Source organism: Pseudomonas sp. URMO17WK12:I12 (assembly GCF_000514395.1).
GTDB classification, from domain to species: Bacteria; Pseudomonadota; Gammaproteobacteria; order Pseudomonadales; family Pseudomonadaceae; genus Aquipseudomonas; species Aquipseudomonas mucoides.
This window is the reverse complement of record NZ_AZVV01000008.1, coordinates 1-230686: the sequence shown is the minus strand read 5'-3', so window position 1 is coordinate 230686 and position 230686 is coordinate 1. Positions and strand designations below refer to the sequence as shown.

General features: G+C 60.0%; 205 protein-coding genes and 3 pseudogenes (1 of these 208 cut by a window edge). 102 read left to right on the top strand and 106 right to left on the bottom strand.

The features are described from left to right. Window positions 1–474 carry the 5' portion of a thiol peroxidase gene (gene tpx, locus D882_RS0111890; protein ID WP_027923449.1) on the bottom strand. It extends 27 nt beyond the left edge of the window, so 474 of the gene's 501 nt are visible here — the first part of the coding sequence; the start codon lies at window positions 472–474; its stop codon lies beyond the left edge, outside the window. 234 nt (window positions 475–708) lie between these two features. Here tpx and D882_RS0111885 point away from each other — a divergent pair, with 234 nt between their 5' ends. The 7 genes and pseudogenes from D882_RS0111885 to D882_RS0111855 all read left to right on the top strand — a co-directional run bounded on the left by D882_RS0111885 (window position 709) and on the right by D882_RS0111855 (window position 7230). Further along, the gene (locus D882_RS0111885; protein WP_027923448.1) at window positions 709–1134 is read left to right on the top strand and encodes a YciI family protein; all 426 of its coding nucleotides are present in this window, start codon (window positions 709–711) and stop codon (window positions 1132–1134) included. Between the two features lie 326 nt (window positions 1135–1460). After that, window positions 1461–2013, top strand: a pseudogene (locus D882_RS01000000131040) (hypothetical protein). Between the two features lie 9 nt (window positions 2014–2022). Continuing rightward, window positions 2023–3474: a DUF1254 domain-containing protein gene (locus D882_RS0111875; RefSeq protein WP_027923447.1), complete on the top strand. Its 1452-nt coding sequence runs from the start codon at window positions 2023–2025 to the stop codon at window positions 3472–3474. A 27-nt stretch (window positions 3475–3501) separates the two neighbouring features. After that, entirely contained in the window at window positions 3502–4908 is a 1407-nt protein-coding gene (locus D882_RS0111870; RefSeq protein ID WP_027923446.1) for a DUF1254 domain-containing protein, read from the top strand. Window positions 4909–4920: 12 nt separating this feature from the next. After that, the gene (locus D882_RS0111865) at window positions 4921–5868 is read left to right on the top strand and encodes a transporter (RefSeq protein ID WP_027923445.1); all 948 of its coding nucleotides are present in this window, start codon (window positions 4921–4923) and stop codon (window positions 5866–5868) included. Window positions 5869–5946: 78 nt separating this feature from the next. Then, window positions 5947–6093 (top strand): hypothetical protein, encoded by a 147-nt coding sequence (locus D882_RS1000000132675; RefSeq protein WP_155953725.1) that lies wholly within the window; start codon window positions 5947–5949, stop codon window positions 6091–6093. A 114-nt stretch (window positions 6094–6207) separates the two neighbouring features. Next, window positions 6208–7230, top strand: coding sequence for an HAD family phosphatase (locus tag D882_RS0111855; protein ID WP_027923444.1), 1023 nt, complete (start codon window positions 6208–6210; stop codon window positions 7228–7230). A gap of 121 nt (window positions 7231–7351) precedes the next feature. On the opposite strand, the gene D882_RS0111850 is transcribed toward D882_RS0111855, so the two are convergent. Further along, a complete protein-coding gene (locus D882_RS0111850; RefSeq protein WP_027923443.1) occupies window positions 7352–8023 on the bottom strand; it encodes a DUF3313 domain-containing protein in 672 nt (223 codons plus the stop codon). 215 nt (window positions 8024–8238) lie between these two features. On the opposite strand from D882_RS0111850, the gene D882_RS0111845 reads away from it, so the two are divergent. Beyond that, window positions 8239–10593 carry a tetratricopeptide repeat protein gene (locus tag D882_RS0111845; protein WP_027923442.1) on the top strand — a complete coding sequence of 785 codons (2355 nt, stop codon included), beginning with the start codon at window positions 8239–8241 and terminating at the stop codon, window positions 10591–10593. 90 nt (window positions 10594–10683) lie between these two features. On the opposite strand, the gene D882_RS0111840 is transcribed toward D882_RS0111845, so the two are convergent. After that, complete coding sequence (locus tag D882_RS0111840) at window positions 10684–11652, bottom strand: hypothetical protein (RefSeq protein WP_027923441.1); 969 nt, start codon at window positions 11650–11652, stop codon at window positions 10684–10686. Between the two features lie 292 nt (window positions 11653–11944). Here D882_RS0111840 and ccoN point away from each other — a divergent pair, with 292 nt between their 5' ends. Next, window positions 11945–13372, top strand: a complete 1428-nt coding sequence (gene ccoN, locus D882_RS0111835) for a cytochrome-c oxidase, cbb3-type subunit I (RefSeq protein ID WP_027923440.1) — start codon at window positions 11945–11947, stop codon at window positions 13370–13372. Between the two features lie 15 nt (window positions 13373–13387). After that, window positions 13388–13609: a hypothetical protein gene (locus D882_RS0111830; RefSeq protein WP_027923439.1), complete on the top strand. Its 222-nt coding sequence runs from the start codon at window positions 13388–13390 to the stop codon at window positions 13607–13609. Between the two features lie 54 nt (window positions 13610–13663). Here the strand turns inward: D882_RS0111830 and D882_RS0111825 are convergent, their stop codons facing one another. Beyond that, a complete protein-coding gene (locus tag D882_RS0111825) occupies window positions 13664–14173 on the bottom strand; it encodes a hypothetical protein (protein WP_027923438.1) in 510 nt (169 codons plus the stop codon). A gap of 70 nt (window positions 14174–14243) precedes the next feature. Beyond that, window positions 14244–15014, bottom strand: a complete 771-nt coding sequence (locus D882_RS0111820; RefSeq protein ID WP_027923437.1) for a helix-turn-helix domain-containing protein — start codon at window positions 15012–15014, stop codon at window positions 14244–14246. 76 nt (window positions 15015–15090) lie between these two features. On the opposite strand from D882_RS0111820, the gene D882_RS0111815 reads away from it, so the two are divergent. Continuing rightward, window positions 15091–15783 carry an aspartate/glutamate racemase family protein gene (locus D882_RS0111815; RefSeq protein WP_027923436.1) on the top strand — a complete coding sequence of 231 codons (693 nt, stop codon included), beginning with the start codon at window positions 15091–15093 and terminating at the stop codon, window positions 15781–15783. 1 nt (window position 15784) lies between these two features. On the opposite strand, the gene D882_RS0111810 is transcribed toward D882_RS0111815, so the two are convergent. The 3 genes from D882_RS0111810 to D882_RS0111800 all read right to left on the bottom strand — a co-directional run bounded on the left by D882_RS0111810 (window position 15785) and on the right by D882_RS0111800 (window position 17927). Continuing rightward, window positions 15785–16306: a GNAT family N-acetyltransferase gene (locus D882_RS0111810; protein WP_027923435.1), complete on the bottom strand. Its 522-nt coding sequence runs from the start codon at window positions 16304–16306 to the stop codon at window positions 15785–15787. Between the two features lie 172 nt (window positions 16307–16478). After that, window positions 16479–17399, bottom strand: coding sequence for a LysR family transcriptional regulator (locus tag D882_RS0111805; RefSeq protein ID WP_027923434.1), 921 nt, complete (start codon window positions 17397–17399; stop codon window positions 16479–16481). Between the two features lie 87 nt (window positions 17400–17486). Next, window positions 17487–17927 (bottom strand): carboxymuconolactone decarboxylase family protein, encoded by a 441-nt coding sequence (locus D882_RS0111800; RefSeq protein WP_027923433.1) that lies wholly within the window; start codon window positions 17925–17927, stop codon window positions 17487–17489. 206 nt (window positions 17928–18133) lie between these two features. Between D882_RS0111800 and D882_RS0111795 the strand changes: the two genes are divergently transcribed. The 4 genes from D882_RS0111795 to D882_RS0111780 all read left to right on the top strand — a co-directional run bounded on the left by D882_RS0111795 (window position 18134) and on the right by D882_RS0111780 (window position 21521). After that, the gene (locus tag D882_RS0111795) at window positions 18134–19567 is read left to right on the top strand and encodes a PLP-dependent aminotransferase family protein (RefSeq protein WP_027923432.1); all 1434 of its coding nucleotides are present in this window, start codon (window positions 18134–18136) and stop codon (window positions 19565–19567) included. Window positions 19568–19690: 123 nt separating this feature from the next. After that, window positions 19691–19984, top strand: coding sequence for an antibiotic biosynthesis monooxygenase family protein (locus tag D882_RS0111790; protein WP_027923431.1), 294 nt, complete (start codon window positions 19691–19693; stop codon window positions 19982–19984). 184 nt (window positions 19985–20168) lie between these two features. After that, the gene (locus tag D882_RS0111785) at window positions 20169–20582 is read left to right on the top strand and encodes a cupin domain-containing protein (protein WP_027923430.1); all 414 of its coding nucleotides are present in this window, start codon (window positions 20169–20171) and stop codon (window positions 20580–20582) included. 228 nt (window positions 20583–20810) lie between these two features. Further along, a complete protein-coding gene (locus tag D882_RS0111780; RefSeq protein WP_027923429.1) occupies window positions 20811–21521 on the top strand; it encodes a hypothetical protein in 711 nt (236 codons plus the stop codon). Between the two features lie 76 nt (window positions 21522–21597). Here the strand turns inward: D882_RS0111780 and D882_RS0111775 are convergent, their stop codons facing one another. Beyond that, the gene (locus tag D882_RS0111775; RefSeq protein ID WP_027923428.1) at window positions 21598–26499 is read right to left on the bottom strand and encodes an NAD-glutamate dehydrogenase; all 4902 of its coding nucleotides are present in this window, start codon (window positions 26497–26499) and stop codon (window positions 21598–21600) included. Window positions 26500–27001: 502 nt separating this feature from the next. On the opposite strand from D882_RS0111775, the gene D882_RS0111770 reads away from it, so the two are divergent. The 10 genes from D882_RS0111770 to D882_RS0111725 all read left to right on the top strand — a co-directional run bounded on the left by D882_RS0111770 (window position 27002) and on the right by D882_RS0111725 (window position 40222). Continuing rightward, on the top strand, window positions 27002–27358 hold the full coding sequence (locus D882_RS0111770; protein ID WP_027923427.1) for a hypothetical protein: 357 nt from the start codon (window positions 27002–27004) through the stop codon (window positions 27356–27358). A 287-nt stretch (window positions 27359–27645) separates the two neighbouring features. Further along, a complete protein-coding gene (locus tag D882_RS0111765; RefSeq protein ID WP_027923426.1) occupies window positions 27646–28605 on the top strand; it encodes a MoxR family ATPase in 960 nt (319 codons plus the stop codon). A 5-nt stretch (window positions 28606–28610) separates the two neighbouring features. Next, entirely contained in the window at window positions 28611–29555 is a 945-nt protein-coding gene (locus D882_RS0111760) for a DUF58 domain-containing protein (protein ID WP_027923425.1), read from the top strand. Further along, on the top strand, window positions 29552–30046 hold the full coding sequence (locus tag D882_RS0111755; RefSeq protein WP_027923424.1) for a DUF4381 domain-containing protein: 495 nt from the start codon (window positions 29552–29554) through the stop codon (window positions 30044–30046). The genes D882_RS0111760 and D882_RS0111755 overlap by 4 nt, the downstream gene beginning before the upstream one ends. Beyond that, the gene (locus tag D882_RS0111750) at window positions 30039–31118 is read left to right on the top strand and encodes a VWA domain-containing protein (protein WP_027923423.1); all 1080 of its coding nucleotides are present in this window, start codon (window positions 30039–30041) and stop codon (window positions 31116–31118) included. Before D882_RS0111755 ends, D882_RS0111750 begins: the two co-directional genes overlap by 8 nt. Then, the gene (locus D882_RS0111745) at window positions 31115–32854 is read left to right on the top strand and encodes a tetratricopeptide repeat protein (RefSeq protein ID WP_027923422.1); all 1740 of its coding nucleotides are present in this window, start codon (window positions 31115–31117) and stop codon (window positions 32852–32854) included. Before D882_RS0111750 ends, D882_RS0111745 begins: the two co-directional genes overlap by 4 nt. Next, complete coding sequence (locus tag D882_RS0111740; RefSeq protein ID WP_027923421.1) at window positions 32851–34491, top strand: BatD family protein; 1641 nt, start codon at window positions 32851–32853, stop codon at window positions 34489–34491. Before D882_RS0111745 ends, D882_RS0111740 begins: the two co-directional genes overlap by 4 nt. Before the next feature lie 255 nt (window positions 34492–34746). Continuing rightward, window positions 34747–35991, top strand: a complete 1245-nt coding sequence (locus D882_RS0111735) for an exonuclease SbcCD subunit D C-terminal domain-containing protein (protein WP_027923420.1) — start codon at window positions 34747–34749, stop codon at window positions 35989–35991. Next, the gene (locus D882_RS0111730) at window positions 35988–39629 is read left to right on the top strand and encodes an AAA family ATPase (RefSeq protein ID WP_027923419.1); all 3642 of its coding nucleotides are present in this window, start codon (window positions 35988–35990) and stop codon (window positions 39627–39629) included. Before D882_RS0111735 ends, D882_RS0111730 begins: the two co-directional genes overlap by 4 nt. Further along, window positions 39626–40222, top strand: coding sequence for a glutathione S-transferase (locus D882_RS0111725; RefSeq protein WP_027923418.1), 597 nt, complete (start codon window positions 39626–39628; stop codon window positions 40220–40222). The genes D882_RS0111730 and D882_RS0111725 overlap by 4 nt, the downstream gene beginning before the upstream one ends. A 74-nt stretch (window positions 40223–40296) precedes the next feature. On the opposite strand, the gene D882_RS0111720 is transcribed toward D882_RS0111725, so the two are convergent. The 9 genes from D882_RS0111720 to D882_RS0111680 all read right to left on the bottom strand — a co-directional run bounded on the left by D882_RS0111720 (window position 40297) and on the right by D882_RS0111680 (window position 47266). Then, window positions 40297–40554, bottom strand: a complete 258-nt coding sequence (locus D882_RS0111720) for a hypothetical protein (RefSeq protein ID WP_027923417.1) — start codon at window positions 40552–40554, stop codon at window positions 40297–40299. Then, window positions 40551–40763: a hypothetical protein gene (locus tag D882_RS0111715; RefSeq protein ID WP_027923416.1), complete on the bottom strand. Its 213-nt coding sequence runs from the start codon at window positions 40761–40763 to the stop codon at window positions 40551–40553. The genes D882_RS0111720 and D882_RS0111715 overlap by 4 nt, the downstream gene beginning before the upstream one ends. A gap of 115 nt (window positions 40764–40878) precedes the next feature. Beyond that, window positions 40879–41004 (bottom strand): hypothetical protein, encoded by a 126-nt coding sequence (locus tag D882_RS1000000133155; RefSeq protein WP_256218381.1) that lies wholly within the window; start codon window positions 41002–41004, stop codon window positions 40879–40881. 210 nt (window positions 41005–41214) lie between these two features. Next, complete coding sequence (locus tag D882_RS0111705; protein WP_027923415.1) at window positions 41215–41394, bottom strand: hypothetical protein; 180 nt, start codon at window positions 41392–41394, stop codon at window positions 41215–41217. Window positions 41395–41550: 156 nt separating this feature from the next. Further along, the gene (locus tag D882_RS0111700) at window positions 41551–42726 is read right to left on the bottom strand and encodes a lactonase family protein (protein ID WP_027923414.1); all 1176 of its coding nucleotides are present in this window, start codon (window positions 42724–42726) and stop codon (window positions 41551–41553) included. Then, window positions 42713–43009 carry a DUF5629 family protein gene (locus tag D882_RS0111695; protein ID WP_027923413.1) on the bottom strand — a complete coding sequence of 99 codons (297 nt, stop codon included), beginning with the start codon at window positions 43007–43009 and terminating at the stop codon, window positions 42713–42715. The genes D882_RS0111700 and D882_RS0111695 overlap by 14 nt, the downstream gene beginning before the upstream one ends. Before the next feature lie 200 nt (window positions 43010–43209). Continuing rightward, a complete protein-coding gene (locus tag D882_RS0111690; protein WP_027923412.1) occupies window positions 43210–44790 on the bottom strand; it encodes an aldehyde dehydrogenase (NADP(+)) in 1581 nt (526 codons plus the stop codon). 10 nt (window positions 44791–44800) lie between these two features. Further along, the gene (gene araD1, locus D882_RS0111685) at window positions 44801–45793 is read right to left on the bottom strand and encodes an AraD1 family protein (RefSeq protein ID WP_027923411.1); all 993 of its coding nucleotides are present in this window, start codon (window positions 45791–45793) and stop codon (window positions 44801–44803) included. A 150-nt stretch (window positions 45794–45943) separates the two neighbouring features. Continuing rightward, window positions 45944–47266, bottom strand: a complete 1323-nt coding sequence (locus tag D882_RS0111680) for an MFS transporter (RefSeq protein WP_027923410.1) — start codon at window positions 47264–47266, stop codon at window positions 45944–45946. Window positions 47267–47459: 193 nt separating this feature from the next. On the opposite strand from D882_RS0111680, the gene D882_RS0111675 reads away from it, so the two are divergent. Together D882_RS0111675 and D882_RS0111670 are read left to right on the top strand one after the other, a co-directional pair. Beyond that, on the top strand, window positions 47460–49196 hold the full coding sequence (locus tag D882_RS0111675) for an IlvD/Edd family dehydratase (RefSeq protein ID WP_027923409.1): 1737 nt from the start codon (window positions 47460–47462) through the stop codon (window positions 49194–49196). 121 nt (window positions 49197–49317) lie between these two features. Then, entirely contained in the window at window positions 49318–50037 is a 720-nt protein-coding gene (locus tag D882_RS0111670; RefSeq protein WP_027923408.1) for a FadR/GntR family transcriptional regulator, read from the top strand. A gap of 179 nt (window positions 50038–50216) precedes the next feature. Here the strand turns inward: D882_RS0111670 and D882_RS0111665 are convergent, their stop codons facing one another. From D882_RS0111665 to D882_RS0111625, 8 genes are all read right to left on the bottom strand, one after another. Continuing rightward, window positions 50217–52592 carry an RND family transporter gene (locus tag D882_RS0111665; protein ID WP_027923407.1) on the bottom strand — a complete coding sequence of 792 codons (2376 nt, stop codon included), beginning with the start codon at window positions 52590–52592 and terminating at the stop codon, window positions 50217–50219. Between the two features lie 25 nt (window positions 52593–52617). Next, window positions 52618–53670 (bottom strand): YCF48-related protein, encoded by a 1053-nt coding sequence (locus tag D882_RS0111660; protein ID WP_027923406.1) that lies wholly within the window; start codon window positions 53668–53670, stop codon window positions 52618–52620. Between the two features lie 1115 nt (window positions 53671–54785). After that, complete coding sequence (gene pepN, locus D882_RS0111650; RefSeq protein WP_027923405.1) at window positions 54786–57443, bottom strand: aminopeptidase N; 2658 nt, start codon at window positions 57441–57443, stop codon at window positions 54786–54788. A 10-nt stretch (window positions 57444–57453) separates the two neighbouring features. Next, complete coding sequence (locus tag D882_RS0111645; RefSeq protein ID WP_027923404.1) at window positions 57454–58284, bottom strand: DUF2797 domain-containing protein; 831 nt, start codon at window positions 58282–58284, stop codon at window positions 57454–57456. Beyond that, window positions 58281–58541, bottom strand: a complete 261-nt coding sequence (locus D882_RS0111640) for a YeaC family protein (protein WP_027923403.1) — start codon at window positions 58539–58541, stop codon at window positions 58281–58283. Before D882_RS0111640 ends, D882_RS0111645 begins: the two co-directional genes overlap by 4 nt. A gap of 34 nt (window positions 58542–58575) precedes the next feature. Continuing rightward, window positions 58576–59445, bottom strand: a complete 870-nt coding sequence (locus D882_RS0111635; protein WP_027923402.1) for a rhomboid family intramembrane serine protease — start codon at window positions 59443–59445, stop codon at window positions 58576–58578. Beyond that, window positions 59442–60416, bottom strand: a complete 975-nt coding sequence (locus D882_RS0111630) for a metallophosphoesterase (RefSeq protein ID WP_371258947.1) — start codon at window positions 60414–60416, stop codon at window positions 59442–59444. The genes D882_RS0111635 and D882_RS0111630 overlap by 4 nt, the downstream gene beginning before the upstream one ends. Beyond that, window positions 60413–61303 (bottom strand): NAD(+) kinase, encoded by an 891-nt coding sequence (locus D882_RS0111625; RefSeq protein ID WP_027923400.1) that lies wholly within the window; start codon window positions 61301–61303, stop codon window positions 60413–60415. The genes D882_RS0111630 and D882_RS0111625 overlap by 4 nt, the downstream gene beginning before the upstream one ends. Before the next feature lie 108 nt (window positions 61304–61411). Between D882_RS0111625 and D882_RS0111620 the strand changes: the two genes are divergently transcribed. Next, window positions 61412–62362: a DUF1853 family protein gene (locus D882_RS0111620; RefSeq protein WP_027923399.1), complete on the top strand. Its 951-nt coding sequence runs from the start codon at window positions 61412–61414 to the stop codon at window positions 62360–62362. Window positions 62363–62400: 38 nt separating this feature from the next. Here D882_RS0111620 and D882_RS0111615 read toward each other — a convergent pair whose 3' ends face one another. Both D882_RS0111615 and D882_RS0111610 read right to left on the bottom strand, forming a co-directional pair. Then, window positions 62401–63684, bottom strand: coding sequence for an arsenic transporter (locus D882_RS0111615; RefSeq protein ID WP_027923398.1), 1284 nt, complete (start codon window positions 63682–63684; stop codon window positions 62401–62403). Window positions 63685–63845: 161 nt separating this feature from the next. After that, window positions 63846–64949, bottom strand: a complete 1104-nt coding sequence (locus tag D882_RS0111610; RefSeq protein WP_027923397.1) for a DUF2855 family protein — start codon at window positions 64947–64949, stop codon at window positions 63846–63848. A gap of 55 nt (window positions 64950–65004) precedes the next feature. Between D882_RS0111610 and D882_RS0111605 the strand changes: the two genes are divergently transcribed. Continuing rightward, a complete protein-coding gene (locus D882_RS0111605) occupies window positions 65005–65664 on the top strand; it encodes a TetR/AcrR family transcriptional regulator (RefSeq protein WP_027923396.1) in 660 nt (219 codons plus the stop codon). 109 nt (window positions 65665–65773) lie between these two features. On the opposite strand, the gene D882_RS0111600 is transcribed toward D882_RS0111605, so the two are convergent. After that, window positions 65774–66334 (bottom strand): NADPH-dependent FMN reductase, encoded by a 561-nt coding sequence (locus D882_RS0111600; RefSeq protein WP_027923395.1) that lies wholly within the window; start codon window positions 66332–66334, stop codon window positions 65774–65776. A gap of 176 nt (window positions 66335–66510) precedes the next feature. Between D882_RS0111600 and D882_RS0111595 the strand changes: the two genes are divergently transcribed. Further along, window positions 66511–66771 carry a hypothetical protein gene (locus D882_RS0111595; RefSeq protein ID WP_027923394.1) on the top strand — a complete coding sequence of 87 codons (261 nt, stop codon included), beginning with the start codon at window positions 66511–66513 and terminating at the stop codon, window positions 66769–66771. Window positions 66772–66859: 88 nt separating this feature from the next. Next, window positions 66860–67753: a LysR family transcriptional regulator gene (locus D882_RS0111590; protein WP_027923393.1), complete on the top strand. Its 894-nt coding sequence runs from the start codon at window positions 66860–66862 to the stop codon at window positions 67751–67753. On the opposite strand, the gene D882_RS0111585 is transcribed toward D882_RS0111590, so the two are convergent. From D882_RS0111585 to D882_RS0111565, 5 genes are all read right to left on the bottom strand, one after another. Beyond that, entirely contained in the window at window positions 67719–68333 is a 615-nt protein-coding gene (locus D882_RS0111585; RefSeq protein WP_027923392.1) for a GNAT family N-acetyltransferase, read from the bottom strand. The genes D882_RS0111590 and D882_RS0111585 overlap by 35 nt on opposite strands. Before the next feature lie 14 nt (window positions 68334–68347). Further along, a complete protein-coding gene (locus D882_RS0111580) occupies window positions 68348–70603 on the bottom strand; it encodes an Orn/Lys/Arg decarboxylase N-terminal domain-containing protein (RefSeq protein ID WP_027923391.1) in 2256 nt (751 codons plus the stop codon). A 156-nt stretch (window positions 70604–70759) separates the two neighbouring features. Next, entirely contained in the window at window positions 70760–71518 is a 759-nt protein-coding gene (gene dnaQ, locus D882_RS0111575; RefSeq protein ID WP_027923390.1) for a DNA polymerase III subunit epsilon, read from the bottom strand. 158 nt (window positions 71519–71676) lie between these two features. Further along, window positions 71677–72129: a ribonuclease HI gene (gene rnhA, locus D882_RS0111570; RefSeq protein ID WP_008028618.1), complete on the bottom strand. Its 453-nt coding sequence runs from the start codon at window positions 72127–72129 to the stop codon at window positions 71677–71679. 90 nt (window positions 72130–72219) lie between these two features. Beyond that, window positions 72220–72978: a methyltransferase domain-containing protein gene (locus tag D882_RS0111565; RefSeq protein ID WP_027923389.1), complete on the bottom strand. Its 759-nt coding sequence runs from the start codon at window positions 72976–72978 to the stop codon at window positions 72220–72222. A 65-nt stretch (window positions 72979–73043) separates the two neighbouring features. On the opposite strand from D882_RS0111565, the gene gloB reads away from it, so the two are divergent. The 8 genes from gloB (at window position 73044) to fabI (ending at window position 83748) form a co-directional block, all read left to right on the top strand. Beyond that, window positions 73044–73811, top strand: a complete 768-nt coding sequence (gloB, locus tag D882_RS0111560; RefSeq protein WP_027923388.1) for a hydroxyacylglutathione hydrolase — start codon at window positions 73044–73046, stop codon at window positions 73809–73811. Between the two features lie 99 nt (window positions 73812–73910). After that, window positions 73911–75356: a transglycosylase SLT domain-containing protein gene (locus tag D882_RS0111555; RefSeq protein ID WP_027923387.1), complete on the top strand. Its 1446-nt coding sequence runs from the start codon at window positions 73911–73913 to the stop codon at window positions 75354–75356. A gap of 194 nt (window positions 75357–75550) precedes the next feature. Next, window positions 75551–77383 (top strand): extracellular solute-binding protein, encoded by a 1833-nt coding sequence (locus tag D882_RS0111550; RefSeq protein WP_027923386.1) that lies wholly within the window; start codon window positions 75551–75553, stop codon window positions 77381–77383. Continuing rightward, complete coding sequence (locus tag D882_RS0111545; RefSeq protein WP_027923385.1) at window positions 77380–79221, top strand: extracellular solute-binding protein; 1842 nt, start codon at window positions 77380–77382, stop codon at window positions 79219–79221. The genes D882_RS0111550 and D882_RS0111545 overlap by 4 nt, the downstream gene beginning before the upstream one ends. Window positions 79222–79225: 4 nt before the next feature. Next, window positions 79226–80299 (top strand): microcin C ABC transporter permease YejB, encoded by a 1074-nt coding sequence (locus D882_RS0111540; RefSeq protein ID WP_027923384.1) that lies wholly within the window; start codon window positions 79226–79228, stop codon window positions 80297–80299. Between the two features lies 1 nt (window position 80300). After that, entirely contained in the window at window positions 80301–81320 is a 1020-nt protein-coding gene (locus D882_RS0111535) for an ABC transporter permease (RefSeq protein WP_027923383.1), read from the top strand. A gap of 1 nt (window position 81321) precedes the next feature. Next, window positions 81322–82929 carry an ABC transporter ATP-binding protein gene (locus D882_RS0111530; RefSeq protein WP_027923382.1) on the top strand — a complete coding sequence of 536 codons (1608 nt, stop codon included), beginning with the start codon at window positions 81322–81324 and terminating at the stop codon, window positions 82927–82929. A gap of 24 nt (window positions 82930–82953) precedes the next feature. After that, on the top strand, window positions 82954–83748 hold the full coding sequence (gene fabI / locus D882_RS0111525; RefSeq protein WP_027923381.1) for an enoyl-ACP reductase FabI: 795 nt from the start codon (window positions 82954–82956) through the stop codon (window positions 83746–83748). A gap of 162 nt (window positions 83749–83910) precedes the next feature. On the opposite strand, the gene D882_RS0111520 is transcribed toward fabI, so the two are convergent. Beyond that, window positions 83911–84777 carry a LysR family transcriptional regulator gene (locus D882_RS0111520; RefSeq protein ID WP_027923380.1) on the bottom strand — a complete coding sequence of 289 codons (867 nt, stop codon included), beginning with the start codon at window positions 84775–84777 and terminating at the stop codon, window positions 83911–83913. 114 nt (window positions 84778–84891) lie between these two features. Between D882_RS0111520 and D882_RS0111515 the strand changes: the two genes are divergently transcribed. Together D882_RS0111515 and D882_RS0111510 are read left to right on the top strand one after the other, a co-directional pair. Then, entirely contained in the window at window positions 84892–85317 is a 426-nt protein-coding gene (locus D882_RS0111515) for a VOC family protein (RefSeq protein ID WP_027923379.1), read from the top strand. Further along, entirely contained in the window at window positions 85314–86591 is a 1278-nt protein-coding gene (locus tag D882_RS0111510; protein ID WP_027923378.1) for an amidase, read from the top strand. Before D882_RS0111515 ends, D882_RS0111510 begins: the two co-directional genes overlap by 4 nt. Here the strand turns inward: D882_RS0111510 and D882_RS0111505 are convergent. From D882_RS0111505 to D882_RS0111485, 5 genes are all read right to left on the bottom strand, one after another. Continuing rightward, entirely contained in the window at window positions 86582–87187 is a 606-nt protein-coding gene (locus tag D882_RS0111505) for a GGDEF domain-containing protein (protein WP_027923377.1), read from the bottom strand. The two genes, D882_RS0111510 and D882_RS0111505, sit on opposite strands and share 10 nt — an antisense overlap. 74 nt (window positions 87188–87261) lie before the next feature. Next, window positions 87262–87840, bottom strand: a complete 579-nt coding sequence (locus D882_RS0111500) for a hypothetical protein (RefSeq protein WP_027923376.1) — start codon at window positions 87838–87840, stop codon at window positions 87262–87264. A 1-nt stretch (window position 87841) separates the two neighbouring features. Then, window positions 87842–90010 (bottom strand): xanthine dehydrogenase family protein molybdopterin-binding subunit, encoded by a 2169-nt coding sequence (locus D882_RS0111495; RefSeq protein ID WP_027923375.1) that lies wholly within the window; start codon window positions 90008–90010, stop codon window positions 87842–87844. A 24-nt stretch (window positions 90011–90034) separates the two neighbouring features. Then, entirely contained in the window at window positions 90035–90490 is a 456-nt protein-coding gene (locus tag D882_RS0111490) for a (2Fe-2S)-binding protein (RefSeq protein WP_027923374.1), read from the bottom strand. A gap of 351 nt (window positions 90491–90841) precedes the next feature. Further along, window positions 90842–91090 (bottom strand): hypothetical protein, encoded by a 249-nt coding sequence (locus tag D882_RS0111485; RefSeq protein ID WP_027923373.1) that lies wholly within the window; start codon window positions 91088–91090, stop codon window positions 90842–90844. A 254-nt stretch (window positions 91091–91344) separates the two neighbouring features. Here D882_RS0111485 and D882_RS1000000132000 point away from each other — a divergent pair. From D882_RS1000000132000 to D882_RS0111470, 3 genes and pseudogenes are all read left to right on the top strand, one after another. Beyond that, window positions 91345–91511: pseudogene (locus D882_RS1000000132000) on the top strand (VOC family protein); the annotation flags it as partial. Window positions 91512–91619: 108 nt separating this feature from the next. After that, window positions 91620–92453 (top strand): AraC family transcriptional regulator, encoded by an 834-nt coding sequence (locus D882_RS0111475; protein ID WP_027923372.1) that lies wholly within the window; start codon window positions 91620–91622, stop codon window positions 92451–92453. 176 nt (window positions 92454–92629) lie between these two features. Next, on the top strand, window positions 92630–96277 hold the full coding sequence (locus D882_RS0111470; protein ID WP_027923371.1) for a hypothetical protein: 3648 nt from the start codon (window positions 92630–92632) through the stop codon (window positions 96275–96277). 17 nt (window positions 96278–96294) lie between these two features. Here D882_RS0111470 and D882_RS0111465 read toward each other — a convergent pair whose 3' ends face one another. The 5 genes from D882_RS0111465 to D882_RS0111445 all read right to left on the bottom strand — a co-directional run bounded on the left by D882_RS0111465 (window position 96295) and on the right by D882_RS0111445 (window position 101463). Then, on the bottom strand, window positions 96295–96882 hold the full coding sequence (locus D882_RS0111465; RefSeq protein WP_027923370.1) for a LysE family translocator: 588 nt from the start codon (window positions 96880–96882) through the stop codon (window positions 96295–96297). Between the two features lie 101 nt (window positions 96883–96983). Next, complete coding sequence (locus D882_RS0111460; protein WP_027923369.1) at window positions 96984–98492, bottom strand: tripartite tricarboxylate transporter permease; 1509 nt, start codon at window positions 98490–98492, stop codon at window positions 96984–96986. 24 nt (window positions 98493–98516) lie between these two features. Further along, window positions 98517–99011, bottom strand: a complete 495-nt coding sequence (locus D882_RS0111455; protein ID WP_027923368.1) for a tripartite tricarboxylate transporter TctB family protein — start codon at window positions 99009–99011, stop codon at window positions 98517–98519. Between the two features lies 1 nt (window position 99012). Beyond that, window positions 99013–99981: a tripartite tricarboxylate transporter substrate binding protein gene (locus D882_RS0111450; RefSeq protein ID WP_027923367.1), complete on the bottom strand. Its 969-nt coding sequence runs from the start codon at window positions 99979–99981 to the stop codon at window positions 99013–99015. A 150-nt stretch (window positions 99982–100131) separates the two neighbouring features. Next, window positions 100132–101463 carry a PLP-dependent aminotransferase family protein gene (locus D882_RS0111445; protein WP_027923366.1) on the bottom strand — a complete coding sequence of 444 codons (1332 nt, stop codon included), beginning with the start codon at window positions 101461–101463 and terminating at the stop codon, window positions 100132–100134. 87 nt (window positions 101464–101550) lie between these two features. Between D882_RS0111445 and D882_RS0111440 the strand changes: the two genes are divergently transcribed. From D882_RS0111440 to D882_RS0111430, 3 genes are all read left to right on the top strand, one after another. After that, window positions 101551–102447, top strand: a complete 897-nt coding sequence (locus D882_RS0111440; protein WP_027923365.1) for a DMT family transporter — start codon at window positions 101551–101553, stop codon at window positions 102445–102447. A gap of 90 nt (window positions 102448–102537) precedes the next feature. Then, window positions 102538–103158 (top strand): LysE family translocator, encoded by a 621-nt coding sequence (locus D882_RS0111435; protein ID WP_027923364.1) that lies wholly within the window; start codon window positions 102538–102540, stop codon window positions 103156–103158. Between the two features lie 172 nt (window positions 103159–103330). Continuing rightward, on the top strand, window positions 103331–103771 hold the full coding sequence (locus D882_RS0111430; RefSeq protein ID WP_027923363.1) for a TspO/MBR family protein: 441 nt from the start codon (window positions 103331–103333) through the stop codon (window positions 103769–103771). A gap of 207 nt (window positions 103772–103978) precedes the next feature. Here the strand turns inward: D882_RS0111430 and D882_RS0111425 are convergent, their stop codons facing one another. Together D882_RS0111425 and D882_RS0111420 are read right to left on the bottom strand one after the other, a co-directional pair. Continuing rightward, the gene (locus tag D882_RS0111425) at window positions 103979–104371 is read right to left on the bottom strand and encodes a DUF6124 family protein (RefSeq protein WP_027923362.1); all 393 of its coding nucleotides are present in this window, start codon (window positions 104369–104371) and stop codon (window positions 103979–103981) included. Between the two features lie 494 nt (window positions 104372–104865). Continuing rightward, the gene (locus tag D882_RS0111420) at window positions 104866–105285 is read right to left on the bottom strand and encodes a VOC family protein (RefSeq protein WP_027923361.1); all 420 of its coding nucleotides are present in this window, start codon (window positions 105283–105285) and stop codon (window positions 104866–104868) included. Window positions 105286–105403: 118 nt separating this feature from the next. Between D882_RS0111420 and D882_RS0111415 the strand changes: the two genes are divergently transcribed. From D882_RS0111415 to D882_RS0111405, 3 genes are read left to right on the top strand one after another with little or no spacing between them, the layout of a single operon-like run. Next, on the top strand, window positions 105404–106486 hold the full coding sequence (locus tag D882_RS0111415; protein ID WP_027923360.1) for a bifunctional transcriptional activator/DNA repair enzyme AdaA: 1083 nt from the start codon (window positions 105404–105406) through the stop codon (window positions 106484–106486). Window positions 106487–106517: 31 nt separating this feature from the next. Next, window positions 106518–107321: an isocitrate lyase/phosphoenolpyruvate mutase family protein gene (locus D882_RS0111410; RefSeq protein WP_027923359.1), complete on the top strand. Its 804-nt coding sequence runs from the start codon at window positions 106518–106520 to the stop codon at window positions 107319–107321. A 5-nt stretch (window positions 107322–107326) separates the two neighbouring features. After that, a complete protein-coding gene (locus D882_RS0111405; protein ID WP_027923358.1) occupies window positions 107327–107944 on the top strand; it encodes a DNA-3-methyladenine glycosylase in 618 nt (205 codons plus the stop codon). Between the two features lie 115 nt (window positions 107945–108059). On the opposite strand, the gene D882_RS0111400 is transcribed toward D882_RS0111405, so the two are convergent. The 3 genes from D882_RS0111400 to D882_RS0111390 all read right to left on the bottom strand — a co-directional run bounded on the left by D882_RS0111400 (window position 108060) and on the right by D882_RS0111390 (window position 111269). Further along, entirely contained in the window at window positions 108060–109157 is a 1098-nt protein-coding gene (locus D882_RS0111400) for an extracellular solute-binding protein (RefSeq protein ID WP_027923357.1), read from the bottom strand. Window positions 109158–109159: 2 nt separating this feature from the next. Beyond that, complete coding sequence (gene aguA / locus D882_RS0111395) at window positions 109160–110284, bottom strand: agmatine deiminase (RefSeq protein WP_027923356.1); 1125 nt, start codon at window positions 110282–110284, stop codon at window positions 109160–109162. Window positions 110285–110384: 100 nt separating this feature from the next. Continuing rightward, on the bottom strand, window positions 110385–111269 hold the full coding sequence (locus tag D882_RS0111390) for a LysR substrate-binding domain-containing protein (protein WP_027923355.1): 885 nt from the start codon (window positions 111267–111269) through the stop codon (window positions 110385–110387). 230 nt (window positions 111270–111499) lie between these two features. Here D882_RS0111390 and D882_RS0111385 point away from each other — a divergent pair, with 230 nt between their 5' ends. Both D882_RS0111385 and D882_RS0111380 read left to right on the top strand, forming a co-directional pair. After that, a complete protein-coding gene (locus D882_RS0111385; RefSeq protein ID WP_228758643.1) occupies window positions 111500–111925 on the top strand; it encodes a PaaI family thioesterase in 426 nt (141 codons plus the stop codon). Between the two features lie 37 nt (window positions 111926–111962). Continuing rightward, complete coding sequence (locus D882_RS0111380) at window positions 111963–112451, top strand: GFA family protein (protein WP_027923353.1); 489 nt, start codon at window positions 111963–111965, stop codon at window positions 112449–112451. A gap of 18 nt (window positions 112452–112469) precedes the next feature. Here the strand turns inward: D882_RS0111380 and D882_RS0111375 are convergent, their stop codons facing one another. After that, window positions 112470–113078, bottom strand: a complete 609-nt coding sequence (locus tag D882_RS0111375; RefSeq protein ID WP_027923352.1) for a tRNA-(ms[2]io[6]A)-hydroxylase — start codon at window positions 113076–113078, stop codon at window positions 112470–112472. A gap of 162 nt (window positions 113079–113240) precedes the next feature. On the opposite strand from D882_RS0111375, the gene D882_RS0111370 reads away from it, so the two are divergent. Continuing rightward, window positions 113241–114101, top strand: a complete 861-nt coding sequence (locus D882_RS0111370; protein ID WP_027923351.1) for a universal stress protein — start codon at window positions 113241–113243, stop codon at window positions 114099–114101. 119 nt (window positions 114102–114220) lie between these two features. Here the strand turns inward: D882_RS0111370 and D882_RS0111365 are convergent, their stop codons facing one another. Continuing rightward, window positions 114221–114691 (bottom strand): DUF1289 domain-containing protein, encoded by a 471-nt coding sequence (locus D882_RS0111365; RefSeq protein WP_027923350.1) that lies wholly within the window; start codon window positions 114689–114691, stop codon window positions 114221–114223. 407 nt (window positions 114692–115098) lie between these two features. Between D882_RS0111365 and acnB the strand changes: the two genes are divergently transcribed. Then, entirely contained in the window at window positions 115099–117699 is a 2601-nt protein-coding gene (acnB, locus tag D882_RS0111360) for a bifunctional aconitate hydratase 2/2-methylisocitrate dehydratase (RefSeq protein ID WP_027923349.1), read from the top strand. Window positions 117700–117792: 93 nt separating this feature from the next. Here acnB and D882_RS0111355 read toward each other — a convergent pair whose 3' ends face one another. The 7 genes and pseudogenes from D882_RS0111355 to D882_RS0111325 all read right to left on the bottom strand — a co-directional run bounded on the left by D882_RS0111355 (window position 117793) and on the right by D882_RS0111325 (window position 128173). Then, on the bottom strand, window positions 117793–119445 hold the full coding sequence (locus tag D882_RS0111355; RefSeq protein WP_027923348.1) for a SulP family inorganic anion transporter: 1653 nt from the start codon (window positions 119443–119445) through the stop codon (window positions 117793–117795). Window positions 119446–119539: 94 nt separating this feature from the next. Next, window positions 119540–120820: an HAAAP family serine/threonine permease gene (locus D882_RS0111350; RefSeq protein WP_027923347.1), complete on the bottom strand. Its 1281-nt coding sequence runs from the start codon at window positions 120818–120820 to the stop codon at window positions 119540–119542. A gap of 209 nt (window positions 120821–121029) precedes the next feature. Beyond that, entirely contained in the window at window positions 121030–121551 is a 522-nt protein-coding gene (locus tag D882_RS0111345; RefSeq protein WP_177327608.1) for an EAL domain-containing protein, read from the bottom strand. Then, a complete protein-coding gene (locus D882_RS0111340) occupies window positions 121523–122707 on the bottom strand; it encodes a diguanylate cyclase domain-containing protein (protein ID WP_177327607.1) in 1185 nt (394 codons plus the stop codon). Before D882_RS0111340 ends, D882_RS0111345 begins: the two co-directional genes overlap by 29 nt. 251 nt (window positions 122708–122958) lie before the next feature. Continuing rightward, window positions 122959–123783: pseudogene (locus D882_RS1000000133520) on the bottom strand (methyl-accepting chemotaxis protein); the annotation flags it as partial. A 1181-nt stretch (window positions 123784–124964) separates the two neighbouring features. Next, complete coding sequence (locus D882_RS0111330; RefSeq protein ID WP_027923344.1) at window positions 124965–126311, bottom strand: DUF1329 domain-containing protein; 1347 nt, start codon at window positions 126309–126311, stop codon at window positions 124965–124967. Then, window positions 126311–128173: a DUF1302 domain-containing protein gene (locus D882_RS0111325; protein WP_050590181.1), complete on the bottom strand. Its 1863-nt coding sequence runs from the start codon at window positions 128171–128173 to the stop codon at window positions 126311–126313. The genes D882_RS0111330 and D882_RS0111325 overlap by 1 nt, the downstream gene beginning before the upstream one ends. Window positions 128174–128705: 532 nt before the next feature. Between D882_RS0111325 and D882_RS0111320 the strand changes: the two genes are divergently transcribed. After that, the gene (locus D882_RS0111320; protein WP_050590180.1) at window positions 128706–129740 is read left to right on the top strand and encodes an AraC family transcriptional regulator; all 1035 of its coding nucleotides are present in this window, start codon (window positions 128706–128708) and stop codon (window positions 129738–129740) included. 111 nt (window positions 129741–129851) lie between these two features. Next, on the top strand, window positions 129852–131483 hold the full coding sequence (locus tag D882_RS01000000131030) for a carboxylesterase/lipase family protein (protein ID WP_081743944.1): 1632 nt from the start codon (window positions 129852–129854) through the stop codon (window positions 131481–131483). 141 nt (window positions 131484–131624) lie between these two features. Here the strand turns inward: D882_RS01000000131030 and D882_RS01000000131025 are convergent, their stop codons facing one another. Then, window positions 131625–132668, bottom strand: a complete 1044-nt coding sequence (locus D882_RS01000000131025; RefSeq protein ID WP_081743943.1) for an AraC family transcriptional regulator — start codon at window positions 132666–132668, stop codon at window positions 131625–131627. A gap of 302 nt (window positions 132669–132970) precedes the next feature. Between D882_RS01000000131025 and D882_RS0111305 the strand changes: the two genes are divergently transcribed. The 4 genes from D882_RS0111305 (at window position 132971) to D882_RS01000000131020 (ending at window position 137084) form a co-directional block, all read left to right on the top strand. After that, window positions 132971–134365 carry a DUF1254 domain-containing protein gene (locus D882_RS0111305; RefSeq protein ID WP_177327606.1) on the top strand — a complete coding sequence of 465 codons (1395 nt, stop codon included), beginning with the start codon at window positions 132971–132973 and terminating at the stop codon, window positions 134363–134365. A gap of 581 nt (window positions 134366–134946) precedes the next feature. Beyond that, a complete protein-coding gene (locus D882_RS0111300) occupies window positions 134947–135135 on the top strand; it encodes a carbon storage regulator (RefSeq protein ID WP_027923340.1) in 189 nt (62 codons plus the stop codon). Between the two features lie 109 nt (window positions 135136–135244). Beyond that, window positions 135245–135616, top strand: a complete 372-nt coding sequence (locus D882_RS0111295; protein ID WP_027923339.1) for a TraR/DksA C4-type zinc finger protein — start codon at window positions 135245–135247, stop codon at window positions 135614–135616. Between the two features lie 244 nt (window positions 135617–135860). Further along, complete coding sequence (locus tag D882_RS01000000131020; RefSeq protein ID WP_081743942.1) at window positions 135861–137084, top strand: lipase family protein; 1224 nt, start codon at window positions 135861–135863, stop codon at window positions 137082–137084. A gap of 478 nt (window positions 137085–137562) precedes the next feature. Here D882_RS01000000131020 and D882_RS0111280 read toward each other — a convergent pair whose 3' ends face one another. The 8 genes from D882_RS0111280 to D882_RS1000000131640 all read right to left on the bottom strand — a co-directional run bounded on the left by D882_RS0111280 (window position 137563) and on the right by D882_RS1000000131640 (window position 145591). After that, window positions 137563–137895: a hypothetical protein gene (locus D882_RS0111280; RefSeq protein WP_155953723.1), complete on the bottom strand. Its 333-nt coding sequence runs from the start codon at window positions 137893–137895 to the stop codon at window positions 137563–137565. Between the two features lie 620 nt (window positions 137896–138515). Next, entirely contained in the window at window positions 138516–139196 is a 681-nt protein-coding gene (locus tag D882_RS0111275; RefSeq protein ID WP_027923336.1) for a molecular chaperone, read from the bottom strand. A gap of 11 nt (window positions 139197–139207) precedes the next feature. After that, window positions 139208–141706: a fimbria/pilus outer membrane usher protein gene (locus D882_RS0111270; RefSeq protein WP_032833498.1), complete on the bottom strand. Its 2499-nt coding sequence runs from the start codon at window positions 141704–141706 to the stop codon at window positions 139208–139210. Beyond that, the gene (locus D882_RS0111265) at window positions 141706–142368 is read right to left on the bottom strand and encodes a molecular chaperone (protein WP_050590178.1); all 663 of its coding nucleotides are present in this window, start codon (window positions 142366–142368) and stop codon (window positions 141706–141708) included. The genes D882_RS0111270 and D882_RS0111265 overlap by 1 nt, the downstream gene beginning before the upstream one ends. A 259-nt stretch (window positions 142369–142627) precedes the next feature. After that, complete coding sequence (locus D882_RS0111260) at window positions 142628–143641, bottom strand: fimbrial protein (RefSeq protein ID WP_027923333.1); 1014 nt, start codon at window positions 143639–143641, stop codon at window positions 142628–142630. A 78-nt stretch (window positions 143642–143719) separates the two neighbouring features. Then, window positions 143720–144250, bottom strand: coding sequence for a fimbrial protein (locus D882_RS0111255; RefSeq protein WP_177327605.1), 531 nt, complete (start codon window positions 144248–144250; stop codon window positions 143720–143722). 176 nt (window positions 144251–144426) lie between these two features. Further along, window positions 144427–144954: a fimbrial protein gene (locus tag D882_RS0111250; RefSeq protein ID WP_027923331.1), complete on the bottom strand. Its 528-nt coding sequence runs from the start codon at window positions 144952–144954 to the stop codon at window positions 144427–144429. A gap of 79 nt (window positions 144955–145033) precedes the next feature. Next, complete coding sequence (locus tag D882_RS1000000131640) at window positions 145034–145591, bottom strand: fimbrial protein (protein WP_177327604.1); 558 nt, start codon at window positions 145589–145591, stop codon at window positions 145034–145036. Window positions 145592–145991: 400 nt separating this feature from the next. On the opposite strand from D882_RS1000000131640, the gene D882_RS1000000132670 reads away from it, so the two are divergent. Next, entirely contained in the window at window positions 145992–146300 is a 309-nt protein-coding gene (locus D882_RS1000000132670; RefSeq protein ID WP_155953722.1) for a hypothetical protein, read from the top strand. Here D882_RS1000000132670 and D882_RS0111235 read toward each other — a convergent pair. The 3 genes from D882_RS0111235 to D882_RS01000000131005 all read right to left on the bottom strand — a co-directional run bounded on the left by D882_RS0111235 (window position 146297) and on the right by D882_RS01000000131005 (window position 148907). Continuing rightward, the gene (locus D882_RS0111235) at window positions 146297–146797 is read right to left on the bottom strand and encodes an outer membrane beta-barrel protein (RefSeq protein ID WP_027923329.1); all 501 of its coding nucleotides are present in this window, start codon (window positions 146795–146797) and stop codon (window positions 146297–146299) included. The genes D882_RS1000000132670 and D882_RS0111235 overlap by 4 nt on opposite strands. A gap of 322 nt (window positions 146798–147119) precedes the next feature. Continuing rightward, window positions 147120–147497: a hypothetical protein gene (locus D882_RS01000000131010; RefSeq protein WP_032833497.1), complete on the bottom strand. Its 378-nt coding sequence runs from the start codon at window positions 147495–147497 to the stop codon at window positions 147120–147122. A gap of 198 nt (window positions 147498–147695) precedes the next feature. Beyond that, entirely contained in the window at window positions 147696–148907 is a 1212-nt protein-coding gene (locus D882_RS01000000131005) for an EAL domain-containing protein (protein WP_050590174.1), read from the bottom strand. Between the two features lie 213 nt (window positions 148908–149120). Here D882_RS01000000131005 and D882_RS0111215 point away from each other — a divergent pair, with 213 nt between their 5' ends. The 10 genes from D882_RS0111215 (at window position 149121) to D882_RS0111170 (ending at window position 160612) form a co-directional block, all read left to right on the top strand. Beyond that, the gene (locus D882_RS0111215; protein WP_027923328.1) at window positions 149121–149735 is read left to right on the top strand and encodes a response regulator transcription factor; all 615 of its coding nucleotides are present in this window, start codon (window positions 149121–149123) and stop codon (window positions 149733–149735) included. Window positions 149736–149811: 76 nt separating this feature from the next. Then, on the top strand, window positions 149812–153360 hold the full coding sequence (locus D882_RS0111210; RefSeq protein ID WP_032833496.1) for an ATP-binding protein: 3549 nt from the start codon (window positions 149812–149814) through the stop codon (window positions 153358–153360). Between the two features lie 156 nt (window positions 153361–153516). Beyond that, on the top strand, window positions 153517–154545 hold the full coding sequence (locus D882_RS01000000131000; protein WP_032833495.1) for a DUF1254 domain-containing protein: 1029 nt from the start codon (window positions 153517–153519) through the stop codon (window positions 154543–154545). 17 nt (window positions 154546–154562) lie between these two features. After that, window positions 154563–155489 (top strand): transporter, encoded by a 927-nt coding sequence (locus tag D882_RS0111200; protein ID WP_027923326.1) that lies wholly within the window; start codon window positions 154563–154565, stop codon window positions 155487–155489. Between the two features lie 46 nt (window positions 155490–155535). Further along, window positions 155536–156207, top strand: a complete 672-nt coding sequence (locus D882_RS0111195; protein ID WP_027923325.1) for a DUF3313 domain-containing protein — start codon at window positions 155536–155538, stop codon at window positions 156205–156207. A 298-nt stretch (window positions 156208–156505) separates the two neighbouring features. Beyond that, entirely contained in the window at window positions 156506–156889 is a 384-nt protein-coding gene (locus D882_RS0111190; RefSeq protein WP_027923324.1) for a tautomerase family protein, read from the top strand. Between the two features lie 30 nt (window positions 156890–156919). Then, window positions 156920–157519 carry a TetR/AcrR family transcriptional regulator gene (locus tag D882_RS0111185; RefSeq protein ID WP_027923323.1) on the top strand — a complete coding sequence of 200 codons (600 nt, stop codon included), beginning with the start codon at window positions 156920–156922 and terminating at the stop codon, window positions 157517–157519. 103 nt (window positions 157520–157622) lie between these two features. Continuing rightward, window positions 157623–158588 (top strand): 2-hydroxyacid dehydrogenase, encoded by a 966-nt coding sequence (locus tag D882_RS0111180; protein ID WP_027923322.1) that lies wholly within the window; start codon window positions 157623–157625, stop codon window positions 158586–158588. A gap of 144 nt (window positions 158589–158732) precedes the next feature. After that, a complete protein-coding gene (locus D882_RS0111175; protein ID WP_027923321.1) occupies window positions 158733–159800 on the top strand; it encodes a phosphotransferase family protein in 1068 nt (355 codons plus the stop codon). A gap of 44 nt (window positions 159801–159844) precedes the next feature. Beyond that, window positions 159845–160612 carry an SDR family oxidoreductase gene (locus D882_RS0111170; RefSeq protein ID WP_027923320.1) on the top strand — a complete coding sequence of 256 codons (768 nt, stop codon included), beginning with the start codon at window positions 159845–159847 and terminating at the stop codon, window positions 160610–160612. A gap of 474 nt (window positions 160613–161086) precedes the next feature. Here the strand turns inward: D882_RS0111170 and D882_RS0111165 are convergent, their stop codons facing one another. From D882_RS0111165 to D882_RS0111140, 6 genes are all read right to left on the bottom strand, one after another. Further along, window positions 161087–161338: a DUF1652 domain-containing protein gene (locus D882_RS0111165; protein ID WP_027923319.1), complete on the bottom strand. Its 252-nt coding sequence runs from the start codon at window positions 161336–161338 to the stop codon at window positions 161087–161089. A 198-nt stretch (window positions 161339–161536) separates the two neighbouring features. Further along, entirely contained in the window at window positions 161537–163033 is a 1497-nt protein-coding gene (locus tag D882_RS0111160; RefSeq protein ID WP_027923318.1) for a helix-turn-helix transcriptional regulator, read from the bottom strand. A gap of 137 nt (window positions 163034–163170) precedes the next feature. Continuing rightward, window positions 163171–164064, bottom strand: a complete 894-nt coding sequence (gene sigJ / locus D882_RS0111155) for an RNA polymerase sigma factor SigJ (protein WP_027923317.1) — start codon at window positions 164062–164064, stop codon at window positions 163171–163173. A 3-nt stretch (window positions 164065–164067) separates the two neighbouring features. Continuing rightward, window positions 164068–164502 (bottom strand): carboxymuconolactone decarboxylase family protein, encoded by a 435-nt coding sequence (locus tag D882_RS0111150; protein ID WP_027923316.1) that lies wholly within the window; start codon window positions 164500–164502, stop codon window positions 164068–164070. Window positions 164503–164596: 94 nt separating this feature from the next. Continuing rightward, a complete protein-coding gene (locus D882_RS0111145) occupies window positions 164597–165880 on the bottom strand; it encodes a Zn-dependent hydrolase (protein WP_027923315.1) in 1284 nt (427 codons plus the stop codon). Between the two features lie 151 nt (window positions 165881–166031). Next, window positions 166032–167516 carry an NCS1 family nucleobase:cation symporter-1 gene (locus D882_RS0111140; RefSeq protein ID WP_027923314.1) on the bottom strand — a complete coding sequence of 495 codons (1485 nt, stop codon included), beginning with the start codon at window positions 167514–167516 and terminating at the stop codon, window positions 166032–166034. 541 nt (window positions 167517–168057) lie between these two features. Between D882_RS0111140 and hydA the strand changes: the two genes are divergently transcribed. From hydA to preA, 3 genes are all read left to right on the top strand, one after another. Beyond that, window positions 168058–169497: a dihydropyrimidinase gene (gene hydA / locus D882_RS0111135; RefSeq protein ID WP_027923313.1), complete on the top strand. Its 1440-nt coding sequence runs from the start codon at window positions 168058–168060 to the stop codon at window positions 169495–169497. 155 nt (window positions 169498–169652) lie between these two features. Continuing rightward, window positions 169653–171020 (top strand): NAD(P)-dependent oxidoreductase, encoded by a 1368-nt coding sequence (locus tag D882_RS0111130; protein WP_027923312.1) that lies wholly within the window; start codon window positions 169653–169655, stop codon window positions 171018–171020. Next, a complete protein-coding gene (gene preA / locus D882_RS0111125) occupies window positions 171021–172295 on the top strand; it encodes an NAD-dependent dihydropyrimidine dehydrogenase subunit PreA (protein ID WP_027923311.1) in 1275 nt (424 codons plus the stop codon). Window positions 172296–172409: 114 nt separating this feature from the next. Here the strand turns inward: preA and D882_RS0111120 are convergent, their stop codons facing one another. Continuing rightward, window positions 172410–173030, bottom strand: a complete 621-nt coding sequence (locus D882_RS0111120; RefSeq protein ID WP_027923310.1) for a TetR/AcrR family transcriptional regulator — start codon at window positions 173028–173030, stop codon at window positions 172410–172412. Between the two features lie 138 nt (window positions 173031–173168). Between D882_RS0111120 and copC the strand changes: the two genes are divergently transcribed. From copC to D882_RS0111090, 6 genes are all read left to right on the top strand, one after another. Further along, on the top strand, window positions 173169–173531 hold the full coding sequence (gene copC, locus D882_RS0111115; protein ID WP_027923309.1) for a copper homeostasis periplasmic binding protein CopC: 363 nt from the start codon (window positions 173169–173171) through the stop codon (window positions 173529–173531). Between the two features lie 3 nt (window positions 173532–173534). Further along, window positions 173535–174395, top strand: a complete 861-nt coding sequence (gene copD, locus D882_RS0111110) for a copper homeostasis membrane protein CopD (protein WP_027923308.1) — start codon at window positions 173535–173537, stop codon at window positions 174393–174395. A 157-nt stretch (window positions 174396–174552) separates the two neighbouring features. Then, a complete protein-coding gene (locus D882_RS0111105; protein WP_027923307.1) occupies window positions 174553–175851 on the top strand; it encodes an OprD family porin in 1299 nt (432 codons plus the stop codon). 246 nt (window positions 175852–176097) lie between these two features. Then, window positions 176098–176919, top strand: a complete 822-nt coding sequence (locus D882_RS0111100) for an NAD(P)-dependent oxidoreductase (RefSeq protein WP_027923306.1) — start codon at window positions 176098–176100, stop codon at window positions 176917–176919. A gap of 35 nt (window positions 176920–176954) precedes the next feature. Beyond that, window positions 176955–177845: an SMP-30/gluconolactonase/LRE family protein gene (locus tag D882_RS0111095; protein WP_027923305.1), complete on the top strand. Its 891-nt coding sequence runs from the start codon at window positions 176955–176957 to the stop codon at window positions 177843–177845. A 177-nt stretch (window positions 177846–178022) separates the two neighbouring features. Then, window positions 178023–178895, top strand: coding sequence for an aldose 1-epimerase (locus D882_RS0111090; protein ID WP_027923304.1), 873 nt, complete (start codon window positions 178023–178025; stop codon window positions 178893–178895). Between the two features lie 5 nt (window positions 178896–178900). Here the strand turns inward: D882_RS0111090 and D882_RS0111085 are convergent, their stop codons facing one another. The 13 genes from D882_RS0111085 to pedF form a co-directional block, all read right to left on the bottom strand. Continuing rightward, complete coding sequence (locus tag D882_RS0111085; protein WP_027923303.1) at window positions 178901–180628, bottom strand: NahK/ErcS family hybrid sensor histidine kinase/response regulator; 1728 nt, start codon at window positions 180626–180628, stop codon at window positions 178901–178903. Beyond that, a complete protein-coding gene (ercA, locus tag D882_RS0111080) occupies window positions 180612–181775 on the bottom strand; it encodes an alcohol dehydrogenase-like regulatory protein ErcA (RefSeq protein ID WP_027923302.1) in 1164 nt (387 codons plus the stop codon). Before ercA ends, D882_RS0111085 begins: the two co-directional genes overlap by 17 nt. Window positions 181776–181967: 192 nt before the next feature. Beyond that, on the bottom strand, window positions 181968–183110 hold the full coding sequence (gene pqqE / locus D882_RS0111075) for a pyrroloquinoline quinone biosynthesis protein PqqE (RefSeq protein WP_027923301.1): 1143 nt from the start codon (window positions 183108–183110) through the stop codon (window positions 181968–181970). Further along, on the bottom strand, window positions 183088–183360 hold the full coding sequence (gene pqqD / locus D882_RS0111070; protein WP_027923300.1) for a pyrroloquinoline quinone biosynthesis peptide chaperone PqqD: 273 nt from the start codon (window positions 183358–183360) through the stop codon (window positions 183088–183090). Before pqqD ends, pqqE begins: the two co-directional genes overlap by 23 nt. Continuing rightward, a complete protein-coding gene (pqqC, locus tag D882_RS0111065; RefSeq protein ID WP_027923299.1) occupies window positions 183357–184109 on the bottom strand; it encodes a pyrroloquinoline-quinone synthase PqqC in 753 nt (250 codons plus the stop codon). The genes pqqD and pqqC overlap by 4 nt, the downstream gene beginning before the upstream one ends. 117 nt (window positions 184110–184226) lie before the next feature. Beyond that, the gene (gene pqqB, locus D882_RS0111060; RefSeq protein WP_027923298.1) at window positions 184227–185141 is read right to left on the bottom strand and encodes a pyrroloquinoline quinone biosynthesis protein PqqB; all 915 of its coding nucleotides are present in this window, start codon (window positions 185139–185141) and stop codon (window positions 184227–184229) included. Window positions 185142–185196: 55 nt separating this feature from the next. After that, the gene (gene pqqA / locus D882_RS1000000131990; RefSeq protein WP_003253598.1) at window positions 185197–185268 is read right to left on the bottom strand and encodes a pyrroloquinoline quinone precursor peptide PqqA; all 72 of its coding nucleotides are present in this window, start codon (window positions 185266–185268) and stop codon (window positions 185197–185199) included. 256 nt (window positions 185269–185524) lie between these two features. Beyond that, window positions 185525–187045: an aldehyde dehydrogenase family protein gene (locus D882_RS0111055; RefSeq protein ID WP_027923297.1), complete on the bottom strand. Its 1521-nt coding sequence runs from the start codon at window positions 187043–187045 to the stop codon at window positions 185525–185527. 247 nt (window positions 187046–187292) lie between these two features. Beyond that, window positions 187293–189068: a PQQ-dependent methanol/ethanol family dehydrogenase gene (locus tag D882_RS0111050; RefSeq protein WP_027923296.1), complete on the bottom strand. Its 1776-nt coding sequence runs from the start codon at window positions 189066–189068 to the stop codon at window positions 187293–187295. Between the two features lie 143 nt (window positions 189069–189211). Then, complete coding sequence (locus tag D882_RS0111045; protein WP_027923295.1) at window positions 189212–190150, bottom strand: quinoprotein relay system zinc metallohydrolase 1; 939 nt, start codon at window positions 190148–190150, stop codon at window positions 189212–189214. A 16-nt stretch (window positions 190151–190166) separates the two neighbouring features. Next, window positions 190167–190928: a quinoprotein dehydrogenase-associated SoxYZ-like carrier gene (locus D882_RS0111040; RefSeq protein WP_027923294.1), complete on the bottom strand. Its 762-nt coding sequence runs from the start codon at window positions 190926–190928 to the stop codon at window positions 190167–190169. A gap of 9 nt (window positions 190929–190937) precedes the next feature. Further along, entirely contained in the window at window positions 190938–191813 is an 876-nt protein-coding gene (locus D882_RS0111035) for an ABC transporter substrate-binding protein (protein ID WP_027923293.1), read from the bottom strand. 4 nt (window positions 191814–191817) lie between these two features. Then, entirely contained in the window at window positions 191818–192279 is a 462-nt protein-coding gene (gene pedF, locus D882_RS0111030) for a cytochrome c-550 PedF (RefSeq protein ID WP_027923292.1), read from the bottom strand. 405 nt (window positions 192280–192684) lie between these two features. Here pedF and D882_RS0111025 point away from each other — a divergent pair, with 405 nt between their 5' ends. From D882_RS0111025 to D882_RS0111000, 6 genes are all read left to right on the top strand, one after another. Then, window positions 192685–193869: an ABC transporter substrate-binding protein gene (locus tag D882_RS0111025; RefSeq protein WP_027923291.1), complete on the top strand. Its 1185-nt coding sequence runs from the start codon at window positions 192685–192687 to the stop codon at window positions 193867–193869. A gap of 41 nt (window positions 193870–193910) precedes the next feature. Then, complete coding sequence (locus tag D882_RS0111020; RefSeq protein ID WP_027923290.1) at window positions 193911–194885, top strand: YVTN family beta-propeller repeat protein; 975 nt, start codon at window positions 193911–193913, stop codon at window positions 194883–194885. Further along, window positions 194882–195613: an ATP-binding cassette domain-containing protein gene (locus D882_RS0111015; RefSeq protein WP_027923289.1), complete on the top strand. Its 732-nt coding sequence runs from the start codon at window positions 194882–194884 to the stop codon at window positions 195611–195613. Before D882_RS0111020 ends, D882_RS0111015 begins: the two co-directional genes overlap by 4 nt. Continuing rightward, on the top strand, window positions 195610–196401 hold the full coding sequence (locus D882_RS0111010; RefSeq protein ID WP_027923288.1) for an ABC transporter permease: 792 nt from the start codon (window positions 195610–195612) through the stop codon (window positions 196399–196401). Before D882_RS0111015 ends, D882_RS0111010 begins: the two co-directional genes overlap by 4 nt. Window positions 196402–196626: 225 nt before the next feature. Continuing rightward, window positions 196627–197184, top strand: a complete 558-nt coding sequence (locus D882_RS0111005; RefSeq protein WP_027923287.1) for a PQQ-dependent catabolism-associated CXXCW motif protein — start codon at window positions 196627–196629, stop codon at window positions 197182–197184. Between the two features lie 56 nt (window positions 197185–197240). Next, window positions 197241–197906 (top strand): response regulator transcription factor, encoded by a 666-nt coding sequence (locus tag D882_RS0111000; protein WP_027923286.1) that lies wholly within the window; start codon window positions 197241–197243, stop codon window positions 197904–197906. Window positions 197907–198034: 128 nt separating this feature from the next. On the opposite strand, the gene nahK is transcribed toward D882_RS0111000, so the two are convergent. From nahK to D882_RS0110985, 3 genes are all read right to left on the bottom strand, one after another. Beyond that, a complete protein-coding gene (nahK, locus tag D882_RS0110995; RefSeq protein WP_081743940.1) occupies window positions 198035–200668 on the bottom strand; it encodes a hybrid sensor histidine kinase/response regulator NahK/ErcS' in 2634 nt (877 codons plus the stop codon). Further along, window positions 200598–201761 (bottom strand): nitric oxide-sensing protein NosP, encoded by a 1164-nt coding sequence (gene nosP / locus D882_RS0110990; RefSeq protein ID WP_027923284.1) that lies wholly within the window; start codon window positions 201759–201761, stop codon window positions 200598–200600. The genes nahK and nosP overlap by 71 nt, the downstream gene beginning before the upstream one ends. Before the next feature lie 146 nt (window positions 201762–201907). Continuing rightward, complete coding sequence (locus D882_RS0110985; protein ID WP_027923283.1) at window positions 201908–202714, bottom strand: sulfite exporter TauE/SafE family protein; 807 nt, start codon at window positions 202712–202714, stop codon at window positions 201908–201910. Between the two features lie 162 nt (window positions 202715–202876). Between D882_RS0110985 and D882_RS0110980 the strand changes: the two genes are divergently transcribed. Beyond that, on the top strand, window positions 202877–203740 hold the full coding sequence (locus D882_RS0110980) for an MBL fold metallo-hydrolase (protein WP_027923282.1): 864 nt from the start codon (window positions 202877–202879) through the stop codon (window positions 203738–203740). 174 nt (window positions 203741–203914) lie between these two features. On the opposite strand, the gene bkdR is transcribed toward D882_RS0110980, so the two are convergent. Continuing rightward, on the bottom strand, window positions 203915–204403 hold the full coding sequence (gene bkdR / locus D882_RS0110975) for a Bkd operon transcriptional regulator BkdR (protein ID WP_027923281.1): 489 nt from the start codon (window positions 204401–204403) through the stop codon (window positions 203915–203917). Between the two features lie 185 nt (window positions 204404–204588). On the opposite strand from bkdR, the gene D882_RS0110970 reads away from it, so the two are divergent. The 5 genes from D882_RS0110970 (at window position 204589) to D882_RS0110950 (ending at window position 210756) form a co-directional block, all read left to right on the top strand. After that, complete coding sequence (locus D882_RS0110970) at window positions 204589–205824, top strand: 3-methyl-2-oxobutanoate dehydrogenase (2-methylpropanoyl-transferring) subunit alpha (RefSeq protein ID WP_027923280.1); 1236 nt, start codon at window positions 204589–204591, stop codon at window positions 205822–205824. A 1-nt stretch (window position 205825) separates the two neighbouring features. Next, a complete protein-coding gene (locus tag D882_RS0110965; RefSeq protein ID WP_027923279.1) occupies window positions 205826–206884 on the top strand; it encodes an alpha-ketoacid dehydrogenase subunit beta in 1059 nt (352 codons plus the stop codon). Continuing rightward, complete coding sequence (locus D882_RS0110960) at window positions 206885–208159, top strand: dihydrolipoamide acetyltransferase family protein (protein ID WP_027923278.1); 1275 nt, start codon at window positions 206885–206887, stop codon at window positions 208157–208159. A 3-nt stretch (window positions 208160–208162) separates the two neighbouring features. After that, entirely contained in the window at window positions 208163–209548 is a 1386-nt protein-coding gene (gene lpdA, locus D882_RS0110955; RefSeq protein WP_027923277.1) for a dihydrolipoyl dehydrogenase, read from the top strand. A 188-nt stretch (window positions 209549–209736) separates the two neighbouring features. Next, window positions 209737–210756, top strand: coding sequence for a branched-chain amino acid aminotransferase (locus D882_RS0110950; RefSeq protein WP_027923276.1), 1020 nt, complete (start codon window positions 209737–209739; stop codon window positions 210754–210756). A 102-nt stretch (window positions 210757–210858) separates the two neighbouring features. Here D882_RS0110950 and D882_RS0110945 read toward each other — a convergent pair whose 3' ends face one another. Next, window positions 210859–211614, bottom strand: a complete 756-nt coding sequence (locus D882_RS0110945) for a helix-turn-helix transcriptional regulator (RefSeq protein WP_027923275.1) — start codon at window positions 211612–211614, stop codon at window positions 210859–210861. A gap of 82 nt (window positions 211615–211696) precedes the next feature. On the opposite strand from D882_RS0110945, the gene D882_RS0110940 reads away from it, so the two are divergent. Further along, window positions 211697–212803 carry a cytochrome P450 gene (locus D882_RS0110940; RefSeq protein ID WP_027923274.1) on the top strand — a complete coding sequence of 369 codons (1107 nt, stop codon included), beginning with the start codon at window positions 211697–211699 and terminating at the stop codon, window positions 212801–212803. A gap of 107 nt (window positions 212804–212910) precedes the next feature. Here D882_RS0110940 and D882_RS0110935 read toward each other — a convergent pair whose 3' ends face one another. Beyond that, on the bottom strand, window positions 212911–213795 hold the full coding sequence (locus tag D882_RS0110935) for a LysR family transcriptional regulator (RefSeq protein ID WP_027923273.1): 885 nt from the start codon (window positions 213793–213795) through the stop codon (window positions 212911–212913). Window positions 213796–213912: 117 nt separating this feature from the next. Here D882_RS0110935 and D882_RS0110930 point away from each other — a divergent pair, with 117 nt between their 5' ends. The 4 genes from D882_RS0110930 (at window position 213913) to D882_RS0110915 (ending at window position 217183) form a co-directional block, all read left to right on the top strand. Next, the gene (locus tag D882_RS0110930; RefSeq protein WP_027923272.1) at window positions 213913–214944 is read left to right on the top strand and encodes a D-cysteine desulfhydrase family protein; all 1032 of its coding nucleotides are present in this window, start codon (window positions 213913–213915) and stop codon (window positions 214942–214944) included. A gap of 130 nt (window positions 214945–215074) precedes the next feature. Continuing rightward, window positions 215075–216316 carry an S-type pyocin domain-containing protein gene (locus D882_RS0110925; RefSeq protein ID WP_027923271.1) on the top strand — a complete coding sequence of 414 codons (1242 nt, stop codon included), beginning with the start codon at window positions 215075–215077 and terminating at the stop codon, window positions 216314–216316. Continuing rightward, entirely contained in the window at window positions 216313–216648 is a 336-nt protein-coding gene (locus tag D882_RS0110920) for a hypothetical protein (protein ID WP_027923270.1), read from the top strand. Before D882_RS0110925 ends, D882_RS0110920 begins: the two co-directional genes overlap by 4 nt. Window positions 216649–216838: 190 nt before the next feature. Next, entirely contained in the window at window positions 216839–217183 is a 345-nt protein-coding gene (locus tag D882_RS0110915; RefSeq protein WP_324188009.1) for a pyocin S6 family toxin immunity protein, read from the top strand. Between the two features lie 8 nt (window positions 217184–217191). Here D882_RS0110915 and D882_RS0110910 read toward each other — a convergent pair whose 3' ends face one another. The 3 genes from D882_RS0110910 to D882_RS0110900 all read right to left on the bottom strand — a co-directional run bounded on the left by D882_RS0110910 (window position 217192) and on the right by D882_RS0110900 (window position 218889). After that, complete coding sequence (locus D882_RS0110910) at window positions 217192–217530, bottom strand: FKBP-type peptidyl-prolyl cis-trans isomerase (protein ID WP_027923268.1); 339 nt, start codon at window positions 217528–217530, stop codon at window positions 217192–217194. Window positions 217531–217600: 70 nt separating this feature from the next. Beyond that, window positions 217601–218053, bottom strand: coding sequence for a hypothetical protein (locus D882_RS0110905; protein WP_155953721.1), 453 nt, complete (start codon window positions 218051–218053; stop codon window positions 217601–217603). A 101-nt stretch (window positions 218054–218154) separates the two neighbouring features. After that, window positions 218155–218889, bottom strand: a complete 735-nt coding sequence (locus tag D882_RS0110900; protein WP_027923266.1) for a hypothetical protein — start codon at window positions 218887–218889, stop codon at window positions 218155–218157. A gap of 157 nt (window positions 218890–219046) precedes the next feature. On the opposite strand from D882_RS0110900, the gene D882_RS0110895 reads away from it, so the two are divergent. Beyond that, window positions 219047–220120, top strand: coding sequence for a sensor domain-containing diguanylate cyclase (locus tag D882_RS0110895; protein WP_027923265.1), 1074 nt, complete (start codon window positions 219047–219049; stop codon window positions 220118–220120). 3 nt (window positions 220121–220123) lie between these two features. On the opposite strand, the gene D882_RS0110890 is transcribed toward D882_RS0110895, so the two are convergent. After that, on the bottom strand, window positions 220124–220432 hold the full coding sequence (locus D882_RS0110890; RefSeq protein WP_027923264.1) for an RcnB family protein: 309 nt from the start codon (window positions 220430–220432) through the stop codon (window positions 220124–220126). 428 nt (window positions 220433–220860) lie between these two features. Between D882_RS0110890 and D882_RS0110885 the strand changes: the two genes are divergently transcribed. Next, window positions 220861–222672, top strand: a complete 1812-nt coding sequence (locus D882_RS0110885) for a monovalent cation:proton antiporter-2 (CPA2) family protein (RefSeq protein ID WP_027923263.1) — start codon at window positions 220861–220863, stop codon at window positions 222670–222672. A gap of 131 nt (window positions 222673–222803) precedes the next feature. Here the strand turns inward: D882_RS0110885 and D882_RS0110880 are convergent, their stop codons facing one another. Together D882_RS0110880 and D882_RS0110875 are read right to left on the bottom strand one after the other, a co-directional pair. Next, window positions 222804–223343 carry a hypothetical protein gene (locus D882_RS0110880; protein ID WP_027923262.1) on the bottom strand — a complete coding sequence of 180 codons (540 nt, stop codon included), beginning with the start codon at window positions 223341–223343 and terminating at the stop codon, window positions 222804–222806. A gap of 309 nt (window positions 223344–223652) precedes the next feature. Next, on the bottom strand, window positions 223653–224582 hold the full coding sequence (locus D882_RS0110875; protein WP_027923261.1) for a membrane protein: 930 nt from the start codon (window positions 224580–224582) through the stop codon (window positions 223653–223655). 278 nt (window positions 224583–224860) lie between these two features. Here D882_RS0110875 and D882_RS0110870 point away from each other — a divergent pair, with 278 nt between their 5' ends. Together D882_RS0110870 and D882_RS0110865 are read left to right on the top strand one after the other, a co-directional pair. Continuing rightward, window positions 224861–225544: a response regulator transcription factor gene (locus D882_RS0110870; protein ID WP_027923260.1), complete on the top strand. Its 684-nt coding sequence runs from the start codon at window positions 224861–224863 to the stop codon at window positions 225542–225544. Beyond that, a complete protein-coding gene (locus D882_RS0110865; protein WP_027923259.1) occupies window positions 225522–226919 on the top strand; it encodes a HAMP domain-containing sensor histidine kinase in 1398 nt (465 codons plus the stop codon). Before D882_RS0110870 ends, D882_RS0110865 begins: the two co-directional genes overlap by 23 nt. A 58-nt stretch (window positions 226920–226977) precedes the next feature. Here D882_RS0110865 and D882_RS0110860 read toward each other — a convergent pair whose 3' ends face one another. The 3 genes from D882_RS0110860 to D882_RS0110850 are packed head-to-tail and all read right to left on the bottom strand — an operon-like array spanning window position 226978 to window position 229228. Next, a complete protein-coding gene (locus D882_RS0110860) occupies window positions 226978–227388 on the bottom strand; it encodes an SRPBCC family protein (RefSeq protein WP_027923258.1) in 411 nt (136 codons plus the stop codon). Window positions 227389–227411: 23 nt separating this feature from the next. After that, window positions 227412–228209: an SDR family NAD(P)-dependent oxidoreductase gene (locus D882_RS0110855; RefSeq protein ID WP_027923257.1), complete on the bottom strand. Its 798-nt coding sequence runs from the start codon at window positions 228207–228209 to the stop codon at window positions 227412–227414. Next, window positions 228206–229228: an aldo/keto reductase gene (locus tag D882_RS0110850; protein WP_027923256.1), complete on the bottom strand. Its 1023-nt coding sequence runs from the start codon at window positions 229226–229228 to the stop codon at window positions 228206–228208. Before D882_RS0110850 ends, D882_RS0110855 begins: the two co-directional genes overlap by 4 nt. 117 nt (window positions 229229–229345) lie before the next feature. Here D882_RS0110850 and D882_RS0110845 point away from each other — a divergent pair, with 117 nt between their 5' ends. Continuing rightward, the gene (locus D882_RS0110845; RefSeq protein ID WP_027923255.1) at window positions 229346–230242 is read left to right on the top strand and encodes a LysR substrate-binding domain-containing protein; all 897 of its coding nucleotides are present in this window, start codon (window positions 229346–229348) and stop codon (window positions 230240–230242) included. Window positions 230243–230686 lie beyond the last annotated feature (444 nt).

The following is a 230686-nucleotide window of genomic DNA, read 5'->3' as shown; positions in this document are numbered from 1 at the left end:
GTAGTTCGGTTCTTCAGCGATTTCCTTGACCAACTCGCTGTGAAGCACGTTGTCGTTCTCATCCAGAACCACGACCGCACGAGCGGTCAGGCCTTTGAGCGGACCGTCAGCGATGGCAACACCGTAGTTCTCGATGAACTCGGCACCACGCAGGGTCGACAGGTTTTGCACGTTTTCCAGGCCTTCGGCGCCGCAGAAGCGTGCCTGGGCGAACGGCAGGTCAGCGGAGATGCACAGTACAACGGTGTTGGCGACATCGTTGGCCTGGGCGTTGAACTTGCGAACCGAAGTAGCGCAGGTCGGGGTGTCGACGCTTGGGAAGATGTTCAGCACTTTGCGCTTGCCGGCGAAGCTCGCCAGGGTCACGTCGGACAGATTGCCGGCAACCAGGGAAAAGGCTGGCGCCTTGGAACCGGCTTGTGGCAGTTGGCCGTTGACTTGAACCGGGTTGCCTTTAAGGGTGACTTGAGCCATGAACGGAGTCCTTCTGAACGTTGTGGTAAAGAATCTCGGAGAGGGCAAAGTTAACCACGAAATGGGCTGGCGACCTATGCCCAGATACAAATCGTGAAGTGTTTTGGCCAACCTTCAATCAACACCTCGTTGCCACAGGTATTGCGTTGCCTGAAATCTATCATTGACCTGTCGAATTGCACTGTCGTCATTCGACCATGTAGTGAATCCCCCACCTCCACCGGAGATAACACCATGCGATTCATGATCATCATCAAAGCCAGCCAGGATTCCGAAGCGGGCGTGATGCCCACCCAAGAACTGCTGACCGCCATGGGCAACTACAACGAAGAACTGGTCAACGCCGGCATCATGATCGAAGGCGAAGGCCTGCACCCCAGCAGTAAAGGCGCGCGCGTGCGCTTTTCAGGCGACAAACGCACCGTCATCGACGGCCCCTTCGCCGAAACCAAGGAGCTGATCGCCGGTTACTGGATCTGGCAGGTGAAGTCGAAACAAGAGGCTATCGACTGGGTCAAGCGATGCCCGAACCCGATGCCTGGCACCGACGCAGAGATCGAGATTCGTCAGGTATTCGAGGCCGAGGATTTTGGTGCCGAGTTCACCCCGGAACTGCGCGAGCAGGAAGAACGGATTCGCGCAGAGGCGAAGAAACGCTGAGCATTACTTAATGTAGGAGTGAGCCTGCTCGCGAGAGCGATTTGCCTGACACAACGCTATCGCGAGCGGGCTCGCTCCCACAGGGTTTCGTTCAACCTCTATTCGAATGCCGGACAAGTTTCGCTTTAACTTATCAGTACAAAAAACTGCGAGATTTTGCACACAATTCGAAAGAAAAAACTCATTGGATTGGCTAAGTTATGGTTAGCTGCTAGCTTCAGATCATTCCTACAGGCTTGATCGGAAAGAGATTACACAACAACGGCCGGGAAGTGCCGAGTCGACCAATGAGCCACCAAGGAACCGGGGGAATCATGTTAGCCGCTATGGAAAAAAACGCTTTGTTGCTGATGGCGGCATGGTTTACGCCTGTCGTTTGTGCGTTCGCCGATAACGCCGACGTAGCCAACAAAAGTAACAACCCGTTGAGTCTGGCCCCTGGCGCCAACCTTCTGGATTACTACCCCCCCAAGCGCTACGACACCGACGTCCACACCAACGATGACTTGCTGCGCGGCACCTTGCCGATCAGCACCCGACCCGACCCGCACAGCGGCTGTAGCACCGGCATCGGCGACCTCAACCTGTTCGACATCTTCATCCCCAAGACCGACGGCGTACAGCCGGGCATCGGCCCGCAAATCACCGCGCCGACCGCTGAGCAGGACAAATTGGGCACAGGCAAGTGGCAAACAGGCCTGACGGCCGCGGCCATCGACTCCTCACCTCGCGGCCTGCTGGGCTGGCGGCACGGCGTGCAAATCCGTGACTAATATTCTTAACGCATTCATCGAGCCGCAGTGGACGGTGGAACGCAAAGGCGATGGCTTGCCGCAGTTCACATTGTTCGCCGGGATCAACGTTACGTTCGGTAAATAAGGACTCTTTATGCACGGTGCAATTCGCGCGGCCGGTTTCAGCTTGATGACCATGTTCGTCAGCTGCGGCGTTGGCGCCCAGGATCTTGATACGCGGATCGGCAAGATCGCGATGGAAGGCGAATTGCCCGCCCATGAATCGATCGCCCAACTCTATGCGGAGCTGGATTTTCAGCAGGCCACCCAGAGCTATCTCTGGGCGCTGCCGTTGGTGTCCTACGCGCAATGGCAGGAAGAGTTTCGCGACAAACTCGGCGCCCGCAGCGGCGACCTGATGGTGCTCAACAGTTATGAAGACAAACTGGGCGTCATCACCGCCAATGCCACCACGCCGTACATCCTCGGTTTTGTCGACCTGAATGAAACCGGGCCGCTGGTGATCGAATTGCCGCCCGGCCCGACTGCCGGCGGCGTCGGGGACTTCTGGCAACGCGCGATCATCGACATGGGCCAGACCGGCCCGGACAAAGGCAAGGGCGGCAAGTACCTGGTCCTGCCGCCGGGTGCCGAACCTCCCGCCGATGCCGGCAAGTACTACCTGGCCAAATCGGAGACCATGAACGTGCTGGTGGGCTTCCGCGTGCTTGATCCGGACCCGGCCAAAGGCAAGGCACTGGTCGAACACTTCAAGATGTACCCGTACGCCCAGCGCAATGAGCCAAGCAAAACCAAACTGCTCAGCCCTGGGGGCAAAGCCTGGTCCGGCACCCAACCGCGCGGGATGGCGTACTGGGAGCGCTTGCACCAGATCATCCAGAAAGAACCGGTCAACGAACGTGACCGCTTCTACATGGCCATGCTCGCCAGCCTCGGCATCGAGAAAGACAAGCCCTTCAACCCCAATGACAACCAGCGCAAGGCACTGGAACAAGGCGCCCAGGTCGGCGAGTTGATCGCCAAGGCCAACACCTTCGCCAAGCGGTTCCCCGGTGCGCAATACTGGCCGGACCGTCAATGGGACACCGTGCTGAATATCGCCGAACCGTCGCAACGCGTGGCCTATTACGATCAGTTGTGGGAACGCAGCGCCTGGTTCTACGAAGCAGTCACCAACACCAAGGGCATGGTCTCCAAGACCCCGGGCCTCGGTCAGACCTATCTGGGCGCCTACACCGACAGCAAGGGCAACTGGCTCGACGGCAGTAAGAATTATCGCCTGCACGTCGGCGCCAATCCGCCGGCCAAGCAGTTCTGGTCGATGACGGTGTACGACACCGACAGCCGTTGCCTGATCGATAACCCGCAGCGCAAGGCCGACCTGTCGTCCCGTCAGGATCTGAAAAAGAATGATGACGGCTCCGTGGACCTGTATTTCGGTCCGACCGCGCCCAAAGGCTTCGAGAACAACTGGGTGCAAACCGTACCGGGCAAACACTGGTTCAGCTATTTCCGTCTGTACGCGCCGACCGAAGCTTACTTCGATAAAAGCTGGAAGCTCGACGACATCACGGCTGTGGAATGACGCCCAAAAGGTCAATAAGGACGCTTTATGAATAACCGTTTTTTGCTCACCGCACTCGCACTCTCCCTGAGCACCAGTGTCTGGGCCGACTTCAGCGCCACGCCTGAAGAAGCCCGGGGCATCGCCAAGGAAGCCTATCTGTACGGCTTCCCGGTAGTGGAGATGTACAAGACCCTCTACACCCAGGCCATCGACAAGAAAAGCCCGAACTTCAAGGCGCCGCTGAACCAGATCGGCAACACCGCCAAGGCATTCACCGCCAAAGACACCGCCTTCGTCACGCCAAACGCCGACACGCCCTACTCCTTCGTGTGGATGGACCTGCGCGCAGAACCCGTCGTGCTGACCCTGCCGGCTATCGAAGAACACCGTTATTACTCGGTGCAATTGATTGACGCGTATACGCAGAACTTTGCGTACCTGGGCACCCGCAGCACGGGCAACAACGGCGGCCACTTCATGATCGCCGGGCCGAACTGGCAAGGTCAGCAACCGGTGGAAATGGACCGGTTGGTGCGCAGCGAAAGCAACATTGCCTACGCGCTGTATCGCACGCAGTTGTTCGATGACAAGGACCTGGCCAAGGTCAAGCAGATCCAGAAAGGCTACAAGGTTGAATCCCTGAGCCACTACGTCAAACAGAAGGCACCGCCGGCAGCGCCAAAGATTGACTGGCCAAAACCGCTGCCGACCATGAGCGACACCCCGGACCTGTTCCGTTACCTGAATTTCATGTTGTCGTTCGCCCCGGCGCAGGACGCGGAAAAGGAGCTGCTCGCGCGCTTTGCCAAGATCGGCATCGAAGCCGGCAAGCCGTTCAATCTGCATGACCTCAGCGCTGAACAGCGCCAGGCACTGGAAGACGGCATCAGCGACGCCAAGGCCGAGTTCGCCCAGTTCAAGAAGGACAAGGTCGACACGCACCAGATCACCAGCGGCGACGTCTTCGGCACCCGTGATCACCTTAACGGCAACTACCTGTACCGCTACGCCGGCGCCAACATGGGGATTTTCGGCAACTCAGCCGAAGAAGCGGATTACATCGGCTACTTCGTCGACAAGGACGGCCAGCCGGTCGATGCCTCGAAGCACGATTACACCCTGCATTTCGACAAGGGCGCCCTGCCCCCGGCCGATGCCTTCTGGTCGCTGACGATGTACGACGGCAAGAACAAACTGCTGGTGGCCAACCCGTTGAATCGCTACCTGATCAACTCGCGGATGCTGCCCGATCTCAAGCTCGACGCCGACGGCGGCCTGACCCTGTACGTGCAGAACAAGGCCCCGGCCAAAGAACTGCAAAACAACTGGCTGCCCGCCCCGAAAGGCCCGTTCTACGGGATCTTGCGCTTGTACCTGCCAAAACCGGAAGTCACCAGCGGCCAATGGCAGATGCCGCTGCTGACGCCGGTCGATTCACAACAAAAACAATAAGCGGAGTCAGTCATGGTCAGGCCTTTTGTAGTGCGTCCTTTACTGGTGCTGTGCATCATCGGCGCAAGCCCGTTGACGCTGGCGGCCGAGGGCGGTGTCGGGCGGCCGATTACGGGGCAACAGGTATTTTCCAACGCCGGGATTGTGCCGCCGGAAGCCGGTTGGGTGATGTCCCTGACCAGCATCTGGTACGACGGCGACCTCAAGGGCAAAGCGCAAGTACCGATCGCCGGCGCCCTGAGTACCGGGCTGGACATGAAAGTGTCCTACACCATGGCCAACTTCACGCATATCTGGGACACCGGCAAAGGGCGCTGGAACTACGCCTCGGCCATTGGCGTGCCGGTCCAATACACCGACGTCACCGCCAGTGTCACCGGTCCCCGTGGCAGAACCCTGGGATCCGGTGATACCGGGACCCAGTTCGCCGATATTCTGGTGACACCGATTGCGGCGGGTTACCACCTCGACGAGGTCAACCACGTCTCCTTCTCGCTGCCGATCTATGTGCCGACCGGTGCCTACAACGATGACCGCCTGGCTAACGCTGGCCAGAACAATTACACCTTCATGCCCACCGTGGCCTTCACCCATCTGGACGGCAAGGGTGGCGAGTTCACCCTGTCCAGCGCGCTGGAGTTCTACACCGAAAATAACGCCACCGACTATCGCAACGGCAACATTTTCACCCTCGATGCACTGTGGACCCACGGCTTCGGCAACGGCTGGAATGCCGGTATCGCGGCGGGTTACATCCAGCAGGTGACCGATGATTCGGGAAGTGGTGCCAACAGCGGCTTCCGTGGCCGCTCGGTCGGTGCTGGCCCGGCGGTCGGCTGGGCCGGCAAGTTCAACGATGCGCAGGCCAGCGTCAGCGCCCGTTGGGTGCCGGAGTTCGATACCAAAAACCGGCCGGAAGGCAACGGCATCAGCGTCAACCTGACATTAGCGTTTTTCTAAGGAGTGACCAGGGATGGCTACCGGTTCCAGGCTCATTCCCGTCATTCCAACGTTCACGTTCTGAATCAAGGATGCGCCATGACTGCACTCAATGATCTCAACGCCCTGCAAGCCAGCATCGCCGAAAGCGCTGCCAACGGACATCACCTGTGCCGTGAAATTGTGCACGCCCAGTTCTCGACGGCAAGACCGCCTGCGCGCCTGCTACGGTCGTTCGCCTACTGAAAACCAGGCATTGCGGCAACTCAAGGGTTCGTTGTCTACGCTGCATAGTCAGGCCGAACAACGGCAGGCGATACCCGACTCGGCATTACGGCTGTTACACCAAAAGGATGTCCCATGACGAACCCGATCTCGATCCGCAATTGCTTTGGGCTGAGCCTGCTCTTCGCGCTGGCCCTGCCGTTTCTCGCGCAAGCAGCCGAACCCTTGCCTTCGTGGAATGACGGCCCCTCGAAGAAGCACATCATCGAGTTCGTCCAGGCGGTCACCGATCAAAGCAGCAGGGACTTCGTCAAACCCGAAGACCGCATCGCCGTGTTCGACAACGACGGCACCCTGTGGAGCGAGCAGCCGATGTACTTCGAGTTGCTGTTTGCCCTCGAAGAGGTCAAGCGCACCGCGCCGCAACACCCGGAATGGAAAACCACCCAGCCGTTCCAGGCCGTGCTGGAAAACGATCACAAGGCGCTGGCCGCCTCCGGCATGGGCGGCATCATGAAAATCTTCGGGGCGACCCACACCGGGATGACCACCGAAGCCTTCGACGACTACGCCAAGACCTGGCTGAGCCAGGCCAAACACCCGAAAACCGGCAAGCTGTACACTGAGATGGTGTTCCAGCCGATGCTGGAAATGCTCGACTACCTGCGCGAGCAGAACTTCAAGACCTACATCGTATCCGGTGGCGACACCGGCTTCATGCGCGCCTTTGCCGAGAAGGTCTACGGCATCCCGCCGGAACAGGTGATCGGCACCACATTCGTCACAGCCTTCCAGTACAAGGACGGCAAGGCCTCGATCCTGCGCACGCCGAAACTGGCCCACAACGATGACGGCCCGGGCAAACCGGAAAGCATCGACGCGGTCATCGGCAAGCGGCCGATCCTCGCCTTCGGCAACTCCGACGGCGACTTGCAGATGTTGCAATGGACCGCCGCAGGACCGGGCAAACGATTCATGGGGCTGGTGCATCACACCGACGCCAAACGCGAATGGGCCTACGACCGCAAGTCCGACTTCGGTCGCCTGGACAAGGCCCTGGACGAAGCAAAAACACGTGACTGGACCGTCGTGGACATGGCCGCCGAATGGCGCCGGATCTATCCCTACGACGCCGCCACAGCCGAGCAAGGGAAGTAAAAGGAGCGTAACGCCGACGGCACCAAAGGTTTACTCCATCGCTCCCACATCGGACTTGTGGTTTACACAGATCCAGTGTGGGAGCGAGCTTGCTCGCGATGAGGCCATCAGCCTCGGCACATCACTTGGATTTGATCTTCAAATACGACTGATTCAAATCCGACGCCCAGCCATCCATCACGCCTTTGACGTCATCCGCCTTCATCACCTGCGCATCGTTTTCCAGCGGCTTGCCGGTGCCCTTGCGCACGACCTGAGCGATGACTTTGTTGCTGCCGCCGTCGATGAATGCCGCTTCGGTGGCCAGGTCTGTTTCCTGATCACGAATACCGCTGGCGGTGCTCACGGCTGCGGCAACCAACGCAATCGGGATCACTTCGTAAGGCTTCAAGCCTTCGGTCTTGCTGCTGACCGCAGTAATGGCGGCACGCACCACGATCACGCCTGGGCCAGGGCCGGCGGCCAATGGCAGCGATTTGGCCATTTCACGCTTGAGCGCCTGGTCGTAATAACCGGTGATCCCGCTCAGCGTGGCCTGGGGGATTTTCACCGTTGGCTGGGGGGCCGGGTAAAGCTGGGTCGGTTCGATATAGACGCTGGTGAATTTGCTGACATCCAGCGCTGGATCGACCCAACGCATCACTGTCGCGCCGGACGGCGACTTGGCTTCCTGCAGCTGGCCGTAATCCTTGAGGAAGCCGGAATACTGCTCCGGCTCGACGACCTTGCTCGCACACCCTGTCACCGCGATGGTGGCGATGCACAACGTGCTCATCATTAACGCAAGCTTCATGCTTGAACTCCTGTTTTGAAGGGCGAACACCCTAGTGCAAAGGCGACTGGAGTCAAGGCATTTCGCGATAAAAAACTCAAAAAAAGCACACATTTCATCTAACGCTGCGGACGCTCTCGCAACCGTCATTTGACAGATGCCCGGCATGCGGCAAAGCTGCACTCCAGCTTGATCGCGCGCCTCAAGGCAAACGCACCTCGACTACGGAAGTCGCAATGCTGAAACATAAAAATAAAGCACCAAGCCCCAACCCTGATTCACCACCGAACCTGATTAACCGCTCTCTTTTTCCCGTGACCATCGGTGCATTACTGTTGGCGGTCATCGGCATCGGCTGGTTTCTGTTTAGCAGCACACCGGCACCGCTGAGACCCGTTCCCGTCACTGCCCCTGTCGCGCCACCGGCCAAACCGCAACCGGTCGCGCTGGCCCCGGCGAAGATGGTCGATGAGCAGCAATGCCAGGGCTGCCACAGCGAACAGGTCAAGGACTGGAAAGGCTCCCATCACCAATTGGCGATGCAGGCAGCCTCTGCCGAGACGATGCTGGGCGACTTCAATAACGTCACCTTCAAAGCGGAAAACGAAACCACCATTTTTTCGCGCAAGGACGACGGCTTCTGGGTCAACACGCCGGGTATCGATGGCAAGAACGCCGACTTCAAGGTGGCCTATACCTTCGGCATCGCGCCGTTGCAGCAATACCTGATCGAAGTGGGCGAAGGTCGCTTGCAACCCTTGGGCGTGGCCTGGGATACCGAGAAAAACCGCTGGTTCCACCTCTATCCGGGTCAGGGTGTGAATTTCAAGAACCCGCTGCACTGGAGCAAGCCGAGCCAGAACGCCAACTTCATGTGCGTCGAGTGCCATACCACTGGCTACAAGCGCAATTTCGATGCCGCGAAAAACACCTTCGACAGCCAATGGAACAGCCTCGGCGTTGGCTGCCAGGCCTGCCACGGCCCGGCTTCCAATCACCTGGAATGGACGGCGAAAAAAGGTGATTTGATTCATGCCGGTTTTGCCGTCGACCTCAAGGACAAGAACGCCACCGTCGAGATCGAAACCTGCGCCCGCTGCCATTCGCGCCGGGCACCGCTGAGCGATGGCTACACCGCCGGCAAACGCCTGATGGATGACTACCTGCCGAGCCCCCTGACCCGCGAGTTGTATGCGCTGGACGGCAAGATCAAGGACGAGGTGTTTGAACACGGCTCTTTTGCCCAAAGCAAAATGTTCGACAAGGGCGTGCGCTGCAGCAACTGCCACAACCCGCACAGCACTGAACTCAAGGCGCCGGGCAACGGCGTTTGCCTGCAATGCCACAACACCACGGGAAAAACGCCGGTAGAAGGCGTCGACGGCAAAGGCCTGCAAGCAAAAAACTACGACGCCATCGAGCACACCCGTCACACCATGGGTCAGCCGGGTTCGCAGTGCGTGGATTGCCACATGCCCGGCAAGTTCTACATGGGCAATGACTTCCGGCATGACCACAGCTTCAGTATTCCCAACCCTGAGCGGGCGAAAAAACTCGGCACCCCGGACGCCTGCCTCACCTGTCACCAGGGTAAGAACGGCGACAAAGTCACCGAACAATTCAAACGGTGGAACAGCGCGCCGACCGTACAGGCCCCGCGGTATGACGAAAGCCTGTGGCTGATTCGCAACGGTCAACCCGGCGCGGCGCAAGCTCTGTATGAACAATTGCAACGCAGCAAGCTGCCAGCGATTCAGCGGGCCACCCTGCTCGCCGAGTTGCCGCTGTACCCGAGTGAACAGGCGTTGAAACTGGCCACCAAGGACCTGAGCAATCCCGCGCCACAAGTGCGTGAAAGTGCCGTGCACGCAATCAGCGCGTTCCTGCCACCACCTGAGCGGGCACCGCTGTTGACGCCGTTGCTGACAGACCCGGTGATGGCCGTGCGTATTGCTGCAGCCCGGGACCTGCTGGGAGCCGCACGCAATGGTTTGGGCGCTGCCCAAGCGAACTGGAATGCGGCGATTGCCGAGTACGAAGCAGCACAGAAAAACCTGCTGGAACGCGCCGAAGCCAACCTCAACCTGGCGATGCTCTACCAGGCCAGCGGACGCAATGACCAGGTCGAACCGTACCTGCGCACGGCGCTCAGGCGCGATCCGGATTTCTACCCGGCACTGGTGACGCTGGTGCAATGGCTCGAAGCCAATGGCCGCAGCCAGGAAGCACAGGCGCTGCTGGCCCAAGGGCTAAAAGACCACCCGGACGCCGCGCTGCTGCAACACACCCAGGGCTTGTCGCTGGTGCGTGCTGGCAAATCGGACCAGGCCATGTCGGCGCTTCGCAAAGCCGCGCAACTGGAACCGCAGAACGCGCAATACGGCTACGTGCTGGCCGTGGCCTTGCATGACCGCGGCAAGGTTGAAGAGGCCTGCGAAGTGCTGGAGCGCTTGCTGAAAGTGCAGCCGGCCAACCGCAATGCGCGGCTGTCGTTGATCCAGTATTACCTGGACAACGGGCAGGAACCGAAAGCGCAGGTGCTGTTGCAGGGCTGGAAGAAAATGAACATGGGGGATCCGGCGTTGAAGTAGCCCTCGATACGCTCCGCCTGTAGCAGCTGTCGAGGCTGCGTCGCCAAACGCAGCCTCGCAGGCTCGGCAGCTGCTACATCGACCGTGGGATTACCAGGACGAACCACTCTTCAACGCCAACTCCCGCCGACTGTTGGCCCGCATCGCCTTGATCAGCGACACCGTGCCCACCAGTAAAATCACTCCGGCAAACAGAAAGTCGATTTTGTACAACTGGAAGTCATTCAGCGGCCCCACCAGCAACACCCGAATCGCCCCGATGCTGACCAGAGTCGCCAGAAAGTCGATACCCGGCTCGTCGCGATAAAACACATGCAGCAACGGCAAGCCGATCACCAGCAGCAACATCAAGACGATCATCTTGAACGAGCCCTTGCGCTCGACACTGAACGCACACTCAGTGGTTGCATAAGGTTTGTAGTCTTCCTCACGCGCCAGCGAGTTTTTCTCGTTGATGTACTCCGCGCGGTTGTACTTCTGGATCGGCGTGAAGGTGTTCGACATCTCCATGCTGGTGGTGATGTGCTTGAACTTGAGGTCGATGCGATCATTACCCTTGAGGTAATACAACACTGGTTTGTAGCCGTAGCGGTAAGTGTCGAACGGGAAGTCCGCCGCCCGCCCCTGCACGCCAATGGGCCGCGGTTCGAGTTCGGCATAGGCGCTCTTGTTCAGCGATGACAGGTTACGCGTCAGTGGCTGGACCTTGACCTGTTCGAGGAAAATCGGCGTGACACCGTACGACCATTGCAAGGGCTCCAGACGCAGGCGCAGCTCGTTGCGGGCCAGGTCGTAGCGGTTGAACGTGCGTTCGGAAACCACGATGGCGCCGCTGAGCATGAACTCGCCGCGCAGGTTGTTGGTGATCCGCAGGGTCAGTTGATCCTTGCCCAGCGCAGCACTATCACTGGCCGGTGGCGTACCGCACCAGGCCGTGCTGTCGAAGGCGCCGCCCAACAGCCCGTCACGATTGTCCTTGAACACATAAACGTAACTGGCCCACAGGGCCAGCATCAGCATTAGCGATATCAACCCTAAAATCTTTTTGCCCGCACTCACACCCGACTCCTTTCTTCACTTGCTCCCTGACAAGCCGCGGACTCTACCAAACTGCCATCACTGTCCCAAGCAAAAACACACCCGTGTAGCCGCTGATTGTGAGGGGGGACTATGGACCTGCGACGCAGCGTGCTACAGATTCACCTGAACGCTAAAAAAACGTATCAGTTTGTGGCAGATGACCGCAGGGTGGCCTCGGATCTGATCCGTATAAATGAAGTTTTCCTGAGTCTGTTTTGTTTCCGACGGGGTTTCTACAGTAGAAGCCTTTGCAACCGTGGAAGCATTGACCATGAGCACAGCAACAATCGGACAGGCCTATAACTACAAGGTTGTGCGCCAATTCATCGTGGCAACCATCGTCTGGGGTGTCGTGGGGATGGCGATGGGGGTGTGGATCGCCTCGCAACTGGTATGGCCCGAGATGAACCTCGACCTGCCGTGGACCACCTTCGGTCGCTTGCGTCCGCTGCACACCAGCCTGGTGATTTTCGGCTTTGCCGGCAGCGCGCAGTTCGCCGCCAGTTACTACGCGGTGCAGCGCACCTGCCAGGTGCGGTTGTACTCCGACACCCTCGCCGCGTTCACCTTCTGGGGTTGGCAATCGGTGATCGTGACCATGCTGGTCACCCTGCCGCTGGGCTACACCACCACCAAGGAATACGCCGAGATCGAGTTCACCGGCGCGGTATGGATGACGGTGGTCTGGGTCGCTTACGCGGTCGTGTTCTTCACCACCGTGGTGCAGCGCAAGACCAAACACATTTACGTCGGTAACTGGTTCTTCGGCGCGTTCATCGTAGTGATCGCGATGCTGCATGTGGTCAATCACCTGTCGATCCCGGTGGACTGGTTCAAGTCTTATCCGGTGTATTCCGGGGCGACCGACGCCATGGTGCAGTGGTGGTATGGCCACAACGCCGTTGGCTTTTTCCTCACCACCGGGTTCCTCGGGATGATGTATTACTTCGTGCCGAAACAGGTCGGGCGCCCGGTGTATTCCTATCGCCTGTCCATCGTGCATTTCTGGGCGCTGATTACCCTGTACATCTGGGCTGGCCCGCACCACCTGCACTACACCGCGCTGCCGGACTGGGCACAGTCGCTGGGCATGGCGATGTCGCTGATCCTGCTGGCGCCAAGCTGGGGCGGGATGATCAACGGCATGATGACCCTCTCGGGCGCCTGGCATAAGTTGCGCACCGACCCGATCCTGCGCTTTCTGGTGTTGTCCCTGGCCTTCTACGGCATGTCGACCTTCGAGGGTCCGATGATGGCGATCAAGACCGTCAACGCCCTCTCCCATTACACCGACTGGACCATCGGCCACGTTCACGCCGGGGCGCTCGGCTGGGTGGCGATGATCACCTTCGGCGCGGTCTACCACATGGTGCCGAAAGTTTTTGGCGGTGAGCAGATGCACAGCATCGGCCTGATCAATGCACACTTCTGGCTGGCGACCATCGGCACCGTGTTGTACATCGCGTCGATGTGGGTCAACGGCATCACCCAAGGCCTGATGTGGCGCGCAATCAACGACGACGGCACGCTGACGTATTCGTTCGTCGAAGCCTTGCAGGCCAGCCACCCGGGGTTTGTGGTGCGCTTTACCGGCGGGGTGTTCTTCCTCAGCGGCATGCTGCTGATGGCCTACAACACCTGGCGCACTGTGCGGGTTGCGGACGTGGCGATGGCTGAGCGTGAAGCACAGATTGCCTGAGGCAAGGAGCCTGGAATGTTTGAAGTGCTATTGAATGTGATGGCGGTGCTGGGGCTTTGGCTGGGGGTTGAATATTGCCTGAAGCGGGAGACGGCGCAGAGCCTGGAGGATGCCAGTCTGATTCCGTTTGCGGATGATCCCGAGGTGGCGCGGCGAGTGGAATCGGCCACGGGGAAGAAGGTGAAGGCGGTAGCGCCAGAAGAGGTCAAGCCCGGCTGGGGCAACCTCAAAATCTGACCCACACCCTATCCAATGCAGGAGCCGAGCTCGGCTCCTGCAAGGGGGTTTAGTTCAGTCCGGGAGGACCTGGCCGCGATCACGCGGGATCAGGCCCTGCAACTGCTGCGCCAGAAAATTCGCATCAAATGCAAACGTGTCCGGGTCTTTCAGGCCATTGGTCTTGCGCCACTGCCAGCTGGTCGACGGCGGCAGGCACACCAGCGAAACGCTGCCATAGCGCGCGGCCGTCAGCCCCATCACCGCCAGGGAAATCTGACCGCCAGCGCCCATCACGTCCGGCACGAACTCCACCGGTTTGCCGGCAATGACAATGGACAATTTCTCGGTCTTGAACGGCGACGTCTCCACCGGCACGCTAGGCCCCGAAGCCACATACGCCTCACGGCTCACTTCCAGCAGATGCGGCGCCTGGACCGGTTCCAGCCACTGCTGGATCTGATCGAACAGCTCGCCGATACGCGTCGCCCAAAGCGCCGATTGCGACTCGAACGTCTGCTTTTTGTGCGCTTCGCTTTCTGCGTAGTGGCGAAGCATTTCGCCCAGTTGTTGTACGTCGTCCATTGCGGTGTTCCTTTGGTTGGAGCGGTGCTGCGGACATTGAGCATGGCAGATGCAGGCCGCCGGCGTACGACTAAAAGCGCGAGCGGTATTGGCTGGGGGTCATGGCCAGGTGTTTGCGAAAAACGCTGCCCATGTGCGACTGATGGGCGAAACCGCTGTCCAGAGCGATGCTGGCCAACGGCAGGTCCGTGTGTTCGATCATCCGTCGGGCGGCTTGCAGGCGCACCTCAACGAGATACGCATGCGGTGTCAGGCCCATGACCCGGGTGAAGTCGCGCAGAAAACGCAGTTCGTTGTGCCCGTAAGTCGCGGCCAACTGGTCCAGCGTCAGCGGTTCATGGAACTGCTCGGCGATCTGATCCAGTACCGGGGTGAACGCTTTGGCGTGCAGTCTGGATCGAGTCGTCACAGGCGCCTGGTCAATCAGGCTGAGGGCGGCTTGCTCAAGCGCCATCAGATCAGGTTGAGGGTTGAGCAACAGGCGTCGGATCTCGCGTGCGAACGTCAGCGCCCGTCGATCACCGGCTGACTGAACACGCTGGCGGACGGCTGGCAGCATCTCATCCGCAAACGGCTCATCCAGGCGCATCAACAGGTATTCACCACCGCTCGCCGATTCGGAAAACACCTCGACGCCCACCGGCGTGAACGCCAGCACACCGGGCAAAGTATCGAAATCCACCCGCCGGTCTGAATCAATGGCGTGTACGCCTTGCTGGCGCTCAAGCGTCACGCCCAGGGTCAACGACTGCGCCGGATCACGAACGCTGTAGGCCGCACGGGGCAACAGTTGCAGGCAAGCTCTAGCGCTCAGCACGTGCTGGCTCAGCACGCCGGGCATGTGAAATTTCCTGATAGATGACCGTCAAGATCCACGGGATACTCTCGCAAGGTTAGCCATTCACAGGGAGCACCGCATGCGCACCATCGGCCTTATCGGCGGCATGAGCTGGGAGTCCAGCGCCGAATATTATCGTCTCATCAATCAGCAGGTTCGTGACCGGCTCGGGCCGTTGCGTTCGGCGCAGTTGCTAATGTACAGCGTCGACTTCGGGCCTGTCGAACAGGCCCAGCATGCCGGGCGCTGGGACGATGCGGCGGCGATTCTGGTAGACGCGGCGCGAGGGCTTGAGGCTGGCGGCGCCGAGTGTGTGGTGCTGTGTACCAATACCATGCACAAGGTGGCCGGACAGATTCAGGCCGCGATCACTGTTCCGTTCCTGCACATCGCCGACCCGACCGGTCAGGCAGCCGTCGATGCCGGTGCGCTGAAGGTCGGGTTGCTCGGGACCGCGTTCACCATGGAACAGGACTTCCTCAAGGATCGTCTGAGCGCGATGGGCTTGACCGTGCTGGTGCCGGAAGCCGAGCAACGCAACGCCGTGCACAGGATCATCTACGACGAGTTGTGCGTCGGGGTGATCAGCGAAACATCGCGCAAGGTTTACCAGCAGGTGATCGAATCGCTGACCCAACGCGGCGCCCAGGCGATCATCCTCGGTTGCACGGAAATCGGCATGCTGATCAAACCCGAACACAGCGCCCTGCCCCTGCTCGACACCACCGAACTGCATGCGCAGGCGGCGGTGGCGTTTGCACTGGGCGACTGAGTCACTCGGTGTCAGGCATGCGACGCAGACGCGCCATGCTCAGGGTGTCGACCAGTCGGCCGTCACGCACGGCGTAGTCACGGAGCAGGCCTTCGGTCTCGAAACCGAACTTTCGGTACAGGCCGATGGCCGCTTCGTTGTCGGCGTACACCGAAAGTTCGACCCGCCGCAGGTTCATCCAGTTGTCGGCGATGTCCAGCACCGCCGCCAACAGCGTCGAACCCACGCCTTTTCCCTGCCATGCCACCGCGACGCCCATGCCGATACTGCCGGCATGGCTGCGGCGGATCCGCGAGAATTGTTCCAGGCCAATGTTGCCGATGACCGTGCCCTGATGCAGCGCAACCAGTTTCACCAGGCGCTCGTTATCCGAGGCCAGGCGCTGGCGCCAGATCTCGGTGGATTGAAACGGCATTTGCAGGACCTGACGGGTAATGGCCGGGTCATTGTAGAGCGCGGTGACGCCCTCGATGTGGGCTTCGCTGAAACGTTCGAGGGTGATGACCGGATCGGTGGCAGGCATGGGTGATTCATCCTTGAGGCAGACATGGCCGCTTACTCTACAACGCTATCTCCGAATATGGCGACATTCCCTGTGGGAGTGAGCCTGCTCGCGATAGCGGCCTAACATTCAAAATAAATGTCGACGGATACACCGCTATCGCGAGCAGGCTCACTCCTACAGTTAACCGTGGTTAGCTCTCGAACCACTCCCGGCGCTCGTTGAAGGTGTTGTGGATCAGCTCGACGATCATCTGCACATCGGCCTGACCTTGAGTGTCGGCATTCACCGCCATCCAGACCTGACGCGGCATCGGCTGCTCGAACAGTTCAGGCAACGCAATCAAACCACGGTCGAATTGGCTGATGTAGCGCGGCAACAACCCGATGCAGGCACTGCAGCGGATCATCTCCAGCATCAGTTCATAGGAATGCAACTGCACCACGCCAGCCAGACGCTGATCCACCACGCTGTTCCATGGCCGAAAGCTCTCGACCTGACGGTCATGCTGCCACTGCACGAGCATGAAGTCGGCCAGGTCATCGAGGCTGCCCGGCCGCGCCGCGACCCGCGAATAGCGTTTGGCGATGTGCGGCAGATACTCCAGACGCGCCAGTCGCTGCGGCTCGCTGACCGCAAAACTCGGCCCCGGCAGCGGCGAATCCGTGCCGGCCAGCCATAGCACCACATCGGCGCTGATTGCTTGCAGGCTCAGCTCACTGTCGAGGGTAATGATGTCCAGGCGCACGCTGGCGTTGCGGCGCAACAAGGCGACCAGGTCACGGCCGAGGATGTCATGCAGGATCGACTCGGCCACCGCCAGACGTATCAGCGGTTGCTCGATCACCGGTGCATCGCGCTCATGGGCCAGCGCGATCAGTTGCGCCTGAAGCGCCAACCCTTCACGACTCAGGGCCAGGCCATTGTCCTGATGATTGAACAGCGAACATTGCAGTTGCGACTCCAGCTGCGCCAGGTGTTTGCGCAACTGCGTGGATTTGATGTTGAGGCTGCGAGCGGCCTGCATGAAGCACCCGCAACGGGCGCTCACCCGAAAGGACTGCGCCAGCACCGGGTCGATGCCGGCCGCATAGGTGGATTCCATCAATGACATCAGTGACTCCCTGTCGATCTATCCTTGAAAACCTCATCCTGCGCAGCGTGTATGAACCTGATGTGACACTCGGCGCGGATAATCGATTCAGCCGCCAGGGGTTTGCCGAAAACTCACCGCCAGGCGATTCCAGCTGTTGATGGTGGTCACGGCAATCGTTAAATCGACCAGCTCCGCTTCGCTGAATTGCTCCCTCGCCAGCGCGAAAACGTCATCCGGCACGTGGCTTTCGGAGAGCAGCGTCACCGCTTCGGTCCAGGCCAGCGCCGCCCGTTCCCGAGGGTTGAAAAAGCCGCTGTCGCGCCACACGACGATCGAATACAGGCGCCGATCCGTCTCACCCAGGCGGCGGGCGTCCACCGAGTGCATGTCGGTGCAAAAGGCGCAGCCGTTGAGCTGCGAGGCGCGGATCTTGATCAGGTGCAGCAACGCGGGCTCAATACTGAGGTTGCTGGTCAGGGCTTCCATGGCAATCATCGCTTTCATCGCTTTGGGCGACGCGCTGTAGTAATCCAGGCGGGAACTCATGGGGCGACCTCGTGACGCGATGATGTGAATTTCACGGTAGTCGTCGAGGTCGCGACGTGACAGAGCCAATTCGGCGAAATAACCATGGACCACTCGGCGCCAGACCAATCCCGGGTTTTTCACCTGCGCAACTTCTGCACGGCCGCGCATGCGGGTAATCTGGCGCGACGCACACGCGCCTCAACCGCTGCAGGAGCCTCGCCGGTATGGAACTTCATGTTGTCATCAACGGCCGCAAGGACCTGACGGGCCAGTTGTACAACCAGTTGCGCAGCGCCATCGAATCCGGGCGCCTCGCCGCCGGGACCCAGCTGCCGCCCAGCCGCTTGCTGGCCGAACAGCTGGGGATTTCGCGCAAGACCATTTCCGACACCTACGCGCAACTGACCTACGAAAACTTCCTCACCGGGGTGATCGGCAAAGGCACTTACGTGAATGCGCGCCCCTCGAAAATCGACCGCAAACAAAGCCATTCCGAACTGGCGAGTTTTGAGGTCATCGAATCCTGGCGCCAGCTGCCCGTATTCCTGCGGCACCCGACGCTGGAAGGCTCGTTGCGTTATGACTTCATTGGTGGCGCCACCAGCAAGGGCCAGTTCCCGCAGGATGACTGGCGCCGCTGCACCTCCCATGCCTTGCGCCAGATTGCCGGTTCCAAGGGCTTCTATAGCTTGCCCGAGGGCCTGCCGGCGTTGCGCAACGCCATCGCCCGGCACATCGCGTTCTCGCGCGGGGTCAATTGCCAGGACGAAGACGTGGTGGTGTGCAATGGCGCGCAACAGGCGCTGGACCTGATTTCCCGGGTGATCACGCGCCCCGGCAGCATCGTCGCCATGGAGGACCCCGGTTACCCGCCGGCGCGCCTGTTGTTTGGCTCTCACGGTGCCACGGTGATTGGCGTACCGGTGGACGCAGAAGGCATTCAGGTGGACAAAATCCCCCTTGGTACGCGGCTGATCTACGTCACACCGTCCCATCAGTTCCCGCTGGGCCTGCCGATGAGCCAGGAGCGCCGGGCGGCGCTGCTGGAGCGCGCTTATGAACTGGGCGCGATCATCATCGAGGACGATTACGACAGCGAATTTCGCTACGAGGGCCGCCCTACCGATTCGCTGCAAAGCATGGATGAGCGCGGGATCGTCGCCTACGTCGGGACCTTCTCGAAAACCCTGCTGCCGGAGTTGCGGCTCGGCTATGCGATTTTACCGCCGGCGATTCTCGAAGCCGTGATCCGCGCCAAACAACTCACCGACCTGCACACGTCGACCATGCCCCAATGGGCGCTGGCCAAATTCATCGCCGAAGGCTGCTTGCTCAAACATATCCGGCGCTGCCACACGATCTATGCCGGGCGTCGCGAACGCATCCTGGCGCGCATGGCGGGCGACCTGTCGCCGTGGTTCGAGCCAGTGCCGACCACGGCCGGGTTCCACATGGTGGTGATGTGCAAAGTGCCTATCGATCTGGCTCTGGTGATTGAATTGGCGAAAAAGGTCGAAGTCGGGCTCTATTCGATCGAGGCCTTTTACTTCCAGCAAGCGCCGCAGGACGGGCTTTTGCTGGGTTTTGGCGCCATTGACACGCTGGACATCGACACCGCCCTGGACCGTCTGCGCGACATTTTGCAGCAGGTGGCCTGACGGATTGGTCTGCGCCTTTACCGGGCGATTGGCTATTGGTGGTCCGGGGTTGCAGGCCTATCCTGCATAAGCGTTATCCCTCAATGAGCAGGATTCGTCCGGCCTGATTCAGGAGTGTGAGCAATGTCCCACGAAGTGATCAATACCGTACAGGTGCAGGCTGCCGCAGGCCGCTCGGATGAACTGGGCAAGCAACTGCAAAAGATTGTCGAAACCCTGCGCGAACTACCGGGCTGCGACTCCTATATGGTCGACCGCTGCCCCGAGGACACCAACCGCTGGACCGTCAGCGCGCGCTGGCAATCGGAAGCGGCGATGCACTCGCATTTCAACTGCCCGGAAGTCCAGGGCTTCATCGGCCTGATTGACAATCAACTGGCGAACGCCGTGGATTTCAACAGCTTCCCGATCCGCTAAAGCACCCTGTAGCCGCTCTGTAGCAGCCGCCGAACGCAGCCTCGCGTTGCTCGACAGCTGCTACAAGGCATACGTAATTCGGGGGCTGGATTGGTCCCCTCACCTTCCCGAATATTGGCTGTTTGATTGGTCCACCCTGCGGACTATCGTTGTTGCTGACGATAACCACCGCAGGTACTGAACCATGAAAGCTTTGCGTTTCCTTGCTGCCCCGCTTGCTGTCCTCGCCCTGACCGCCTCAGTCACCGCGCTCGCCCACGAAGGCCCTTCAGAAAAGGTCACGGTGCTGCAGGATCAATTGCTGAAAAACGTCCCTGGCAAAAAAGCCATGATGATTGAAGTCGACTACAAGCCTGGCCAATCCTCGATTGCCCATAAGCATGAAGGCACGGCCATGGCGTATGTCATTTTCGGCTCGATCACCTCCCAGGTGAAGGGTGAAAAAGCGATCACCTACAAGGCCGGCCAATACTGGTACGAGCCGGCAGGATCGGAACATTTGGTCTCGAAAAACGCCAGCGCCACCCAGCCCGCCAAACTGCTGGTGTTCATGGTGTTGTCGCCCGACGAGAAAGTGTTGATCCCACTGGAAAACTGATGGCTGAACGTACAACCATAAATAAAAAGGCCCGAACTTTGATTTCGGGCCTTTTTATTTCTTGAAGCAATCAAACGACCCTGTTTAAACCAAATAAAACTATTGAACTGACGATAAGCCTGCTTATTGGTTATTTAATTCTGTGAAGACAGGTTTAGTCTGGAATCACCGCCGCCCCCTACCGGCACTCAAACTTCCCAACTCAAGTTGTTTCACTGGAGTAACACCATGAAACTTGCGCTTGTCAGTACCTTGACGATGACCGTTGTTTTATCAGGCTGCTCGATCCCCACCGCGCCAAGTGCGGTCTCTTCACTGGACGGCATCTTTACCGCGCCTGTTGGCCGCAGCAATGCCACGAGCATTCCTAATGGCCATAATGTGTCGCTTGGCATCGTCTACAGCCATAACACCCAGACCAATCGCGCCTACCTCCAGGACTACCAGGCCAACGCGGGCACCGGTTTCGGCCAGAGTTTGCTGGTGCAGCCGATTCATGACGCCTACGTCGCCACCTCTAAACCCGACCTGGCCGTGGATTGGGTCAAGGCCTCGTTGCAGCGCCAGTTCGGCTCGGTCACGGTGTACCCGGACATGCAGAGCCTCAAGGCGGCGAAACCGGACGTGGTCGCGATTGTCGACAGCCGCAGCCAGTTGATGACCTCGCGAAGTTCGGATATAGCGGCGGATGTCAGTGCAGACTTTTACGACGCTAATCTCAACTATATTGGTACTGCACAAGGGCATGACGCTAAAGCGCTGACGCCTCTGTGGGCGGACTTTAAACCGAGCTCGGAGATAGTGGCGGATATTAATGAGCAACAGAATGTGCAAGTCAGGGCGCTGCAGAAGTTTGACCAGTCGCTCAGTAATTTACTGACCAGCCCGACAGATAAAGTATCGATGCTGGATAATAATTCGGGGCGGAAGTTGTATTAAGGCATATGACCCCATCGCGATCAGGCAAAAAAAAACCCGCATGTCTCCATGCGGGTTTTTTTCATTCAGCGCCTGATCAGGCCGCCGGCTCCAGCTCTTCGCTGACGGCACCAGTGGTGGTCACCACCGCTTGCCCGCTCAATGCCAGGTCCAGCAACTCACGGTTGGCCACCGCGTACATGGCGTAGTCCGTGCCGCTGGCGGCACGGATTTCCACCAGCATCGCGCGCCAGCGTTCGATCATGCCTTCGTGCGCTTCCATCCACAGCGCCAGGCGGGTTTCCACGTCCTGAGTGCCGTCGCCCTGTTGCAGGACGGAGATGGTGATTGCACGTTGCTGCCAGTCGACGTCATCACGGAACGCTTCACGGGCCAGGGCCTGCCAGTTGTTTTCAACCGGCAGAGCGCTGATCTGTTGCAGGTACCAGGTGATGTCCAGCGCGCTGCCGACGGCGAAGTAAGCCTTCGCCACGTCTGCTGCGTTCTGGCCGGTCACGTCCGACGCTTCGATGATTGGCAGCAAGGTGTACAGGTGAGTAGTGCCTGCAACCATGCGCGCCAGCAGTTCAGGTACGCCAGCGGCGACGTAAGCCTGATAGCGGGTCTGCCAGCCTTCGCGGGTCGGGCCTTCCAGCAGTTCGTCGAGCTTGAGGCCCAGCGCTGCCAGATGTGGACCGAAGTGCGCAACATCACGAGCGGCGTTCTGCTCGTTGCGACGGCTGCGCAGGAACCAGCGCGTGGCGCGACGGCCCAGACGCATCAGTTCGTCCATCAGCTCCAGTTGCACGTCAGCGGAAACCTGGTAGTCCAGGGCTTCTATCTGCCGGAACCAGTGCGGGAGGTGGAAGATATCCCGAACTATTACATAGGCACCCGCAACATTCGCCGGGCTCATGCCGGTCGACTCTTTGAGTCGTTGAACGAAGGTGATGCCCATGTGGTTGACCAGGTCGTTGGCGATCTGGGTGCTGACGATTTCGCGCTTCAGACGGTGACGGCGCATGGCTTCGGAGAACTTGCTCACCAGGGTCGGCGGGAAAGCGGTTTCCATGTCGCGGGTCAGGTAGTCGTCATCCGGTACCAGGGAGTTGAGCAGCGCCTCCTTGAGGTCGATCTTGCTGTAGGAGATCAGTACCGACAGCTCGGCGCGGGTCAGGCCGTGGCCTTCTGAAACGCGCTCGTTGATCGCTTCTTCGTTCGGCAGGAACTCGATGGCGCGATCCAGCTTGCCGCGGCCTTCCAGATCGTTCATCAGACGCTTGTATTCAGCGATACGCGGTAAGGCACGACGCGCAGCCAGGGACAGAGCCTGAGTCTGCTTGTAGTTGTTGCCCAGCACCAGGCTGCCGACTTCGTCGGTCATGCTCGCCAGCAACTGGTTACGTTGCTTGTCGGTCATGTCGCCCGCCTGAACCACTTCGTTCAGCAGGATCTTGATGTTGACTTCGTGGTCGGAGCAATCCACGCCACCGGCGTTGTCGATGAAGTCAGTGTTGGAACCGCCGCCATTGAGACCGAATTCGACACGACCCAGTTGGGTCATCCCGAGGTTACCGCCCTCGCCCACGACTTTGCAGCGCAGTTCGTTGCCGTTCACGCGCAGTGCATCGTTGGCCTTGTCGCCGACATCGGCGTGGCTTTCGCTGCTGGCTTTGACGTAGGTCCCGATGCCGCCGTTCCACAACAGGTCTACCGGTGCCTTGAGCAAGGCATTGAGCAGCTCGGTCGGGGTCAGCTTGTCAGCCTGAATGTCGAAGCGCTCTTTCATCTGCGGGGAAATCGCGATGCTTTTCGCGCTACGGGAGAAGATCCCGCCGCCTTCGGACATGATGCTGATGTCGTAATCCGACCAGGCCGAACGCGGCAGGTCGAACAGGCGCTGACGCTCGGCAAAGCTGTTTGCCGGCTCCGGGTTCGGGTCGATGAAGATGTGCAGGTGGTTGAACGCAGCCACCAGTTGCAGCGTCTCGGACATCAACAGGCCGTTGCCGAATACGTCGCCGGCCATGTCGCCGACGCCGACCACGGTGATGTTGTCTTTCTGGACATTGATGCCGCGTTCGCGGAAGTGACGTTGAACGCCGACCCATGCGCCTTTGGCGGTGATGCCCATCTTCTTGTGGTCGTAACCGGCGGAACCGCCGGAAGCGAACGCGTCACCCAGCCAGAAGCCGTAGTCGATGGCGATGCCGTTGGCGATGTCGGAGAAGGTCGCAGTGCCCTTGTCCGCGGCCACCACCAGGTACGGGTCATCGTCGTCATGACGCACGACGTTGGCCGGCGGCACCAGCGCGCCGTCTTTCAGGTTGTCGGTGATGTCCAGCAGGCCCGAAATGAAGATGCGGTAGCAGGCGATGCCCTCGGCCGCGATCTCGTCACGGTTGCCGCCCAGTGGCAGGCGACGCGGCAGGAAGCCGCCCTTCGCGCCCACGGGCACGATGACCGAGTTCTTCACTTGCTGGGCTTTTACCAGGCCCAGGACTTCGGTGCGGTAGTCTTCTTCACGGTCGGACCAGCGCAGACCGCCACGAGCAACGTTGCCGAAGCGCAGGTGCACGCCCTCGACACGAGGCGAGTAAACGAAGATTTCGAACTTCGGTACCGGCTTCGGCAGCTCTGGAATCTGGTGCGGGTTGAACTTGAAGCTGAAGTACGACTTGTTCTTGCCGTTGGCATCAGTCTGGTAGAAGTTGGTGCGCAGGGTGGCCTTGATCAGGTCCAGGTAGCGACGCAGGATGCGGTCTTCGTTCAGCACCTGGACTTCGTCCAGAGCGGCAATGATCGCGTGTTCCAGGCGTTGCTGCTTGTCTTCCAGATCATCGCCCGACAGCTTGCGCGCCAGGTAGAAGCGGGTCTTGAACAACCGGGTCAACTCGCGAGCGATGTCGGTGTGGTTGTTCAGGGTGCTGGCGATATAGCCCAGGTCGAAGCCCAGACGGATCTGCTTCATGTAGCGAGCGTAAGCACGCAGCAGCGCCACATCGCGCCACGGCAGGCCGGCGGTCAGCACCAGGCGGTTGAACGCATCGTTCTCGGCATCGCCGCGCACGATGTGGACGAAAGCGTCCTGCAGGGTGTCGTTGAGTTGCTGGATGTCGAGTTCCAGGCCTTCGGCGGCGGTGAACGCGAAGTCGTGAATCCAGAACTCGCGACCATTGGTGTGACGCAGGCGATACGGGAATTCACCCAGCACGCGCAGGCCGAGGTTCTCCAGGATCGGCAACACGTCGGACAGCGCCAGCGGCGTGTCGGCGTGATACAGCTTGCAGTGCAGCATGCGCTGGCCGGACACCTGACCCAGTGGCTGATAGAAGCTCATCACCAGTGGATTTTTTTCGTTCAGGCTCAGCAGGTGTTGCATGTCGACCACAGCCGAGTGGGCGGCGAAACGCTCGCGGTAACCGGCCGGGAATCCTTTCGGGAAGTCGGCCAGCACGTTGGTGCCATGGGCTTCGCCGAAACTTTCAACTACCAGGCTCGCGTAGTCGTCCTGCCAGCTGCGGCAAGCTTGCACCACTTCTTTTTCCAGCAGAACCGGGTCGATGTCGAGGCGGTTCTTCGGGTCGACGCGCAGGATCAGTTGCACGCGGGCCAGCACGGATTCGGAGAAGAACGTCCAGAACTCGCAATCCGAGGCTTTCAGGCGATCCATCAGCACTTGCTGGATCTTCTGGCGCACTTCGGTGGAGTAAATGTCCCGTGGCACGTAGGCCAGGCAGTAGCAGAAACGGCCGTACGGGTCTTTGCGCAGGAACACACGAATCTTGTTGCGTTCCTGGATCTGCACGATCGACATCACGGTGCTGAACAGTTCGTCGACCGGGGTCTGGAACAGGTCATCGCGCGGCAGCACTTCAACCACCTGCGCCAGTTCCTTGCCCAGGTGAGCCTTGGCCTGGAAGCCGGAACGGCGTTCGATTTCTTCGACCTTGCGGCGGATGTACGGGATGACCCGCACACTCTCGCCGTACACCGAAGAGGTGTACAGGCCCATGAAACGGCATTCCTTGATGACGTTGCCGTCAGCATCGATTTCACGGATCGACACGTAATCCGGGTAAGCCGGACGGTGTACACGGCTTGGGTGCGCAGCCTTGGCGAACGACAGCAGTGTCGGTTCGCGCAGGTAGTTCACGGCGTAGTCTTCGATGCGCAGGTCATCGTAGGTCAGGCCGGTACGCAGCAGTTTGGTCAGGCCGAGGAAGGAATCCTGGTCGTAGACGATGTGGCCGCCGTCGGCTTCATCGCGCACCACGAACTCTTCGTAGCCGAGGAACGTGAAGTGGTTGCCCACCAGCCATTCCAGGAAGCTTTTGATTTCGCCTTTTTCTTCAGGGTCGACCGCGTACTGGCTGTTGTCCAGACCGGTGAGGATGTCCTGGACCTTGGCTTTCATCGGTTCGAAATCGGCGACGGCGACGCGGACTTCACCGAGTACCTGCTCCAGCTCTTTGCTCAGGACATTGAGCTCGGCGGTGTTGGCGCAACGGTCGATTTCCAGGTACATCAGCGATTCTTGAAGAATGCCTTCGCCCTGGGTGCCTTTGGGCAGGATTTCCAGCAACTCGCCCTTGCTGCCGCGACGCACGCTCAGCACAGTGGTTTGCAGGGTATGAATGCTGTAGCCGCGACGGTTCAGCTCGGTACGCACCGAGTCCACCAGGAATGGCAGGTCGTGGTGCAGCACTTCGACCGCGGTGTGGGTCGACTGCCAGCCGTGGCGTTCGTAGTCGGGATTGTAGACGCGCACTTGCGGTTGCGCGTGATCGAAGCGCTCAAGCAGGCGCCACGCAGAAAGGGTGCAGCCGGCGAGGTCGGACAACCGACGCTGGGTCAGCTCGTCCAGGGAAATGATGCCGAAGAATTGTTCAGCGAACAGCGCCACTTGTGGCAGTGCCTGTTCACTGATGTGCTGTGCCAGTGCCGCTTGCAGTTGGTGCTGGAAGTCGGCTTTGCTGGCTGCGGTGAAGAACGCCATCTGTGGTACTCCGCTTGGGCTTGTTATTGATGGAAGCGTCGCGTGCAAAACCCCTTTCGGGGCGATCCGTCACCCTGTTCCTGATTCTCGGGCAGAGGAAACAGGGGACAGGTGGGTGAAGCTGGACGAGACACTCAGGTCACATTCACCTTCCATGAATGGGCATCTGCAAAACCGACTGGGCTGCGAACAGCGCAATGTCTTTACAGGTGCTCATCCGTTGCGCAGCTTAACGAGTGCGGCGAGGCCCGTGCTTGCGGTGCTGCGACATATTCGGTCATCGGTACGCAACTGGCGGCACACGCCTCGAACAACACTAGCAGCCGTGGGCAAAAACGGGCGTTTTATCCCCGGTTTTCCGGCACCTGCGTACCAGAAATGACCAGTAACACTCCAAGTGTCCACGCCCCTGCTCTGACACTCAGCCGAGCAGAAATTCCGTTGGGCTGGCAGAATTGCGCTTTATGCGTCTTCACCACGCTCGTCGAGCCAGGAATTTCCCATGCAAATGACCACCGCCCTCTTGATTGTGAACCCTTGCGATGACGAGGAAGACAACATGGCCATGCTCTGCTGCCACAGTGAGGAGGGCGACATGTTCCTGATGAGTCGCTACCCGGACGAGGACGAACTGGAAATCACCCTGGATGGCGAGCCTTCGACCCTGGATGGGGTGAAAGTCACCCTGAGTTCGAATCTGTTGAAGATCGAGATTGCGGCGGCGGATGCCGATGCATTGAACGGGAACGATGTGCTGGAGATCACTTTCAACCCGGATATGGTGGATATGGATGAGGTTGTAGAGACCCTGAAGAACATCCTCGACGGGACCGGGACCTTCATTAACGAAGTTTTATAGCGTCTGGATGGGTCTCATCGCTGGCAAGTCAGCGCCCACGGTGGTCGATGTGTTGCACAAATCGCATGCTCAACGCTGAAACCTGTGGGAGCTGGCTTGCCAGCGATGAGGCCAGAACTGCCACCTCAACGCTCCCCTGCTACAAAAATCCAACAATTTCGCCAACCATTTCCCGCACTTTGCACAAAATGCCGTTAGTCCCCGCCCCCCGCGATGGATTAAAGTAACGCCCCCAGCCCAAGCGTTATTCGAACGACTTCGGCCACCTTCTCCAGGAACAGTCATCGATGGAACATCGTGAAGCGCTGCTCGCGCTGCGAACCTTTCTTTCAACGCAGATTCTCGGCCAGGAAAAACTCATCGAGCGTTTGCTCATCGCGTTGCTTGCCGACGGCCACATGCTGGTCGAGGGCGCCCCGGGCCTGGCCAAGACCAAGGCCATCAAAGAACTTGCCGAAGGCATCGAAGCGCAGTTCCACCGCATCCAGTTCACCCCCGACCTGTTGCCTGCCGACATTACCGGTACCGAAATCTATCGCCCGGAAACCGGCAGCTTTGTCTTCCAGCAAGGTCCCATTTTCCACAACCTGGTGCTGGCGGACGAAATCAACCGTGCCCCGGCCAAGGTTCAATCGGCGCTGCTCGAAGCCATGGCCGAGCGTCAGGTCAGCGTCGGGCGCAGCACTTATGAACTGTCGCCGCTGTTTCTGGTAATGGCCACGCAAAACCCGATTGAGCAGGAAGGCACCTACCCGCTGCCCGAAGCGCAGCTCGACCGTTTCCTGATGCATGTGAAAATCGGTTTCCCGGACGCCGCGGTTGAACGCAAGATCCTCCAGCAAGCCCGTGGCGAAGCCCTGAACGGCGAAACCAAGCCGGAACGCCGGGTCAGCCAGCAGGCGATCTTCGCCGCACGCAAGGAAATCCTCGGTTTGTACATGGCCGACGCCGTGGAGGAATACCTGGTGCAACTGGTCATGGCCACGCGCAACCCGGGCAAGTTCGACCCGGAAATGGCCGACTGGATTGCCTACGGCGCCAGCCCTCGCGGTTCTATTGCCCTCGACCGCTGCGCCCGCGCGCATGCCTGGCTGGCCGGCCGCGACTTCGTCAGCCCGGAAGACATCCAGGCCGTGCTGTTTGACGTGCTGCGCCATCGCATCATTCTGTCCTTTGAAGCCGAAGCTGCTGGTATCGACCAGGACCGGGTGGTCCAGCGGATTCTCGACGTCGTAGCCGTCGCTTGACCCCGATGAACGCCCTACTGCCGCCCGAGCCGGGCATCCGTGTCAGCCTCGCCGAGCTGATCGACATGCGCCATCGCGTGCGGGAAGTGCAGTTGTTTTCCACGCCGAGCCAGCGCAGCCCGCTGATCGGCCTGCACCACTCGAAATTTCGCGGGCGCGGGGTGGACTTCGACCAGGTGCGGGTGTATCAGGCCGGCGACGATGTGCGCACCATCGACTGGCGCGTGACTGCGCGCACCCAGGAGCCCCACACCAAACTATTCCATGAAGAACGCGAACGGCCGATTTTCATCATGGTCGAGCAAAGTTGCCGGTTGTTTTTCGGTTCGGGCCTGATGTTCAAATCGGTGCTCGCCGCTCAGGCTGCCAGCCTGATTGGCTGGGCCGCGCTGGGTCATAACGACCGGGTGGGCGGGTTGGTGTTCGGTGACAACGAGCATTACGAAATCAAGCCGCGGCGCAGCAAACAGAGCCTCCTGCAATTGCTCAACCGGCTGGTTCGGGTCAATCAATCGCTGCACACCGAAACCGAGCAGAACCGCGACTCCCTCAACCTGGCCCTGCGTCGGGCGCGGGAAGTGTTGCGCCCCGGCAGCCTGGTGATCGTGATCTGCGACGAGCGCGCCTTGACCGAGGGTTCGGAGCAACAACTGAGCCTGCTGTCGCGCCATTGCGACCTGTTGCTGCTGCCCCTCTCCGATCCGCTGGATCACGCCCTGCCCGCCGCCGGTTTGCTGCGTTTCGCCGAACGCGGCGCGCAACTGGAACTCGACACCCTGAATTTCGACCTGCGCCAGACCTATCGCGCCCAGGCCGAAGCACGCATCGCCCGCTGGGAATTGCTCGCCCAGAAGCTGCGCGTGTTGCTGATGCCGTTGAGCACCCAGAGCGAGATGGTCGAACAACTGCGCGAATTTCTGAACCCACAGAAACCGGGGAAAGGTCGATGAGCAGCCTCGATCAACTGCAACCGCTGATTAGCCCGCCACCCATCGAATTCTGGCCGCCCGCGCCGGGCTGGTGGCTGTTGCTGTCAGTGCTGCCGCTGATCGGATTTGGTCTGTGGCGGATGCGCCACTTGGTCGTGCGCAAACGTCCCATCGTTCGCGCCGAACAACCGCTGGACCCGGTGCGTCTCGCCGCGCTGGCCGAACTGGCGCAAATGCCCAAGCCCTACGACGGCGCGCCGGCCGGTGCCTGGCTGCAGCAGCTCAATGGCTTGCTCAAACGCCTGTGCCGCAACCACTACCCCTACAGCCAGAGCCACACCCTCAACGGGCGCAAATGGCTGGCCTTTCTCGACAACCGCTGCCCGGCGGCCGGTCTGACCCGCTGGATGGTGCTGGTGGAAGGCGCCTACAAACCCGAATGCAAACTCGACGACAAGGCCATTGCCGGCCTGACCCAAGCCGTCGACACCTGGATTCGCAAACATGTTTGAGTTCGCCTGGCCGTGGATCTTTGCCTTGCTGCCCTTGCCGTGGCTGATGCGCGTCTTGCTGCCAGTGGCCGACAGCGGCGAGCCGGCCCTCAAAGTCAGCTTCCTCAATGACCTCGAAGGCCTGGCCCGCCGCCGCGCCCGGGCGAACCTGCCGGCCTGGCGTCAGCAGGCACCGTTCATGCTGCTGTGGCTGTTGCTGCTGATCGCCGCCGCACGTCCGCAATGGCTGGGTGAGCCGCTGCCGATTGCCGCCAGTGGCCGCGACTTGCTGGTGGCGGTGGACGTGTCCGGCTCGATGGATTTCCCCGACATGCAGTGGCAGGACGAGGACGTCAGCCGCTTGAGCCTGGTGCAGCATTTGCTCGGTGATTTCCTCGAAAGCCGCGATGGCGATCGGGTCGGCCTGATCCTGTTCGGCAGCCAGGCCTATCTGCAAGCGCCGCTGACCTTTGACCGACACACCGTGCGCGTGTGGCTCGACGAAGCGCGGATCGGCATCGCCGGCAAGAACACCGCCATCGGCGATGCCATCGGCCTGGCCCTTAAACGCCTGCGCCTGCGCCCGGCACAGAGCCGCGTGTTGATTCTAGTGACGGACGGCGCCAACAACGGCGGTGAAATCGACCCATTGACCGCCGCGCGACTGGCGGCCAGCGAAGGGGTAAAAATCTACCCCATCGGCATTGGCGCCAACCCGGAAGAAAGCGGCACGCTGGGCTTTTTGGGCGTGAACCCGAGCCTGGACCTCGATGAGCCGGCCCTGAAAGCCATCGCCGAAGCCACTGGCGGTCAGTACTTCCGCGCCCATGACGGCAACGAACTGCAGATTATCAAGGACACCCTCGACCAACTCGAGCCCGTAACGCAACAACCGACCCAGGCCCGCCCGGCGCAGGCGTTGTATCACTGGCCGCTGGCCATGGCGCTGCTGCTGAGCATGCTGTTAGTGGTGCGCGAGCGCTGGCCACACAACCCGTTGCAACGCCTGTTCACCAAGGATCTGTTCTTGCAATCGCCCCTGCCTGACTGGCGCCAGCGCCTCAAACGCCTGCGCCTGCGGAGACGCCGATGAGCGCGCTCTGGCCGTTCTGGTTCCGTCCGTGGTGGCTCTTGCTGTTGCCGGTACTCGGCTGGCTGCTGTGGCAACTCTGGCACCGGCAAAAGCGTGCCGGGCGCTGGCAGATGATTCTGCCGCCGGCCTTTCACGCCGCACTGCTCAGCGGCGGCAACGGACGCGACAGCAAACTGCCGTGGGTCGTGCTTGGCCTGGCCTGGGTGTTGACCGTGCTGGCGCTGCTCGGCCCGAGTTGGCAACGGGTCGAACAAAACAGTCAGAAGCCCGCCGACCCGCTGGTGGTGGTGCTTGAACTGACCCCGGAAATGCTCGCCACCGACGTGACACCGAACCGGTTGGAGCAGGCGCGGCGCAAGCTCCTTGATCTGCTTGAGGTGCGCAGCGACGCCCAGACGGCCATCGTCGTCTACGCCGGCAGCGCTCACACGTTGGTGCCGCTGTCGGATGACCTGTCGACCAGCCGCAACCTGCTGGATGCGCTGAAACCGTCGCTGATGCCCGAGGCCGGCCATCGCGCCGACCTCGCGGTGAGCAAGGCCCTTGCGTTGCTGAGCCAGGGCGCCCTGGGCGATGGCCGGATCCTGCTGATCGGTTCAACCCTGACCGAACAGGAACGCGAAGGCATCCATAAGGCTCTGGACGGTCACTCAACCGAATTCCTGATGCTGGGCATCGGCACCGCCGAGGGGGCGCCGGTGGCTCAGGAGGATGGCAGCTTCCTCAAGGACAGCGAGGGCGCCATTCTGGTGCCGCGCCTGGACAACTCAAGCCTTAAAGCTTTTGCCCATGATCTCGGCGGACGCTATCGCCAGGCGCAACTGGACGAGGCCGACCTGCGTGCGCTGGGCCTGCTGGATGGCCCGCGCATGCTACGCGATGACGGACAACTGTTGCGTCTCGATACCTGGGCCGACCAGGGTTACTGGCTGTTGCTGCCGCTGTTGCTGCTGGCGGCGTGTGCCGGGCGGCGCGGCTGGCTGTTCTGCCTGCCGTTGCTGTTGGCGCTGCCACAACCGAGTTATGCCTTCGACTTCGAAGACTTGTGGCTGCGCCCCGATCAACGGGGCCTGCACTTGCTCAGGCAAGACCATCCGGCCAGGGCTGCGCAGTATTTCCAGGACCCGCAATGGCAAGGCGTGGCGCTGTATGAAGCCGGCGACTACAGTGGCGCCGCCCAGCGGTTTGCCCAAGGCAGTGACGCCCACGCCCACTACAATCGAGGCAATGCCCTGGCCAAAAGCGGTGAGCTGGAAGCTGCGCTGGATGCGTACGAACAGGCGCTGGAATTGCAACCGGATCTGCGCCCGGCCCTGACCAACAAAGCGTTGGTGGAGAGTCTGCTCAAACAGAAAAACACCCCGCCGCCGGTAGAGCCCCAAACGCCTGACGACAACAAGGCACCGTCCGCCGCGCAAGAATCGCAGCCCGGCGCGGCCACGCAACCGACGAGCGAAGGTGAACCGCAGACCGGCGTCCAACAGACCACACCGGACGCCGAACAACAGGCCACCTCGCCACCGAAACCGGGCGCCAATGAAGTGCCGGGCAGCGAGTTGGGCGACGAGCAAAGCACCCGGCCGCCACCGCGCCCGACCAGCGACACGATCGAAGGCGAACAGCTTCAAGCACTGGAGCAATGGTTGCGCAAGATCCCGGATGATCCGGGTGAACTGCTCCGGCGCAAATTCTGGTACGAACAGCAACAACATCAGGATCAGGGAAAAACTCGATGACCCGCTTCACCCTCTTCATGCTCGCCCTGCTGTGCTGTGCCGTTCAGGCACAGGCAGAGGGGCTGGTTGCCAGCGTTGATCGCAGTCGCCTGAACTCCGGCGAGACGGTCGAGCTGACCCTTGAATCCAGCGACGTCACCCAGTTCGGCAAGCCGGACCTGAACCCGCTGGAGCCGCTGTTCGAAGTGCGCGGCACCCGACAGGTCAACCAGTTGAACACCCTCAGTGGCGACAACCGCGCGACCACGCGCTGGATCATTACCTTGCTGCCCAAGGAAAACGGCAGCGTGACCATTCCGCCGTTGCAACTGGGCGAGGCGCAGAGCCAGTCGATCACGCTGCAAGTGGTCGAGAGCGAAGACCAGAACACCGCGACCAAACTCGCCCCGGTGTTCATCGACGCCAGCCTCGACCAGAGCAGTGTGTACGTGCAGGCCCAGGCGATCCTGACTTTGCGCATCTACCATTCGGTGTCGCTGTACGACGACAGCAGCCTGACCCCGTTGCAGGTGCCCGATGCGCGCATCGAACCGCTGGGCGAGTCGCGTACCTACGAGAAAGTCATCAACGGTCTGCGCCATGGCGTGATCGAAATGCGCTACGCGATTTATCCGCAACACAGTGGCGAATTGGCGATTCCGGCGCAGATCTTCAGCGCCACACTGGTCGACACCCAGCCGGCGCAGGACGCCGCCGCCCAAGTGCCGAAATCCGGCAAGCTGATGCGCGTCAGCTCCACGCAAATGTTGCTGACGGTCAAGGCCAAACCGATCACCTACCCTGCCGATCTGCCCTGGTTGCCGGCCCGCAGCGTAACCCTGAGCGAAAGCTGGAATCCGGAACCGGACCACGCGCAGGTCGGCGACTCGCTGACCCGCAGCCTGATCCTCAAGGTTGAAGGCCTGGCCAGTTCGCAACTGCCACCGCTGCCGGCCACCGACGTCAACGGCTTGCGGCGCTACCCGGATCAACCGGTACTGGGCAACCAGAACAGCGAACGCGGCCTGATCGGCAGTCGTGAAGACCGTGAGGCCCTGGTGCCTGCGCGCAGCGGTGCCATCGAGTTGCCGGCGGTGGACGTGGTCTGGTGGAACACCTTCGAAGATCATCTGGAACGCAGCAGCCTGCCGGCGCGCACCCTGCAGGTCGCGAATAATCCGAGCATGCAGGTCGATACACCAACCGGGATGCCTCAGGTCGGTTCCGCCGCGGACAGCGAAACCCTGTGGCGCTGGAAACTCAGCACGCTGATCCTGGCCTGCACCACCCTGCTCGGCTTCGGCCTCTGGTGGCGAGCGCGCTGGCAACCGGCGATCCTGCGTGCCACGCAGACCGGCCCAAGCCCGCGCACCGTACTGGATGACCTCAAGCGCGCCTGCCTGGCGAACGATCCACACGCCACCCGCCAGGCGCTCGACGCCTGGGCGCGGCAACAACCGGAAACCCTGGCCGACATGGCCGCCCGCTTCGTGCCCTTGTCCGATGCGCTGGACGGCTTGAACGGTGCGCTCTACAGCGAAACCGGCCAGCACTGGCAAGGCGAAGAACTGTGGCGCGCGATCAAGGCCATCCCGATTGCCGAACGGATCCAGGACCCGGTGGGTGATAGCGGCCTGCCTCCCCTTTACCCCAAATAACCCTCTGAAGCAGCTGACGAGCAGCGCGAGGCTGCGTCCGGCTGCGAGGCAGTCGTAAATCCTGCTGACGCGGTCTATCTGAAATACCGCCTGTGCCGATTTTACGACTGCTGCGCAGCCGGACGCAGGCTTCGCCAGCTGCTACAGGGTTTTGGTGTCGCTGGCCACATCGGGGGTGTTTGCCAGTAAACTCCCTCCCCTTTAGCCGCCTTCATTCCCCACGCGGCCATCACCTTATTTGCAACGGAGTCCGCCTTGCGTCTGTTCCACACCTCCGACTGGCACCTTGGGCAGAATCTGCACGGCCAGGAACGCGATTTCGAGCACGCCTGTTTTCTCGAGTGGCTGTTGCGCCAGCTGAAGCTGGACCAGCCCGATGTGCTGCTGATCGCCGGCGACATCTTCGACACGGTCAACCCGCCGGTCAAAGCCCAGGAACGCCTCTACGATTTCATCGTCAGCGCCCACGAGCAGCAGCCGTTGCTGACCATCGTAATGATCGCCGGCAACCACGATTCCGGCTCACGAATCGAACTGCCCGCGCCCTTGATGCGACGTCTGCGCACCCATGCGCTCGGCCGCGTGTTGTGGCTGGATGACGGTCAACTGGATGCTGAACGCCTGTTGCTACCGTTACCGGATGCGCGCGGTGAGGTTGCCGCCTGGTGCCTGGCGCTGCCGTTCCTGCGCCCTGCCGAAGTCACCGGCGCGCAGCTGGGCGACAATTATCTGCGCGGGATTGGCCAGGTTCACGAATGGCTGATCGAAGCGGCCAACGCCAAGCGCACACCTGGCCAGGCATTGATCGCCATCAGCCACGCGCACATGGCCGGCGGTTCGGTGTCTGAAGATTCCGAGCGCAGCCTGATCATCGGTAACGCCGAGGCCTTGCCCGCCAGCCTGTTCGGCCCCAGCATCAGCTACGTCGCCCTTGGTCATTTGCACAAGCCGCAGAAGGTCAACGGCGAAGAGCGCATCCGCTATAGCGGCTCGCCGATTCCGCTGTCGTTCTCCGAGATCGGTTATCAGCATCAGATTCTCGACGTCACCCTCGACGGCGAAACCCTGGTCAGCGTCGAACCCAAACTGATACCACGGGCAGTGAACCTGCAACGCATCGGCCCGGCGCCGCTGGCAGAGATCCTCCTGCAACTGGCGGACCTGCCCAACATCGATTTGCTGGCCGACATCCAGCGCCAACCGTGGCTGGAAGTCCGGGTGCGACTCGACGAACCACAACCCGACCTGCGTCATCAGGTTGAAACCGCCCTGCAAGGCAAAGCCGTGCGTCTGGTGCGCATCGCCGCCGAATACGCCGGCAATGGCAGCCGCGATGGCGTCGACGACGGCACCACGCTGGTGGAACTGGACCAGCTCACACCTCAGGAATTGTTCAGTCGCGCCTGGCAGGACAGCTACGGCAGTGAGGTCGATGAGCAAACGCTGAAGGATTTTGCCGAGTTGCTGCAAGACGTGCAGATGGAGCGCGAACAACCATGAAGATCCTCGCGATCCGCCTGAAGAACCTCGCCTCCCTGGCCGGTCCGTTTGAGATCGACTTCACCGCCGAACCCTTGGCCAGCGCCGGTTTGTTCGCGATTACAGGGCCGACCGGTGCCGGTAAAAGCACCTTGCTCGATGCTTTGTGCCTGGCCCTGTTTGGCGCCGTGCCGCGTCTGAGCAATGCCCAGGTGTCCGCAAAAGCGCCGGACGCCGATGGCGAAATCAGCACCGGCGACCCGCGCACGCTGCTGCGTCGCGGCACCGGCGAAGGCTATGCCGAAGTGGATTTCGTCGGCATCGACGGTCGCCGCTACCGCGCGCGCTGGGAAGCCAATCGCGCCCGGGAAAAGGCTGGCGGCAAGTTGCAAGCCAGTCGCCAGAGCTTGCGCGACATCGATCAGGATCAACTGCTGGCGAGCCAGAAAGTCGAGTTCAAAACTCAGCTCGAATCCGTATTGGGCCTCAATTTCGAGCAGTTCACCCGCGCCGTGTTGCTCGCCCAGAGCGAGTTCAGTGCCTTTCTCAAGGCCAACGACAACGAACGCAGCGAACTGCTGGAAAAGCTCACCGACACCGCGTTGTACACCCGGCTCGGTCGCCGTGCGTTCGACAAGACCAAAGAGGCGCGTGAAGCGCACAAGCTGTTGCAAGACCAGGCCACCGGCGTGACGCCGCTGGCGCCCGAAGCCCGCGCCGAACTGGATGAACGCTTCAATGAAGCGCAGCAACAACTGAAGACACAGCAGGCGCAGCTCAAGCAGCTTGAGCTGCAACACACCTGGCTCAAAGACCTGCGCCAGTTGCAGGACGAACAACTGAGCGCCACGGAGCAATTGAGCGGCGCGCAGCAGCATTGGGAAAGTCAGGTCGGCGAACGCCTGAAACTGACGCGCCTGGAGCAATTGGCCCCGCAACGGCATCAATTCGCTCGCAAAACCGAACTCACCGCCCAGCTCACTCCGTTGGCCGAACAAATTCAGCACCACACGCAACAGCAACAGGAACTGACGCAGCGCCAGACGCAACTCGAGCAGAGCCTGAGCAGCGCCCACACTGCACTGACCGAAGCGCAACATCAGCACACCCACAGTGCGCCGTTGCTGCGCCAGGCCTTTGAAGCGCAAAGCACCCTCGCCCGTCTGGTCAAGGACACGAGCCTCAGCGCCGATCTCAAGCAGCAAACCGAGTTGGCCTGCACTCAGGGTCAGAACACGATTCAAGGTTTGCTGGACCAACAGAAACTCGTCGCCGAACGCCTGCAACGCATCGCCGGCGAGCTTGAACAAAGCGCCGCTCTGGCGCCGCTCAGCGAGGCGTGGAATGCCTATCGCGATCGCCTGCAACAGCTGATGTTGATCGGCAATCGGCTGAACAAGGGCCAGGCCGAAATGGCCGACCTTGAGCACAGCGCCACACGCGCAGCACAAGCATTCGCCGTGCAAAAGCAGCAGCTGGAAGTGCTCTACAAAGAGGCAGGCGCCGAGCCCGAGGCCGTGGCTGAACAGATCCAGTTACTCGGCAATCTGTTGCAGGACAACCGCAAGCAACTGCGAGCCTTCGAAGAGCTGACACGACTATGGACCCAGCAGCGGGAACTGGACAGCCGTGGCGCGGAGCTTCAACAACGCCAGTCGACCGCTCAGCAAGAACGGGATCGGCTGACCCAGGACGGGGTAAAAACCAGGAACGAACTGACGGTCGCCGAACAGACCCTGACCGTCACCCGCGAACTGCTGGAGCGTCAGCGTCTGGCCCGTAGCGCCAGCGTCGAAGAATTGCGTGAGCAGTTGCAGGACGATCAACCGTGCCCGGTTTGTGGCAGCCCCGACCATCCCTATCATCAGCCGGAAGCGCTGCTGCAAAGCCTCGGTCGTCATGATGAAAACGAGCAGGCCAACGCGCAGAAAGTCGTCGACCAACTGAAGGACAAGCTCACTGACTTGCGCGGCGAAGTCGGTGGCTTGATCGCTCAGCAAAAAGAGCTGTTACAGCAGCAAGAGCAGCTCGCCACCCAGCAACAAGCCCTGACGCCAAGCCTCGACGCTCATCCCTTGTCGGCACAATTGCTGGCGCAGGACATGAACAAACGCGATGCCTGGCTGACACAGCAAAACCATCAGTTGAACCAGAGCATCACCCAGGACGAACAGCGGCAAACCGCCCTGCTCACCTTGCAACAGGACGCCGCACGCCTTCAGCATCAACTGCGCAGCGCCGAAACCGCAAGCCAGCAAGCAGCGCAGCACTTGAGCACTCAGCAACGCGAGTTGAGCAGCGATCGCCAGCGTCTGGATGAAGAACTGACGGCGTTCAGCACCTTGCTCCCGAGCGAGACGCTGGAGGCTTTGCGCAACGAACCCGCCGCGACGTTCATGCAACTCGACCGGCAGATTGCTCAGCGCCTGGAGCAACTCGACCAGCAACGCGATGAACTCAGCGAACAGCTGCAACGCCAGCAGACGCTGGAGAAAGAACAGGACCGCCAGCAGACGCGCCTTCAGCAACTGGAAGTTGCCAAGCAGCAGTTCGATACCCTCGCCGAGCAACAGCAAGCCTGTCAGCAGACCCTGACGCAATTGTTGGGCGCACACGCCAGTGCCGAGCAATGGCAGCAGCAACTCGATCAAGCGGTCGAACAGGCACGCACCGCAGAATCGACCGCCAATCAGGAACTGCAAACCGTGCGCACGCGCCTGGTGCAATTGGCAGCCGAACTCAAGGCCCTGCAGGAACGCTCGTTGGCACTGGAAGCCGAAGACCGCGAGTTGAACAGCAAGATTGCTGATTGGCGCGCGCTGCATCCGGAGCTGGATGACGGTGGTCTGGAAGCGTTGCTGAGCGTCGACGACCAACAGGTCAGCGAACTGCGCCAGCAATTGCAGCACAGCGAAAAAGCCATCGAACAGGCCAAGGTTTTGTTGCAGGAGCGCGACAAGCGCCTGCTCAACCATCAAGCGCAGCACAACGGCAACCTCGACGCCGAACAACTGGCTAGCGCGCTTGCCGAACTGCAAAACCTGTTTGCCGCCAGCGAACACCGCTGCGCCGAGCTGCGCGCCGAACAGGCCGAAGATCAGCGTCGGCAAAACGCCAATCAGGCGCTGGCACAGCAGATTGCCGATGCCTACACCGAGTATCAGCGCTGGGCGCGTTTGAGTGCCCTGATCGGCTCGGCCACCGGCGACACCTTCCGCAAGATCGCCCAGGCCTACAACCTCGACCTGCTGGTGCATCACGCCAACGTGCAACTGCGCCAACTGGTGCGCCGTTATCGGTTGAAACGCGGCGGCAGCATGCTCGGATTGTTGGTGATGGACACCGAGATGGGCGATGAACTGCGCTCGGTGCATTCGTTGTCCGGCGGCGAGACGTTCCTGGTGTCGCTGGCGTTGGCCTTGGGCCTGGCGTCGATGGCCTCGAGCACGCTGAAAATCGAATCACTGTTCATCGACGAAGGCTTCGGCAGCCTCGATCCGGAATCCCTGCAACTGGCCATGGACGCGCTCGATGGCTTGCAGGCTCAGGGTCGTAAAGTCGCGGTGATTTCCCACGTGCAGGAAATGCATGAACGGATTCCGGTGCAGATTCAGGTTCATCGCCAGGGCAACGGCCTGAGTACGCTGGAGGTGAAATGAATACGCTGTATTCGTTCCGCCGCTGCCCGTACGCCATGCGTGCGCGCATGGCCCTGCGCTACTCAGGGGTCGCGGTTGATATCGTCGAGGTCAGCCTCAAGGCCAAACCCGCCGAGATGCTCGCCCTGTCGAGCAAAGGCACGGTGCCGGTGCTGAACGCTGATGGCCGGGTGATTGATGAAAGCCTGGCGATCATGCACTGGGCGTTGGCGCACAACGATCCGCAGGACTGGTTGCTCAAGGATGATCCCGCCGGGCAGGCGCAGATCGCCGCCCTGATCGAAACAAACGATCAAGTGTTCAAGGTGCATTTGAATCACTACAAGTACGCCGAACGTTATCCCGAGCAGCCGATGGAGGTTTATCGGGCGCAAGGTGAGGTGTTTTTGCGTCAGCTTGATGAAGGGTTGCAGGGGCGCGAATACTTGCTGGCAGCACATCCAAGCCTGGCGGATGTAGCGTTGATGCCGTTCGTTCGGCAGTTCGCCCACGTGGATCGCGAGTGGTTCGCGCAGACGCCTTATGCGCGGTTGCAGAACTGGTTGCAGCGGTTTCTGGAGTCGGACCTGTTTACCGGCGTGATGAAGAAGTAAGCACACCCCCGATCCCCGTAGTCGCTGGCGAAGCCTGCGTCCGGCTGCTACAAAGTGCGTGCCGGGCAGGCGATTCAGGCAAGCACTTCACACATCTGCAACACCGAGCAATCCACCTGGAATGGCCCGAAAAAATCGACCTGGCGCTTGATCGGTGGATTACCCGCCAACAGCCCCATCGCCTTCTGCGTTTCAATGTTGCGTGCAAGGTTGTGATTGGCTTCTATCGACCGGGCCACGGAACCGGCCGAGCCCTGCCCGATGCCCAGCAACGAAGCGCCGTTGGTCATGAACGCCAGAAAGGCGATTACCCAGAGTTTGCGCCCTTTCATGCCCCGACCACTCCCGCCAGTTCTGCGTGATCGACCACGACGTCTTGAGCGCGGTGTTCGAACTGGATAGCGGGATAAGCGACCTGAATCGGCGCGTCTACGGAGTGTTGCGATTGAGCCGAAAGGCTGACCACCAGCACCATTGCGACGTAAAGACCGATGGCCAGGTAGGCGCCGTGTTTGGCAGAAGTGAGGATTGAGCTGGCCATGGTGTTCTCCGTGGGCATGTTTCGATGCCCACAGAATCAATCAAAAATGCTGTGGTAACCACTCAGGGTTATCCATAGTGACCATCAGCTTCGTTGATCATTAAGCCAATCTATTTCAGTCGTTGATAAAACTCATCATGCGTTCGCGGGCCGCGTCCGGCTCGGACGAAACGGGCTGTGCGTCCGAAAGAATGGGGGTGGAATACAGAAATAGAAGAACCACTGCCAGACGCATCGCCATGCTGTCGATCCTTGTTATTAGAAAAGGAGTCAAAAACTCAGCGTCAAATCTAGACTCGTGGCCATGTGATATCAAGCCAGAAAATGATGGCAATGTGATGCTGTCGTAAACGCGTTATGCAGGAGCGACATCACTCAGGTTTCTCAAAGCGTTTCAGCTTGATCGACGCAAGTGACTTCGCTCCTGCATAAAAGGTGCAGGGCTGGAATTTCAGGCTTGGGTTTTGTGATCCAGAGCGGCGTAGAAGTTGGCGCTCTGTTGCAGGTATTTCTGGGTGTAGCTCTGAGCGTGGGATTTTTTCTCGTTGATTTCAACGTTGGCGCTGGCTGGCAGAGCAACGGTGGCGGAGATAGCTGAAGCGGCGATAACAGAGAAGAGATTGAAGTTCATGCCGGTATTCCTCGGATTCAGTTGGCTTGCTTGCCCGGTGGGGCCGTGAAGCAAACTTAACCTTCGAGGGTCCGCGTCTTGAAATGCTTTGTAGCATTAGCAGATATCAGCATCATTAATAGAAGGATGCAGGCCCCTAGTACCGGGGCCTGCGGCCTATTGACGCAGCATGAACTTGAGGTCGCTTGGCGCGTCCATCGGCAGCTTTTGCACGGTTTTACCCAGCAAACCGGTCTTGGCATCGCGTTCGACGACGACAATCTCGTTGCTCTTCTGATTGGCAATCAACAGGAATTGGCCACTGGGATCGAGGCTGAATTCGCGCGGATGGTCGCCATCCACGGAGCGTCGCTGCAATTCCTTGAGGTGGCCAGTCGCCGGGTCGATGGCAAACACCAGCAACTGATTGGCGGTGCCACGGTTGCTGACGTAGAGGAATTTGCCATCCGCGGAGGCATGCAGCGCCGCCGCGGCCTTATCAGACGTGGGCTGGCCCGCCGCGAGGTCAACCATCTGCGTTTGCTCCAGTGTGCCGTCCTTGTAATCGAACACGGCCACCTGAGCACTCATTTCCATGGTCAGCCAGGCATGCTTGCCATCGGCGCTGAACAACAGATGACGCGGCCCGCTGCCTGGCGGCAACTGGACTGACGCCGGTTTGGCCGGCGTCAATGGCAGGTCCGGGTTGGCCTTGGGGTCGAAGCGATAGACAAAGACCTTGTCAGCGCCCAGGTCATTGGAGAACACGTACCGACCGTCTGGCGAGGAAATCGTCGAGTGCACGTGAGCCGACATCTGCCGCTCGGGGTTGACCCGACTCGACAGATGGCTGCTCATCTGCACCACGGTGTTGAGTTTGCCATCGGTGCCCACCGGCAACACCGCAAGGGTGCCGCCCGGATCTTCCACCACCGAGTAGTTGCTGACGAACAGATGACGGCCATCGCCGCTCAGGCTCGAATGGGTCGGCTCGTTGCCCAGGCTCTGCACCTGATTGATCAGGCTCAGCGCATGGGTTTTGGGATCAATGGCATAACTGCTGACGCGCCCGACCGGATCTTTCTGCCCTGGGCCGTTTTCGTTGACCACGAACAGCCGATGCTGATCCTTGGACAGCGTCAACCAGGACGGATTTTCAGTCTTGATCACTTGCAGTGGCTTGGGGTTGATCTGCCCGGTCGAACTGTCGAAGTTCAGGCGATAAATGCCCTGGCTCTGCCCCGCCGTGTAGGAACCCACCAGCAACTGATAGTCCTCGGCCGAAGCGGCCTGAGTGCCCATCGCGCCGATACTGCCAGCCATCAACAGAGGCCAGATTTTACGCATCCTCATGCTCGTCATCCTCGTCGTCACCGCCGCCGAATGCTTTCGTACACACCAGACGATGCTCACCGGAACTGCCGGTGATCACCCAGCTTTGCAGGGTCGGGTCGAAGGTGGCTGCCTGAATCTGTGCCGGGGTGAACTCCCAATTCTTGGCCGCTCGGCCGTCCATGCATTCAATGTGCAAGTTGTCGTCTTCATCGAGGGAGAATTCGAAAGCATGCAACCCGTCGATTTCCACCATGTCGCAGTGTTCGAGGGTGTTAAGCAAGGTGTCGGCTACGGCAGTCATGGCAATCAATCTTTGAATGAGAAAGACGCAATGATAGCTCAATGTGCTCACGGCCCGATGCCGACCACAAAACTCACCAGCAACACAAAACAATGTTGGAGTGAGCCTGCTCGCGATGGAGGTCTTTCATTCAACATTGATGTTGGATGTTAGATTGCTATCGCGAGCAGGCTCACTCCTACAGGGATTGTGTTTAACCGTTAGAGGGCTTCTCGTGATGGCTGGCCATCCACCAGTCGCTGGATGCGCAGCGGATTGCCATTCTTCAACGCGTCCGGCAGCAGGCTGTCCGGGTAGTTCTGGAAGCACACCGGGCGCAGGAAGCGGTCAATCGCCAAGGTGCCCACTGACGTGCCGCGTGCATCAGACGTCGCTGGGTACGGTCCGCCGTGGACCATCGAATCGCAAACTTCCACACCGGTCGGATACCCGTTCAGCAGAATCCGCCCGACTTTTTGCTCCAGCAGCGCGGTCAGCTCGCCGAACTGTTCAAAGTCCGCCGGATCGCCAATGATCGTTGCCGTGAGCTGGCCATGCAGCCCGTTCAGTGCAGCGCTCAGTTGTGCCTGATCGGCCACTTCCACCACCACCGTGGTCGGACCGAACACCTCTTCCTGCAAGACTTCATCACCCTTGAGCAAAAGGCTGACGTCCGCCTTGAACAGTTGCGGCTGAGCCTGATTGCCCTGTTGCGCGTTGCCCGCCAGGTGCGCGATCCCCGGATGCGCGAGGAGTTTTTCCAGGCCTTTGCCGTAGCTGCTCAAGGTTCCGGCATTGAGCATGGTTTGCGCCGGCTGATCGTTGATCAACGACACGACCTGCTGCACGAATGCGCTGAACTGCGGGGAACGAATCCCGATCACCAACCCTGGATTGGTGCAGAACTGACCACAGCCCTGAACCACTGACGCCGTCAGGTCACGGGCGACTGTATCAGCGCGGCTGTGCAACGCCTGTGGCAACACGATCACCGGATTGATGCTCGACATTTCCGCGAACACCGGAATTGGCTGAGGGCGTGCAGCGGCCATGTCGCACAAGGCGCGCCCGCCCTTCAACGAGCCGGTAAAGCCGACGGCCTGAATTGCCGGGTGCTTGACCAGCGCTTCGCCGACCCCGCCACCGTAGATCATGTTAAACACACCGGCCGGCATGCCGGTTTTTTCCGCGGCACGCAGGATTGCGTCAGCCACCCATTCGGCCGTGGCCATGTGACCACCATGCGCCTTGAACACCACCGGGCAACCCGCCGCCAGGGCCGAGGCGGTATCGCCGCCCGCCGTCGAGAACGCCAACGGAAAGTTGCTGGCCCCGAACACGGCCACCGGGCCGAGCCCGATACGGTATTGGCGCAAGTCCGGACGTGGCAGTGGCGTGCGTTCGGGCAACGCTTTATCGATCCGTGCACCGTAAAAATCACCGCGACGCAGCACCTTGGCGAACAGGCGCATCTGGCCGCTGGTGCGACCGCGTTCGCCTTGAATACGGCCGGCAGGCAGCGCGGTTTCGCGGCAGACCACGGCAACGAATTCGTCACCCAGAGCGTCCAGTTCATCGGCAATTGCATCGAGGAATTGGGCGCGACGTTCCGCGCTCAAGCTACGATAGGCCGGGTAAGCCGTCGCGGCGGCCTTGGCGGAGGCGTCCACTTCTTGCGCAGTGGCCTGGTAGAAATCATGCGGCAACGCTTCGCCGGTGCTGGCATCGAGGCTCTGGAGTTTGAGCGAGCCGACAGCGCTGCGCTGGCCACCGATGTAGTTGTGTCCAAGGATCAGGGTCATGCATATCTCCTTAAAGGGTGCCGACGGTACCGGGTTCGAACGCTGCTGGCGCAGGCTCGATGCCGTTGATCAACGGTGCACCAAACTCGACCTGGCTGATTTCAAACACATCACCCGGCCGCGTACGAATACCGTCGGCGAACGACAGGGTCGCGGTGCCGAAGAAATGAATGTGCACGTCCCCCGGACGCAGGAACTGGCTGTACTTGAAATGGTGGTATTCGAGGTTTTCCAGGCTGTGGCACATGTTGGCTTCGCCGCTGAGAAACTCGTTCTGCCACAGCACTTCGCCGTCGCGCAGGATGCGGCTGGTGCCGGCCAGATGTTGGGGTAGTTCGCCCACCCGAAGCTCCGGCCCATAGCTGCAACTGCGCAATTTTGAGTGTGCCAGGTACAGGTAATTCTTACGTTCCATGACGTGATCGGAGAACTCGTTGCCGACCGCATAACCGAGGCGATAAGGCTTGCTGTCGTGACCGATCACGTAGAGGCCGCTGAGCTCGGGCTCTTCGCCGGCGTCTTCGGCGAACGGTGGCAGCGGGAACGGTTGGCCCGGCCGAACGACGATGCTGCCGTCGCCCTTGTAGAACCATTCCGGTTGTACGCCGGCCTGCCCTGCGTCCGGTTTACCGCCCTCCACGCCCCATTTGAAGATGCGCATGGTGTCAGTCATGGCCGCTTCGTCACCGGCCTGTTGATGCATTTTGTCCCGGGCCGAGGCGCTGCCCAAATGGGTCAGGCCGGTGCCGCTGACCAGCATGTGAGCCGGGTCCGGGTGGTCCAGCGGTGGCAGGATGCGCAGCGCGGCGAGCAGTTCGGCGTAGTTGTGGCTGATGCCCAGGCCCAGGGCGTTTACTTGCTCCTGCAGAGTTGTGCCGGCTTCAATGGCTGCCAGTGCCAGATCGCGAACGGTATGCGCGTTCTGCACTTCACGGACCAGACCGTCCTCGACGACACCGACGCGGCGCTCGCCATGACTTAATTCGAATTGAACCAAACGCATGATTTTCTCCTGTTTATTCGAAACACCACCGATCCCCGTAGGAGTGAGCCTGCTCGCGATGAGGCCATCACCTTCAACATTGATGGCGACTGATACACCGCTATCGCGAGCAGGCTCACGCCTACAGTTGATCGGCGTTAACCCTGAAACTCAGGTGCGGGTTGCACCACGCGCACTGGCCGCAAATTGATCCGCCGGCAGCACGTGCTTGCGCTCCAGCAACCGGTAAACCACGCCCGTCAGCACCAGCCCGAACACCATCACACCCGACAGGAAATACAGCCCCGACGCCAGGTTGCCGGTGTACTCCTTGAGCGCACCGATCACGAACGGACCGATGTAACCGCCCAGGTTGCCCACCGAGTTGATCAAGGCGATCCCGGCCGCCGCACTGGCCCCGGCAAAGAATCGACCCGGCAAAGTCCAGAACACTGCCGTGCAGGAAAACAGCGCAAACGCCACCAGACACAGCGCCGCCAGTTGCAACACCGGCACCGTCAGCCAGGCGCTGAGGAACAGGCCGATGGCACCCAGCACATACAGCACGGCCAGGTGACCGTAGCGGTCATTCAATCGGTCGGAGCTGCGCGGAATGATCAGCAAACCGACAATCCCGAAGATGTACGGCACTGCCGAGACGAAACCGGTGACGAGGTCGCTGCCGCCGAACTGTTTGATCAACGTCGGCAACCACAGACCCAAGCCATAAATGCTCAACGTCACTGGCAGATAAAACAGTGCCAGCAGCAACACGCGTTTGTCCTTGAGTGCGTGCAACGGGTTGCCGTGACGGGTCTGGCCGTATTGCTCAAGGTCCTTTTTCAACTCACCGGACAGCCAGTCTTTCTCGGCCTGGTCCATCCATTTCACTTGCTGTGGACCGTCAGGCAGGTAACGCAGCACCGGCCAGGTCAGCAGGATCGCCGGTGTACCGATGACGATGAACAACCACTGCCAGCCGTGTAAACCGAGGGTGCCGTCCATGCCGAGCAAACCGCCGGACACCGGGCCGGTGACCATCATCGCGATAGGCTGGGACAGGATGAACAGACCGAGGATCTTGCCGCGATGGCGAATCGGGAACCACTGCGTGATGTAGTACAGAACACCGGGGAAGAACCCGGCTTCCGCCGCACCGAGCAGAAAGCGCATCACGTAGAAACTCTGCGGTCCCTGAACGAACGCCATGCCGATGGTGATCGCGCCCCAGGTGATCATGATCCGCGCAAACCAGCGTCGTGCGCCAAAGCGATCGAGCATCAGGTTGCTGGGGATTTCAAACAGGAAATAACCAATGAAGAACAGCCCGGCACCCAAGCCGTAAGCGGCGTCGCCGAGGCCGATGTCGGCGCCCATGTGCAGCTTGGCGAAGCCTACGGCGGAGCGATCCACATAGGCGATCAGGTACAGCAGGATCAGGAAGGGAATCAGTTTCAGCGTGATGCGACGGATAAGCCGCAGTTCCTGGCTCATGAGATCGGTCTCCGATTGTTGTTGTTATAGAACCTCGGGGGCCGCCTCTCGCCGAAAACAACCAGGGCCAACCCTCCGTTGAAATCGACTATATAGTAATACTTATTACCCAACAACACTTCCAAACCTGTGAATTTGAGCTTATGTTACGCCGTAGTCGCAACAATATAGTCATACAATAAGAGAATCGATCATGTCTGATAAGAAACCCACCCTGCGCTCCGCCCAATGGTTTGGCACCGCCGACAAGAACGGCTTCATGTACCGCAGCTGGATGAAGAATCAGGGCATCGCCGACCACCAGTTCCAGGGCAAACCAATCATCGGCATCTGCAATACCTGGTCGGAATTAACCCCGTGCAACGCGCACTTCCGCCAGATCGCGGAGCACGTCAAACGCGGGGTGATCGAGGCCGGTGGCTGGCCGGTTGAATTCCCGGTGTTCTCCAACGGCGAATCCAATCTGCGCCCGACTGCCATGTTTACCCGCAACCTGACGAGCATGGACGTCGAAGAAGCCATTCGCGGCAACCCGATTGATGGCGTGGTATTGCTGACCGGTTGTGACAAAACCACCCCGGCGCTGCTGATGGGCGCGGCCAGTTGCGACGTGCCGGCGATCGTCGTCACCGGCGGTCCGATGCTCAACGGCAAGCACAAGGGCAAGGACATCGGTTCGGGCACGGTGGTCTGGCAGCTCAGCGAACAAGTGAAAGCCGGCACCATCACCCTCGACGACTTCCTCGCAGCCGAGGGTGGCATGTCCCGTTCGGCGGGCACTTGCAACACCATGGGCACGGCATCGACCATGGCCTGCATGGCCGAAGCACTGGGCACTTCCCTGCCCCACAACGCGGCGATTCCGGCGGTTGATTCACGCCGCTATGTCCTCGCGCACATGTCCGGCATGCGTGCGGTGGAGATGGTTCGAGAAGACTTGAAGCTGTCGAAAATCCTCACGAAAGAAGCCTTCGAAAACGCCATTCGTGTCAACGCCGCCATTGGCGGTTCGACCAACGCCGTAATCCATTTGAAAGCCATCGCCGGCCGCATCGGCGTGGACCTGGAGCTGGACGACTGGACCCGTATCGGTCGCGGCATGCCGACCATCGTCGACCTGCAACCGTCCGGGCGCTTCCTGATGGAAGAGTTCTACTACGCCGGCGGCCTGCCCGCCGTGCTGCGCCGTCTCGGTGAGGCCAACCTGATCCCGCATCCGAATGCATTGACTGTCAACGGCAAGACCCTCGGCGAGAACACCAAAGACGCGCCGATCTACGGCGAGGACGAAGTGATCCGCACCCTCGACAACCCGATCCGTGCCGACGGCGGCATCTGCGTGTTGCGCGGCAACCTGGCGCCACTCGGTGCGGTGCTCAAGCCGTCCGCGGCCACGGCAGAACTGATGCAGCATCGCGGGCGCGCGGTGGTGTTCGAGAACTTCGACATGTATAAGGCGCGAATCAACGATCCGGAACTGGACGTCGACGCCAACTCGATCCTGGTAATGAAGAACTGCGGGCCGAAGGGTTACCCGGGCATGGCTGAAGTCGGCAACATGGGTTTGCCAGCCAAGTTGCTCGCCCAAGGCGTGACCGACATGGTGCGCATTTCCGATGCGCGCATGAGTGGCACCGCCTACGGCACCGTGGTGTTGCACGTTGCACCGGAGGCGGCGGCAGGTGGGCCATTGGCGGCAGTGAAAGAAGGTGACTGGATTGAGCTGGACTGTGGCAGCGGCCGTTTGCACCTGGATATTCCGGATGCTGAACTGGCCGCGCGGATGGCGGACTTGCAGCCACCGCAACAGATGATCCTGGGCGGCTATCGTCAGCTGTACATCGACCATGTGCTGCAGGCGGATCAGGGTTGCGACTTCGACTTCCTGGTCGGCTGCCGCGGCGCCGAAGTGCCGCGCCACTCTCACTAACTCACTGTCCCCCTGTGGGAGCGAGCAGGCTCGCTCCCACAATTGCTTTGCACCTGCCTCAAGATCCCGTCGTGCCTGTTATCATGCAGCCCCCCCTTCGCACAGGACCGCGCCGTTCCCCATGGATTACCGCAAACCCTCCGACCGCAAAAGCATGCACTCGCGCATTGTCCAGGAACTGGGCATGCAGATCGTTTCCGGGCGCTTCAAGCCAGACGACAAACTACCCGCCGAAGCCCTGTTGTGTGAGGAGTATGCGGTCAGCCGCCCGGTGCTGCGCGAGGCCACCCGAGTGTTGGTTGCCAAAGGCCTGGTGTATTCCCGTCCGCGAGTGGGTACGGTGGTCAAGCAGCGCAAGGAGTGGCACATGCTCGACCCGGACGTTTTGCATTGGTTGATGCAAAGCAGCCCGCAGAATCAGTTTTTCGATTTGCTCACCAGTGTGCGCAGCATCATCGAACCCGCCGCCGCTGCACTCGCCGCGCAGTTCGCCACGGAGGCAGACATCGCGTCCATCGGCGAAGCCTACCAGCGCATGGAAGCGGCGCCGACCCCGGAAGCGTTGCTGCAACCGGACCTGGACTTCCACAGCCGCATCGCCGATGCAACCCACAACGACTTGCTGGCCAACCTGTGCAACATGCTGTCGGTGGCGATTGCCGAAGCCTTGAAGCATTCCAACCAGCGGCCGAACCTGCATGAACTGGCGCTGCCCCGGCACAAGGCGATTCTCACCGCCATCGAAAACCGCGATGCCCTCGGCGCACGGCATGCGACGCTGGTGCAGCTGGACGATGCGCGCAGTGCGTTGAATGTGGTGTTGGGTAGCGATCCTTCCTGAAAAAACACATCCCCTGTAGGAGCAGAGCTAGCTCGCGATGGCGGAGGGTCACTCAACATAGATGTTGAATGTAAGACCGCTATCGCGAGCAAGCTCTACTCCTACAGGGGGGTTAGTGTTGAATTCGGGGTGTAAAAAAGCCGCAACCAGGGTTGCGGCTTTTTTGTTTCAGGCAAGGATCAGTGAGCGAACAGCGAGTTGCCCTTCTGCCCGGCCAGTTTCTCCGGTTTGATCAGGAAGCGTGCCAGCGCCGGCAACAGCCACAGCGCGCCGAACATGTTCCAGAGCAGCATGAAGGTCAGCATCAGGCCCATGTCAGCCTGGAACTTGATGGCCGAGAAGATCCAGGTGCACACGCCGATGGCCAGGCACAGACCGGTGAACAGCACGGCTTTACCGGTGGACTTCAGCGTCTGGTAATAGGCTTCTTGCAACGGCAGACCGGCACGCAGGAAGCTTTCCAGACGGCTGTAGATGTAAATGCCGTAGTCCACGCCAATCCCTACACCCAGCGCAACCACCGGCAGGGTCGCCACTTTCACACCGATACCCATGAAGGCCATCAAGGCGTTGCCGAGCACCGAGGTCAGCACCAGTGGCAACACGATGCACAAGGTCGCCGCCCACGAACGGAAGGTGATCATGCACATGGTCGCGACGCAGATGTAGACGAGGATCAGGATGGTCAGCTCGGATTCCTTGATCACCTCGTTGGTGGCCGCCTCGATGCCGGCGTTACCGGCCGCGAGGATGAATTCCAGACCGTCCTTGTTGTTCTCCTTGGCGAAGTCCTGCACCGCATGCACCGCGCGATCCAGCGTTGCCGCCTTGTGATCGTTGAGGAACACCAGCACCGGCGCCAGGGAGCAGCTGTTGTTGTACAGGCCATCGGCACGGGCGATGGAGTTGTTCAGCACGTCCGGGTTACGCGACAGGGTTTCCCATTTCAGGTTGCCCTCGTTCATGCCCTTGATCATCTGTTTGGACACGGTCACCAGGGAAATCGCCGACTGCACGCCCTCGGTGTTCTGCATCTTCCACATCAGCTCATCGATCGGTGCCATGGCTTCATAGCGTGAGCAACCTTCGGCCTTGGTCTTGACCATCACCACCAACACATCGGAACTGGTGGAATAGTTACTGATGATGAAGTTGTTGTCCTTGTTGTAGCGCGAGTCCGGACGCAGTTCTGGTGCACCCTGATCGAGGTCACCGATTTTCAGGTTCTGGCTGTACCAGAGGCCACCACCGAAGGCGATCAAGGCGAGGAAGATCGACACCGGCGCGACTTTTTTGCTGGCGAAGTTCGACAGCAGGCGCCAGAACGGGTGTTCGCGGTGTGCGTCTTTCTTGCTGCGTTCAACGGCTCGCTTGCTGATACCGACGTAGGAAATCGCCACCGGCAGCAGGATCAGGTTGGTGAACACGATCACCGCCACGCCGATGGACGCGCCGATGGCCAGCTCACGAATCACACCGATATCGATGATCAGCAGCGTGATGAAACCCACCGCATCCGCGAGGATCGCAATCATCCCCGGCAGGAACAGCTGACGGAACGTGCGTCGCGCAGCGGTCAGTGCGTTATCGGCCTCACTGGATTGCAAGGCGATACCGTTGATCTTCTGTACGCCGTGGGAAATACCGATGGCGAAGATCAGGAACGGCACCAGCATCGAGTAAGGATCGAGCCCGAAGCCGAAGAAGTGCATCAACCCCAACTGCCAGACCACCGCCACCAGGGTAGTACTGAGTACCGCCACGGTGCTGCGCATGCAGTTGGTGAACCAGTACAGCAGGATCAGCGTGATGATGAAGGCGACGCCGAAGAACATCACCACCATGACCAGGCCATCGATCAGGTCACCGACTTTCTTGGCGAAACCGACGATGTGGATCTGCACATTAGGGTTCTGCTTTTCAAACTTGTCGCGGATCTTTTCTTCCAGCTGGTGGGAGAACTGGCGATAGTCCAGTGCCAGCAACTTGCCTTGGTCCTGCGGGTCCGGGTAGGACTCCAGCAGCGGGATGTCGACGATGCTCGACTTGAAGTCGTTGGCCACCAGCCGCCCGACCTGCCCGGACTTGAGGACGTTGTTGCGCAGCAGATCGAGGCTTTGCTGGGAGCCGTTGTAACTTTGCGGGATCACTTCACCCCCGGCGAAGCCCTCCTCCGTTACCTCGGTCCAGCGCACGCTCGGGCTCCACAGCGACTTGAGGCCGGAACGGTCGACGCCGGAAATGTAGAACACCTCGTCGTTGATCTGACGCAGGGTCTCCATGTATTCCTTGGAGAAGATATCGCCGTCAGTGGCTTCCACCGAGATGCGCACGGTGTTGCCCAGGTTCGCCAGATCGTTGCGGTGCTCCATCATCTTTTGAATGAAGGGATGCTCGAGCGGGATCATTTTTTCGAAACTGGTGGACGGCCGGATCAGCGTCGCCTGCCAGAACAGGAAAATACTGACCAGCAGGCAGATCGTGATCACTGCCGGGCGGTTGTTGAAAATCAGGCGCTCTAGAAACGTCGCCTTGTCCTGGTGATGACTTGTCATGGATGTCATAGCTCCGCCCTTCTTATTATTTGCCCAGCTCTGAGCCGGTTGGCGAAGTAGCGCGAACGCCGCCCTGTCCTGCCAGAATCAGATTGCCGTTGCCCGCCGCCGTCACTGCCGAAACGGAAATGCGATCCGGACGGTTGAACACGCTGAAGGTTTCGCCGTTGTCGTTGCTGCGGATGACCGAGCCGCCGTTGCCGACGATCACGATGGCGCCGTCGTCAAGCAGCGTTGCACCGGATAACCCGAACTCCAGCGCGCCGCGAGTGGCTTTGAGTTCAACCTGTTCCCAGGTGCTACCGAAATCCGTAGAGCGGTAGAGATTGCCGCGCAGACCGTAAGCCAGCAGCGTATTGGCTTGTGCCGTGCCGATCACGCCGAACAGCGAACCTTGGTACGGGCCTTCGAGTTTTTCCCAGGTCTGGCCCCAGTCGGCAGAGCGGAACATGCTGCCCTGTTCGCCGACGATGAACAGCCCGGCATCCTTGACCGATGCGATACCGTTGAGGTGGAACTGGTCTTCGTTGTCCAGGCGATCACTGGCGTCTTCCCAGTGCTTGCCACCGTCGGTGGTTTCCAGCAGCGCGCCATACGCGCCCACGGCAAAGCCGCTGTTGGCGTCCTTGAACCAGACGTCGAGCAGCGGAGCTTCGCGTTTCAAATCTTCGAATTGCTTGGTCCAGGTGGCGCCACCGTCCTCGCTGGCGAGGATCTGAGCGTCATGGCCGACGGCCCAGCCGTGTTTGTCATCGACGAAAAACACCGAGGTCAGCAGTGCGCGGGTTGGCACCTTGGCTTGAACCCAGGTTGCGCCCTGATCGTCGGAATACAGGATATGCCCGCGATCACCGACCGCCACCAGGCGCTTGCCGGCGTGGACGACATCGAGCATCAGGCTTTTGACGGCCTTGGCAGATTCAATGGCAAAAACAGTATCGGATGCTGGCGCGGCAGCGGCCAGCGCAGGTGCCGACAAGGCGGCACAGCCCAACAGCGAGAGCGCTGTAGCCAGCAACGCGAATTTGCGCAGTGCCGGCGGGCGGCAGATACCCACACCCATGACAGGCTCACTCATAGACCTTCCCCCATTATTATTGTTAGGTCGTTCAACCTTTCAGGGCGCCGTAAGGTGGCTCGTGGTGATTGGCTGTTTGGAGCTTAGTCCTGAAACGCGCAATCTAGAGCCCCTTCGGAAGCTGGCTTATCCTATCGGGGTTTGGAAAGGTCTGACAATCGACGCCACGTTATCTTTTGTTAACCTGACGGGGATGGGGTTTGGCTGAATGTCAGGGTATCAGGCAGGCTGATTGCTTTGTGTACATATCCGTTGCTGCGGTAATGGCTTCTGGCGGTTTCGCTCTTACAGCGACTCACTTTTCCAAACGCCGAAAAGTAAGCAAAAGGCTTCGCCCCGGCGTACGGCACTTCGCTAAGGCTCAGTGTTCCCTCACTACGGTGTCCATCAGGGGGCATCGCCTACGGTCTGCTTCGCTACGACCTCCTCTCGATGTGTGCGGCTTCGCCGCACGGCGCTACGCGCCTACCCCCCTGATGAACACCTACGCTCGGCCTGCCGAAGGGGCGAAAGATCAAAAGCAGATCAAGATCAAGATCAAAAGCCAAAGCCAAAGCCAAAGCCAAAGCCAAAGCCAAAGCCAAACTAAAATATCCAGCCTCCCACAACCCTTACAGTAATTACCTCCCGCCCCTCACCACTCAACAGGCCGAGCGTTAGCTCGCCTGAAAGCTTTTGATCTGGCTTTTGATTCACCCGCCCCCTCGGGAGGCTGAGTGGAGGTGTGCATCCGGGGAGTGGCGCGTAGCGCCGTTCGACGCAGTCGAACACGCTGCATGTAGGTCGTAGCGAAGCAGACCGGAGGGCAGTGTCCCCGGATGGATACCGGAGCGAAGGAACGCCGAGCCTTAGCGAGGGGCCGGACGCTCGGGGCGAGCCTTTTGGGGTACTTTTTTGGCGTTTGAAAAAAGTGCCTCGCCGTAAGGGCGAAACCACAAGTGGCCGTTACCGCAGAAATGGATATGTACACCGAGGAAGAGAATGGTCGTCTGTCAGGACGCCATCGCGAGCAGGCTCACTCCTACAGTTTTGGACGGTGTACATCAGTAGGCAGTCAAAGCAGAAAAGTCAGTTCCCACAGGGTCCGAGTGAACCCTGAGGGAGAAAAACCAGACTCAGGCCAGACTCTTGCTCACGACTTCAAACACATCGCTGGACAACTGACCCGAAGCACGAATCCGCTCCAGCTCGCCTTTCATCAATGCCTGACGCGCATCATCATACTTGCGCCAGCGAGTCAGCGGCGCCAACTGCCGGGAAGCGATCTGCGGGTTAAACCCGTTCAACTCGATCACCAGATCCGCCAGGAAGCGATACCCGGAACCATCCGCCGCATGGAAGTTGATCAGGTTCTGCCCGGCAAACGCACCGATCAGCGCGCGTACCTTGTTCGGGTTCTTCATGTTGAAGGCCGGATGCTGCATCAACTGACGCACACGCTCCAGACCACCCGGCAACGCACTGCCCGCCTGAACACTGAACCACTGATCCATGACCAGCGGATTGTCCTTGAAGTGCTCGGCAAAACTCGCCAGTGCCTTGGCCTTTTCTGCTTCAAACGACGAATTGACCAGCACCGCCAACGCCGTCAGGCGCTCGGTCATGTTATCGCTCGCCTCGAACTGCTCAAGCGTCGCCGCCAACACTTCCGGCTTGCCGCTGAGCATCAAGTACGACAGCGCAATGTTCTGCAACGCGCGACGAGCAAAGTGCTCGGCTTCGGCCACATAAGGGGTCTTCTTCGACAGGTCACGATTAGCCTGATAACGCAGCCACAATGCCTCAAACAACCCTTCAGCCAATTGCTTGCGAGCAAACTCACGGGCAATGTGAATCGCATCGACATCAGCCACTTCGCTGATTTCAGTCAGGTACGCCTCACCCGGCAACGAAAGCATTTCCGCAACCATGGCCTGGTCCAGCGTCTCGTCCGACAACACCGTGCGCAAAGCAGAAATCAGGCGCTGATCCAGCACCAGCGTTTCCCCCGCCTGATGCTGGGCAATCAGCTCTTGCAGCACTTGCACCGACAGTTGCTGACCGGCATCCCAGCGGTTGAAACCATCGCTGTCATGCTGCATCAGGAACATCAGTTGATCGCGGTTGTACGGAAAGCTCAGTTTCACCGGCGCGGAGAAACCACGCAGCAATGAAGGCAACGGCTGTTCAGCGATATCGATGAAGGTGAACGTCTGCTCGGCTTCGGTCACCGAGATCACCCGCGATGAGCCCTGAGCGCTGGCTTCGCCGGACAGGCGCAAGGCAATCGCCGCGCCTTTGGCGTCCAGCAGGCCCAACTCCACAGGAATCACGAACGGCAGTTTTTCAACCTTGTCCGGGGTCGCCGGGCAGCTTTGACGGAAGGTCAGGCTGTAGGTTTTCGCCGTCGCGTCGTAGGACTCGCTCACCACCAAGCGCGGTGTACCCGCCTGGCTGTACCAGCGCTTGAATTGCGTCAGGTCGACACCATTGGCGTCTTCCATCGCCTTGATGAAGTCGTCGCAGGTCACCGCCTGGCCGTCGTGGCGGTCGAAATACAGGTCACTGCCTTTGCGGAAGCCGTCGGCCCCGAGCAAGGTGTGAATCATGCCGACCACTTCCGAACCCTTTTCGTACACGGTCAGGGTGTAGAAGTTGGAAATCTCGATGAAGCTGTCCGGGCGCACGGCGTGGGCCATGGGACCAGCGTCTTCGGCGAACTGGTGTGTGCGCAGGTAAGCCACGTCCTGGATGCGCTTGACCGTGGCCGAGTTCATGTCCGAGGAGAATCCGGCATCGCGGAACACGGTGAAGCCTTCCTTGAGCGACAGCTGGAACCAGTCACGGCAGGTCACGCGGTTGCCCGACCAGTTGTGAAAGTATTCGTGGGCGACGATGGCTTCGACGCGCTGGTGCGCAGCGTCGGTCGCCGTTTCGGCGCGGGCCAGCACGGCGCTGGAGTTGAAGATGTTGAGGCCCTTGTTCTCCATGGCGCCCATGTTGAAGTCGTTGACCGCGACGATCATGAAGATGTCCAGGTCGTACTCGCGACCGTAAACCTCTTCATCCCAGCGCATCGACTTCTTCAGGCTGTTCATGGCGTGCTGGCACTTGTCGATGTTTTCCGGCTCGACGTAGATGCGCAGTGCCACGGAACGCTCGGTCATGGTGGTGAAGGTGTCTTCAACGCACCACAAATCACCGGCCACCAGCGCAAACAGGTACGCCGGCTTCATGAAGGGGTCTTCCCAGGTCGCCCAGTGCCGGCCGTCTTCGCCAGGGCCCGAGGCAATCGGGTTGCCGTTGGACAGCAGCACCGGATAGCTGTGCTGCTCGGCGACGACCGTGGTGGTGAACTTGCTCATCACGTCCGGGCGATCGAGGTAATAGGTGATCTTGCGAAAGCCTTCGGCCTCACACTGGGTGCAGAACATGCCGCTGGATTTGTACAAGCCTTCCAGCGCGGTGTTGGTTTCCGGGTGAATCCGCACGCTGGTGTCGACCGTGAACGTGGTGCTGGTCGGGTGCAGGGTCAGGTGATTGTCCGTCAACTGATAGTCGCTTTCGCTCAGCTCGCGATCAGCCAGGGTGACCGACAGCAGTTCCAGCTGCTGACCGTCCAGTACCAGCGGCGGCAAGCCAGGGCCGCGCTCGGGATTGCGGCGCATCACCAGTTGCGCATGGACCAGGCTGTGGTCCTCGAACAACTCGAAGGTCAGGTGCGTCTCGTCGATCAGGTACTCGGGCGCCTGATAGTCTTTCAGGTAAATCATCTTCGGTTGTTCGGTGCGCATGCTGGAGTCCTTACTGATGCACGGCGAGCTGATAAGCCGTGTATTTACGAATATTGATCACGCCGGTGTCGAAGATCAGGTATTGGCCCTTGACTCCCAACAGCGTGCCTTCGGCAATCGGATTCTTGTCCAGGTTGAAGCTGACGATCTTGGCCGGGTATTGCTCGACCGGATAGCGGATTTCGAGGGTTTCTACGTCGGCAATGGTCTGAATCGCTTGTAGGCCAAATCGTTCCTGCAGGGTTTGCAGGCCCTCGGCGCAGCTGTCGAACAGTTGATCACGCACTTCGGCCAGGTCCACCGACACCGCTTCGCCCTTGAGCAAGGCGCGCCAGTTGGTCTTGTCCGCCACCTGGCTGCGGAACAGGTCTTCGACGAAACCCGACTGCTGGCGGGTCGACACGCGCATGATCGGCAACGCCTGACGGGCACCCTGATCGATCCAGCGGGTCGGCAGCTGGGTGGCGCGGGTAATCCCGACTTTCACCCCCGACGAGTTGGACAGGTACACGATGTGGTCGGTCATGCAGAACTTCTCGCCCCACTCCGGCTCACGGCAGGTGCCAGCGTCGTAGTGGCAACGCTCGGGGCTCATGATGCAGATGTCACACTGCGCCAGTTTGGTCATGCACGGGTAGCAATAGCCCTGGCTGAAACTGGTTTTGGTCTTGCGCCCGCAATGGGAGCAAAAGATCGCCCCCAGGTATTCCAGGCGTACGGTGGTGCCGATCATTGGATTGACCGGCACCTCGACATCGCCCAGGCGAAACGCATACTGCACGTCGGACCCGTCAAGACGCGACGACATTTTACTGATTGCACCGCGGCCAATCTCGATCAATGGATGGCATCCGATTTGAACAAAATGTTCGGTACGCTGATCGACTTCGAACTGCATTCCTGCGGGCCCATGTAACCGGTGCGCTGGTCTTCGGGCAGGTTCTGGATTTCCCAGGCAATCATCGCTTGCAGCGACAGTTCGCGTTGTTCGGCGGTGAGTTTGCCACCGTCGGACCATTTGCCGATTTCCACCGCCAGTTTCAGGCTCTGGTAGATCTCGGGGGTGATGTTTTGGATCATTTCGTTAAAAGAGGACATCAGGGTCTCCGCGCTCTTTACTACATAAACTGATTTAGGCGGCCAGTTTACGGCGGTTGTACAAACCACCCAACAAACCGGTCAGGCATCCGACGAGCAACCCGCCGACGTGCGCCGCATTGGCAATTTCACCGAAGCCGATCATCGAGACCAGCCCGGACAGGCACAGCACCAACCACACCAGCATCATCACCAGCACGCCGCGCGGCAGGCGATAAGCCGGGTTCGGCGACAACAACTGGAAGATCCAGCAATGCCCGAGCAAGCCGTACAGCACGCCGGACAAGCCACCGAACAAGGTCGGACCACTGAAATAATACTGGGCATAGTTTGAGACGAGGCTGAACAGCAACGTCAGGCCGATCAGGTTGATGCTGCCCTGACGCGATTCGATGCGCCGGCCCAGCTCCCAGTACCACATGCCGTTCATGGCCAGGTGCAGGATGCCGAAGTGGATCAGCATCGGCGTTATCAGGCGCCACCACTGCCCTGCCGCCAGGCTGTCGGCCAACGGTACGAAACGGATGTACTCGCCGACCACGCGAAAATCGAGGAAGGTCAGCCAGCGCATCGTGTCGAGGTTTTCGCCCAGCAGCGTCACCGCACCCACCAGGATACTCAGCAGCAAAATCGCCGCGGTCGCCCTGGCGTAACGCAGTTGCTCGACGAAACCGGGGCGCCGAGTGGTTTGCGCTGCCGGAATGTCGAGCTGCTGATCGGGATCACCGGCCGGAAAACGTTCGTACAGCGAACGCACGTCTTCGCTGATGTTGGACGGCACCCACAGCACTTGCTCGCCCGCCTCCTCGCTGACGCGGTGCGGCACCTGCATGCGCTGCAGCAGTTTGACGAACCCGCTCAAATCCACCGCCAGCGGCAGGCGTAAAACGGCAACCACACTCATTGCAGCACCTCCGGCCGTTCGACATCGACCCAGACAAATTTATGCGGATCGAGCCGGGTTTCCTGATCCAGCCGGTAGGCGACCAGTTTGCCGTAGAGCACGGCGCTGTAATCCAGACAGGCCAGGTTCGGGCGAATCGGCGCCGGTTTGCCGCTGCGCCAGTAGTGGCCGACGAACAACAGTGGCTCGTCGACGCCATAGCGCAGCAAGGTATTTTTTTCCGTGGACGACAGTGGCGTCCTGGCCACGGGCTCAGGCAATGCGTCGGGCTGGAACACAATGTCTCCGTAGGTTTGCGGGTCGTCCTCCCAGAATTTGGTGCGGAAGAACGAACGCACCAGACCGTCGCCGCTGGTCATGGTCAAGCCATCGGGCAAGCGCATGTCGGTGCCGCGCAGCAACCGGTCGAACACGGTGCAGGCGAAACTGCCCGGCACGGCCGAGGCCTGGAGGAAATGCTCATCGACGCAACCGTTGGGAAACAATCCGCGCAAGGGCTCGATCAGGCCCGAATCCCAGCACGCATGCACCACCCGGAAGCGCCCGGCATCGACGAACAACGGCATCTCGTAGAACCATTGCAGGAAGTCATGCCAGTCACCGGGATGGTCTTCGAACTGGGTCAGGGTTTCACCCAGCAACCGGGCATGACGCGGCGTGTGTTCACGGACGAACTGCTTGCCGCTGCCCGGTGGCGCCGGCGTGCTCCAGCCCAGCGCGTTGAATTCATGGTTACCCATGATGCACAGCGCCTGGCCGGCCTCGACCATGTCATGCACGATGTGCAGCGCCTCGCGAATCCGCGGGCCGCGATCAATGATGTCGCCCACAAATACGGCCATGCGCGACGGATGCCGCCAGACGCCACCTTGTTTGTGGTAACCGAGCCGGTCGAGCAAGTGCTCAAGGGTCAGAGCGCAACCGTGCACGTCACCGATCAGGTCGTAGCTACGCGCGGGATCGAGCATCAGTCGCCTCCACCACCCAATCGACTACCCCAACCGAGCTTGGTCCGGCAGACTTCGTAGTAGTTGTGGTCAAGCGGATGGATCAGCCGCAGCTTCTGCGCTTTTTTGCTGATGGTGATGGTGTCACCCGGCGCGCAGGTGAAGTGGTTCTGCCCGTCACAGGAGACTTGCGGGTAGATCTGCATATCTTTGGACACGACGATTTTCAGCTCACTGTTGCCATCGACCACAATCGGCCTGCCCGACAAGGTATGGGGGTACATCGGCACAATCACAATAGCGTCAAGCTTGGGGTGCATGATCGGTCCGCCCGCCGACAGCGCATAGGCCGTCGAACCGGTGGGCGTCGCGACGATCAGGCCGTCGGCCTTCTGGCTGCAGACGAACTGGCCGTCGATGTAGAGTTCGAACTCGATCATTCGCGTTGATTTGCCGGGGTGCAGCACCACATCATTGAGGGCATCGCCCTGACCGATGGCTTCGGCGTGCCGGCGGACTTCGGCTTGCAGCAGGAAGCGATTTTCCACCAGGTAGTGGCCATCGAGCACTTCGGCGACTTTGACTTCCAGCTCATCAGGGCGAATATCGGTGAGGAAACCGAGGCTGCCACGGTTGATGCCGAGTACCGGTATGTTGTGCTTGGCCAGCGCGCGAGCGGCGCCCAGCAGGCTGCCGTCGCCGCCGACCACAATCACCATGTCACACACTTCGCCGAGCATCTTGCGGGACGAGGTTTGCAGGCCATGACCGGGAAGGACTTCGGCGATGGTGTCTTCGAGGATCACGTGCAAGTGACGATCGAGCAGAAACCGTTTCAGTCGGCGGACGGTATCCAGCACCTGGGAACTGCCCAGGCGACCGATGATGCCGATATTACGAAATTGCTCCATGGGGTTCCTGCAAGGACGGCGAAAAAGACGATTATGGGCGAAAGCGCGGGATAGACAAAATCCTTTCAGCCACAAGGGTGTACTCATGTTTAGGGCTATGCTCGCAAGATGATCCTATTTCCCGATTTGCTCTCGTTGCCCCATCAGTTGCGCCACCCCGAAGTGCGCGACCTGGCCTGGGTCATCCTCGCGCCGCCGATGCTCGTTGATACGCCCTGGCCGCAGCGGCATCCGCTGGCCGGCAGTGAATGGGTGCAAGAACCGCAACGCCTGGAACGCTGGTTGCGGCAACTGGACCGTGACAGTTATGACTTGCTGCACTGGCTGTCCCAGGCCCGAACCCGGCGCTTGGGCCTGTATTACGAGCGGCTTTGGCAGTACGCGGTGCGTCACGCGCCGGGAATCGAGTTGATCGCCGCCAACCTGCCGATTCGCCGTGAAGGCCACACGCTGGGCGAACTGGACATGCTGCTGCGTGACCGCGACGGCGTGCATCACCTGGAACTGGCGATCAAGCTCTATCTGGGGCCGCAACATGGCGACGGACACGACACCGCGCAGTGGCTCGGCCCCGGCTGCCATGATCGACTGGACCGAAAACTGGCGCACCTGGCTCAGCATCAATTGCCCATTTCTGCCCGCGTCGAAAGCCGCGAAGTGCTGGCGGCCCTGGATATCCAGCAGTTCAGCGCCCACTTGTGGCTCGGCGGTTACCTGCTGTATCCGTGGCCGGGACAGGCCGAACCGCCCGGCGGCGCGCATCCGCAGCATTTGCGCGGTAGCTGGCTGCATCAGAAGGACTGGGCGGATTTTGTCGTGCAGCGCCCTTTCGGTCGCTGGCAGCCCCTGCCCCGCCATGCCTGGCTGGCGCCGGCGCATTATCCTGCGGAGCAGACCTGGAGCGTCGAGCAATTGAATGCGTGGCTCGGTACTCTGGAGCCGTTGGCGCCGGCGCAGTTGTTGGTGCGCCTGACCGAGAATGCCGTGGGGGACTGGGAGGAAGCGGAGCGGTTGTTTCTGGTGGCGAATCTTTGGCCGAATGTGCCGGGTAATGGTTGAGGTTTTGTAGCGCCTGCTCGCGATGAAGCCAACTCGGTCTAAACGGATAACCGCAATGCCAACGCCGCCAACGTCACCAGCAAAACCGGCACCGTCAACACCACCCCGACCTTGAAGTAATACCCCCACCCGATCCGGATGCTCTTGCGCTCCAGCACATGCAGCCACAACAACGTCGCCAGACTGCCAATCGGCGTGATTTTCGGCCCCAGGTCGCTGCCGATGACGTTGGCGTAAATCATCGCCTCCTTCACCACACCACTGGCCTGACTGGCATCGATCGACAGCAAACCAATTAGCACCGTCGGCAAATTGTTCATGATCGAAGACAGAATCGCCGTCAGCACGCCCGTGCCCATGGCCGCACCCCATACGCCGTAATGGGCAAAGCCATCGAGCCATCCCGCCAGATACCCGGTCAGGCCGGCATTGCGCAGGCCATACACCACCAAATACATGCCCAGCGAGAAAATCACGATCTGCCACGGTGCTTCTTTCATCACCTTGCGCGTGGAAATCTTGTGGCCGCGCGCGGCGATACCCAGCAACAACGCGGCGCACACCGCGGAAATGGCGCTGATTGGAATACCCAGTGGTTCCAAGGCAAAACAGCCCACGAGCAGGATCACCAACACCACCCAACCGGCATAAAACGTCGCCTTGTCATGGATCGCCGTGGCGGGCAGCTCCAGTTGTTCGGGGTCATAGTCCTTCGGAATGTCGCGACGGAAGAACCACAGCAGCATCGCCAATGTGGCCGCGACGCTCACCAGGTTGACCGGGATCATTACCGCCGCGTAACGGTTGAACGTGATGTGGAAGAAGTCGGCGGAAACAATGTTCACCAGGTTCGACACCACCAGCGGCAGGCTCGCGGTGTCGGCGATGAAACCGGCGCCCATCACGAACGCCAGGGTCGCCGCCGGGGAGAACCGCAGCGCCAACAGCATGGAAATCACGATGGGCGTGAGGATCAGCGCCGCGCCGTCATTGGCGAACAAGGCCGAGACCAAAGCCCCCAGCAACACCATATAAGCAAACAGTTTGCGCCCGCTGCCCCGCCCCCAACGAGCCACATGCAACGCAGCCCAGGCAAAGAAACCCGCCTCATCCAGCAGCAAACTGATGATGATCAGCGCCACGAACGTGCCGGTTGCATTCCAGATGATCTGCCACACGATCGGGATGTCGCTCAGGTGCACGACACCGAAAATCAGCGCCAGCACGGCACCGAATACCGCACTCCAGCCCACGCCCAGGCCTTTGGGTTGCCAGATCACCAGGGTGATGGTCAGCAGGAAAATGAGTGAGGCGATGAGCATGCAAAGCAACCTTGCGCGGAAAAACAAACCGCGATTCAGCCGCAACGCTCGACCAGAGTAAAGCCCCAATTTCGACACACCACGATCCCGTAACAGTTGATGGGCAGCGCGAGGCTCGCGTAGCAGCCTCGCGCTGCCCATCAGCGGCTACAACAGGAGGGTTACAGTCGGATGACATGGCCTTGCATTGGCGCGACCTGGCCGTTGAACAGCCGTGTGATCACCGTCTGCGCCGCCTCATAACCGTCACTCTCCACCACCTCCAGCAGTGGATTGGCAGGCGCGGTCACTTGCCCATAAAACCGCTGCAACCCCTCGCCGATATGTTGACTGACCCGTTCCGCTCCCCACTCTGCGTTGCGCTTGCGCAGCTGGACCGGGGCGAAAAAGAACACCGGTTGCGGCCCTTCAATGGCGCTCAGTTGTGCCTCGTCGGTGCTTTGCGCGGAACCGGCGAAGCAGCTGTACACCAGTTGCCCGGCGAAATGCTGATGCACCCGGTCACGCAAACCCAGGTCGCCGGAAAAATCCACGTACAGCGTGGGACGATCATTGGCCAGGCTCGCCAGTTCGGCGTACGACACCGTGCGCTCATAACAACCGAGCGCTTCGACGAAGGTCTTGTTGCCGGCCGAAGTCAGCGCAACCCGTTCAATGTCGGGGTGGTTTTCCAGGCACACGGCGGTGCCATAGGCGGTTTTGCTCGAAGCACTGGAAAATACCAGCCGGGTCGCACCGAAAAACTGATTGTCTTGCAGGAAATCCGCCAGCATCGACGACGTCAGAAACAGCGGTTTCAGCAAAATCTGCAGGTTTTCGGTGTCGGGGCTGTAGTACGGATCCCAACTGCACCGGGTGTACTGATTGTAGGCCGAAGTCAATGCCTGCCGGTGTTCGGCGGCGTCATAGAAACCTCGGTCGGTGACGCGCTCGGGACGCATCCACAGATGACTGGCAATCGGAAAGTAGCCGTAGAAGCGTTCTCCGACCGCGACCCCCTCCACAGTTGACGCGATCACATCGGCAAATCCCCACGCCGGAATGTGTGCCCATTCCTCAAGCCCTGTAGGAAAGAACCCCCAGTAGTTCATCGAATCGCCATAAGCGGCGTAGGTGATGTTGTTGGTGGTCAGCGCACAGCGGTCGATTTTCAGAATCACCTCCCCTTCGGCAGGAACGAGACTGCGCTGCTCCTGTTCGATTCGACTCTGGTCGAGGGCGTTTTTGCGGGTGATCAGCCGTGTTACCGTGCTCGGACTTTGCATCTTTCAGACTCCTGCTGCGAGTGAGTGGCGGGTAGCACCAGAGTAGTGGCAGCCGATGAAGAGCGGGTTCGGAAACACCAGGGGCACTGCGCCCACCCTCAATCCCCGCGCCAAACCGCTGAAACGGCCGAGTCAGGCCCGGGCGATCTTCACCGTGGAAGCGATTTACGAGGCGTTTGTTCGGATTTGGCGGCGCGATGGCTGGTCCGGGCTGACCACCCGAGCGGTGGCGCTGGAAGCTGGCGTCGCCATCGGGACGTTGTACGATTATTTTCCGAGCAAGGAAGCGCTGCTGTCAGGGTATGTCCGCCACTGCCTGGACAATCTGTTACAGCACATCGATGAACAGGTCGTACGACCCACGCATCTGGATTGGCAGGTGCGAATCAAACGCTTGATCCGCATGACCTGCGACCCGACGGATGCTGATCAGCCGTTGTTCGACTATGAATGGATGACCCTTGAACACCAGATCGCCGAACCCAAACACCACCGACGGGTGTTCCAGGAGTTGTCGCAGAAATGGCGCGAAGCGTTTGCCGCGTGTAGTGATTTGCCTGAGCATCCGTCAGATACAACCATCGATGCCTGGTTGATCACCGCCTGGGGTGGCCGGCGTTACTGCGTGACTGTGCAACCGGCGGCGGCACAAACGGCTGCGTGGCTGGCGGAAATCGAGTCGATGATCTGCGGCCGATTGCTGCCCTCCCCCTAATCCCCGTAGGAGTGAGCCTGCTCGCGATAGCGGTGTGTCAGTTGGCATTGATTTGGCCGACACACCGCCATCGCAAGCAGGCTCACTCCTACAGGGGAGAACGGTGTTTTCAGACTTTTTTGTGTTGTTCGACCCATTTGCCATAGGCATTGATGAAGCTCTGCAGGAACGGCTTCACCGACTCGGACAATTTACCCGCCTCGTCAAACGCCGAACCCGCCCCGCCCAGATAGGCTTCCGGCTGCTGCATACACGGCACATCCAGAAACACCATGGACTGGCGCAAGTGGTGGTTGGCACCAAATCCACCGACTGCGCCGGGTGAAACACTGATCACCCCACCCGGTTTTCCGCTCCAGGCGCTCTGGCCATAGGGCCGCGATCCCACGTCGATGGCATTCTTCAACGGCGCGGGTACCGAGCGGTTGTATTCCGGGGTGACGAACAGCACTGCGTCGGATGAACGTACTTGTTGCCGGAAAGTGCTGTAGGCTGCCGGCGGTGAAGCACCATCAATGTCTTCGTTGTAGAGCGGCAAGTCGCCGATTTCGACGATTTGTAGCTTGAGATTGGCCGGTGCGAGGTCAGCCAGGGCCAATGCTACCTTGCGATTGATCGATGCCTTTCTCAAGCTGCCGACCACGACGGCGATCGTATAGACGTTACTCATGGAAGATGTCTCGACTGTCCGATGGAGAGAACTTGTAGGTATAGATGACGAATCACCCAGCGGGCTCTGAATTTCACCGCCCCTGACTATTTTTTTCTTGTAGGAAAACTTACTTCGCCCAACCACGGTCTACAGAACCGAAAATTGAGTGAATTATCTCCAGAGGTTCTAAACAGATGGCAGCAGTACTTGTCAGTCAGTTCCATGCAAGAGATGCGGAAGGCCGCGTTTATTCCGTGCATGAGTTCGAGGAATCCACCCCGTCGGCGGACGGCCTCGGCGGCTCGGAGCCTGTCACCACCTACAAACTGGCCATTGGCGATCGCGTCAGGAAACTCGATGACAACCAGTTTGTGCTGGTTCAATCGGACGTGACCATCGTGCGTGAACCCAACAAATTCGTCGGTAGCGTGCCGGACGCCAACGTCGCTTCATAACCCCGCGTTATGAGCAGAAGTCATATGCGCGCACTTGAGTTAGGATTCAGTCACTGATTCCCTCACCTGCTGAACATGGACTTCACGCATGCGTTTACGCCATATCGAAGTGATCCACGCGCTTGTGCAGACCGGTCACCTGGGCACCGCCGCCGAATGGCTGCAGTTGCCGGTGACCGAGGTTGAAGGCATTTTGCGCGAGGCCGAGGGTCAGTTGGGTTTCATGCTGTTCTCCAGCGTGCGCGGGCGCTTGCAGGCGACCCGCGAAGCGCGGGAGCTAGAGGCACAAATCGCCCACATCTATGAAGCGCTGGAGCCTGTTCAACGCCTGGCCGCCAGCCTCAAGCAGTATCAGGCACCGCCCCTGCGCATCATCTGCACTCCGCCGCTCGCCCAACACTTGTTGCCCCAGAGCATCGCCACGCTGCGCCGTCGCCTGCCCGATGCGCCTTGCAGCCTGCTGAGCCAACCAACCCGCGAAATCATAAAATCCCTGTTGTTGCGCGAAAGCGATTTGGGGTTGAGCCTGCACGATCCCGATCACGCCGACATCCATTGCCAGGTGATTGCCCAAGGCAAGCTCCAGCTGTTGGCGCCCCATGGCTGGCTGCAACCCAAGCAGAAATACATTTCATTGCAGGATCTGGCGGGCCAGTCGATGGTCGGCCTCGAAGGCCACGATCCGCTGAGCCGTGCCCTGGAGAACAAATTGCAGGCGTTGCGTCCAGCCCCGGTTGTGCATATCCGAGTGCAGACGCATCAGATGATGCGCAGCATGGTCGAGGCCGGTGAGGGCCTGGCGATTGTCGACCCGTTTACCGCACTGGGCGCCAAAACCAGTGGACTGGATGTGTGTCCGCTGGCCCCGGCGGTGCCAGTCAGCCTCTACGCCCTGACCCTGAAAAACGGCGAGCCAGCCGCCGCCATTCAGACCCTGCTGGACATTGTCACGGAACAAGCCGCGGCGATGCTGGCGAACTGATCGGGTGTTCCAGCGCATTATCGAACAAGCGATACCAGAACAGCGCCACTTCGGCAGTGTTCGGATCGATTCCGCGATAGCGCAGATGATCCATCCCGCCAATCACGTAACCACAACGCTCATAGAGCCGGCAGGCGCCGAGGTTGTTGTTTTGGGTTTCGAGCATGATGCCCGGCAGTTTTTTCTTGCGACTCCAGAACTGAGCCACGTCCAGCAAGGCTTTGGCCACCCCGTGGTGCCGCGCCGGTGCATGCACCGCCAGCTCGTCGATATGGGCAAAGCCATTCCAATTGGTGCTGACCACCAGATGACCGACCGGCTCATCGTCGAGGTAAGCCATGAAAATCGCACTGTCGGCGGCATCGCGAAAGCTGCTGAATTCTTCCGGGTCGATGCCGTAGCACTTTCGATAAGGGGTGATCGGCGTAATCAACCACTGTTCGACTGGTTTGCCGATTTCGGCAGCACCATAGGCGGCAACTTCAAAACTGAAATCACTGCCCCAGATATAGGCCGCAAAGCCGTCATCGGCGACACGCACCGACAGGCCGGGGTACTTGGGATTAATGACAGGTTGCATACTGGGAAAGGTCCTCATTCCTTGATGCAATCGACGGTGTAGTGCCGTCCATTGCCCTCGTCTTCGTGTTGCAATCCATGCACATCGACGACGAATCCTGGGAAACTGCTATCAAACGTCCTTGCAAATGAAAGATAGTCGATGATTGACCGGGTCGACTCGGTGAACCGCTCACCCGGCATGATCAGCGGAATGCCTGGCGGATACGGAACCAGCATCACCGCAGCGATCCGCCCGTCCAGGGCATCGATCGACACCGCCTCTACCTCGCCCCGTACCAGATGATCATAGGCGTCAGCGGGCTTCATGACGATTTCCGGCAGCACGGTGTACATGCGCTTGAGGTGTTTGGCCGTGGCATTGCTGCGATAACAGGCGTGCAGTTGATCGCACAAATCGCGCAGGCCCATGCCTTGATAGCGCCCGACACTCTGTTGTGCCACACAGGGCAGGCAATTGGCCAGGCTGACGTTAGCGTCGTAGCTGCGCTTGAACTCCAGCAGCTCGGTCAACAGCGTGCTCCATTTGCCTTTGGTGATGCCCATGGAAAACAACACCAGGAACGAATACAGCCCGGTCTTCTCGACCACCAGCCCGCGCTCCCAGAGAAATTTGCTGACCACTGCCGCCGGAATCCCGCGCTCGCTGAGCGCACCGCCCGCGGTTAGCCCGGGCATGACCAAGGTGACTTTGATCGGATCGAGCAACACGTAATCGTCGGTGACACCGCCAAAGCCGTGCCAGTCGGCATCGGGCTGCAAGAGCCAGTCTTCGGTGACCACGCGGTCGATGCCTTCCACCGACGGCGGCTGCCAGATGGAAAACCACCAGTCATCCGCCGCGATGTGTTGCCGCAGGTTAGCCAGGGCGCGACGAAAGCTCAGGGCCTCGTCGAACATTTCCTGCAACAGCGAACGCCCGGCCGGGCCTTCCATCATCGCCGAGGCCACGTCCAGCGAGGCAATGATGCTGTACTGCGGCGAGGTGGAGATGTGCATCATGAACGCTTCATTGAAACGGTCGCGGTCCAGTTGCCGCGCCCCACCGTCCTGAACATGAATCATCGAGGCCTGGCTGAATGCGGCCAGCAACTTGTGCGTGGAATGCGTGGTGAACACCAGCGGGCTATCTTCGCTGCGCGAGGTGCCCATGCCGTAGCGTCCGGCGAAGAACTCGTGAAACGCCGCGTAGGCGTACCAGGCCTCGTCGAAATGCAACACCTCGACACTGTTGCCGAGGTTCTGCTTGATCAACTCGGCGTTATAGCAGAGGCCGTCGTAGGTCGAGTTGGTGATCACCGCCAGTTTGACCTTGGGCGCCCGGCCCTTGGTCAGCGGACTGGCGTCGATTTTGGCCTGGATTGATTCGCGGCTGAATTCGCTCAATGGAATCGGGCCGATGATCCCCAGTTCATTGCGTTCCGGGCACAGGTACAACGGGATCGCGCCGGTCATGATGATCGAATGCAACACCGACTTGTGGCAGTTGCGATCCACCAGCACCAGGTCATCGCGCGCAACCATGGAATGCCAGACGATTTTATTGGCGGTCGAGGTGCCATTGATCACGAAAAAGGTGTGATCGGCGCCGAAATTGCGCGCAGCGCGTGCTTCCGCCTCGGCCAGCGGACCGGTGTGATCGAGTAGAGAGCCCAGTTCGGGCACCGACACCGACAAATCCGAACGCAGGGTGTTCTCCCCGAAAAACTGGTGAAACGCTTGCCCTACCGGGCTCTTGTGATACGCCACGCCACCGCCGTGGCCCGGGGTGTGCCAGGAATAATTGGAGTCGGCGGTGTGTTGCACCAGTGCCTTGAAAAACGGTGGCAACAAACCGTCCAGGTACTTGCGCGCAGCCCGGGCCACTTGCCGGGCCAGGAACGGCACGGTGTCTTCGAACAGGTAAAGAATCCCGCGCAGTTGATTGAGCTCGGCCATGGCATCGGCCGGCGCGTTTTCCAGCGTCACTTGTTCGCCGAGGGCAAAAATCGGCAGGTCCGGCGCCCGCACTCGCGCCAGGCCAATCAGTTCGGCCATGTTCTGCAACAAATGCGAGTGGGTGCTGGGGTCTTCGGCGGCAATCAACATGCAGGAGAGGCCGTGATGGGTCGACGCGACTAGCCGCCCTTCGGCGTAATCCACCGCCGAAACGATGCTGAAGCCTTCCTGTTCCAGCTCCCGGGCGATGCCCCGCACGCGATCACCGGCGACGGTGTCGGCCTTGATGTCGCGGTGGACAATCAGGACCGGGAATTTCAAATCTTTATACATGGGGCTCAGTGTCCTGAGGCGGCAGACCGTGGCCTGCCAATACCCTCAGGGTAGAGGGTTGAGGCAAATGTGGCGAGTGGCGATGCCCCAAACTGGGTCACCGGCAGCCCAAACACGCCCCGTAGCAGCTGACGAGCACCGCGAGGCTGCTACAAATCAGGCCTGGGCCTTGGCGTCCGCCAGTTGCTGCCACAGTGACGGGGCACCGGCGGCTTTCGCAATGGCTTCAAGACGTGCGACATGCTGGGCCAGGTCATCTTCGCTGGCGCGGATGATTCGGGCGCGTGGGCGGTCGGCTGGCAAGCGGCGGATTTCGGTGGCGGAGTTGTCCGCGCCTTCGCCGGAGCCATTACCGTCTGACGCATTACCGGCCAGCGACAGGCTGGTCTGGCCACCGGTCATGGTCAGGTAAACGTCGGCAAGGATCTCGGAGTCGAGCAACGCGCCGTGCAGTTCACGGCCCGAGTTGTCGACGCCATACCGTTTGCACAAGGCGTCGAGGCTGTTGCGCTGCCCAGGGTGACGTTCCCGGGCCATCATCAGGGTATCGAGGATCGAGCAGTGTTGTGTGATGTCCGCACGCTCGTGCTGGCCCATCAGGGCGAATTCGTTGTTGATGAAACCAACGTCGAACGCCGCGTTATGGATGATCAGCTGCGCGCCTTTGATGAACTCGAAAAACTCATCGGCCACTTCGGTGAAACGCGGCTTGCCCACCAGGAATTCGTTGGTGATGCCGTGGACGCCAATGGCGCCTTCGTCACTCTCGCGATCCGGCTGCAGGTAAACGTGAAAATGCCGACCGGTCAGGCGCCGACCGATCAACTCGACACAACCGATTTCGATAATCCGGTGGCCGTCTGTCACCGGCATGCCGGTGGTTTCGGTATCGAGTACAACGGATCTGGTGGCCATCAGTGCTCAGCTCTCAACGGGTCAATCGTGCAAAAGCGGCGATGTTAACACGCTCGCCCAGGTCTTTCAGAGACACCGCGTTTTGCCTATCGCGAGCAAGCTCGCTCCTGCAGGGATTGATCGTTCCCACGCGGAACAAGGGAACGATCAGGGTAGATTTATGCCTGTTTGTAGCCGCGCACTTCATCCACGCCCCGGTTGGCCAACTGGTCAGCCCGCTCGTTACCGTGGTGACCGATGTGCCCACGCACCCATTTCCAGGTGACGTTGTGGCGATTGACCTGCTCATCCAGCAGCTTCCACAAATCAGCATTTTTAACCGGCTCTTTCGCCGCTGTTTTCCAGCCGCGCTTCTTCCAGTTGTCCATCCATTCGTTGATGCCTTTCATCACGTACTGTGAGTCGGTCACCAGCAGCACGTCGCAGGAGCGCTTGAGCTCTTCGAGGCCACGAATCGCACCCATCAGTTCCATGCGGTTGTTGGTGGTATTGGCTTCGCCGCCCCACAGTTCCTTTTCAACGCCTTTGCACACCAGCAGTGCGCCCCAGCCGCCAGGGCCCGGGTTGCCTTTGCAGGCGCCGTCGGTGAAGAGTTCTACGCTATCGCTCATGCCAATCTATCCAGAAAATGCGGTGGCTCGCCGATTCGTGATCGACGATGCCCGAGGCCGGGACTGACCCGGCCGGGAAAATAAAAGGTATTACGGGTCGATGCGACGGCGATTGACCTTGGCCATCGGCAAGGGAATCAGCTTGCCCATCGGTTCGCGTCGTTCCTGACGCAGTGGACGCAAACCCACGACAATCTTGCGCGCCACCAACAAATAGAAGCCGCCGCCCGACAGTTGCCAGTCACCGGCCTTGCGCTCCCAACCGGCCAGACGAGCTTGCCAGGCGGGTGACGCAAGCGGCGGACGATAGCACCCGAAGCGGCGTTTCTCCAGCGCGAAACCCAGCAGGTTCAACCAGTCGGCGACGCGTGACGGCGAGATGCAGCGCGCCTTGCGCAGGGCGTCATGGGCGAACACATGGCGCAGGCCCCAACTGCTCCAGGGGTTGATGCCAATGATCAGCAAATGCCCGCCGGGCCGCACGCTGCTCGCCGCTTCGCGCAGCAAACCGTGGGGCGACAGGCAGAAATCCAGCCCATGCTGCAACACCACGACGTCAGCGGCGTGCTCGCTCAACGGCCAGGCTTGCTCTTCACACACGATCTCGACACCGGGCAACGGCGCACCGAGGCGCACATTGCGCTGCACTTGCGGAGCAGACGGTGGCGTTTGGGCCGACGGACCGTAATGCACCAGGTAACCGCCGAAGAAACGCCCCAACTCGTCTTCGAGCATGCGTCGTTCTTCGTCCAGCAAAAATTGCCCGATAGGGCCGGACAGCCATTCACGGGCCGCGCTGATCAATGTCAGCCACTCGGGATCAGCCTGAGCGAACGCTTTATCGGTCATTGCATTCTCCAACGCGCCAGGAAGTTCTAAGATGCGCCATTGTTTTCCGCTTGGCGAATCCGACGATGATACAGATCAGTGCCCTGCCCGCCTTCACCGACAACTACATCTGGTTGTTACAAGACCACCGCACCCAGCGCTGCGCCGTGGTCGATCCGGGCGATGCCGCGCCCGTGCAGGCCTGGCTTGCGGCGCATCCGGGTTGGGTATTGAGCGATATTCTGATCACTCATCACCACCATGACCACGTCGGTGGCGTCGAGCAGCTGAAAAAAGCGTCAGACGCGACCGTCTACGGCCCCGCCAGCGAATCCATCCCGGCGCGGGACGTCGCGCTCAAGGACAACGACCGGGTCAGCGTGCTCGGCTGGGACTTCGACGTGTACGCCGTCCCCGGCCATACCCTGGGGCACATTGCCTACTACCACCATGGCTTGCTGTTCTGCGGTGACACCCTGTTTGCCGCCGGTTGTGGCCGTTTGTTCGAAGGCACGCCGGAACAGATGCACACCTCGCTGGCACGCCTGGCTGCATTGCCCGAAGATACGCTGGTGTATTGCACCCACGAATACACCCTGAGCAACCTCAAGTTTGCCGCAGCGGTCGAGCCAGAAAACCCCGACACCGCCGAGCGCCTCGCCAAAGTGACCCAACAACGCGCAGCCGGAATCATGACCCTGCCGTCGACCCTGGCCCTGGAAAAGCTCACCAACCCGTTTTTAAGGGTTGATGAAACATCTGTTAAAGAAAAAGTGGACGAACGGAATGGTCCCGATAACCGGGCTCCGAGTGCGGTTTTTGCTGCGTTGCGGGCTTGGAAAGATACGTTCTAGGCCGTCATGCTATTGCAATGAAAATTCTGAATGGTTGACCGCAGGGGGTACCCTTTCTAGAATCGGCCGACATTTTTGCCCGGAACTTACTTCCAGCCAATGTCGTCATCTATTCGTAAAGCCATCAATTCAGACGCATTGACCCGCTTGGCTCAAGCCATCGCGGTGGCTGTGTCCGCCACTCTGGCGGGCTGTTCCAGCCATGTGCCGCAGACCGACGCGGCACATACCCCGAATTTCGCCGCTCGCGCCAAACAGAAACCGATCTGGCTCAGCGAAAAACCCTCGCCGCAAGTACCGCAGGACGTCTGGGAGCGCATGCGCCAGGGCTTCCAGTTGCAGGACGGCCTGGGCGTCAACCCGCGTATCGAGCAACAGCGACTGTGGTTCGCCAGTAACCCGTCGTTCCTTGAAAACGCCGGCGAGCGCGGCAGCCTCTACATTCACTACATCATCGAACGCCTTGAAGAACGCAACATGCCGCTGGAACTGGCGCTGCTGCCAGTGATTGAAAGCGCCTACAACCCGATGGCCTATTCCCGGGCCGACGCGGTGGGTCTTTGGCAATTCATCCCTTCCACCGGGCGTTACTACAACCTGCGCCAGACCCGTGCCTATGATGGCCGACGCGACATTACCGCCTCGACCACCGCGGCCATGGATTACCTGACCCGCCTGCACGACATGTTCAACGGTGACTGGCTGCTCGCCCTCGCCGCCTATAACGCCGGTGAAGGCACCGTCAGCCGGGCCATCGAGCGCAACGAAAGGCTCGGCCTGCCGACCGATTACTGGAACCTGCCGCTGCCAGCGGAAACCCAGGCTTACGTGCCGAAGCTGCTGGCCTTGTCGCAAGTGGTCCTGTCGCCCGAAGCCTATGGTGTGAACCTCAGCCCGATCGCCAACGAACCGTACTTCCAGGTCGTCGAAATCAACCAGCGCATGGACCTGTCCAAGGTTGCCGAGGTTGCCAACATCGACGAAGACGAACTGTTCCAGCTCAATCCGGCGTTCAAACAGCGCACCACGCTCGATGGTCCCCAGCACTTGCTGGTGCCAACGTCCAAGGCGCAGTTGCTGACCACCAGCCTGTCGACCATGCGTCCGGAAGAATTGATCAGCAAGAAGCCTCGCAAACCGGTCTTTGAAGGCGCAGACGATGTTCAACTCGCCAGCGTCAAGCGCACCACTTACCGGGTCAAACGCGGCGACAACCTCGGCACGATCGCCAAGGCCAATAAAGTCGACGTCGAAGACTTGCAACGCTGGAACAAGTTGACGGGCAAGCACCTCAAGACGGGGCAGACCCTGGTGATGCAGGACACGACCAAGCGCAGCAACGGTCGCGTCAACACGGTCGTCGCCGCCAACAGCAAAGCCGACAAAAAGAAGCCGCAGACCCAATACAAGGTCCAGCAAGGCGATTCGCTGTACATCGTCGCCAAGCGCTTCAACGTCGAGATGCAGCACCTCAAGCGCTGGAACCCGCGTGTTGGCCAGGCGTTGAAGCCTGGGCAGATGCTGGTGGTGTCTTCGCCACGCTAAAAAGAGCCCCTGAATTCAGGGGCTCTTTTTCGCCTGAAGGTTTTCACTATGCCCTGTAGCCGCTGGCTTCGCCAGCTGCCACATGGGCCCGCAAGTTCAATTAACCCTGCATTAACCCCCTGTCTTTTTCCTGTCGATACAAGCTGTTACTGTACGGGCCACAATGCCCAAGCCGCCTGGATCGGATCTCTGACTTGAAGCGTCCCCTCCTCCTGCTCCTGATCAGCCTGGCCTTCAGCTCCCCCGCAAGCGCGACGATCAGCGAAAGCCACGGTTATGCGCAGTTCGGCACGCTCAAGTACCCGGCCCGATTTACCCACTTCGACTGGGTCAACCCGCAAGCGCCCAAGGGCGGTACGTTGCGGGTGATGGCGTTTGGCACCTTCGATACGCTCAATCCTTATACCTTCAAGGGCTCAAGCCCGGTTTCCACCCCCAACTTCCTGCAGTACGGCATCAACGAGCTCAATGAGCCACTGATGGTCGGCACCGGCCAGTACGCACCGTCCGGCGACGAACCGACCTCCAGTTATGGCCTGATCGCGCAATCGGTGGAATACAGCGAGGACCGCAGTTGGGTGGTGTTCAACCTGCGGCCCGAAGCGCGGTTCCACGATGGTTCGCCGATCACCGCTTACGACGTCGCGTTCTCCTACCGCTTGTTGCTCAAGGAGGGTCATCCGCAGTACCGCACCAGCCTTCAGGAAGTCGCGCGGGTCGACATCCTTAACCCGCAACGCATTCGTTTTGTGTTCAAGCGCGCCGGCAACCCATTGCAGATCCTGCGCCTCGGCGAATTACCGGTCCTGTCGCAACATTACTGGAAAGGTCGCGACTTCAAGGCCACCACCTTCGAGCCGCCTCTGGGCAGCGGGCCGTATCGCATCACATCAGTAACGCCCGGACGGCAGATCGTTTTCGAACGGGTCAAGGATTACTGGGGCAAGGACCTGGCGGTCAATCGCGGCAAGTACAACTTCGATCGCATGGAAGTCGAGTTCTACCGCGACAGCGACGTCGCCTTCGAAGCGTTCAAGGCCGGCGAGTTCGACGTTTACATCGAGCATCAGGCGAAGAACTGGGACAACGGCTACAACTTCCCGGCCGTGCGCCGCGGCGACGTGATCAAGGCGCAGATTCCGCATCAGATCCCGACCCAGAGTCAGGGCCTGTTCATGAACACCCGACGCCCGACTTTCGCCGAGACCAAAGTCCGCGAAGCCCTGGGGTTGATGTTCGATTTCGAGTGGACCAACCGCACGCTGTTCAGCGGCGCCTACAAGCGCGCGATGAGTTACTACCCCAACAGTGAATTCGAAGCCACCGGGCTCCCGGTCGGGCACGAATGGCTGATGCTCAAGCCCTATCGCGAGCAGTTACCCGCCAAGCTCTTCACCGAGCCGTTCAGCCTGCCGCACACTGACGGTCGCGGCATCCCCCGGGAAACCCTGCGCAAAGCCCTTGGGCTGCTCGCTGAGGCCGGCTGGAAGCTCAATGGCCAGCGATTGCAGAATGCCGTCGGGCAACCCCTGCGATTCGAGATCCTGCTGGTCAACCCGAACCTGGAGCGCATCCTCCAGCCCTACGTCGAAAACCTCGCGAGCATTGGCATCGACGCACGACTGCGCACCGTTGACCGCGCCCAGTACAAACAGCGCCTCGATCAGTTCGACTTCGACATGATCTTGATGACCCTCAACCAGACCCTAAGTCCGGGTCTGGAGCAATGGCAGTATTTCCATTCGAGCCAGGTCGGGGTCAAGGGCAGTAAAAACTACGCCGGCATCGCCAACCCGGTGGTCGATCACTTGCTCGAACAACTGCTCGCCGCCCAGAGCCGCGACGAACAAGTCGCCGCCGGCAAAGCCCTTGACCGCGTGCTGCTGTGGCAGCACTACATCATTCCCAACTGGTACCTCAATTATCATCGCCTGGCCTACCGCAACCGGTTCGCCTTTGTGACCACGCCGCCCTACACCCTGGGCCTGAGCGCGTGGTGGCTGAAGTCTTCGGAGAAAGATCAATGAAACCCGTACGCACCCTGCTGTTGCAGGCCAGCGGACTGCTGTTCGCCGGGCTGGCCTGCGCCGCCCCGCAACACGCGGTGACCCTCTACAACGAGCCGCCGAAGTACCCGGCCGACTTCAAGCATTTCGACTACGTGAACCCGGATGCACCCAAGGGCGGGATCTTTCGCCAGGCCGGTTTCGGGGGCTTCGACAGCCTCAACCCGTTTATCAGCAAGGGCGTGCCGGCCGACGATATCGGCATGATCTACGACACCCTCGCCCGGCAAGGTTTGGACGAACCGTTCACCGAATATGGCCTGGTGGCCGGCAAGATCGAGAAAGCCCCGGACAACAGTTGGGTGCGTTTCTACCTGCGCCCTGAAGCGCGCTTCCACGACGGCCATCCGATTCGCGCCGAAGACGTGGTGTTCAGCTTCCAGATGCTGACCAAGGACGGCGCCCCGCTGTATCGCGGTTACTACAACGACGTCGAGGAAGCGGTCGCCGAAGACCCGCTCACCGTGCTGTTCAAGTTCAAGCACTCCAACAACCGAGAGCTGCCGCTGATCCTCGGCCAGTTGCCGGTATTGCCCAAACACTGGTGGGCCAACCGCGATTTCAACAAGGGCAACCTGGAAATGCCGTTGGGCAGCGGCCCGTACAAAGTCAGCGAAGTGAAGGCTGGACGCTCGATTCGCTATGAGCGGGTCAAGGATTACTGGGGCAAGGACTTGCCGGTCAATCGCGGGTTCTACAACTTCGATGTGATGACCACCGATTACTACCGCGACAACACCGTGGCGCTCGAAGCACTCAAGGCCGGGCAGTTCGATTACTGGCTGGAGATGACTGCGAAGAACTGGGCCAACGCCTACAACGTTCCGGCCGTTACCGAAGGCCGGCTGATCAAGGAACAGATCCCCAACGGCAACCCCACCGGCATGCAGGGTTTCGTGTTCAACCTGCGTCGCCCGGTGTTCCAGGACGTGCGCGTGCGCCAGGCCCTGACCTTGTTGCTGGACTTTGAATGGACCAACAAACAGTTGTTCAACAGCGCCTACGCGCGCACCCGCAGCTATTTCGAGAACTCGGAAATGGCCGCCACCGGCCTGCCGGATGCCGATCAACTGGCGATCCTCGATCCGTTTCGCGGCAAGATCCCCGAGCAAGTGTTCAGCGAAGCCTTCGAGAACCCGACGACTGACGGCAGCGGCATGATTCGCGACCACCAGCGCCAGGCCTATCACCTGCTGCAAGAGGCCGGCTGGCGGATCGTCGACGACAAAATGGTCGACGCCACCGGCAAACCGGTGACCATCGAGTTCCTGCTGGCCCAGACCGAATTCGAGCGCGTGCTGCTGCCGTTCAAGCGCAACCTCAGCGACCTCGGGATCGACCTGGTGATCCGCCGCGTCGACGTCTCGCAGTACATCAACCGCGTGCGCTCACGGGACTTCGACATGATCGTCGGCAGCTTCCCGCAGTCCAGTTCACCCGGCAACGAACAGCGTGAATTCTGGATGTCGGCCGCCGCTGACAAACCCGGCAGCCGCAACTCCATGGGCCTCAAGGACCCGGTGGTGGACCAATTGGTCGAGCAACTGATCAACGCCGATTCACGCAAAAGTCTGGTGGCCCATGCCCGCGCACTGGACCGCGTGCTGCAATGGGGTTATTACGTGATCCCCAACTGGCACATCAAGACGTGGCGCGTGGCGTACTGGAACCACATCGGTCATCCGAAAATCTCCCCCAAGTACGATATCGGCATCAACACCTGGTGGGTCAAGCCAGACGCGACGCCGGCGATAGAAGTCGAAACCAAACTGCAAGCCGACCCTGCGGGCACGGAGTAATCAGATGCTGGCGTATATTTTTCGGCGACTGCTGCTGATCATTCCGACCTTGTTCGGCATCTTGCTGATCAACTTCGTGATCATCCAGGCTGCGCCCGGCGGGCCGGTGGAGCAGATGATCGCCAAGCTCGAAGGCTTTGAAGGCGCCACCAGCCGCATTGCCGGTGGCGGTGCCGAAGTGTCGGTGGCCGGTTCCGCCTATCGCGGCGCGCAGGGCCTGGACCCCGCCTTGGTGAAAGAAATCGAGCACATGTACGGCTTCGACAAATCGGCGCCGGAACGCTTGTGGATCATGGTGAAGAACTATGCGTCGCTGGACTTCGGCGACAGCTTCTTTCGCGATGCCAAGGTGATCGACCTGATCAAGGAAAAGATGCCGGTATCGATCTCCCTCGGGTTGTGGAGCACGCTGATCATGTACCTGGTGTCGATCCCGCTGGGGATCGCCAAGGCGACGCGGCACGGCAGCCACTTCGATGTCTGGACCAGTTCGGCGATCATCGTCGGCTATGCGATTCCGGCGTTCCTGTTTGCGATCCTGCTGATCGTGGTGTTCGCCGGCGGCAGCTATTTCGACTGGTTCCCGTTGCGTGGGCTGACCTCGAATAATTTTGCCGAACTGAGCATGGGCGGCAAGATCCTCGACTACTTCTGGCACCTGGCCTTGCCCGTGACGGCGCTGGTGATCGGCAACTTCGCGACCATGACCCTGCTGACCAAAAACAGCTTCCTCGACGAGATCAACAAGCAGTACGTGGTCACCGCCAAGGCCAAGGGTCTGACCCGCCATCGCGTGCTGTACGGCCATGTATTCCGCAACGCCATGTTGCTGGTGATCGCCGGATTCCCGTCGGCATTCATCGGGATTTTCTTTACCGGCTCGTTGCTGGTGGAAGTGATTTTCTCCCTCGACGGCCTCGGGCTGATGAGTTTTGAAGCGGCGATCAATCGCGATTACCCGGTGGTGTTCGGCACGCTGTTTATCTTCACCTTGCTCGGCCTGGTGGTGAAACTGATCGGCGACCTCACCTACACCTTTGTCGATCCGCGCATCGACTTCGAAAGCCGGGAGCATTGAGATGAACCTGTCCCCGCTCAATCGACGTCGCTTCGAACTGTTCAAGGCCAACAAGCGTGGCTGGTGGTCGCTGTGGCTGTTTCTGCTGCTGTTCGGCCTGAGCCTCGGCGCCGAGCTGATCGCCAACGACAAACCGCTGGTGGTGCATTACGACAACGGCTGGTACTTCCCGGCGCTCAAGCGCTACCCGGAAACCGCCTTCGGCGGCGAATTCCCGCTGGAAGCCAACTACAAGAGCCCGTACATCCGCGAACTGCTCAAGGCCAAGGACGCCTGGGTGCTGTGGGCGCCGATTCCGTTCAGCTATCAAAGCATCAACTACGACCTGAAAGTCCCGGCCCCGGCGCCGCCGTCGACGGATAACCTGCTGGGCACCGACGATCAGGGGCGCGATGTGTTGGCGCGGGTGATCTACGGTTTCCGCATTTCGGTGTTGTTCGCCCTCACCCTGACCATTCTCAGTTCGATCATCGGCGTGATTGCCGGGGCCTTGCAGGGCTTTTATGGCGGCTGGGTGGATCTCGCCGGGCAACGCTTCCTGGAAATCTGGTCCGGGTTGCCGGTGCTGTATCTGCTGATCATCCTCGCCAGTTTCGTGCAGCCAAACTTCTGGTGGTTGCTGGGGATCATGCTGCTGTTTTCGTGGATGAGCCTGGTGGATGTGGTGCGCGCCGAGTTCCTGCGCGGGCGCAACCTCGAATACGTGCGCGCGGCGCGGGCGCTGGGGATGCAGAACGGCGCGATCATGTTCCGCCACATCCTGCCCAACGCCATGGTCTCGACCATGACCTTCATGCCATTCATCCTGACCGGCGCCATCGGCACCCTGACCGCGCTGGATTTCCTCGGCTTCGGCTTGCCGCCCGGCGCGCCGTCGCTGGGCGAGCTGGTGGCCCAAGGCAAATCCAACCTGCAAGCCCCATGGCTCGGCATCAGCGCGTTTGCGGTGCTGGCATTGATGTTGAGTTTGCTGGTGTTTATCGGCGAGTCCGCTCGCGATGCCTTCGACCCGAGGAAGTGAAATGAATCAGGACAATCTGATCGAAGTGCGCGACCTGTCCGTCGAGTTTGGTATCGGCGAGCGTGCTCAGCGCGTGGTCGAAGGTGTGAGCTTTGACATCCGCCGCGGCGAAACCCTGGCGCTGGTCGGTGAAAGCGGTTCCGGCAAGTCGGTCACGGCCCACTCGATCCTGCGGCTGCTGCCCTACCCGATCGCGCGGCACCCGACCGGCACCATCGAGTACGCCGGAAAAAACCTGCTGAACATGGGAGAGAAGTCCATCCGCCACATCCGCGGCAACCGGATCGCGATGATCTTCCAGGAGCCGATGACGTCGCTCAACCCGCTGCATTCCATCGAAAAGCAGATCAACGAGGTGCTGGGCATCCACAAGGGCCTGATCGGCAAAGTGGCGACCAAGCGCACCCTGGAACTGCTGGAGATGGTCGGGATTCCCGAGCCGGAAAAACGCCTGAAAGCCCTGCCCCACGAATTGTCCGGTGGCCAGCGCCAGCGGGTGATGATCGCCATGGCCTTGGCCAATGAGCCGGAATTGCTGATCGCCGACGAGCCGACCACCGCGCTGGACGTGACCGTTCAGCTGAAAATCCTCGAATTGCTCAAGGAATTACAGGCCCGTCTGGGCATGGCACTGCTGCTGATCAGCCACGATTTGAACCTTGTGCGAAGAATTGCACATCGCGTATGTGTCATGCAGCGCGGTTGCATCGTCGAACAGGCATCGTGCGAAGAGTTGTTCCGCGCGCCGCAGCATCCGTACACTCGGTTACTGCTGGCAGCGGAGCCCAGCGGCACGCCGGCGACCAATGTTATCGGGCCGCCATTGCTGCAAGTCGAGGACTTGAAAGTCTGGTTCCCGATCAAGAAAGGCCTGCTGAAAAAGACCGTTGACCACATCAAAGCGGTGGACGGGATCAATTTCAGCCTGCCTCAGGGGCAGACCTTGGGGATCGTGGGTGAAAGCGGTTCGGGCAAATCGACGCTCGGCCTGGCGATTTTGCGGTTGATCGGCAGCAAAGGCACGATCCGTTTTGAAGGCAAGCAGCTAGACTGCCTGACGCAGAACGAAGTTCGACCGTTGCGCCGCGAGATGCAGGTGGTGTTTCAGGACCCGTTCGGCAGCCTGAGCCCGCGGATGTGCGTGAGCCAGATCGTTGGCGAAGGCCTGCGGATCCACAAGATGGGCACCGAGGCAGAGCAGGAACAGGCGATTATTGCGGCATTGAAGGAGGTAGGTCTGGATCCGGAAACCCGGCACCGCTACCCCCACGAATTTTCCGGCGGGCAACGGCAGAGAATCGCCATTGCCCGGGCATTAGTGCTAAAACCGGCGTTGATTTTGCTGGACGAGCCGACGTCGGCCCTCGACCGCACCGTCCAACGCCAAGTGGTGGAGCTGCTGCGTTCACTGCAAACCAAGTACAACCTGACGTATTTGTTTATCAGCCATGACCTGGCTGTCGTCAAAGCGCTGAGCCACCAGCTGATGGTGGTCAAGCATGGCCAAGTGGTCGAACAGGGAGACGCGCAAAGTATCTTTGCCGCCCCCCAACATCCGTATACACAGCAGTTGCTGGAAGCCGCTTTCCTGGCACCAGCCACTGCGTAATAACCTGAAAGAGAGGAGCAACACATGGGTTTTCTCGCCGGTAAGCGCGTACTGATCGTCGGTGTCGCCAGCAAGCTGTCCATCGCATCCGGCATCGCTGCCGCCATGCATCGCGAGGGCGCTGAGCTTGCCTTCACTTATCAGAACGACAAACTCAAGGGTCGTGTCGAAGAGTTCGCCCAGAGCTGGGGTTCCAACCCTGACCTGTGCTTCCCGTGCGACGTGGCCAGCGATGAAGAAATCGCCAAGGTCTTCGTTGAACTGGGCAAGAAGTGGGACGGCCTGGATTGCATCGTGCACTCCGTCGGCTTCGCTCCGGGCGACCAACTGGACGGCGACTTCACCGAAGCCACCACCCGTGAAGGTTTCCGCATCGCTCACGACATCAGCGCCTACAGCTTTGTGGCCTTGGCCAAAGCCGGCCGCGAAATGATGAAAGGCCGCAATGGCAGCCTGCTGACCCTGTCGTACCTGGGCGCCGAGCGCACCATGCCGAACTACAACGTCATGGGCATGGCCAAGGCTTCGCTGGAAGCTGGCGTACGTTACCTGGCCGGTTCCCTGGGCCCGGACGGCACCCGCGTCAACTGCGTATCGGCTGGCCCGATCCGCACCCTCGCCGCTTCCGGCATCAAGAACTTCCGCAAGATGCTGGCTGCCAACGAAGCGCAAACCCCGCTGCGTCGCAACGTCACCATCGACGAAGTCGGCAATGCCGGCGCCTTCCTGTGCTCGGACCTGGCGTCCGGCATCAGCGGCGAAATCATGTACGTAGACGGCGGCTTCAACACCACCGCCATGGGCAACATCGAAGAGTGATCTTCGGTTAGTCGTGAAAAACCCGCCGATCTGGCGGGTTTTTTTTGCCTGCGATTCCAGAAACCATGCGATCCCACTGTAGGAGTGAGCCTGCTCGCGATAGCGGTGTATCAGTCGACATCTGTTTTGAATGTTAGGCCGCTATCGCGAGCAGGCTCACTCCTACACGGGATTTGTGTTTAGGCACTGGGCGAACAGTTGCTGGATCGGCTGCGTACGCTGGCTATAACGCTGCAGCAGCACGATCTCCCGATAAAACGTCAACTCACCCAACGGAATGATCCTGACCTTCGCCCCATACTCCAGCCACAATCCCGCTTCCGGCAGCAGCGACACGCCCAACCCACACTCAACCATTTTCACAATGGCTTCCAGTTCATCCAGCTCCAGCGCCACGTGCACGTCAATCTGCTGTTCACGCAGAAACCGTGTCACCAGACGTCCGCCGAACGAGTTGCGGTCATAACGCACATGCGGATGACTGGCGAGGATGTGTAATGGGTCATCGCCCTCAAGGTCCATCGGAACGATCAGCACGAACGGTTCCCGGCGAATCACCTGCGCCGACAACTCCTTGGGCAGCTCAAAGGGTGGCTTGATCAAAATGGCCAGGTCCACCTCACTGGTGTCCACCTGACTCAACAGATTCAGCGACACGCCCGGCACCAGTTTCGGCTCCAGCAGCGGTGCCTGCTGCCTCAAGCGCAACAACGCCTGGGGCAACAACCCGGTCTGAGCCGTGGCCACAGCACCAATCTTCAACTCGCCTCGGTATTCACTGACGTCATCACTGACTGCCATGCGGCTGAACGTTTCCAGCATCTCCCTGGCCATCGGCAACGCCCGTTGCCCCGCCGCATTAAGAATCGCCTGGCGCCCCGTACGGTCGAACAACCGGATACCCAGCGCCTGCTCCAGATTGCGCATTTGCGCGCTGACCGCCGACTGCGTGAGGCCAATGTGCATCCCGGCCGCCGCAAAGGTGCCGTACCGCGTCACGGCAATGAACGTCTTGAGTTCGCGCAGCATGATCGCCCCTGATTGATCGAAATAATTTGAGCTCGACGCAAAAACTATCGTCTTTTAATCAAAAAGCACAGCGCTAAACTCAGCGTCACACAACGACCATCCGAGGCTTGATCGATGCAATTGTCCCCTTTCCACTTGGCGATCCCGGTGTATGACCTGACCGCCGCGCGAAATTTTTACGGTGAGGTATTTGGCCTGGAAGAGGGTCGTTCCAGCGATCACTGGGTCGATTTCAACTTTTTCAGCCATCAACTGGTGATTCACCTCGCGCCGAAAAACGCTTCTCAGGAAGCCGCGCACACCAATGCCGTGGACGGCCATAACGTGCCTGTCCCGCATTTCGGCGTGGTCTTGAGCATGAATGAATGGGAAGCGCTGGCGCAGCGGCTGACCGCGCTGGGCACGGCGTTCGTGATCGAACCGGGCATTCGCTTTCAGGGCCTGGTGGGCGAACAAGCCACCATGTTCCTCTTCGACCCTTGCGGGAATGCGCTGGAGTTCAAGGCGTTCAAGGACATCAGTCAGTTGTTTGCCAAATGACCCGCCTCGCCCCGGACGCCACGCGTCTCAGCGAGTCGGTGATCAACGGTGAGACGACTCCTCTCGCCATTGCAGAATCGATGATCGAGCACATTCTTGCGCAGGAACCGGATATTCAGGCCTTCGTCTCGTTCGACGCCCGACAGGTACGCGCCGATGCCGCGCAGAACAAGGGTCAAGGGCTGCTGGCCGGCGTGCCCGTGGGCATCAAGGACATCTTCGACACCGCTGAGTACCCCACGCAATTTCACTCACCCATTTATACCGGCCATCAACCGTCCCGGGATGCCCACGTCGTTACACTGCTGCGCCAGGCCGGCGCGCTGATCATGGGCAAGACCCACACCACCGAGTTTGCCTATATGCAGACCGGTCCAACCCGCAACCCCCATGACCTCGCTCGCACGCCAGGCAGTTCCAGCGCGGGTTCGGCTGCAGGGATGGCTGCGGGTTTCTTTGCATTGGCGCTGGGCACCCAGACCGCTGGCTCATTGCTCAAGCCGGCGTCCTACTGCGGCCTCTTTGCCTTCAAGCCGTCGCTGGGACTGGTGTCGCTGGAAGGGGTAAAACCGCTGGCGCCGAGCTTCGACACCGTGGGTTGGTATGGTCGATCGGTGCGCGATCTGCAGTTGGTGGCGCGAGTGCTGATCCCTGGTTTCGTCGTACCTGACGTCGAGCGGCGTCCACTGCGATTGGGTTTCTGCCGCACATCACGCTGGGATCAAGTGGACCGGCAAGTGGCTCAAGCTCTGGAACAGGCTGCGGATCAGCTAAGAAACGCCGGTCATCAAGTGAGCGACGTCCGGCTACCCGATGAATTTGCCGGGGTGTTCGACGACCATCAGCTGATCAATGACTGCGAAGGCGCCCGTTCGCTGGCAAAGGAATTTCAACGGCATCGGACTCAATTGAGCCCTTCGACATTGGCCATGTTCGAGCGAGCGGCGGCGACAAGCTGGGAACAGGAGTCAGCTGCCAAGGCACGTCTGGCCCGACTTGCACCAGTTTTGGAAGAGCATTGCCAACCCTTCGACGCCATGCTCGGCGCCTCCTGCGGGATGGTCGCGCCTGTCGGCCTTGAAAGTACCGGACCGTCAGACTTCATCAAGTTCTGGGGAGCGTTTGGCTGGCCGCAGATCAACCTTCCCTTGAATCGCGTCGAAGGTCGTCTACCGATCGGGTTACAGCTGATCGGACGGTTCAGAGACGATGGTCACTTATTGCGTACCGCCGAGCACGTAGCCGCGGACTTGCAAAGTATCGCTCAACCCTGAATTGACAGCGATTTTCCAGCGCGCATGGCCTCATCGACCACAGCCAGCAGTTCTTCCGCGCACTGATGCAACTGCTGCTCACATTCGATCTGTCCGAGACTGAAGTGCAGGTCAGAACGGCGATGCACCGTGGCGTTACGCTCAGCGAGTATTTCTTCGAGTCGCGCCCGGATAGCGGCGATATCCACAATGCTTGAACCCAGCAGCAAGGCAACGAATTTGTCGCTGCCGAGCCGGCCGACCACATCGCTTTCGCGAAACGCGATTCGCAGCACATCCGCGAAGGTTTTCAGCGCACGGTCGCCCTCGGCGCGGCCATACAGATAGTTGATGTGCTTGAGCTCATCGAGCTTGAAATGCAACAGCGTCGTCGGTTTGTCCAGTTGCTGGCAGGCGTCCAGCCCCTGTTGGGCCAATACGGTGAAACCGTGGCGGTTGGGCAGCAGCGTCAACTCATCCATGCTCGCCATCTGCACGCCCATCAGCTCTTGCTCAGCCTTGTGGGCCAGGTCGCGCAGTAATTGACGCTCCTGTTGTGGCGAACGCAATGGATCAGCGCGAACGCCGTTTTTCACCGGTTTGCCTGGGATCAACATGACTCACTCCAGTGGCGGGTATGGTCTTTAGAGTCGGCCATACCTGCATTGACTCCCTGTTAACGGACCGCCGGTCAGCTACCCAGCACCGGACAAGGGCCACCCGCCTCGGCCCACAGCTTGAATTGCGTGACAAAAATGTCGTGCGGCACCGGCACCGGCGCCCTGCCCTCACCAGGATTCCAGCCCCACAGCACCAGTTTGTCGTCGCTGACGTGTTTGATCAGTGCAGCGAAATCACGGTCGCCATTGCTGGCGCGGTCCTTGATCATCGCGCACAGTTTGTCCGCCGGCAGGCCGATCCAGGCCATCTTGTGCGACGCGGGCGGCAGGCTCCAGTGCGGCGCGCCCGGTGGCGCGTGCGGCCCGTAACTGGCCGGCGGATTGGCCTCGGCGTGACAGGTTGCACAGGGCAGTCCGGCCGCGCCCTTGCCGTCCATCCCGCGCACCACGTTCATGGCATGCGAGGTTCCGGCATCGAACTGCAACGGCGAATCCCCCGGAATGTGGCAGTTCTGGCAACGCGGACTTTGAAAGACTTTCTGCACCGTATCGAATGCCTTGATCGCTTCCTTGTCGTCCGCAAACAGGTCTTCGGCGTAGCCCGCCAGACCAATCAACAGCACCGCGCCCAACATCAGATGTCGTTTCATGTCACACCCCCGACAGTTGCAGCGGCAGCTCGCGCAAGCGCTGCCCGGTCAGGGCAAACACTGCGTTGGCGACGGCCGGTGCGGTGGGTGGAACGCCGGCCTCACCGATGCCGCCGGACCGTTCGGTACTGGGCACGATATGCACCTCCACCACCGGCATTTCGTTGAGCCGCAACACCTGATAATCGTGGTAATTGGATTGCACCACCTGTCCGTCCTTGAAGGTCAGTTTGCTGTGCAAGGCGAAGCCGAGGCCGAAGGTGATGCAGGATTCCATTTGCGCCGCGATGCTCATCGGGTTGACCGCAATCCCGCAGTCCACCGCGCACACCACCCGGTGCACCCGGATTTTGAGGTTGTCCTGGGACACTTCGGCGACGTGCGCCACGTAGCTGCCGAACGACTCGTGCACCGCGACGCCCAAGGCGTGGCCGTCCGGCAACGGCGCGGTCCAGTTGGCTTTTTCGACCGCCAGATTGAGCACGCCCAAGTGCCTTGGATGGTTCTTGAGCAAGGTTCGTCGGTATTCCACCGGATCCTTGCCGGCCGCCTCGGCCAGCTCATCGATCAACGATTCCATGACGAACGCCGTGTGGCTGTGCCCGACCGAGCGCAGCCACAACACACTGATACCGGTTTTCGGCGAGTGCAGCTCAACCTCGTGATTGGCCAGGTCTTCCAGATAAGGGCTGTCGGCGACACCTTCCACCGAAGTCTTGTCGACCCCATCCTTGACCATGGTCGCCGCAAACGCAGTACCGTCCATGATCGACTGCCCGACCATCACGTGTTTCCAGGCAATCGGCATACCGCCGGCATCCAGGCCGATATTGGCCTGATGCAGGAACATCGAGCGGTAGTAACCGCCGCGAATGTCGTCCTCGCGCGACCACACGGTTTTCACCGGCACGCCCGCCGCTTTGGCAACCTGCACGGCTTCGGCGACAAAATCCGAGGTCGGATTGGCCCGGCGACCGAAGCCGCCACCGAGGAATTCGGTGTGGATTTCCACCTGTTCGGGTTTGAGCCCGGTGATCTTGCCCGCGATCATTTGATCCAGTGTCTGAAACTGCGTACCGGTCCAGATTTCGCACTTGTCCTCGGAGATTTTCACCGTGCAATTGAGCGGCTCCATCGGCGCATGGGCCAGGTACGGCACGCTGTATTCAACGTCGATCTTCTTCGTTGCTTTGCCCAGTGCCGCCGTTGCATCGCCTGCCTTGCTCGCCGAACGACCGGGCGTGGCAGCCAGTTTGCGGAAACTCTCCAGCAGCTTCTGGCTGTCGAGCCCGGTGTTCGGCCCCAGGTCCCAGTCGACTTTCAGCGCATCGCGTCCCAGCTTCGCGGCCCAGTAATGATCGGCAATTACCGCCACGCCCGTGGGCACCTGCACCACTTTATGCACGCCCGGTACCGCCAGCGCTTCTGCGCCTTCGAAGGATTTGACGCTGCCGCCGAACACCGGCGAGCGGGCGACCATGGCGGTCATCAAGCCGTCGAACTGCACGTCCATGCCGAACGTGGCCCGCCCGGTGATTTTCTCCGGCGTGTCCAGGCGCTTGGTGGGTTTACCGATGACCTTCCAGTCCTTGGCCTCTTTTAATTTGATGGAGGCCGGATCCGGCACCGGCAACTTGCCGGCGTCGTCGGCCAGTTCGCCGTAGGTGGCGCGCTTGTCACCGGCAATGACCACACCCGACTCGGTACGGATCTGCGAAGGCGCAACGTCGAAGCGCTTGGCCGCCGCTTGGATCAGCATCAAACGCGCCGCTGCACCGGCCTGCCGGTAGCGGTCAAACTCCATCCAGGTCGACGTCGAGCCGCCAGTGATCTGCATGCCACCAAACCCGGCCAAACCGTAATCAGCGGCCGAGGCTGGTGAATGCTCGACGCGAATGGTCGTCCAGTCGGCGTCCAGCTCCTCGGCGATCAACATGGTCAGGCCGGTCCAGATGCCCTGGCCCATTTCCGAATGGCCGAGCAGTACGGTGACGCTGTTGTCGTTGCCAATGCGCAGGAAAGCATTGGGTGCAAAAATGGTGCCCTCATTCTCCGCGCCCACGGCGAAACGATGGGCGCCGGGGATGACGAACGCCACCACCAGCCCACCCCCCAACAAAACACTGCCCTTGAGAAAACGGCGACGTGAGACATCCAGGATACTGTTCATCGTTCTGATTCCCTCCACATGGCATCAACCGATCTCGGCGGCGCGTTTGACCGCCGCACGAATCCTTGGGTAAGTGCCACAACGGCAGATGTTGCCGGAGAGCGCCTGATCGATGTCGCTGTCGGTGGGCTTGGGAATTTTTGCCAGTAATGCGGCGGCGGACATGATTTGCCCGGACTGGCAGTAACCGCACTGCACCACGTCGAGTTCGGCCCAGGCTTGCTGCACCGGGTGCGAACCATCAGTGGACAGGCCTTCGATGGTGAGGATTTTTTGCCCGTTGGCCACGGCGGTCGCGGGCGTGATGCAGGAACGTAATGGCGCACCATCGACGTGCACGGTGCAGGCACCACACTGGGCCATGCCGCAACCGAATTTGGTGCCGGTAAGGTGCGCGACATCGCGCAGGACCCAGAGCAGCGGCATGTCCGCGGGGACATCCAGCGCCTGATCCTTGCCATTGATGTTGAGGGTCAGCATTGCGAATTTCCTCAGACTCACGGTGTTCTGAAGGGCGTCGCCATGACAATCAAATGCCTGTGCGCGCCTTGGGTTATCCCTTCAGCTAAGCGCAAAATGCCGGGCGAGACCGGTTCATCGACCACCGGTCACACCTTGAACCCCAATCTGATGGCTGTTTTGCCGCCGCCAAACCCGCGACGCTGCGTTCGCCTGTAGCAGCTGTCGGCACCCGCCAGATCCCTCGATCATGCCAGCGCCACAAGCGCCCCAGATGCAAAGTGCCCATCAGGCAATCAGGATGGGCGCAGGTATCGGCAGCAACCACGCCAATCGCGCCAGCAGCCACACCAGTAACAGCGTTTTCTCACTTCAAGCCACCACAGGGATCAGGGCTTTAGACAACCGGTATTGGGCCAGCAAGCGCATGACGTAGCCGATCTTGAGCAATGTAGGGCCGATGATGGTCATGGCATGCATCGCCACCAACAACGCGATGGGCATATGACCGTCGTACAGGTAGGCGCCATAGATCCCGGCAAACAGCATGACCAGGCCGGCGCCGAGCACTTTGCTCGACAGGTACAGAACGCGCAGAGGGTTGTTGAGAAAATCGAACATATTGTCGTACTCCTGAATCGGGTCAGTTGTACGTTGGGAGTATCAAGCGCCGTGCCAGATATTGGCCCCTTTAAAATCAATACGTTGAACGCATAAGAGTCATATCGACCAAACCACAAAATAGTCACTATGACCCACAAACAAGTCATATTGACTCGACACTTCGGCAGATTTGCGATCTACGGTCCGACCGGTCAGCGCCAGGCTGACTACGCTGATAGTCCAGCATGAGTAACCCGTAGAGGAGCGCCACCCTGCAACGCGTGCAAAAACTGACTCCCTGCCTTTGGTTTGACACTCAGGCCGAAGAGGCGGCAAAGTTTTACTGTTCGATCTTCGATCACTCAAAAATCACTGCCCCCCCCATTACGGCAAGGCTGGCCAAGAGATTCACGCCATGCCCGAGGGCATGGTGCTGACCGATCCAGCGCACGGAAATGCTGAAAAGCTCGAACACCACCAAGTCTCAACGAGCCTTTGACGGCGAGAGCTAATACACTCCGTTGCTGGCCTGCCGAGGACATTGACGATGAAGCACACCGTTGCCAAAGACGCTGACAAAGCCCCCCGCTTCTGGCGTGACGATGCCCTGCCCTTCATCGAAGCCCGCTCCATCGCCGACGGCCGCGAGGTCTGCTACACCCGGCATTCCCATGAGCACTTTTCCATCGGTGCGATCACCGCCGGGCGCAGCACCTACCTTCACGAGCAAGCGCAGTTCGAGGTCAGCACCGGCACCGTGGTGTTGATGAACCCTGATGATGTGCATGCCTGCAATCCGATCGACGACCAGCCGTGGTCGTACCTGATGCTGTACGTCGAGACGCCTTGGCTGACCGATCTGCAACATCAGCTCGGTTTCAGCCAGGATTCGGCCTTCAGACGCTTTTCCATCACCCACACCCGCGACGGCAACCTGTTCGCCGGCCTCAACGATTTGTACGAAATACTGGTTGATCCTCTGCAGGATGTGTTGTGCAAACACAGCGCGGCGGTAGAGTTTTTTACCGAGGTACAACAGCGGCTCAACCCGGTCGATCAAGCGCCGCGCGAACCCAATTTCAAGCTGGAGCGGGCTGCCGACTACATTCGTGACAACTGCACACACCCACTCAAGCTCGAAGACATTTGCGACGCGGCTCAACTGTCGCCGTCCTACCTGATTCGCGCCTTCAAGCAACATTACGGCATGACACCCCATGCCTTTCTGGTTAACCGGCGTATCCAGTTCGCTCGTGATCAATTGCGCATTGGCAAGTTGATTGCTGATGTTGCCCTGGAAGCGGGATTTTCTGATCAGGCGCATTTCCAGCGCGTCTTCAAACAGCACCTGGCAGCGACACCCGGGCAGTATCGCGGTTAAGAAAACACTCTGCACTTAGAGCGTTATTTAATTGAATGCAAACTATTAAAACCGCACTAAACCCATACACAAGTCATACAAAGACATACAACTAAAATGACAACGCAGCGCCCACTTATTTAAGCTCCTCTTCCAAGTCATACCCAAAACCAACACCAGAAGTTGGAACTTCTCACTTGAGCAACTCACACAACAACCTTTTTAACTCCAACAACCAACAAGAGAAACAATCAATTACCGAGGTTATTGCCAACTTCCTCAGTGATGCAGACGTCATGGAAACCATCGGTTGGTCGTGGGACCGCTTATCGGTCACACGCATGGCAAACTCTCATCTGGATAACTTGCATCGCCCTGCCGCCATATGCCTATCCAGGCTTATTCGTCACCCCGACTTTTTAAAGATTCGCGCTGAGCGGTCCATCCCCCCGACAAGTTCTTTTCAAGTCAATGAGTCGGGTCATCTCTATTACACCCATGAGAACGTCAGCAGCCGCACCATCGAAACTGACGTTATCACCGTCGGCTACTTCTCTGCCCGCACAGACATCACTCACTATGTCGCCGGTCTTGAATCGTTCGAAGAAGACCTTCAACTGTTGGCGAGTATGGCCAGGTTGACCGGTGGGTGGGTGACCGCCACCGAGAAAATGGCGGTCAGTCAGTGGTTAAACATTCACGGCTTGCCACTGCCTGTCACCGTAGAAAGCGCCAAAGAGCTGATCGACTTGATCAATCACTCGACACTGCCAGACAGCCCTGCGTATGAAGATTATTGGCAACTACTGGATTCACCGGAAGACTCTCCGTTCAATCTCACGGAAGAAAACCGTGCAATCATTCGCCAGGTCTCCGAGGAGCAAACCGCAGGCGAAGTTTCTCTGGTTGCCCTGCTTGGCGATTCGCTGAGGCTCGAAAGCGGTTCCTCCGATGGATTGCCCACCAGCCAAAGTTACCGAATGGCGCGGCTGATCGACATCGCCGTGTGGGCCTCCGACAATGGGCAAGCGTACATCGATGCCTTGGGATGGTTCGCCGATGAGACGGGCCTCAAACCCGCAGAGCCGTTTATTGAGCAACTGGTCATCGCGGCGATACTGCTTGACCTGGACCCCGCTGCTGATCGGGCCAATACCACATTTGCCGGCTTCGACCTCTATTCCAAACGATACTTGCTGGCCAGTCCGGCCGACGTGCGCACGCAACTTGAACAGCATTTGGTTTCTACATTCAAACTGCATGAACTCTTTTCGCCGCTGGTGGCAGAGCTGATCCTGGGAGGCATGGCACCGGAATATCTGGTCCATGATCTGCCGCCCGAACTACGCCTTGGAACGCCCGGCTGGGTTGTATTCACCCAAGCCGTGCACTTTGCCGAATCGATTGTTCCCGGCGTTTCTCGAAGCATGACGTATCAGCAGTTGCTCGGGTTTGGCCGGATATCGGAATTGAGCCCGGCTGTAAAAAACCTGTCGACGACGGTATCGGTCGATCCGGTCATCACCTGGGCCTTGATGAACAGACTTGTCTCCCGGGACGCCGAAGGCAACCTGAGTACGGATGCTGTCACCCTGGCCATGGATGAATATCAACAGCACATCGATATGATCAACAGCGCCGTGAAACAACTCGGCAAGCCATTACCCCATCGCAAGGCACTTGCGTTGAAAGAGTTGAAATCCTGGGAATCGGACTGCGACCCGGAGGAGTTGTTGGTCAAACATCGCGGTACCGGTGGAGGGGCGGGAAGAAAGGTATCGGTGATAGACCTTTATATGGGGGACGAACTTCATACTGAGGATTGGGACCGGATTTCAGGAGAAAGTATTTACAAGTCTTTCCCTCACCTAGTCCGCATGCCTCCCGTTGCCGAACTGTACGAGCCCGTCTTTGACGACCATATCGATACGATGACCCACGCGTTATCTGCCTCGATCAACATTGCTTTTTCGCAACTTCGCCCCCTGGACAGGCAGTTCATCGAAGAAGGGTATCTAGCGATTTACCAAGTCAATTCGTGGGGGCCGGGAGGACTTGATGGCGTCGTCCCATTGGGCGAAAGAGGCCCTTATGGAGTCATTATCTATGCACGAAAGGACTCGCAAATTCGTGGCTATGAACTTTTCCCACTCAGAATGGAATGCGTCGTAAACAAACAACTGACTGAAGCGTATTGGTTAAAAGGCGTCGATATTGACTTCGAAAAAAGCTATCCAGAAAAAAGAGTCTTTCACGAGGCCCCCATAGACGACGAGGCGTATTATAAAAACCTGGCACCCCGTAGCTACCAGCGCTCTCAGGTTATCTTCCACAAACTCGGCGAGTTCAATGTACCTTCTGACAATACCGACACTACTTCGCCGAACCGCTACTTCCGCTCCCAGCGGAAAAATGAAATCAGCGATTTTATTGCCAAGCAGAACCCGTACTTCAACAAAGCCGCCTTGAAAACGTTGAGCCTTGACGAAACGGCGCGCGAACAAGCCATTGCCAGTTCCGATGCCGCCTTTAACGTCATTTTGAACCTGATCGTTCCGTTCAAAGGGTGCATTGAGGATCTGTCGTCAGGTGTTCCATCCAGACAACGTAACGCGATACTGGGGTGTGTCATCGACGCCGCAGCGCTGGTCGTGTCCTTCGCGATTATCGGCGTCAAAGTCGTCGCGATCAGTGCAAAAGCCTCGACCCTGGTATCGAAACTGTTGTCTGCGTCCAAAGTTGTGGCCGGTACCGCCGTCAGTCTGGTCAATCCGGTCAGCGGTGCATCACATCTGCTCAAGGGGGGCGCCAAGCTACTCGGCCGGGGCGTAACAAAACTAAGCGGCAGCGGCCTCTCCGCGGCACACGCCGCCAGACAGCAACTGCGTTACATAACCGGTGCCAACAGCTACAACTTGATCAAGGCCGTCGACCATACCGGTGTCGGGCCCCGGCTTCGCATGTCGCTGGACACAGTTGCCCATGGGCGTGCGCTGTTCAAGGACGACAGCCTTCAGACGGTCGAACAGATTGTCGCCCGACTGGGGGACAGGAACATTCGATTACCGGAGGGTGCGACCCACCTTGAACTTGAGCATCTGTTCAATAAAGCGGTCATCGAATCGGCGATCCCATTCAAGCAAGCGCAGGATCTGGAGGCATTGATAGGCCGAACGGCGGTCGATGACCTGTTCGCCGCAGTCCTGGACAAATCGCAATATGGCTACACCACCGCACGGTCCGCATCGGGTGCCCAAGGTTATGCCGACACGCTGGCCACCTATGCCCAGTTCGAAGCAAAAAACGTCAATTACATGAAGGGCTACCAGCAAAACGTGCTGAAACAGGATCTGGGCAAGGCGCCGTTTAACCAGGCCATGCCGGAAGCAACGTTCAACCCGAACGGCTTTACGGATAATTCGCGCAGGGCCGGTGCCTGGATTGTCAACGGTTCGACCTCTCCCGGTAATGACGTTGAGAGCATCGTTCAGGTCCTGCGTGACTATGCAGGCAACAACAAACCGCTGACCGATCCGGCGGTGATCAAAGAGGTGCACGCACGGATTGCCCCCGCGACCTCTGACGTCGTGCGCATTGGCGTCAATGACAAGAAGTACGCCAGCAACATCAGTGGCTTCGCCGCAATGGAACAGCACCTGAAAACGCTGGACACCGGCCATGAGTACTTCGACAAACATTTGCTGGCAACTGTCGTGGGTTTCCACGGTTTGGGCGACGGCAATGGCCGCACAGGTCGCGCGCTGTATGCCATCAGCCAACTGCGAAACAACCGCTTCACTGCGCTGACAAAAAACGAGTTCAGTTTGCTGCACGGCCTCGATTGAGGCGAGTTGTCCGGGGGTCAGGAAACCAGCAGATACACGGCACTCGCCCCCAGCAATAGCGCCATGACCCGATTGAACAAGCGCATTCCTGCCGGATTATTCAAATAACCCTGCAGGAATGTTCCGGCATACACCCAGCAGCCCACCGACACATAACAGATCACCAGATACACCGCCGCAAACTGCCAGATCAGCCGCGCCTCACCGTCCGCGACGAAGGCGCCCATCCCTGCCACGCAGGCCAGCCAGGCTTTCGGGTTGAGCCATTGCATGATTGCGCCGTACACCATCGAAGGCGCCTTTGCGGACCCGTTCACATCCAGTCGGCCATCGTCCGCCGCCAGTTTCCAGGCCATGAACAACAGAAACGCCACGCCCGCCCATTGCACCACCCGCGTCAGCGCCGGCCACACCTGCAATACCTCATGCAGCCCGAGCCCCATCAACACCAGCAACAACACGAACCCCAGCGTAGCCCCGGCGACGTGCCGTTGACTGGCGCGAAAGCCGAACTGCGCGCCCGAGCTCAACGCCACAATGTTCACCGGCCCCGGCGTTATCGACGCCACCAGTGCAAACGTTGCCATGGAAATCAACAGACTCATCGCGCACCTTCTTCAATTCAGGGAAATCAGCGCTCAAGTTACTGAGCACCCTGCTGCGCGTATTGAAGAAAACTGCCCAAAGCATTGCGACACGTATGGGTTCAATCATCCTCGTGCAGCTTGATGCCCCGGGCGTGGAGCAAATGCGGGACGATCAGCACCAGCAACGTCAGGGCGAGGAACGATGCGGCGATGGGTTGCGTGAGGAAGGTTGTCCAGTCGCCTTCGCTAATGGACAGCGCATTACGCAGCTGCTTTTCAGCCATCGGCCCGAGCAACATCCCCACGATTACCGGCGCCACGGGGAAATCAAAACGCCGCATCAGCACTCCGCCCCAGCCGATGCCGAGCATCAGCAAAAGATCGAACGACGAGTGACGCATGCCGTACACACCGATGGTGGCGAACACCAGGATGCCAGCGTTCAGGTAAGGTCGCGGAATCTGCAGCAGCTTGACCCACAAACCCACCAGCGGCAGGTTCAGCACCAGCAGGATGACGTTGCCGATGTACAGCGAAGCGACGAGGGTCCAGACCAGGTCGCCCGAGGTCTGGAACAGCATCGGGCCGGGTTGCAGGTTGTAGTTCTGGAACGCGGCCAACAGGATGGCCGCCGTGGCGGAAGTCGGAATGCCCAGCGTCAGCAGCGGTACCAACGAGCCGGTCGCACTGGCATTGTTGGCCGCCTCAGGCCCGGCCACGCCTTCAATCGCGCCCTCGCCTTTACTGCCAGCGAACTCTTTCGGGTATTTGCTCAGCTTGCGTTCGGCCGAATAGGACAGAAACGTCGGAATCTCGGCGCCACCGGCCGGAATTGAACCGAACGGGAAGCCGATCAGGGTGCCGCGCAGCCAGGCCGGAACCGAACGTTTCCAGTCAGCGCGGGTCATCCACAACGAGGTCAAGCGGTGTCGGTTGCCGGCTTCTTCTTTTTGATACAACAGGCTGTACAACGCTTCCCCCACCGCGAACAGACCCACTGCCACCAACACCACTTCAATGCCATCCACCAACTCCGGCACCCCCAGGGTGTAGCGGGCAATGCCCGAGGTCGAATCCAGGCCGATCAAGCCAATGGCCAGGCCCACCCCCAGCGAGGCGAAACCGCGCAGCATCGACGCGCCGAGGACCGCCGACACGGTGGTGAACGACAGCACCAGAATCGCGAAATACTCCGCCGGGCCGAATTTCAGCGCCAGTGTGGCAACCACCGGGGCAAACAGCGTCAGCAGGATCGTGGCAATCGTCCCGGCCACAAATGAACCGATGGCCGCCGTGGCCAGTGCCGGCCCGGCCCGGCCATTGCGGGCCATCAGGTTACCTTCCAGGGCCGTGACCATGGAGGACGACTCCCCCGGCGTGTTGAGTAAAATGGAAGTCGTCGAACCGCCAAACTGCGCGCCGTAATAGATACCGGCAAACATGATCAGCGCCCCGGTCGGATCGACCTTGGCGGTGATCGGCAGCAACAGCGCCACGGTCAGCGCCGGCCCAATGCCGGGCAACACGCCAATGGCCGTGCCGAGCAGACAGCCGATAAAGCCCCACATCAGATTGATCGGCGACAGCGCGGCGGAAAACCCCATCGCCAGACTTGCAAGAATATCCACCGGGTTGATCTCCTGTGGCCCGGATCAGATCCAGGCGTTGACAAGGGGCGGCAGGGAAACCCCGAGCCCGGCGTTGAACAGCCAATAAATCGGCAGCGTCAGGGCAATGCCGATGGCCAGGTCGCGCAGTGGATGGCGACTGCCAAACCCGCGTGCGGCACAGACAAACAACAGCCCGGCGGCGAGGACGAAACCGATCAGGTTGATCAGCACCGCCACCCCCACCAGTCCCGCCGTCACCCACGCCACACCCCGTTTGCCGCCGGGCAGCGCTTTGGCCGATTCGTCATGGTGATCCGCCAGCTCGCGAAAACCACCGGTAACGGCCTGATAACTCAGCAGCAAACCGACCACGCCAAGGAACACCGCCAACCCATAGGGATAGACATGCGCGCCCAAAATGACGAAGCCCATCTCGGGCGGAAACCGGAAGGCACCGACCGCCAGAACGGCGCTGATGGCGATCAGGCCAAGGCCGATCGCCAACTGTGGCGGCACAATGTTGCGCGGGCCGGCCATGTCAATTCAGCAGCCCGACGTTGACCAGCATCGCGTGCAACCGCACGTGTTCTTCGGCGACAAACTTGCCGAACTCATCGCCGGTCAACACGCTCGGCGACCATGCGTTGGTCTGGATGTTGTCCTTCCAGGATTGGCTGTTGGAAGCCGCGACAACGGCGTCGGTCAGTTCTTTACGCTGCTCCGGGCTCAGGCCTGCCGCGCCGTACACACCGCGCCAGTTGCCGATGATCACGTCGTAACCTTTCTCTTTGAGGGTCGGTGCATCAATGCCAGGCACACGCTCCGGCGCGCCGATGGCGAGCACACGGAACTGGCCGTTCTTGATGTATTGACCCAGTTCGGCATAACCGCCGGTGATCACCTTGATCTGCCCGCCGAGCGCCTGGGCAACCACTTCACCACCACCGGCGAAAGCGACGTAGTTGACCTTGTTCACCGGGATGTCCATTTTGCCGGCCAGTTCGGCGATGCCGATGTGATCGACCGAGCCTTTGGAGCCGCCGCCCCACGTGATGCTGGTCGGTTTTTCCTTGAAGGCCTTGAGCAAGTCTTCCAGGGTTTTGAACTCGGACTCTTTGCGCACTGCAATCACGTTGTACTCCGTGAACAACCGGGCAATCGGTGTCACGTCCTTCAGGGTGATTTGCGGTTTGTTCTGTTCAATGCCCGCGACCATGATAGCGCCCACCACCAGCAACGCATCACCATCACCCTTAGTGCTGTTGGCAAACTGCGCCAGCCCCAGCGTTCCACCCGCCCCGCCCTTGTTTTCGAAGGTGGCGGATTTAGCGACCTTGGCCTCGATCAAGGCTTTGCCCAGTTCGCGGGCGGTCTGGTCATAGCCGCCACCGACCGAACCCGGGGCCATGAACTTGACGGTGTCCAGCGCCATGGCGGGTGTCGAGAGTGCGGCAGCGGTAATCGCCACAGCAGCGGCGTAGTTGAAACGACGGAACAAAGCGAACATGAGCGGTCTCCTGATCTTGTTTTTGTAGGTGCCGTTGAATCGCGCTCAGGAGCAACCCCTGCTCACTGAACATGCGTCTGTGAACAAGCGTAGGCCATGGTTTTGATTGAGGGTGTGTTGTTGTCCAGATCGCCCGGGGCCTTGGACTTTTTACGTATGCGCCTCCACCACCCACTTCACTTTCACCAGTGCTTGTCGAAGTGTGTCCATGTCCACCGAGCCCAACGCCAACCGCAAGGCGTGCGGTACATGGAGCGAAATCGCGAAGGGTTCGGCGGTGGACACAGAAACCTGCTCTCGCATCAACGCCACGGCAATCTGGTCTGCCCGTGCGTCTTCCGACAAAGGCAGCCACAGAAAGTAGGACGACGGATGGCGGATCACCGCAAGTCCGCTGAGCGCCTCATCGGCCAGCTTCTGTCGTGCCTGTGCGTCTTCGCGTTTTTGCGCTTCGAGCCGGGTGACGGTGCCATCCTCAAGCCAGGCGCAGGCGATGGCCGTCATAACGCCCGGGGTGTTCCAGGTGGTCGCCCTGATCGTGCGCTCGAGCTCGGCGACCTTCTGCGCAGGGGCCACAATGAAACCAACGCGCAAACCGGTGGCGACGTTCTTGGAAAAACCGGACACGTAAATCGTCCGCTCCGGGGCCAACTCAGTGATGGGCGGCGGCGCGTCTTCGGCGAGAAACGCATAAGCCCCGTCCTCAATGATGTGCAGGTCGTGCTTGCGCGCAATCGACACCAGATGTTCGCGCTGCTCGGCCGGCATCACCCAGCCCATCGGGTTATGCAGGGTCGGCATGGTGTAGACGGCGCGCACTGTCCGGCGGCGGCACAGGTCCTCCAGCGCCTGCAGATCCGGACCGTGTTCCGTGACGGGAATGGGCACGATTTCAAGGTGCAGCGTGGCGGCCAGCACTTTGAAACCCGAGTAGGTCAGCGCGTCCGCCGCGATTACGTCACCGGGTCGCAGCAATGCCATCAACGTCACTGCCAGACCGTGTTGAGCGCCGCTGACAATCAACACGTTGTCGGCTTCAACCGTCAGGCCACGGCTAAGCAAATGTCGAGCAATGGAGGCGCGCTCATGCGCCCGTCCGCAGTGAGGCTGGTAGCGCAGGTGCGATTCCAGGTCGCCGGACAACGCGAGTTGGCGCAAGGCATTGCGCAACAGGTCGGCCTGCCCCGGCAGCGCGGGATAGTTGAAATTGAGGTCAATCACCCCTGGCGCAATGTCCGGCTGATCGATGCCGTGGCTGGGCGGCAACGACGTCTCCCGGACAAAGGTCCCACGCCCGGTTTCACCGCTGACCAATCCCATCGCTTCCAGTTCGGCATACACCCGGCTGGCCGTGACCAGCGCCAGGCCTTCGCTGGCGGCCAACTGACGGTGCGTCGGCAAGCGTGTGCCCGGCAGCAAGCGCCCCGCGTGAATATCGGCGGCCAGGGTGTCCACCAGGGACTTGTAACGGGAGCGTGGCATCGTGGGGTGTATCCATGACAATTTTTTGATTGTTCTTAATCCTGGCTCATAAGATGCCTTTCACGCAACCTGCCTCGGAGACGCCACATGGACAGGACCTCAACGCTCAACAGACCGACACTGGACAAGCACGCCAGCGGGCTGATCAATGGCTTCATCGGCGTGCTGATCTTCAGCGGCTCACTGCCCGCCACCCGCGTGGCTGTGCTTGAATTCGACCCGGTGTTCCTGACCGTCGCCCGGGCCACCATCGCCGGCGTGCTGGCGCTGTGCATGCTGTGGCTGTTCAAGGAAAAGCGCCCGGCGCGTAGTCAATTGTTGCCTTTGGTCATTGTGGCGCTGGGAGTTGTGGTCGGCTTTCCGCTGCTGACGGCATTGGCGTTGCAATACGTGACGTCGGCGCATTCCATCGTCTTTGTCGGTCTGTTGCCGCTCGCCACGGCCGCGTTTGGCGTGTTGCGCGGTGGCGAACGTCCACGGCCGGCGTTCTGGTTTTTCTCGGTGCTGGGCAGTTTGCTGGTGATCGGCTTCGCCGTTTCCCAAGGCCTTACCGCGTCGCCTGTCGGTGATTTGCTGATGCTGCTGGCGATTCTGGCCTGTGGCCTGGGGTATGCCGAAGGCGCCAAACTCTCCAGAACACTGGGCGGCTGGCAGGTGATTTGCTGGGCCTTGGTGTTGTCGCTGCCGCTGATGGTCGCGCTGACGGTGTGGCGGATGCCCGTTTCATTGTCCGGGATCACGATGCCGGCCTGGTTGAGCCTGGCGTATGTGTCGCTGTTCAGCATGCTGATAGGTTTTGTGTTCTGGTATCGCGGATTGGCACAGGGCGGGATTGCGGCGGTGGGACAGCTTCAACTGCTGCAGCCGTTTTTCGGCCTGGCGCTGGCGGCGACGTTGCTGCACGAACAGGTCAGCCTCGGCATGCTCGGGGTCACCGTGGCGGTGATTCTCTGCGTGGCAGGCGCGAGGAAGTTCGCCAAATAAAAGTGTACTGCGGCTTGTGTCCATGGCTGTACCGGGCGGTCCGTCCACCGCCCATGATAAAAATGGCGCTCTCGTTTGCGGAGACTCGCCATGGACCTCGCCACCCTCACCCTTTTCCTGCCCGCCTGCTTTGCCCTGAACATGGCGCCCGGCCCGAATAATCTGCTGTCGGTCAGCAACTCGACTCGCTACGGCTACCGCACCTCCTGCGTGGCCGGGATCGGTCGGTTGCTGGCCTTCGCCGGCATGATCGCCCTCGCCTCCGCCGGGTTGGCCGTGGTGCTGCAAACCTCCGAAATGCTGTTCTACGGAATCAAGATCATCGGCGCGGCGTATCTGTTTTACCTCGCCTGGCAATTGTGGCGTGCCGATCCGGGCGCTGAGCGCGCTGACACCCGGCCACCCGTCGGTGTGATGGCCCTGGCGCGGCAGGAGTTTCTGGTGGCGGCCGGCAATCCCAAGGCCATCCTGATCTTTACCGCGTTCCTGCCCCAGTTCGTCGACCCGACCCGCGCCGTGACGCCGCAATTTGCGTTGCTGGGTGCGCTGTTTTTGATACTGGAATGGATCGCCATCAGCGCGTACGCCTACATGGGATTGCACATGCGTCGCTGGTTCGCCGAGCCGCGTGGCAAGCGGATTTTCAACCGGTGCTGCGCGGGGTTGTTGTCGGCGGCGGCTTCGGTGTTGTTGATGGCGAAGCGGGCGTGATCAAACGGGGGGACGATGGTTCTTTAAGCACGGCATCGCCCCCTTCGCTCCTTTGCGTCTGAGAAATGTCATCCCTCCCTCCAAACTTTTCGCGTCACCGGGCGTCATCTCTTTAACGCTGCCGACAGGGCTTCGCAGCTCCCAGACAACTGACCTCAGCCAAGGATCGCCGATGACCTTTCTCGTTTTTCTTCTAGCCTGCGGTGCCGCCGCAAGCACAGGCTTCTTTTTCAAACCGGGCCAGTGGTACGAATCGCTGGTCAAACCCGGCTTCACCCCACCCAACTGGGTGTTTCCGGTCGCCTGGTCGACGATCTACCTTTTGCTCGCCTGGGCCGGGTACCGATTGACCCTGATCCCTGGCAGTCAGGAGGTGCTGGCTTTGTGGGCCGCGCAAATTGCGCTCAATACGCTGTGGACGCCGGTATTCTTCGGCGCGCATCGCGTTTTCGCCAGCATGGTGATCCTGATGCTGCTCTGGCTGGTGGTCGCGGTGATGGTGGTGATGGCGTTGCAGTTGGATGTGATCACTGGCTTGATTCTGCTGCCTTACCTTGGGTGGCTTTGCGTGGCCGCGGCGTTGAATTTTTCCATCTTGCGCAATAACCGCTGATGAGGTTCCGCTGAACCGATCACGAAAATCACATCCCGGTGCATGGCCTTCAGCGTCACGATCCCGCTACCGGGTTCGAAGATAACCATTTCTGCGCAGTGAACAGCCCTGGTACGCCAAGCGGTGTTGAGTTGAGCACGCGGGCTTCCTCGCCCACCACGCACCGTGGGCGAGGAAGCAAGCTCCCCCGCCAACGTGATGCAGCGATTACTTAGGCGGAACGAAGTTATCCAGCATTCGATTCACCGCCAACTCCCCCAGCATGATGACCTGCTGCAATGCCAGGACGTTACTGCGATGAGTCCCCTCTAGCGAGGCCGCCACGTTGCTGGCCATGACACTGGCCGACGCCATGTTCTCGCACGTTTGAACCAGTAAGGTTTCATGGTCGACGTCTGGGGCAATCATGTAAATGGTGCTGGGTTTACGTGGGGTGTTGTTCATGAGCGCCGCCGGATTGAGATAGAAGTTGAGCGCGCGTTCGGCGGCGTCGTGGAGTTTTTTGGGATCGAGGGTTTCGTACGGGGACACTGAATCGGCGTTTGGCGGATCGGCATCGGGTGAATCGGTGTCTGGCGGGTTGGGTGTTACTTTGAACATAGATGAACTCCAACTTCTAATATTGAGGAGCCATCACCCTCGCTACCAAACGAAGGGGTGGCGGCCATACGTGGGTTGGTAGACCGGTAGAAGCTGGAAACCCGGCGCTCACAATGGAGCCCCACGCATGACCACCATAAAAACAGAGTCCCAAAAAGAGACTACATAAGGTGTTGTCATGCGGCTTCTAGACGGGCTACCAAACCCGATCACTGTTTTTCAGTGACAGGGAAACGATATAGCCCACCCCGTAGCCGCACAAGCCGGCGGATTCTGGCTTGATCGTAGGTAACGGCGCAAGGTCTTGTAGCCTTCGGGACGTAACACCAAGTGTTTTTAAACACGCTAAGTTAAACGCGTGAAGGCCTCCAAAAAAATCAAAGAAACGTCCGACATATTTCAGAAAATGATCGAATCCTATCAAGTGGCCGGTTTGATCCCTTGAAGTTCACGTGTTCCCCAATCGAGTTTTTACGAGAGCGGCTCGAGGATGCTTAAGGCTGATCAGTGGACGACCCTTTGAGCTCGACCTGGTTGCCATCCGGGTCGAAGCAATACAGAGACAAGCCATAACCCTCAGCACCAAAGCGCTTAGCCGCTTTCTCCGTCGTCAAACCAAACGACTGCAAGTGGCTCACAAGCGCCGCTTCATCAAACGGTTCGATGCGCAGGCAGACATGGTCGAGGTTACGCCCCTCCTGACCGGCGGCAGCGCCGCCCTTGCGTCCGAGCTCACCGTCCAGGCTGACGAGGTCGATCATCGAGGTCCCGGCGCGCAGATGCACCAGCCCCAGATCATCGCGGCGCTTGACCAGTTCAGCGCCGAATACCTGGGCGTAAAACGTGATGCTGCGCTCCAGGTCCTGGACGCGCAGTACGATGTGATCAATGTGTTGAATCGTGAACGGATGCATGAAATCAGTTCCTGAAGGGTTGCATGACCGGTAACCCGGACACTGTAGTCCAGCGCCACAAAAATTCACTGTCGATTTTCCGGTGGAGTCACCGCCCGCAGGGTTTTATGCTCAGCCCATGAACATACAAACCGCTGTGCTGCCGCCCCACGCCGAAATGGTTCGCGCCATGCTCGAACGCGACACTGCCTATGAAGGCGTGTTCTTCACGGCCGTGAAAACCACCGGGATCTTCTGCCGCCCCGGGTGTACGGCGCGTTCGCCGAAACCGGAGAACGTCGAGTTCTTTGCGCACGCCGATGAATGCATGGCGGCGGGTTATCGCGCGTGTCTGCGCTGCAAACCGCTGGATGCAGCCGCCATCGCGCCCGACTGGGTACAGACGCTGCTGAAGTCGGTGGACGCCGACCCCGAGCAGCGCTGGACCGACGCCCAGTTGCTGGCCGAGGGCATCGAGCCGCTGAAGTTGCGGCGCTGGTTCAAACAGCATTTCGGCATGACGTTTCACGCCTGGCTGCGCACCCGCCGTCTCGGCATGGCGCTGGGCGGGATCAAACAGGGCGATTCCATCGACAGCGCAGCCTTCGACTCGGGTTATGAATCCCTCAGCGGTTTTCGTGACGCGTTCCAGAAGTCGTTCCACATCACCCCGGGCCGGGCCGCACAGAGTGAACCCCTGCTCTTCACCCGGCTGACCACGCCACTGGGGCCGATGATTGCCATGGCCGAGCGTCGCGGGTTGGTGCTGCTGGAGTTCCTCGACCGCCCGGCACTGACCCGTGAAGTCGAAGAACTGCAGAACCGTTACGGCTACGCGGTCGCGCCGGGGCATAACGCGCACTTGCAGCAAATCGAAGCCGAACTGGCGCAGTACTTCGCCGGCAAACTCAGCGAATTCACGGTCGCGCTGCACACGCCCGGCAGCGAGTTCGCCCGGCAGGTCTGGGCTGCACTGGCACAGATCCCGTACGGCCAGACCAGCACCTACGGCAGCATCGCCAGGTTATTGGGCAAGCCCGGCGCCAGTCGCGCAGTGGGTTTGGCCAACGGGCACAACCGCCTGGCCATCGTGGTGCCGTGCCACCGGGTGATCGGTGCAGACGGCTCATTGACCGGCTATGGTGGAGGACAACCGCGCAAGGCGTTTCTGCTCCGGCTGGAAAACGCTGCGCTGCAGATGACCCAACAACTGGCGTTCTGATTGCCTCAATCGTCATAAGGAAGGACATTCGATGGACAAGCAATTCCACCAACTGCACCACGAAGGCTTGTTGATCCTCACCAACGTCGCCGATGCCACCGGGGCGCGCATCGTCGAGCAACTGGGCTGCAAAGCCGTCGCCACCAGCAGCGCGGCGGTGGCCTGGGCCCATGGTTACGCGGACGGCAACGCCCTGCCCCTCGACCGTCTGGTCTCAACCGTCGAGTCCATCGCGCGAGTGATTTCCGTGCCGTTGACCGTGGACGTCGAGGCCGGTTATTCCGATGACCTGACGCGGGTCGCGCAAGTGATTGAAGCGGTGATTGCTGCCGGTGCGGTCGGGATCAATATCGAGGACGGCGCGTCCCCGCCCGAGTTGCTGGTGCGCAAGATCGAAGTGGCGCGCAAGGTGGCGGATCAGCGCAATGTGCAGCTGTTCATTAATGCGCGCACCGATGTGTACCTCAAGGGACTGGTGCCGGCCGAGGACCGTGTTGCCGAGACCCTCAAGCGTGCCGCGTTGTATCAAGCGGCGGGGGCCGACGGGTTGTTCGCCGCGGGCGTGTCGGCGGAGTACGAAATCGCCGCACTGTGCCAGGGCACGACGTTGCCGGTGAACGTGCTGGGGCTTGCGAGCCTGCCATCGCCCGAAACGCTGAAAGCCTTGGGCGTGCGGCGCTTGAGTGCCGGTTCGGGCATCGCCGAGTTTTTGTATGGCGCCATGGCCGGGCTGGCCAAGGGTTTTCTGGAAACCGGCAAACTCGACAGCAGCCACCTCAAGGCGTTTACGTACGGTGAAGTCAACGCCCTGCTGAAAACGGCCGGGAACGCTTGATCGCCATGCCCGATCCCTATCGGCCCGCGACCGAATTTCTGGCGTCCCTCGACGCCGACTGGGCGCGCCACATCGCCGCCGTCGGCCCGTGCCTGCATCAACCCCATGCGGCTCGCGATCCGTATGAGTCGCTGGTGCGGGCGATTGCCTACCAGCAGCTGCATGCCAAGGCCGGGGATGCGATTGTCGGTCGCTTGCTGGGGTTGTTTCCGTCAGTGGCGTTTCCACGACCGGAGCAGATTCTGGCGACCGGGTTTGATCAGATGCGCAGTTGCGGGTTTTCGGCGGGCAAGATCGCGACCATTCAGGGGATTGCCCAAGCGACGCTGGACGGCGTGGTGCCGGATTATGCGACGGCGTTGGCCATGGACGATGAGGCGTTGATCGAGCGCTTGATCACCTTGCGCGGGGTCGGACGCTGGACGGTTGAGATGTTGCTGATTTACAGCCTTGAACGGCCGGATATTTTGCCGGCCGATGACTTTGGCGTACGTGAGGGCTATCGGCGGATGAAGGGGCTGGAGGTGCAACCGACGCGCAAGCAGATGGTGGAGATCGGGTTGGGGTGGAGCCCGTACCGGACGGTGGCGGCGTGGTATTTGTGGCGGGTGCCTAGCCGGTAGACCGCGTTATCGTTCATCGCGGGCAAGCCCGGCTCCCACAAGGATTTCGTGAACGCCGAAGATCCAATGTAGGAGCCGAGCTTGCTCGCGATGGCGGAATCACATCCACCTCATGTCACAACCCCGACTTCAACCGGCTAAACGCCCGGATCAACGCCCTGTTAAACGCCTTTCCATTGTCATTCTTGCTATACAACGAAGCTCGCACCTGCGCCGACGGATACGTCCCCGGATCATCGCGAATCGCCGGATCAACCAGCCCGTCCGCGGCCGTAATCGCATTGGCGTAGTGAATGGTGTCGGTGATCGGCGCAATCACTTCAGGCGTCATCAGGTAATCCATCAACGCCAGCCCCGCCTCGGGGTGTGGTGCATCCTTGGGAATGACCATGGCGTCAAACCAGATCAACGTGCCTTCCTTGGGTATCCGGTACTTCAGCGTGAACGGTTTCTTCGCCGCCTCGGCCTGCCCCGCCGCGATGGCCACGTTGCCGTTCCACGACATCGCCACGCAGGTGTTGCCGTTGGCCAGGTCGCTGATGTTCAGGTCATTGTCGAAGTAGCGAATGTACGGCCGGATCTTGGCCAATTGCTGCTCGGCCAGTTTCAGGTCATCGAGGCTCTGGCGATTGATGTCCAGGCCCATGTACTTCATGACCGCTGCGAAGACTTCGTTGGGATCGTTGAGCAGGCTGACCCCGCAATCGGCAAATTTCGACACCACCGCCGGGTCGAACAGCATCGCCCAACTGTCCCGTGGCGCGTCGGCCAGGCGCTGCTTCACCGCTTCTTCCTGGTAACCGACGCCGGTCGTGCCCCAGGCATAAATGCCGGCGTAGCGGTTGCCCGGATCGAACACCGCCATGTGTTGGCGGAACTCCTCGCCGACGCCTTGAAAGTGCGGCGTTTGCTTGCGGTCCAGCGTCTGGATCGCGCCGCTCTGAATCGCTCTGGACAGATGCTGCCCGGCGGTCAGCACCAGGTCATAGCCGCTGCGCCCGGTGAGCAATTTGGTTTCGACGGTTTCCAGTGAATCAAAGTGATCGGCCACCACATGAATGCCGGTTTTTTTCTCGAAATTGCTCAGCGTATCCGGCGCCAGGTACTCGCCCCAGATGTACAGGTTGACCACCGGTTTGGCGGTGTCGGCGGCCTGCACACACAGGGGTGCAAGCACCAGCATTAACGCTTGAGTCAGTTTGTGCAGGCCCATGTTCATACCCCCTTTTTGTGGCTGGCAGGCGCGGCGTACTGAGGCATGGTGATGCAAGCCACGTTGCCGCCGCCAAGGAGGATTTCCCGGGAGTTTTCGATGCCGACGATCTTGTGCTGCGGAAACAGTTCGGCCAGGGTCGCCATGGCGGCCTGATCGTTGCGATCACCAAACAGCGGCACCACGATCGAGGTGTTGCCGGCGTAGTAGTTGATGTACGACGCGCAGATTTGCGTCCCGGCCTGACGCGTGTGTGTACTGTCCTGCTGATCCAGGCCCTCGGCTTCTTCAGCAGTCCACTCCAGCACGTCCGGTTGCGGCAGTTTGTGCACGATCAATTCACGGCCACGGCTGTCGCGGGTGCTGCGCAGGATGTCGTAGGCCTCCTGATAGATTTCCCATTGTGGGTCATTGCGGTTGTCGGTCCATTGCAGCACCACTTCGCCGGGGCGCACGAAGCACGCGAGGTCATCGACATGGCCGTCGGTTTCGTCGAATTTGCAGCCCCGTGGCAGCCAGATGACTTGCTCGGCACCGAGGTAATCGGTCAGGCGCCGCGTGACTTCTTCCTTGCCCAGATGCTGGTTGCGATTGCGGTTGAGCAGGCATTGTTCGGTGGTGAGGATGCTGCCCTGGCCGTCACTCTGGATGCCGCCCAGCTCGGCGATCAGCGGGGCGCGATAGCGGTCGAAACGTTCGATTTCGAGGATTTTGCTGGCGATCTGATCGTCCTTGTCCCACGGGTAGTACAAACCGCCATCGAGACCGCCGTAAGCGTTGAACTCAAAGTCGACACCGCGCACTTCGCCACTGTGGTCATTGACCACGAAGCATGGCCCGCTGTCGCGAAACCAGGTGTCGTTGCAGGTCATTTCCACCACGCGCACTTGCGGCGGCAATTGGCGGCGGGCAGTGGCGAATTGCGCGGCCGAGGCGCAAACAGTGACCGGTTCGCTGTGGGAAATCGCGGTGACGATTTGCACCCAGACTTTCTGCGCGGGCTTGGCACCGTTGCGCCAGACGTCGGTGCGCTCCGGCCAGCCGAGCCAGCAACCGGACTTGGTTTCGAATTCGCCGGGCAAGCGGAAACCGTCTTGTTTGGGGGTGGAATCGAGCAAACGTGCCATGGTCAAACCTCGTCAGCGGGGATTGGAATGACCACAGGCTAAGGTCGCTGGCGCCGTCCTCGCCAACGATGATTATTTCGGAATAGTTGAATTCAACTCATCAATCGATCAACTGATCGTTGAACCACTCCAGCATCTGCGCCACCGCCGGACGCTCCAGCCGCACCCGCTCGCACACCAGTGCGTATTGGCCAAGAGCAGTCATGCTCGAGGTGAAAGGCCGGACCAGACGCCCGTTGAGCAAATCTTCCTGCGCCGTCAGGTTATCGCCCATCGCGACGCCCTGCCCCTGGGCCGCGGCTTCCAGCGCGAGGCCGGCATGAGCGAAATACAGCTGCCGTTCGGGACGTTGATCACCGGCATGACTGGTCAGCCAGGCCGTCCAGGTCTTGCCGTCCTGATCGTCGTGCAACAGGCAATGCCGCGCCAGATCTTTTGGCGTTTTCAGCGTGCCCTGATTGAACAGGCCTGGGCTGCACACCGGGAAAAACTGCAACGCCGGCAAGGGCCTGACGAAGTACGCACTGCTGTCCACCGGACCGGTGCCGTAAGTAATCGCCAGGTCGATGTCTTCACCCGGCGCCGTGCCGTCAATCGGTTGTTCGTACAGGTGCAGGGTGATGTGCGGGTAGCGCGCATAGAAATCCGTGAGGCGGCTCATCAACCATTTTTGCGCCAGCTCGGCGGTAACGGCCAGGCGCAACACCGCCAGGGATGACGGATCGCGCAGCTCATCGCAGGCCTCGCCGATCAGTTCGAAGGCTTGCTGCAAGCTTTGCATCAGTCGGCCGGCGGCCATGGTCGGGCGAATCTGCCGGCCTTCGCGGATGAACAGCGAAACGCCGAGGTGTTCTTCGAGTTGGCGGATTTGATGGCTGACGGCGCTGTCGGTGACGCACAACTCGGCGGCGGCCCGGCCGAAATGCGCGTGGCGGGCGGCGCATTCGAAGGTTCGCAGTGCGGCCAGAGAGGGTAGTCGTCGCATGATTCAGCCCCGGTGATGGAGGCGCCCATGCTGCCTTGGCCATTCGCGGGCGTCCAGCAAGACCGCGTTATCGTTCATCGCGGGCAAGCCCGCTCCCACAGGGGACCTCGGGCGTTCACAAAATCCCCTGTGGGAGCGAGCTTGCTCGCGATGGCGGCAGCCCATTCACCACAATTCCCTAGGCCCATCACCCTCCCTTATCCACCATGACTTCCCTCCAGACCGGGCGCATGTTGGTGCCTCAACTGGAGGGATTCGCGATGCTCGACGCACTCAAACAGATCAACTCAACCTCAGCCTTCAACCGCTGGGCCGGTTTTGAGGTGACCCATGCCGCCAGCGGCGAAGCCGAGCTGAGCATGGCTTTTCGCGACACCGATATGGCGCAATACGCAGGCTTTCTGCACGCTGGCCTGATCGGCGCGCTGCTCGACACCGCTTGCGGTTTTGCTGCTGGCACGGTCGCCGGCAACGTGCTGGCCTCGCACTTCTCGGTCAACTGCCTGGCGCCCGCTGTCGGTGAAGTGTTCTTCGCTCGCGGCCGGGTGGTGAAGGCCGGCAAGAAACAGGTATTCGCCCGCGCCGAGCTGTTTGCCCAGAGCGGTGATCAACTCAAGCTGGTGGCGACGGGGGATGCGATTCTGGTGCCGGTCTAGTCTGTCTGGATAAACCCCAGACCAGTCGGAGGTTGCCATGCAACTCGAAGGTTCCTGCCATTGCGGCGCGGTGTCGTTCAGTTTGAACAGTGCCCACCCCTACCCTTATCAGCGTTGCTATTGCTCGATCTGCCGCAAGACCCAGGGCGGTGGCGGGTTTGCGATCAACCTCGGCGGTGAGGCCGCAAGCCTCAAGGTTCGCGGTCGCAAACACATCGCGATCTATCATGCGCGCCTGAAGGACGAAGGCGATAAACGGGCGCACAGCAGCAGCGCCGAGCGGCATTTCTGCTCGCTGTGCGGGACGGGACTGTGGCTGTTCAGCCCGGAATGGCCGGAGCTGATCCACCCGTTCGCCTCCGCCATCGACACTGCGCTGCCGGTACCACCGGAGCACACGCACTTGATGCTCGGTTCAAAAGCACCGTGGGTAGAGGTTGAGGCGCACGCGGGTGATCAGCAGTTCGAGGTTTATCCCGAGGAGTCCATTGCCGAATGGCACGAACGGTTGGGTTTGAGCTGCTAAAGCGCCTCTCCGGTTGTGTCAGGCCGCAGCCGGTACACCGCTGTGGAAACGGAATTCCACGTCCGGTGACTCGATCAGTTCCTGCTCGGCCGCGCGCACCTTGTCGATCACGTGGGCGATGTCCTTGGCGTCGCCGTACTGGTAAGCCAGCTTCAGGTAACCCTGGAAATGCCGGGCTTCGCTTTTCAGCAGGCCGAAGTAGAACTTGCCCAGTTCTTCGTCCAGATGCGGCACCAGCGCCTCGAAACGTTCGCAGCTGCGGGCTTCGATGAAGGCCCCCACCACCAGCGTATCGACCAGTTTCACCGGCTCATGGCTGCGCACCACTTTGCGCAGGCCCGAGGCGTAGCGCCCGGCGGACAACTGGCGCAGCTCGATCTTGCGCTTTTTCATCAGGCGCATGACTTGTTCGTGGTGCACCAGTTCTTCCCGGGCCAGGCGCGACATCAGGTTAATCAGGTCGACGTGGGAGTGATACTTAGCAATCAGGCTCAGCGCGGTGCTGGCGGCCTTGAATTCGCAGTTCTTGTGGTCGATCAGCAAGGTTTCCTGATCAGCCAGTGCGGCCTGCACCCAGCCGTCAGGGGTGCGGCAGCCGAGGAACTCGTGAATTTCGGGAAGGATCATGGGGCTCACGGATAAATGGTCAAAACGAAGGGCGCCGATTATACCGGCCTGCCGCCAGACCACCAGTCGCCAACCGTTGATATGCATCAAGTACCTGGTTGGCGAGCAGGAACTATAGTTGTGCAACGCCGTGCTTTTTAGCCGTTTATGGAGATCCCGCTCATGCAAGCCATTCGCAGCATCCTGGTGGTCCTCGAACCCGAACACTCGGAGAGCCTGGCGCTCAAACGGGCCAAATTGATTGCCAGAGTGACCCGGGCCCACTTGCACCTGCTGGTCGGTGACCGCAAACATGACCATAGCGCTATGTTGGGCGTGCTCAAGACAGCCTTGTTGGCGGACGGCTTTAGCGTCACCACCGAACAGGCCTGGAACGAAAGCCTGTACCAAACCATCATCGACGTGCAGCAAGCCGAAGGCTGCGGGCTGGTGATCAAGCAGCATTACCCGGACAGCCCGCTGAAAAAAGCTTTGCTGACCCCGGACGACTGGAAATTATTGCGTAAATGCCCGACACCGGTGCTGCTGGTGAAAACGGCCGGTTCCTGGAAAGACAAAGTCATTCTGGCCGCCATTGATGTGGGCAACACCGACGGTGAGCACCGTCACCTGCACAACACCATCATCGATTACGGCTATGACATCGCCAGTCTGGCCAAGGCGCATCTGCACGTGATCAGCGCGCATCCATCGCCGATGCTGTCGGCGGCCGACCCGACGTTTCAACTCAGCGAAACCATCGAGGCGCGCTATCGCGAACAATGCAAGGCGTTCCAGGCGGAGTTCGACATCGACGATGCGCATTTGCATATCGAGGAAGGTCCGGCGGATGTGTTGATTCCGTTCATGGTGCACAAGCTGCAGGCGGCGGTGACCGTGATCGGCACCGTGGCGCGGTCGGGGGTGTCGGGGGCGTTGATCGGCAATACGGCGGAAGTGGTGCTCGATTCGGTGGAAAGTGATGTGTTGGTGCTCAAACCGCAGGAGATTGAGGATCACCTTGACGAGTTGGCTCAGCACTGAAATCTGTGGCGCCTGGTCGGACGCCATCGCGGACAAGCCCGGCTCCCACAGGGTTTTGTGGGCACCGGAGCTTGACTGTAGGAGCCGGGCTGGGTCCGGGCGGCGTTCCGACGATGCTTTCAGGCGCCGAAGGCGTCTTTTAAAAAGCCCGGTGCGATGTACCGTTGGTAATGCGCCTCAGACAGCAAAAAGAATTCCCGATCAATGGCATCACGCAATTCCGGCAGGTTCCAGTCACGAAACTCCGGCATCAGCACCATCCCGTAAGCCTCCAGGTTATTGATCACCCGCGCCCCACGGGCAATCAGCTGATACGCCCAGCAGTACTCCGACTGATGCGGCACGAAGCGAATCTTGCGTTGCTCCAGTTGCAAGCGCAGGCGCTGGGGATCGAAAACCTCCAGCTTGCTGGCCATCACCTGGGACAGCAATTGCTCAAGACGCAGCCATACCGCGCGCTTCTCCTCCTCGTTGTAACCATTCCAGTTGATCACTTCGTGGTGGAAACGCTTGCAGCCGCGGCACACCAGGTCACCGTAAACGGTGGAGCAGAGGCCGACGCAGGGAGTCTTGATGGTCTGATTGGGCATAGGTAGGCAAAACACGGGAAAGCAGAACAGGTCGGCATGTTAGCCCTTTGTCTAACATTGATCACCCCTCAAAATTCGGGGGCTAACTTACCTTTAATTTTTTTTTGCCGTAGAATCAGCCAGCCTTTTAAGGCGCCAATGTCCGTTAGAAGCTGTTTTCAAAGCGTCACGAGCACAGTCGTTCCTTCAGAGCGGTGTTGGCGAAGGGTTTTTCCAGCGGGGAAAAGCCCAACGCCAACCCTCATCAGCTCCCGTTCTGCAGGCGTAAAACTTTGAAAGCAGCTTCTGTAAGGAATTGTCGGTAATTCTGGCTAAGTGGCCCACAACGCCACGCAGCGCATGAGTACGGCAATTTCGGGATGAGCGTCCCGGACACCCATTTGGGACCACTGATGAGGGTAATAACTGTGCTTGAAGCCTACCGCAAACATATCGAAGAGCGTGCAGCACTGGGTATCGTTCCCCAGCCGCTTAACGCCGAACAAACTGCAGGCCTGATCGAGCTGCTGAAGAATCCTCCGGCTGGCGAAGAAGCTTTCCTCGTTGACCTGATCACCAATCGCGTTCCACCTGGCGTGGACGAAGCAGCCTATGTCAAGGCCGGCTTCCTGTCTGCCCTCGCCAAAGGCGAAGCCAAATCCCCCCTGATCGACAAGAAGCGCGCTGTAGAACTGCTCGGCACCATGCAGGGTGGCTACAACATCGTGACCCTGGTCAACCTGCTGGACGACGCCGAACTGGCGCCAGTGGCTGCCAAAGAACTCAAGCACACCCTGTTGATGTTCGACGCCTTCCACGACGTCGCTGAACGCGCCAAGAACGGTAACGTTCACGCACAAGGCGTGCTGCAATCCTGGGCTGACGGCGAGTGGTTCAAAAACCGCCCTGTTCTGGCCGACAAGATCAGCCTGCGCGTGTTCAAGGTCACCGGCGAAACCAACACCGACGACCTGTCCCCTGCTCCGGACGCCTGGTCCCGCCCGGACATCCCGCTGCACGCCCTGGCCATGCTGAAAATGGCCCGCGACGGCATCGTGCCGGACGTACAAGGCTCCATCGGCCCGATGAAGCAGATCGAAGAAATGCGCAACAGCGGCTTCCCGATCGCCTACGTCGGTGACGTAGTGGGTACCGGTTCGTCGCGTAAATCCGCGACCAACTCGGTGCTGTGGTTCTTCGGCGACGACGTTCCTTACGTGCCGAACAAGCGCGCTGGCGGTTTCTGCTTCGGCAGCAAAATTGCTCCGATCTTCTACAACACCATGGAAGATGCCGGCGCCCTGCCGATCGAATTTGATGTGACCAACATCAACATGGGCGACGTGATCGACCTGTACCCGCACGCAGGCAAAGTCTGCAAGCACGGTACCGACGAAGTCATCACCACCTTCGAAATGAAGACCCCGGTGCTGTTGGACGAAGTCCGTGCCGGCGGTCGTATTCCGCTGATCATCGGCCGTGGCCTGACCGACAAGGCTCGCGCCGAACTGGGTCTGCCAGCGTTCGACCTGTTCAAGAAACCGGATGCCCCGATCGAAAGCACCAAGGGCTTCACCCTGGCGCAGAAAATGGTCGGCAAGGCGTGCGGCGTAGCCGGTGTGCGTCCAGGCACCTACTGCGAACCGAAGATGACCACCGTCGGCTCCCAGGACACCACCGGTCCAATGACCCGTGACGAACTGAAAGACCTGGCGTGCCTGGGCTTCTCCGCTGATCTGGTGATGCAGTCCTTCTGCCACACCGCGGCTTACCCTAAGCCGATCGACGTGACCACCCACCACACCCTGCCAGACTTCATCATGACCCGCGGCGGCGTTTCCCTGCGTCCGGGCGACGGCATCATCCACAGCTGGCTGAACCGTATGCTGCTGCCGGACACCGTCGGTACCGGTGGTGACTCGCACACCCGTTTCCCGATGGGCATTTCGTTCCCGGCCGGTTCCGGCCTGGTGGCGTTTGCCGCAGCCACTGGCGTTATGCCGCTGGACATGCCGGAATCGATCCTGGTGCGCTTCAAAGGCAAGATGCAACCGGGCGTCACCCTGCGTGACCTGGTTCACGCCATTCCTTACTTCGCGATTCAGGCTGGCCTGTTGACCGTTGAGAAGAAAGGCAAGAAGAACGCTTTCTCCGGTCGCATCCTGGAAATCGAAGGCCTGGACAACCTGAGCATCGAACAGGCTTTCGAGCTGTCCGACGCCTCGGCCGAACGTTCGGCTGCCGGTTGCACCATCAAGCTGTCGAAAGAGTCGATCACCGAGTACCTGAGCTCCAACATCACCCTGCTGCGCTGGATGATCGGCGAAGGCTACGGCGATGCACGGACTCTGGAACGCCGTGCTCAAGCGATGGAAGCCTGGATCGCCAACCCTGAGTTGATGGTGGCCGATGCTGACGCCGAATACGCTGAAATCATCGAAATCGACCTGGCCGACATCAAAGAGCCTGTGCTCTGCGCGCCAAACGATCCGGACGACGCCCGTCTGCTGTCCAGCGTTGCTGGCGAGAAGATCGACGAAGTGTTCATCGGTTCGTGCATGACCAACATCGGTCACTTCCGCGCGGCCGGTAAGCTGCTGGATCAGGTCAAGGGTCAGCTTCCTACCCGTCTGTGGCTGTCGCCACCGACCAAAATGGACGCTCACCAGCTGACCGAAGAAGGCTACTACGGCATCTACGGCAAGGCCGGCGCACGCATGGAAATGCCGGGCTGCTCGCTGTGCATGGGTAACCAGGCTCGCGTAGAACCGAATTCGACTGTGGTGTCGACGTCGACCCGTAACTTCCCGAACCGTCTGGGTGACGGCGCGAACGTCTACCTGGCTTCGGCTGAGCTGGCGTCCGTGGCTTCCATCCTGGGTCGCCTGCCGACCGTCGAGGAGTACATGGAATACGCTGGCAAGATCGACAGCATGGCGGCTGATGTCTACCGCTACCTGTCCTTCGACCAGATCGCCGAGTTCCGTGAAGCTGCTGCGAACGCCAACATTCCGGTCGTTCAAGCCTAACGCTGCAACGCAATAGAAAACGCCGCCCATCGTGAGATGAGCGGCGTTTTTTTATGCCTGCGATGGCTATGCCCTTACACACTCCTACAAGGGTTATGCGCTGGTCCTGAGGGCTTGTTGCACCGCGCCATCCACGCTCAAACCGCTGAGGATCACCTGTGTATCCTGCACTTCCGGCAACGCCGCCAATGCGGCCTGCGCCGAATCCTTGAGCCGGGCGAGCACCAGCTGCTTCCCTTCCCCCCGCACCCGCACAAAAAATTCCTGCAATGCCTCAATACTGGTGCCATCCAGGTCCGGCGACTCCTCCAGGCTGAGAACCACCGAATGAATCGGCGTCTGCGAATGACGGATCAAGTGCAACGTGCTGCCCAGAATCCGCTCGACGTTGGCAAAGAACAACGCCTCCCCCGGCCGGACGATCAAAACCCCTGGCACTGTTTGCGCCGTCGGATGAAGGTGCAGGTCGACAAAGTCGTGACCGCCATCAATGCGCCCGAGGATCTGAATGTCCGCTGCCGACATTTGCTTGAGCATCAACACCACGCTGATCGCCACCGACAGCAGCAACCCGTCCAGCACACCCAGCACCAGCACGGCGGCCACCGCGCAAATGACCAGCAACCGATCGCGTCGCCAGATGAAATAGCGTCCCAGCGGTTGCAGGCTTAGGCCTCGGGCGAGGGCATGGATGACGATGGCGGCGAGAATAGGCTCCGGGGTCAGGGCGATGTAGGGCAACACGGTCAAAACGATGAGCAACACCACCAGCGCCGCCACGCCACCCGCCAATCGCGACGTGGCGCCGGCCGCTTCATTGGCCGACGTTGCCGAGTACCCTGCCCCCGCCGGCATGCCATGAAACAACCCGGACAACAGGTTGGACGCCCCCAGTGCCAGCAAATCGCGATTCGACGAGATCCGGTCGCCGTGCTTGAGCGCGTAGGCGCTGATCGAGCCGTAAGACTCCGCGTACAGGATCATCACCATGGCAAAGGCCAATTCACCCAAGCGCAACCAGTCAGTGAAAGGCAACTCTGGCAGCTTCGGCACCTCCAGGCTCAGATCGATCACGCCGATCAGCTTCACGCCATACGCCGGCAGGTTCAGCCATTGACTCGCCGCAATGCCAATCACCACCACCAGCAAGCCGCCCGGCAAGCGCCGGAACCTTGCACACAGCACCAGCAAGGCCAACGCCACGGCGGCGACACCCGCTGCCACCCAATTCCATTGCGGCAGTTGCTCCAGCAATTGCGGCAGAAAGTGCACCAGATTGCCGTTGGTCAGGGGCACCCCGACCACACTGGCGACTTGCTTGAGAATGATGGTCAGCGCCAGGCCAAAGGCAAAGCCACGCAGCACCGGTTTTGCGATGAACGAAGTCACGCTGCCCAGCTTGAACAACCCGGCCAGCAGGAAGAACGCGCCAGTCACCAGCACCAGGCCGATGGCCAGGGCAGAGCGCAGTTGCGGATCGCCGTTGGCCAGCGTCGCGGTGGCGGCAGCCAATACCGCTGCCGACGACGATGTCGCCGAGACAATGGCGAAACGGCTGGTGCCGAACAGCCCGTAACACAGCAAACCGGCAAACAAGGCGATCACCCCGGCCTGCGGCGCCACGGCGGCAATACTTGAATACGCGACCGCTTCCGGCAACAACAGGCCGGCAATCGACAACCCGGCCAGCAGGTCCTGCCAGCGATTGGGTTGTTCAGTGAAATTTTGGGGTGAGGCGCTGGGCAATCCGGTGTCTCCAGGCGAAAAAAAACCGCTGCGCGCAATACGCGCAGCGGCCACTGTAGCTGTCAATCCGGCGCTGCGCGAGCAGGCCGAACGATCACGCGGTGAGCGAGTAGATCAACGCTGTAATCGCCACCAGGCCCACCGCCGTCACGAAGACATTGGACGCCTGCCCGCGATAACGCGCCATCGCCGGCACCTTGCGGATCGCGTACATCGGCATCAGGAACAGAATCGATGCGATGACCGGGCCACCGAGGGTTTCAATCATCCCGAGAATGCTCGGGTTGAGCGTGGCAACGATCCAGCACACCACCAGCATGAACGCAGCGGTCATGCGGTCCAGCGTCTTCGGTGCCGGGCGCTTGCCGCTTTTGACGATCAGGCCTTTAAGACCTTCGCTGGCACCGATGTAGTGGCCCAGGAACGACTTGGAGATGGCCACGAAGGCAATCAACGGCGCCGCGAAGGCGATGGTCGGGTTGCTGAAGTGGTTGGCCAGGTACGACAGGATCGACAGGTTCTGCGCCTTGGCTTCGGCCAGTTGTGCTGGCGACAGGGTCAGCACGCAACTGAAGACGAAGAACAGCACCATCACCACCATCAACAGGTGGGCGCGGGACAGGATCTGCGAGCTGCGCTCTTCGGCGTGTTCGCCGTAACGACGCTTCTGGTCGACCGCAAACGCCGAGATGATCGGCGAGTGGTTGAACGAGAACACCATCACCGGAATCGCCAGCCACAAGGTGTGCAGCAGCGCCGACGGTTCAGGCAGCGTGCTGGCGGTGGACAGAATGCCGCCGTTCCAGTGCGGGATCAGGAACACCGCCAAAAACAGCAGTGCAACGATGAACGGATACACCATCAGGCTCATGGCCTTGACGATCGCCTGTTCGCCGCAACGCACCACCGCCAGCAGACCGAGAATCAGCACGAACGACAACACCGCGCGCGGGGGCGGCATGATGTGTAGTTGATGCTCAAGGAAACTGCCCACGGTGTTGGTCAGTGCCACGCTGTAGATCAGCAGGATCGGGAAGATCGCAAAGAAATACAGCAAGGTGATCAGCGCACCGGCCTTGATGCCAAAGTGTTCTTCCACCACTTCGGTGATGTCCGCGCCTTCGCGTCCGGACAGCACGAAGCGGGTCAGGCCACGGTGCGCGTAGAAAGTCATGGGGAACGCCAGCACCGCCAGGACCAGCAACGGCCAGAAGCCGCCCAGCCCCGCATTGATCGGCAGAAACAGCGTGCCGGCCCCGATGGCCGTGCCAAACAGGCCCAGCATCCAGGTGGTGTCATGACGATTCCAGCTCGAAAGAGTCGCTGGTGCCGCCGCTACATAGCGTTTGTCGACGCTATTGGCCTGATCATTCATCCGGTGGGATCTCCGCATTCCGGTCAGTTGCTACCCGGCCAGGACGAGTCGGAAAAACCCGACAGGCAGCGCCCTGGCCGAAACAGGGGCGCGATTGTCCGGGATTAATCAACAGAAGCAAAGACTTAGCTGAAGAATGGTTGTGCGGATCAGTGTTCAGGGTGTTACGCAGGAGCAGGGATGACGTAGTTTTTCATTATTTTTTGAATTTAGAGTACCTCTCGAAACTTTGGGCCCCCTACCTCGAGCCATGTAATGAGTGCTTCCAGAGGCATCGGCTTGGCAAACCAATATCCCTGCCCTTCGTTACAGCCTTCGGCCTGCAGAAAAGCCAACTGAGCCTGAGTTTCAATGCCTTCAGCGATTGCCTCCATGCCTAATGCACGTGCAATGCTGAGCGTGGCACGGACAATTTCCTGTTCGGCCGTGCTGCCGGGCAGCATTGCAATAAATGAGCGATCAATCTTCAATTTATGAAACTGCAAACTCCGCAGACGTCCCAGTGAAGAGTAACCGGTCCCAAAGTCATCCATGGCCAGATGAATGCCCGCACTCCGTAATGCCAACGAATTGCGCATCACCTGCTCCGCCCCTTTCATCGCCACATCTTCAGTAACTTCCAGTACCAATCTCCCGGAAGGTAGTCCGGTATCCTTGATAATTTGCTCAACCATTTGGGCAAAGTTCTCATCCACAAAAGAGTCAACACAGACATTCACCGCTACCGGCACGTCCAGTTACTCCCAGCTCGATAAGCCAGGCGTTGTCAATGCAGGCCTGGTTGATGACCCAGCGAGTAATAGCCGGCATCAGACGATACTTCAGGGCAATGGAGATGAACTGGTCAGGCATTACCAGTTCATCTCCATTGCGCCAGCGTAACAACGCCTCCATACCCGAAGGCCGATACGTCCGCGTATCGAACTGCAATTGGTAGTGAAGCTCGAGTTGCCCCAGTTCAAGCGCATCACGCAAGCAAGAGACAAGGCGATAGCTACGCTCGTTCTCCTCGCGCATTTCCTGGCTGAACACACAGACTCCGCTTCCGCCATCCGCCTTTCCCCGATACATGGCGATATCTGCGGCGTTTATCAACTTATCAGCCGAGCTGCCATGCTCCGGAAACATGCTGATTCCGATGCTGGCTGACGCCAATAACGGAATGCCATCGATGCTGAACGGTTCTTTGAGGCTTTCGATCAAGCGCTCTGCAATGAGATCGGCCTTGTCGTCTTCGTTGAGCATAAGGAACGCCACGAACTCGTCCCCCCCCACCCGCCCGAGCATGTCAGTGCCCCTGAGAGCAACGCGCAAACGTTCGGCTACCTTTCTGAGCAGTCGATCACCAACACCGTGGCCATAGCTGTCGTTGATATGTTTGAAACCGTCCAGATCAATAAAAAGCAACCCCAGTCGACCCTCCGCCTGCTGACAACTGAGCAAGGCTTTTTCCAGCATCTCCACAAATTGACGGCGATTGATACAACCGGTCAGATCATCATAAGTAGCCAATTGGGTAATGCGTTTATTGAGTCGATGGTGCTCGCTGATGTCGTAGCAAACGCCGACGAAGGCACGTTGTTCGCCCAATCGGAACTCATTGACGTTAAATTGCATGGGGAAATAGGTAGCATCCTTGCGCTGCCCGACCACTTCACGCCCGCCGCCCATGTTCCGGTGTTCACCGACATTGCGAAAAGACTCCAGGTAACCGGGTTGGTTTTTGTTGTACGCCTCGGGTATCAATAGGGAGATGTTCTGCCCCAGCAACTCCATCTGAGCAAAGTTGAAGTTCTGCAATGAAGAACGGCTTACGGCCTGGATGATGCCGCGCTCATCGATGACCAGAACTGTATTGGGCGACGCATCGGTAATGGCGTCGAACATGGACAAGTCCAGGACTATTGGGGAGTCTTCTGTCCTGCCGGCCGAGGCACTGTTTTTATCCCCTATCATCGAATGTGACCTTCAGGTAATCGCGTCATAAAGAAAATACAAACGTTCACAAATCTGCTTCGAGAGAATGCGATTGTTTAATCACGGCAATGCTCTGGCCTGCTACCCCTTAAAATCCCCGATACCGCCAGGAAGTCTTCCGGGCATGTACCGTCTGGGTGCTATTGAACCGTAGCTGCCGACTACAAACGGAAATTGCCAATCTGTAGCGTCAGCTCATCGCACACTCGTCGCAATGTCTGGCAATCCTGCTGGCAACGATGGGAGTCACTGGATGTGGAATGGGCCAGGTCGGCAATCCCTTGGACATTACGATTGATTTCCTCTGTGACCGATGACTGCTCTTCCGTCGCAGTGGCCACTTGGCTGTTCATATCGCTGATCCGCTCAATCTGCGACGCGATGGCCTCCAGCGACTGATTGGTCCGCTGGCTGGCCTGTACGCCTGTTTGCGTCGCCGCCTGGCCGGCCCGCATCGAGTTGACGGCGGTTTCCGCCCCCAGCTTGAGCCCCTGAATCATGTGCTGGATTTCATCCGTCGAATTCTGGGTGCGCCCCGCCAATGTCCGGACTTCATCCGCCACCACCGCAAATCCCCTGCCCGACTCACCGGCTCGTGCCGCTTCGATAGCCGCATTCAACGCCAGCAAGTTAGTCTGTTGCGAAATGCCGCGAATCACCGCCAGCACCTGATCGATGGACAACACGTGATCGGCCAGTTCCCCCACGGAATGGTCCGCTATGCCGATTTCCTCCGCCATGCGTTCGATGTGTACCGTAGACTCACCGACGATACCGCTCGCCTGATGGGCTTCGTCTTTTGCCACTTGAGAAGCTTCGGCCGCACCACTGGCATTGCGGGCAATTTCTTGAACGGTCAGGCCCATCTCATGTACCGCAGTGGCCACCAGATCAGTCATTTCATGCTGTTGAGATGCCCGCACGGCGGTGTCTTCAACCACCTGGGCCACCTGGACCACCGCAACCCGCAACTGCTCGCTGGTTTGAGTGATCGCTCCAATCAGTGCTCGCAACCTATTGGTCATTACCCGTACGCTACCCAAGGCACTTTTATCGGGCGCTTGGGGAATCGACACGCCCAGATTGCCGCCGGCAATTTCATTCAGGACCCGATCGAGCTCGGCCGGTGCACCGCCCAATTGTTGAAGGATCTGCTTGCGCCCCAGATAGACCAGCAGGCCAATCTCACCGATCAACATCAGCAAAATGGTGACGAACAGGTTCTGTGCAAAGCTCAGCGCGTTGTTTGCCAGCAGTACTTCTTGCGAAGTACGTTGCTCCATCAACTCGAAGAATTCGTCCACCGGCTTCATGATCTGGGCTTTGAAGGCATGGTATTGCTCGCTGTGCACCAGCTTGCGCGCCAGTGCGAGATCAGGCTCGCCATTGACCGTGTACTGACCCTGGGCATCGACAAACTTGCCTTTGACCGCGTTCATGGCTTTGACTTCGAGTTGTACCAGGCTGTCGGAATTGGCCTGCGCTTCCTTGAGCTTGGCAAACTCCCTGTCCGTAAAGCCGTCCTGTTTCATCAGCGTTTCCAAGGCCACAGCCTCGCCGTCAGGGCGAGGCGTTTCGTTACCCGCGGCGACAAAATCCCAGTAGATGCGGTGATACTCCTTCGGGCGGGGTGCCTTGCCATTGCGAATATCCAGAATCTTCAGATATTCGCGCTCGTATTCCGGGTTCGTCGTCACCACATAGGTGCGGCCCAGACGCGTCAAATCATCGGAACTCTGGCGCAACTCATCGGCGAGCAAGTAAGACTGGTAACGCCTCTCGCTGATCTCGCGTGCCTCCTGGGCCGCCTGTTTGAGCGCCACAAAGGTGTACAGCAGACCTGAGAACGTCGCGGCTATCGCAACCAGCGCGTACTGAATCGCTCTCGAAGTGTTGGCTACTTTCATTTCTACTGTTCCTGGTTTGTAGATTCATATGTCTATAAAGCAGCAATCGCAAAGGCGCGCGGCGCCGTGCCGGAGGAAGGATCCGGGGATGGTACTGAGCGCAGTTATTCGGGTTTGGGAAGGAAGGCCAATCAGGTTGTGGTCATGGCCCGTGGACCTGTTGCTGTTCGGCTCCCGAGTGACTTGCCTCCCCGATGCGGGGATCGCTACCGACAGGCGATCGAAAACAGCGGGCTCACCTGGGTAAGCCCGCTGTTTTTTCACTTGCCCAGACGTCTGATTTCCGCCGGCGTGAAATCGGCTTTGACCATCGGCGCGCCATAGGCGACCTTCTGGTTGACCTCATTGGTCATCTGCGAAACGCCGTAGCGGCCCGAAATCAGGTCGTAGGTGGTCTCGGCAACAGTGGTCGGCACTTGTACGTCGTACAGCATCGCGTAGTGCGCCTCGAACAGACGCCACAGCTCACCGCGACTGTCATACATGTCCGAAGCGAGGATCTGCCAGGAGTCTTCATCGATATAGAAGCGGCGCTTGCCATAGACATGGCGCGCGTCAGGCTTGAGCGTCGCCTCGATTACCCACACGCGGTGCTTTTCGTAGCGCAACGGATCCGTGTTCAGGTGACCGGGCTTGAGCAGGTCAGCGTATTTCAAGGTTTTGCTATTGAGTTTGTAGGCGTTGTATCCCACCAGCAGTTCCTGTTTGCCGATCAGTTTCCAGTCATATCGGTCCGGTGCACCGTTGAAGCCATCGGTGCCGTCACTGGTGATCTGGCCAAAGCTATAGCGCGCGCTGCTGTCATAGGAGACGGTCGGCGCCCGCCGCACGCGACGTTGCCCCGGCAGGTATTGCCAGGCCGCACGCGCTTCTGTCACCTGGTTCATCGGTTCGTGAATCAAGGTGACTTCGCCAGCGTAACGGGAAGGCGTCAGGGTTTGGGCACGATAGAAAAACAGCAGGTTTTCCTGCGGATCAAGGTCCTTGATCCGGTCGCGAAAAGCGGCGACCTGATTGTACGTCACGACCGTGGATTGCCCTTGATCCTGAACGGTTGCCGAGGCGATCTCACGTACGAAGGAACCACCACGGTAACGGGTCAGGTGGTTCCAGAGCACTTCCAGTGGCTCTGTGGGCTCGGCAAAAGGAACGCCGAAACTGTAATTTTTCAGACCATAGCCGCCGTCGGCCAGCTCGACTTTACCCAGGTTCGCCTTCGCTTCATCCTGATCGGTCTTGGGCAGGTTGGCGGTACGATGAGTGGGATACACCGGCATGCGGTAGTCGGGAAAGCGCCCGAACATAGCCACCTGGCCTGGCGTCAGAACGTTCTTGTACTGACTGACATTGTCCTTGGTCACGGTATAGAGCGGTTTTTCGCCCGCGAATGGATCGGCGTAATCACCGTTCGAGCTGACGATGGCGGCGTTGGCGGCGATGCCTCCAGTCCAGGCGGGAATACTGCCGTCGGCATTGGCGGCTTTCTCGGAACCCATGGGTGTCAGTTTCGAGCCAATCAAACCAGGGTCGTCCTGCTTGGCCTGCGCCATGGTGCAGGCAACCATCATTGCCATGACGAGAGGTAATGTTTTTGTGAAGTTTTTCATTAGAAGCTCACCTTGAGGTTCACCGAGGCAAAATCGCGATCATCGATCGTGGAAAATTTGTTGGTACCGAGGAATTCGTTGTAAGCGAACTCCAACGAGTAATCGTTGCGATAGTCGAAGGTCAGTGTCAGGCCGAGCGCCTGTTGACCTTCCTGGAAGTTGGGCCCGTAGCCCTCGACGTCGTGTCGCCAGTTGATGGCCGGCGTGATGACGGTGGCCGGCAACAATTGCTCGTAGGAAAGGCCCGCACGCAGGCGATAGCCCCAGGAAAAATCGGTGTAGATGCCGTCGGTGTTACAGAAATCGGCGTTCATTTGCGCTACCTGGGCCGCGCTCATGCCCCCTGCCCCAGCGCCGACACAAGACGTTGCAACACCTGTGGCAGGCAAGGTGCGACCGAATCCTCCGGCACGACCGAAACGATCGCCGTCGATGTTTTCAATCCAGTTGAAACCCATTTCGCCGGTCAGCGACAGACGATTGGCGCCCATCACATTGGATACCGTATCAACCGCACCGAGGCTGAATTGCCAGATCGGTTTGCGTGCGTAACCCTCGACCTCAGAGCCACGGGCCGCCGCCAATTGGGCTGGGGTCAAAGGCATGATCGGTGTGGTCCCGGAACCGGCCAGCAGCCCGACGAAGTCTGCGCCGTTGAAGGCCAGCGGCATGTTGGGGCGATAGCTCAGCTCGCCAAAGGTGGCGGTGGTGCCAATGACGCCGCTCAGGCTCGCGCCGAACAGCCTGATGTCTTCCGGGTAAACGTTCGAGTAATCGCCGGTATTGATGTTGACGTTAGCCCCGACAGGCGCCTGGCGAGCAATAACCCCCTGAAGCTGCGGTGTACGGCTGTGGTAGTTGATGTAGTACAACCCAAGGTCGGCGTCGTGCAGCGACTCGATGGTGTAATGCATGGCCAATCCGTACTGGCCAGTGTCGCTCGGGTAGTCTGTTGAGGTGCGTTGCAGGTAACGTTCGCGCTGTGCGTTGGCCGCTCCTGCGGCGGGATTGAAGTCCTGCAGGCTTTGAGCAGTGGTACCGGTGCCACCGGCGATCAAGTAATTGTTCTGGCAACCTTCCTGCAGGTTGTCGGCAATGCTGAAGAACGTGCCGCAGCCATCGTATACAGAAGGACGGAAGTTGTACTGCCAGAACCCTTCCAGGCTGACTGAGTCGCTCAGGTCAAAGTTGAAGCTGACCATCTCGACGGGCAACTGCCCTTCCTTGAGTTCAACCCCCGGCCGGTTGAAAGCCGAGACATCCAGGGGGTTGATCACGTTCACACCGTTCTGGATGAACAGCGCTTCGCCCCAACTCAACACTTGATTGCCGACTTTGACGTTCAACGAGTGGTCGGCCACGTTGAAGTCCTTCCAGACATACGCATCCAGCACTTCGAACCCTTGGAATCGGGCCAGGTCCTGCCAGCCGGAGTCATTGAACTTCTCGAAGTCGCCATTTCCGGTTTCCAGAGCGTGGTCATACCAGTATTTGAAGCGAACGAACGCCCCCTGCGAGCCATCGTTCAAATCAAAATCGGTCAGCCCCTTGAACACCGTTGAAATGGTGTCGCCCTTGTTGAAGTTGAGCTTGCCGTTGTCGGCGTTGTAGTTAACGCCAGTGCCGGTTTTCCCGATGCTGGCTGCGTCGGCAGCCGTCATTTGAAATTTGTCGGCATTCTGCAGCGCCCAACTTGTCCCCAGACTGAGCGTTGTGTTGGTGGTCAGCCCCCACTCGTCGTTGACCTGCCAGGTGGTGGCATGGGCGGACTGACAGCCGACTGCGACCCCCAAAGCAAGCAGATGCGGGTAAAGAATCGGTGTTTGACGGCGTGCACTACGGATGGTTGAGACATGCTTCATGTGTTGACTCACCTGTTATTTTTTTATTGGCGATGAGGCTTTCGCGAATCCACCGGGCACTTGGCGTTGCCCGATGGCAGGCGTGAGCTACGCCTGAAGCGAATGCTCGGCGGCCACCATGTGAGTAAACAGGGGTCGTGCATGAGTCATTGGCTGACAAATAGTTTCCCCGCCGCGATCAGACGGCCGAAATGTATTTGCCGATCCGGTCATGGACGCTGGGGAGTGGACAAAGCACAGGGCGGCCAGACGATGACCGGGTTACGGGGAAACTATTTGTCAGTCAATGACTCACCCGCTGCAGGCAAATGAGCGCATCTTGAGCCGGCTTTCACGCGCTGTAGAGCCCGAGTGCTCTATGACAAAAGCATCATCGACTGGAGCGCTGCTCTATATCGCCCCTCGCCTTTTTGCCTGGGGTGTTTTTTTATCAAGCCTGCAAGCGCTTTGATCTCATCCATTGCTGATTGCGCACGCTAACGCGGCCCGGCATGCTGATCATGAATTTTGTCGCTATCAGCAGGCGCAAGCGATGCAAACCATGCCAACCAACCCCGCCACCGCAGCCAGAACCACCCTGGCTTCGATTGCACGTGCCATTGCCAAAACGCTGAAGTCGCAATACGACATCGATCCGTTACCCATGCTGACGGGTCTGGGTTTCGACCCGGCCATCCTGCACGATAATGAGTTGCGCCTGGATCTGACCGATATCACTCCGTTGTGGCTTCGTGCAGTCGAACTCAGTGGTGACGCGAACTTTGGTCTTTGCGTGGCCCGAAACCTTGGCCCCGCCGACCTCTACGGCATTGATCTGGCGCTCTACACCAGCGCTACGATTGGCGATGCCGTTCGACGTTACGTGCTATTTCTTCCATTGATTACAACCGTTACCCGCATGCGGCTGGTCCAGGACGAATCGGGTGACTGGCGAATGGAAACCCGACTCACAGGCGTTCGCGTGCCAGCCGATGCGGCGCGCGACTGCTTCAATTATCACAATGTGAAACTGTTCGAACGCCAATCGGGATTGAAAGCCCCGCAGTTTCTGCGGCGCCTTGAAATTCCGCGCCCGCAGCCATCCGACCCGACACCCTGGCTCAAGCTGGGCATTGCGGTTCTATTCGGACAGGAATGCGCGACACTGGTTTTCAAACGCGAGACCTGGGATAGCCCCCTGCCGGGTGCCAATGCCCGCTGGCTTGCCCGGGTCGAACAACCGATCCTGCAGCACCTGGCCCGGCTTGGCGCCCCTCTGCCGCTGAGTGCCCTGCGCGCGGGCCTGGCCGAAATACTCGGGCAAGAGGTCAGTGCGCAACACCTCGCCAACACCCTGGCACTGCCTGTGGACTGCGTGACGTCATCCTTGATTGCACAAAATACGACCTTCGCGCAGTTGCTCGATCAAACCCGAGAGGCTCAATCCCTGAACCTGCTGGCCATGCCCGACTTGACCCTGGACCAGATCGCCAGCCGCGCGGGGTTCAGCTCCAAGAGCAGCTTGATTCGGGCGTTCCGACGATGGAAAGGCACCACCCCTCTGAGTTACCGAAAACAACTCGATTAACAACGGTCGCCGCTTCATGCCGGTATCGTTTTTGTCAGGTAATGACGTGCCAACTGATGGGAAGCAGCCCAGTATTTCGTCAGTCGTTGTTGAATCAAGGAAAGGCAGGAAATGAAAACTCCATTTTGGGTCTCGGCAGTGCTGGTGGGCGGCTTGCTACCCCTACTGGCAACAGGGGCAACTGACATGCCCGTGTTTCCCGAGCTCGTGAACACCGAGACCGGGTTGTTGAGAGGCGTCGTGAGTGACGATGTGCTCAGTTTCAAAGGCATCCCCTACGCCACACCGCCCATCGGTGAATTGCGCTGGCGAGCGCCGCAACCGCCCAAGGCTTGGGAGGGCGTGAGAGACGCCGACAAGTTCGGCCCCGAGTGCATGCAGGTCGATAAGGTGGCCAAGTCGGAAGATTGCCTGACGGTAAACGTCTGGCGCCCAGCCAGCAATACCGGCGAACCGCTGCCGGTCATGGTCTGGATTTACGGCGGCGCGCTAGTTCACGGCGCCAGCTCACTTTATCCCGCTGATGCCCTGGCAAAACAGGGCGTGATTGTCGTCAGCTTGAACTACCGCATGGGACGCCTTGGATTTTTCGCCCACCCCGCGCAAGAAAACGAGGCCCCCGATGAGCCGCACGGCAACTACGGCTTTCTCGATCAACGAGCCGCGCTTGAGTGGGTGCAGCGCAATATTGGCGCATTCGGTGGCGACCCCAAACAGGTCACCCTTTTTGGCGAATCGGCCGGAGGCGGTTCGATCCTGGTACACCTCACCTCGCCTATGTCGAAAGGATTGTTCCAGCGCGCCATTTTGCAATCGCCGGGCATTCCAACGGCACGCGCAGCGGCCGTGCCATTAACCTCCCTTGAAGATGCCCAACAGCGCGCTCAGGAATACACCCGCTCATTGGGCATTAACGGTGACGGCCCGCAAGCATTGGCCGCGCTGCGCGAGGTGCCGGCGGAAACACTGGTGGAAGGCACTTCGTTACCCCAAGTGCTGGCCGGACTTTCCAACAATGCCTCCGTCAACGGCGTGGTCGGTTCGATTCTCGATGGGCGAATGGTGGTTGAGACACCGGAGCAGGCGTTGGCTGCAGGACACCAAGCGAGGGTTCCGGTACTGATTGGTACGACCGATCGTGAATTGGGAATCGGCGCTGCCACCAGCAAGGACGAACTGTTTGTTCGCTTCGGTAGCGATGCCTCCGAGGCAAGGCACGTGTACGACCCCACTGGCGAGCAGACGCTGGAAGAATTGAAGAGCGATGTCCTGGCCGACGAAACCCTGGTCGAACCCGCCAGGCACCTCGCGGACGAGGTCGCCAAAACCGGTCAGCCGGTCTGGCTGTATCGCTTCGGGTATCTCGCTGAAAGCTTGCGCGGCAAGAGCAAAGGCACGCTGCATGCGATGGAAATCCCCTCCACCTTCAACCTACCAAGTGCCTTGGTCGGCAATGCCGTCACGGCCGATGACAAAGCCATGGGCAACCTCGCCAGCGCCTATTGGACCGCATTCGGCAAAAACGGCAATCCGAATGGCGAAGGCAGACTGCATTGGCCTCAGTACAATCCGGCCGCTGATCAATTGATGCACTTCACCAACGAGGGGGCTGTCGTGGGAACCGATCCTCTGAAGTCGAGGCTGGATCTGGTCGCCATACAACGCACTCGCCAGCAGGCATTGCTGACGCCGGCATGTCTCCCCTCCCCTCAAACCGGTTCAGACGGCTCAGGATTCGAATAGCGCCTTGCGATAAACAAGCGGTGTCATTTCTTTCAAGTGTCAGGTCAATTCCGCAGAAGTCAGCCGGGGATTCGCCCGCCATCCTCGAGCAAGCAGGATGATGCTCGCCCCGTATCAGCGTGAGTCGGTAACTGACGAAAATTAACCCAGCCGCGGGTTTTCTTCGCGCAGTTCGCTGGGCGTGGTGCCATACCAGCGACGGATTGCACGGGTGAAACTGCTGACTTCGCTATACCCCAGACTATCGGCGACCTCGGCAACGGACAGCGTGCTGTCCAGCAGCAGGTCATGGGCCAGATAGCGTCGATGAATATCGATGAGGTCGCTGAAATTCCAGCCGTCGCGAAGCAAAGCCCGATGCAGGGTGCGGGCGGTCATGTGCAAGCGATCGGCCATGTCTTCCAGATTAAGTCCACCGCGCAACTCCTGCAGCATGGCACTGCTGGCCATTTCTATCAGGCTGCCCCTGGCGGTCTGGCAGGCGTAGTCCTCCATGGACTCTTCCAGTGCCAGGCGCACGCTAGAGGGGCCCGCCGGGCGATCGACATGCAGCGCTTGAACATCCAAAAGCATTTCGTCTCGTTGCGCCGAGAAAAACACCGGCCTGTCCGCTAACCGCTCCCAGGGCCCGGGATCGACCGGACGCGGACGCCGCAGATGAATTTCGATAATCGGGTTCGGTGCACACACCCAACTGCGCAGGTGATGAATTTGCCTGGCGCACCAGTAGTCCACCTCCTCCACAGCCGGTCGCAGCTTCGCCGGTGCTTGCAGGCCAAAGCGCAGCGTGTCGCCCTGCTGCTCGAAACGAAGATCAATGTGACTGGCCACCAATGGCCAGAAACGTTGCATGGTTTGCAGGGCCTCCATGCGTGTCGGTGCCAGTTGCATGAGGTAGTTCAAACCGAGCAGCTGACCGAGATCCGCGGGCCTTGCGGCAGCGAGGCCGATGGCAGGGTCATTATCTAACGTACGCGCGCACACCCAAAAATGACGGGAAAGGAACGCTGGCAAACGCAGATAGGGTTGGCGGAACGCCGACAGGGGAAAGTTCCAGCGTTGCTGCAACTCGGACAACGGTATCCCGCGCGACTCCAGCAGGCGGATGCCGGCCAGAACCGTTGAAGGTGAAAGCGAGAGGCGTTTTCGGTGATTGGGATAATTATTTGTCAGCCAGGGATTCATGGTTGCTCGTCTATTGCCTGCATGTTGCTTCAGGGTCGCGCGACTGCGGGACCTCGGGGACTCACTCCCTTCACGCCCAAACAAAAATAACAGGTGAATCAAGGAAATGAAGCATAAATCAACTTGCTGCCCTCAGGTGGGACCGGCACGCCTTCGCGCCATTCCCAACCACAACCATCCACTTAATTCAGCCGACGCCCACTTGTGAGCGGACGGAACGAACCTATTGATTTTCTGTGGAGGGCAAGATGGATTCGAGTAACTGGATGAACCTCAATCCGAGCATGTTCTGCCGGCGCGACATGCTCAAGGCGCTGGCGGTCCTGGGGGCAACGGGTGTCTCGGCCAGCCTGCCCGCTGCGAATCTTTGGGCAAACGCCCTGACATTGGATGAGGACGCGGCCTATCAGCTTGGCATGCAAGCCTACGTGTATGGCTATCCATTGATTTACTTCGCCCGCCTGCGCTACACGCGCATGATGGAAGGCGATCCGATGATGAAGATCCGACAAAACCGGGGGCAGTGGCTACATCGCAATGTACCCGTGACGCCTGAAATCCCCGGAGCTCCGCAAACCGATACGCTGTACTCAACCTTGTGGCTGGATCTGCGTGCGCAGCCTTACATCGTTACCATTCCGCAAATGGACGATCGCTATTGGAGCATGCAGTTCTGCGACTTTTTCGGGTCGACCTTCGGCCTACCCAGCCGCCGCAGCTTTTCCAAAGGCGGGCGCGTAGCAGTGGTCGGTCCCGACTGGAACGGGCTGCTGCCTGTTGGCATCGATCTTGTGCTCAGAGCGAAAATCCCGCAGACATTCAATGTCCTGCGTATGTTCTTCGCCAATAACGACGACCGCCTGAAGGCCATCGACTATCAGAAACGCTTTGTCGTCGCGCCTCTGTCGGATTTCCTCGCCGGCCGGGACGCCGTTCCCGGCGTGGCTGCCGAACTCTCCAGGCCTCCCCTGCCGGCGGAAGATCCGCTGGCCGATTTCAAGGTTCTGCAGGACATGTGGCAGGAGTGCGCAGTTTCGAAAGAAGATGCTGCCGTCGCCAACCGTTTTACCCGCCTGGGATTGGCTCCAGGGCAGCACGGCTTCGAACAGCTCACCCCAGAAGTCCAGAAAGGTCTCAAACGTGCCGAACAGGATGGACGCCAGGCAGTGATCAAGGCTTCGCGGGCGCTCGCCGGGCAGCACACGGCCAACGGTTGGACCTTACCGAAACCCAGCCTGGGCTACTACACCGACAGCGACTATCTCTATCGCGCTTCGGTGGCATTGGCCGGCACCATTGCATTGCCGGTGACCGAGAACCCTTATCACTTACTGCAAATGGATGACTCCGGCGCCCTCCTCAATGGCGACTCACGCTACAGCCTGCATTTCCCGGCTGACCAGATTCCCGATGCCGAGGCGTTCTGGTCGCTGCATGCGTACAACAGCAAATACACGGTGATCGACAATCCGATCAATCGATACGCCATTGGTGATCGCACGACCAGCCTGAAGTATGGCGGCGATGGCAGTCTGGACATTTATGTCCAGGCCGAAGACCCGGGAGAGGACAAGCGTTCCAATTGGTTGCCGGTCAAAAGAGGCGATATTTTCTGGCTGATGGTGCGCGCTTATGAGCCCCGTGGCCTGATGAAAGAGTTGCGTTGGGAGGGGCCGAAGCTGATCAAGCTCGGCTGATCCTTGTGTAACAGAGGGGAAACCGGCCTTGACCGTCATGGCAAGGCCACGCCGACCATGGAATGGTCGGCGTTTTTGTTTATGCCCGAAGTGAGAGTCTCTGCAGTGCAGCAATATCGGGGCCTGCAGGCTTCCCACGCACCTCCATGTGCCACATTTGTACCTGTGCATGTGTTAGTGGCTAACAGGGCGTGTACCGACAGAGTTGTCGGCAGAGGGCGAGCCCTGACCGTAGTGCTGCATTAAGGATTTTCTTACTCGAGCTTGCGGAAAGCCTGCTCCACGCCCCACGGTAAACTTCTGCCGCCGGTGGGTGGCCTCTCGAGCCGTTATTCGGCGAGCTGTTTTCTTGCCGTTACCGGCAGAGGGTGCAGCAAGACCTTTCTGAACTTCACCCTGGGACATATCGGCGCGAATTTCTAATAGTTTCGCGCACCGTTCTACGCGAGTGCAGACTCGAGTCTTATATAAAAATTGAACTGACCATAACGTAACTTTGTGCGGGGATACCGACGTGTGCCCTTGACGCGTTCACGTACGGTGCAAGTTACGTTCTGTTGGTAATGATTACGGAGCATTAGATGCTTGTATTTACGCGAAAGATCAACGAGGAGTTCCGAATTGACAGCATACGGGTGACCGTCACCGGGATGCAGAACGGGGAGATCACGCTAGCAATCACAGCGCCAAAGGACGTCCGTATATACCGTGAAGAAGTGCACGGCAAGATCAAGACCCAAGAGCACCAGAACATCATTGACCGTGATTAATCGAGAACTTATCTCCCGCAGCGCGGCGATTCCACGGGGAGCTCCGCCATTAAATGTCACGCATCGAATATCCGAGAGAAGGGATTTACAAGTGTTGAGTAACGAGTACATGAACCCGGACCAGCTCAAGATCTACTGGACCATGCTTGCTGATCAGCAAGAACAACTGGAAGACCGTGTCGCCGAAGCGCGAACGCTCATTCTGGAGCTCGGGTCGTCGGCCGACCCCGTCGATCTTGCAGTACTGGAAGAAACACGCATTGAAATCCTGCGCCAGATAGACCATGACCAGAACAACCTGAGTGCTATTCGCAAAGCCCGTGAGCGAATCGTGAGCAAGGACTTTGGCTGGTGCATCATCTGTGACGAACCTATTGGCCTGGCGCGCCTGCTGTCACAGCCGATCGCAGAGCGCTGTATCGAACATCAGCACATGTGGGAGAAGCGGTTAGCGCAGATGGCCAAGGGAGCGGCACTGTGACCACTGCGCGGTGGCCGTCCGTCGCGGCCAGCCCGCGAATTCGCGGCGCGTTTAATCGTTTTTTACTGCTATCGGTGCAAGATCAGAAAACCCTGTTCCGATTGCCAGATAGACTGGTGCCTGCATAGAAGCGCACCCGCCACCGCCAGTTGAATTTCCCTCCCCTGGGAGGCTGGCCAGGCTGCGAATCCACTGCGCAAGGCCCTTTCGTGATCCCTGGATCTTCACACGACCGAGGTACTCCATGCCCCACTCCATACGCTTGTTGAGCCTTGCCATGCTGCAGGCCTCCCTATTGATCGCTGCTGCGTCCACATCGCCGCAGACGCTGGCCGCGACGGCGCCGGCCGTCGAGGTGCGCGCACCGGACAGCTTCTACGATCCGCCCGCCAACCCACCCGCCAAACCCGGCGTGTTGCTGCGCAGCGAGCCCCTGGCCGAAGCAAGCCTTCCCGCCGGCATGCGCGGCTGGCGCATCCAGTACAGCACCTCGGTGGACGACCACACCCCGGCCACCGCCGTGGCGACCGTCTTCGCGCCGACCGAGATGCCGGCCGGACCGCGCCCGGTGATCACTTGGGAACACGGCACTACAGGCCTGGTGCAACGCTGCATGCCGTCACTGATCTCGGTGCCGACTGAGGGCATTCCCGCCCGCGACAAGATCGTCAAGGCCGGCTGGGTCGTGGTGGCGACCGACTATTCGTTCACCGAAAAAGGCGGCCCGCACCCCTACATCATCGGCGAAGGCGAAGCCCGCGCGGCCCTCGACGCCACCCGGGCGGCACGGCAGATGCCCGAATTGAGCCTGGACGAGCGCACCGTGGTCTGGGGCCACTCGCAGGGCGGCCACTCGGCGCTCTGGACCGGCATAGTCGCGCCGCGCTACGCACCAGACGTGAAGGTGCTGGGCGTGGTCGGCATCGCCCCGGCGGCGAACATGAAGGACATCCTGGAAAACAACGTTGCGGTGAACAAACGTCTCGGCCCGTACATCGCCCAGGCCTACAGCCGCTTCTACCCGGACGTCAAATTCGACCAGGCAATCCGCCCCGAGGCGCGCGTCGCCGCCCATGAGATCGCCGGGCTCTGCGGCTTCTTCCCACCGCAGGATCCACAGCGTATCCAGGCGCTCACCACGACCTTCGAAGGTCCGTCGCTGAACCTGCCGGCGGACAAGGCCCTTGCGGCCCGGCTGGAGCAGAACACTGCCAACCAGCCGATCCCCATGCCGGAACTGATCATCCAGGGCCTCGCCGACCCGGTGGTGCTGCCGTCGATCACCCAGCGCTACGTCGACGAACGCTGCAAGGCCAGCCAGCGCCTGGAGTACTGGACCGTCGCCGAACGTGACCACGGCACTATCGTACGCCCGGGAACCCCGCTGGAGCAGCCGCTGATGGACTGGACCCAGGCACGTTTCGACGGCAAGGCGCAGGCTCAGGGCTGCTCGACCAAACCGTTGTAACGACCGCGGGCCTCTGCCTGACCCGAGCACTACCGACCGGCCCCTTCGCGGGCCGGTTTTCTTTTCCGCCGCAGGGTATTCCGGCCAGCGCCAAGGGCGCGCCGCTCAGGGCAGCCAATCCTCGGCCAACGCTGGCGCTTCATTGCCCTTTGAACCTAGACGACCGCCCCGCTACTTCGCGCGCCACGTCCAAATCCATGGCCGGCTTTGGTCACCCTAATAAACAAAGGCGCACATGCGCCCCGTGTATTGGCCGGAAGACGCCCAGCCGGCCGCCGACGCAGGCTATGGCGACGCAGAGCGCTGGCTATTCGCCTAATTAGCGATATTTCAGAACGAACTGGGCCATCGCACTCGCTCGCCCAGGGACAACCTGGTCGCCAATCTGAATGTAACGCCTCCCAGATTCAGGTCGTTGCGCCCCTCGGGAGTGATTGCAATCAGCCTCATCGGCTGCCCCAGGTAAACAGGCGTAGTGTTATCGGGCGGGTGCATCTACACCCCGACACCTTGAAGACAGGTTCAATATCCCGGCAGCGGCATCCTGAACATTGACGGTATCCACGACCATTTCTACCGCCATATCGCTATCGCAGTTCAGCGCAATGGTGAAACCTACATTGGGGTCGACGCTCCCCACACCTGCCAGACTGCTCGTATCAACGCGTCTCAGATCCACACTTACTTCTGGCTCCAGCAAGGTACAGGACCTTGCTGAAAGGGTAAGTGCGTTGGCGCCTACGTAGACGCAGATGTAGAAATCTTCCGGTCGCCCTGCAACAAGGCCATCATCGATCCGCATTGTATTCAAGCAGTTGCTCCTTCGGCAGTTGATAGAACCCCAGCTTCAATTCGGCGGCCGCCACATACCACACCAGCACATCGAGCCCGAGCGATCAGGTTTAGTTTTGCAGTTCGCCGCAGGGGGAAATCTGGATCCAGCCCGTCGTATTCACAGGGGTATATGAACTCGCCTTCGGGCCCCTCATCGCAATGGCATAGCCAATGCCCAACACTGAAAAGCGGAAGTCGGTATAAATCCGGCCACCATAGGACCAGGTCGAACCGGAGCCTGAAGCATCGCCCTCGCATGAGACGATTCGCCCCGATATCACACTGGAACATCTTCCCCTCCACGGAGGGTTTCGAGTTGGTCGAGATGGTGATATCTGCACTCCAGTGGTCTTCGGGCTGCTCGACAGTTTCTGCGTCGGGCGGCACCACATATAAATTCTTCAGATCACAATCCGTGTCTACATGCACTTCAAGCCGTCTGCCATACGGAAAACAAAAGCAGAACAGTGACTACTAACTTGCTCATTAGAATTTCAACCTTGCGGAAAAATGGCGCTGTTCAGGCGCTTTCCCGGTCTACGGAAAGTCCACAGGATGACGCCCGGCACCCACCGAAAGCTGATGAGGCCAGGATCGTCAGAAGGAAAAACTCGCTTCCTCGGTCATGACGCCGAAGTCGTCCACGGCGACCCAGGCCACCTTGCGTGGCTCTGTTGCGGCGATCGGATAACTCGCGGTTTCATGCGGGGCCAGCAGCGCCGCTTCCGGGATATCAACCCCATTCACCTTCAGGTACGCCAGCGAGACGTAGAACGGCGTCGGGTTGTTCACCTTCAGCTGCCCCATCGTGCCGCGATCGAAGGCGAGGCTGCGGTAGGCCTTGGCTGCCTGTTCCGGCTTCAGCGCCGCAGGCCGGCAGATCAGCTTCAGCTGGAATACCACCACCGTCTTGAGCACATCCTCCGCGTCCTTCTCCGAGGGAGGGATGACCTTCACGTTCAGCCAGAACAGCGTCTCGCGGTCCTTTGCCAATGCCCCCGGCGCCTTGATGATGCGCAGCGTGCGACTGACGCCCGAGTCCAGGCGGAACAGCGGCGGCACCACGGTCAACAGATCCGTTTCCCGCTCCGCCGCGTCGGTGATCCACGACTGGATCAGGTGCGGCGGCGAGCCCGTCGTGCGGTCGCGCACCCGCAAGCCCGCCTCGCGCTTGCCCTCGGCGAAGATCACCCGGGTCGCGCCCAGTTGCACATCGGCCTGGGCCAGCAGCGGGCCCAGGCCGCTCAGGCAGAACAGCAGACAAGCCAGCTTTCGCATCTTTCTTCACCTCACTCACACTTGGCCGACGTGTTGACGATGCCGGTGCCGTTCTTGTCTTCGGGCAGCTCGTACTTGGCCTTGCAGCTGTTGCCCGCGCCCTCGCCCCAGGAGACCTTGAGCACGCCGGTGGGCTGGAGGCCGGTCAGGTAGATCTGGCCCTTGTTGCCGACGATGTTGTCCGGATTGATCGGCTCGCCCTCGATATCCACGCGGGCGCCGAAGGGCACGAAGCCGAGCTGGTTCTTCAGCGAAATCAGTGCGCGGCGGCCGATGCGCGAGACGAACTTGGCGCGGGTCAGGGCGCCACGGGTCGGCACCACGTCTTTCACCGAGTCGACCATTTCCACGTCCTCCGGAGCCGCCTCGACGGACAGGCCGACCGAGTTCTTCCGGTAAGGCGTGGTGTAGGGGACAATGGCGTAGCCGCGGGAGTCAGTGTAGACGCCCGACTGACCCTGGACCTTCACCCCCGCCGCACCTCCGGCATCGACCAGTGCCGGGGTCTCACCCATGTACTGGCCGACGGTGACGCCATCGCCATGTAGCAACACGCCGCCGCGGGCGCTGTAGTTTATCTGGGTGCTCGAGTCGTTGTAGGTGTAGCCAGCCGCGAACTCGCCGGCCCCGCTCATGTAGCGCGCATTGAGGCTGCCATCGTTGCCACCGCCGGATTCGGTATAGCCCTGCTGCGCCGACCACGACAGGTTTTTGTCCTGCAGCGCATGGCCAGATAGGTTGACCCGGTGGCTGGCGCTGCCGCTCTTGCTAGTGGCATAGCTGTAGGAGCTGAAGAAGCCGTCGAACGGAATGCTCACGCTCACCGACAACGCATTGTCGGTGCTGACGTCGCTTTCCTGTTCATCCTGGGTGATCGAGCGGGTGTGACTGTAGTCGACGCTGAAGCTGACGTCCTTCCAGAAGTTGCTGTAGCCGACCGAAACCGACTGGTCCTTACGCCCGTTGCCCCAGTAGTCCTCACTGTAAAGGCTCATGTTCAGCGCTCCCAGTTCCGGCGACAGCGACTGGTTCATCGACACCTCGAAGCGGCTCTTGCGCCGGTTCAGGTAGCCCGAGCCGCCGTCGGTGTAGGTGTCGAGCACCTCGGTCATGCCGGCGTAGCCCTCAGTGGAATAGCGATAGGCGGCCAGGGCAAAGTCGGTGCCGGAGTCGACGAAGTTCTTGTTGTAGCGAATACGTGCCGACTGCCCGCCGGTCTTCTCCTCGTTGAAGGCCTGCGACCAGGCCTGGGTGATATCGGCAGAAACAGCCCCCCAGTCACCCATGTTCAGGCCGAGGCCGGCGGCGACGGAGTGATATACGTCGGCGGCTTGGAAACCGCCATAGACGGTCGTGCCATGGGCCAGGCCCTTTATGGCGGTGGCCTGCACGACCTTGCGCTTCTCCACGTCGTCGCTCGACGGCCGGTAGTCGCCGGCGGCCACGCTGTAGCTGAAGGCGCCTTCGCGACGCATGATCGCCAGGCTGGAGAACGGCACGATGAATTCCTGCTGGGTGCCGTCGCTCTCTTCTACGGTCACCATCAGATCACCGTTGCCGCCGGTGGCGTAGAGGTCGCTGATCTCGAACGGGCCGGGGGAGACGCTGTCTTTGTAGACTACATAGCCGTTCTGCCGCACAGTCACTAGCGCGGCCGTGCGGGCGATGCCGCGTACGATGGGCGCATAGCCGCGCTGACTCTCCGGCAGCATGTCCTCGTCGGTGCCGAGCTGGAAGCCCATGAAGGGCACCGAGTCGAACACCTCGGAGGACGTGGTGGCCGCGCCGACGGTCAGTTCCGAGCCGATGCTCGGGAACACGCGCTTGGCGTAATTGTAGACCGACTCAATCTGCATGTCGGCGCTGCTCGAGGATTTGTTCACCGAAGTGAAGTTGCGGATGCGCCAGCCGCCGATATTTACCCCTGGCAGCAGCGACAGGCTCTGCGAGGACGAATTGCCGCCACCCTTGCGCGAGCTGCTGTTCAAGCCGCTGAAGCCATAGTTGAGGAAGGCGGCGTTCTCGCCCTGGTCCCACAGTGAGGGCGATACGCTGCCGCGCGCCTGCTTGACCATGGAGGCCTGCGGCACGCTGACATTGAGGCGCTGGGAGGCGAACACGAATTCGGTGGTGGCCTGCGGCACGGCATCGATGCTCAGGCATTTGGACAGCTGCCCCACGCCCTGTATGAGCGACAAGTCGACGCCCCACTTGTCGAGCATCTCCAGCGACAGGCAGGGCTGCAGTACCTGGCCTTCGGTCGGCTCGAAGCGGATATCGCGCTTGTCCACGGCCTTGCCGTTGACATAGACATCGACGCGATAGATGCCAGGCAACTGCCCGGCCTGCCCCTGGAATACCGACAGATCGGTGACCGCTGGTGCGCCTCCGCCACTGTTCAGCATGGCCGGATCGAAGTATTCCTCAGCGCGAACGGGCCCCACTCCCACCATGATGAGCAGCGCCGTCCCTCCGGCAACGCTGACGAGACCGAGACGCACGAGGCCCATTATCCGTTACCTTTCAACGCAGTGTTGGCATGGACTTGGCCGGCCGAACCGTAGTCGTTGATGACCTGCCATTTCACCTCACAGGCGGTGCCGGAAACCGCGCCGGCGAAGGTCTTAGATTCACCGGGCGCGACCCACCCGGGCGTCTTGATCTCCACGCCGCTGACCTTCACCGAGGCGAAATTCATGTAGTACTTGGTCGGGTTGCTGACGCCGAGGCTGGCGCCGCGGCAGTGCCATTGCAAGCCGGCCGCCATGGCATCCACGGTGTTGGCGAGCAGCGCCTGCGGCCGGTAGATCAGCTTCATCCGCGATTGCACGGAGAGGGTCAGTTGGTTGGCATCGACGCCAGACTTGACCGATGGAATGGAGCGCACGTTGAGCCAGAACAGCGATTCGCGGTCTTCCGGCAGGTTGCCGATCTTGATCACCCGCAATAGACTGGCCGACTCGGGAGCCATCTTGAACAGCGGCGGCGTCACCAGAAACACCGACTGGGCATCGCCGCCCTTCTCGTCCTCGACCCAGGCTTGGACCAGGAAGGCGCTCTTGTCGGTATTTTCCAGACCGATGGAAGTGTCCTTCACCGCCCCCTTGAAAACCAAGCGAGTGCCGCCGACGACGACACCGGCGTGGGCAACTTGCAGGGAAGAGACAAGCAACAGACAAGCCGCTATGAATACATGTTTCACGACATTTACCCTCAAAAGAACCCATCTGGCGATGGAAGGAAGTTCATTTGAGAGAAATATAAAAAATTACCATCCAACAACATATCAGGGATGTATTGTAGATTTGTAGGGATTCCCTTATCTCCCTAAAAAGCACACAGCGACGGACCGCCAACAGGTCCACCCCAAGAAACAATTACATATATTAATATAATAATTATCTGCGCAACTCTCTAGCGCGCCGCCTTAACTATCGATATTTAAGTGTAAATTGAGCAGTACCTTTAGCCTTACCCACCACTACCTTGCTTGCATTCTGATAATAGCGCGCCGCCATATTTATAGTATTTTGCCCCAGCGTGGCCTGGGGAATTATTCGAACTTCCTCACCCAACGGCATGATGGTCACACCATCCGCTTGCAAGAGCTGAATGGCCACTCCCGAAGCCCCGCCCGAATCCACTCTCAATAATCCCTTGCTGGCATCGGCAGCGCCAGAACTGCTGACCGTCATGTCGATTGCAACTTCCCCATTGCATTGCAAAGGTATGGAGAAATGCTCCGCCGGGGAAACGCTGCCGACACCTTTTAAATATTCACTCGCACTTACCTGATGAAGATTGACATCGATCTCACTGTCGACCAAATCGCACCCGAGCCCTTCATGGGTTACGCTGCCCGCACCAATATACATATAGCCACTATCATACTCAATATATGGAGTCCTGAGATGCGCATATCTCAAGTTCAGCAAATTGGTCTGAGGAAAGGCATAGGTGCCGGGCTTTATCGGGCCAGTCGAGACATATATGAGCATCACCTCCAACCAACCAGGATCGTCATAACTATTTTCTGAAGACCAAAAATAATTAGAACTGTCAACCGGAGTCCAGTCTGCAGTACCCAAACCAACAGCCTTTAGTCCAATGGCAACTCCAACCCCATCAATTCCTGTTTTATACAGCGGATAACTTTCCCCTTGATACTTCCACGTCACACCAGCTCTATCAGCCACTGCGTTAGCCATCCCCACGTAATTATCTCCATGCGGACAGCCCCCCGCACTTGTAATTATCTGACGTCCACTAAAAACCGGCCCCCCCAGCTGAACCCCGACCTGAGATACATCCTGCGCAAGATCAACCTCAATCTGCGGTGACGGCATAGAAAGATCATAAACTTGACAATCATCTGTCGCCGCCTCAGCCGCGCGAAACGCAAATACAGCGAAGGAAAAAGCAAGAATAGGAAATAGCCTTCTCATCACCGCCACCCCATTACATCGAATTTACCCAGACAACAAAAAACCCGACCAAACCAAAGACTCAGCCGGGATTACCGATTAGTTGTAAACCAGCGTGAAGTTGGCAACCGCGTCAGCCTTACCACCCACCACGGTCTTCGAGGTAGCCATGTACTTGGCGACATAGTTCAGCACCAAGTCGGTCTGCCCTTCCGCCAGCGGGTTGTACACGGACTGGTGGTGCAGCTTGATTTGGGTGGTACTGTCGTACTCGTAAAATGCTATACCCACGCCCTTGGCGCCACCCTCGGCAGACTGCAGCGCAAGCAGGTCGGCGTTCTCGGCATCGGCCGAACCGTCGAAGACCACGCCCACGCTGCCGATGCCGGTCGGACAGTTAGCCAACGAGATCTTCAGCGGCGCCGAACCCAAGGTGGCACCCACCACGCCTCCGAAGGCGGTGCGGTCGACCATGCCCAGGTCGAGATCCATGGCTTGGGCGCCGCCAACGACGTCACAACCCTTGTCGATGATCGTGCCGGTGATGGCGATGCTGCCGGCGGCGGCATAACTTTGTGCAGCCAGCATGCCAGAGAAGATGACAGCAGAAGCCAGGAGAAATTTTTTCATAACAAAACCTACTTGATTGATAAAATGCATCGTTGATACCCGAGCCATGCTTCCTCGAGATGGAATCATTATATCAATGCAAAAAGCACCGACCCAGAAGGCGATCCTTAGCCGCATGTAGGGATTCCCCTCATTAACTATCAAAGCACAAAGTACGCGATATAGAACGAACCACCTTAGTTATAAACCAGGGTGAAATTAACCACAGCACTGGCCTTACCAGCCGTTACCGTTTCGGAGGTCGCCTTATACTTTGCGACATAGCGCAATGTGGTTCCCGACTCACCGTTGAGGATATTCGCCCGCCCCTGCATTCGCAGTGGAATCAGTGTCGTCCCATCGATTTCATAGAGAGCGATACCTACCCCCTGCGCACTGTTGGCACCCTGTAGGGCGAGAATGGCATCGTCGTCCGCGCTGGATATTCCGTCGAATACCAGCCCCACACTGGTCAGCGAAGGATGGCAGTTGGCTAGTTCGATGTTGAACTGCGCCGAACCGACGGTGGAACCGGCACCCTTGAACGATTTGACACTCATGATACCCATGTTCACGGTTTGCGCATCACTGCCCGGCGCAACATCACAGCCACCAGCAATGATCTCGCCATCGAAATTGATCACGCCATCGGAAGCGGCCTGAACGGAAGAAAAGCCCAGCACTCCCAACAACGCACAAAGAGAAACAACAGGAAACTTTGACATGATGATTAACCTCGCAAGCGGTGACTGTCGCAGACGACCCGACACTACCCCCCATCCAGAGAAGTAGAACAATGAATTTCTAGTTGTAGACCAAGGCGAAGTTTGCAACCGCTTCGGCAGTTCCGGCCGCCATATCCTTCGAGGTCGATTTGAACTTCAGGATATAACGCAAGAGCATGGCGGTCTGTCCTTCGGCGATGGGCTTGAATTCGGACTGCCGATACAACGGGATCTGTGTCGTGGAATCGGATTCGTAAAACGCAATACCCACTCCCTCGGCGGCATCTTTCCCCTGCAGCGCCAATAAACGGGTATCCGACAGATTTGCCGGCCCGTCAAATACTATCCCGACGCCACCAGGCATTACCGGACAATTGATCAGCGGAATTTCGATCACCCCGGCGCCGGAAGTTGCGCCGGCCATCCCACCGAAGGATGAAATATCCAGCTGCCCCAACTCGATACTCAGCGACTTGCTGTCGCCGGGAACATCGCAGCCCTTGTCCAGCACCGCGCCGGTTACATGTACAGACCCTTCAATTCTGGGAGTGCCTGGCTCCGCCTGGACTATTTCGTACTCAACCAGATACCCGACAGCAATAGCGCCCACCAGTAGTATTCTCTTCATTTTTTTCATGGGATTGATTCTCTCCCGAGAGCTGTTCATGTCTTAATAACAGAAGTTACTACAACACTCCGTGCAGCCCCCCTGAATGACAAGTAGGGAAATCCCTAATCGGACAACCGCGAAAAATCCGAAGTACTCAAAAAAGCGGACAATGGGGAGCCGCCCCACTGAACGCTAACCCCCCCCCCATCCGAATCATCGGAGGCCTCGCCGGAGCGAAGTGTCCGCTACCCAGCACAGCAGCAGGAACAGCACCACCGACATCAACAGGAAACACTACCCGCCCTCCTGCGGCTGGGCGGTCTGGGCGGTTTCTTCCGCGCGCGGGCTCATCAGAAGACCCAAAAGGTGGAGGCACCGACTGCTCCGCAGCGATGCCACGAATAGCATCTGCCTCACGAAAGTCAGCATGCAGATCGACACCCTCCTGCCAGGAGGACTCGACGGTAGCGCCTACCGCCTGGCCGAGCGCGAAGCCCGCCTCGACATCGGTCTGGCGATTCAGGCGCTGAAGCCGATTTTGCTTCGCTTCGTCCCACCGCAGCTTGGCAAGCGCGCAGGGACAGGTCGGGGTGCCCGCCCCGCCCCTCCTCACGCTCCCTGCGAGCGCCTCCGCCCCCCCCTGAAGACTGCCCTGTTCGGCCATGGAGATCGTGGCACCGGACAGAAAGAGCATGACCATTCTTACGAAACCGCGCAGCATCCTGCGCTCGGTTAAAAGCGCAGGTAGGCCGACGCTGTGGTCTGGTCGACGTCCAGATCGCCGACCTTCAGGGCCACCTGCTCCAGGCGCAGGCCCAGTCCGCCGACCACATCCACTTCGGCACCGAAGCCATATAGGGTGTCCATGTCCTCGGACGAACCAGTAACATCGTCGTCATCGCTGCGCCAGGCATGCAACCCTGCGATGCCATAGACACGGATACGCTGCCCCAGCGGGAACCCCAGTTGCGCACTTGCCTGGGCTGATTGGCCGCTGAAACTCTCGCGACCGCCGCTTAGTTCGCCAAAGTCCACCACCGCGCCCTCGAAGGCCAGGTAGTCATTCAGGCGATACCCTGCATAGACCTTGTAGCTCTCATCGGAATCGTCGAGCTCGCGCTCGTCGACCTCGAAGCGGGCAATGCCGCCGCCGACAAACAGGCCGCTGTCGGCTAGAGCAAAGGCCGAACCGGACAGCAGAACAATCGTGGAAATTAATTTCGACAAACGCATACCTACTCCCATTTCTTGTAAATTTCGAAAAGCCGTTGGTCACTCGCTAAAAAACGTCATCCCCAGCAGACTGCGGAGTGATTGCGCAGCGCCTAAAACATGGATAAAACAACCATCGACACCGGCGATGTGAAACCGATGAGATCGGCGGGCAACTCGCCGCGCATTACCGCTCAGCACAGCAGCAGGAACAGCAATATCGTCATCAGAAAAACGCGCAATATCGTCATCAGAAAAAAACTCATTATCGTCATCAGGAAAAAGCCCAGTCCGCCTTCCCGCGACCCGACGGCCTGTTCAACCCCTTCCACCCCCCGCCCCATCAGAAGCCCCGGTAGGAGGAGGCGCCGTCCTGCTCCGCAGCGATGCCACGAATAGCATCCGCCTCACGAAAGTCAGCATGCAGATCGACACCCCCCTGCCAGGAGGACTCGACGGTAGCGCCCACCGTCTGACCGAGGGCGAAGCCCGCCTCGACATCGGCCTGGCGATTCAGGCGCTGAAGCCGATTTTGCTTCGCTTCGTCCCGCCGTAGCTTGGCAAGCGCGCCGCGCAGGGACAGGTCGGGCTGCCCGCCCCGCCCCTCCTCACGCTCCCCGCGAGCGCCTCCGGCGTCCTCCTGAAGACCGCCCTGTTCGGCCGTGACGATCGTGGCACCGGACAGAAAGAGCATGACCATGATGGTTTTTGCGAAACGCATGATTCCCCTCGGTTGCGGCCCAACTGAGCCCTAAAGAAAATGGCCGTGCCGACGGATACGCGGCATCGGTATTCATTGTTCATCTGCAAAGGCACTCGGGTTCGCGACGGGCAGCACCGCCGGCACGAGTGCGGAAAAAGGTGCCAGGACCGGGCGCCGCACCCCTTGCGCCAGGGCGCCCGGTGCTGGGCTGACTCGTCACTGCTGGAGCAATTCGGGCAACACGTCGGCCGTCAATTCAGCCATCGCCGCGATATCGATCGCCGCCATCGGCCGACCAAGCAGATAGCCCTGGGCATAGCGGCAACCGAGCGAGCACAGCAAGGCCAGTTGCGCCGGCGTCTCGACGCCCTCCACCACCAGCTCGACGCCCATGGCGCGCGCCATGTCCACCGCGGACCGGATAACCTCCACGCTACGTGGCTGCAGATCGCTGGCGCGAATGAAGGCAGCATCGAGCTTCACCTCGTTGAACGGCAGCTCGCACAACCGGTTCAACGACGAAAAGCCCAAGCCGAAGTCGTCCATCGACACCTTGCAGCCGAGCATGCGCAGGCGCAGCAGCGCTTCCTGGGCGGCGGGCAGGTCGGCGATCTCGCCGGTCTCGGTCAGTTCCAGGGTGATGGCGCCCGGCGGCAGCCAATGTTCGGCCAGCGCGGCACGAATGCGCTCGACCAGATGCTGCGATTCCAGTTGCGCGGTGTGAACGTTAAACGCCATGGGCAGGTGAATACCGCGCTGACGCAGGGAACACTGGAACTTCAGGCTAGGCAGGAACATTGCCCAGAACAGTTCGTCGAGCAAGCCGTACGCCTCGATGACCGGCAGGAACGCCGCCGGGCCGAGCAGCCCCTGCTGCGGATGACGCCAGCGCGCCAGCACTTCGACGCCGACGACGCGGTTGAGCTGGATGTCGCGCTTGGGCTGAAAGAAAGGTTCGAACTCATCCTCCAGCAGGGCACGCCGCACTTCGGCAAACCCGGGCTGTGCAGGCGGTACGCCAGACACCACAGCCGGGTGGGGGGTGCTTGCCGCTGCACGTTCCATCAGCGCAGCGATCTTGCGCAGCGTGTACGGCTTGCCCAGGTCACCGATATAGGCGAGCCCCAGCCCCGCCACCATGGCGGCGACGCCACAGCGTAGCGAGGGCTCGATATCGCTGCAGATGATCACCGCTTCCACCAGCCGCTCTTGCGCGGCGCGCCGAAGGAAGGCCAGGCCATCCATGCCTGCCATCTGCAGATCGCAGATCACCAGACGCACACCACCACAGGCACGCAACAGCGCAAGCGCCTCCGCCCCATCGCCCGCTTCCAGCGCGTCGGTAACGCCGATCAACCCGAGCGTGGCGCGCAGGACGGCACGCTGAAAACGATTGTCCTCGAGCAGAATGACCTTGCCGGTTTGCATGATTTGTCCCCATAGGTTGCATGCCGGCAAAGCTACACAATACCCGGAACAGACTTCCCCTAAGCCCTTGTAGGGTTTTCCCTATTCCGGGAAATCGCCTTTCAGCACGCGGGATAATCCGAGAAAATATGCAGTGTTCCCCTACCCGTTGCGGCGGGTTGGATTAAAGTGAGTTGGATTAAATTGAATTGGCGTGCAGCCTTCGAGGTAACCATGAGTAAGATAATGATTGTCGACGATCATCCCACTGTACGTCTGGCGGTCAGGGTGATCCTGGAGCGCGAGGGTCACCAGATAGTCGCGGAGGCCGACAACGGCATCGACGCGATCAAGCTGGCCCGCGAGGCGATGCCGGACATCGCCATCATCGACATCGGCATTCCGTTGCTCGACGGGCTGGACGTCATCGGCCGCATGCGCAGCATCGGCTTGCGCATCGACACCCTGGTGCTGACCTCGCGGCCCTCCTCGCTCTTCGCCAGCCGCTGCATGAACGCCGGCGCGTCCGGCTACATCAACAAGAGCGACAACCTGGAGGAGCTGGTCAGCGCGGTGAAGGCGGTGGCCGCCGGCTACGGTTTTTTCCCGCGGGACGCCCTCTACGATCGCGAACACAACAACGAAAAAGAGGCCTTCGGCTCGCTGACCGACCGCGAAATGATGGTGCTGCAGGCCATCGTCCGCGGCGTGAAGATCAAGGACATCGCCACCACCATGCTGCTCAGCGACAAGACCGTGAGCACCTACAAATCGCGGATCATGCAAAAGCTCAGCGTGGGCAACAACGTTGAACTGGTGGACTGCGCACGGCGCAACGGCTTGGCCTGATGCTGGCTTCGGCGCTCGCTCGCCGAGCGATGGCCTCGGACGACAGCCTCCCACTCGCTCGCCTGTAGGACTGACGATGAAACGACTGTTTCGCCCACTTCTGTTCCTCGCCGTCGCCCTTGCCGCCAGCCTCGCCGGCGCCGACGAACTCGAACTGCTGGCCCGCACGCACTACCGCCTTGCGCTGAACGATCCGCTGACCCTGCAACTCATGTCCGCCCGGCAACGGATCGTCGTCGGCGTGGTCCGGCCGGATTTCCGCCCCTTCGACATCACCACCGACGGGCGGGCCTACGAAGGCCTGTCGGCGGACTACCTGGCCATCGTGAAGGACACCCTGGGCGTCGAGGTGAAGATACGCCCGTTCGACAGTCTCGAAGACGCCTTCGCGGCACTGTCCGGGCGCGAGATCGACCTGCTCAGCACCATCACGCCCGAGCAGGTCGCCGGCCACCGGGCCCGGCTCAGCGACGCCTACAGCCAGGACAGTCCCCACCTCTTCAATCGCACCAACGAGCTGCGCCAGCTCGATCGCCTGGTGGGCGTCTCCATCGCGATGAGGGCCGGCTACCTGCCCCCCGACCAGGCGAAGCAGCTGTTCCCCGGGGCCAACCTGCATTTCTTCAAGACCGATGAACAGGCCATCGCCGCCGTCGCGTTCGGCAACCTGGACCTGTACTTTGGCAATTCACTGAGCGCCGGCTACGTGATCAATCGCAGCTACTACAACTACATTCGTCCGCTGGCCTACCGGATACCTCCGCTGCGCGGCATCGGTTTCGCCGTGCGCGACGATGACGGCCTGTTGCTGCATGCAATCAACGCTGTCCTGGCCGGCATCACCGAGGACCGCCGTGAGGAAATTGCCCGGCGCTGGATCGGCGGCGTGGACTTCGGCGCGGATACCCAGTTGCACCTCACCTCGTTGCAGACGAACTGGCTGGCCCGCCACCCATCGATCGTCTTCGGCGCCGTCGAGGACTTGCCGCCCATTTCCTTTTACGACGAGTACGGCCGCTACAGCGGCCTGGTGGCCGACCTGCTGAACATAGCCACGTCGCAGACCGGCATCCGATTCGAGCTGCGCCGGCATGCCCAAACCAGCGAGATGACCCAGGACCTGGCGACTGGCAAGACCCAACTGGTCGTCACCTCGCCTACCAGCCACATACCCGGCCTGCACTACACCCACCCGTTCGTCGCCGGCGCCTATGTCTACATCGGCCGCACCGATGGAGACTCGGACGGCAGCACGCCACGGCGCCTGGCGCTGTCTCGCGGCCACCCGCTGGAAAGCTTCTTCCACACCCGTCATCCGGATCTGCAACTGGTCGGTACCGACAGCCTGCGCGAGTCGCTGCGAGCGGTGGCTGTCGGCGATGCCGACCTCACCGTCGCCGGCATCACCACGGCCCAGTACCTGCTCAATGTCCTCAACAGCCCGAATCTGCGTATCGGCGGGCTGGTCGATGCGCCCGATGCCCTGCTCGCCTTCGCCAGCCCGGACCCGACCCTGATCGGCGTCCTGGACCAGGTCCTGCTGCAGGTTCCGCCCAACGAGATCAATACCCTCGCCACCCGCTGGCGTACCAACGCCGCGCAGACGGAAACCACCTGGCAACGCTACAAGCCGCTGTTCCTGCAGATGCTGATCGCCTCGGCAGCCTTCCTCGCCCTCACCCTGCTCTGGGCCATCTACCTGCGCCGACAGATCCGCCAGCGCGAACGGGCCGAGGCGGCGCTGGCTGAGCAGCTGGCGTTCAAGCAGTCGCTGATCAACGGCATTCCCCAGCCGGTGTATGTCCGCGACCGCGACGGCAACCTGCTGAGCTGCAACGACAAGCTCCTGGAGCTCACTCAGATGTCCCGGGAACAGGTGATCGGCCAACCCACCCGGGCGATCACCACGCTGCCCGCCGAAGAGCAGCGGATGCTCGAGCGTGAGTACGAACAGGTGATCGCCAGCGGGGCGGCCCAGGAGAGCGACCGTGAACTGCACGTGAATGGCGCCGTCCACCACCTCTTCCACTGGATCCACCCATACCGCAATGCCGAAGGCGAGATCCGCGGCATCATCGGCGGCCTGATCGATATCAGCGAGCGCCTGCGTCTGGTCGACGCGCTGCGCTCGGCCAAGGAACAGGCCGACCAGGCCAGCCGGGTGAAGAGCACCTTCCTGGCGACCATGAGCCACGAGATCCGTACGCCGATGAACGCCATCATCGGCATGCTCGAACTGGCGTTACGCAAGCTGGATGCCGGCCAGACCGACCGCAAGGCGATCGAGGTGGCCTACGACTCCTCCCACGGCCTGCTCGAACTGATTGGCGACATCCTCGACATCTCCAAGATCGAGGCCGGCAACATGACCCTGAAACCCGCGGCGGAACACCTCGGCGAACTGATCCTCTCGGTGGTCCGGGTCTTCGACGGGCTGACCAAGCAGAAGGGCCTGCAACTGGACCTGGCGCTGGACGACAGCGTGCGCCGCTGCGTGTCCGTCGATGCGCTGCGCTTCAAGCAGGTGCTTTCCAACCTGCTGAGCAACGCCATCAAGTTCACCGACGAAGGCAGCGTCGGCATCAGCGCCAGTACCCGCCCCGCCGGACAGGACGCGATCCTGCTGCACCTGAGCGTGCGCGATAGCGGCATCGGCATCAGCGCCGCCGATCAGGACCGCCTGTTCGCCCCTTTCACCCAGGTCGTCGCCCCGGGCCATGCGGCGCGCGGCGGAACCGGGCTGGGACTGTCGATCTGCCGCTCCATCAGCGAAATGATGGGCGGCCAGTTGTACCTGGAAAGCACCCTGGGCGAGGGCACCGTCGTACACCTGGAGCTGCCGCTGCCCCTGGCCACGGATGCGCAGATTGAAGCAACGGCGGCTCCCCAGGCCAGCCTCCGGACCGGCCCCGCCAGACCGTTGCGCGTGCTGGTGGTCGACGACCACCCGACCAATCGGCTGCTGGTCACCCAGCAACTACAGCACATGGGCCACTCGCTCCTGGAGGCCGAGGACGGCTACGCCGCGCTGGCAGTGCTTGATGGCGCCGCGGTCGACCTGATCATCACCGACTGCAACATGCCCAACCTGAATGGCTACGACTTAGCCCGGCAGGTCCGTGCACGGGAAGCGGAGACGGGCACGCCGCGCTGCCCCATCGTCGCCTACACCGCCAATGCGCAGCAGGAGGAAATCGAGAAATGCCTGGCCGCCGGCATGGATGCCTGCCTGTTCAAGCCACTGAGTCTGGACGACCTGCAGGACTGCCTGGCCCGCCTGTTCCCCGCCGAGCCTTCGCCCCCCTCACCCGCGCCCAAGCCTGCCTTCGCCAACTACGATGCCGAACTCATGCGTGCGCTGGTGCAGTCCATGGTGCAGACCAGCCGAGCCGACCTGCTCGCGCTGCAGGCGCGCATCGAGCAGCGCGACTTGCCCGCCATCTCCGATCTCGCGCACCGGATCAAGGGGCCTGCGCAGATGATCGCGGCAAGCACCATCGTCGAATGCTGCGAGGCACTGGAGCGCGAGAGCCGTTCCGAGACGCCCTCGTTCGACACCGTCGAGGATAGCTTCCGGCAACTGCGCGAGGCGCTGCAGGCGCTCGAATCCAGCGTCGGCAATTGACCTGCGGGGTGGCTCGCTCAGGGATTACCGAGGCCGCCTCGGGGAATTCCTGACGCCACCCTCCGGGTCAACTTTTTGTCCGCTGCGGAGTTGTTTGGCGATCTGGCGCTTCTCAAACTCGCGTGCTTTATTCCGCCAATCTTCACGGAGCGATTCATGCGGTTTCCCTCTCGTCGCACCCTCCTCGCCGCAAGCCTCGTGCTCGGCCTGGGCGCCCCTCTTGTACAGGCCGGCGAAACCCCGACCAAAGTCAATGCCCTCAACTTCATCCGTGCCGAAACGGATCAGTATTTCGCCAAGACCGTCCGCGAAGGCGGCTTCGGCCGGTTGCTGCACGACCGCGAACCCACGCCGCAGGACAAGCAGACCGTGGTGCGCATGAACCGCGACACCCTCTACTCCTCGGGCGTGTTCGACCTGGATGCCGGGCCCGTCACCCTTTCCCTGCCCGACGCCGGCCAGCGCTTCATGTCGATGCAGGTGTTCTCCCAGGACCACTACGTCACCGACGTCACCTATACCCCCGGCCCGCATACCTACAATCGCGACCAGGTAGGCACACGCTACGTCTACGTGATCGTGCGGACCCTCGCCAACCCCGAAGACCAGAACGACATCCGTGCCGCGCAGAAGCTGCAAGACGCGATCAGTGTCCGCCAGGCCGGCAAGGGACAATACGAGCCAGCCCATTGGGACAGTGCCTCGCAGGACAAGGTGCGTGACGCGCTGAACACGTTGAGCGCCCTTGGCGGCGACGGCGTGCGCTTCGGCACGCGAGAGCAGGTGAACCCCATTGCCCACCTGCTGGGCACCGCCACCGGCTGGGGCGGCAACCCCGAGTACGCGGCGAAATACGTCAGTGTCTATCCCCAACGCAACGACGGACACACCGTGCACCGCCTGAGGGTCCGCGACGTGCCGGTAGACGGTTTCTGGTCGATCAGCGTGTACAACGGCGCCGGCTACTTCGAGAAGAACGGCCCCGGCGCGGTGTCGCTGAACAACCTGACCGCGCGCAAGGACGCCAATGGCGTCGTCACCGTGCAGTTCGGCGGTTGCGAACCCTCCACGGCGAACTGCCTGGCGGTGACACCCGGCTGGAACTACGTGGTGCGCCTGTACCGGCCGCGCGCGGAGATCCTCGACGGTCGCTGGACCTTCCCCGCTGCCAAATCGCAGCTGTGACGGCTCCGGGAAAACGCATGTATCCGCACACCAAGATCGCTTTGCTGAGCCTGTCGCTGCTGTTCCCGCTCGCCGCGGCCCACGCCGCTGACGACGGAGCCCGCGCCTATCAGCTCGCCCCCGTAGGTACGCAGATGCTCACCGCCTACGGCATCGTCACCCATGGCAACCAGTCCACCATGCCCGGATCGGTGATCCGCGGCAGCGATGTCGACGTGCAGGTGGGCGTCGTCCAGTACACCGAGGTATTCGATGTGGGCGGCCATGCAACGGCGCTGTTCGGCGTGCTCCCGTACGGTGAGGTGAAGGCGACGGTCAAGCTGCCTGGGCAAGACATCACGAGCACCAGCAAGGGCCTGGGCGATGCGCAATTGGGCATTGCCTACGGCCTGATCGGTTCGCCTGCGCTGACACCGGAGCAGTACGTCCAACAACGGCCGGGCTTCTCCCTGGGCGTACTCGGCAAGCTGTTCCTGCCCACCGGCGAGTACGACTCGCACAAGGCGGTGAATCTCGGCACCCACCGCTATGCCCTCGAGCTGGGCCTGCCGACGTCCTATGCCCTGGGCGAGTCCTATCTCGATCCGTCGTTGACCACCTTCGAGCTGCTACCAGCGGTTATTGTCTATGGCGACAACGACTCGCCCTACGGCGCCGACCGCAGTAGCCAGAAGCCCTTATACGGTGGCGAGGCGCACCTCACCCACAACTTCGGCCCAGCCTTTTGGGCGTCCGCCGACGCGCTGTTCTGGCGCGGCGGTGAAACCCGCACCGATGGTGTCGACGACGATAACCAGCAGCGCTCGCTGTCGCTCGGCGTGACCGCCGGCGTCAACCTCAACCGCACCAGCTCGCTGAAGATGACCTATGGCGAGGCCGTGGAACGTAACGAGGATGGCGTCGATGGCTGGCTCGGCCGCATCGTCCTCTCGGTGCTGTTCTGAGCCACCCCGCAACGCCCTTCCGTAATCGCCCCCAAGGAGCAACACCATGAAATCGAAGTGTCTGGCGGCCTCACTCTGTGTGGCCGCCCTCGCCCTCTCCGGCTGCGCCAGCAAGTACGTCGAGCCCGAGCAGTATTCGGGGTTCCTCAAGGACTACAGCGTGCTGAAACAGGGCAAGTCGGCGTCCGGCACGGAGGTGCTGTACTGGCTCGACGACGGCCTCGACGCGAAGCGCTATACCAGCGTCTACATCGAGCCGAGCCGGCTCTACCCGCAACCGCCGCCCAGCGAGAAGATTTCGCAGGACACGCTGCGGGACATCACCCGCTACTATGACCAGGCGCTGCAGCGCGAACTCGCCAAGGTCCTGCCGCTGGCCGCCCAGCCAGGGCCGGGCACCCTGGTGGTGCGCCCCGCGATCACCGCCGTCGAAGCCTCGGACAAGGACCTGCGCCCGTACGAATACCTGCCACTGATGTTCGTGGCCGCCCAGGTGAGTAGCGCCACCGGCATTCGCGACCAACAAACCCGCCTGGCCAGCGAGGCGGCATTCCTCGACGGCGGTAGTCGGCGCACGGTCGCCGAAGTGGTGCGCAAAGGCACCGGCAAGGACCTGGAGAACGATGCCCAGACGATGCACGCCCAGGACGTCAAGGCCGTGCTGGACGGCTGGGCGGTCGACATGACGCGCTCCCTGCAGATGCTCAGGCAGCGCTGAGCCCAAACTGCACCGCCCGCACCATAGTAGAACCGCTTCGTGTTGACCGTTCCCGTTCACGGGACGGTCTTTTTATGGATCAAAACGCCGAAGGTCCCTCGCCGCAAGTCGAGGGGCGCACGGCCGGTGTTTGAGGCGAGTGGCGCCTGGCGCCGAGACCCAACAAGCAGGCCGGCGACCTCGACATGCCAACAACGCCAAGCCTGTGGATGTTTCATCGCCAGATGACAGCTTTGACTTGATAAAGGACCTCCGTCATGTATTTTTAACTGACCGGCCTTTTTTCTGGAGACATCCCATGCCACTGGTTCGTGTCGACATCAAAAAACACCAAGACCCTACCTTCGCCAAACGCGTCGGCCAGCTGATTTACGCGGCCATGCACAGCGCCATTGCCGTACCGGAGAACGATAACTTCCAGATCCTGACGGAACACGATGAACACCATTTCATCTTCGACCCTGGATACCTGGGCATCAACCGCACCGACAATCTGGTGATCATCCAGATCACGCTGAGCGAAGGCCGGACGGACGAGAAGAAAAAGCTGCTCTACAAAACCATCGCCGAGAGCCTGAATCGCGAGCTGGCGGTACGCCTGGAGGATGTGTTCATCAATCTGGTGGAAGTTAAAAAAGAGAACTGGTCGTTCGGCAACGGGATTGCCCAATACGCCCTTTGATTCCCCACCTTTCATACCTGTGAGCCACTGATGCCGCGAGTTTCCCGCAAGCAAGCCGACCTCAACCGCGAAATCATCGTCGAGGCCGCCACGCGGCTGTTTCGCGAGCGAGGCGTACACGGCATCAGTGTCGTCGACGTCATGGGCGCCGCAGGCCTGACCCATGGCGGCTTCTATGGGCATTTCGAGTCCAAGGAGGCATTGGCGCAGGAAGCCAGTGGTCGGGCGTTCGAGCAATCGGCTGAACGCTGGCGGGAACGGATCGCCGCCCATGTCGACGACAACGACGCCGCCCGTCGTGCGCTGATCGAGCCTTACCTGTCGCCAGCCAGCCGCGACAACCCGGGTGACAGCTGCCCGGTGGCGGCTTTTGCCGGGGACATGTGCCACGAAGCGACCGACAGTGGTTTGCGCCAGACCTTCATGGAGGGGCTCAACCGGCTGCTGAAAGCCTATGGTTCGCTGCTCGATTCGGGCGATGTCGATGCCGATCGGCAACAGGCACTGGTGGAGTACTCGCTGATGGTGGGCGCCCTGACCCTCGCCCGCGCCACCCGCGGTGAGGCCGTATCGGATGAAATTCTCGACGCCGCCCGCACCTTTCTGACGTCAAAAGGTTCATCAAACTGAACATCCGCGTGTGCGACTGTTGGCCGTTGCTAAACTGTTCGGGAGTCCGCAATCTGAAGCAACGTTCGAGCCCCGACAATTTCGATGCCCACAGGAGCGCAGCATGCCTGCAACCGTTCTGGTACTGGTTGAAACCATCAATGATTACTTGCCGATTCTCGAACATCAGGGTTTTCACCTGATTCTTGCCCCCACACCCGCCGAACGCGCGGCGGCCATCAGCCGTCATGGAGCGCAGATCGATGCTGTGCTGACACGCGGCCCGTTGGGTCTTTACGCCGATGAAATCGCCGCCTTGCCCAATCTCAAGATTATTTGCGTCATCGGTGCCGGGTACGAACACGTCGACCTGCAGGCCGCCGCTGACCGCGGCATCACGGTGACCAACGGTGCCGGCGTCAATGCCTCATCAGTCGCCGACCACGCCATGGCCATGCTGCTCGCGCTGGTGCGTGACATCCCCCGCTGTGATGCGGCAGTGCGTCGTGGTGAGTGGCCGAAGATCATGCGCCCTTCCCTGGCCGGCAAGCGCCTGGGCATCCTGGGCCTCGGCGCCGTCGGCATGGCCATCGCCAAACGCGCCGCCAATGGCTTCGACATGACGGTCAGTTACCACAACCGCCAGCATCGCAGCGATGTGCCGTACACCTTCTGCTCAACGCCCACCGAACTGGCGCGCACCTCGGATTTCCTGATCATCGCGACCCCTGGCGGCATAGGCACCCGACATTTGATCAACAAGCCAGTCCTCGACGCCTTGGGGCCCAACGGGTTCCTCGTCAACATCGCCCGCGCCAGCGTGATCGTCAGCACCGACCTGATCAGTGCGCTTGAACAACGACGCATTGCCGGGGCCGCGCTGGACGTGTTCGATGCCGAACCGCATGTGCCGGAGGCGCTCAAGTCGCTGGCCAACGTGATCCTGACGCCTCATGTGGCGGGTTTGTCCCCGGAGGCGACTCAAGGCACTGTCGAACTGGTGGGACGCAATCTGATGGCGTTCTTCTCCGGCCACCCGGTCTTGACCCCCATCGAACTGCCGTCATCGCTGAGCAGCGCTGCGATTTGAAGTTCATTCAAACAGGTGTATCAAAAGCAATGATTGCCCGGCAACACGCTCACCTATAAGGGCCGTTCATGGTTGTGGGTGCCGGGTGCGCGGATTAGATTAGCCAATAGTCGCAGGCCTCCAAAATAACCAGAAGGGATAAGCATGGCGCTTACTGACCAGTCCACCCGTATCCGCTCTGGCGAAGAACTTGATGCCAGCCTGATCGATCCGTACCTCAAGGCACACATTCCGGGCCTCAGTGGTTTGCCGCAGATCAGCCAGTTTCCCGGCGGCGCATCGAACCTGACGTACCTGCTGGAATACCCCGAACAGGAATTTGTCCTGCGTCGGCCGCCATTTGGCCACAAGGCCAAGTCCGCCCACGACATGGGCCGTGAATTCCGCATTCTCAACCAGCTCAAGGACGGCTTCCCGTATTGCCCCAAAGCCTACGTGCACTGCACCGACGAATCGGTGATCGGCGCCGAGTTCTATGTGATGGAACGGGTCAACGGGATCATCCTGCGCTCCGAACTGCCGCCGGAACTGGGTCTGGATTCGGCAAAAACCGAGGCCCTGTGCAAAAGCTTCATCGACAAGTTCGTTGAACTGCACCGTGTCGACTACACCGCCTACGGCCTGGGTGATCTCGGCAAACCCGAAGGTTATGTCGCCCGCCAGATCAAAGGCTGGAGTGATCGTTACGAGAAAGCCCTGACCCCGGACGCGCCACAGTGGGACGTGGTCAAAGCGTGGCTCAACGACAAAATGCCGGCCGATCACCCGACGTCCAGCATCGTCCACAACGACTATCGCTTCGACAACGTGATCCTCGACCCGCAAAACCCGATGCAGATCATTGGTGTGCTCGACTGGGAACTGACCACACTCGGCGACCCGCTGATGGATCTGGGCAACACCCTCGCCTACTGGATCGAAGCCAGCGACCCGGCACCGGTGCAACTGATGCGCCGCCAGCCCAGCCATGCACCGGGCATGCTGACCCGCCGTGAATTCGTCGACTACTACGCTGAACGTTCGGGCATCCAGATCGACAATTTCGACTTCTACTACACCTACGGCCTGTTCCGCCTGGCCGGTATCGTGCAGCAAATCTACTACCGCTTCTTCCATGGTCAGACCCAGGACAAACGCTTCGCGCAGTTCATTCACATGAACAAACTGCTGGAGCAAATGAGCCTGCAAGTCATCCAGAAATCCAGCCTTTGATTACGCGCCTGGCCCAATAACAAGACTTTCCATAAGAGAACCCCATGTCCAAGACTCAGTTGTTCGACCTCGACGGCAAGATCGCTTTCGTTTCCGGCGCCAGCCGTGGCATCGGTGAAGCCATCGCCAAACTCCTGGCCCAGCAAGGCGCCCACGTCATCGTCTCGAGCCGCAAGCTCGACGGTTGCCAGCATGTGGCCGACGCGATCATCGCCGCCGGCGGCAAAGCCACCGCCGTCGCTTGCCACATCGGTGAAATGGAGCAGATCAGCCAGGTCTTCGCCGGTATCAAGGAACAGTTCGGCCGTCTCGACATTCTGGTCAACAACGCAGCGACCAACCCACAGTTCTGCAACGTGCTGGACACCGACCTCAGCGCCTTCCAGAAAACCGTCGACGTCAACATCCGCGGCTACTTCTTCATGTCGGTGGAAGCCGGCAAAATCATGCGCGAAAACGGTGGCGGCAGCATCATCAACGTCGCCTCGATCAACGGCGTCTCGCCGGGTATCTTCCAGGGCATCTACTCGGTGACCAAGGCCGCCGTGATCAACATGACCAAAGTATTCGCCAAGGAATGCGCACAGTTCGGCATCCGCTGCAACGCCCTGCTGCCAGGCCTGACCGACACCAAGTTTGCCTCGGCACTGGTCAAGAACGATGCGATTCTGAAAACCGCGTTGCAGCAGATTCCGCTCAAGCGTGTTGCTGATCCGAGTGAAATGGCCGGCGCGGTGCTGTACCTGGCGAGTGAGGCGTCGAGCTACACCACTGGGGTTTCGTTGAATGTGGACGGTGGGTACTTGTCCTGATTTGATTCGTCAGCAACCCTGTTAAGGGTTGGCACACCACAAACCCTGTGGGAGCAAGCTCGGCTCCCACAGGTTCTGTGTTTGGGGTCTATTGGGTAATGCAGCGCGTGGTCGTGGTCATCCGCTTCACTTCCCCCTCCGCTCTCGCATCACCCAACACTTCGGTCTTGTCGATGGTTTCGCAGTGGCGTTCTACCGGGGGTAACGGTGGCGGCGGAGGCGGTGGACTGGAGCAGCCGCTGAGGATCGCAATGCAGAAGGCAAGCGACAGCGGCGAAAAAGCACGTTTTCCAAGACTGTTCATAGGCTGACCTGCGGTAAGTAATCGATGTTTTCCGCGACTCGACGACAACACCGCGAAGTCGCGGACCGGTCACAGAAAATTTTACCCTCGCATTTCTTATAGCCCAGTCACCGGCCAATGCCAGCAAATAAGCCACTCAAGCCGATTTTTACCCCGAAAAACGACAGCTCTTATTGATTCTCGCCTGGGTGATGCAAACTATTGCTCTGCAACTCGTAACGCAGCTCTTCAATCAGCGACGCCAGCGCTTGTGGCGAATTTAGGCTCGACACCTTCAACCCGCTGACCACCAGGTCAACCTCACCCGACTCCGGGTGATACAGCTTTACCGTCACCGAGTTGTCTCCCGACACGCTGCATTCGCAGGCGCGTGGTGAAAAGTGCTGCTCCAGCAGCGCACGCAATTGCGTCAGGTAAATCATTGCGATTCCCCCTTAAGCTGGCTGGCAACCTCGTCGATAGAAACGAAATTAAGTGGGCGACGCATAGGGCAATTCCTTGAGCTGTTTCGTAGAGGACGCGAAGGGGTCAAAGCCCCCTTTTCGCACCCTTACAGCCTAAGGACTGGCGTCTGGTCCCAACACGTCCATTTGCACTGCCTCCACTAGTGCATTTGCACCCTAGCGCTGGCCCTTGGGGCGCCATTCACTGGAGAACAATCCGCGCTCGCGGGACCAGACAATCGCCTCGCTGCGACTGTGAACGCCAAGCTTGGAATACACCGTCGACACGTGGTTGCGCACCGTGTTCAGCGCCAGTTTCAGGCGCACGGCGATCTCCTTGTCGGCCAGTCCCTCGCAGATCAGGCCGAGTACATCGCGCTCGCGAGCGGTCAGGTCGGTGAAGGACACGCTGGGTAACTTCGGCGAGTTGACGCTTTTCACGTTGGCGAGTTTTTCGATCAGCGTACGGCTGAACCAGGAAGCGTCTTTCATCACCTCCTCGATCGCCGCGACCAGTTCAAGCTCGGTGCGTTTGCGTTCGGTGATGTCCATCAACACCAGCAGGTAACAAGGACTGTCCTGAATATTCACGGTGTCAGCCGAGATCGTGCAGTCAATCAGGAGCGTGTCTTTTTTGCGGATCCTGACATCGACGCGGTCCAGGCTTCCGGCCTTCTCCAGCGCTGCAAACAGCTGCGTGCGTGCGGCCTTGTCGTCGATGAAGTCGATCTCCGCGAGCGTCTTGCCGAGCACTTCCTCGCTGGGATACGCGAGGGTGTCGAGAAAGGCCTCGTTCACGTCGATCACCACCTGATCCTGCGCGCTGCACACCAGCGTCGGCACCGGTGTCAGGCGAAAGGCCTTGGCGAAGCGCTCCTCGCTCTGGCGCAGGGCAATTTCGGCTTTGTGCCGGGGCTCCATGTCGACGAACGAAAACAGCATGCAGTCTTCTTCGTTCAACTCCAGCGGCTGCCCCGCAACGATCACCTGTTTGCTGCCACCGTCAGCCAAGCGCAGCTCGGCCTGCATCTGTGGAATCGTGGCGTGCTCGCGCAGACGCTCGATGGCCAGGTCTTTCTTTTCGGCGCCTTCGAGGATGTCCAATTCATAAGTCGACACGCCGATCACCTGATCGCGGGTAAAACCGGTCATCTCCAGGAAACCGCCGTTGACCTTGATGTAACGCAAATCGCTGAGGCGACAAATCACCGCCGGGGCCGGGTTCGCGTTGAAGGTCTTTTCGAAACGCTGCTCGGCGCTGGCCCATTCGGTGACGTCGTCCATGATCAGCACCAGCGACTCCGGCTCACCGGCGCTGTCGGCCACCACCAAGCTGCGCACCCGGTGCACCCACATGTGCTCTTCATCGTCGGTCGGACTCACTTCAACCAGCACATCGCTGAACGTTTCGCCCCGGGCGACGCGGCTGACCGGGTAATTGTCCTTCGGCACCGGGTGATTGTTCCGATAGCGCAAGGCGAAGCGCTTGGCGTACTCCCGGGCATTGGCGCCCAGTTCGTTGATCTGCTCGACACCGTGCATGGCCAGCGCGGCGTCATTGGCCCAGAGGATCGTCTGATCGAGTTCCAGCAGAATCACGCCGTCGGACAAACCGGCAATAATCTGTTGCAACTGGCGACGATTGGTTTCGGTGCTCAGGACGTCCTGACTCATTGGATCTCCACACATTTAGCGGCACCCATGCACGGCGCCCAGTGAAGATTACGACCACGCAGAAGCGGGATCGTGCAAAGAACCTGTGTGCGAGCAAGCTCGCTCCCACAGGTTTTTGTAGGTATCCGTTGGGCCGGTTATTGCAAGTGCAACGAATTCTGTAACCCCGCCAGCTTGTCCGGATTACGCATGATGAAAATCCGGCTCACGCACCCCGCCTCGTCAAAACCGAAGGTCATTGACGCTGTGATAACCCCGTCAGCCTTGATGATCACACCTTGGGCCCCATTGATTTCCATCGGCAACCATTCGCAGGTCTGCCAATAGGCGTGCAGCGACTGGCCAATGAAATCAGCAACGCGGGTAATGCCCAGCAGGGTTTCGCGGATGGCCGAGGCCTTGCCACCACTGTCCGCACAAAGTTCGACGTCTTCGCTCAGCATCGCGGTCAACGCTGTGGTCGAGCCGCTGGCGATGGCGCTGTGGAAGGCGTTCAACAGTTGATCCTGACGCATCGGCTCCGGTTGGTAGCGCGCGTGCCCGGCGCCGAGGCTGGTTTTGGCCCGGGACACCAGTTTTCGGCAAGCCGCTTCCTGAACCCCGACCGCATCCGCGACGTGCGCGTAATCCATGTCGAATATTTCGTAGAGCAGGTACGCCGCACGCTCCTTGGGGGTCAGCCGTTCGAGCAACAACAGGAACGCCGTGGACAGCGACGAGGCCAGTTCATGCATGTGCTCGGGTGAATCCTGATGGGTGGTGTGAATCGGTTCCGGCAGCCAGGTGCCAATGTAATCGACCCGCGACTTGTGCGCCGACCGCAGCAGATCAATGCAGTGCCGGGTGCACGCTGTGGTGAGCCAGGCGGCCGGCGTGGCAATGGAGGCCCGATCAGCCTCCAGCCATTTGATGAACAGCTCTTGCACGACATCCTCGGCTTCAGCGCGTGAGCCGAGAATGCGGTACGCCAGACCGAGCAAAAAGGGCCGACGTTGCTCGAACACAGCGGCGGCGTTTTCAGCGCAATTCATCGATCAGTGCCTCGACACCTGCAAACGGTTCCACAGGTTGATCATGCCGATCTCGGCCGTCAAGGCACCGATCTGCGCGTCAGTGAAGTGCTCACGCAAGTCACCGCGCAAACGGGCGTAATCGGTCTTTTCATCGAGCACGGTCAGGGCTTCGGTCCAGGCCAGCGCAGCGCATTCGGCGGCGCTGAAATCACTGACGTGGCGCCAGACGATCAAGCGGTCGAGACGCTCGTTGCTTTCATTGGCCTCACGGGCTTCGCGGGTGTGCATTTTCACGCAGAAACCACACTGGTTGATCTGCGAAGCGCGCAGATGAATCAGGTGTTTGAGGGTGGGTGCCAGGTCGTGGTTATCGAGGGTGACGTGGACCTGAGTCAGGCTTTCGAAAACCTGTGGGATCGATTGCAGCAAGTTGACCGGTTGGGTGTTGGACGACATCGTGTTGCTCCACTGTTTAAAGGGTTCAACAGGATGACGATTGAGGATTGGGGTTTGTGACGTGCGCTGATTTTTTCAGCGCACGTCAGGTGTTTCAGGCCGCCAGTTCACCGCTGGCAATCGCCGCCGACGCCGCCAGCATCGCCCGCAACAACACCGCACACCCCGCCGCCAAATCATCCGGCGCGGCGTTTTCGATTTCGTTGTGGCTGATACCGCCTTCGCACGGCACGAAGATCATCCCGGCGGGACCGAGTTCGGCGAGGAAGATTGCGTCGTGCCCCGCTCCGCTGACGATGTCCATGTGCGACAAGCCCAGGCCTTGAGCGGCGTTGCGTACCGCGTCGACGCAGCCTGGGTCGAAGTACAGCGGCGGGAAGTCTGCCGTGGGGGTGAGTTCGAAGGTCAGGCCGTGTTCATCGCAGGTGGTTTCGATGACGTGGCGGACTTCGGCGATCATCGAGTCCAGGCGTGCCGGCTCCAGGTGACGGAAGTCGAGGGTCATGCGCACTTCGCCGGGGATGACGTTGCGTGAGCCGGGGTAGGCTTGCAGGCAGCCGACGGTTCCGCAGGCGTGGGGTTGGTGGCCGAGCGCGGCGCGGTTGACCGCACCGACGATCACGGCGGCACCGACCAGGGCGTCCTTGCGCAGGTGCATCGGGGTCGGGCCGGCGTGGGCTTCGACGCCGCGCAGTTTGAGGTCAAACCACTTCTGGCCGAGCGCGCCCATCACCACGCCGATGGTTTTGTGTTCGTCTTCGAGGATGGGGCCTTGCTCGATGTGGGCTTCAAAATAAGCGCCGACCGCATGCCCGCTGACCTGACGCGGACCGGCGTAACCAATGGCGTTGAGTGCCTGGCCCACGGTAATGCCTTCGGCGTCGACCTTGGCCAGGGTTTCCTCGAGGGTGAATTTTTCGGCGAAGACCCCGGAGCCCATCATGCACGGGGCGAAGCGCGAGCCTTCTTCGTTGGTCCAGACCACGACTTCCAGCGGCGCTTCGGTTTCGATGTTCAGGTCGTTGAGGGTGCGCAGCACTTCGACGCCGGCCAGCACGCCGAAGCAGCCATCGAACTTGCCGCCGGTGGGCTGGGTGTCGATGTGGCTGCCGGTCATGACTGGTGGCAGGCTCGGGTTGCGGCCCGGACGGCGGGCGAAGATGTTGCCGACGGCGTCGACGCTGACGGTGCAGCCGGCCTCTTCACACCAGTTGACGAAAATGTCGCGGGCCTGGCGGTCGAGGTCCGTCAGGGCCAGGCGGCAGACGCCGCCCTTGACCGTGGCGCCGAGTTTGGCGAGCTCCATGAGGGATTGCCACAGGCGGTCGCGGTTGATGTGCTGATGGGTGGATTGCAGAACGTCTACGGCTGCGTTCATGGTGATCTCCTCAGGCAGTTGTTGTAGGTTATTCAGGTATTTTCTGGGTGTTCTTAAGGCCGCCATCGCGGGCAAGCCTGGCTCCTACAGGGAATTTTCAGTGCTCACAAAAAACCAGTGGGAGCGAGCTTGCTCGCGATGGGGCCATCACTTACACCGCAGATTTCGCCACGGATGGGCTAGGCCGCAACGAGCACAACCCGTAATAAATCACCCCGCCCAACGCCGAGCCGGTAAACCAGCCGTAGCTGTAGAACCAGCTGAACGCATCGCTGCCCAGCGACAACAGCGTCAATACCACCGGCACACCGAACGCGATAAAACCGAACCAGTTCCACGCCGGGTACACGTCATCGCGATATAACCCGGCCAGATCCAGTTGCTGTTTCTTGATCAGGAAATAGTCCACCACCATGATTCCGGCAATCGGCCCGAGCAAGCTGGAATACCCCAGCAGCCAGTTCGAATAGACCGTTTCCAGGCTCAGGTCCGAAACAATCAACCCAAGTTTTTTCAGCAGTTCATGCGCCATCAACACCAGCCCCACCACCCCGGTGAGCAACACCGCTTTGGTACGGTTGATCAACTTGGGCGCGACGTTCTGGAAATCGTTGGTCGGCGAGACGATATTGGCCGCGGTGTTGGTGGACAGCGTGGCGATGATGATCAGTGCCATGGCCAGCGCCACCCAGACCGGGCTCTGGATATGCCCGATCAGCGTCACCGGGTCGGAGACGGTCACGCCCACCAGTTTCACCGACGCGGCGGTCATGACCACACCCAGCGAGGCGAACAGGAACATGGTCAGCGGCAGGCCGATAATCTGCCCGATGATCTGGTCTTTCTGGCTTTTGGCGTAACGGCTGAAGTCCGGGATGTTCAACGACAAGGTGGCCCAGAAACCGACCATCGCGGTCAGGCCGGCGGCGAAGTAACCCGCCACGCTCGCGCCCTCAGGACGCTTGGCCGGGATCGCCAGCAACTCGGTCATCGACACATTCGGCAGCGCCCACACCAGCAAACCCGCACCGACCAAAATCAACAGCGGCGCGGACAGGGTTTCCAGCCACTTGATCGACTCGGCGCCGCGAATCACCACCCACAGGTTCAGCGCCCAGAACACCATAAAACCGATGACTTCACCGGTGCCGCCCAACGACTTCCAGCCCTCGAACACCGAGCCCAGGAACAGGTGAATGGCCAACCCGCCGAACATCGTTTGAATCCCGAACCAGCCACACGCCACCAGGGCGCGGATCAGACAGGGAATGTTGGAACCGAGAACGCCAAAGCTGGAACGCAGCAACACCGGAAACGGAATGCCGTATTTGGTGCCGGGGAAAGCGTTCAGTGTCAGCGGGATCAGCACGATGATGTTGGCAAACAGGATCGCCAGCAGCGCCTCACCCACGGTCAGCCCGAAATACGCCGTGAGCACGCCGCCCAGGGTGTAGGTCGGCACACAAATCGCCATGCCGATCCACAGCGCGGTGATGTGCCATTTGTTCCAGGTTCGCTCATGCAGCTTGGTCGGTGCCATGTCGTGGTTGTAACGGGGACTGTCGAGAACGTCGCTACCGGCTTCGAGTTCATACAAGCCGTTACGCTCGGTCACTTGCGATCTGATCTGTTGCATGGCCGCTCCACTGTTCTTTGAATTATTTTTTGCTCATCAAGCAGCCGGGGCATCAATAAACGTGCCGGGCCACTCGATTACGCATCGGGCAGTTCCATAAAACGTTACAACCAACTGTTTTTATTCATATATCCGGCAAGTCCCGGACGGTATGCCTGTTCACTCAGGCTGCTTGCCAGCCACGTTGTCCGAACCGTCAGGACTCAAACTGGTGCATCAAACTTTTTTGAAACGTTGCGCATCAACCATAGACCATCTTCAAGCGGCTGATTTCACATAGAAAATCTCGTCTATTTTTGGAACCTGTCAAGTGCGTCAAAATGGTGAGAAGCCTCACCATTTTGGTGAATTATTGATTTAATCGTTATTAATCAATTATTTAAAACAGTCATAAGCTTATAAAAAATATTCTTGCTGAATTCATAAACTCAGACTAGCTTCAATTCCTGACAGCACTGACAGGAATACACCTGTTGGCGACAGTTTCATATAAAACACCTAGAACCGGCATAAGCCGGTCATTGCCTGCGAGGAACTCGGAATGTCTCTGTTGATCCGTGGCGCCACCGTTGTTACCCATGATGAAAGTTATCGCGCCGACGTCTATTGCGCCGACGGCGTGATCAAAGCCATTGGCGATAATCTTGATGTTCCGGCAGGTGCCGAAGTGCTCGACGGCAGCGGCCAGTACCTGATGCCCGGCGGCATCGATCCGCACACGCACATGCAATTGCCCTTCATGGGCACCGTGGCCAGCGAAGACTTTTTCAGTGGCACGGCGGCGGGACTGGCCGGTGGTACCACGTCGATCATTGACTTCGTGATTCCCAATCCACAGCAATCGCTGATGGAAGCGTTTCACCAGTGGCGCGGCTGGGCCGAGAAGTCGGCGTCGGATTACGGCTTCCATGTCGCGATCACCTGGTGGAGCGAGCAGGTGCGCGAGGAGATGGCGGAGCTGGTCAACCACCACGGGGTCAACAGCTTCAAGCACTTCATGGCGTACAAAAACGCGATCATGGCCGCCGACGACACGCTGGTGGCGAGTTTTGAGCGTTGCCTGGAATTGGGTGCGGTGCCCACTGTGCATGCCGAAAATGGCGAACTGGTCTATCACCTGCAACGCAAGTTGATGGCGCAGGGCATCACCGGACCGGAAGCGCATCCACTGTCGCGTCCGTCGCAGGTTGAAGGCGAAGCCGCCAGTCGGGCGATCCGCATTGCCGAGACGTTGGGCACGCCGCTGTACCTGGTGCATGTCTCGACCAAAGAAGCCCTCGACGAAATCACCTACGCCCGCAGCAAGGGTCAACAAGTCTACGGCGAAGTGCTGGCCGGGCATCTGCTGCTGGACGACAGCGTTTACCAACACCCGGACTGGCAGACCGCCGCCGGTTACGTGATGAGCCCGCCCTTCCGTCCTCGCGGCCATCAAGAGGCACTGTGGCATGGCTTGCAGTCCGGCAATCTGCACACCACCGCGACCGACCATTGCTGCTTCTGCGCCGAACAAAAAGCCGCCGGCCGCGACGACTTCAGCAAAATCCCCAACGGCACCGCCGGTATCGAAGACCGCATGGCGGTGCTCTGGCATGAAGGGGTCAACACCGGGCGCCTGTCGATGCAGCACTTCGTGGCGCTGACGTCCACCAACACCGCGAAGATCTTCAACCTCTACCCACGCAAAGGCGCGATTCGGGTCGGTGCCGATGCCGACCTGGTGCTGTGGGACCCGGAAGGCACGCGGACGATTTCAGCCAAAACCCATCACCAGCAGGTCGACTTCAACATCTTTGAAGGCAAGACCGTGCGCGGCGTGCCGAGCCACACCGTCAGCCAGGGCCGCGTGGTCTGGGCCGATGGCGACTTGCGCGCCGAGCGGGGGGCGGGGCGGTATGTCGAACGGCCGGCGTATCCGGCGGTGTTTGATTTGCTGAGCAAGCGGGCTGAGTTGAACAGGCCTACTGCTGTGAAACGCTGAAAGCGGCCTTCAGCCTATCGCGGGCAAGCCACGCACCCACAGGGGAATGCATTTCAAATGTGGGAGCGTGGCTTGCCCGCGATGGCGGCAGCCCTGACAACAAAAAAACCAATGCCCGACAGAGGCAGCACCTCCATCACCGTGAGGCCACTACCGTGATCAAGACCCTGAACCACCTTCCGCATCCTTACGAGAATGCCGCCGCCCTCGCCGGCCATTTCACCGACCTGGCGCCGCCGCTCAACGACCGCCAGGCCCATCTGGAAGCCTCGCGTTGCCTGTATTGCTACGACGCGCCCTGCGTGAACGCCTGTCCCAGCGAGATCGACATCCCGTCTTTCATCCGCAATATCCATCAGGAAAACGTTCAGGGCGCCGCGCAGAAAATCCTCTCGGCGAACATCCTCGGTGGCAGTTGCGCTCGGGTGTGCCCGACGGAAATCCTTTGTCAGCAAGCCTGCGTGCGCAACAACGACCATGAATGCGCACCGGTCTTGATCGGCTTGCTGCAACGCTACGCCGTCGACAACGCGCACTTCAGCGAACACCCTTTCTCGCGTGCGCCCTCAACCGGCAAACGCATCGCCGTGGTCGGGGCCGGCCCGGCCGGTTTGTCCTGTGCGCACCGCAGCGCCATGCACGGCCATGACGTGGTGATTTTCGAAGCCCGGGAAAAGGCCGGTGGCCTCAACGAATACGGGATTGCCAAGTACAAACTGGTGGATGACTACGCGCAGAAGGAGCTGGAGTTCCTGCTGCAAATCGGTGGCATCGAAATCCGCCACGGGCAAAAGCTCGGCGACAACTTGAGCCTCAGCGACTTGCATCAACAATTCGACGCGGTGTTTCTCGGCCTCGGCCTGAATGCCAGCAAACAACTCGGCCTGGCCCACGAAGAGGCGCCCGGTTTGATCGCGGCGACCGATTACATTCGCGAACTGCGCCAGGCCGATGACCTGACTCAACTGCCGCTGGCGGACCACTGCATCGTCCTCGGCGCCGGCAACACCGCCATCGACATGGCCGTGCAAATGGCCCGTCTCGGCGCTCGCGATGTGAATCTGGTGTACCGCCGTGGCGTGGAAGACATGGGCGCCACCGGTCACGAACAGGACATCGCCAAGGCCAATCAAGTGCGTTTACTGACATGGGCGCAGCCGGAAGAAGTGCTGCTCGACGACCAAGGCAAGGTGCGCGGCATGCGCTTCGCCCGCACCCATCTGGTGGAGGGTCGCCTGCAAACCACCGGGCAAACCTTCGAACTGGCCGCTGACGCCATCTTCAAAGCCATCGGCCAGGCCTTTGACGGCAGCGCCCTCGCCGACCCGCTGGCCCGTGAGCTCAAGCGTCAGGGCGAGCGGATTGAAGTGGACGAACAGCTGCGCACCAGCATCCCCGGCGTGTATGCCGGCGGCGACTGCACCAGCCTCGATCAGGACCTCACCGTGCAAGCGGTGCAACACGGCAAACGCGCCGCCGAGGCGATCAACGCTCAACTGATGCTCAACGTGGAGGCTGCGTAAATGGCCGATCTCTCGATTGTCTTCGCCGGCATCAAAGCCCCCAATCCGTTCTGGCTGGCCTCCGCGCCACCGACCGACAAGGCCTACAACGTGGTCCGTGCCTTCGAGGCCGGTTGGGGTGGCGTGGTCTGGAAAACCCTGGGTGAAGACCCGGCGGCGGTCAACGTGTCATCGCGCTACTCGGCGCATTTCGGCGCCAACCGTGAGGTGGTGGGTTTCAACAATATCGAGCTGATCACTGACCGCTCGCTGGAGATCAATCTGCGGGAAATTACTCAGGTCAAAAAGGACTGGCCGGACCGCGCGCTGATCGTTTCACTGATGGTGCCCTGCGTCGAAGAATCCTGGAAATTCATCCTGCCACTGGTAGAAGCCACCGGCGCCGACGGCATCGAACTGAACTTCGGCTGTCCCCACGGCATGCCGGAACGCGGCATGGGCGCGGCGGTCGGCCAGGTGCCGGAGTACGTCGAACAGGTGACCCGCTGGTGCAAGACGTATTGCTCGCTGCCGGTGATCGTCAAGCTCACGCCGAACATCACCGACATCCGCGTCGCCGCCCGCGCGGCCCATCGCGGGGGCGCAGATGCGGTGTCGCTGATCAACACCATCAACTCGATCACCAGCGTGAATCTGGAGCGCATGGTCGCCAACCCGGTCGTGGGTAACCAAAGCACTCATGGCGGTTATTGCGGCTCGGCGGTCAAGCCGATTGCGCTGAACATGGTCGCCGAAATCGCCCGTGACCCGCAGACCCAGGGCCTGCCGATCTCTGGCATTGGCGGCATTGGCAGTTGGCGCGATGCGGCGGAATTCATTGCGTTGGGCAGCGGTTCGGTGCAGGTATGTACGGCGGCGATGCTGCACGGTTTCAGGATTGTCGAGGAAATGAAGGACGGTCTGTCACGCTGGATGGACAGTCAGGGCTACGCCAGCATTTCGGAATTTTCCGGGCGGGCGGTGGGCAACACCACGGACTGGAAGTACCTCGATATCAACTATCAGGTGATCGCCAAGATTGATCAGGAGGCGTGCATCGGGTGTGGTCGCTGTCACATTGCTTGCGAGGATACGTCGCACCAGGCGATTGCCAGCGTGAAGCAGGCGGACGGGACGCATCAGTATTCAGTGATTGATGAGGAGTGTGTGGGCTGCAACCTGTGCCAGATCACCTGCCCGGTGCAGGACTGCATCGAGATGGTGCCGATGGACACGGGCAAGCCGTTTCTGGATTGGAATCATGATCCGAGGAATCCGTACCATGTAGCGGTCTGAGATTTGCTGAGCCTGAACTGGCCCCATCGCGAGCAGGCTCACTCCTACAGTTGAAATGCGTTCCAAGGTAAGAGTGAGCCTGCTCGGGATGGGGCCGGCAGCATCACCACAGGCTCAAGGCTCCAACCCGATCCCCCGCAAAATCACGCTGGTCACCGTCTGCACCGCCCGCTCGAACTGCATGTCCGACAGCGGCTGGTGATCATTCAAGATATTCACCTGATGATCAAAGTCCGCATAGTGCTGGGTCGACGCCCAGATCATGTACAGCAGGCTCGAAGGCTCCACCGGCAGGATGCGTTTGTCATCCACCCACTGACGGATTTTCGCTTCTTTCATCTTCGCCCAGTCATACAGGCTGGCGTCCAGCGCCTCACCGAGTGTCGGCGCGCCGTGGATGATTTCGTTGGCCCAGACTTTCGACCCGTAAGGCCGGCTGCGTGAGTGGTTCATCTTGGCGCGGATGTAGCTGCTGAGTACCACGCGCGGATCGTCGAACATCTCGAAGCACAACGCGTCCTGCTTCCACACTTCCAGCAGATCGAACAGCACGGCGCTGTACAGCTCGGTCTTGGTGCTGAAGTAGTAATGGAGGTTGGAGCGTGGCAGTTGCACTTCGGCAGCGATGTCGGCCATGGCGGTGCCGCCAAAGCCTTTTTCGGCGAAGACCTTTTCCGCCCCCAGCAGAATTTTCTCGACGTTACTGCGACGAATCCCGATCTTGTGATTGCCCATGAGGGCTCCCTGACGCCAGCGTTGACCAAGACTAGCATCCGGCTCCACGTCAGGGCGACAGGCTAAAACGAAACTTCGACACTCAGCTGTCGGCGGGTAAACTGGCGCCACTTCGAACCTGCCTCAGAGGTATTCACGATGCTCAAGAAAGCCCTGGTCACCACCGCCCTCCTCGGCTCGCTGCTGGCCGCTTCATCGGTGTGGGCTCACGCCCATCTCAAAGGCCAGACCCCGGCCGCCGACAGCACCGTGAGCGCGCCAGCGGAGTTGCGCCTGGAGTTTTCCGAAGGCGTTGAAGCGACCTTCACCAAGGTCACGCTCACCAAGGACGGCGCCGCAGTGCCGGTGAAGAGTCTCGCCACCGAAGGCAGTGACAAGAAAACCCTGGTCGTTACGCCTGCCGCACCGCTGACCGCAGGCACCTATAAAGTCGAGTGGCACGCGGTGTCCGTCGACACCCACAAAAGCGAAGGCGCCTACAGCTTCAACGTTGGCCAGTAATTCATGACGAGCGCGATGGTGCTGTGTCGCTTTGTGCATTTCACCATGGTGCTGATGCTGTTCGGGGCGTGGGTGTTTCGGCCCTTGCTGCTCAATGGCAACGCTGAGCACCTTGATCGCAAGCTGGCGTTGACCAGTCGCTGGCTGGCCGCCGTGGCATTGGCCAGCGGCGTTGCCTGGTTGCTGCTGATCACCGCGAGCATGGCCGGAGCATGGGAAGCGGCATTCGATCCGTCGACCCTGCACCTGGTGTTGGGCAACACGTTTTTTGGCCAGGTTTGGCGCTGGCACTTGTTGCTCAATGGGATGCTGGTGGCGTTGCTGATGAGCCCTTGGCGGGCCAACAAGCCGCTGCGAATCGGCCTCGCCAGCCTGTTGCTGGCGACCCTCGCACCGGTCGGTCACGGCGCCATGCTGGACGGGCTCAATGGCCAGTTGTTGATGCTCAATCAAGTCGTTCACCTGACCTGCGTGGGTGCCTGGCTCGGTGGTTTGATGCTGTTGGTGATGATCTTGCGTCAACCGGCAGAGCAGCCCGTCAAAGCGATATTGCAGCGCTTTAGTGGTGTCGGTTACGCCTTGGTGGCGGGGCTGCTGATCACCGGGTTGATCAATGTTCGGGTCCTGACCGGAGTGTTCTGGCCGACGCCGTTGTTCACTGGTTTTGCGTTGATCCTGTTGATGAAGGTGGCGCTGATTGCGGCGATGCTCGGTTTGGCGCTGTTCAATCGCCTGCGCATCAACGATTGCGAGCAGCGTCTGTCGACACTCAAAACCAGTGTAATCCTCGAATGGATGCTGGGGATGGGTGCAGTCGCAGCAGTGTCCCTCCTCGGCACCCTGCCCCCCATGATCTCCAGCTGAGCCCTCCCACAGGTTTTTCGGCGTCCTGACCCATGGCACCATGTCATCGTACAACTTCTGATTGACAAGCCCTCAAACCCTCGCAAATAATCGCCGCCAATGTTGTACGACGACGTATAACAAAAATAAAAACAACAAGAAGTCTGGGAGCGTTACTGTGAGCAAGCTCGTCCGCAATTCGTCCGCCTGCACCCCACATCCGATGTTCAAACGCCGTCATACCCTGGGCCTCATTGGTTGCAGCGGCCTGGCCCTCGCCCTGCCGATGGCCGGCCATGCCGAAGGTTTCACCGACGACGCCAAGGCCACGCTGAACCTGCGCAACGCCTACTTCAACCGCAACTACACCAACCCGGCGTATCCGCAGGGCAAGGCTGAAGAGTGGACGCAAAACTTCATCCTCGACGCCAAATCCGGTTTCACCCAGGGCACCGTCGGGTTCGGCCTGGATGTGCTGGGACTGTACTCGGTCAAGCTCGATGGCGGTAAAGGCACCGGCGGTACCCAACTGCTGCCGCTGGACCATGATGGCCGCCCGGCGGACACCTTCGGTCGCACCGACGTAGCGTTCAAGACCCGCCTGTCGAAGACCGAGTTGAAGATCGGTGACTGGATGCCGGTGCTACCGATCCTGCGCTCCGATGATGGTCGTTCCCTGCCGCAAACCTTCCGCGGTGGCCAGGTGACGTCCAGCGAGATCAGCGGTCTGACGCTGTATGGCGGCCAGTTCCAGAAAAACAGCCCGCGCAATGACTCGAGCATGGAAGACATGTTCATGAACGGTAAATCCGCGTCCATTACTTCAGATCGTTTCAACTTCGGCGGCGGCGAATACACGTTCAACGACAAACACACCCAGATCGGCGTCTGGTACGACGAGCTCAGCGACATCTACCAGCAACAGTATTTCAACCTGAACCACACCCAACCGCTTGGCGACTGGACCCTCGGCGCCAACCTTGGTTACTTCATCGGTAAGGAAAACGGCAGCGCCCTGGCCGGCGATCTCGACAACAAAACCGCGTTCGCCCTGCTCTCGGCCAAATACGGCGGCAACACCTTCTACGTCGGCCTGCAAAAACTCACCGGTGACGATCAATGGATGCGCGTCAACGGGACCAGCGGCGGCACCCTGGCCAACGACAGCTACAACTCCAGCTACGATAACGCCAAGGAAAAATCCTGGCAGGTGCGTCACGACTACAACTTCGTCGCCCTCGGCGTTCCTGGCCTGACCCTGATGAACCGCTACATCAGCGGTGATAACGTGCACACCGGGAAGATCACCGACGGCGAAGAATGGGGCCGTGAATCCGAACTGGCCTACACCGTACAGAGCGGGCCGTTGAAAAACCTCAACGTGAAATGGCGCAACGCGAGCATTCGCAAGAGCTTCAGCACCAACGAGTTCGATGAGAACCGCATTTTCATCAACTACCCGATTTCGCTGTTGTAACACCGACCCTGTGGGAGCGAGCTTGCTCGCGATAGCTATCTTTCAATCAGCACTTTGGTTGACTGATCCACCGCCATCGCGAGCAGGCTCACTCCTGCAAGGATGGTTTTCCGATCAGGAATTGACCCTCCGTCCATTTCAACCAACGTCGCGTTGACAAGACCCGGAGACCCTTACGATACTTCAGCAAAGTCGTACGACAACCTACAACGACTCAATAACAACAACTGTTTGTCCAGGATTCCCATGACTACTACGACCACCCGCCTCCCTTTCAATCGCCTGCTGCTGACCGGTGCCGCCGGTGGCCTGGGTAAAGTCTTGCGCGAAACCCTGCGCCCCTATGCCAATGTGATTCGCCTGTCGGACATCGTCGACCTCGCTCCGGCGATTGATGACCGCGAAGAAATCGTGCCGTGCGATCTGGCAGACAAGCAAGCCGTGCATCAATTGGTCGAAGGCGTGGATGCGATCCTGCACTTTGGCGGTGTGTCGACCGAGCACTCATTCGAGCAGATCCTCGGCGCCAATATCTGCGGCGTGTTCCACATCTACGAAGCCGCGCGCCGCCACGGTGTGAAGCGCGTGATCTTCGCCAGCTCCAACCACGTCATCGGTTTCTACAAGCAAGACCAGGTCATCGACGCACACTCCCCACGTCGTCCGGACAGCTACTACGGTTTGTCCAAGTCCTACGGCGAAGACATGGCCAGTTTTTACTTCGATCGCTACGGCATCGAGACCGTCAGCGTGCGTATCGGCTCATCGTTCCCGGAACCGCAAAACCGCCGCATGATGAGCACGTGGTTGAGCTTCGGCGACCTGACCCAATTGCTGGAATGCGCCTTGTACGCCCCGAACGTCGGCCACACCGTGGTGTATGGCGTGTCCGACAACAAGCACGTTTGGTGGGACAACCGTTTCGCATCCGGCCTGGGTTATCAACCACAGGACAACTCCGAAGTATTCCGCGAAAAAATCGAGACCCAACCGATGCCGGCCGCTGATGACCCGGCGATGGTTTACCAAGGTGGTGCGTTTGTCGCGTCGGGCCCGTTCGGCGACTGACCCCCAACAACAAAAAACCAAGGGAATGAGTGGCCATGCAAGCCGAATTGATTGTCGATGCCCGAAACGCTGTCGGTGAATGCCCGGTGTGGGTCCCCGAGGAAAACGCCCTGTACTGGGTCGATATTCCTGCCGGCGCCCTGCAACGCTGGAGTGCCGCCAGCGGACACGTCGATACGTGGACCGCGCCGGAAATGCTCGCGTGCATCACCCGCCACCGTGACGGTGGCTGGGTAGCCGGGATGGAAAGCGGCTTTTTCCATCTGCACCCGCACACCGACGGCAGCCTCGACTGTCAATTGCTCGCCCACGTCGACCACGCCCGCACGGACATGCGCCTGAACGATGGTCGTTGCGACCGTCAGGGGCGTTTCTGGGCGGGCAGCATGGTGTTGAACATGGGCGCCAACGCGGCTGACGGCACGCTTTACCGCTACAGCGCCGGTCAACGAGGGCCGCTGGAGGCACAACTCGGCGGGTTTATCGTTCCAAACGGCCTGGGTTTCAGCCCGGATGGGCGGACGATGTACCTGTCCGACTCGCATCCCCTCGTTCAGAAAATCTGGGCCTTTGACTACGACATCGACAGCGGCACGCCGTCCAATCGGCGGCTGTTTGTCGACATGAACCAGTTCCCCGGTCGCCCTGACGGTGCGGCGGTGGATGCCGACGGTTGCTACTGGATCTGCGGTAATGACGCCGGGTTGATTCACCGCTTTACCCCTGACGGCCGACTGGATCGCTCCCTCGCCGTCCCGGTGAAGAAACCCAGCATGTGCGCCTTCGGTGGCAGCCGCCTGGACACGCTGTTTGTGACCTCGATTCGCCCCGGTGACGACCAAGATGAGCAGTCCCTGGCCGGTGGCGTGTTTGCCCTCGATCCGGGTGTTACCGGGTTGCCGGAACCGCTGTTCAATGTTCCCTGACTGAATGAAGAAAATAAGCGCCTTCCCATGTGGCGAGGGAGCTTGCTCCCGCTGGGTCGCGCAGCGGCCCCGACAATCTTTCATTTGTATCGAGGCAGCTGTATTGGCGACTGCTTCGCAGCCGAGCGGGAGCAAGCTCCCTCGCCACAATGTCCCCATTGAGCCAGGCATTTCACAATGACAATGACGCTTCTCGAACTCGAAGACGAACTGACCCACCTCACCCTCGCCCCCGAGCTCGGCGGCAGCCTCGTCAACTGGACGGTTCGCAGCACCGGCCAACCGCTGCTCCGTCACACTGACGCCCATGCGCTGAACACCGGCCTGCCGGGCAAACTCGGCTGCTATCCCCTGGTGCCGTGGTCCAACCGCATCGCCGAGGGTGGTTTCGATTGCCCCGAGGGCTGGCTGGCGTTGACGCCCAACAGCCTCACCGATCCGCTGCCCATTCACGGCAGCGCCTGGCAGCAACCGTGGCAAGTGGTGTCGCAATCGGCCAACGAAGTGGTCCTGCAACTCGACAGCAGCACGCCGTTCGTCTATCGCGCCCGGCAGCGGTTTCATCTGTGCAAGGGCCAGTTGAGCATCGAATTACAGGTCACCCACCTGGCCGACCGCGCCGCGTGGCATGGCCTCAGTTTGCACCCCTACTGTCCGCGCACGTCGAACACGCAGCTACAGGCCAAGGCCGAGAAAGTCTGGTTATGCGATGGTTCGAAACTGCCAACCGAGTTGATCGAGTTGCCCACTGACTGGGATTTCCGTCAACCGCGCGCCTTACCCGCCTCCCTGGTCGACAACGGTTTCTGCCACTGGGACGGCCATTGCCTGATCCAGCAACCTGACCTCGGTTATGCGCTGGAATGCCAGGCCACCGGCAGCGATTACTACCTGCTCTACTGCCCGGTCGGTCTGGAGTTTTTCTGCATCGAACCGGTGAGCCATCCCGTCAACGCGCATCACCTGCCCGGCCGGCCAGGGTTACGGTTGCTGGAGCAAGGTCAGTCGGCGGAGCTTGGGTTCAGCCTGCAGTATCGCGCGCTCGGATAACGCCATTACCCGAGCATCTGACTCAGCGCCGCACGCAGCTTGCCGGGTTTCACCGGCTTGTTCAGCAGCGGCGCGCCGAGTCGCTGCAATGAGCGTCGACACTGATCCGTGCGGTCCGCCGTGATGATTACCGCCGGAATCACCTGGCCGTAATGCTCACGCAAATGCCTGACCACATCGCAGCCCACTACGCCATGATCGAGGTGATAGTCCGCCAGGATCAGTTCCGGCGCTTGCCCACGCAGCGCCGCCAGCGCCGAGGATTCATCCGTGGCCGTGACCACCTCGCACCCCCACTGCCCAAGCAGCGCGCTCATGCTCTCGAGAATGCTGACTTCGTTGTCCAGCACCAGCAGGCGTCGGCCCGGCAAGGGATTGCCCGTGGTCAACTGAGGCGCAGCCTGACTGATCGGCAGCGGCACCTCATGGGAAATCGGTACGTCGATGCTGAACATCGACCCTCGTCCCGGCACCGATTTAACCCCAATCCGATAACCGAGAATCTTGCCGATGCGCTCAACAATGGCCAGCCCCAACCCCACACCTTTGCGGTCGGCGGCGCGTCCGACGTCGAGTTGGTTGAACTCCAGGAAAATCGAATCCAGTCGGTCCGCGGCGATGCCACGCCCGGTGTCCCAGACCTCCAGGCGCAGCATCTCGCCGCGACGCCTTGCGCCCAGCAGGATGCTGCCCTCGTCGGTGTAGCGGCAGGCGTTACTGAGGAAGTTACGCAGGATGCGCGTCATCAGGCGCAGGTCGGTGCTGATGGCGTACTCGCCCACCTGCACGCGCAGGTTCAACCCTGCCGCTTCGGCGACCGACTGAAATTCGGACACCAGCGGCCCGAGCAATTCGTCGAGACGATAAAGGGCAACGTCGGGTTTGACCGCCGCCTGATCGAGCCGGGATATATCCAGCAAATCAGTGAGCAAATCTTCGGCCCCCTCCAGCGCCTGATGAGTACGCTCGACCAGGACCTGTTCAACGTCAGGCAGCTTTCGTTCACGCAGCGTCGAGATCAGCAAGCGCGCAGCGTTAAGCGGTTGCAGCAGGTCGTGACTGGCCGCCGCGAGGTATTTGTCCTTGCTGCGATTGGCGGCCTCAGCGGCGTCGCGGGCATCGCGCAAAGCCTCGGCGATCTGCTTGCGCTGGGTGATCTGCTGTTGCAGGTTGCGGTTGGCTTCCAATAATTCATCGGTGCGCGCGGCGACCCGTTGCTCCAGCTCATCGTTGAGTTGTTGTAAACGCTGCTGGGCTTGTTTGCGTTCGGTGATGTCGGCGACGAACCCCTCAACCAGGCCTTCCTGATCGGGCTTGAGCAACAGGTTCATCAAGACATCGAGGCTGCTGCCGTCCTTGCGCCGCAACTGGGTTTCATAGCCGTGCAGGCTGCGTTGATGCTTGAGGATTTCGCCGATGTTTTCCAGCTCACTGGCCCCGCCGACAAACAGGTTGCTCGCCAGGTCCGCCAGGGAAAACAGCACCTCTTGCGGGTCCTGATAGCCGAGCATGTGCGCCAACGCCGGGTTGGCGGCCCGCATGCCTTCGTGCAGGCTGGCCTGGAAAATCCCCTGGACCGCGTTTTCGAACAACCATTTGTAGCGATTGCGCTCGGCTTCCAGCTCGTCGAGCCGCGCGGCCAGTTCCGGGTAATGGCTCTTGCGCGCCGAATGGCTGCCTAACCCGAGTAACCCCGCCAGTGCCCGTTGCTGATCGTCAGAGGGCTTCGCCATAGACGACCTCGACATCACGCTGACTGGATTCGCGCGGATTGGTCAGGATGCACGGGTCGTGCATGGCGTGTTGCGACAGGAACGGAATGTCCGCCGTACTGACCCCGTGCAAGCCAAGGGTCTCGTGGAAGCCGATTGCGTGTTTGAGCGCAATCAGATGCTCCACCAGTCGCGCGCAGATCTGACGGTGGTTCAGGCCACGGCAATCGATGCCGAAGGTCTCGGCGATTACCTTGAAGCGATCCGGCGCCGAGCTGTAATTGAACGCCACCACATGTTCCACCAACACCGCGTTGCACAGGCCATGGGGCAGATCGAGGAACCCGCCCAGGCTGTGGGACATGGCGTGCACCGCGCCGAGAATCGCGTTGGAGAACGCCAGCCCGGCTTGCATGCTGCCCAACATGATCTTCTCGCGCAGGGCGATGTCTGTCGGGTTGGCAATCATTTGCACCAGGTTGCCGTTGATCAACCGCATCGCTTCCAGTGCATGGGGATCGGTCAGTGGCCCGTGGCCCGTGGAGACAAAGGCTTCGATGGCGTGCACCAACGCATCGATGCCGGTACACGCCGACAGGAACGGGTCCATGCTCAGGGTCGTTTCCGGGTCGATCAACGAGACGTCCGGCACCACTGCTTTGCTGACGATGGAGAACTTCATGCGTTCTTGCTGGTTGGAAATGATCACGAACTGCGACACATCAGCCGACGTGCCGGCGGTGGTCGGAATCAGGATCAGGGGCGGGCTGGGCACGCGGATGGTGTCCACGCCTTCGAATTCGAGAATGCTGCGTCCGTGAGCAACGACAATGCCGATGCCTTTGCCGCAATCCATCGGGCTGCCACCGCCGACGGCGACGATCACATCGCAATGGTTTTCCCGGTACAGCTCGGCGCCGAGCATCACTTCTTCGACCCGCGGATTGGGGGAGACATCGGCGTACAGGAAGTAATCGATACCCAAGGCTTGCAGGCTGGCCTCGACGTCGGCGACCCAACCGGCGGCAATCACCCCGGGGTCGCTGACCACCAGGACTTTGCGGGCACCGAAGGTCTTGGCGTAATTACCGACATTGTGCCGACAGCCGGCACCGAAGATGATTTCTGGAGACACGAACTTACGCAGCGGGCTGAGACTCTGGCTCATTGGAAAGCCTGTTTTTATTGTTTTGGAAGATAGAACCCACACTAAACCATCCGGCTGCGAATGCAATCAGACCAAAGAACACTGTGGGAGCGAGCTTGCTCGCGATGACGGAGTGTCAGCCAACAAAGATGCTGAATGTTAAACCGCTATCGCGAGCAGGCTCACTGCTACAAGGGATTGGTGTTGCCAGATTCATCCGCGGTAGATCAGCTGCGAAGCCTTTTCGTTGCGCAACGTCAGGTGTTCCATGCCCTGCCCCACGGCTTCGGCTTCTTCCCGGGCCTTGAGGATCACGCCATGGCGCGGCGACTTGCTGCACACCGGGTCGGCATTGGCGGCATCGCCGGTGAGCATGAACGCCTGGCAACGGCAGCCGCCCAGGTCCTTGTGCTTTTCATCGCACGAGCGGCACGGCTCCTTCATCCAGTCATCGCCACGAAAACGGTTGAAGCCAAACGAATCAGTCCAGATGTGCTCAATGCTGTGCTCTCGCACATTGGGAAACTGCACCGGCAACTGACGGGCGCTGTGGCAAGGCAGCGCGGTACCGTCCGGGGTGATGTCGAGAAACAGATTGGCCCAACCGTTCATGCAGGTTTTGGGGCGCTCTTCGTAATAGTCCGGGGTGACGAAGATCAGCTTGCACGGATGGCCCTGGGCCTCAAGCCGCGCGCGATACTCGTTGGTGATGCGCTCGGCGCGCTGTAGTTGCTCGCGGGTGGGCAGCAGGCCGACGCGATTGAGTTCGGCCCAGCCGTAGAATTGGCACGTGGCCAACTCGACAAAATCCGCTTCCAGCTCAAGACACAAGTCGATGATCTGTGCAATCTGATCAATGTTGTGCCGATGGGTGACGAAGTTCAGCACCATGGGATAACCCTGGGCTTTCACCGCGCGGGCCATGGCCAGTTTCTGGGCGAAGGCCTTGCGGGAGCCGGCGAGCATGTTATTGACCGCTTCGTCAGCCGCCTGAAAGCTGATCTGGATATGGTCCAGCCCGGCCACCTTGAAGTCGCGGACTTTCTGCTCGGTCAGGCCGATGCCCGAGGTGATCAGGTTGGTGTAGTAGCCCATGTCTCGCGCGGCTTTGATCAGTTCGGCCAGGTCCTGTCGCACCAATGGCTCACCGCCGGAAAACCCCAATTGCGCAGCCCCCATTTCGCGGGCCTCACGAAACACCCGAATCCACTCCTCGGTGCTCAGCTCCTCGCCATGCCGGGCAAAATCCAGCGGGTTGGAACAATACGGGCATTGCAGCGGGCAACGGTAGGTCAGCTCGGCCAACAGCCACAGCGGTGGGCCGACGGGTGAATCATTCAATCCAGAATTGCGCATGAGCCACCTCCAGGAATGCCAGCACATCCTCATCAATCCCTGGTACGCCGGGAAAGTTCGCGGTCAGTCGCTCTATGATCGCCGAGACACTGCGCCGGCCATTCACCAGATCGAGGATCTGCCCGGCGCTGGCGTTGAGTTTGATCATGCCTTCGGGGTACAGCAGCACGTGACAGTCCTGGCGGGGCTCCCATTGCAAACGAAAGCCCTGGCGCAACGACGGCAACCACCCGCGTTGGATCAGGCTCACAGGGCAATCCCCCGGTGCCAGACTTTATCGGCCGTGACGGTGTGATAAGGCGGACGCTCCAGCTCGTAGGCCATGCTCATGGCGTCGAGCATGCTCCACAGCACATCGAGTTTGAATTGCAGGATCTCGAGCATGCGTTGCTGCGCCTCGCGTGTGACGTAGTGCGCCAAGGTAATGCGCAAGCCGTGCTCCACATCGCGTCGGGCCTGACTCAAACGGTTGCGAAAATAGTCATAACCGGCAACGTCGATCCACGGGTAATGCGTCGGCCAAGCGTCGAGTCGGGACTGATGGATCTGCGGGGCGAACAGCTCGGTCAGCGAACTGCTCGCCGCTTCCTGCCAGCAGGCGCGACGGGCGAAATTGACATAGGCATCGACGGCGAACCTCACGCCAGGCAGCACCCGTTCCTGGGACAGAATCTGTTCGCGATCCAGCCCCACCGCTTCACCCAGACGCAGCCAGGCTTCGATGCCGCCTTCACTGCCGGGCACGCCGTCATGGTCGAGAATCCGTTGCAACCACTCACGGCGCACGTCGCGGTCCGGGCAGTTGGCGAGGATCGCGGCATCCTTGAGCGGAATGTTCACCTGGTAATAGAAGCGATTGGCGACCCAGCCCTGAATCTGCTCGCGGCTCGCGCGGCCGGCGTACATGGCTTGGTGAAACGGGTGATGGATGTGGTAGTAGGCGCCTTTGGCGCGCAGGGCGGCTTCGAATTCGGTGGGGGTCATTGCAGTGCCGGTCATTGCGGTTCTCCGATGGATTTGTGCTGCCGGGTCTGGCCTCATCGCGGGCAAGCCACGCTCCCACAGGTTCACGCGATCAACAGTGGGAGCGTGGCTTGCCCGCAATGGGGCCATCCGCTACAGCTCAATACTCATGCCGTCATAAGCCACTTCGATTCCACGCCGTTCCAGCAAGGCCCGCTCGGCCGAGTCTTCATCGAGGATCGGATTGGTGTTGTTGATGTGAATCAGCACCTTGCGCTGGCGGGTAAAACCTTCGAGCACCTCAAGCATGCCGCCGGGGCCGCTTTGCGACAGGTGGCCCATTTCGCTGCCCAGACTTTGGCCGACTTCGCAGACGCGCATTTCGTCGTCACGCCACAAAGTGCCGTCCAGCAGCAGGCAATCGGCACGCTGCATCCAGCCCAGCACTTCGTCATCGACTTGCCCCAGCCCCGGCGCATAAAACAGCGATGCACCGCTGCGTCGGTCTTCAATGAACAAGCCGATCGTATCGCCCGGTTGCGGATGGCCGCGATTGGGTGAGTACGGCGGTGCGTTGCTCACCAAGGGAATCGCCCGCCAGCGCAAGTGCTGGCAGGCAGGAATGCTGAACGGCTGACGATCCAGGCCGATCGGTTGCCACTGCAGCCCGCCGTTCCAGTGGCGCAGCATGTTGAACAGCGGGAAGCCGCTGCTCAGGTCCTGGTGAACCCGTTCGGTACACCAGACGGCATGCGGACAGCCTTCGCGCAGGCTCAGCAAGCCGGTGCAGTGATCGATCTGGCTGTCGAGCAGCACGACACCCGCGATGGCGCTGTCACGCAACTGGCGAGCCGGTTGCAACAGCGGAAAACTCGCAAGCTGCGCACGAATGTCCGGCGAAGCATTGCACAGCACCCAATCCACACCGTTGTCGCTCAGGACAATCGAGGACTGGGTGCGCGGTTGTGACCGCAGGCTGGCATTGCGCATCCCGGCGCATTGGTGGCAATTGCAATTCCACTGCGGGAAACCGCCACCAGCAGCCGAGCCGAGAACGCGAATGTGCATGGATGAGGCTCCAAAAGGCAGGCCCGGCCAACCCGACGGCTGGCCGGGTGAGCAATCAACGGTTGGCGAAATACATCGTCACTTCGAAGCCAATGCGCAGATCGGTAAACGCGGGTTTAGTCCACATGGGTCAATCCTCTTCTTGTGCCGGGCGATTCCGGTAAAGCCATTAATGCACGGGGCATCGGGCGCCCGAATGCTACTTTCGAAGGAGATGGCGGGGTGCGTTGGTAGGGGGTGTACGGGACTTTCAAATTCACCGAAGTACCCCTGTGGGAGCAGGCTTGACCGCGATGGCGGCGTGACAGTCAACATCAATGTTGAATGTGCAGGCCTCATCGCGGGCAAGCCAGCTCCCACAGGGGTTACGGTGTGTTCGAGGGTTAGAAGAACCCCAGCGGATTGATGTCGTAGCTGACCAGCAGGTTCTTGGTCTGCTGGTAGTGATCGAGCATCATCTTGTGGTTTTCCCGACCGACGCCGGACTTCTTGTAGCCACCGAACGCGGCGTGCGCCGGGTACAGGTGATAGCAGTTGGTCCACACGCGCCCGGCCTTGATCGCCCGGCCCATGCGGTAGGCGCGGTTGATGTCGCGGGTCCAGAGGCCGGCACCGAGGCCGAACTCGCTGTCGTTGGCAATCGCCAGCGCTTCAGCTTCGTCCTTGAAGGTGGTGACACCCACCACCGGACCGAAGATTTCTTCCTGGAAGACGCGCATCTTGTTGTGGCCCTTGAGCAGCGTCGGCTGGATGTAATAGCCGCTGGACAGGTCACCTTGAAGCCGTTCGGCGGCGCCACCGGTGAGGAGTTCGGCCCCCTCCTCCTGAGCGATTTTGAGGTACGAGAGGATCTTGTCGTATTGCTGCTCCGACGCCTGGGCGCCGACCATGGTTTCGGTGTCCAGCGGGTTGCCGCGTTTGATCTTGACGATCTTCTTCATCACCTCGGCCATAAACGGCTCGTAGATCGATTCTTGCACCAGCGCCCGCGATGGGCAGGTGCAGACTTCGCCCTGGTTGAAGAACGCGAGCACCAGGCCTTCAGCGGCTTTTTCGATGAACTGCGGCTCGGCGTTCATGATGTCTTCGAAGAAGATATTCGGCGACTTGCCGCCCAGTTCGACGGTGCTCGGGATGATGTTCTCGGCGGCGCAATGCATGATGTGCGCGCCGACCGGGGTGGAACCGGTGAAGGCGATCTTGGCGATGCGCTTGCTGGTGGCCAGCGCTTCGCCGGCTTCACGACCGAAGCCCTGGACGATGTTCAACACGCCCGCCGGTAGCAAATCGGCGATCAGCTCAGCGAAGACCATGATCGACAGTGGCGTCTGTTCTGCCGGTTTGAGCACGACGCAGTTACCGGCGGCCAGGGCCGGGGCAAGTTTCCAGGCCGCCATCAGCAGCGGGAAATTCCATGGAATGATTTGCCCGACCACGCCCAGAGGCTCGTGAAAGTGATAGGCGGTGGTCAGTTCATTGATCTCCGCAGCGCCGCCTTCCTGGGCGCGAATGCACCCGGCAAAGTAGCGGAAATGGTCGGCAGCCAATGGCACGTCGGCGTTCAGGGTTTCGCGCACGGCCTTGCCGTTGTCCCAGGTTTCGGTGACGGCGAGGATTTCCAGGTTTTGTTCGATGCGATCGGCGATTTTCAGCAGCACCCGCGAACGGTCCTGGGCCGAGGTCTTGCCCCAGGCATCCGCAGCGGCGTGTGCCGCGTCGAGGGCCTTGTCGATGTCGGCGGCGCTGGAGCGTGGGAACTCGGCAATCACCTCACCGTTCACCGGCGAGGTATTGGTGAAGTATTCGCCATTGACCGGCGCGACAAACTCGCCGCCGATGAAGTTGCCATAGCGCGGTTTGAAGGAAACAACGGCGCCTGGGGTTCCGGGTTGTGCGTAGATCATGGTGGGCCTCTGTCTGGGTCGATGCCTGTCGGGCCGACAAGCGATGAACCGATACTAGAGAGCCCCGCGTGCCGGACGAATGCGCCGTTGGCAGGAGGGCTCTCGTTATTTGGTCGTAGGTTTCACACAAAACACTGTGGGAGCGAGCTTGCTCGCGATGGCGTCTGTTCAGTCAGAACTGCTGTGACTGAGACACCGCTATCGCGAGCAAGCTCGCTCCCACAGGGGTTATGCGGTGGACTGGGGGTTAGTGCTTGGCCACCAGGTCTTTCGGCAGCTTGAAGGTCCAGAGCATGCCGCCCTGGTTGAAGTCCTTGATGCGCTTGGCCACTTCCCCGCCCCACAACGGTACGGCGCCGCCCCAGCCGGAGAGGACAGACACGTACTGTTCGCCATCCATTTCCCAGGTCACGGGCGAGCCGAGGACGCCGGAACCGGTCTGGAATTCCCAGACTTTCTCGCCGGTCTTGGCATTGAACGCCTGGAGGAAACCTTCCGGCGTGCCGGTGAATACCAGATTGCCCTTGGTCGTCAGTACCCCGCCCCACAGCGGCGCATAGTTCTTGTGGCGCCAGACTTCTTTGCCGGTTATCGGGTCGATGGCGCGCAGCACGCCGATGTAGTCTTCATTCAACGGTTTGATGGTGAACCCGGCGCCGAGGAATGCCGCGCCTTTTTTGTAGGCGATGCCCTCGTTCCAGATGTCCATGCCCCACTCGTTGGATGGCACGTAAAACAGGCCGGTGTCGCGGTTGTAGGCCATCGGCATCCAGTTTTTCGCGCCCAGGAACGCAGGCGCTACAAAGACTGAACTGCCCTTGGGTTCGGAACCCGGAGCGCCAGGGCGGCTGGCTTCGTTGTAGATCGGCCGGCCATCTTTATCCAGGCCGGTGGCCCAGGTGATCTTGTCCACAAACGGGAAACCGCGGATGAACTTGCCGTTGGTACGGTCCAGCACGTAGAAGAAACCGTTGCGGTCCGCCGTGGCCGCCGCTTTGATTTCCTTGCCGCCCTCGGTGTAGTTGAACGAGACCAGCTCGTTCACGCCGTCATAGTCCCAACCGTCGTGGGGCGTGCTCTGGAAGTGCCATTTGATGGTGCCATCGTCCGGGTTGAGCGCCAGGCGCGACGACGAGTAGAGGTTATCGCCAGGACGCAAATGCGAGTTCCACGGTGCCGGGTTGCCGGTGCCGAACAGCAGCAGATTGGTTTCCGGGTCGTAGTAACCGCCGAGCCACGGGGCGGCACCGCCGGTCTTCCACAAGTCACCCGGCCAGGTCTTGCCGGCTTCACCGCCGGAGATGCCGTTCTCGATGGCCTTGCCGTCCTTGTAGACGTAGCCCATATGACCTTCGACGGTTGGGCGGACCCACAACAGATCGCCATTTTTCGGGTCGTACGCCGAGATCTTGCCCACCACACCGAACTCGCCACCGGCCACGCCGGTAATCAGCTTGCCGTTGATCACCAAGGGCGCGGCGCTGATCGAATAGCCTTCCTTGTGGTCGGCCACCTGCTTGCTCCACACCACTTTGCCGGTGTCTTTGTTCAGGGCCACCAGCTTGGCGTCGAGCGTGCCAAAGAACACCAGGTCGCCATACAGCGCCACGCCACGGTTGATCACGTCGCAGCACGGACGGATGTCATCCGGCAGGCGCGCATCGTACTGCCAGAGCTTCTTGCCGGTGCGCGCATCGACCGCGAACACCCGCGAGTAAGAACCGGTCATGTACATCACGCCGTCCTTGATCATCGGCTGTGCCTGCTGGCCACGCTGTTTTTCGCCGCCGAAGGAGAATGCCCAGGCAGGTCGCAACTCCTTCACGTTGTCGACGTTGAGAATATCCAGCGGGCTGTAGCGTTGCCCCTGGACGCCGAGGCCGTTGGTGACAATTTGCTCCGGGTTTTTCGGGTCCTGGAGAATGTCCTGGTCGGTGACCGCGGCCAATGCCTGGCCAGACAACAGCATGGCACTGAGCAGCAGGCTCAAGACGAAGGGCTGGCGACGTGCGGGTTGAGTCATGACGGCTACCTCTGCGGTTTTTTGTTATTCGCGGGAGAGTTTCCCGGCGTAGTGCAGATTCTTGGGCGCCGTCGCCCCGACAACAATTACCCGCAATATGGAGATTCCTAATCCCTTAGTAGCGGGTCGCATGGGTTCAAGCATTATCTGGCTGCGCCGGAATCCACCCGGGTCATCTGCCCACGCTCGTAGCGCGGGTACAAATGACTGACGCTGCGGATCAATTCATAACGGCTCAGCGTGATCCCGGCGAAACGTTCGGGGATCGGACTGCGGATCATCTCGGCCATGTCGCTGCCATTCGCTGCACCCGCTTGCAGCAACTGGTCGAGCCAGGTCAGGTAGTCGCGCATTTGTTCGAAGGGTTGTGGGTCGCTGGACACGGGGCCGTGACCCGGCACGATCAGCGTCCAGGGCAAGCCCTGCAGGGTCGCGATGTCCGCCAGCCACACAGACAGCCCGGGGCTGTTGGGCGTGGTCAAGGCCCGTTGATAAAACACCAGGTCCCCGGCAAACAGCACGCCGGTTCGCTGGTCGAGAATAGCCAGATCCGCTCCCGTATGCCCACCCAGGCCCAGCAAGCGTAAATCGTGATTCCCAAAACTGCGTACGCCTGGCGTCACGACTTGATTGGGCAACACCACTTCGGTGCCACGCATCCAGTCACCCACCATTCGATACATATTCTCTGCCATCGCATCGCCTTGTTGATGCAACAGCTCGGTCGTCCCCGCCAGCGCGCCGATGGGCACGTCAGCGAACGCCTGATTGCCCAGCACATGGTCCGGGTGATGGTGGGTCAGGAACACCTGAACCACGGGTTTATCGGTGATCTCGGCAATCGCCTGGTGCATCGCCTCGCCGTAGCGTTTCGACGGCCCGGTGTCGATGACCACCACGCCACGTTCGGTGACAATGAACGCGGTGTTGACGATATTGCCGCCGTTGGCCTTGGCGAAATTATCCGTACTGCCTTCCAGCAGCCAGGTGTCTTCGGCGATCTGCCGGGGCTTGAGCGAATACTCAAGGTCGGCCATGGCCGGCAGGCTGACGCTCAACACCATCAGCAGTATCCAGCGCATGAAATACTCCTTCGGCTCAGGGAATCGACGCATCAAATTCATTGCCGCTGTTGTCCCGGATAATCAGACGCGTCTGCCCTGCCCCTTCGATGTCGAAGGCCAGGTTGGGGTTTTCACTGACGGCAGGAAACAGCTCCAGCCGCGCCAACAGCTGATCATCCGCGCTTCGCAGTTCGGCATGGTTGATGAAAAATTCCGGGATGCCGTTGACCATGCCGTTGTCCATCGGATGCGCCACCTGCACGCGCAAACGGCTGAAGTCAGTGCGCGGATAGCGCGCGCCTAAAACCTCGCCGAGGTGTTCCTCCCAGCCGGGCTGGGTACGCACCACACTGGGTGCGGTGCAACCACCGCCCGCCGCATCGATCAGGGTCGAACCGACATGCCACAGCCCATCGCGCGTCAGGACCGCGGCGCGTAAAGGGGTGGCCTGTTCAATCCGGATACGGATCGACAACCACGGCAACACGCGGTCCAGCGGCTGGAAGTCGACAATCTTCGGCAGCGGATTGAGCTCGGCCCAGGCGAGGATTTTCACCACCTCGCCCTTGAACGCTCGCGCATCGATTTCCAGTGGCACCTGCCGGGCATCTTCGGCGAACGGCGGCGCCAGCAGCTTGACCCGGTCATCGAAGACAAAAGGCGCGTCGCCGAGCATTTGCTTGTGATAGAACGCCCACATCACCGAGGGCACCGGGTCTTTGCCCGGATCGATACTCGCGGCGTGCGCGGCCAAAGGTAACCAGCAGGCCAACAGACACTTGATTCGCCAGCTCATCACCCGCTCCTATTGGTACATCTCCGGCACGTCATACCGCAGGCCGTAATGGCTGTAGATCGTCTTCACGGAACCCTCGCGGATCAGGCCTTCCAGCGCCTCTTCCACGGCATACGCCAATTGCCGATTGCTTTCGTGCACGGCCATGCCGATCTCCCAGAGTTGCTTGCCCATGTTCGGATAGGCGTTTTGCGCCAACGCCCATTGCGGGTCGGCCGCCTCATGCACTTGCCAGTCGATTTCGCCACGCATGGCCATGACCGCGTCGACCTCACCGGCCTTCATCGCCGCAAAGGCCTGGGGTACGCCCGGGTAGTGGTGGGTTTTGCCCGCGAGCATGCCGTTGAACACCGACGTCAGGTAGAACGACGGCACGCTGTCGACCTCGACGCCGATCGGATGCGAGTCGAACACGGCCACGCTGCCGACCTTGTCCAATCGGCGTTGATCGTAAGCCACCTGCCATTGTTCGGTCTGATAGGGCCCGAACATCACCACATGCCCGTTTTCCATTTCGCCAAGCTCGTTGCGCTTCTGGGCGTAGTCACGGTCATAGGGCACACGCATCATCAGGTCAGCCAATTGCTGGTTGTGCAAGGCACTGGCGCGCCAGATGTAATCACGCAGATCGTCATCGAGTTTTTCCCCGGCGGGGGCCCAGATCAGCGTCAGGTGTACGCCGAGCGCCTTGGCCAGCGCCTCGGCGAGTTCGACATCGACGCCTCGGGGCTGGCCGGCCTGCTCAAAACTGTAGGGGGCGAAGTCCTTGTAAACCGCCACTTTCAGCTCCCCGGCAGCAATCATTTCGTCATAGTTTCGAACCTGCGCCTGCACCGTCTGGCAACACAGCCACACAACACTGATCAACACCGCGAGCAGACGCATGGAATCACTCCTCGACGTGAACGCTGTCCAGGTAAGTGCGCACTGCCCACAACGCTTCCTGGCTCAGGTAATCAGCCATTTTCGGCATGTAGACCCGACCGTCACGCACGGCGCCATGACGCACGCGTTCGACGAACCACTCGTCACCCGCCTCGCCGACATCAAGCAGGCGCAGGTCAGGGGCGATCCCGCCGGACTTGGCTTCCAGGCCATGACACGCCGCGCAGTTCTGGTTGTAGGCCGACGAGCCGATTTCCAGGGCTCTGTCGTGTTCCGGGGAGGCTCGATAGGGGTTGGCCGCGGCCCAGCCATCGCCATCCACCGTTACACCGGCGTCCTTGATCGGTGTCAGGCCCTGGGTTTCAACCGCTTGCGGCACCACGTTGCCATGAGCCCACACGGAACCTGCACTGATAAAGCCGGCCAGCAGACCGACGACGAGCAAGGCGTTGCGTTTTGTTGTCATTGTTATGCCCTCAGGATTGCACGCAAAACCTCTTGGCAGAGGCTATGGCACTCATCTTAGAAACGGCATCGCCAACACCCCATGCTGCTTTGGTGGTCGCCTTCTAGTCCCTTGGTAGTAAGGCGATGGATGCACACCTCGGGTACGTCGCCAACAGGCCTGGTGTCCCGGCGAAGCGGGCAGCGTCAGTAACGGCCAGTTAAGCCATAACACCAGCGGCTACAAAAATTGTGTTACCGCTGAAATCGGATGTTCTCCTCCGGGGCGATGACCGTTGTCGCTCCATGCTAAAACCGCGCAGGTACGCAGGGGTTACTACCTTGGTACTGGCTCTCCGCTACTTTCTGCATATTTCCTCTGCTCCACAGGCTTCCTATGCTGGCGCTACCTGTAAAGGAGTGCCCTATGCGCCTGCTTGCCCCTTACGCCTTGCTCTACCTGCTGGCGATTGCCTGCGCCGCCGGCGTGGCTACTCAGAGCCAGGCTGCGCAGGCGCCATTGGAGGTGCGGATCGGCTACCTGGGTTATCGGCCCGATCCTGGGCCGCTCCTGTCGAACGTGATTCCCGAACCGAGCGATGCCGGACTGCGCGGCGCCGAACTGGCGATCACCGACAGCAACAGCACCGGACGTTTTCTCAACCACAGCTACGCGCTGGTCAGCGCCAGCGTCGACAGCCCCGAAGCCTTGCTCGATGCGGCCAACGCCCAGCACGCGCAGGGTCTGCGGCTGTTTGTGGTGAACGCCCCGGCCGACAGCTTGCGCCAGCTCAGCGCCGCCCTGCCCGACAGCCTGATATTCAACGCCGGCAGTCCCGACGATCGCCTGCGGACCACCGATTGCCTGTCGAACGTGCTGCACACCCTGCCAAGTCGCGCGATGCTCGCCGATGCGCTGGCGCAATTTCTGGTGGTGCGCAAATGGCAACGCGCGCTGCTGATCGTTGGCCCGACCGCCGACGATCAAGCCTACGCTGCTGCCCTGCGCCGCGCGGCAAAACGCTTCGGCCTGCAACTGGTGGCGGAAAAGGCCTGGAGCTTTGATAACGACCAACGTCGCAGTGCTCAGGCGGACATGCCGCTGTTCACCCAGACCGCCGAATATGACGTGGTGCTGGTGGCCGATGAACGCGGCGACTTCGGCGAATACGTGCCCTACCAGACCTGGTACCCGCGCCCCGTCGCCGGCACGCAAGGGCTGACCCCGGTGGGTTGGCACAAAACCGTGGAAACCTACGGCGCCGCGCAATTGCAAAAGCGTTTTGAAGCCCTGACCGGTCGCTGGATGAACGACCGCGATTTCGCGGCCTGGATGGCCGTGCGCAGCGTCGCCAGCGCGGTGAGCAAATTGCGCCAGACCGAGCCGATGGCGATCCGTCAGCTGGAACTCAGCGATCAACTGCCGCTGGACGGTTTCAAGGGACGCAAGCTCAGTTATCGCCCGTGGAACGGCCAGTTGCGCCAACCGATTCCCATCGTCCAGCCCCGCGCCCTGGTCAGCACGTCGCCGCAGGACGGCTTTCTGCATCCCTTCAACGAAATGGACAGCCTGGGTTACGACAAACCCGAGGTCAGCTGCCGCTTTCCCTGATCCAACTGTCCACAAGAACGACAACAAAAAAGGAATCTGCCATGCGCCGCACCCTGCTCTGCCGCTCCCTGCTTTCCGGGGCCCTGCTGTTCGCCGCCGGGCATGCCGCGGCCAGCACCGCGTGGGTCTCCAACGAAAAGGACAACAGCCTGAGCCTGATCGACATGCAGACCCTGCAAGTCACCGACACCCTGCCCGTCGGCCAGCGCCCACGCGGCTTGTTGCTGTCCCATGACAACAAGCTGCTGTACATCTGCGCCAGCGATTCGGACCGGGTCCAGGTAATGGACGTGGCCACCCGCAAGATCATCAAGGAACTGCCCTCGGGCAAAGACCCCGAGCAATTCGCCCTGCACCCCAACAACCGCTGGTTGTACGTCTCCAACGAAGACGATGCGCTGGTCACGGTGATCGACACCGAAACCTCCAAGGTGCTCAGCCAGATCAACGTCGGCGTCGAGCCCGAAGGCATGGCCGTCAGTCCCGATGGCAAGTGGGCCGTGAACACCAGCGAAACCACGAACATGCTGCACTGGATCGACACCAGCACCCAGACCCTGGCCGACAGCACGCTGGTGGACCAGCGGCCACGCTTTGTCGAATTCAATCAGGACGGTTCACAGCTCTGGGCGTCAGCGGAAATCGGCGGCACGGTGACGATTCTCGACGTCGCCAGCCGCAAGACCCTCAAGACCCTGAACTTCCAGATCAAAGGCGTGCACCCGGACAAGGTCCAACCCGTGGGCATCAAGCTCAGCGCCGACGGCAAGTACGCTTTCGTCGCACTGGGCCCGGCTAACCATGTGGCGGTGATCGATGCCAGGACGTTCGAGATTCTCGACTATCTGTTGGTCGGACGTCGGGTCTGGCAGCTGGCGTTCACCCCCGATCAAAAGCAACTGCTCGCCACCAACGGCGTTAGCGGTGACGTGTCGGTGATTGATGTCGACAGCCTCAAGGTGAGCAAATCGGTGAAAGTCGGACGCTACCCCTGGGGCGTGGTGGTGACCCCATGAACGCCCTGGAAGTCAGCGACCTGAGTTTTGCCTATGGGACTCGGGAAGCCTTGCGTCACGTGAACTTCGAGTTGGCTCCGGGGCGTTTCGCCGCATTGCTGGGGCCCAATGGTGCCGGCAAATCGACCCTGATCGCCCTGTTGACCCGGCTTTATGATCTTCAGCACGGCGACATCCGGGTCGGCGGCTGTTCATTGCGCGATGCGCCCCGACCGGCGCTCAGGCAGTTGGGTGTAGTGTTCCAGCAAAGCACCCTGGACCTGGACCTCAGCGTCGAGCAGAACCTGCGGTATCACGCCGCGCTGCATGGTCTGTCCCGGCGCCAGAGCAGTGTCCGGGTTGACGCCGAACTGGCCCGTCAAGCCCTGACCGAACGCCGCCGCGAACGGGTGCGCGAACTCAATGGCGGCCACCGCCGCCGGGTGGAAATCGCCCGGGCCCTGCTGCATGAGCCGCGCCTGTTGCTGCTTGACGAAGCCAGTGTCGGCCTCGATCCCGCCAGTCGCCTGGCGCTCAATCAACACCTGCGCACCTTGTGCAGCGACCACGCCATCAGCGTGCTCTGGACCACGCATTTGCTCGATGAAGTGCAGTCCAGCGACGATTTGCTGATCCTCCATCAAGGTCGGCTGGTGGCCAGCGGACAGGCCGATGCACTGAGCCTGGAACATGGCGGTGATCTGGGTTCAGCCTTCACTCACCTGACCACTTCAGGAGCGGCGCGATGAATGCGTACTGGCATTGCTTCAGCGGCATCGTGCTGCGCGAATGGCTACGTTTTGTGTTGCAGCGCACGCGGTTTCTCAGTGCCCTGGTGCGGCCGCTGTTATGGCTGTTGGTGTTCGCGGCCGGTTTCCGGGCAGCCTTGGGGATCGCCATTATCGAACCCTATGACACCTACATTCCTTACGAGGTCTACATCATCCCGGGTCTTGCCTGCATGATCCTGCTGTTCAACGGCATGCAAGGCTCTCTGTCGATGGTCTACGACCGCGAGATGGGCAGCATGCGCGTGCTGCTGACCAGCCCGCTGCCCCGGACTTTTCTGCTGTGCAGCAAGCTGTTGGCCACGTCGCTGATTTCCCTGTTGCAGGTGTATGCGTTTTTGGCGATCGCCTGGCTCTATGGCGTGCAACCGCCGGCCATGGGGTTATTGATCGTGTTGCCGGCATTACTGTTGGTGGCGTTGATGCTCAGCGCGTTGGGCCTGTTGCTGTCGAACGCCATTCGGCAACTGGAGAACTTTGCCGGGGTCATGAATTTCGTGATCTTTCCGCTGTTTTTCCTGTCTTCGGCGCTGTATCCGCTGTGGAAAATGCATGAAGCCAGCGAGTGGTTGTACTGGTTGTGCGCGGTGAACCCGTTCACCCATGCGGTGGAATTGGTGCGGTTCGCCCTTTATGAACGCTTCAATCCGCTGGCGCTGGCGGTGTGTGCAGGGTTGACCGTAGTGTTCGCGCTACTCGCCGTACTCACCTTCAACCCTCAGCACGCAGCCCTGCGCAAATCCACCTGACCACCCAAATCCAACTCTAGGAGTGAGCCTGCTCGCGATAGCGGTGTATCAGATGACATTGATGTTGAATGACGGATAGCTATCGCGAGCAGGCTCTCTCCTACAATTGATCTCCATGAGCAGGGGAGAAATTACTACTTTAGTACTGGTTTCCCTGTCTATCGTCGCATTCACAAAGCACCCCGCCTGGCCTGTAATAGATCCATAACTATAAGGATCGAACCCATGCCGCGTGCCCGACGTTGTCTGTTGCGCCCTTCTCTCGCAGCGCTGCCGCTCTGCCTGTTGCTGAATGCTGCGCACGCCGAATCACCGCTGTTTTCCGCGGAAGGCTATCGCATCAACCTGTACCGCAGCCCGACGCCGGACAGCCTGCAAGGCGCGACCATCGTTGACACCCCGGCCTTGCAAACACTGCTCAGTCAAACGCCGCCACCGGTGCTGATCGATGTCTACCGTCGCCAATGGCTGCAAGGCCAGTTCATCGAAGACCAGCCCCATGAAAACCTGCCCGGCAGCCACTGGCTGGCCAATACCGGTGACGGTGACCTGACGCCCGACTGGCAAGGCTATTTTGCGCGTAATCTCAAGGCATTGACCGCCGGGGACTCGGCACGACCGCTGGTCTTTTATTGCCGCGCCGACTGCTGGCTGAGCTGGAACGCCGTCAAACGAGCGTCCGTCATGGGCTATAAGACACTGTATTGGTATCGCGACGGCTTTGATGCCTGGCAAGCGGCCGGGCTTGCCGTGACACCGGCCCGGCCCGAGCCTTTCCCCTGATCTTTACGCTGGCGTGTTGTGACCACACCCTAAACAAAATAATGAGGTGAAAGGCTATGTACAAAATTTTGATTGCCGACGATCACCCGCTGTTTCGCGAAGCGATTCATAACGTCATCAGCGACGGTTTCCCGGGCTCCGAAGTCATGGAAACCGCCGACCTCGACAGTGCCCTGGCCCTGACCCAGGAACACGACGACCTGGACCTGATCCTGCTCGACCTGAACATGCCCGGCATGCATGGGCTCAATGGCTTGATCAACCTGCGCAATGAAGCCCCGACCATTCCGGTAGTGATTGTCTCGGCCGAGCAGGACAAACAGATCGTCCTGCAAGCCATTACCTACGGCGCGGTGGGTTTCATTACCAAGTCGTCACCGCGCACGCAAATGACCGAGGCCATCCAGCAAATCCTCAATGGCAACGTGTATTTGCCGCCGGACATTATCCGCACTACCCGAACCAACACTCCCCGCCGGATGAACGACACGCCGAGCTTTCCCCCTGAATTGCTCCAGGCCCTGACCCGAAAGCAATTGCAGGTGCTTGAACGCATGACCAAAGGCGAATCGAACAAACAGATCGCCTACACCCTGGAAATCGCCGAGACCACCGTCAAGGCTCACGTCTCGGCGATCCTGCGCAAACTCAATGTGCACAATCGAGTGCAGGCGATCTTGAGTGCCGGGGATATTGATTTCGGGTCTTACATGCGACGTTGAGACAGCAAGACTTTGGCGCCCCCTTCGCGGGCAAGTCGGATCGCCGCACCGCCGCTCCCACAGGTACGGCGCTGCCCTTGTGGGAGCGGGCTTGCCCGCGACGACGGTGGTACTAACGCAGAAGCGCCTCAAGGCCTGCCGAGCAAATGGCTCATCGCCGTTTTAAGTTTCATCGGCCGCACCGGTTTATGCATCAGGGTGTGGCCCAGTTCGCGGATCTGCTGTTTGAGTTCGTTGCTGTAGTTGGCGGTGATCATCAAGGCCGGGATGGGTGACGTGCGACAGGCATTGATCCGGGCCACGGCGTCCAAGCCATTCTGATCGTTGTCCAGATGGTAATCGGCGATCAACAGGTCAACCTCGGCGTGGTAGTTGTCCACTTTTCGCGCCAGGTCCTCTTCCGACAGCGCCGTCACCACCCGACAGCCCCAGCCTTCGAGCAAGGTGCGCATGCCGGCGCAAATGGTGGCGTCGTTGTCCAGCACCCACACCCTTGCCCCGCGCAGGCGTTCAAGCATCGGCTCGCTCATCTGCAAGGCCGGCAACGGCTTGGGGGCCGTTGCGCTCAACGGCACTTCGACCGAGAACATCGAGCCCTTTCCCGGCCATGAGCGCACATGAATCCGATGCCCGAGGATGCCGGCGATTTTCTCGACAATGGCCAGGCCCAACCCCAGCCCACGATCCTGGTCCGGACGCTGTACGTCACCGCGTTTGAACTCCTGGAAAATCTCTTCCAGGCGATTATCGGCGATGCCCATGCCGGTGTCCCAGACCTGGATCAACAAGCGCTGATGCAGGCGCCGGCACCCGAGCACCACCCGGCCACTGTAGGTGTAGCGAATCGCATTGCTCAGCAGGTTGCGCAGGATGCGTGCCAGCAACTGGATGTCGCTGCGCACCAGCGCGGAACAGGCAATGAAATGCAGTTCAAGGCCCTCACTGCGTGCCACCTGGGTGTATTCGGCCGCGAGATTTTCCAGCAGTTCGCTCAGGGCGAACGGCGCGACATCGGCTTTGATGACCCCGGCATCGAGCTTGGAAATGTCCACTAGCGTGCCCAGCAGGTTCTCTACATCTTCCAGGGAATTACTGACATTACGCACCAGAACCTCGTTGCAGACCGGTTCACGTCGCTCCAGCAACGCACTGGTAAACAAACGGGCGGCGTTCAGTGGTTGCAGCAAATCGTGGCTGACAGCCGCCAGAAATTTGGTCTTGGACAGATTGGCGTGCTCGGCTTCGAGCTTGGCCTCGCGCAAACGTGATTCCACCTGGCGGCGCTCTTCGATTTCACGCAACAATTGATCATTGAGGGTGGTCAATTCCGCCGTGCGTTCACGCACCCGCAGCTCGAGATTCTGATACGCCTGATGCAGCGCCTCGGCAGTGCGGCGACGCTCGGTGATGTCGCGGATCAACACGAAAATCCCCACCACTTCCCCGGTGGCCAGGCGATTGGGCACGTAGGAGCGCAGCATGTAGCGCTCCTGGTTATTGACGTTGGTCTCGGCGAACTCGAACGTGACGCTCTCGCCGGCCAGCGCTCTCGCCACGTAAGACTCCAGACGCTGGTAGTGCTGTTCGCTGTGCACTTCGCGCAGGCTTTGGCCGAGCATCACGCCTCGGGGCCAGCAATACCATTCCTCATAGACCTTATTGGTGAACTCGTACACCAGATCGGCATTGAGGTAAGCGATCAACGCCGGCACGTGGTCGGTGATCAGGCGAATCCAGCGCTCGCTTTCACTCAGCGTCTGGGCGTGCTGGTAGCGTTCGGTGATGTCAGTGAAGGTGTTGACGAAACCGCCAGTCGGCAACGGGTGCGTGCGGATTTCCAGGACTCGTCCGTCATCGAGGCGTTGCTCGCATTCCTGTACTGGCCGCCCATTGCCATCGTGACTGAGCGGGGTCAGCAGGTTCAATTCGCTGTCCACCATCACTTCAGCAAACGGTCGATGGGCCGCGACGGGCGCCAACCCGCTCAATTCGAGAAAACGCCGGTTCCACAATTCCAGAATGCCCTCGGCATTGACCATCGCCACACCCTGGGACAGGTTATCGACCGCCCGCTGTAACAAATGCGACTTCTGCGCCACAGCCTGTTCGCGGCGTACGGTTTCACTGAGTTTGACCTCGGTAATGTCGGTGAACAGAATCACCCGCCCACCTTCCTGGGTCGGCCGCTCGCTGACTTGCAGCCAACGCCCGTTCTGCAAGCGATACAGCAGACTCTCGTCGGCATGCCCGCGCGGTTCTTCGGTGAACAGCCCATTGCTCATCATCAGGCGCTTGACCTCGGCCAGGCGCATGCCCGCGTTGATCCGCACCCGGCTGTTGCGCCAGAACGCCTTGAAGCGACTGTTGAACAAGACGATGCGCTGCTCGGCGTCGAACAATACGAAGGCATCGGAAATGCTCTCGATGGCATCGATCAGGTGTCGATGCGCGGTCTCGGCGCGCAGGCGGGCCTCGCTGAGCAAATGGTTACCGGCCTTGAGTTCGGCCATGGCCTGGTTCAAGGCATCGGTGCGCTCACGGACCTGCTCGGCCAGCACCACCGAGTGCTGGAACGCCGCGTACGGGTCATTGCCCCGAGTGATGCCTGACTCGATACGCTCGATCAGCGCCGCGTTGATGCGCTGCAGTTTATGGTTGTCGTGACGCAGGCTGGCCAGTTCGGCCTGCAGCTCAGCGATGTCCTGGGGCACGGCCGCGGGCAATGGCAACGCCGGTGAAGGTCTGGTTGATGTGCATGCCATTGAACTGTTCTCCGTAGGTGTTGAAACCCATCACCCGTTGCTCGCGCAAAAACGTCCCGATCTCGTCGAGACTGCCGTCGTCCTCCAGCTCCAGACGCCGGAGAAAACAGTCGCAACCGATGGTCAGCAACAGTTCACCCAAGCGTTCTTCCAATCCTTCGAACAGGCTTTTCAGGTTCGGCAGCATCGGGCCCGGCGTCATGGCGGTGAGCACGATGCCATTCTCCACGGCGCAGTAAAAACTCAGGCTCAGGTCCGCGTGCACCTGCTGGATGGCCCGCACGTAATACTGTTCGTTGATCCTCACGGCCAACGGGTGCGCAGCGAAAATCCGGTGATCCAGTTCATTCACCGGCACGCCGATGAGCCGCGCGTACTCGGCGGCGGCGGGTTCCGCATTGAGTTCATAAACACGGCGCGAGGCGCTGTCGGCCCCGGTAACCACCAGTTTTTCGGCCCGGGGCAGCATGTGGTGGGTGGTGAACACTTCGAAATCCAGCCAGGTATTGACCAGCACGACGACCGCCGCGCCACTGTGGAACTCGCCGTCGAAGTAGACATGGGTGTGGGTCAGGTAATTGTCATCGCCAGCGGAACCGCCGAAATGCGGAATGTCGCCCAATGCCGCACTCAAGGCTGCAAGGACCATTTCTTCACGGCTGGACAAACCATCGAGCAGGGTCAGGGCAAAACTGTTGCCCTTGATCGGTGCCAGGGTGTTACTGCGACAGCCACTGACCAGACGCTCGACCATCTGCTGCGCATCGATCAGGCTGAAGCGCTCCATCTCGTCGATCAACTCGAGCGCAATGGAGAAGTGCCGGTGATCGAACCCCACCGCCGTCACGCAATTGCGTCCATAGCCCAACGGGGTGATTTCCCCGGCGCTGGTGCAACCCACCAGGCGAATCCCCCCGAAACTGTCTTGCAGGGCTTGCCCCAGTGCCTGCAAGTCATACTCGGCGGAACAGAAAAAGAGCACGAAGCCCAGATGCGGATGCAGCAATTGACGCGCCAGTTCCTGCGCCACTTGCCGGGCATCGGTGGCCTGGGACATTGCGCTGACGACACCTTCACCCTGGACCTGCTGCATCGTCGCCTCCCGCAGGTGCGTATGGTTGAGCAGGGAGTTTACGAAACCCGTGGCGTGCAACGAATGCTACTTGGGTAGCAGTCAGACGCTTCAATGGGATGAGAGCGGTGGTGTGGATCCGCCCCGGCCCACAGGCAGGTGTTGCTTTAGACGCCAGCCCTGAACAGCATATAAGCGGCAATCACAAGGCAGACGCTGGCAAAGCCGATTTGCAATGCTCGCGCCGGCACGTGGGCGCACAGCTTGCGGCCGATGATCATGCCGACAATGCTGGCGCCGATGAAGCATGCCCCAAGGCTGTCGATGCGCACGCCCTCGTGAAACGCGCCGACCACGCCGATCGCGGAAATCAGGCTGATCACCATCAAGGACGTGGCGACGATCCCGCGCATCTGCACATCGGTCAGTTGCTTGAACGCCGGGACAATCAGAAAACCGCCGCCCACGCCCAGCAGCCCTGACACCACGCCCGTCACCGCGCCGAGTGCCGCCAGCGTCGCGGTGCATTTGGCGGTCCAGGAAAAGCGCCCGGTCTGCTGATCGAGCATGCAGTTTTTCTGCCCCCAGTTGGCGTGACCGTGATCGCTCGGCCCCTCGTCCTGGCGCTCACGACGCAGCATTCGCCAGGCGACCATGACCATGAGCAGGCTGAACAGAATCATCAGGATTTTTTCCGGCAACTGATGGGCAAAATAAATGCCCACCGGTGAAAACACCGCGCCGAGCAGCGCGATCAACAGCGCCGCGCGATACCGCACCAGCCCATGCCGCAAGCCGTCAATCGCCCCGACCGCCGCCGCACTCCCGACCGCAAACAAGGCGACGGGCGCCGCCTGGGTCATGGTCAACCCCAGCCCCAGGACCAGGGCCGGCACCGCAAGAATCCCGCCGCCCGCCCCGGTCAACCCGAGGACCAGGCCCATGACCACCCCAAAAAAACTCGCCAGCAACATAAAGCACTCGTAATCAGCTCAACAAGGCCGGGAACGCCCGGTTTCGATGACTGACAGGATAGAGCCCGCGCAGATTTTTTCATCAAATGAATTGATGCAGTGCTGGCCAATGCAGGGAGAATGAATCTACCCTCAGTGCTTGTTCAGATAGAAATATTCACCATGCCTGCCTTGATTGAAGCTTTCCTCGACCCTGCCTCGTCGACCTACAGCTACGTGATCTACGAAGCCGATGGCGGCCAGTGCGCCATCGTCGACCCGGTGCTCGACTACGATCCGGCGGCCGGCAGAACGGGCACCGTTCAGCCCGACAAAATCATCGCCTTTGTTCGCCAACATCAGTTGCAGGTGCAATGGCTGCTGGAAACCCACGCCCATGCCGATCACTTGTCTGCCGCGCCTTATCTGCGTCGCGAGCTGGGGGGCAAGATCGCGATCGGGCAGTCGATCAGCAAGGTTCAGGGGGTGTTCAAAAGCCTGTTCAACCTTGAGCCGGCGTTTCGCGTTGACGGTTCGCAGTTCGATCATCTATTCGCACCGGACGAGTCGTTCATGATCGGCAATCTCAAGGCCACCGCCCTGCATGTGCCCGGCCACACGCCGGCGGACATGGCTTACCTGATTGACGGTGAGCAGATTCTGGTGGGCGACACGCTGTTCATGCCTGATGTGGGCACCGCGCGTTGCGATTTTCCGGGCGGCAACGCCAATCAGTTGTTTGCCTCGATTCGCAAACTGCTGGCGTTCCCGGCCAGTGTGAGTTTGTACGTCTGCCACGATTACCCACCTGAAGGCCGGGAATCCCGGTGCATGTCTACCGTCGGCGAACAACGCCGAAGCAACATTCACGTGCATGACGGCGTTGATGAGGCGGCGTTTGTCGACATGCGCACCCGACGCGATGCCGGGTTGGGCATGCCAACCCTGTTGCTGCCAGCGATACAGGTGAATGTGCGGGCCGGGAATCTGCCACCCGCCGAGAGTAACGGCGTGACCTACCTGAAAATCCCCATCAACAAACTCTGAGATCTCGATCGTTCCCACAACATTGAGGCGATCATCATTCTCCGTAGCAGCTGACGAGCACCGCGAGGCTGCGAATGCGGTCTGCCTGACAAAACCCGATTGTCAGGTTTGCGACGGCTGCGCCGCCGAACGCTGCCTCGCGTTGCTCGACAGCTGCTACAGGGGTTTCGGGGTTTAGCTGGAAAGGGTCAAGCCATTGGCTGGCAACGGCAGCGCAGTTTTGTAGCGCACTTGCTTGAGCGCAAAGCTTGAGCGAATGTTCGCCACGCCGGGGACTTTAGTGAGGAAGTCCATCATGAAGCGCTCCAGCGACTGAATGGTCGGCACCAATACCCGAATCAAATAGTCCGGGTCGCCGGCCATCAAATAGCACTCCATCACTTCCGGGCGATCCGAGATCGCTTCCTCGAAATGCTGCAATGCCTCTTCCACCTGTTTCTCCAGGCTCACATGAATGAACACATTCACGTGCAGCCCCAGCAGATCAGCGTCCAGCAGCGTCACTTGTTCACGAATCAGCCCCAATTCTTCCATCGCCTTGACCCGGTTGAAGCACGGCGTCGGCGACAGGTTGACCGAGCGTGCGAGGTCGGCGTTGGTGATGCGCGCGTTCTCCTGAAGGCTGTTCAAAATGCCGATATCGGTACGGTCCAGTTTGCGCATGAGACAAAACCACCTGTTTTTTATGTTTATGCAGATTTTTTATCCTCAAATGATCGCCAGCGCAACGAAACAGAGATAAATATTCTTCTTCGCCGGGCCTATGATTGTTGTAGGACAAGATTTCTTCCACAGAAGAATGACGGTCAGCTCACTACAAGAAATTCACAAGATCGAGCGTAGAAGCCATGAACCAAGCGTACGAACCGCTGCACCTGCACGTTCCCGAACCATCGGGCCGTCCTGGCTGCAAAACCGACTTCTCCTACCTGCGTCTGACCGACGCCGGCACGGTGCGCAAACCTTCCATCGACGTTGAACCGGCCGACACGGCTGATCTGGCCAAGGGCCTGATTCGCGTGCTCGACGACCAAGGCAATGCCCTCGGTCCGTGGGCTGAAGGCGTACCGGTCGAGATCCTGCGTAAAGGCATGCGCGCCATGCTCAAGACGCGGATCTACGATAACCGCATGGTGGTCGCCCAGCGTCAGAAAAAAATGTCTTTCTACATGCAGAGCCTCGGCGAAGAAGCCATTGGTAGCGGCCAGGCCCTGGCCTTGAACGTCGACGACATGTGCTTCCCGACCTATCGCCAACAAAGCATCCTGATGGCCCGTGACGTTCCGCTGGTCGACCTGATCTGCCAACTGCTGTCCAACGAGCGCGATCCGCTCAAGGGTCGCCAGTTGCCAATCATGTATTCGGTCAAGGACTATGGCTTCTTCACCATTTCCGGCAACCTCGCGACCCAGTTCGTCCAGGCAGTAGGCTGGGGCATGGCCTCGGCGATCAAGGGCGACACCAAAATAGCCTCGGCCTGGATCGGCGACGGCGCCACCGCTGAATCCGACTTCCACACCGCCCTCACCTTCGCCCACGTTTACCGTGCGCCGGTGATCCTCAACGTGGTCAACAACCAGTGGGCGATCTCCACCTTCCAGGCCATCGCCGGTGGTGAAGCCACCACGTTTGCCGGTCGTGGCGTCGGCTGCGGCATTGCCTCCCTGCGGGTCGACGGCAATGATTTCGTCGCGGTCTACGCCGCCTCTGCCTGGGCCGCCGAACGTGCGCGCCGCAACCTCGGCCCGACCATGATCGAATGGGTCACCTACCGCGCCGGCCCACACTCCACCTCCGACGATCCATCCAAGTACCGTCCTGCCGACGACTGGAGCTACTTCCCGTTGGGCGACCCGATTGCACGCCTCAAGCAGCACCTGATCAAGATCGGTCACTGGTCCGAAGAGGAACACACCGCCGTCAGCGCTGAACTGGAAGCCGAAGTCATCGCCGCGCAGAAAGAAGCCGAACAGTACGGCACCCTCGCCGGCGGCCAGATTCCAAGCGCCGCGACCATGTTCGAAGACGTCTACAAAGAGATGCCGGAGCACTTGAAGCGCCAGCGTCAAGAGTTGGGGATCTGACATGAACGACCACAACAACAATATCGAGCTGGAAACCGCCATGACCACGACCACCATGACCATGATCCAGGCCCTGCGCTCGGCCATGGATGTGATGCTTGAGCGTGACGACAACGTCGTGGTGTTCGGCCAGGACGTGGGCTACTTCGGCGGCGTGTTCCGTTGCACCGAAGGCCTGCAGGCGAAGTACGGCACCTCCCGCGTGTTCGACGCACCGATCTCCGAAAGCGGTATCGTCGGTGCCGCCGTGGGCATGGGCGCCTACGGTCTGCGCCCGGTCGCCGAGATCCAGTTCGCCGACTACGTGTACCCGGCGTCAGACCAGATCATTTCCGAAGCCGCCCGCCTGCGTTATCGCTCGGCTGGCGAGTTCACCGCCCCGATGACCCTGCGCATGCCTTGCGGCGGCGGCATCTATGGCGGCCAGACCCACAGCCAGAGCATCGAGGCGATGTTCACCCAGGTCTGCGGTCTGCGCACGGTCATGCCGTCCAACCCGTACGACGCCAAAGGCTTGCTGATTGCCTCCATCGAAAACGATGACCCGGTGATCTTCCTTGAGCCAAAACGCCTGTACAACGGCCCGTTCGACGGTCACCACGAACGTCCGGTAACGCCGTGGTCGAAACACCCGGCCGCTCAAGTGCCGGACGGTTACTACACCGTGCCGCTGGACGTCGCCGCCATCACCCGTCCGGGCAAGGACGTGACCATCCTGACCTACGGCACTACCGTTTACGTGTCGCAAGTGGCGGCTGAAGAAACCGGCATCGACGCTGAAGTCATCGACCTGCGCAGCCTGTGGCCGCTGGACCTGGAGACCATCGTCAAATCGGTGAAGAAAACCGGCCGTTGCGTGATCGTTCACGAAGCGACCCGTACCTGTGGCTTCGGTGCCGAACTGGTCGCCTTGGTGCAAGAGCACTGCTTCCACTACCTGGAAGCGCCTATCGAACGCGTCACCGGTTGGGACACTCCCTACCCGCACGCACAAGAGTGGGCGTATTTCCCTGGTCCGTCCCGAGTGGGCGCGGCTTTGCATCGGGTTATGGAGGTCTGAATGGGCACGCACGTTATTAAAATGCCGGACATTGGTGAAGGCATTGCAGAAGTTGAATTGTCGGTGTGGCACGTCAAGGTCGGCGACATGGTCGTCGAAGATCAGGTGCTGGCCGATGTGATGACCGACAAGGCGATGGTCGACATCCCTTCGCCGGTCCACGGCAAGGTGATTGCGCTGGGCGGTGAGCCGGGCGAAGTCATGGCGGTGGGCAGCATCCTGATCAGCATTGAAGTGGAAGGCGCGGGCAACGTTAAAGAGTCCGCGCAGCCTGCTCCTGTTAAAGAAGCGCCGGTTGCAGCCTCTAAAGTGGCAGCCGTGGTGGAAAGCAAACCGGTCGCAGCTGCCGCCGCGCCGCGAGCTGCTGTTTGCCAGGGCCCGATGGTGGCTCGCGAGGCCAACGAACGGCCACTGGCTTCCCCGGCCGTGCGCAAACACGCGCTGGACCTCGGCATTCAATTGCGTCTGGTGCGTGGCAGCGGCCCTGCCGGTCGCGTGCTGCACGAAGACCTCGACGCCTATCTGGCGCAAGGTCAGTCGATTGCATCGACCGTGTCCTCTGCTTACGCCCAGCGTAACGACGAAGAGCAAATCCCGGTCATCGGCATGCGCCGCAAGATCGCCCAGCGCATGCAGGACGCCACCCAGCGTGCCGCCCACTTCAGTTATGTCGAAGAAATCGACGTGACAGCCGTCGAAGAACTGCGCGCGCACCTGAACGAAAAACACGGTGCCACCCGTGGCAAGCTGACCTTGCTGCCGTTCCTCGTCCGTGCCCTGGTCGTCGCACTGCGCGATTTCCCGCAGATCAACGCCCGTTACGACGACGAAGCCCAGGTCATCACCCGCCTCGGCGCGGTGCATGTGGGCATCGCCACCCAGGCCGACATCGGCTTGATGGTGCCGGTGGTGCGTCACGCCGAAGCCCGCAGCCTGTGGGACAACGCCAGCGAAATCTCCCGTTTGGCCACCGCTGCACGCAACGGCAAGGCCAGCCGCGACGAATTGTCCGGCTCGAGCATCACCCTGACCAGCCTCGGCGCCTTGGGCGGCATCGTCAGCACCCCGGTGCTGAACCTGCCGGAAGTGGCGATTGTCGGCGTCAACAAAATCGTCGAACGCCCGATGGTGGTCAAAGGCCAGATCGTGATTCGCAAGATGATGAACCTCTCCAGCTCCTTCGATCACCGCGTGGTCGACGGCATGGACGCGGCGCAATTCATCCAGGCCGTTCGTGGCTTGCTCGAACAACCTGCCACCTTGTTTGTGGAGTAAGTCATGCAACAGTCTTTGAACACCACGCTGCTGATCATTGGCGGCGGCCCTGGCGGTTACGTGACGGCTATTCGTGCCGGTCAGCTGGGCATTGCAACCCTTCTGGTGGAAGGCGAATCCCTCGGTGGTACGTGCCTGAACATCGGCTGCATTCCGTCGAAAGCACTGATCCACGTCGCTGAGCAGTTTCACCAGACGCAACACCACAGCCAGCATTCGGCCTTGGGCATCAGCGTTTCGGCGCCAACCCTCGACATCACCAAGAGCGTCGAGTGGAAGGACGGCATCGTTGATCGCCTGACCACCGGTGTCGCGGCATTGCTGAAAAAGAACAAGGTTCAGGTCATTCAAGGCTGGGCCAAGGTCGTCGACGGCAAAACCGTCGACGTCGGCGACACACGCATTCAGTGCGAGCACCTGGTGCTGGCCACCGGTTCGAAAAGCGTGAACCTGCCGATGCTGCCAATTGGCGGCCCGATCATCTCCTCCACCGAAGCCCTGGCGCCTACCTCCGTGCCGAAGCGGCTGACCGTGGTCGGTGGTGGCTACATTGGCCTGGAACTGGGGATTGCCTATCGCAAGCTCGGCGCCGATGTCAGCGTGGTCGAGGCACAGGAGCGCATCCTGCCGGCCTACGATGCCGAACTGACTCAGCCGGTCCACGACGAACTGAAAAAACTCGGCGTGAAGCTTTACTTGAAACATAGCGTTCAAGGTTTTGATTCCTCGAATAACTCCCTGCAAGTATTGGCTCCGGATGGCGGCACCCTGGACCTGGAAACCGATCAGGTCCTGGTCGCCGTGGGCCGCAAGCCAAACACCCAGGGCTGGAACCTCGAAGCGCTGAACCTGGACATGAACGGCTCGGCGATCAAGATCGACAACCGCTGCCAGACCAGCATGCGCAACGTGTACGCCATCGGCGACCTGAGCGGCGAACCGATGCTCGCGCACCGGGCCATGGCTCAGGGCGAGATGGTGGCCGAACTCATCAGCGGTAAAACCCGTGAGTTCAACCCTACCGCCATCGCCGCCGTGTGCTTTACCGACCCGGAACTGGTGGTGGTCGGCCAGACCCCGGACGAGGCCAAGGCCGCCGGCCTGGACTGCATCGTTTCAAGTTTCCCGTTCGCGGCCAATGGCCGGGCAATGACGCTGGAATCGAAAAGCGGCTTCGTGCGAGTGGTCGCTCGTCGGGACAATCACGTGATTGTCGGCTGGCAAGCCGTCGGGGTCGGGGTGTCCGAGCTGTCCACGGCGTTCGCGCAAAGCCTGGAAATGGGCGCGCGGCTGGAAGACATCGGCGGTACCATCCATGCGCATCCGACGCTGGGCGAGGCTGTGCAGGAAGCGGCGTTGCGTGCTTTGGGCCATGCGCTGCACCTGTAAGACCGGACACAAAACCCTGTAGCAGCTGACGAGCCCCGCGAGGCCGCTGCTACACGGGACGTATCGATGGTCGCAGAGATCGAATTGCAGGCTGCGAAACCACCTCGGAATGAAGTATTGTTGTCCCCATCCAAAAAACGTCAGAAGCCTTGAACCGTTTCGACGGTTGTTCAGTGATAGAGGGTGTCATGGGTAACGAAAGCATCAATTGGGACAAGTTGGGTTTTGACTACATCAAGACAGACAAGCGCTATCTGTCGCACTGGCGTAATGGCGAGTGGGACAAAGGCACCCTGACCGAAGACAATGTGCTGCACATCAGCGAAGGCTCGACTGCCCTTCACTATGGCCAGCAATGCTTCGAGGGCCTGAAGGCCTATCGTTGCAAGGACGGTTCGATCAACCTGTTCCGCCCGGATCAGAACGCCGCACGCATGCAACGCAGCTGCGCCCGTCTGCTGATGCCACAGGTGTCCACCGAACAGTTCATCGAAGCCTGCAAGGAAGTGGTCCGCGCCAACGAGCGTTTCATCCCGCCTTACGGCACCGGCGGCGCGCTGTACCTGCGTCCGTTCGTGATCGGCGTGGGTGACAACATCGGCGTGCGTACCGCCCCCGAGTTCATCTTCTCGATCTTCTGCATCCCGGTCGGCGCCTACTTCAAGGGCGGCCTGACCCCGCACAACTTCCTGATCTCCAGCTTCGACCGTGCAGCCCCACAAGGCACCGGCGCGGCCAAGGTCGGTGGCAACTACGCCGCCAGCCTGATGCCAGGTTCCCAGGCCAAGAAGGCGCACTACGCCGACTGCATCTACCTGGACCCGATGACCCACAGCAAAATCGAGGAAGTCGGCTCGGCCAACTTCTTCGGGATCACCCACGACAACAAGTTCGTCACCCCGAACTCGCCGTCGGTCCTGCCAGGCATCACCCGCCTGTCGCTGATCGAGCTGGCCAAATCGCGTCTGGGCATGGAAGTGATCGAAGGTGACGTGTTCATCGACAAGCTCTCCGACTTCAAGGAAGCCGGCGCTTGCGGTACCGCGGCCGTGATCACTCCGATCGGTGGCATCAGCTACAACGACCACCTGCACGTGTTCCACAGCGAAACCGAAGTCGGCCCGGTTACCCAGAAGCTCTACAAGGAGCTGACCGGTGTACAAACGGGTGACATCGAAGCGCCAGCGGGCTGGATCGTCAAGGTTTGATCTGACGCTGCTGTTCGCTTGAGCTTGAGCAAAAAAGCCCGGTTATCGATTGGATAACCGGGCTTTTTTTCGCCTGGAGCCAGCAACAGCCAGTCTTATTAATCAATGACTAACAGCAATATCCTGATGTTTTTTATCAATAGAAACCGTAGATCCACTTGAAGATGGCAGCACAAGATCGAACTGCACGCCAAGTGCCTTGCGCCCTACCGCCGTCAACGTCAGCGCCCGACTGTCCAGATCCTGCGTCACCCATTTGCGCTTGATCGCCGATTGCAGCAACGCAGCTCCCAGCGAGCCGCCAAGGTGTGGCCGACGCATGCTCCAGTCCAGACACGGGCAGGCGAAACGGCGGCGCAGCGTGCTCAGGTCCTTGACTTCGATACCCAATCCTTCAAACAGCGCCTCGCCGCTGTCACTCAGCCGATACGCCTGCTCATCGGTTTCCAGCAACCAGCCTTTTTCCAGCATCCGGTCATGCAGCAACACCGCCAGCGTGCCGGCCATGTGGTCGTAGCAGGTCCGGGCGAATTGCAGGCGATCCGGCGTGCGCGAGTTGTACGCCGGCGCGCTGTTCTGGCCGATCACCATCAGCGCTTCCAGCGCCTGGGCCACGCGCTTGTCCGCCAGGCTGTAATAACGGTGGCGGCCCTGCACGTGCAGCCGCACCAGCGCCTGCTCCTTGAGCTTGGCCAAGTGTGCGCTGGCGGTTGAGGCGCTGACTTCGGCAATCGCCGCCAACTCGGTGCTGGTGCGGGCGTGGCCGTCCATCAGCGAACAGAGGATTTTCGTCCGGGCCGGCTCCGCGATGGCGGCCGCGACCTGAGAGACGCGGATGTCGTGTTGTTCTGCGTTCATATTTCGCTCCCGGACGAATCAAGGGCCTTTGGGACTGGAGATAGTAGCAACACTTTCCCCACCCCGAACAAGGCTGCGACCCATGGACCCGATCATCGCTGCGACTCATGCCGACCCTTATCCCTATTACGCGCAATTGCGTGCCCAAGGAGGTCTGATGTTTCACACCGGACTGAACCTGTGGGTGGCCAGCAGCGCCCGAACAGTCGCCGCCGTGCTGGCCCATCCTGATTGCCATGTCCGCCCTTGCGCTGAACCGGTGCCCAAGGCGATTGCCGGTGGCATGGCGGGCAAGGTGTTCGGGCAGTTGATGCGGATGAATGAAGGCGAACGGCAGCGTTGCCCGAGGTCGGCGATTGAGCCGGGGCTGGGGTTGATTGATCGGGATGAAGCCAATGCGCTGGTGGCCGCGCGGCTGATCACGCCGGACGCCGACGGCTTGTACAACGCCATGTTTCGCGGGCCGGTGTGCGTGGTGGCAGCGTTGTTGGGGTTCACGCCGGCTCAGGGGCGGATGCTCAGTGCGCTGACGGCGGAGTTCGTGGCGTGCCTGTCGCCGCTTAGCAATCAGGCGCAACTCGACGCTGCACAGGCGGCCGCTGAGCATTTACAGGGTTACTTCGTTGAATTGCTGGATGACCCGGACAATAAAAGCCCGCTGCTCGGCGGGATTCGCGGGCGCTTCAGCGGTGACCACGAAACGCTGATTGCCAATCTGATCGGCTTGTTTTCCCAGACTTTCGAGGCCACTGCAGGGCTGATCGGCAATGCGCTGTTGGCGGTGATGCGAAATCCATTGCTACACGAGGCGCGGGTGGATGATCTGATTGCCGAAACCCAGCGTTTTGACCCGTCGGTACAGAATACACGGCGGTTTGTGGCGGCACCGTGTGAAATCGAGGGCGTGAGCCTTCAATCGGGCGATGTGATTTTGCTGCTGTTGGCGTCGGCCAATCGCGATCCGCAGTTAAATGATCGTCCAGACGAGTTTCTACTGGATCGCCCGCAGCGTCGCAGTTTTACCTTTGGCGCGGGGCGGCATCAGTGTCCGGGGCAAGTGTTGGCGTTGGGGATTGCCAGTGCGACGTTGCGGGAAATTCTGCTGCACCGGTCTGCGCTCGGGCGGTTGGCCTGGGCGTATCGGCCTTCGCTGAATGGGCGGATTCCGGTGTTTCGTGACCTGGCTTAAGTCCGAGTGATCGTTCATCGCGAGCAGGCTCACTCCTACAAGGAATTTGTGAACACTGGAGATCCCCTGTAGGAGTGAGCCTGCTCGCGATGGCGTTCTAAGAACCACTACATCACCAAGCGCCCCACCACAAACTCCACAAACGCCTTCAACTTGGGCAATGACTTCCTCGACCGCGGATACACCATCTGTACCGGCTTGGGCGGCGGACCATAGTCCTCCATGATCCGCACCAGTTCCCCCTTGACCAACGCCGCCGCCACCAAAAAATCCGGCTGCATCAAGATCCCCTCCCCAGCCACCGCCGCTTGCAACAACACCTGCCCGTCATTGCTCTTCAACACCGCACCTTCCGGCCAGGGCACCTCGCTGGCGCCGTTGCGCAGCGGCCAGGCAAACCGGTTGTTCCACGAGGTATGCGTGAGAATCCGATGCCGATGCAGGTCTTCGGGGGACTTGGGTTCCTGCCATTTTTGCAGGTAACCGGGCGATGCACAGATGACCATGCGATACGGCGGCAAGGGCTTGGCCAACAGATTGACCCCAATGAGCTCAGAAATCCTGAAGGCCAGGTCGAACGACGTTTCGTACAGATCCACCACTTCATTGCTCAAAATCAGCTCAACCTGAATCTGCGGATAAAGCTGCATGAACTCCGCCACCAACGGGCCGACCAACGACACGCCCAGGCTCATTGGCGCGGTGATTCGCAACAGCCCACTGGGCTCAGGGTTCGACGCTTCGACCCGACTGAACGCGTACTTCACCTGTTCCAGCGCCAGCTTGGCCTCGTCATAAAACAGCCGCCCCTCGGCCGTGATCGATTGCCGCCGCGTGGTGCGCTGAATCAGCTTGGTGTTGAGGGTTTTCTCCAGACCCTGGATATGCCGCCCGACCATCACCGCCGACATGCCGACTGCATGGGCCGCATCGGAGAAGCTGCCCGCCTCGACCACCGCGACGAAGACTTCCATTTGCCTGAGTTTGCTCATGAACATGCCTTGCATTAAATACATCAGGTTAAAGGAGTAATAACCGGCGATGCGTTTATCCGTCGGGGCTTTCTCCCTAGAGTCGCGGTCATAACACTGAACAACGAGGCGTCATTGATGCAAACCCTACTGGACACGTCACTGAGTTCTTTTACCCGCGCCGACCTTCTGCAAAGCCCGACACCGATCCAGCGCGCCGAACGCCTCGAACAGCAACTGGGTTTGAAGGCGCAAGGCATCGGCCTGTTTCTCAAGCGCGATGATCACATGCTGATCGGCGACGGTGGCAATAAACTGCGCAAACTCGAATTTCATCTGGGCGCAGCGCTGTCAGCCGGGGTCGACACCATCATCACCATCGGCGGCCTCCAATCCAACCATGCGCGCCTGACCGCTGCCGTGTGCGCTCGTCTCGGGATTGCCTGCGAACTGATCCTGACCCGTTCGGTGCCCAAAACGGAAGTGGACTACGAACTCAACGGCAACGTCCTGCTCGACCAGCTGTTTGGCGCCGCCCTCCGCGTGTTGGCCGGCGGCAGCGATTCGCTGGCTGAAGCCGAGAAGCGTGCCGAACAGCTACGGCTTGAAGGACACAAGGTGCTGGTGATTCCCACGGGAGGCTCGACACCCTTGGGCAGTCTTGGCTATGCGCGCTGCGCGGCGGAGATCGCGCAACAGGAACGCGAACTCGGCCTCACCTTCAACCAGGTCGTGGTGCCCAACGGCAGCGCCGGCACCCACGCCGGTCTTGCGGCGGGGTTTGAGCTGTTGGAACGAGGGACTTCGCTGGTGAAGTCGTACTCGGTGTTGTCCGACAGAGAGTCGTCAGCGGCCCGAACCCGGCAATTGACCCAGGAGGTATTGGCGTTGCTGGGGAGCAGCGCGGTTGTTCAGGCTTCGGATATTGTTATCGACGGCAGTCAGTTGGGCGACGGTTACGGCCTGCCGACGCCCGCCATGCAGGAGGCGGTGCGCTTGATGGCTCGGGCTGAAGGGTTGCTGATTGACCCGGTGTATTCCGGCAAGGCATTTGCCGGGTTAGTGGCCGATCTCCGGCATGGGCGCTTCCAACGCGGGGACAATGTGTTGTTTGTGATGACTGGCGGTACACCAGGGTTGTATGCGTATCGGGAGACGTTTCAGGGTTGAGGGTTAGTCATCATTTGTAACAGAGCACCGACTTGTTACAACGGCCTTAGTTTCAGACCCGTCCTACATCTATCAAGTGTCCATTGCTATAGCGTTCGCATCGCTTTTAAAGGATGAAACAAGGACGCTCATGGCTCGTAAAACAGACATCCCTCGGGTTCAAAACCCTCCGTCCGGCGACCGGCATCATGTCACCAGCCGCTACATGACCCCCGCCGAACTGGCAGAGCGGGACGCCAGGCAAAAATCTTATGACGACATGTTGGCCCGACAACAGGAATTTGAAGACCGTCTCCTCAGGCAACCCCAACACCAGGATCACCCCGACGTCATAGGTTGCGTGTTCGCCAAAAGCTGCAATCTTCCCGACGGCTTGATCAACCATGACAATCCCGCCGGGTTTGTCCCTGTTGAGAAATTGACCGACTACGGAGAGTTTTCCTTATTAGGTGGCCGCGATACCGATACAGCGGGGAACATACCTCTCAAAAAAATCAGCGGCAGCGCACTACCTGCTGAACTGGGAACGCTTCTTCTTGGTCGGGCAGGTTCTGTCGCTACAGTGACAAATACTGCTAGTAGTGCGGCTGCAGTAACGGGCAGTGTTGCAGCCGGTGCCTTGCTGGGAATGGTTGCACTGCTGTGGCCATCGAATCTCGGCGACAGCTCCCTGTACACGGAAGAACAGCTCAAGTCGCTTAAAGAAGGACGTACACGTGTTCGACTTCATCTTGAACAACAAGCCGATGGCACGCTGAAAGGATATGGATACAACACCCAGAAACGCAGCGATTGGGAGTTGATTCCTGTCATACAGTTCGTAGCAGAAGGCGCCCGACAAGTTGCCGACTTTGGCGACGGGACAACACTGATTTGGACGCCCGCCGTCGACCCGTCCAACACATCAGCAATTCCACCGCTAGAGGCAGCCCCACAAGCCCCGCACATCTGGATTTATCCGCCTACAGAACAGGCAGATAACATCATCGTTAACCCGATTTATCCGCCTGAATACAGGGATTTCATTCTCGTATTCCCGGCCGATTCTGGTATCAAGCCTCTCTATATTGTATTGGCGCTGGAATTCGATGCAGCTAGCTACCATGGCAAGACGGATACCCCGGTCAAAAGTAAAGGTCCCTCCAACGGACAAGAAGCGCTGGAGAACTCAGTTCAGGTAAAGCCTACATCGCCACGCAGAATCGGCATCGATTCAGGGGCGAATGAGTTTGTAGTCTTTGACCGTACAGGAGGAGACCTCTACCACAGCCACGTCAGGCCATGGGATAAACTCCATCAAGATATGAAAAATGCTCTGATGAAAGCTAGGAAGGTAGACAACAAGGGCAAAATTCCGGGAGTGAAAAAGTGAGCCTTCTTTATCAAGATCCATCAGTAAGCCACGATGAAGCTGTGAGACTTCTTGCCAGCGACGTGGACGCGAATGTTATTGCGGCATTGATTTCCATCGGTCTGAACGAAGAAAACAGAATCTGGGCTCAGAGCATTTGCCTGAAATATCTCGTCAGTGAAAACGAGTCAGTTACAGCATCCGCTATCACCGCTCTCGGCCACATTGCTCGCCGTCATGGCGAAGTGGACAGAGAAACGGTGTTGCCAGCACTCGAAAAGGTGAAGCACAAGTTCCCTTCCCTGGACGGGGTTGTTGAGGACACGCTTGAGGATATTGACGTATTCACCTGACCCACCGGGAGAACGAAGGGACAACCATTGAGGTTTTCCTCACTTGAGCTCAGAGCATCGCAACAGGCTGAGCTATGGAGAGGAGCTTCATCTGAAACAATGACAATAAATTCAGAACAGTCCTACATCTATCAATTGCCCATTGAGATAGCGTTCGCATCGCTTCTAAAGGATGAAACAAGGACCACCCATGGCTCGCGAAACAGACATGTCTCAGATTCAAAATCCACCGTTCAACGATGGGTACCGCGCCTGCAACAACCACGGCCACCCGAAAACCACTCAGGAGCCCTTTCATTTTTTTTGGATCAGCGGATTTTTAAAAGGTGATCAGGAGGGTGACTTTCTAATATACGAACTCACCGTTCCGCCCGAGTCAGAAGTCGTGATACTGGGCGTACTGGGCTGGAAGAACCTTGATCAAAGCGAGGACGGGGACTGTTTACTGACGGCCGGGCAGGTCCAACAAATCGCCATAGCGCTCAATGAGCAGCTCCCGACTGAGTTGGACCTTTTCATAGGGTTGCGGGGGTAGGTTTTCAGTCAATCATCCCGCGTCAGCACTTCCAGCAATTCAATCTCGAAAATCAGGTTCGAATTCGGCGTGATCGCTCCCATCGAACGTTCGCCATACGCCAGATGTGCAGGCACCAGCAGCTTGCGCTTGCCGCCGACTTGCATCCCCATGATTCCCTGATCCCAGCCTTTGATAACCCGGCCCGTGCCAATCACACACTGAAAAGGTTTGCCACGGCTGTAGGAAGAGTCGAATTCCGTGCCGTCTTCCAGCCAGCCACGGTATTGAGTGGTGATCAGCGCGCCTTTGACGGCGGCTTTGCCATCGCCTGGCTGGAGGTCGATGATTTGCAGTTCGTTATTCATGACGGTGTTTATCTGTTTGCAGAATTCGAGGGTCGTGGTTTTCCCAGAAAATCAACTTGTTGGCAACCGTTCAGGTGCCTTTATCGGGGTGGGTCAACATTTCCACGACTTTTTTGTCTTCCTTCTGCTTCGCATCGACCGCGAAGTCTTTGCCGAAGATCGCTTCTGGAAGGATCCACTTGCCTGTACTGCTTTTCTTGTCAGTCACAATGCCGATCTGGTCGCCTTTGGTGAAATCAAACCAATGCAGATCCGGGAACTGTTTCAAGTCTAGGGTCTGGACCGTATTGCCCTCCATCACTTCGATTTTTTTGGCGGTCGGGTCCACGCTGACCACCTCCAGCGGTGAGCGAGTGATCAACGAGGGCGCCATGACAACGATGACATTGTTGTCACACCGCTGGCTCGTCGGCTGGATCTTGCCGTCCGCCGAACTATGGGGAAATTTTGCGCAATCAACAAAAATGCCCGAATGGTCCACGGTTTCGTTGCCCAGGTACTGATCGCCACTGGGCATCATCAAGATCTGTTCGCCCTGCGCCGCACCCACAAACAGAGCGAGTGTCAGGGCAGTTTTCCATCTGGTCATAGCGCACCTGCCATTAGTCCAGTCCCGCGTGGTGACTACAGGAACTCGTCTAAAAACAATGTCCTGGTAACACGCGGCATATTGGGCACATCCATTTCAACGTAAATCACCTGCTGCTTCGGCACTTGGTACACCGTGCCAAATGAATCGTAACGTTGCGGCTGCTTATCGGTTTTCATCAGCACCTTTTGAATCAGCACGTAGTACGTCTCGTCCGTTTCAATCAGCAGCACGGCTTCTTTAATCCCGCCATCCTTGCTAACGGTGGCCGTCGACAACTCAGTCGGAAAGTTCTTCGCCTGCTTTTCTTCGAAGTGCAGGCGAATCGGGTGCAATACACCGCCATCGCGGACTTGCTGGGCCTGTAACGTACCGAGGTACTCGGCCATGACAGACGTGGCCCAAAGTCCCAAGACCAAAAAAAGTGCGAATAGCGCTTTGTGCAAAAAATGCCGAAACAGCCTGTGGTCCGAAGACCAGCCGCCGTTAAGCGCAACATAGAGGATGGCACCGCCGCCCAGAATGAGGGGGATCCAGGCCCCGAACTGTTTCACCGCAGTCCAGGCAAACGCCAGATAGAAATAGAGCGAGATATCCAGCGATACCAGCGGTATGCCGAACGTCTTGAAGTAATAAAACAAATGCAGCCAGGAATAGAAAAACAGATAGGCCGCAAACAGCAGCGTTGGCCCACCAAAGTGCGCCGACAACTGTGAACTCTCCGGCGCAGGCGGTGGGGGCGTCGGGCCAGACGGGTTGACTTGAGTCATGCTGAGGATCTCCTGGCTGACGGATGATCACGAAGCAGATGGCGTGCACAGAAAGTCTAGCGCTCGTTAGACAGAAAGCGACTGCAACCCAACAGCGCGGTGAACTAACATAAGCACCAACGTATCCCTCGGTTTAATGCCCAATGACGATCCCTGAATGAATCTGGTCTGGACCAGCGCAGCCGTCGGCTCAGTCATGTTTGCCCTGCTCATCGCGATGATCTGTCGCGTGCGCTCGCTGAAACAGCAATTGGCCGAGAGTCGTGCGCTGATCGCCAGCCTGGCCGAGGGACCGTCCGTGCGCCAGGACGGCGATGCCGAACGCTTCAAACGCAGCCAATACTTCGCCCGCATCGGCACCTGGGACTGGGACGTCGACACCGAAAAGCTCTACTGGTCGGATGCGATCTACGGCATGTTCGGCTTCAAGATCGGCGAAGTGACGCCCTCCTACGCCCTGTTTTGCGCCTGCGTTCACCCGGAGGACCGCGCCAGCGTGCGGGCCGGGGAGCTGCGCTGCCTGGAAACCGGCGAAAACCATGACGAGGAATACCGCGTCGTCTGGCCCGACGGCAGTATTCACTGGCTGCGAGAGACCGGCAATGTGGTCAAGAACGACCACGACGCCACCATCAAGATGATGGGCGTGGTGCGCGACATCACCGAGGAAAAAGCCTCCGCCAGTTACCTCCAGCACCTGGCTCACTACGACCCGTTGACCGGCCTGCCCAATCGCCTGGTGCTGGAAGAACGGTTGTCCGAGGCATTGGAACAGGCGCGTATCGGCGCGACCCGGGTGGCGTTGGTGTTTGTCGACCTCAACGGTTTCAAGGCCATCAACGATCACTACGGCCATGCGGCCGGCGATCGCGTCCTGATCACCACTGCCACACGCCTGAAGAAAATCCTGCGCTCAACCGACACCGTCGCCCGGATCGGTGGTGACGAATTCGTGGTCATCCTTCAAGGGTTGCCCAAAGGCATCAACCTGCAGGATGAAGCGCGCAGCATCTGCCAGAAAATCTTCGTCGAACTGTCACCGCCCATCACCATCGGCAACGACCAGCGCCACATCGGCACCAGCCTCGGTGTCGCGGTGTACCCGGACCACGCGCCGAGCATGGACCGGCTGATTCATATTGCGGACCTGGCGATGTATGAGGCCAAGCGCAGTGGCAATAATCAGTATCGGTTGGGCGGCGAAAGCCCGGTGCGGGCTCACAGCCAATAGGCTCTAACGCTCCACCGGCGTGATGTCCACAATCGTCCCGTTGGTGATCATCACCATCATGTACTTGTCATTGATCTGCACCCACTGCGCCTGATCCTTTGGGGCTTTCAGGCCTTTGGCCTGCCAATTGCCGAGGGCTTTTTCGCTGCGTTGGTAGATGTCCGGGGCGCGGTCGCCGACCACCAGTTCACGGGAGTTGTTGACGCCGGGCTGAACGGTTTTCTGAGGGGACTCGGCCGCCTGAACGATGGGGTTGATACCGGCAACGCCGGCGGCAATGGTCAGGGCGGCGATGAGCGTTTTGCGGTTCATGGTGATCCTCCAGTCATGTTATGGCACCTGAACTCCGACTGTGCTCGCTATGAATCATTCCATACCGTTGCGATGAATCTGTGCCGGACTTGTACCGGGAGGCGCGCCTCGGGTCGGCGTAGGCTGCGTGAAGACACTCAGGATTTATTGCCATGCACATTGCCATCTGACCTTTGACGGTTTTAACGAACTGGATTCCCTGATCGCCTACGGGGGGATGGGGCATATCAGGGCGTTTATCGGATTGCCCGGTTGCCCGACCGACCACTATCGCGAGCAGGCTCACGCCTACAGGGAATACGCGGTCGACTGTAGGAGTGAGCCTGCTCGCGATAGCGGAATTCACGGTTTGTCGGCCAACACCGCTGACGCATCCCGCCGCACCCTTTATCCTTGGCGCTCCGCCGTATCGAGTGTTGGAGTAAGCCATGCCCCATGAAGGCAACCTGTTGCAAGCCGCTGTCGTGTTTCTGTTCGCAGCGGTGCTCACCGTGCCCTTGGCCAAGCGCCTGCAACTGGGAGCCGTGCTGGGTTATCTGTTTGCCGGCGTCCTCATCGGGCCGTCGGTGCTGGGGCTGATCGGTAATCCGCAAAGCGTCAGCCATATTTCTGAACTCGGCGTGGTGTTGCTGCTGTTCATCATTGGTCTGGAGCTGTCGCCGCGACGCCTGTGGGTGATGCGCAAATCGGTGTTCGGCGTGGGCCTGGCGCAGGTGTTGTTGACCGGTTCAGTGATCGGTGTGCTGGCGCTGCTCGTCTTCGGCCAGCCGCTGAACAGCGCCATCGTGCTCGGCCTTGGCCTTGCCCTGTCGTCCACTGCGTTTGGCTTGCAAAGCCTGGCCGAGCGCAAGGAACTGACCAGCCCCCACGGTCGACTGGCGTTTGCAATTCTGCTGTTTCAGGACATCGCTGCCATTCCGCTGATTGCCATGGTCCCGCTGCTGGCCGGGGGTGATCACACCTCCACCGCCGCGGAAGATTTGAATCACGGTTTGCGGGTATTGGGCAGCATTGCGGTGGTAGTCATCGGTGGACGCTATCTGTTGCGTCCGGTGTTTCGCATCGTCGCCAAAACCCGTTTGCCCGAGGTGTCCACCGCCACGGCGTTGCTGGTGGTGATCGGCACGGCATGGCTGATGGACCTGGTCGGCGTGTCCATGGCGCTCGGCGCTTTTCTCGCCGGGTTGCTGCTGGCGGACTCTGAATACCGGCATGAACTGGAAGCGCAGATCGAGCCGTTCAAAGGCCTGCTGCTGGGGCTGTTCTTCATCAGCGTTGGCATGGGCGCCAACCTCAGCCTGCTGCTCAGCGCCCCGCTTGCGGTCCTGGGGCTGACCCTGCTGCTGATCGCAATCAAATTGCCGCTGCTGTTTGTGGTCGGCCGATTGGCCGGCGGCCTTGGCAAAGTCAGTGCGCTGCGCCTGGGCATCGTGCTGGCGGCCGGCGGTGAGTTCGCGTTTGTGGTGTTCAAGATTGGCCGTGATCAAGGCCTGTTCGAGCCGCACCTGTACGATTTGCTGGTGCTGACCATCACCCTGTCCATGGCGGTGACACCGCTGTTGTTGCTGCTGTGCGCCCGGTTGTATTCACCCAAGGTGCAGCCCGTCGTGGTGCCGGAAAAATTCCGCGACATCGACACCGATGCGCCACGCGTGGTGATCGCCGGCATGGGCCGGATGGGTCAGATCGTTGCGCGGATTCTGCGGGCGCAGAACATCAAGTTTGTGGCGCTCGATACGTCGGTGGAAACCATCGAACTGTCCCGCAGTTTCGGCGGCGTACCGGTGTTCTATGGCGACCCGATGCGCCCGGAGATTCTCAGCGCAGCCAAGGTCGAACAGGCGGAATACTTCATCATCGCCACCGATGACCCGGACACCAACATCAAGACCGCCGAGGTGGTGCACCGGTTGTACCCGCACATCAAAATCATCGCTCGCGCACGTAACCGTCAGCATGTGCATCGCCTGGTGGACCTGGGGGCGGAAGCGATTCGTGAAACCTATTATTCGAGCCTGGAAATGAGCCGGCGCACGCTGATTGGCCTGGGGCTGACCCAGGCACAGGCCGATGCGCGGATCAAACGGTTCAAGCATCACGATGAACAGGTGCTGGAGGCGCAGCACGCGGTGTATGACGATGCGGCGAAGGTGTTGCAGACGGCGCAGGAAGCGCGGGCGGAACTGGCTAAATTGTTTGAGTCGGATCAGTTGGAGGAGCAGGAAGCGGGCAAGGCTTAAGTGGTGTGGCGGCAGGGATGCCGCCATCGCGGGCAAGCCACGCTCCCACAGTAGACTGCATTCCCCTGTGGGAGCGTGGCTTGCCCGCGATGAACGATAACGCGGTGCAATGCCTGGCCCCCACCCGAGCATCAGTTGGAAAACACAAACTGCCCCTTAACCTTTTTCGACCCGACAAACCCCAGGTCCGGGAACAGCAGCGCCTTCAACCAGGCAACATAAAACACCATGGCCAACGTGATCACCACACCCACCACCGTCATCACCGGATCTTCCTCATACCCCTGAAACATCCGCCCGATCTGGCTGACGGTCAGAATCATGTAAAGGGTGTAGACCTGCGCCGAGTTCTTGTAGAAACCCCAGGCAAACGCCAGCGGCACCAGCGCCGCAAACAGGGTGAAAAACACCACGGCACCGGGGCCGATCATCGAACCCAGATAGAATCCGGTGACGGCCCCCAACAAGGCCTGAAGGCAGGTCAGTGCGAGCAGAATGTTGACCTTGAGCGAATGTTTTTCCCGCAACGCCGGATCCGGCCTGGCGCCGATCCAGTAAGCCAGCACCCGGTCCTTGACCACGCCACCGGAGAACGCCTTGAACGTCGCGGTTTTGGAGTGCCCGGCGTCGAGCGCCGCCATCAGTTGCCGCTTGATTTCCTTTTTGTCCAACGCACGTCTCCCCTTCTTAAAACAACCCAAATCAAAACTTGTAGGAGTGAGCCTGCTCGCGATAGCGGAGTGTCAGTCGCTGCAAACAGTGAACGTTACATCGCTATCGCGAGCAGGCTCACTCCTACAGGCCGGGGCATCTTCGCTTTATTGGGGGCCACAAAGCAAAACGCCGCTTCCACCAGAGGCGGAAGCGGCAGAGGCATGAGCCTCAGCGGATCAATGCATGAACAGGGCGATCAGGATAATGATCGGGATCGGCACGCCAAGAAAGAACAGCAGTAATGAACGCATGATGATTCTCCCGGGTTAGCGGACAGGGGTGGTGGTGACGTAAGTATCGGTTTCCACGTACACAACGGCGTCCCGACGACGACCACCAAAAGTGGCGGCAAGGCTGGCAAAAAACGCGCCGATCAGCAGTGCGATGAACATCCACAGCGACGTCCAGGCGGCGACTTTCGCGGCTTTGTCAGCGGCTTGCTGGGCAGCCAGTTTGGCGTCGGCCACGGCTTTTTGCGTACGGGCATAGACTTCATCGACACGACGTTCGGCGTCGGCCTGAGTCAGGTTGGTGCGTTGGGCGACCATTTGTGCGAGGTAAGTCCGGTCTTCGGCACTCAGGCCGTTGTTGCCCAGGCTGCGCACAAAGATGCGCGTTACGGTGCCACGCGCGGCGTCATCGCTGACGGCGGCCGGACGATCGTCACGGAACAGGCTGTCGACGAAATAGCCGTACTGATCGCTATTGGTATTGGCAGCAGCGGTGCCGGCGGCTTGAGTGGCCGCACTGGCTGCCCCGCCGACCATATTGGCCCCGGCTTGCAGGCCGCCACTGATAACACTGCTGACCGAGCCGACCACCAGGGTCGCGGTCACCAGCGTCGCCACGCACCAGGCGAGGAAGCCATGGGCGGTATCACGGAAATACACTTCATCCCCGTGCAGGTAGGCCCACTTGACCCGCAAGCGACCGGCAATGTAACCGCCGGCCCCGGCCGCCAGAATTTGCGTCACCGCCAGCCACACGATGGTTGAAATGCCCAGCCCCTTGGCACTCACACCTTCATTGGCCCACGGCGACACCGCCGAAAAACCCAGGCCGAAACCGAGCAGCACCAGAATCAGCGACAACGCTGCCGCCGCAGCGGCCCCGGCGAAGATCGCCCCCCAGGACACACCCGAGAGCGTGCTCGTTTCTTCTGCGACGGGATAGAAACCATCAGAAGATCTATTCATTGTTGTATCGCTCCAGGCAGGAAAGATGGTGTTACAACTCTTCAAATGCACCATTGCAGTCAGCGTGCCAGTCACGATTTCTAAATTTTTCTTCTATTTTCAATAACCTATAAAGATTGAACTTCCTTTTCTCATGCAATTTGCAAGGAATGCCTCAACCCAGCGGGTTTTCTGCATTGATCAAAATATTCAGTGCATGAAGTTTTATTTAGAAAGACTCCGATCATTTCTTGGCAAAATGCTGCACATCATTGAGAACCGCTAATCAGGCCAGCCCTATGACCCGCATCTTGACTATCGAAGACGACGCCGTGACCGCCCGGGAAATCGTCGCCGAACTGAGCAGCCACGGCCTCGATGTCGACTGGGTCGACAATGGCCGCGAAGGCCTCGAGCGTGCGGTCAGTGGTGACTATGACCTGATCACCCTCGACCGCATGCTGCCGGAGCTCGATGGCCTGGCGATTGTCACCACGCTGCGGACCATGGGCGTGGCCACGCCGATCCTGATGATCAGCGCCCTCTCCGACGTCGATGAGCGCGTGCGGGGGTTGCGCGCCGGCGGTGACGACTACCTGACCAAGCCATTCGCCACCGATGAAATGGCCGCCCGCGTTGAAGTATTGCTGCGCCGCCAGAACACGGTGACCGCCCAGGCCACGACGTTGCGAGTGGCCGACCTGGAACTCAACCTGATCAGCCATGAAGCCAGCCGCGGCGGCCTGTTGCTGACCCTATTGCCGACCGAATACAAATTGCTCGAATTCCTGATGCGCAACACCGGGCAGATTCTGTCGCGCATGATGATTTTCGAAGAAGTCTGGGGCTACCACTTCGACCCCGGCACCAACCTGATCGACGTGCACATCGGTCGTCTGCGCAAGAAAATCGACCCACAAGGCCAGGCCCCACTGATTCGGACCGTGCGAGGCTCGGGTTATGTCATTGCCGAACCCGTCTAAAGGCTGGCGCTCTTCCAGCAGCCGCTTGCTGGCGCTCTACAGTTCGCTGTTCGTGATCTGGAGCGCAATCCTGATGGGCGTCATGTACTACGAAGTGTCCGCTTACCTCGACAACCTGGCCAAGCACTCGCTGATGCAACGCCAGCATCTGTTTTCGCGCTTCCAGGGCGAGCAACTGGTGGACGCCCTCGCCGTCAGCATGACCTTCGACATCCGTGGCATCGACGCCTACGGCCTGTTCGATCACCAGCATCGCTACCTCAGCGGCGCCCTGCGTTTTATCCCCGAAGACTTGCCGCTGGACGGCAAGATTCACATGCTCAAGGATTGTTCCGACTCCGACGACCCGATCCTGCCCGCCGACAGTTGCGACGCGGTAGCGACCCAGACCCGCGACGGTCGCTGGCTGGTGCTGGTGCGTGACAACGGTTCGTTGTTCGCCGTCACCCGGATCATCCTTCATGCGTTGTTCTGGGGCGTGACCTTGACGATCATTCCCGGCATCGCCGGCTGGCACCTGTTGCGCCGACGCCCCCTGCGGCGCATCCGCGCGATCCAGGCCAGTGCCGAAGCCATCATCGCCGGGGATTTGACCCGGCGTCTGCCCTTGTCCAATCGACGCGATGAACTGGACATGCTCGCCACCATCGTCAACGCCATGCTCGAACGCATCGAGCGCTTGATGCACGAGGTCAAGGGAGTCTGCGACAACATCGCCCACGACCTGCGCACCCCGCTGACACGCCTGCGGGCGCAGCTGTACCGGATTCAGCAGCAGGCCGCAGATGACTCGACGCTGGCTGTGCAACTGGATTCCGTGCTCGGTGAAGCGGACACCTTGATGGCACGTTTTCGCGGGTTGCTGCGGATTTCCGAACTGGAAGATCGCCAGCGCCGCTCGGGTTTCGTGCAACTGGACCCGGTGCCCTTGCTGCAAGAGCTGCACGATTTCTACCTGCCACTGGCGGAAGAAGGCGAACTGGTTTTCAAGCTGCAATTGCCGACGTCGCTGCCAGCGCTTAATGGGGATCGGGCGTTGTTGTTCGAAGCCGTGGCGAATCTGCTGAGCAACTCGATCAAGTTCACACCGCCGGGGGGCGAGGTGATTTTGCGTGGGGTGAGTGAGGGCGGGTTTACGCGGATCGAAGTGCTGGATTCCGGCCCCGGGATTGCGGAGGCCGAGCGCGAAGCAGTGTTTCAGCGGTTCTATCGCGCCGAGGGTGGAAATCAGAAAAGCGGGTTTGGTTTGGGATTGTCGATTGTGGCGGCGATTGCCGGTTTGCATGGGTTTGCGCTGGAGGTGGGTAGCAGCGAACTCGGTGGCGCGCGGTTGGTGCTGGATTGCAAAAACCCGGCCCTGACACAACCTCTGTAGCAGCTGCCGAACGCAGCCTCGCAGGCTCGACAGCTGCTACAGGGTTTAAGCGTACTGACTAAGCCGGGTAGTTGGCCCGCAATGCCTGCAGCCCACCCTGATAAATCCCGTCGAACAACGCGACCACTTCCTCCTCACTCACCCCCACAGGCGTAAACCGACCCGACCACGTCACCCGAGCCCCCTGCCCCTGCGCTTCAACCTTGATCGTCGCCAGATACGCAGTAGCCGGAAATGGCGCCTGCTCAATCGAATAGCTGTACGTCTTGCCGGCGTTATCAAACGCCTCAAGCCGCTCAACGATCACCGCGCCATCCGCGGTTTTCAGGCTGCGCACCCGCCCGCCTTCGCTCAGTTCGCTTTGCGGAATGAACGGCAGCCAGTCTGGCAGCGAGTTGAAGTCGCCGATCAATTGCCACACTTCGTCGGCCGAAGCCGGGATCTCAATAGTCGCTGATGCAGTTGCCATGTATTCCTCTCTGTTAAAAAAAATCAGATTGCCATGCTGTCGACAACACCGCCATCAACGCGCAATGCCGCGCCGGTGGTGGCCGAGGACAGCGGCGAAGCGATGTAGGCCACCAGGTTCGCCACCTCCTCGACATCCGCCACACGCTGGATGATCGACGTCGGCCGCGCCTTGCGCACAAACGCATCGGCTTCTTCGCGTATACCCCGACCGGAGGCGGCGGTGGCGTCCTTGAGCATTTGCTCCAGGCCATCGGTGAGCGTCGGGCCGGGCAGGATCGCATTGACTGTCACACCGGTGCCCGCCAGCCGTTTGGCCAGGCCATGGGAGACTGCCAGGTTGGCGCTTTTGGTCACGCCATAGTTGAGCATGTCAGCCGGGATCGAGATGCCGGATTCCGAGGACACGAAGATCACCCGGCCCCAACCCTGCTTGACCATGTCCGGCACGTAATGCCGGGACAGACGCACGCCGGAGATCACGTTGACCTCATAAAAGCGTGTCCACTCGCTGTCTGGCGTGTCGAAAAAATCCACGTCGTTAAAGATGCCGAGGTTGTTCACCAAAATGTCCGCACGCGGTTCGGCGGCGAACAGCACCTCGGCGCCTTCGGCAGTGCCCAGGTCCGCGGTCAGGCCACGCAACTGCGCGCCCGGCACGCGCTGACGAATGCTCGCCAGTGCCTGTTCGACCTTGGCCGTCTCCCGGCCGATCACCACCACCGTGGCGCCGGACTCGGCCAACGCCTTGCTGATGCCCAGGCCAATGCCCGCGGTGCTGCCGCTGACAATGGCGAGTTTTCCACTCAGATCAATCTTCATGCTCTAACTCCTGTGATCGGCAATGGCGCGCGCTCGGAGATCAGTTTTGCCTCACGCATCGCCTGCCAGAACGCGGCGGGAATGACCGCCGACAGCGCGGCAACGTCTTCAGCAATACGCTCCGGACGGCTGGAACCTGGAATCACCGCCGCCACCGCCGGGTTGGCCAACGAGAACTGCAAGGCCGCTGCTTTTATGTCGACACCGTGCGCGGCGGCGATGCGTTTGATGTGCTCGACTTTGTTGATAATCGCCGGGTTGGCTTTCTGGTATTCGAAGTGCGTACCGCCGGCCAGAATGCCCGAGCTGTAAGGACCACCGACCACGATCTCGACGTTCTGCGCCAGGGCTGCGTCCATCAGGCGTTGCAACGCGCGGTCGTGGTCGAGAAGAGTGTAGCGACCCGCCAGCAGAAAACCGTCCGGTTGTGCTTCGGTCAGATCAAGGGTCAGTTCGCACGGCTCGACCTTGTTCACGCCCAGGCCCCAGCCCTTGATCACGCCTTCTTCGCGCAAGCGGGTCAGTACTTTGAACGCGCCGGTGCGGGCCTGGTTGAAGTACTCCAGCCATTGATCGCCGTAGAAATCCTGCGCGATGTCATGCACCCAGACGATGTCCAGACGGTCGGTTTGCAGACGCTTGAGGCTGTCCTCGATGGAGCGCATCGTCGCGTCGGCGCTGTAGTCGTTGACGATCTTGTTCGGGAGGCCGTGCTCGAACACCCCGCTCTTCTCGCCCAGGTCACGGGCCGCCGTGTCTTCGACTACATCCAGAATGACCCGGCCGACTTTGCTACTCAGCACATAGTCGTCACGGTTGTATCGGGACAGCGCGGCGCCCAAACGGATTTCCGACAGACCCGAACCATAGAACGGCGCGGTGTCGAAGTAACGCACGCCGGCATCCCAGGCGGCGTGCACGGTAGCGAGCGCCTCATCTTCAGGAATGGCGCGGAACATGTTGCCCAAGGGGGCGGTGCCGAAACCCAGCGCGCCGGGCAGTTTGTCTTTCAAGCTCATGATTCAATCCTCGTCAGTTTCAGTGGCCAGTGGCCTGACCGTTGAGCAGATCCTAGATTGCGACGGTCGGACCGTCCAAGACATAATGTGCAGCACTTGAGTCCCCAGAGGTCTGACATGATCGACATCCGCCAATTGCGCTACTTCGTCGCCGTCGCCGAAGAAGAACACGTCGGTCGCGCCGCCGAACGCCTGCACATTTCCCAGTCACCGCTGAGCCGGCAAATCGCCCAACTCGAAGAACGCCTGGGGCTGACCCTGTTCGAACGCAGCCAACAACGCATTCGCCTGACCCGCGACGGCCAGACCTTCCTCGCCGAAACCCGCGCCCTGCTGACCCACGCCAGTCGCCTGGAATCCCTCGGCAAACGCCTCGGTCGCGGTGAAGAAGGCGGTTTGTGCGTCGGTTACATCGAAAACGCCATGCACGCCGGCGTGTTGCCAAATGCCCTGCGTGTGTTGCGGGTCGAGCGGCCGAACGTGCATGTCGCGCTGTACAACCTGCGCTCTACTGAACAGCTTGAAGGCCTGCGCCAGCGCAGCCTCGACATCGCACTGGTCAGCGAACCACCGGCCAAAAACGATCCGGATCTGCTGGGCTTTCAAGTGCTGGACGACCCGATGCTGCTGGCATTGCCTGAGCATCATCCATTGGCCAACCAGACGACATTGACCCCGGCCGACCTCGCCGATCAAGAGTGGATCGGCGTGCAGCACCACCAGAATGTCAGTAACCGCGAAGACTTCGTCAGCGCCTGCATTCGCGCCGGCTTCACCCCGGACATCCGCATGGAAGCCACCGGCCCCTTCACTGCCATGGCCCTGGTGGCCTCGGGACTGGGCATTGCGATGATTCAGAAAGGCTTGAGCCGCAATGCACCGCCGGGTGTGGTGCTGCGGGAAGTGCCGTGGATTGCCCTCACCCGCCCCCTGTGGGCGGCGTGGCACCGGATCAATTTGCGGCCGTTGGTGGAGACGTTCCGCAAGGTATTGACTGAGGCGCCGCCCGCCTGAGCCGACATGATCTGTATCTGACACACCGTAATCGCGAGCAGGCTCACTCCTACAATTGTTCTGTGTTGATCACAAATAGTGAGTCCACAAAAATCCCTGTGGGAGTGAGCCTGCTCGCGATGAGGCCCGAACAAACACTGCAAAATTCAAGGTCAACTTGACCAGTGTGGCGAGGGAGCTTGCTCCCGTTCGGCTACGCAGTAGTCGTAAAACCTTTGCCGCGGCGTGCCTGATAGAACGCGTCACCAGTGAGTGGGGCCGCTGCGCTGCCCACCGGGAGCAAGCTCCCTCGCCACAGGACCTCGCCTCGCCGTAGATCAGCGTTAGCTTTGTGGATCGACTTTATCCAGCATGCGGTTCACCGCCAGTTCGCCCGACATCATGGAATGCGGAATGCCTGGCAGGGATTGTGTAGCCTCGCAGAGTGTCTGGAGATGTGTGTTA

Bases quoted from the DNA above. Each gene is read 5' to 3' on its own strand.
- D882_RS0110985 (WP_027923283.1), bottom strand. From the start codon at position 202,714: ATGTTGCTGGCGAGTTTTTTTGGGGTGGTCATGGGCCTGGTCCTCGGG.
- D882_RS0110850 (WP_027923256.1), bottom strand. From the start codon at position 229,228: ATGAGCTTGAAAGACAAACTGCCCGGCGCGCTGGGTTTCGGCACCGCC.
- D882_RS0111530 (WP_027923382.1), top strand. From the start codon at position 81,322: ATGAATCAGGACAATCTGATCGAAGTGCGCGACCTGTCCGTCGAGTTT.
- pqqC (WP_027923299.1), bottom strand. From the start codon at position 184,109: ATGACCGGCACTGCAATGACCCCCACCGAATTCGAAGCCGCCCTGCGC.
- D882_RS0111855 (WP_027923444.1), top strand. From the start codon at position 6,208: ATGACGAACCCGATCTCGATCCGCAATTGCTTTGGGCTGAGCCTGCTC.
- araD1 (WP_027923411.1), bottom strand. From the start codon at position 45,793: ATGCGTTTGGTTCAATTCGAATTAAGTCATGGCGAGCGCCGCGTCGGT.
- bkdR (WP_027923281.1), bottom strand. From the start codon at position 204,403: ATGCGCAAACTGGACCGTACCGATATCGGCATTTTGAACAGCCTTCAG.
- D882_RS0111420 (WP_027923361.1), bottom strand. From the start codon at position 105,285: ATGCATCCGTTCACGATTCAACACATTGATCACATCGTACTGCGCGTC.
- D882_RS0111495 (WP_027923375.1), bottom strand. From the start codon at position 90,010: ATGAACAGTATCCTGGATGTCTCACGTCGCCGTTTTCTCAAGGGCAGT.
- D882_RS0111305 (WP_177327606.1), top strand. From the start codon at position 132,971: ATGCTCAAGGCGCTGGCGGTCCTGGGGGCAACGGGTGTCTCGGCCAGC.
- D882_RS0111690 (WP_027923412.1), bottom strand. From the start codon at position 44,790: ATGACCCTGATCCTTGGACACAACTACATCGGTGGCCAGCGCAGCGCT.
- D882_RS0111540 (WP_027923384.1), top strand. From the start codon at position 79,226: ATGCTGGCGTATATTTTTCGGCGACTGCTGCTGATCATTCCGACCTTG.
- D882_RS0111625 (WP_027923400.1), bottom strand. From the start codon at position 61,303: ATGGAGCAATTTCGTAATATCGGCATCATCGGTCGCCTGGGCAGTTCC.
- copC (WP_027923309.1), top strand. From the start codon at position 173,169: ATGCTCAAGAAAGCCCTGGTCACCACCGCCCTCCTCGGCTCGCTGCTG.
- D882_RS0111670 (WP_027923408.1), top strand. From the start codon at position 49,318: ATGGATTACCGCAAACCCTCCGACCGCAAAAGCATGCACTCGCGCATT.
- D882_RS0111210 (WP_032833496.1), top strand. From the start codon at position 149,812: ATGAAACGACTGTTTCGCCCACTTCTGTTCCTCGCCGTCGCCCTTGCC.
- D882_RS0110875 (WP_027923261.1), bottom strand. From the start codon at position 224,582: ATGAATAGATCTTCTGATGGTTTCTATCCCGTCGCAGAAGAAACGAGC.
- D882_RS0111770 (WP_027923427.1), top strand. From the start codon at position 27,002: ATGCAAATGACCACCGCCCTCTTGATTGTGAACCCTTGCGATGACGAG.
- sigJ (WP_027923317.1), bottom strand. From the start codon at position 164,064: ATGAATTGCGCTGAAAACGCCGCCGCTGTGTTCGAGCAACGTCGGCCC.
- D882_RS0111120 (WP_027923310.1), bottom strand. From the start codon at position 173,030: ATGGGCAATCACAAGATCGGGATTCGTCGCAGTAACGTCGAGAAAATT.
- D882_RS0111730 (WP_027923419.1), top strand. From the start codon at position 35,988: ATGAAGATCCTCGCGATCCGCCTGAAGAACCTCGCCTCCCTGGCCGGT.
- D882_RS0111750 (WP_027923423.1), top strand. From the start codon at position 30,039: ATGTTTGAGTTCGCCTGGCCGTGGATCTTTGCCTTGCTGCCCTTGCCG.
- D882_RS0111830 (WP_027923439.1), top strand. From the start codon at position 13,388: ATGTTTGAAGTGCTATTGAATGTGATGGCGGTGCTGGGGCTTTGGCTG.
- D882_RS0111440 (WP_027923365.1), top strand. From the start codon at position 101,551: ATGGACAGGACCTCAACGCTCAACAGACCGACACTGGACAAGCACGCC.
- D882_RS0111585 (WP_027923392.1), bottom strand. From the start codon at position 68,333: ATGCAACCTGTCATTAATCCCAAGTACCCCGGCCTGTCGGTGCGTGTC.
- D882_RS0111270 (WP_032833498.1), bottom strand. From the start codon at position 141,706: ATGGGCCTCGTGCGTCTCGGTCTCGTCAGCGTTGCCGGAGGGACGGCG.
- D882_RS0111185 (WP_027923323.1), top strand. From the start codon at position 156,920: ATGCCGCGAGTTTCCCGCAAGCAAGCCGACCTCAACCGCGAAATCATC.
- D882_RS0111805 (WP_027923434.1), bottom strand. From the start codon at position 17,399: ATGTCATTGATGGAATCCACCTATGCGGCCGGCATCGACCCGGTGCTG.
- D882_RS01000000131030 (WP_081743944.1), top strand. From the start codon at position 129,852: ATGAAAACTCCATTTTGGGTCTCGGCAGTGCTGGTGGGCGGCTTGCTA.
- D882_RS0111490 (WP_027923374.1), bottom strand. From the start codon at position 90,490: ATGCTGACCCTCAACATCAATGGCAAGGATCAGGCGCTGGATGTCCCC.
- D882_RS0111175 (WP_027923321.1), top strand. From the start codon at position 158,733: ATGGCGCTTACTGACCAGTCCACCCGTATCCGCTCTGGCGAAGAACTT.
- D882_RS0110945 (WP_027923275.1), bottom strand. From the start codon at position 211,614: ATGAACGCAGAACAACACGACATCCGCGTCTCTCAGGTCGCGGCCGCC.
- D882_RS0111615 (WP_027923398.1), bottom strand. From the start codon at position 63,684: ATGCTCATCGCCTCACTCATTTTCCTGCTGACCATCACCCTGGTGATC.
- pepN (WP_027923405.1), bottom strand. From the start codon at position 57,443: ATGCGCACCGAACAACCGAAGATGATTTACCTGAAAGACTATCAGGCG.
- D882_RS0111430 (WP_027923363.1), top strand. From the start codon at position 103,331: ATGACCTTTCTCGTTTTTCTTCTAGCCTGCGGTGCCGCCGCAAGCACA.
- D882_RS0111400 (WP_027923357.1), bottom strand. From the start codon at position 109,157: ATGGGCCTGCACAAACTGACTCAAGCGTTAATGCTGGTGCTTGCACCC.
- D882_RS0110890 (WP_027923264.1), bottom strand. From the start codon at position 220,432: ATGAACCGCAAAACGCTCATCGCCGCCCTGACCATTGCCGCCGGCGTT.
- D882_RS0111350 (WP_027923347.1), bottom strand. From the start codon at position 120,820: ATGAATGATCAGGCCAATAGCGTCGACAAACGCTATGTAGCGGCGGCA.
- D882_RS0111375 (WP_027923352.1), bottom strand. From the start codon at position 113,078: ATGATCCTTCCCGAAATTCACGAGTTCCTCGGCTGCCGCACCCCTGAC.
- D882_RS0110940 (WP_027923274.1), top strand. From the start codon at position 211,697: ATGGACCCGATCATCGCTGCGACTCATGCCGACCCTTATCCCTATTAC.
- D882_RS0111170 (WP_027923320.1), top strand. From the start codon at position 159,845: ATGTCCAAGACTCAGTTGTTCGACCTCGACGGCAAGATCGCTTTCGTT.
- D882_RS0111510 (WP_027923378.1), top strand. From the start codon at position 85,314: ATGACCCGCCTCGCCCCGGACGCCACGCGTCTCAGCGAGTCGGTGATC.
- D882_RS0111035 (WP_027923293.1), bottom strand. From the start codon at position 191,813: ATGCGTCTGCTCGCGGTGTTGATCAGTGTTGTGTGGCTGTGTTGCCAG.
- D882_RS0111700 (WP_027923414.1), bottom strand. From the start codon at position 42,726: ATGAGGATGCGTAAAATCTGGCCTCTGTTGATGGCTGGCAGTATCGGC.
- D882_RS0111760 (WP_027923425.1), top strand. From the start codon at position 28,611: ATGAACGCCCTACTGCCGCCCGAGCCGGGCATCCGTGTCAGCCTCGCC.
- D882_RS0110970 (WP_027923280.1), top strand. From the start codon at position 204,589: ATGAACCAAGCGTACGAACCGCTGCACCTGCACGTTCCCGAACCATCG.
- D882_RS0111050 (WP_027923296.1), bottom strand. From the start codon at position 189,068: ATGACTCAACCCGCACGTCGCCAGCCCTTCGTCTTGAGCCTGCTGCTC.
- D882_RS0110895 (WP_027923265.1), top strand. From the start codon at position 219,047: ATGAATCTGGTCTGGACCAGCGCAGCCGTCGGCTCAGTCATGTTTGCC.
- D882_RS0110910 (WP_027923268.1), bottom strand. From the start codon at position 217,530: ATGAATAACGAACTGCAAATCATCGACCTCCAGCCAGGCGATGGCAAA.
- D882_RS0111870 (WP_027923446.1), top strand. From the start codon at position 3,502: ATGAATAACCGTTTTTTGCTCACCGCACTCGCACTCTCCCTGAGCACC.
- D882_RS0111475 (WP_027923372.1), top strand. From the start codon at position 91,620: ATGAAGCACACCGTTGCCAAAGACGCTGACAAAGCCCCCCGCTTCTGG.
- D882_RS0111415 (WP_027923360.1), top strand. From the start codon at position 105,404: ATGAACATACAAACCGCTGTGCTGCCGCCCCACGCCGAAATGGTTCGC.
- D882_RS0111660 (WP_027923406.1), bottom strand. From the start codon at position 53,670: ATGAGTGAGCCTGTCATGGGTGTGGGTATCTGCCGCCCGCCGGCACTG.
- D882_RS1000000131640 (WP_177327604.1), bottom strand. From the start codon at position 145,591: ATGAAAAAAATGAAGAGAATACTACTGGTGGGCGCTATTGCTGTCGGG.
- D882_RS0111195 (WP_027923325.1), top strand. From the start codon at position 155,536: ATGAAATCGAAGTGTCTGGCGGCCTCACTCTGTGTGGCCGCCCTCGCC.
- D882_RS0111255 (WP_177327605.1), bottom strand. From the start codon at position 144,250: ATGAAAAAATTTCTCCTGGCTTCTGCTGTCATCTTCTCTGGCATGCTG.
- D882_RS0111580 (WP_027923391.1), bottom strand. From the start codon at position 70,603: ATGTATAAAGATTTGAAATTCCCGGTCCTGATTGTCCACCGCGACATC.
- D882_RS0111040 (WP_027923294.1), bottom strand. From the start codon at position 190,928: ATGAGCTGGCGAATCAAGTGTCTGTTGGCCTGCTGGTTACCTTTGGCC.
- D882_RS0111675 (WP_027923409.1), top strand. From the start codon at position 47,460: ATGTCTGATAAGAAACCCACCCTGCGCTCCGCCCAATGGTTTGGCACC.
- D882_RS0111635 (WP_027923402.1), bottom strand. From the start codon at position 59,445: ATGAGTGTGGTTGCCGTTTTACGCCTGCCGCTGGCGGTGGATTTGAGC.
- dnaQ (WP_027923390.1), bottom strand. From the start codon at position 71,518: ATGGCCACCAGATCCGTTGTACTCGATACCGAAACCACCGGCATGCCG.
- D882_RS0110930 (WP_027923272.1), top strand. From the start codon at position 213,913: ATGCAAACCCTACTGGACACGTCACTGAGTTCTTTTACCCGCGCCGAC.
- D882_RS0111235 (WP_027923329.1), bottom strand. From the start codon at position 146,797: ATGCGTTTGTCGAAATTAATTTCCACGATTGTTCTGCTGTCCGGTTCG.
- D882_RS0111565 (WP_027923389.1), bottom strand. From the start codon at position 72,978: ATGACCGATAAAGCGTTCGCTCAGGCTGATCCCGAGTGGCTGACATTG.
- preA (WP_027923311.1), top strand. From the start codon at position 171,021: ATGGCCGATCTCTCGATTGTCTTCGCCGGCATCAAAGCCCCCAATCCG.
- D882_RS0111215 (WP_027923328.1), top strand. From the start codon at position 149,121: ATGAGTAAGATAATGATTGTCGACGATCATCCCACTGTACGTCTGGCG.
- aguA (WP_027923356.1), bottom strand. From the start codon at position 110,284: ATGGCACGTTTGCTCGATTCCACCCCCAAACAAGACGGTTTCCGCTTG.
- D882_RS0111725 (WP_027923418.1), top strand. From the start codon at position 39,626: ATGAATACGCTGTATTCGTTCCGCCGCTGCCCGTACGCCATGCGTGCG.
- D882_RS0111200 (WP_027923326.1), top strand. From the start codon at position 154,563: ATGTATCCGCACACCAAGATCGCTTTGCTGAGCCTGTCGCTGCTGTTC.
- D882_RS0111620 (WP_027923399.1), top strand. From the start codon at position 61,412: ATGATCCTATTTCCCGATTTGCTCTCGTTGCCCCATCAGTTGCGCCAC.
- gloB (WP_027923388.1), top strand. From the start codon at position 73,044: ATGATACAGATCAGTGCCCTGCCCGCCTTCACCGACAACTACATCTGG.
- D882_RS01000000131005 (WP_050590174.1), bottom strand. From the start codon at position 148,907: ATGCAAACCGGCAAGGTCATTCTGCTCGAGGACAATCGTTTTCAGCGT.
- D882_RS0111785 (WP_027923430.1), top strand. From the start codon at position 20,169: ATGAAAGCTTTGCGTTTCCTTGCTGCCCCGCTTGCTGTCCTCGCCCTG.
- D882_RS0111780 (WP_027923429.1), top strand. From the start codon at position 20,811: ATGAAACTTGCGCTTGTCAGTACCTTGACGATGACCGTTGTTTTATCA.
- D882_RS01000000131010 (WP_032833497.1), bottom strand. From the start codon at position 147,497: ATGCGTTTCGCAAAAACCATCATGGTCATGCTCTTTCTGTCCGGTGCC.
- nahK (WP_081743940.1), bottom strand. From the start codon at position 200,668: ATGGCATGCACATCAACCAGACCTTCACCGGCGTTGCCATTGCCCGCG.
- D882_RS0111160 (WP_027923318.1), bottom strand. From the start codon at position 163,033: ATGAGTCAGGACGTCCTGAGCACCGAAACCAATCGTCGCCAGTTGCAA.
- D882_RS0111145 (WP_027923315.1), bottom strand. From the start codon at position 165,880: ATGAACGCAGCCGTAGACGTTCTGCAATCCACCCATCAGCACATCAAC.
- D882_RS0111520 (WP_027923380.1), bottom strand. From the start codon at position 84,777: ATGCTGCGCGAACTCAAGACGTTCATTGCCGTGACGCGGTACGGCACC.
- pqqE (WP_027923301.1), bottom strand. From the start codon at position 183,110: ATGCGCAATTCTGGATTGAATGATTCACCCGTCGGCCCACCGCTGTGG.
- D882_RS01000000131020 (WP_081743942.1), top strand. From the start codon at position 135,861: ATGCCCCACTCCATACGCTTGTTGAGCCTTGCCATGCTGCAGGCCTCC.
- D882_RS0111370 (WP_027923351.1), top strand. From the start codon at position 113,241: ATGCAAGCCATTCGCAGCATCCTGGTGGTCCTCGAACCCGAACACTCG.
- D882_RS0111695 (WP_027923413.1), bottom strand. From the start codon at position 43,009: ATGACTGCCGTAGCCGACACCTTGCTTAACACCCTCGAACACTGCGAC.
- D882_RS0111640 (WP_027923403.1), bottom strand. From the start codon at position 58,541: ATGTCCTCTTTTAACGAAATGATCCAAAACATCACCCCCGAGATCTAC.
- D882_RS0111810 (WP_027923435.1), bottom strand. From the start codon at position 16,306: ATGCCTGCCACCGATCCGGTCATCACCCTCGAACGTTTCAGCGAAGCC.
- D882_RS0111100 (WP_027923306.1), top strand. From the start codon at position 176,098: ATGACTACTACGACCACCCGCCTCCCTTTCAATCGCCTGCTGCTGACC.
- D882_RS0111055 (WP_027923297.1), bottom strand. From the start codon at position 187,045: ATGATCTACGCACAACCCGGAACCCCAGGCGCCGTTGTTTCCTTCAAA.
- D882_RS0111595 (WP_027923394.1), top strand. From the start codon at position 66,511: ATGGCAGCAGTACTTGTCAGTCAGTTCCATGCAAGAGATGCGGAAGGC.
- D882_RS0111705 (WP_027923415.1), bottom strand. From the start codon at position 41,394: ATGAACTTCAATCTCTTCTCTGTTATCGCCGCTTCAGCTATCTCCGCC.
- D882_RS0111885 (WP_027923448.1), top strand. From the start codon at position 709: ATGCGATTCATGATCATCATCAAAGCCAGCCAGGATTCCGAAGCGGGC.
- D882_RS0111025 (WP_027923291.1), top strand. From the start codon at position 192,685: ATGCGCCTGCTTGCCCCTTACGCCTTGCTCTACCTGCTGGCGATTGCC.
- D882_RS0111740 (WP_027923421.1), top strand. From the start codon at position 32,851: ATGACCCGCTTCACCCTCTTCATGCTCGCCCTGCTGTGCTGTGCCGTT.
- D882_RS0111455 (WP_027923368.1), bottom strand. From the start codon at position 99,011: ATGGCCGGCCCGCGCAACATTGTGCCGCCACAGTTGGCGATCGGCCTT.
- D882_RS0111485 (WP_027923373.1), bottom strand. From the start codon at position 91,090: ATGTTCGATTTTCTCAACAACCCTCTGCGCGTTCTGTACCTGTCGAGC.
- D882_RS0111875 (WP_027923447.1), top strand. From the start codon at position 2,023: ATGCACGGTGCAATTCGCGCGGCCGGTTTCAGCTTGATGACCATGTTC.
- D882_RS0111250 (WP_027923331.1), bottom strand. From the start codon at position 144,954: ATGTCAAAGTTTCCTGTTGTTTCTCTTTGTGCGTTGTTGGGAGTGCTG.
- D882_RS0110980 (WP_027923282.1), top strand. From the start codon at position 202,877: ATGCCTGCCTTGATTGAAGCTTTCCTCGACCCTGCCTCGTCGACCTAC.
- D882_RS0111795 (WP_027923432.1), top strand. From the start codon at position 18,134: ATGGAACTTCATGTTGTCATCAACGGCCGCAAGGACCTGACGGGCCAG.
- D882_RS0110925 (WP_027923271.1), top strand. From the start codon at position 215,075: ATGGCTCGTAAAACAGACATCCCTCGGGTTCAAAACCCTCCGTCCGGC.
- ercA (WP_027923302.1), bottom strand. From the start codon at position 181,775: ATGAGCCAGAGTCTCAGCCCGCTGCGTAAGTTCGTGTCTCCAGAAATC.
- D882_RS0111745 (WP_027923422.1), top strand. From the start codon at position 31,115: ATGAGCGCGCTCTGGCCGTTCTGGTTCCGTCCGTGGTGGCTCTTGCTG.
- D882_RS1000000133155 (WP_256218381.1), bottom strand. From the start codon at position 41,004: ATGGCGATGCGTCTGGCAGTGGTTCTTCTATTTCTGTATTCCACCCCC.
- D882_RS0111775 (WP_027923428.1), bottom strand. From the start codon at position 26,499: ATGGCGTTCTTCACCGCAGCCAGCAAAGCCGACTTCCAGCACCAACTG.
- D882_RS0111410 (WP_027923359.1), top strand. From the start codon at position 106,518: ATGGACAAGCAATTCCACCAACTGCACCACGAAGGCTTGTTGATCCTC.
- D882_RS0111505 (WP_027923377.1), bottom strand. From the start codon at position 87,187: ATGTTGATCCCAGGCAAACCGGTGAAAAACGGCGTTCGCGCTGATCCA.
- D882_RS0111320 (WP_050590180.1), top strand. From the start codon at position 128,706: ATGCAAACCATGCCAACCAACCCCGCCACCGCAGCCAGAACCACCCTG.
- D882_RS0110915 (WP_324188009.1), top strand. From the start codon at position 216,839: ATGGCTCGCGAAACAGACATGTCTCAGATTCAAAATCCACCGTTCAAC.
- nosP (WP_027923284.1), bottom strand. From the start codon at position 201,761: ATGCAGCAGGTCCAGGGTGAAGGTGTCGTCAGCGCAATGTCCCAGGCC.
- D882_RS0111365 (WP_027923350.1), bottom strand. From the start codon at position 114,691: ATGCCCAATCAGACCATCAAGACTCCCTGCGTCGGCCTCTGCTCCACC.
- D882_RS0110870 (WP_027923260.1), top strand. From the start codon at position 224,861: ATGACCCGCATCTTGACTATCGAAGACGACGCCGTGACCGCCCGGGAA.
- D882_RS0111515 (WP_027923379.1), top strand. From the start codon at position 84,892: ATGCAATTGTCCCCTTTCCACTTGGCGATCCCGGTGTATGACCTGACC.
- lpdA (WP_027923277.1), top strand. From the start codon at position 208,163: ATGCAACAGTCTTTGAACACCACGCTGCTGATCATTGGCGGCGGCCCT.
- D882_RS0111610 (WP_027923397.1), bottom strand. From the start codon at position 64,949: ATGCAAAGTCCGAGCACGGTAACACGGCTGATCACCCGCAAAAACGCC.
- D882_RS0111815 (WP_027923436.1), top strand. From the start codon at position 15,091: ATGCGCACCATCGGCCTTATCGGCGGCATGAGCTGGGAGTCCAGCGCC.
- D882_RS0110860 (WP_027923258.1), bottom strand. From the start codon at position 227,388: ATGGCAACTGCATCAGCGACTATTGAGATCCCGGCTTCGGCCGACGAA.
- D882_RS0111385 (WP_228758643.1), top strand. From the start codon at position 111,500: ATGTTGGTGCCTCAACTGGAGGGATTCGCGATGCTCGACGCACTCAAA.
- D882_RS1000000132670 (WP_155953722.1), top strand. From the start codon at position 145,992: ATGCAGATCGACACCCTCCTGCCAGGAGGACTCGACGGTAGCGCCTAC.
- D882_RS0111865 (WP_027923445.1), top strand. From the start codon at position 4,921: ATGGTCAGGCCTTTTGTAGTGCGTCCTTTACTGGTGCTGTGCATCATC.
- D882_RS0111765 (WP_027923426.1), top strand. From the start codon at position 27,646: ATGGAACATCGTGAAGCGCTGCTCGCGCTGCGAACCTTTCTTTCAACG.
- D882_RS0111850 (WP_027923443.1), bottom strand. From the start codon at position 8,023: ATGAAGCTTGCGTTAATGATGAGCACGTTGTGCATCGCCACCATCGCG.
- D882_RS0111180 (WP_027923322.1), top strand. From the start codon at position 157,623: ATGCCTGCAACCGTTCTGGTACTGGTTGAAACCATCAATGATTACTTG.
- D882_RS0111005 (WP_027923287.1), top strand. From the start codon at position 196,627: ATGCCGCGTGCCCGACGTTGTCTGTTGCGCCCTTCTCTCGCAGCGCTG.
- D882_RS0111800 (WP_027923433.1), bottom strand. From the start codon at position 17,927: ATGAGTTCCCGCCTGGATTACTACAGCGCGTCGCCCAAAGCGATGAAA.
- D882_RS0110865 (WP_027923259.1), top strand. From the start codon at position 225,522: ATGTCATTGCCGAACCCGTCTAAAGGCTGGCGCTCTTCCAGCAGCCGC.
- D882_RS0110845 (WP_027923255.1), top strand. From the start codon at position 229,346: ATGATCGACATCCGCCAATTGCGCTACTTCGTCGCCGTCGCCGAAGAA.
- D882_RS0111820 (WP_027923437.1), bottom strand. From the start codon at position 15,014: ATGCCCGGCGTGCTGAGCCAGCACGTGCTGAGCGCTAGAGCTTGCCTG.
- rnhA (WP_008028618.1), bottom strand. From the start codon at position 72,129: ATGAGCGATAGCGTAGAACTCTTCACCGACGGCGCCTGCAAAGGCAAC.
- D882_RS0111275 (WP_027923336.1), bottom strand. From the start codon at position 139,196: ATGCGAAAGCTGGCTTGTCTGCTGTTCTGCCTGAGCGGCCTGGGCCCG.
- D882_RS0111755 (WP_027923424.1), top strand. From the start codon at position 29,552: ATGAGCAGCCTCGATCAACTGCAACCGCTGATTAGCCCGCCACCCATC.
- D882_RS0110855 (WP_027923257.1), bottom strand. From the start codon at position 228,209: ATGAAGATTGATCTGAGTGGAAAACTCGCCATTGTCAGCGGCAGCACC.
- D882_RS0110885 (WP_027923263.1), top strand. From the start codon at position 220,861: ATGCCCCATGAAGGCAACCTGTTGCAAGCCGCTGTCGTGTTTCTGTTC.
- D882_RS0111090 (WP_027923304.1), top strand. From the start codon at position 178,023: ATGACAATGACGCTTCTCGAACTCGAAGACGAACTGACCCACCTCACC.
- D882_RS0111720 (WP_027923417.1), bottom strand. From the start codon at position 40,554: ATGAAAGGGCGCAAACTCTGGGTAATCGCCTTTCTGGCGTTCATGACC.
- D882_RS0110900 (WP_027923266.1), bottom strand. From the start codon at position 218,889: ATGACTCAAGTCAACCCGTCTGGCCCGACGCCCCCACCGCCTGCGCCG.
- D882_RS0111435 (WP_027923364.1), top strand. From the start codon at position 102,538: ATGGACCTCGCCACCCTCACCCTTTTCCTGCCCGCCTGCTTTGCCCTG.
- D882_RS0111340 (WP_177327607.1), bottom strand. From the start codon at position 122,707: ATGTTCGACGCCATTACCGATGCGTCGCCCAATACAGTTCTGGTCATC.
- pedF (WP_027923292.1), bottom strand. From the start codon at position 192,279: ATGACAACAAAACGCAACGCCTTGCTCGTCGTCGGTCTGCTGGCCGGC.
- D882_RS0111295 (WP_027923339.1), top strand. From the start codon at position 135,245: ATGAACCCGGACCAGCTCAAGATCTACTGGACCATGCTTGCTGATCAG.
- D882_RS0111405 (WP_027923358.1), top strand. From the start codon at position 107,327: ATGCCCGATCCCTATCGGCCCGCGACCGAATTTCTGGCGTCCCTCGAC.
- D882_RS0111015 (WP_027923289.1), top strand. From the start codon at position 194,882: ATGAACGCCCTGGAAGTCAGCGACCTGAGTTTTGCCTATGGGACTCGG.
- D882_RS0111085 (WP_027923303.1), bottom strand. From the start codon at position 180,628: ATGGCGAAGCCCTCTGACGATCAGCAACGGGCACTGGCGGGGTTACTC.
- D882_RS0111545 (WP_027923385.1), top strand. From the start codon at position 77,380: ATGAAACCCGTACGCACCCTGCTGTTGCAGGCCAGCGGACTGCTGTTC.
- D882_RS0111190 (WP_027923324.1), top strand. From the start codon at position 156,506: ATGCCACTGGTTCGTGTCGACATCAAAAAACACCAAGACCCTACCTTC.
- D882_RS0111600 (WP_027923395.1), bottom strand. From the start codon at position 66,334: ATGAGTAACGTCTATACGATCGCCGTCGTGGTCGGCAGCTTGAGAAAG.
- D882_RS0110965 (WP_027923279.1), top strand. From the start codon at position 205,826: ATGAACGACCACAACAACAATATCGAGCTGGAAACCGCCATGACCACG.
- D882_RS0111680 (WP_027923410.1), bottom strand. From the start codon at position 47,266: ATGAGCCAGGAACTGCGGCTTATCCGTCGCATCACGCTGAAACTGATT.
- D882_RS0111555 (WP_027923387.1), top strand. From the start codon at position 73,911: ATGTCGTCATCTATTCGTAAAGCCATCAATTCAGACGCATTGACCCGC.
- D882_RS0111790 (WP_027923431.1), top strand. From the start codon at position 19,691: ATGTCCCACGAAGTGATCAATACCGTACAGGTGCAGGCTGCCGCAGGC.
- D882_RS0110960 (WP_027923278.1), top strand. From the start codon at position 206,885: ATGGGCACGCACGTTATTAAAATGCCGGACATTGGTGAAGGCATTGCA.
- D882_RS0111325 (WP_050590181.1), bottom strand. From the start codon at position 128,173: ATGAAGCATGTCTCAACCATCCGTAGTGCACGCCGTCAAACACCGATT.
- D882_RS0111045 (WP_027923295.1), bottom strand. From the start codon at position 190,150: ATGCGCTGGATACTGCTGATGGTGTTGAGCGTCAGCCTGCCGGCCATG.
- D882_RS0111605 (WP_027923396.1), top strand. From the start codon at position 65,005: ATGAAGAGCGGGTTCGGAAACACCAGGGGCACTGCGCCCACCCTCAAT.
- D882_RS1000000132675 (WP_155953725.1), top strand. From the start codon at position 5,947: ATGACTGCACTCAATGATCTCAACGCCCTGCAAGCCAGCATCGCCGAA.
- copD (WP_027923308.1), top strand. From the start codon at position 173,535: ATGACGAGCGCGATGGTGCTGTGTCGCTTTGTGCATTTCACCATGGTG.
- D882_RS0111535 (WP_027923383.1), top strand. From the start codon at position 80,301: ATGAACCTGTCCCCGCTCAATCGACGTCGCTTCGAACTGTTCAAGGCC.
- D882_RS0111445 (WP_027923366.1), bottom strand. From the start codon at position 101,463: ATGCCACGCTCCCGTTACAAGTCCCTGGTGGACACCCTGGCCGCCGAT.
- D882_RS0111010 (WP_027923288.1), top strand. From the start codon at position 195,610: ATGAATGCGTACTGGCATTGCTTCAGCGGCATCGTGCTGCGCGAATGG.
- D882_RS0111000 (WP_027923286.1), top strand. From the start codon at position 197,241: ATGTACAAAATTTTGATTGCCGACGATCACCCGCTGTTTCGCGAAGCG.
- D882_RS0111825 (WP_027923438.1), bottom strand. From the start codon at position 14,173: ATGGACGACGTACAACAACTGGGCGAAATGCTTCGCCACTACGCAGAA.
- D882_RS0111845 (WP_027923442.1), top strand. From the start codon at position 8,239: ATGCTGAAACATAAAAATAAAGCACCAAGCCCCAACCCTGATTCACCA.
- D882_RS01000000131000 (WP_032833495.1), top strand. From the start codon at position 153,517: ATGCGGTTTCCCTCTCGTCGCACCCTCCTCGCCGCAAGCCTCGTGCTC.
- ccoN (WP_027923440.1), top strand. From the start codon at position 11,945: ATGAGCACAGCAACAATCGGACAGGCCTATAACTACAAGGTTGTGCGC.
- D882_RS0111140 (WP_027923314.1), bottom strand. From the start codon at position 167,516: ATGCAACAGATCAGATCGCAAGTGACCGAGCGTAACGGCTTGTATGAA.
- D882_RS0111390 (WP_027923355.1), bottom strand. From the start codon at position 111,269: ATGCGACGACTACCCTCTCTGGCCGCACTGCGAACCTTCGAATGCGCC.
- D882_RS0111260 (WP_027923333.1), bottom strand. From the start codon at position 143,641: ATGAGAAGGCTATTTCCTATTCTTGCTTTTTCCTTCGCTGTATTTGCG.
- D882_RS0111715 (WP_027923416.1), bottom strand. From the start codon at position 40,763: ATGGCCAGCTCAATCCTCACTTCTGCCAAACACGGCGCCTACCTGGCC.
- pqqB (WP_027923298.1), bottom strand. From the start codon at position 185,141: ATGCACATTCGCGTTCTCGGCTCGGCTGCTGGTGGCGGTTTCCCGCAG.
- D882_RS0111150 (WP_027923316.1), bottom strand. From the start codon at position 164,502: ATGTCGTCCAACACCCAACCGGTCAACTTGCTGCAATCGATCCCACAG.
- D882_RS0111450 (WP_027923367.1), bottom strand. From the start codon at position 99,981: ATGTTCGCTTTGTTCCGTCGTTTCAACTACGCCGCTGCTGTGGCGATT.
- D882_RS0111380 (WP_027923353.1), top strand. From the start codon at position 111,963: ATGCAACTCGAAGGTTCCTGCCATTGCGGCGCGGTGTCGTTCAGTTTG.
- D882_RS0111330 (WP_027923344.1), bottom strand. From the start codon at position 126,311: ATGAAAAACTTCACAAAAACATTACCTCTCGTCATGGCAATGATGGTT.
- D882_RS0111095 (WP_027923305.1), top strand. From the start codon at position 176,955: ATGCAAGCCGAATTGATTGTCGATGCCCGAAACGCTGTCGGTGAATGC.
- D882_RS0111500 (WP_027923376.1), bottom strand. From the start codon at position 87,840: ATGAAACGACATCTGATGTTGGGCGCGGTGCTGTTGATTGGTCTGGCG.
- D882_RS0111665 (WP_027923407.1), bottom strand. From the start codon at position 52,592: ATGACAAGTCATCACCAGGACAAGGCGACGTTTCTAGAGCGCCTGATT.
- D882_RS0111165 (WP_027923319.1), bottom strand. From the start codon at position 161,338: ATGATTTACCTGACGCAATTGCGTGCGCTGCTGGAGCAGCACTTTTCA.
- D882_RS0110950 (WP_027923276.1), top strand. From the start codon at position 209,737: ATGGGTAACGAAAGCATCAATTGGGACAAGTTGGGTTTTGACTACATC.
- D882_RS0111590 (WP_027923393.1), top strand. From the start codon at position 66,860: ATGCGTTTACGCCATATCGAAGTGATCCACGCGCTTGTGCAGACCGGT.
- D882_RS0111300 (WP_027923340.1), top strand. From the start codon at position 134,947: ATGCTTGTATTTACGCGAAAGATCAACGAGGAGTTCCGAATTGACAGC.
- D882_RS01000000131025 (WP_081743943.1), bottom strand. From the start codon at position 132,668: ATGAATCCCTGGCTGACAAATAATTATCCCAATCACCGAAAACGCCTC.
- D882_RS0111020 (WP_027923290.1), top strand. From the start codon at position 193,911: ATGCGCCGCACCCTGCTCTGCCGCTCCCTGCTTTCCGGGGCCCTGCTG.
- hydA (WP_027923313.1), top strand. From the start codon at position 168,058: ATGTCTCTGTTGATCCGTGGCGCCACCGTTGTTACCCATGATGAAAGT.
- D882_RS0111465 (WP_027923370.1), bottom strand. From the start codon at position 96,882: ATGAGTCTGTTGATTTCCATGGCAACGTTTGCACTGGTGGCGTCGATA.
- D882_RS0110935 (WP_027923273.1), bottom strand. From the start codon at position 213,795: ATGAGCAAACTCAGGCAAATGGAAGTCTTCGTCGCGGTGGTCGAGGCG.
- fabI (WP_027923381.1), top strand. From the start codon at position 82,954: ATGGGTTTTCTCGCCGGTAAGCGCGTACTGATCGTCGGTGTCGCCAGC.
- D882_RS0111425 (WP_027923362.1), bottom strand. From the start codon at position 104,371: ATGTTCAAAGTAACACCCAACCCGCCAGACACCGATTCACCCGATGCC.